Annotated in this window: 214 protein-coding genes, 2 tRNA genes and 4 pseudogenes (2 of these 220 running past the window's edge); 160 read left to right on the forward strand and 60 right to left on the reverse strand. The window is 44.4% G+C overall.

The annotated features are described in order from the left end of the window. Both LKE40_10190 and LKE40_10195 read right to left on the reverse strand, forming a co-directional pair. Window positions 1-889: the 5' portion of a glycogen/starch/alpha-glucan phosphorylase gene (locus LKE40_10190; protein MCH3917797.1), read on the reverse strand. 1,622 nt of this gene lie to the left of the window's left edge; 889 of the gene's 2,511 nt are visible here — the first part of the coding sequence; it begins with the start codon at window positions 887-889; its stop codon lies off the left edge, out of view. Between the two features lie 244 nt (window positions 890-1,133). Then, entirely contained in the window at window positions 1,134-3,005 is a 1,872-nt protein-coding gene (locus LKE40_10195; protein ID MCH3917798.1) for an IS1634 family transposase, read from the reverse strand. A gap of 279 nt (window positions 3,006-3,284) precedes the next feature. Between LKE40_10195 and LKE40_10200 the strand changes: the two genes are divergently transcribed. The 44 genes and pseudogenes from LKE40_10200 (at window position 3,285) to LKE40_10415 (ending at window position 33,830) form a co-directional block, all read left to right on the forward strand. Next, window positions 3,285-3,356: transfer RNA gene (locus LKE40_10200), tRNA-Thr, on the forward strand. A gap of 35 nt (window positions 3,357-3,391) precedes the next feature. Next, window positions 3,392-3,568: a 50S ribosomal protein L33 gene (gene rpmG, locus LKE40_10205; protein ID MCH3917799.1), complete on the forward strand. Its 177-nt coding sequence runs from the start codon at window positions 3,392-3,394 to the stop codon at window positions 3,566-3,568. Window positions 3,569-3,598: 30 nt separating this feature from the next. Further along, window positions 3,599-3,672, forward strand: a tRNA-Trp gene (locus LKE40_10210). Window positions 3,673-3,708: 36 nt separating this feature from the next. Further along, entirely contained in the window at window positions 3,709-3,888 is a 180-nt protein-coding gene (gene secE / locus LKE40_10215) for a preprotein translocase subunit SecE (protein ID MCH3917800.1), read from the forward strand. 18 nt (window positions 3,889-3,906) lie between these two features. After that, window positions 3,907-4,470: a transcription termination/antitermination protein NusG gene (gene nusG / locus LKE40_10220; protein MCH3917801.1), complete on the forward strand. Its 564-nt coding sequence runs from the start codon at window positions 3,907-3,909 to the stop codon at window positions 4,468-4,470. Between the two features lie 190 nt (window positions 4,471-4,660). After that, window positions 4,661-5,092 (forward strand): 50S ribosomal protein L11, encoded by a 432-nt coding sequence (rplK, locus tag LKE40_10225; GenBank protein ID MCH3917802.1) that lies wholly within the window; start codon window positions 4,661-4,663, stop codon window positions 5,090-5,092. Window position 5,093: 1 nt separating this feature from the next. Further along, window positions 5,094-5,774: a 50S ribosomal protein L1 gene (rplA, locus tag LKE40_10230; GenBank protein MCH3917803.1), complete on the forward strand. Its 681-nt coding sequence runs from the start codon at window positions 5,094-5,096 to the stop codon at window positions 5,772-5,774. Between the two features lie 12 nt (window positions 5,775-5,786). After that, window positions 5,787-6,320, forward strand: a complete 534-nt coding sequence (gene rplJ, locus LKE40_10235) for a 50S ribosomal protein L10 (GenBank protein ID MCH3917804.1) — start codon at window positions 5,787-5,789, stop codon at window positions 6,318-6,320. Window positions 6,321-6,400: 80 nt separating this feature from the next. Beyond that, complete coding sequence (gene rplL, locus LKE40_10240) at window positions 6,401-6,784, forward strand: 50S ribosomal protein L7/L12 (GenBank protein MCH3917805.1); 384 nt, start codon at window positions 6,401-6,403, stop codon at window positions 6,782-6,784. 187 nt (window positions 6,785-6,971) lie between these two features. Further along, entirely contained in the window at window positions 6,972-10,553 is a 3,582-nt protein-coding gene (gene rpoB / locus LKE40_10245) for a DNA-directed RNA polymerase subunit beta (protein ID MCH3917806.1), read from the forward strand. Window positions 10,554-10,568: 15 nt separating this feature from the next. Further along, a pseudogene (rpoC, locus tag LKE40_10250) lies at window positions 10,569-14,899 on the forward strand (DNA-directed RNA polymerase subunit beta'). A gap of 177 nt (window positions 14,900-15,076) precedes the next feature. Next, window positions 15,077-15,451 (forward strand): 30S ribosomal protein S12, encoded by a 375-nt coding sequence (rpsL, locus tag LKE40_10255; GenBank protein MCH3917807.1) that lies wholly within the window; start codon window positions 15,077-15,079, stop codon window positions 15,449-15,451. A 15-nt stretch (window positions 15,452-15,466) separates the two neighbouring features. After that, window positions 15,467-15,937, forward strand: coding sequence for a 30S ribosomal protein S7 (rpsG, locus tag LKE40_10260; GenBank protein ID MCH3917808.1), 471 nt, complete (start codon window positions 15,467-15,469; stop codon window positions 15,935-15,937). Between the two features lie 454 nt (window positions 15,938-16,391). Next, window positions 16,392-17,582, forward strand: a complete 1,191-nt coding sequence (gene tuf / locus LKE40_10265; GenBank protein ID MCH3917809.1) for an elongation factor Tu — start codon at window positions 16,392-16,394, stop codon at window positions 17,580-17,582. Window positions 17,583-17,646: 64 nt separating this feature from the next. Continuing rightward, window positions 17,647-17,955: a 30S ribosomal protein S10 gene (rpsJ, locus tag LKE40_10270; GenBank protein ID MCH3917810.1), complete on the forward strand. Its 309-nt coding sequence runs from the start codon at window positions 17,647-17,649 to the stop codon at window positions 17,953-17,955. Between the two features lie 16 nt (window positions 17,956-17,971). Beyond that, complete coding sequence (gene rplC / locus LKE40_10275) at window positions 17,972-18,592, forward strand: 50S ribosomal protein L3 (protein ID MCH3917811.1); 621 nt, start codon at window positions 17,972-17,974, stop codon at window positions 18,590-18,592. A 13-nt stretch (window positions 18,593-18,605) separates the two neighbouring features. Beyond that, on the forward strand, window positions 18,606-19,235 hold the full coding sequence (rplD, locus tag LKE40_10280) for a 50S ribosomal protein L4 (protein ID MCH3917812.1): 630 nt from the start codon (window positions 18,606-18,608) through the stop codon (window positions 19,233-19,235). 11 nt (window positions 19,236-19,246) lie between these two features. Beyond that, a complete protein-coding gene (gene rplW, locus LKE40_10285; GenBank protein ID MCH3917813.1) occupies window positions 19,247-19,549 on the forward strand; it encodes a 50S ribosomal protein L23 in 303 nt (100 codons plus the stop codon). Between the two features lie 14 nt (window positions 19,550-19,563). Further along, entirely contained in the window at window positions 19,564-20,388 is an 825-nt protein-coding gene (rplB, locus tag LKE40_10290; protein ID MCH3917814.1) for a 50S ribosomal protein L2, read from the forward strand. A gap of 9 nt (window positions 20,389-20,397) precedes the next feature. Next, complete coding sequence (gene rpsS, locus LKE40_10295) at window positions 20,398-20,673, forward strand: 30S ribosomal protein S19 (protein MCH3917815.1); 276 nt, start codon at window positions 20,398-20,400, stop codon at window positions 20,671-20,673. A 3-nt stretch (window positions 20,674-20,676) separates the two neighbouring features. Then, a complete protein-coding gene (rplV, locus tag LKE40_10300) occupies window positions 20,677-21,039 on the forward strand; it encodes a 50S ribosomal protein L22 (GenBank protein ID MCH3917816.1) in 363 nt (120 codons plus the stop codon). Further along, window positions 21,040-21,750: a 30S ribosomal protein S3 gene (gene rpsC / locus LKE40_10305; GenBank protein MCH3917817.1), complete on the forward strand. Its 711-nt coding sequence runs from the start codon at window positions 21,040-21,042 to the stop codon at window positions 21,748-21,750. Window positions 21,751-21,752: 2 nt separating this feature from the next. Further along, a complete protein-coding gene (rplP, locus tag LKE40_10310; protein ID MCH3917818.1) occupies window positions 21,753-22,169 on the forward strand; it encodes a 50S ribosomal protein L16 in 417 nt (138 codons plus the stop codon). Between the two features lie 3 nt (window positions 22,170-22,172). Then, entirely contained in the window at window positions 22,173-22,379 is a 207-nt protein-coding gene (rpmC, locus tag LKE40_10315; GenBank protein ID MCH3917819.1) for a 50S ribosomal protein L29, read from the forward strand. 17 nt (window positions 22,380-22,396) lie between these two features. Beyond that, the gene (gene rpsQ, locus LKE40_10320; GenBank protein ID MCH3917820.1) at window positions 22,397-22,648 is read left to right on the forward strand and encodes a 30S ribosomal protein S17; all 252 of its coding nucleotides are present in this window, start codon (window positions 22,397-22,399) and stop codon (window positions 22,646-22,648) included. A 15-nt stretch (window positions 22,649-22,663) separates the two neighbouring features. Next, a complete protein-coding gene (rplN, locus tag LKE40_10325; GenBank protein ID MCH3917821.1) occupies window positions 22,664-23,029 on the forward strand; it encodes a 50S ribosomal protein L14 in 366 nt (121 codons plus the stop codon). A gap of 11 nt (window positions 23,030-23,040) precedes the next feature. Continuing rightward, complete coding sequence (gene rplX, locus LKE40_10330) at window positions 23,041-23,343, forward strand: 50S ribosomal protein L24 (GenBank protein MCH3917822.1); 303 nt, start codon at window positions 23,041-23,043, stop codon at window positions 23,341-23,343. After that, window positions 23,343-23,897 carry a 50S ribosomal protein L5 gene (rplE, locus tag LKE40_10335; protein ID MCH3917823.1) on the forward strand — a complete coding sequence of 185 codons (555 nt, stop codon included), beginning with the start codon at window positions 23,343-23,345 and terminating at the stop codon, window positions 23,895-23,897. Before rplX ends, rplE begins: the two co-directional genes overlap by 1 nt. 11 nt (window positions 23,898-23,908) lie before the next feature. Then, complete coding sequence (locus LKE40_10340; protein MCH3917824.1) at window positions 23,909-24,094, forward strand: type Z 30S ribosomal protein S14; 186 nt, start codon at window positions 23,909-23,911, stop codon at window positions 24,092-24,094. Between the two features lie 10 nt (window positions 24,095-24,104). Beyond that, window positions 24,105-24,503: a 30S ribosomal protein S8 gene (rpsH, locus tag LKE40_10345; protein MCH3917825.1), complete on the forward strand. Its 399-nt coding sequence runs from the start codon at window positions 24,105-24,107 to the stop codon at window positions 24,501-24,503. Between the two features lie 11 nt (window positions 24,504-24,514). Further along, the gene (rplF, locus tag LKE40_10350; protein ID MCH3917826.1) at window positions 24,515-25,051 is read left to right on the forward strand and encodes a 50S ribosomal protein L6; all 537 of its coding nucleotides are present in this window, start codon (window positions 24,515-24,517) and stop codon (window positions 25,049-25,051) included. A gap of 16 nt (window positions 25,052-25,067) precedes the next feature. Continuing rightward, complete coding sequence (gene rplR / locus LKE40_10355) at window positions 25,068-25,427, forward strand: 50S ribosomal protein L18 (protein MCH3917827.1); 360 nt, start codon at window positions 25,068-25,070, stop codon at window positions 25,425-25,427. Window positions 25,428-25,436: 9 nt separating this feature from the next. Then, window positions 25,437-25,943 carry a 30S ribosomal protein S5 gene (gene rpsE, locus LKE40_10360; protein MCH3917828.1) on the forward strand — a complete coding sequence of 169 codons (507 nt, stop codon included), beginning with the start codon at window positions 25,437-25,439 and terminating at the stop codon, window positions 25,941-25,943. A gap of 2 nt (window positions 25,944-25,945) precedes the next feature. Then, window positions 25,946-26,134, forward strand: a complete 189-nt coding sequence (gene rpmD / locus LKE40_10365) for a 50S ribosomal protein L30 (GenBank protein MCH3917829.1) — start codon at window positions 25,946-25,948, stop codon at window positions 26,132-26,134. A gap of 1 nt (window position 26,135) precedes the next feature. Beyond that, entirely contained in the window at window positions 26,136-26,567 is a 432-nt protein-coding gene (gene rplO / locus LKE40_10370) for a 50S ribosomal protein L15 (protein MCH3917830.1), read from the forward strand. 21 nt (window positions 26,568-26,588) lie between these two features. Then, window positions 26,589-27,902 (forward strand): preprotein translocase subunit SecY, encoded by a 1,314-nt coding sequence (gene secY / locus LKE40_10375; protein MCH3917831.1) that lies wholly within the window; start codon window positions 26,589-26,591, stop codon window positions 27,900-27,902. 9 nt (window positions 27,903-27,911) lie between these two features. Then, entirely contained in the window at window positions 27,912-28,025 is a 114-nt protein-coding gene (gene rpmJ, locus LKE40_10380; protein ID MCH3917832.1) for a 50S ribosomal protein L36, read from the forward strand. Between the two features lie 49 nt (window positions 28,026-28,074). Then, window positions 28,075-28,440 (forward strand): 30S ribosomal protein S13, encoded by a 366-nt coding sequence (rpsM, locus tag LKE40_10385; GenBank protein MCH3917833.1) that lies wholly within the window; start codon window positions 28,075-28,077, stop codon window positions 28,438-28,440. Window positions 28,441-28,450: 10 nt separating this feature from the next. Beyond that, window positions 28,451-28,828, forward strand: coding sequence for a 30S ribosomal protein S11 (rpsK, locus tag LKE40_10390; GenBank protein MCH3917834.1), 378 nt, complete (start codon window positions 28,451-28,453; stop codon window positions 28,826-28,828). 149 nt (window positions 28,829-28,977) lie between these two features. Continuing rightward, on the forward strand, window positions 28,978-30,030 hold the full coding sequence (locus LKE40_10395; protein ID MCH3917835.1) for a DNA-directed RNA polymerase subunit alpha: 1,053 nt from the start codon (window positions 28,978-28,980) through the stop codon (window positions 30,028-30,030). Next, window positions 30,020-30,397, forward strand: coding sequence for a 50S ribosomal protein L17 (gene rplQ / locus LKE40_10400; protein MCH3917836.1), 378 nt, complete (start codon window positions 30,020-30,022; stop codon window positions 30,395-30,397). The genes LKE40_10395 and rplQ overlap by 11 nt, the downstream gene beginning before the upstream one ends. Window positions 30,398-30,656: 259 nt before the next feature. Beyond that, window positions 30,657-32,186, forward strand: a complete 1,530-nt coding sequence (gene rny / locus LKE40_10405; GenBank protein ID MCH3917837.1) for a ribonuclease Y — start codon at window positions 30,657-30,659, stop codon at window positions 32,184-32,186. A gap of 68 nt (window positions 32,187-32,254) precedes the next feature. Then, window positions 32,255-33,055, forward strand: a complete 801-nt coding sequence (locus LKE40_10410; protein ID MCH3917838.1) for a TIGR00282 family metallophosphoesterase — start codon at window positions 32,255-32,257, stop codon at window positions 33,053-33,055. Window position 33,056: 1 nt separating this feature from the next. Then, window positions 33,057-33,830, forward strand: a complete 774-nt coding sequence (locus LKE40_10415) for a TlyA family RNA methyltransferase (GenBank protein MCH3917839.1) — start codon at window positions 33,057-33,059, stop codon at window positions 33,828-33,830. Here LKE40_10415 and LKE40_10420 read toward each other — a convergent pair. Beyond that, entirely contained in the window at window positions 33,812-34,372 is a 561-nt protein-coding gene (locus LKE40_10420; GenBank protein ID MCH3917840.1) for a GerMN domain-containing protein, read from the reverse strand. The two genes, LKE40_10415 and LKE40_10420, sit on opposite strands and share 19 nt — an antisense overlap. A 114-nt stretch (window positions 34,373-34,486) precedes the next feature. On the opposite strand from LKE40_10420, the gene ptsP reads away from it, so the two are divergent. The 20 genes from ptsP to LKE40_10520 all read left to right on the forward strand — a co-directional run bounded on the left by ptsP (window position 34,487) and on the right by LKE40_10520 (window position 57,909). After that, the gene (gene ptsP / locus LKE40_10425) at window positions 34,487-36,199 is read left to right on the forward strand and encodes a phosphoenolpyruvate--protein phosphotransferase (GenBank protein MCH3917841.1); all 1,713 of its coding nucleotides are present in this window, start codon (window positions 34,487-34,489) and stop codon (window positions 36,197-36,199) included. Window positions 36,200-36,373: 174 nt separating this feature from the next. Continuing rightward, window positions 36,374-37,921 carry a ribosome biogenesis GTPase Der gene (der, locus tag LKE40_10430; protein MCH3917842.1) on the forward strand — a complete coding sequence of 516 codons (1,548 nt, stop codon included), beginning with the start codon at window positions 36,374-36,376 and terminating at the stop codon, window positions 37,919-37,921. Next, window positions 37,921-38,625 carry an HAD family hydrolase gene (locus tag LKE40_10435; protein ID MCH3917843.1) on the forward strand — a complete coding sequence of 235 codons (705 nt, stop codon included), beginning with the start codon at window positions 37,921-37,923 and terminating at the stop codon, window positions 38,623-38,625. Before der ends, LKE40_10435 begins: the two co-directional genes overlap by 1 nt. Before the next feature lie 10 nt (window positions 38,626-38,635). After that, complete coding sequence (locus LKE40_10440; GenBank protein ID MCH3917844.1) at window positions 38,636-40,165, forward strand: hypothetical protein; 1,530 nt, start codon at window positions 38,636-38,638, stop codon at window positions 40,163-40,165. A 195-nt stretch (window positions 40,166-40,360) separates the two neighbouring features. Then, window positions 40,361-41,029, forward strand: coding sequence for a nucleotide exchange factor GrpE (gene grpE / locus LKE40_10445; GenBank protein ID MCH3917845.1), 669 nt, complete (start codon window positions 40,361-40,363; stop codon window positions 41,027-41,029). Between the two features lie 85 nt (window positions 41,030-41,114). Further along, window positions 41,115-43,100: a molecular chaperone DnaK gene (gene dnaK, locus LKE40_10450; GenBank protein ID MCH3917846.1), complete on the forward strand. Its 1,986-nt coding sequence runs from the start codon at window positions 41,115-41,117 to the stop codon at window positions 43,098-43,100. Between the two features lie 111 nt (window positions 43,101-43,211). Beyond that, window positions 43,212-44,330 (forward strand): molecular chaperone DnaJ, encoded by a 1,119-nt coding sequence (dnaJ, locus tag LKE40_10455; GenBank protein ID MCH3917847.1) that lies wholly within the window; start codon window positions 43,212-43,214, stop codon window positions 44,328-44,330. Between the two features lie 114 nt (window positions 44,331-44,444). Continuing rightward, window positions 44,445-45,200 (forward strand): 23S rRNA (guanosine(2251)-2'-O)-methyltransferase RlmB, encoded by a 756-nt coding sequence (rlmB, locus tag LKE40_10460; protein MCH3917848.1) that lies wholly within the window; start codon window positions 44,445-44,447, stop codon window positions 45,198-45,200. A 48-nt stretch (window positions 45,201-45,248) separates the two neighbouring features. Continuing rightward, window positions 45,249-46,934 (forward strand): hypothetical protein, encoded by a 1,686-nt coding sequence (locus LKE40_10465; GenBank protein ID MCH3917849.1) that lies wholly within the window; start codon window positions 45,249-45,251, stop codon window positions 46,932-46,934. Between the two features lie 100 nt (window positions 46,935-47,034). Beyond that, on the forward strand, window positions 47,035-47,700 hold the full coding sequence (locus LKE40_10470; GenBank protein MCH3917850.1) for a FadR family transcriptional regulator: 666 nt from the start codon (window positions 47,035-47,037) through the stop codon (window positions 47,698-47,700). Between the two features lie 71 nt (window positions 47,701-47,771). Beyond that, window positions 47,772-49,016, forward strand: coding sequence for a starvation-sensing protein RspA (locus tag LKE40_10475; protein ID MCH3917851.1), 1,245 nt, complete (start codon window positions 47,772-47,774; stop codon window positions 49,014-49,016). A 34-nt stretch (window positions 49,017-49,050) separates the two neighbouring features. After that, window positions 49,051-49,815: an MBL fold metallo-hydrolase gene (locus LKE40_10480; GenBank protein ID MCH3917852.1), complete on the forward strand. Its 765-nt coding sequence runs from the start codon at window positions 49,051-49,053 to the stop codon at window positions 49,813-49,815. A gap of 16 nt (window positions 49,816-49,831) precedes the next feature. Then, window positions 49,832-50,938, forward strand: a complete 1,107-nt coding sequence (locus LKE40_10485) for a sugar ABC transporter substrate-binding protein (protein ID MCH3917853.1) — start codon at window positions 49,832-49,834, stop codon at window positions 50,936-50,938. Between the two features lie 86 nt (window positions 50,939-51,024). Continuing rightward, a complete protein-coding gene (locus LKE40_10490; GenBank protein MCH3917854.1) occupies window positions 51,025-51,516 on the forward strand; it encodes an ATP-binding cassette domain-containing protein in 492 nt (163 codons plus the stop codon). A gap of 171 nt (window positions 51,517-51,687) precedes the next feature. Continuing rightward, a complete protein-coding gene (locus tag LKE40_10495; GenBank protein MCH3917855.1) occupies window positions 51,688-52,827 on the forward strand; it encodes a transposase in 1,140 nt (379 codons plus the stop codon). Window positions 52,828-53,009: 182 nt separating this feature from the next. After that, window positions 53,010-54,092 (forward strand): ATP-binding cassette domain-containing protein, encoded by a 1,083-nt coding sequence (locus LKE40_10500; GenBank protein MCH3917856.1) that lies wholly within the window; start codon window positions 53,010-53,012, stop codon window positions 54,090-54,092. Then, entirely contained in the window at window positions 54,085-55,062 is a 978-nt protein-coding gene (locus tag LKE40_10505; GenBank protein MCH3917857.1) for an ABC transporter permease, read from the forward strand. The genes LKE40_10500 and LKE40_10505 overlap by 8 nt, the downstream gene beginning before the upstream one ends. Beyond that, window positions 55,063-56,001 carry an ABC transporter permease gene (locus LKE40_10510; protein MCH3917858.1) on the forward strand — a complete coding sequence of 313 codons (939 nt, stop codon included), beginning with the start codon at window positions 55,063-55,065 and terminating at the stop codon, window positions 55,999-56,001. An 89-nt stretch (window positions 56,002-56,090) separates the two neighbouring features. Then, on the forward strand, window positions 56,091-57,116 hold the full coding sequence (locus LKE40_10515) for an alcohol dehydrogenase catalytic domain-containing protein (protein MCH3917859.1): 1,026 nt from the start codon (window positions 56,091-56,093) through the stop codon (window positions 57,114-57,116). A 19-nt stretch (window positions 57,117-57,135) separates the two neighbouring features. Further along, window positions 57,136-57,909, forward strand: a complete 774-nt coding sequence (locus LKE40_10520) for an SDR family oxidoreductase (GenBank protein ID MCH3917860.1) — start codon at window positions 57,136-57,138, stop codon at window positions 57,907-57,909. Between the two features lie 95 nt (window positions 57,910-58,004). On the opposite strand, the gene purD is transcribed toward LKE40_10520, so the two are convergent. Next, a complete protein-coding gene (gene purD, locus LKE40_10525) occupies window positions 58,005-59,264 on the reverse strand; it encodes a phosphoribosylamine--glycine ligase (protein ID MCH3917861.1) in 1,260 nt (419 codons plus the stop codon). Window positions 59,265-59,312: 48 nt separating this feature from the next. Further along, on the reverse strand, window positions 59,313-60,371 hold the full coding sequence (gene dusB, locus LKE40_10530; protein ID MCH3917862.1) for a tRNA dihydrouridine synthase DusB: 1,059 nt from the start codon (window positions 60,369-60,371) through the stop codon (window positions 59,313-59,315). 87 nt (window positions 60,372-60,458) lie between these two features. Between dusB and LKE40_10535 the strand changes: the two genes are divergently transcribed. The 19 genes from LKE40_10535 to LKE40_10625 all read left to right on the forward strand — a co-directional run bounded on the left by LKE40_10535 (window position 60,459) and on the right by LKE40_10625 (window position 80,273). Further along, complete coding sequence (locus tag LKE40_10535) at window positions 60,459-61,658, forward strand: hypothetical protein (GenBank protein MCH3917863.1); 1,200 nt, start codon at window positions 60,459-60,461, stop codon at window positions 61,656-61,658. 200 nt (window positions 61,659-61,858) lie between these two features. After that, complete coding sequence (gene rpsT / locus LKE40_10540; protein MCH3917864.1) at window positions 61,859-62,122, forward strand: 30S ribosomal protein S20; 264 nt, start codon at window positions 61,859-61,861, stop codon at window positions 62,120-62,122. Window positions 62,123-62,195: 73 nt separating this feature from the next. Continuing rightward, on the forward strand, window positions 62,196-62,549 hold the full coding sequence (locus LKE40_10545) for an integration host factor subunit beta (GenBank protein ID MCH3917865.1): 354 nt from the start codon (window positions 62,196-62,198) through the stop codon (window positions 62,547-62,549). A gap of 29 nt (window positions 62,550-62,578) precedes the next feature. Beyond that, window positions 62,579-64,246 (forward strand): apolipoprotein N-acyltransferase, encoded by a 1,668-nt coding sequence (lnt, locus tag LKE40_10550; protein ID MCH3917866.1) that lies wholly within the window; start codon window positions 62,579-62,581, stop codon window positions 64,244-64,246. Continuing rightward, window positions 64,239-65,342, forward strand: coding sequence for a nicotinamide-nucleotide amidohydrolase family protein (locus tag LKE40_10555; GenBank protein ID MCH3917867.1), 1,104 nt, complete (start codon window positions 64,239-64,241; stop codon window positions 65,340-65,342). The genes lnt and LKE40_10555 overlap by 8 nt, the downstream gene beginning before the upstream one ends. Window positions 65,343-65,860: 518 nt before the next feature. Then, on the forward strand, window positions 65,861-67,627 hold the full coding sequence (gene rho / locus LKE40_10560; protein ID MCH3917868.1) for a transcription termination factor Rho: 1,767 nt from the start codon (window positions 65,861-65,863) through the stop codon (window positions 67,625-67,627). Between the two features lie 64 nt (window positions 67,628-67,691). Further along, the gene (gene rpmE / locus LKE40_10565; GenBank protein MCH3917869.1) at window positions 67,692-67,892 is read left to right on the forward strand and encodes a 50S ribosomal protein L31; all 201 of its coding nucleotides are present in this window, start codon (window positions 67,692-67,694) and stop codon (window positions 67,890-67,892) included. Between the two features lie 136 nt (window positions 67,893-68,028). Continuing rightward, window positions 68,029-68,691 (forward strand): peroxiredoxin, encoded by a 663-nt coding sequence (locus LKE40_10570; protein ID MCH3917870.1) that lies wholly within the window; start codon window positions 68,029-68,031, stop codon window positions 68,689-68,691. A 230-nt stretch (window positions 68,692-68,921) separates the two neighbouring features. Next, window positions 68,922-70,049: a glycosyltransferase family 2 protein gene (locus tag LKE40_10575; GenBank protein MCH3917871.1), complete on the forward strand. Its 1,128-nt coding sequence runs from the start codon at window positions 68,922-68,924 to the stop codon at window positions 70,047-70,049. Next, complete coding sequence (locus tag LKE40_10580; protein MCH3917872.1) at window positions 70,050-71,150, forward strand: ROK family protein; 1,101 nt, start codon at window positions 70,050-70,052, stop codon at window positions 71,148-71,150. 36 nt (window positions 71,151-71,186) lie between these two features. After that, window positions 71,187-72,554 carry an extracellular solute-binding protein gene (locus LKE40_10585; GenBank protein MCH3917873.1) on the forward strand — a complete coding sequence of 456 codons (1,368 nt, stop codon included), beginning with the start codon at window positions 71,187-71,189 and terminating at the stop codon, window positions 72,552-72,554. Between the two features lie 140 nt (window positions 72,555-72,694). After that, window positions 72,695-73,753: a sugar ABC transporter permease gene (locus LKE40_10590; GenBank protein MCH3917874.1), complete on the forward strand. Its 1,059-nt coding sequence runs from the start codon at window positions 72,695-72,697 to the stop codon at window positions 73,751-73,753. Next, a complete protein-coding gene (locus LKE40_10595) occupies window positions 73,743-74,657 on the forward strand; it encodes a carbohydrate ABC transporter permease (protein ID MCH3917875.1) in 915 nt (304 codons plus the stop codon). Before LKE40_10590 ends, LKE40_10595 begins: the two co-directional genes overlap by 11 nt. A gap of 91 nt (window positions 74,658-74,748) precedes the next feature. Beyond that, window positions 74,749-76,056: a hypothetical protein gene (locus LKE40_10600; GenBank protein MCH3917876.1), complete on the forward strand. Its 1,308-nt coding sequence runs from the start codon at window positions 74,749-74,751 to the stop codon at window positions 76,054-76,056. A gap of 61 nt (window positions 76,057-76,117) precedes the next feature. Beyond that, complete coding sequence (locus LKE40_10605; protein MCH3917877.1) at window positions 76,118-77,284, forward strand: galactokinase; 1,167 nt, start codon at window positions 76,118-76,120, stop codon at window positions 77,282-77,284. Between the two features lie 3 nt (window positions 77,285-77,287). Next, window positions 77,288-78,046, forward strand: a complete 759-nt coding sequence (gene surE / locus LKE40_10610; GenBank protein MCH3917878.1) for a 5'/3'-nucleotidase SurE — start codon at window positions 77,288-77,290, stop codon at window positions 78,044-78,046. Next, entirely contained in the window at window positions 78,046-78,387 is a 342-nt protein-coding gene (locus tag LKE40_10615; GenBank protein ID MCH3917879.1) for a hypothetical protein, read from the forward strand. Before surE ends, LKE40_10615 begins: the two co-directional genes overlap by 1 nt. Window positions 78,388-78,460: 73 nt before the next feature. Continuing rightward, window positions 78,461-79,627, forward strand: a complete 1,167-nt coding sequence (locus LKE40_10620; GenBank protein ID MCH3917880.1) for an aminotransferase class V-fold PLP-dependent enzyme — start codon at window positions 78,461-78,463, stop codon at window positions 79,625-79,627. Window positions 79,628-79,646: 19 nt separating this feature from the next. Next, window positions 79,647-80,273: an iron-sulfur cluster assembly scaffold protein gene (locus LKE40_10625; protein MCH3917881.1), complete on the forward strand. Its 627-nt coding sequence runs from the start codon at window positions 79,647-79,649 to the stop codon at window positions 80,271-80,273. A gap of 6 nt (window positions 80,274-80,279) precedes the next feature. On the opposite strand, the gene LKE40_10630 is transcribed toward LKE40_10625, so the two are convergent. Both LKE40_10630 and LKE40_10635 read right to left on the reverse strand, forming a co-directional pair. Next, window positions 80,280-80,942: a hypothetical protein gene (locus tag LKE40_10630; protein ID MCH3917882.1), complete on the reverse strand. Its 663-nt coding sequence runs from the start codon at window positions 80,940-80,942 to the stop codon at window positions 80,280-80,282. Beyond that, window positions 80,926-81,963, reverse strand: a complete 1,038-nt coding sequence (locus tag LKE40_10635) for a hypothetical protein (GenBank protein MCH3917883.1) — start codon at window positions 81,961-81,963, stop codon at window positions 80,926-80,928. The genes LKE40_10630 and LKE40_10635 overlap by 17 nt, the downstream gene beginning before the upstream one ends. Before the next feature lie 94 nt (window positions 81,964-82,057). On the opposite strand from LKE40_10635, the gene LKE40_10640 reads away from it, so the two are divergent. Beyond that, complete coding sequence (locus LKE40_10640) at window positions 82,058-83,731, forward strand: hypothetical protein (protein MCH3917884.1); 1,674 nt, start codon at window positions 82,058-82,060, stop codon at window positions 83,729-83,731. On the opposite strand, the gene LKE40_10645 is transcribed toward LKE40_10640, so the two are convergent. Then, window positions 83,706-84,233, reverse strand: a complete 528-nt coding sequence (locus LKE40_10645) for a metallophosphoesterase family protein (GenBank protein MCH3917885.1) — start codon at window positions 84,231-84,233, stop codon at window positions 83,706-83,708. The two genes, LKE40_10640 and LKE40_10645, sit on opposite strands and share 26 nt — an antisense overlap. Window positions 84,234-84,404: 171 nt before the next feature. On the opposite strand from LKE40_10645, the gene LKE40_10650 reads away from it, so the two are divergent. Together LKE40_10650 and LKE40_10655 are read left to right on the forward strand one after the other, a co-directional pair. Beyond that, the gene (locus tag LKE40_10650; GenBank protein MCH3917886.1) at window positions 84,405-85,658 is read left to right on the forward strand and encodes a YihY/virulence factor BrkB family protein; all 1,254 of its coding nucleotides are present in this window, start codon (window positions 84,405-84,407) and stop codon (window positions 85,656-85,658) included. 32 nt (window positions 85,659-85,690) lie between these two features. Further along, on the forward strand, window positions 85,691-86,155 hold the full coding sequence (locus tag LKE40_10655) for a hypothetical protein (protein ID MCH3917887.1): 465 nt from the start codon (window positions 85,691-85,693) through the stop codon (window positions 86,153-86,155). Window positions 86,156-86,330: 175 nt separating this feature from the next. Here the strand turns inward: LKE40_10655 and LKE40_10660 are convergent, their stop codons facing one another. The 3 genes from LKE40_10660 to LKE40_10670 all read right to left on the reverse strand — a co-directional run bounded on the left by LKE40_10660 (window position 86,331) and on the right by LKE40_10670 (window position 89,848). After that, window positions 86,331-87,422: a sigma 54-interacting transcriptional regulator gene (locus LKE40_10660; GenBank protein MCH3917888.1), complete on the reverse strand. Its 1,092-nt coding sequence runs from the start codon at window positions 87,420-87,422 to the stop codon at window positions 86,331-86,333. Between the two features lie 280 nt (window positions 87,423-87,702). Then, window positions 87,703-88,269, reverse strand: coding sequence for an NUDIX domain-containing protein (locus tag LKE40_10665; GenBank protein MCH3917889.1), 567 nt, complete (start codon window positions 88,267-88,269; stop codon window positions 87,703-87,705). A gap of 133 nt (window positions 88,270-88,402) precedes the next feature. Continuing rightward, the gene (locus LKE40_10670) at window positions 88,403-89,848 is read right to left on the reverse strand and encodes a sodium:solute symporter family protein (protein MCH3917890.1); all 1,446 of its coding nucleotides are present in this window, start codon (window positions 89,846-89,848) and stop codon (window positions 88,403-88,405) included. Between the two features lie 229 nt (window positions 89,849-90,077). Here LKE40_10670 and LKE40_10675 point away from each other — a divergent pair, with 229 nt between their 5' ends. The 30 genes from LKE40_10675 to LKE40_10820 all read left to right on the forward strand — a co-directional run bounded on the left by LKE40_10675 (window position 90,078) and on the right by LKE40_10820 (window position 127,168). Next, window positions 90,078-91,037 (forward strand): sugar ABC transporter substrate-binding protein, encoded by a 960-nt coding sequence (locus tag LKE40_10675; GenBank protein ID MCH3917891.1) that lies wholly within the window; start codon window positions 90,078-90,080, stop codon window positions 91,035-91,037. After that, window positions 91,037-92,347, forward strand: a complete 1,311-nt coding sequence (locus tag LKE40_10680) for a sensor histidine kinase (protein MCH3917892.1) — start codon at window positions 91,037-91,039, stop codon at window positions 92,345-92,347. Before LKE40_10675 ends, LKE40_10680 begins: the two co-directional genes overlap by 1 nt. Beyond that, window positions 92,325-93,002, forward strand: coding sequence for a response regulator transcription factor (locus tag LKE40_10685; protein ID MCH3917893.1), 678 nt, complete (start codon window positions 92,325-92,327; stop codon window positions 93,000-93,002). Before LKE40_10680 ends, LKE40_10685 begins: the two co-directional genes overlap by 23 nt. After that, entirely contained in the window at window positions 92,999-94,324 is a 1,326-nt protein-coding gene (locus tag LKE40_10690; protein ID MCH3917894.1) for an extracellular solute-binding protein, read from the forward strand. The genes LKE40_10685 and LKE40_10690 overlap by 4 nt, the downstream gene beginning before the upstream one ends. Window positions 94,325-94,424: 100 nt before the next feature. Next, a complete protein-coding gene (locus LKE40_10695) occupies window positions 94,425-95,381 on the forward strand; it encodes a sugar ABC transporter substrate-binding protein (protein ID MCH3917895.1) in 957 nt (318 codons plus the stop codon). 75 nt (window positions 95,382-95,456) lie between these two features. Beyond that, complete coding sequence (locus tag LKE40_10700) at window positions 95,457-96,938, forward strand: sugar ABC transporter ATP-binding protein (GenBank protein ID MCH3917896.1); 1,482 nt, start codon at window positions 95,457-95,459, stop codon at window positions 96,936-96,938. A gap of 42 nt (window positions 96,939-96,980) precedes the next feature. Continuing rightward, window positions 96,981-97,955, forward strand: a complete 975-nt coding sequence (gene rbsC / locus LKE40_10705) for a ribose ABC transporter permease (GenBank protein MCH3917897.1) — start codon at window positions 96,981-96,983, stop codon at window positions 97,953-97,955. A 10-nt stretch (window positions 97,956-97,965) separates the two neighbouring features. After that, window positions 97,966-98,847, forward strand: a complete 882-nt coding sequence (locus tag LKE40_10710) for a class II fructose-bisphosphate aldolase (protein MCH3917898.1) — start codon at window positions 97,966-97,968, stop codon at window positions 98,845-98,847. A gap of 3 nt (window positions 98,848-98,850) precedes the next feature. Beyond that, complete coding sequence (locus tag LKE40_10715; GenBank protein ID MCH3917899.1) at window positions 98,851-99,879, forward strand: carbohydrate kinase family protein; 1,029 nt, start codon at window positions 98,851-98,853, stop codon at window positions 99,877-99,879. Next, entirely contained in the window at window positions 99,857-100,540 is a 684-nt protein-coding gene (locus LKE40_10720) for a D-lyxose/D-mannose family sugar isomerase (GenBank protein MCH3917900.1), read from the forward strand. The genes LKE40_10715 and LKE40_10720 overlap by 23 nt, the downstream gene beginning before the upstream one ends. Before the next feature lie 88 nt (window positions 100,541-100,628). Next, window positions 100,629-101,393 (forward strand): NAD(+) diphosphatase, encoded by a 765-nt coding sequence (gene nudC, locus LKE40_10725; protein ID MCH3917901.1) that lies wholly within the window; start codon window positions 100,629-100,631, stop codon window positions 101,391-101,393. Between the two features lie 292 nt (window positions 101,394-101,685). Then, the gene (locus tag LKE40_10730; GenBank protein ID MCH3917902.1) at window positions 101,686-102,351 is read left to right on the forward strand and encodes a GntR family transcriptional regulator; all 666 of its coding nucleotides are present in this window, start codon (window positions 101,686-101,688) and stop codon (window positions 102,349-102,351) included. Window positions 102,352-103,018: 667 nt separating this feature from the next. Further along, a complete protein-coding gene (locus LKE40_10735; protein ID MCH3917903.1) occupies window positions 103,019-104,014 on the forward strand; it encodes a tripartite tricarboxylate transporter substrate binding protein in 996 nt (331 codons plus the stop codon). Window positions 104,015-104,117: 103 nt separating this feature from the next. After that, window positions 104,118-104,615: a tripartite tricarboxylate transporter TctB family protein gene (locus LKE40_10740; GenBank protein ID MCH3917904.1), complete on the forward strand. Its 498-nt coding sequence runs from the start codon at window positions 104,118-104,120 to the stop codon at window positions 104,613-104,615. Between the two features lies 1 nt (window position 104,616). Next, window positions 104,617-106,101 (forward strand): tripartite tricarboxylate transporter permease, encoded by a 1,485-nt coding sequence (locus LKE40_10745; GenBank protein MCH3917905.1) that lies wholly within the window; start codon window positions 104,617-104,619, stop codon window positions 106,099-106,101. Between the two features lie 351 nt (window positions 106,102-106,452). Continuing rightward, window positions 106,453-108,468, forward strand: coding sequence for a transketolase (locus LKE40_10750; protein ID MCH3917906.1), 2,016 nt, complete (start codon window positions 106,453-106,455; stop codon window positions 108,466-108,468). Between the two features lie 11 nt (window positions 108,469-108,479). Beyond that, window positions 108,480-109,241: an aldolase/citrate lyase family protein gene (locus tag LKE40_10755; protein MCH3917907.1), complete on the forward strand. Its 762-nt coding sequence runs from the start codon at window positions 108,480-108,482 to the stop codon at window positions 109,239-109,241. A 79-nt stretch (window positions 109,242-109,320) separates the two neighbouring features. Continuing rightward, on the forward strand, window positions 109,321-110,607 hold the full coding sequence (locus LKE40_10760; GenBank protein ID MCH3917908.1) for an iron-containing alcohol dehydrogenase: 1,287 nt from the start codon (window positions 109,321-109,323) through the stop codon (window positions 110,605-110,607). A gap of 103 nt (window positions 110,608-110,710) precedes the next feature. Further along, complete coding sequence (larA, locus tag LKE40_10765; GenBank protein MCH3917909.1) at window positions 110,711-111,991, forward strand: nickel-dependent lactate racemase; 1,281 nt, start codon at window positions 110,711-110,713, stop codon at window positions 111,989-111,991. 133 nt (window positions 111,992-112,124) lie between these two features. Next, window positions 112,125-113,093, forward strand: a complete 969-nt coding sequence (locus tag LKE40_10770) for a bile acid:sodium symporter family protein (GenBank protein MCH3917910.1) — start codon at window positions 112,125-112,127, stop codon at window positions 113,091-113,093. 48 nt (window positions 113,094-113,141) lie between these two features. Further along, entirely contained in the window at window positions 113,142-114,104 is a 963-nt protein-coding gene (locus tag LKE40_10775) for a D-2-hydroxyacid dehydrogenase (GenBank protein MCH3917911.1), read from the forward strand. Window positions 114,105-114,458: 354 nt separating this feature from the next. Next, a complete protein-coding gene (locus LKE40_10780; protein MCH3917912.1) occupies window positions 114,459-116,165 on the forward strand; it encodes a sensor histidine kinase in 1,707 nt (568 codons plus the stop codon). Further along, window positions 116,162-116,890, forward strand: a complete 729-nt coding sequence (locus LKE40_10785; protein ID MCH3917913.1) for a helix-turn-helix domain-containing protein — start codon at window positions 116,162-116,164, stop codon at window positions 116,888-116,890. Before LKE40_10780 ends, LKE40_10785 begins: the two co-directional genes overlap by 4 nt. 283 nt (window positions 116,891-117,173) lie before the next feature. Next, on the forward strand, window positions 117,174-118,628 hold the full coding sequence (locus LKE40_10790; GenBank protein MCH3917914.1) for an ATP-binding protein: 1,455 nt from the start codon (window positions 117,174-117,176) through the stop codon (window positions 118,626-118,628). A gap of 7 nt (window positions 118,629-118,635) precedes the next feature. After that, complete coding sequence (locus tag LKE40_10795) at window positions 118,636-121,404, forward strand: Z1 domain-containing protein (GenBank protein ID MCH3917915.1); 2,769 nt, start codon at window positions 118,636-118,638, stop codon at window positions 121,402-121,404. Continuing rightward, window positions 121,401-122,342, forward strand: coding sequence for a PD-(D/E)XK motif protein (locus LKE40_10800; protein MCH3917916.1), 942 nt, complete (start codon window positions 121,401-121,403; stop codon window positions 122,340-122,342). The genes LKE40_10795 and LKE40_10800 overlap by 4 nt, the downstream gene beginning before the upstream one ends. A 5-nt stretch (window positions 122,343-122,347) precedes the next feature. Then, complete coding sequence (locus tag LKE40_10805) at window positions 122,348-124,426, forward strand: AIPR family protein (protein MCH3917917.1); 2,079 nt, start codon at window positions 122,348-122,350, stop codon at window positions 124,424-124,426. Beyond that, window positions 124,423-126,054, forward strand: coding sequence for a DNA cytosine methyltransferase (locus LKE40_10810; protein MCH3917918.1), 1,632 nt, complete (start codon window positions 124,423-124,425; stop codon window positions 126,052-126,054). Before LKE40_10805 ends, LKE40_10810 begins: the two co-directional genes overlap by 4 nt. Before the next feature lie 33 nt (window positions 126,055-126,087). Continuing rightward, window positions 126,088-126,231: an AraC family transcriptional regulator gene (locus tag LKE40_10815; GenBank protein MCH3917919.1), complete on the forward strand. Its 144-nt coding sequence runs from the start codon at window positions 126,088-126,090 to the stop codon at window positions 126,229-126,231. 121 nt (window positions 126,232-126,352) lie between these two features. After that, entirely contained in the window at window positions 126,353-127,168 is an 816-nt protein-coding gene (locus tag LKE40_10820) for an inositol monophosphatase (GenBank protein ID MCH3917920.1), read from the forward strand. Window positions 127,169-127,267: 99 nt separating this feature from the next. Here LKE40_10820 and LKE40_10825 read toward each other — a convergent pair whose 3' ends face one another. From LKE40_10825 to LKE40_10845, 5 genes are all read right to left on the reverse strand, one after another. Beyond that, a complete protein-coding gene (locus LKE40_10825; GenBank protein ID MCH3917921.1) occupies window positions 127,268-127,852 on the reverse strand; it encodes a GNAT family N-acetyltransferase in 585 nt (194 codons plus the stop codon). Between the two features lie 134 nt (window positions 127,853-127,986). Further along, entirely contained in the window at window positions 127,987-128,862 is an 876-nt protein-coding gene (locus LKE40_10830; GenBank protein MCH3917922.1) for a carbohydrate ABC transporter permease, read from the reverse strand. Window positions 128,863-128,874: 12 nt separating this feature from the next. Continuing rightward, a complete protein-coding gene (locus LKE40_10835) occupies window positions 128,875-129,801 on the reverse strand; it encodes a sugar ABC transporter permease (GenBank protein MCH3917923.1) in 927 nt (308 codons plus the stop codon). Between the two features lie 77 nt (window positions 129,802-129,878). Continuing rightward, window positions 129,879-131,168, reverse strand: a complete 1,290-nt coding sequence (locus tag LKE40_10840) for an extracellular solute-binding protein (protein MCH3917924.1) — start codon at window positions 131,166-131,168, stop codon at window positions 129,879-129,881. Window positions 131,169-131,334: 166 nt separating this feature from the next. Then, window positions 131,335-132,240, reverse strand: coding sequence for a YitT family protein (locus LKE40_10845; protein ID MCH3917925.1), 906 nt, complete (start codon window positions 132,238-132,240; stop codon window positions 131,335-131,337). A gap of 561 nt (window positions 132,241-132,801) precedes the next feature. On the opposite strand from LKE40_10845, the gene LKE40_10850 reads away from it, so the two are divergent. The 4 genes from LKE40_10850 (at window position 132,802) to LKE40_10865 (ending at window position 137,533) form a co-directional block, all read left to right on the forward strand. Beyond that, entirely contained in the window at window positions 132,802-133,941 is a 1,140-nt protein-coding gene (locus LKE40_10850; GenBank protein ID MCH3917926.1) for a substrate-binding domain-containing protein, read from the forward strand. Between the two features lie 128 nt (window positions 133,942-134,069). After that, on the forward strand, window positions 134,070-135,035 hold the full coding sequence (locus tag LKE40_10855) for an ABC transporter permease (protein ID MCH3917927.1): 966 nt from the start codon (window positions 134,070-134,072) through the stop codon (window positions 135,033-135,035). A 12-nt stretch (window positions 135,036-135,047) separates the two neighbouring features. Further along, window positions 135,048-136,544 (forward strand): sugar ABC transporter ATP-binding protein, encoded by a 1,497-nt coding sequence (locus LKE40_10860; GenBank protein MCH3917928.1) that lies wholly within the window; start codon window positions 135,048-135,050, stop codon window positions 136,542-136,544. 20 nt (window positions 136,545-136,564) lie between these two features. Continuing rightward, window positions 136,565-137,533 (forward strand): ABC transporter permease, encoded by a 969-nt coding sequence (locus tag LKE40_10865; protein MCH3917929.1) that lies wholly within the window; start codon window positions 136,565-136,567, stop codon window positions 137,531-137,533. Between the two features lie 436 nt (window positions 137,534-137,969). Here the strand turns inward: LKE40_10865 and LKE40_10870 are convergent, their stop codons facing one another. The 9 genes from LKE40_10870 to LKE40_10910 all read right to left on the reverse strand — a co-directional run bounded on the left by LKE40_10870 (window position 137,970) and on the right by LKE40_10910 (window position 148,152). Beyond that, on the reverse strand, window positions 137,970-138,839 hold the full coding sequence (locus tag LKE40_10870; GenBank protein MCH3917930.1) for a carbohydrate ABC transporter permease: 870 nt from the start codon (window positions 138,837-138,839) through the stop codon (window positions 137,970-137,972). Window positions 138,840-138,852: 13 nt separating this feature from the next. Next, window positions 138,853-139,785, reverse strand: coding sequence for an ABC transporter permease subunit (locus LKE40_10875; GenBank protein ID MCH3917931.1), 933 nt, complete (start codon window positions 139,783-139,785; stop codon window positions 138,853-138,855). 90 nt (window positions 139,786-139,875) lie between these two features. Beyond that, window positions 139,876-141,429, reverse strand: coding sequence for an extracellular solute-binding protein (locus LKE40_10880; protein MCH3917932.1), 1,554 nt, complete (start codon window positions 141,427-141,429; stop codon window positions 139,876-139,878). A gap of 80 nt (window positions 141,430-141,509) precedes the next feature. Continuing rightward, window positions 141,510-142,655 carry an IS110 family transposase gene (locus LKE40_10885; GenBank protein MCH3917933.1) on the reverse strand — a complete coding sequence of 382 codons (1,146 nt, stop codon included), beginning with the start codon at window positions 142,653-142,655 and terminating at the stop codon, window positions 141,510-141,512. Between the two features lie 516 nt (window positions 142,656-143,171). After that, window positions 143,172-144,329, reverse strand: coding sequence for an anhydro-N-acetylmuramic acid kinase (locus tag LKE40_10890; protein ID MCH3917934.1), 1,158 nt, complete (start codon window positions 144,327-144,329; stop codon window positions 143,172-143,174). Further along, the gene (locus tag LKE40_10895; GenBank protein MCH3917935.1) at window positions 144,326-144,802 is read right to left on the reverse strand and encodes a GNAT family N-acetyltransferase; all 477 of its coding nucleotides are present in this window, start codon (window positions 144,800-144,802) and stop codon (window positions 144,326-144,328) included. The genes LKE40_10890 and LKE40_10895 overlap by 4 nt, the downstream gene beginning before the upstream one ends. Before the next feature lie 3 nt (window positions 144,803-144,805). Next, window positions 144,806-146,335, reverse strand: coding sequence for a beta-N-acetylhexosaminidase (nagZ, locus tag LKE40_10900; GenBank protein ID MCH3917936.1), 1,530 nt, complete (start codon window positions 146,333-146,335; stop codon window positions 144,806-144,808). After that, window positions 146,332-147,483 carry a DUF1343 domain-containing protein gene (locus LKE40_10905; GenBank protein MCH3917937.1) on the reverse strand — a complete coding sequence of 384 codons (1,152 nt, stop codon included), beginning with the start codon at window positions 147,481-147,483 and terminating at the stop codon, window positions 146,332-146,334. Before LKE40_10905 ends, nagZ begins: the two co-directional genes overlap by 4 nt. Before the next feature lie 231 nt (window positions 147,484-147,714). Continuing rightward, window positions 147,715-148,152, reverse strand: a complete 438-nt coding sequence (locus tag LKE40_10910; protein MCH3917938.1) for a C-GCAxxG-C-C family protein — start codon at window positions 148,150-148,152, stop codon at window positions 147,715-147,717. 231 nt (window positions 148,153-148,383) lie between these two features. Here LKE40_10910 and LKE40_10915 point away from each other — a divergent pair, with 231 nt between their 5' ends. The 4 genes from LKE40_10915 to LKE40_10930 all read left to right on the forward strand — a co-directional run bounded on the left by LKE40_10915 (window position 148,384) and on the right by LKE40_10930 (window position 152,146). Next, the gene (locus LKE40_10915) at window positions 148,384-149,544 is read left to right on the forward strand and encodes an NEW3 domain-containing protein (protein ID MCH3917939.1); all 1,161 of its coding nucleotides are present in this window, start codon (window positions 148,384-148,386) and stop codon (window positions 149,542-149,544) included. 12 nt (window positions 149,545-149,556) lie between these two features. After that, window positions 149,557-150,504, forward strand: coding sequence for an ABC transporter ATP-binding protein (locus LKE40_10920; GenBank protein ID MCH3917940.1), 948 nt, complete (start codon window positions 149,557-149,559; stop codon window positions 150,502-150,504). Beyond that, window positions 150,497-151,435, forward strand: a complete 939-nt coding sequence (locus LKE40_10925; GenBank protein ID MCH3917941.1) for an ABC transporter permease — start codon at window positions 150,497-150,499, stop codon at window positions 151,433-151,435. Before LKE40_10920 ends, LKE40_10925 begins: the two co-directional genes overlap by 8 nt. Window positions 151,436-151,684: 249 nt before the next feature. Next, window positions 151,685-152,146 carry a hypothetical protein gene (locus tag LKE40_10930; protein MCH3917942.1) on the forward strand — a complete coding sequence of 154 codons (462 nt, stop codon included), beginning with the start codon at window positions 151,685-151,687 and terminating at the stop codon, window positions 152,144-152,146. 244 nt (window positions 152,147-152,390) lie between these two features. Here LKE40_10930 and LKE40_10935 read toward each other — a convergent pair whose 3' ends face one another. Continuing rightward, complete coding sequence (locus LKE40_10935; protein ID MCH3917943.1) at window positions 152,391-152,591, reverse strand: hypothetical protein; 201 nt, start codon at window positions 152,589-152,591, stop codon at window positions 152,391-152,393. Between the two features lie 413 nt (window positions 152,592-153,004). Between LKE40_10935 and LKE40_10940 the strand changes: the two genes are divergently transcribed. Then, complete coding sequence (locus LKE40_10940; GenBank protein MCH3917944.1) at window positions 153,005-153,955, forward strand: LacI family transcriptional regulator; 951 nt, start codon at window positions 153,005-153,007, stop codon at window positions 153,953-153,955. Between the two features lie 383 nt (window positions 153,956-154,338). Here LKE40_10940 and LKE40_10945 read toward each other — a convergent pair whose 3' ends face one another. Then, window positions 154,339-154,833 (reverse strand): hypothetical protein, encoded by a 495-nt coding sequence (locus LKE40_10945; GenBank protein MCH3917945.1) that lies wholly within the window; start codon window positions 154,831-154,833, stop codon window positions 154,339-154,341. A gap of 361 nt (window positions 154,834-155,194) precedes the next feature. Here LKE40_10945 and LKE40_10950 point away from each other — a divergent pair, with 361 nt between their 5' ends. The 3 genes from LKE40_10950 (at window position 155,195) to LKE40_10960 (ending at window position 157,782) form a co-directional block, all read left to right on the forward strand. Continuing rightward, complete coding sequence (locus tag LKE40_10950; GenBank protein MCH3917946.1) at window positions 155,195-156,445, forward strand: extracellular solute-binding protein; 1,251 nt, start codon at window positions 155,195-155,197, stop codon at window positions 156,443-156,445. Between the two features lie 90 nt (window positions 156,446-156,535). Continuing rightward, entirely contained in the window at window positions 156,536-157,432 is an 897-nt protein-coding gene (locus tag LKE40_10955) for a sugar ABC transporter permease (protein MCH3917947.1), read from the forward strand. Next, window positions 157,429-157,782 carry a hypothetical protein gene (locus LKE40_10960; protein MCH3917948.1) on the forward strand — a complete coding sequence of 118 codons (354 nt, stop codon included), beginning with the start codon at window positions 157,429-157,431 and terminating at the stop codon, window positions 157,780-157,782. Before LKE40_10955 ends, LKE40_10960 begins: the two co-directional genes overlap by 4 nt. Window positions 157,783-157,950: 168 nt before the next feature. Here the strand turns inward: LKE40_10960 and LKE40_10965 are convergent, their stop codons facing one another. Continuing rightward, entirely contained in the window at window positions 157,951-159,090 is a 1,140-nt protein-coding gene (locus LKE40_10965; GenBank protein ID MCH3917949.1) for a transposase, read from the reverse strand. A gap of 93 nt (window positions 159,091-159,183) precedes the next feature. On the opposite strand from LKE40_10965, the gene LKE40_10970 reads away from it, so the two are divergent. The 8 genes from LKE40_10970 to LKE40_11005 all read left to right on the forward strand — a co-directional run bounded on the left by LKE40_10970 (window position 159,184) and on the right by LKE40_11005 (window position 165,697). Further along, window positions 159,184-159,339 (forward strand): hypothetical protein, encoded by a 156-nt coding sequence (locus LKE40_10970; protein MCH3917950.1) that lies wholly within the window; start codon window positions 159,184-159,186, stop codon window positions 159,337-159,339. Between the two features lie 89 nt (window positions 159,340-159,428). Then, window positions 159,429-159,893 (forward strand): carbohydrate ABC transporter permease, encoded by a 465-nt coding sequence (locus tag LKE40_10975; protein ID MCH3917951.1) that lies wholly within the window; start codon window positions 159,429-159,431, stop codon window positions 159,891-159,893. A 23-nt stretch (window positions 159,894-159,916) separates the two neighbouring features. Further along, window positions 159,917-160,738 (forward strand): MBL fold metallo-hydrolase, encoded by an 822-nt coding sequence (locus LKE40_10980; protein ID MCH3917952.1) that lies wholly within the window; start codon window positions 159,917-159,919, stop codon window positions 160,736-160,738. 115 nt (window positions 160,739-160,853) lie between these two features. Further along, window positions 160,854-161,369, forward strand: coding sequence for a hypothetical protein (locus LKE40_10985; GenBank protein ID MCH3917953.1), 516 nt, complete (start codon window positions 160,854-160,856; stop codon window positions 161,367-161,369). Window positions 161,370-161,908: 539 nt separating this feature from the next. Then, window positions 161,909-162,748, forward strand: a complete 840-nt coding sequence (locus tag LKE40_10990) for an ABC transporter permease (GenBank protein ID MCH3917954.1) — start codon at window positions 161,909-161,911, stop codon at window positions 162,746-162,748. Then, window positions 162,738-163,535 (forward strand): ABC transporter permease, encoded by a 798-nt coding sequence (locus LKE40_10995; GenBank protein ID MCH3917955.1) that lies wholly within the window; start codon window positions 162,738-162,740, stop codon window positions 163,533-163,535. The genes LKE40_10990 and LKE40_10995 overlap by 11 nt, the downstream gene beginning before the upstream one ends. A 15-nt stretch (window positions 163,536-163,550) precedes the next feature. After that, the gene (locus tag LKE40_11000; GenBank protein MCH3917956.1) at window positions 163,551-164,621 is read left to right on the forward strand and encodes an ABC transporter ATP-binding protein; all 1,071 of its coding nucleotides are present in this window, start codon (window positions 163,551-163,553) and stop codon (window positions 164,619-164,621) included. A 14-nt stretch (window positions 164,622-164,635) separates the two neighbouring features. Next, complete coding sequence (locus LKE40_11005) at window positions 164,636-165,697, forward strand: ABC transporter substrate-binding protein (protein ID MCH3917957.1); 1,062 nt, start codon at window positions 164,636-164,638, stop codon at window positions 165,695-165,697. A gap of 128 nt (window positions 165,698-165,825) precedes the next feature. Here the strand turns inward: LKE40_11005 and LKE40_11010 are convergent, their stop codons facing one another. The 7 genes from LKE40_11010 to larA (LKE40_11040) form a co-directional block, all read right to left on the reverse strand. Then, window positions 165,826-167,019: an amidohydrolase gene (locus LKE40_11010; GenBank protein ID MCH3917958.1), complete on the reverse strand. Its 1,194-nt coding sequence runs from the start codon at window positions 167,017-167,019 to the stop codon at window positions 165,826-165,828. Between the two features lie 140 nt (window positions 167,020-167,159). After that, entirely contained in the window at window positions 167,160-168,095 is a 936-nt protein-coding gene (locus tag LKE40_11015) for a ketopantoate reductase family protein (GenBank protein ID MCH3917959.1), read from the reverse strand. 244 nt (window positions 168,096-168,339) lie between these two features. Then, window positions 168,340-169,719, reverse strand: coding sequence for a GntP family permease (locus tag LKE40_11020; protein ID MCH3917960.1), 1,380 nt, complete (start codon window positions 169,717-169,719; stop codon window positions 168,340-168,342). A gap of 39 nt (window positions 169,720-169,758) precedes the next feature. Then, window positions 169,759-170,931: a UxaA family hydrolase gene (locus tag LKE40_11025; protein ID MCH3917961.1), complete on the reverse strand. Its 1,173-nt coding sequence runs from the start codon at window positions 170,929-170,931 to the stop codon at window positions 169,759-169,761. Between the two features lie 12 nt (window positions 170,932-170,943). After that, window positions 170,944-171,276, reverse strand: a complete 333-nt coding sequence (locus LKE40_11030) for a UxaA family hydrolase (protein ID MCH3917962.1) — start codon at window positions 171,274-171,276, stop codon at window positions 170,944-170,946. A 3-nt stretch (window positions 171,277-171,279) separates the two neighbouring features. After that, complete coding sequence (locus LKE40_11035; GenBank protein MCH3917963.1) at window positions 171,280-171,519, reverse strand: hypothetical protein; 240 nt, start codon at window positions 171,517-171,519, stop codon at window positions 171,280-171,282. After that, on the reverse strand, window positions 171,503-172,552 hold the full coding sequence (larA, locus tag LKE40_11040; GenBank protein ID MCH3917964.1) for a nickel-dependent lactate racemase: 1,050 nt from the start codon (window positions 172,550-172,552) through the stop codon (window positions 171,503-171,505). The genes LKE40_11035 and larA (LKE40_11040) overlap by 17 nt, the downstream gene beginning before the upstream one ends. 191 nt (window positions 172,553-172,743) lie before the next feature. On the opposite strand from larA (LKE40_11040), the gene LKE40_11045 reads away from it, so the two are divergent. The 13 genes from LKE40_11045 (at window position 172,744) to LKE40_11105 (ending at window position 189,611) form a co-directional block, all read left to right on the forward strand. After that, window positions 172,744-173,424 (forward strand): GntR family transcriptional regulator, encoded by a 681-nt coding sequence (locus LKE40_11045; GenBank protein MCH3917965.1) that lies wholly within the window; start codon window positions 172,744-172,746, stop codon window positions 173,422-173,424. 701 nt (window positions 173,425-174,125) lie between these two features. Further along, window positions 174,126-175,139, forward strand: coding sequence for an ABC transporter permease (locus tag LKE40_11050; protein MCH3917966.1), 1,014 nt, complete (start codon window positions 174,126-174,128; stop codon window positions 175,137-175,139). A gap of 4 nt (window positions 175,140-175,143) precedes the next feature. Further along, a complete protein-coding gene (locus tag LKE40_11055; protein ID MCH3917967.1) occupies window positions 175,144-176,013 on the forward strand; it encodes an ABC transporter permease in 870 nt (289 codons plus the stop codon). A 45-nt stretch (window positions 176,014-176,058) separates the two neighbouring features. Further along, window positions 176,059-177,156 carry a BMP family protein gene (locus LKE40_11060; protein MCH3917968.1) on the forward strand — a complete coding sequence of 366 codons (1,098 nt, stop codon included), beginning with the start codon at window positions 176,059-176,061 and terminating at the stop codon, window positions 177,154-177,156. Between the two features lie 95 nt (window positions 177,157-177,251). After that, window positions 177,252-178,763 (forward strand): ABC transporter ATP-binding protein, encoded by a 1,512-nt coding sequence (locus tag LKE40_11065; protein ID MCH3917969.1) that lies wholly within the window; start codon window positions 177,252-177,254, stop codon window positions 178,761-178,763. Between the two features lie 30 nt (window positions 178,764-178,793). After that, window positions 178,794-180,206, forward strand: coding sequence for an amidohydrolase (locus tag LKE40_11070; GenBank protein MCH3917970.1), 1,413 nt, complete (start codon window positions 178,794-178,796; stop codon window positions 180,204-180,206). A gap of 11 nt (window positions 180,207-180,217) precedes the next feature. Beyond that, the gene (locus tag LKE40_11075) at window positions 180,218-182,539 is read left to right on the forward strand and encodes a xanthine dehydrogenase family protein molybdopterin-binding subunit (protein ID MCH3917971.1); all 2,322 of its coding nucleotides are present in this window, start codon (window positions 180,218-180,220) and stop codon (window positions 182,537-182,539) included. A gap of 20 nt (window positions 182,540-182,559) precedes the next feature. Next, window positions 182,560-183,036 (forward strand): (2Fe-2S)-binding protein, encoded by a 477-nt coding sequence (locus LKE40_11080; GenBank protein MCH3917972.1) that lies wholly within the window; start codon window positions 182,560-182,562, stop codon window positions 183,034-183,036. Continuing rightward, window positions 183,033-183,968 carry an FAD binding domain-containing protein gene (locus LKE40_11085; protein ID MCH3917973.1) on the forward strand — a complete coding sequence of 312 codons (936 nt, stop codon included), beginning with the start codon at window positions 183,033-183,035 and terminating at the stop codon, window positions 183,966-183,968. The genes LKE40_11080 and LKE40_11085 overlap by 4 nt, the downstream gene beginning before the upstream one ends. Beyond that, window positions 183,965-186,253 (forward strand): xanthine dehydrogenase family protein molybdopterin-binding subunit, encoded by a 2,289-nt coding sequence (locus LKE40_11090; GenBank protein ID MCH3917974.1) that lies wholly within the window; start codon window positions 183,965-183,967, stop codon window positions 186,251-186,253. The genes LKE40_11085 and LKE40_11090 overlap by 4 nt, the downstream gene beginning before the upstream one ends. A 4-nt stretch (window positions 186,254-186,257) precedes the next feature. Then, window positions 186,258-186,887 carry a flavodoxin family protein gene (locus LKE40_11095; GenBank protein MCH3917975.1) on the forward strand — a complete coding sequence of 210 codons (630 nt, stop codon included), beginning with the start codon at window positions 186,258-186,260 and terminating at the stop codon, window positions 186,885-186,887. Further along, a complete protein-coding gene (locus tag LKE40_11100) occupies window positions 186,875-187,345 on the forward strand; it encodes a (2Fe-2S)-binding protein (protein MCH3917976.1) in 471 nt (156 codons plus the stop codon). The genes LKE40_11095 and LKE40_11100 overlap by 13 nt, the downstream gene beginning before the upstream one ends. 4 nt (window positions 187,346-187,349) lie before the next feature. Next, entirely contained in the window at window positions 187,350-189,611 is a 2,262-nt protein-coding gene (locus LKE40_11105) for a molybdopterin-dependent oxidoreductase (protein MCH3917977.1), read from the forward strand. Here LKE40_11105 and LKE40_11110 read toward each other — a convergent pair. Together LKE40_11110 and LKE40_11115 are read right to left on the reverse strand one after the other, a co-directional pair. Continuing rightward, entirely contained in the window at window positions 189,606-190,325 is a 720-nt protein-coding gene (locus LKE40_11110) for a GntR family transcriptional regulator (protein ID MCH3917978.1), read from the reverse strand. The genes LKE40_11105 and LKE40_11110 overlap by 6 nt on opposite strands. Window positions 190,326-190,612: 287 nt before the next feature. Next, entirely contained in the window at window positions 190,613-191,812 is a 1,200-nt protein-coding gene (locus LKE40_11115) for a YgeY family selenium metabolism-linked hydrolase (protein MCH3917979.1), read from the reverse strand. A gap of 105 nt (window positions 191,813-191,917) precedes the next feature. Between LKE40_11115 and LKE40_11120 the strand changes: the two genes are divergently transcribed. Both LKE40_11120 and LKE40_11125 read left to right on the forward strand, forming a co-directional pair. Then, window positions 191,918-193,015 carry a 4Fe-4S binding protein gene (locus LKE40_11120; GenBank protein ID MCH3917980.1) on the forward strand — a complete coding sequence of 366 codons (1,098 nt, stop codon included), beginning with the start codon at window positions 191,918-191,920 and terminating at the stop codon, window positions 193,013-193,015. Window positions 193,016-193,044: 29 nt separating this feature from the next. Then, window positions 193,045-194,385: an amidohydrolase family protein gene (locus LKE40_11125; GenBank protein ID MCH3917981.1), complete on the forward strand. Its 1,341-nt coding sequence runs from the start codon at window positions 193,045-193,047 to the stop codon at window positions 194,383-194,385. A gap of 119 nt (window positions 194,386-194,504) precedes the next feature. Here the strand turns inward: LKE40_11125 and LKE40_11130 are convergent. The 12 genes and pseudogenes from LKE40_11130 to LKE40_11185 form a co-directional block, all read right to left on the reverse strand. After that, a pseudogene (locus LKE40_11130) lies at window positions 194,505-195,418 on the reverse strand (ABC transporter permease). Further along, entirely contained in the window at window positions 195,415-196,467 is a 1,053-nt protein-coding gene (locus LKE40_11135; protein MCH3917982.1) for an ABC transporter permease, read from the reverse strand. Before LKE40_11135 ends, LKE40_11130 begins: the two are co-directional and overlap by 4 nt. Continuing rightward, entirely contained in the window at window positions 196,457-197,983 is a 1,527-nt protein-coding gene (locus LKE40_11140; GenBank protein MCH3917983.1) for an ABC transporter ATP-binding protein, read from the reverse strand. Before LKE40_11140 ends, LKE40_11135 begins: the two co-directional genes overlap by 11 nt. An 86-nt stretch (window positions 197,984-198,069) precedes the next feature. After that, window positions 198,070-199,092, reverse strand: a complete 1,023-nt coding sequence (locus tag LKE40_11145) for a BMP family protein (GenBank protein MCH3917984.1) — start codon at window positions 199,090-199,092, stop codon at window positions 198,070-198,072. A gap of 287 nt (window positions 199,093-199,379) precedes the next feature. Beyond that, window positions 199,380-201,197: an AIPR family protein gene (locus tag LKE40_11150; protein ID MCH3917985.1), complete on the reverse strand. Its 1,818-nt coding sequence runs from the start codon at window positions 201,195-201,197 to the stop codon at window positions 199,380-199,382. 1 nt (window position 201,198) lies between these two features. Further along, window positions 201,199-202,221, reverse strand: coding sequence for a PD-(D/E)XK motif protein (locus tag LKE40_11155; GenBank protein MCH3917986.1), 1,023 nt, complete (start codon window positions 202,219-202,221; stop codon window positions 201,199-201,201). Then, window positions 202,214-205,093: a Z1 domain-containing protein gene (locus LKE40_11160; GenBank protein ID MCH3917987.1), complete on the reverse strand. Its 2,880-nt coding sequence runs from the start codon at window positions 205,091-205,093 to the stop codon at window positions 202,214-202,216. The genes LKE40_11155 and LKE40_11160 overlap by 8 nt, the downstream gene beginning before the upstream one ends. After that, a complete protein-coding gene (locus LKE40_11165; GenBank protein ID MCH3917988.1) occupies window positions 205,086-206,591 on the reverse strand; it encodes an ATP-binding protein in 1,506 nt (501 codons plus the stop codon). The genes LKE40_11160 and LKE40_11165 overlap by 8 nt, the downstream gene beginning before the upstream one ends. Beyond that, window positions 206,584-208,557 (reverse strand): sigma-70 family RNA polymerase sigma factor, encoded by a 1,974-nt coding sequence (locus tag LKE40_11170; GenBank protein MCH3917989.1) that lies wholly within the window; start codon window positions 208,555-208,557, stop codon window positions 206,584-206,586. The genes LKE40_11165 and LKE40_11170 overlap by 8 nt, the downstream gene beginning before the upstream one ends. Further along, complete coding sequence (locus LKE40_11175; GenBank protein MCH3917990.1) at window positions 208,550-209,092, reverse strand: DNA cytosine methyltransferase; 543 nt, start codon at window positions 209,090-209,092, stop codon at window positions 208,550-208,552. Before LKE40_11175 ends, LKE40_11170 begins: the two co-directional genes overlap by 8 nt. Further along, window positions 209,013-209,762, reverse strand: a complete 750-nt coding sequence (locus tag LKE40_11180; protein ID MCH3917991.1) for a DNA cytosine methyltransferase — start codon at window positions 209,760-209,762, stop codon at window positions 209,013-209,015. The genes LKE40_11175 and LKE40_11180 overlap by 80 nt, the downstream gene beginning before the upstream one ends. Window positions 209,763-209,879: 117 nt before the next feature. Continuing rightward, a complete protein-coding gene (locus LKE40_11185) occupies window positions 209,880-211,040 on the reverse strand; it encodes a lysophospholipase (protein ID MCH3917992.1) in 1,161 nt (386 codons plus the stop codon). A gap of 69 nt (window positions 211,041-211,109) precedes the next feature. Between LKE40_11185 and LKE40_11190 the strand changes: the two genes are divergently transcribed. Next, the gene (locus LKE40_11190) at window positions 211,110-211,292 is read left to right on the forward strand and encodes a hypothetical protein (protein ID MCH3917993.1); all 183 of its coding nucleotides are present in this window, start codon (window positions 211,110-211,112) and stop codon (window positions 211,290-211,292) included. Between the two features lie 381 nt (window positions 211,293-211,673). Here the strand turns inward: LKE40_11190 and LKE40_11195 are convergent, their stop codons facing one another. Together LKE40_11195 and LKE40_11200 are read right to left on the reverse strand one after the other, a co-directional pair. After that, window positions 211,674-213,440 carry a transposase gene (locus tag LKE40_11195; protein ID MCH3917994.1) on the reverse strand — a complete coding sequence of 589 codons (1,767 nt, stop codon included), beginning with the start codon at window positions 213,438-213,440 and terminating at the stop codon, window positions 211,674-211,676. A gap of 201 nt (window positions 213,441-213,641) precedes the next feature. Further along, window positions 213,642-215,408 (reverse strand): transposase, encoded by a 1,767-nt coding sequence (locus tag LKE40_11200; GenBank protein MCH3917995.1) that lies wholly within the window; start codon window positions 215,406-215,408, stop codon window positions 213,642-213,644. 155 nt (window positions 215,409-215,563) lie between these two features. Here LKE40_11200 and LKE40_11205 point away from each other — a divergent pair, with 155 nt between their 5' ends. The 7 genes from LKE40_11205 to LKE40_11235 all read left to right on the forward strand — a co-directional run bounded on the left by LKE40_11205 (window position 215,564) and on the right by LKE40_11235 (window position 221,776). After that, complete coding sequence (locus LKE40_11205; protein MCH3917996.1) at window positions 215,564-216,037, forward strand: PTS sugar transporter subunit IIA; 474 nt, start codon at window positions 215,564-215,566, stop codon at window positions 216,035-216,037. Window positions 216,038-216,055: 18 nt separating this feature from the next. Continuing rightward, the gene (locus tag LKE40_11210) at window positions 216,056-217,273 is read left to right on the forward strand and encodes a cation:proton antiporter (GenBank protein MCH3917997.1); all 1,218 of its coding nucleotides are present in this window, start codon (window positions 216,056-216,058) and stop codon (window positions 217,271-217,273) included. Between the two features lie 14 nt (window positions 217,274-217,287). Continuing rightward, window positions 217,288-217,635 (forward strand): hypothetical protein, encoded by a 348-nt coding sequence (locus LKE40_11215; GenBank protein ID MCH3917998.1) that lies wholly within the window; start codon window positions 217,288-217,290, stop codon window positions 217,633-217,635. A gap of 279 nt (window positions 217,636-217,914) precedes the next feature. Then, entirely contained in the window at window positions 217,915-218,850 is a 936-nt protein-coding gene (locus LKE40_11220; protein ID MCH3917999.1) for a hypothetical protein, read from the forward strand. Then, window positions 218,847-219,992 carry an MFS transporter gene (locus LKE40_11225; GenBank protein ID MCH3918000.1) on the forward strand — a complete coding sequence of 382 codons (1,146 nt, stop codon included), beginning with the start codon at window positions 218,847-218,849 and terminating at the stop codon, window positions 219,990-219,992. Before LKE40_11220 ends, LKE40_11225 begins: the two co-directional genes overlap by 4 nt. A 188-nt stretch (window positions 219,993-220,180) precedes the next feature. Next, the gene (locus tag LKE40_11230) at window positions 220,181-221,530 is read left to right on the forward strand and encodes an MATE family efflux transporter (protein MCH3918001.1); all 1,350 of its coding nucleotides are present in this window, start codon (window positions 220,181-220,183) and stop codon (window positions 221,528-221,530) included. A 27-nt stretch (window positions 221,531-221,557) separates the two neighbouring features. Then, on the forward strand, window positions 221,558-221,776 hold the full coding sequence (locus LKE40_11235) for a hypothetical protein (GenBank protein MCH3918002.1): 219 nt from the start codon (window positions 221,558-221,560) through the stop codon (window positions 221,774-221,776). A gap of 34 nt (window positions 221,777-221,810) precedes the next feature. On the opposite strand, the pseudogene LKE40_11240 reads toward LKE40_11235, so the two are convergent. The 9 genes and pseudogenes from LKE40_11240 to LKE40_11280 form a co-directional block, all read right to left on the reverse strand. Beyond that, window positions 221,811-222,298 (reverse strand): annotated as a pseudogene (locus tag LKE40_11240) (YoaP domain-containing protein). A 2-nt stretch (window positions 222,299-222,300) separates the two neighbouring features. Next, window positions 222,301-223,554, reverse strand: a complete 1,254-nt coding sequence (locus tag LKE40_11245) for an ATP-binding protein (GenBank protein MCH3918003.1) — start codon at window positions 223,552-223,554, stop codon at window positions 222,301-222,303. Between the two features lie 334 nt (window positions 223,555-223,888). Beyond that, window positions 223,889-223,975 (reverse strand): annotated as a pseudogene (locus tag LKE40_11250) (GNAT family N-acetyltransferase). 301 nt (window positions 223,976-224,276) lie between these two features. After that, window positions 224,277-224,816, reverse strand: coding sequence for a class I SAM-dependent methyltransferase (locus LKE40_11255; GenBank protein ID MCH3918004.1), 540 nt, complete (start codon window positions 224,814-224,816; stop codon window positions 224,277-224,279). Between the two features lie 372 nt (window positions 224,817-225,188). After that, on the reverse strand, window positions 225,189-226,367 hold the full coding sequence (locus LKE40_11260) for a pyridoxal phosphate-dependent aminotransferase (protein MCH3918005.1): 1,179 nt from the start codon (window positions 226,365-226,367) through the stop codon (window positions 225,189-225,191). A 14-nt stretch (window positions 226,368-226,381) separates the two neighbouring features. Next, on the reverse strand, window positions 226,382-227,464 hold the full coding sequence (locus LKE40_11265) for an oxidoreductase (GenBank protein MCH3918006.1): 1,083 nt from the start codon (window positions 227,462-227,464) through the stop codon (window positions 226,382-226,384). Window positions 227,465-227,541: 77 nt separating this feature from the next. Next, window positions 227,542-228,204 carry an ABC transporter permease gene (locus LKE40_11270; protein ID MCH3918007.1) on the reverse strand — a complete coding sequence of 221 codons (663 nt, stop codon included), beginning with the start codon at window positions 228,202-228,204 and terminating at the stop codon, window positions 227,542-227,544. After that, on the reverse strand, window positions 228,197-229,222 hold the full coding sequence (locus LKE40_11275) for an ATP-binding cassette domain-containing protein (GenBank protein ID MCH3918008.1): 1,026 nt from the start codon (window positions 229,220-229,222) through the stop codon (window positions 228,197-228,199). The genes LKE40_11270 and LKE40_11275 overlap by 8 nt, the downstream gene beginning before the upstream one ends. Before the next feature lie 47 nt (window positions 229,223-229,269). Then, window positions 229,270-230,124 (reverse strand): MetQ/NlpA family ABC transporter substrate-binding protein, encoded by an 855-nt coding sequence (locus tag LKE40_11280; protein ID MCH3918009.1) that lies wholly within the window; start codon window positions 230,122-230,124, stop codon window positions 229,270-229,272. Window positions 230,125-230,615: 491 nt separating this feature from the next. Between LKE40_11280 and LKE40_11285 the strand changes: the two genes are divergently transcribed. After that, window positions 230,616-230,686, forward strand: the 5' end (the start) of a protein-coding gene (locus LKE40_11285; GenBank protein ID MCH3918010.1) for an MFS transporter. It continues 808 nt past the right edge of the window; the window shows 71 of its 879 coding nt (coding positions 1-71); it begins with the start codon at window positions 230,616-230,618; the stop codon falls past the right edge of the window.

A 230,686-nucleotide genomic window follows, 5' to 3' on the forward strand; every position in this document is an offset into this window, starting at 1 on the left:
AGGAGCAGGCAACAAAGAAATACTGCTGTTTCAGCCTCAGCTCTTTTCCCATGTACCGTGTGTCATTTGGATAGAGTACCTGTGAAAGGTTTTCGGCGGAAATCTTTGCCCTTACTGCTTCCGTGTAATCGCCGTCGTTGAATTCCTTGAAGTTGAATTCTTCGGTTGCCTGTGCTGACCAAAGCCGCAGTGAGTTGATTGTCTTGCAACCATAACCGACAATCGGTACATCATAGGCCATGCCATTGACGATTTCACCTCCGACCCATTTGTAGTTGTCACGGTCATTTTCCCTGATGATCCTGACTTCCCCTCCGAAACGGACAGGAAATACCAGGTCTCTTCTTGGGATTTCCCAAGGGTTGCCGTTTTTGAGCCAGCTGTCGGGTACTTCGACTTGCCAGCCGTTCTTTATCTGTTGTCTGAATATGCCATAGTTATATCTGATGCCGTACCCATATGCTGGGATTTCCAATGTTGCCAAGGAATCGAGAAAACAGGCTGCCAGTCGGCCCAGGCCTCCGTTGCCTAATCCGGCATCAGGCTCCATGTCCTGCAGTTCTTCAAAGTTTTGCCCAATTTCCTTCATGGCTTTCAGCACTTCATCCTGTATACCGAGATTGATGATATTGTTGGTCATTGCCCGGCCCATCAGGAATTCAAGCGAAAGGTAATACACTCTTTTTGCATCTGATTTGCGTTGCTGGTCCCTGCTGGCATGCCATTGGTGTACGATACGGTCCATAATGGACCTTGCCAGGGCTTCATAGCGGCCTTCCTTTGTATTGTGATAGATATCAGCGTCGAGGCTGTACTTCAGATGTTCCGCATAATCTTCAACAATAGCCCGTGTATCGTGGCCGAAACGTGTCTTCTGTCTGTCTTGCATACTGTGCTCCTTGGAATATAATAAAGAGGTATATCCTTTGTATACTATATCGGCAGAAGAACCCCGATACAATATGAGGTCAGTGACAATATGCTGAAAATCGACGCCGGGAGAGATTTTAATGCTAAAATGCGAGGGAACAGTATCCTGTCTTTAACAGCTACAGGGGCTTAAAGAAGGCTATAAATACTACTGCTGTAAGTATCTATAGCCATTTTATAAATGTAGAAAAATTGTGGGCACTTTAACCCTTTTTCATCTTTCCTATGATATTTTTCAAGTCACCTTTTGTCATGTATTTTCGTTTGAATTGGGTCCCCAGCTTTTTATCAAATGCTTCCAGGATGTCATCATAATAATCAAAGACATACATGTTGTTTTCGAATTCAGTCCCTGAAGCCTTTTGAAGACTTTCAATGATTTGCAGTGTCGACCATCTTGATTCAACTGCCTGTTCAATCAGTCGTGTGATTACCAAAGACACAAAACACGAGAGGAAATGGGCCTCTATGCGCTCTTCCTTGCTATGGAAGACAGGCCTGAAATTCAAATAGCTCTTTGTTATCTTGAAAGTCTCTTCTATTTCCCATAAGCCCCGGTACATTTCAATGATATCAAGGTCACTTACAGTCTTGTTCAACTGGAAGTAATTATCCTTTAAGAACCTGCTTTTCGCATTCAGCGGTCTGTCACCCGGATCCAGGCCGATTACATTTGTGCAGATGACATAATACCCGTCAAGCATTTCATCTTCTTCCAGTTTCTGTTCGTTGAAGTAGGGTCTTATGCAATCTGCCTTTGAAAGGGATTCCCCGTCGGCTGCAACGATATCAGTCTTGATATACTTATTGCTGCCATAGTTGTTCATGACCGCAGTACTTCCGCTGTCAACGAATCTCATGGCCTTGTTTATCGCATCTTCCCTGTCCTTCTTCGCCTTGTCTGCAAATTTTTGACTATAATAGACGATCTGCCTTTCATTGATTGATACCTTGCTTGTTTTCCCGGTCTCCTTGTCCTTGACATTGATCCTTGCAGGATGAAACCTCGCCTTCATTTTTACCCGGGGAGTACTGCCTGTTCCCGGCGTTCTCCCTTTCCTTATCTTCTCATACCGCTGTTCTTTCTCCGGGACATCAAGGCAGATGTAATCATCCTGGTCCTTTACCCAGCCTTTCATCTCTGCATCAGCACCCCTTACCGTATGGCTTATTACATAGCCGTTATGATCAAGGAGGATGTTCCCCCTGTTGTCACCCGTCATCATGCCTTTGTCTGCAACGACGACAATGTCTTCCATTTGAAGGTCATCCCTGATCGTTTCCATATTGGGCTGGAGTGTCAGACAATCATTGGTATTCCCATCAAAGAGCCGGTAACTTACAGGAACGCCCATGTCATCCATGAAAAGGCCCATCTGGATTATCGGGCCGGGACGATGCTCCTTGGAGACGCCCCCTTGCTTCATCCCCTTGGGACCATCGATCTCAAAGTAGTAATTGGTGACATCATAGTACATCAACGTGGTATCCCTCTTGAACTGCTTCTTCATCTGATTGTTCAGATGCCTTACCAGGCCTGACCTCCACCGGAACAGATAATCCAAGGTCCTATACACATGCTGCAGTTCAAAATCCATCGGTTCGAAGAAGGTTTCCTTGCTGCTGAAGGTCCCCAGCTTGGAATCCGGGTTTATGATCCTTGCATAGATGAGCATCTGGAAGACCTTGTCCATATTGAATGTGATATCGGTTGACCTCTTTCTGCTGTTGATGAACCTGTCGAGTTTCAACTTGTGGTAGAAATGGGAAATGATGATGTATCCCAGATTCTTTCTGTTGCTGAAGTCAGTTTTTTCTATTTGCTGTTTGCCAAGGAAATCATGGATCCTGATTTTGACTTCGACTTCTTCGTTCAGATAATTCTTCTCAGAGGTTTTCTTCCTTGCAATCTCCTTGAAGTGAGCTACCGGATCATCATACACATCCAGATAATCTTCAACGAACCCCAGATCTTCAACGATCCTTTTCTTTTGGACCCCATGCACCCGATACGATTCCCGTATGTACATCCGGTGTTTATTGGAACGTTTTTGTGGAATTACGGACAGATACATATAAAGCCCTTCCTTCTTGTCTGGTTTGGTACAACGGGAAGTATGGCAGATTCCCCATGTTTATGCAAGAGTCCCCTGTGTGTACAATTAATCTACACCTAAAAAATATAAAAAAAGATATTATCACTTACTGAGAAAGAAAATGTTTCCTATTTTTGAAAAAGTAGCTGTCAAACAAGGGAGATTTTAATGCTAAAATGCGAGGGAACAGTATTGACAAAAGAAAACCGAGTTGCTATGTTAATCCAGCATGTTGCAGAGAGAAGGCGCATGTAATATGCCCTTATAGCTCAGCGGTAGAGCACCACCTTGGTAAGGTGGGGGTCAGCAGTTCAAATCTGCTTGAGGGCTTTAAAATATAGGCATTTGTTGCCGAGGAGCATATCATGGCAGGAAAAAAGAAAGGTCCCGTTGAAAAGATAGCATTGCAGTGCACGGAGTGCAAGAGGAAAAACTATACTACGGAAAAGAATCGCCGTAATACTCCGGGCAAACTTGAACTTAACAAATATTGCCCTTTTGACCACAAGCATACGCTGCATCGGGAAACTAAGATCAAGTAAGTAAGATTTGAGTATATTCGAGAAGCTTATAGGTCAATAGCTCCAACGGCTAGAGCACTGGTCTCCAAAACCGGGTGTTGTAGGTTCGAATCCTACTTGACCTGTCAGCTTCTTGAATTTTTCCATCCAAGGAGCAGATAATGAGCAAGATAGGTAGTTTTTTCAAGGAATCGCGTCAGGAACTTGCAAAAGTGATTTGGCCGACGAAGGAAGAAGTCTTGACTTCGACCAAGGTGGTAGTCATTTCCGTGATTATCTTTGCCCTAGGTCTTGGCTTGGTTGACTTTGTCTTGCTGAAATTGCTGTATCTGCTGTTCTAGGCTGCATAAGGAATAGTCATGGCAAAAGGCTGGTATGTCGTAAATACTTACACTGGATATGAACAGAAGATTGAAAGGACCATCAATAAGATCCGGGAATCAAATCCCCGTTTTGCTGAGGTCTGTACCGCTGTGAAGGTACCTTTCGAGACTGTCGTCGAAATCAAGGAAAACAAGGAAAAAGAAGTCAAGAAGAAAATCCTTCCTGGCTATATTCTTGTCGAATTGGATCTTCCTGACAGTACTTGGAAAGTCTGGTGCGGTGAAATCAAGCGTATCCAGGGCGTAACAGGTTTCCTGTCTACTTCTGAACATGCCAAACCAAAACCGTTGACCGATGCTGAAGTGAAGAACATTTTCCAGCGGACGGGAGATGTCCCTGCCGATAAGGTGTTCAAGCCTAGACAGGTGTTCAGCGTAGGGGAAACGGTCCGGATCACTGAAGGTCCCTTTGACACTTTCACAGGAGTTGTCGACAAGGTCAGCTTGGAAAAAGGAAAGCTGTCAGTCTGTGTCGGTATCTTTGGCCGTTCTACACCTGTTGAAGTCGATTTCAACCAGGTCGAGAAGGTGGTACAGTAACGGGGATTGATGGTCGCCTGTCACTGTATATTGTTTTTTTACAATTCCATCATCATTTTGTTAACACTCCTCTCTGGTACGTAGGTTCCGGAAAGGTGGGAGCCTGATCGTATGACAGGCGTTATTACCACGTGGAGGCCCGAAATTTTCGGTCAACTCAGACCAGGCCTGTCCACGCAAGGAGAAAAACATGGCAAAGAAAAAGGTAACTGCAGTAATAAAATTGCAGTGTCCTGCCCAAAAAGCTACACCGGCGCCTCCGGTCGGACCTGCATTAGGTCCTCATGGTGTCAGTGCACCACAGTTTGTCCAGCAGTTCAATGACAAGACAAAATCTTATGAACCGGGACTTATTCTTCCTGTCATCATTACCGTCTATTCTGACAGAAGCTTCACATTTATTCTGAAGACTCCGCCTGCTGCGGTACTTGTAAAGAAGGCTCTTGGCCTGCAGAAAGCCAGCGGGACTCCGAACAAGGCAAAGGTCGGAACGATTACAGATGCTCAATTGACTGAAATCGCAACTACCAAGATGCCCGACTTGAATGCCAACGATATCGAAGCAGCAAAAAAGATTATCGCAGGAACATGCAGAAGCATGGGTGTAGAGGTAGGTAAGTAAGATGAAGCATGGAAAAAAGTATACAGATGCTATCAAGAAGGTTGAAGCAGACAAGTTCTATACCTTTGACGAAGCTTCCCAGCTTATCAAGGAACTGTCTTATGCAAAGTTCGATGAATCAGTAGACTTGTCCGTGGCACTTTCTCTCAAGAAAAGCCAGACTGTCCGTGATACCGTTGTCCTGCCGAACCAGTTCGGAGCCCAGAAACGTATCCTTGTTTTCTGTAAAGGTGACAAGGTCGATGAGGCAAAGGCTGCAGGAGCAATGTATGTCGGTGATACGGATTTGATTGACAAGATCCGTGGCGGCTGGATGGATTTTGACATTGCTGTTGCCACTCCTGATATGATGAAGGATGTAGGGCGTCTGGGACCGATATTGGGCAGACGTGGCTTGATGCCGAACCCGAAGACCCACACGGTTACCTTTGATTTGAAGGGTGCTCTTGCTGAACTTCAGCAGGGACGTACTGAATTCCGTTCTGACAAGACCGGTGTCGTGCATATTGCCGTCGGCAAGGTAAGCATGGAACCAACAAAGGTCAGCGAGAATGCAACTGTTGCACTCAAGGAAATCATCCGTAGGAAGCCTTCGGATGCAAAGGGTGACTTTATCATTTCGATTTCGATGTCTTCCACCATGGGTCCTGGTATCCATGTTGCGACTGCAGGTCTGCTGTAAGGAGAAGATGAGATGGACTATAAGACTCGTATTACGCCAGCTAAAGAAGAGGCTGTCAAAGCTCTTCGTGATGAATTTACGCAGTACAGCGGCTATATCTTTACCGATTTCCGCGGCATGACCGTCAAGCAGATCACTGATCTTCGCAATGAATTGAGAAAGTGTGATGCAGCCTACCGTGTTGTGAAGAACCGGTTTGCACGGATTGCAATGAAAGACCTCGGTATCGAAGGTGTCGACAAGGAACTTACAGGTGCTACGGCAATTGCCCTTGCAAAGAAGGATACGGCAAATGAAGTCGCCAAGGCTCTGTATGCTGCAATTGACGATGGTGACCCGCTGGTAGTCAAGAGTGCCTTGATTGACGGCAAACCCTATGATGCTACTGCTATCGAAGCCTATAGCAAGTTGCCAAGCAGGCTTGAACTGCTTGCTTCTTTGATGGGAACCATGAAGGCGCCTGTCCAGAAGTTGGCTGCAACTCTGTTGGCATACAAAGAGAAACTGGAAGCTGGAGCTGATGCTCCTGCTGCAACTGAAAACTGAACACAATCTTAGTCTTCAAGCGTAACCTGCTATTATTGTGTTGTAAAAATTAATTTATTTATTTTCAAGGAGAAGGTAATATGGCTACTAAAGAAGAAATTTTGGAATCCATTGCAAACATGTCTGTCCTAGAAGTTTCCGAACTTATTTCAATGATGGAAGAAAAGTTCGGCGTCACTGCTGCCGCTGCTGTTGCAGCCCCCGGTGCTGCTGCTGCAGCTGCACCTGAAGCAGAAGAGCCGACTGAGTTCAACGTCATCTTGAAGTCCGTTGATGCTGCCAAGAAAATTGCTGCTATCAAGGCTGTCCGTGCTATTACTGGTCTTGGGCTCAAAGAAGCAAAGACGATGTGTGAAGAAGGTGGTAAAGCAGTCAAGGAAGCTGTCAGCAAAGAAGAAGCTGCAGAACTCAAGAGCAAGCTTGAAGAAGCAGGCGCTACTGTTGAAGTCGTTGCTGCTGAATAACGATATTCAGGGCCATGTCCGGAGGGTCTGCCGCCTGGACATGGTCCCGCTTATGCGAAGAAGGACAGCCACCTCGGACAGGGTGGCCTGACGTGTCTAGACATCCTCTGTTTTGCAGGGGACAGTATCAGGTGCTTGCACCAGACGGGACTGAACGGTTTCGATAATTTGAGTTGGAGGGTACATGATGGTTGCCAAAGGCAAATCCATAGAACGCACGTACATTGGTTCTGAATTCTACGAAGTCTGTGAGCTGCCGAATCTTATCGGTGTCCAATTGGACTCTTATGAGAGATTCCTGCATTACAATAAGATCAAGGCTGAGTATGAGGCTCAGAAGAATGGTACTCCAGTACCAGCTGCACCGATTGACGGTGAAGCCGATGAACCCTCTGGATTGGAAGAAGTATTTCAGAATACCTTCCCGATTGACAGTCCCAACGGTGAGATGAGGCTTAACTATCTCGGCCATGCGGTCGACGTGGAAAATATCAAGTTTTCGGAAGATGAATGCAAGAAGAAAGGCCGTTCCTATTGTGTTCCCGTCAAGGCAAAGATAAGCCTTGATCTTCCTGACGGAGAAATTCGCGAGAAGGAAATCTTCTTCGGAGATATCCCTATCATGACAGAACGTGGTACCTTCATAATCAATGGTGCCGAGCGTGTCGTCGTTTCCCAGATCCACAGGTCTCCCGGTGTTATTTTTTCTCATGACAAGGATGTATATTCTTCAAGAATCATCCCTTACCGTGGCTCGTGGCTTGAATTTGAAATTGATGAAAAGAAAGACCTTATCGGGGCAAAGATTGACCGTAAGAAGCGTATCTTGGGTACACTTTTCCTACGTGCCATCGGTATTGATACCCGAGAGAAAATCATAAATGCATTCTACAAAGTCGATGACCTTGAGATGGTTGATGACCAGCAGTTCAAGGATGACCTTGATGGAAAATATCTGGCAAAGGATGTGTGGGTCAAGGATGAGGAAGGCCAGGACCGGCTGTTGTTTACGGCAGGTATGCTGTTGCATCCTCATGAAATCAAGGAAATGTTTGACAATGATGTCAGACAGGTCAGCACTGTCCATTTTGACCTGGATGACAAGGATACGTTCAACAGCCCGATGATCCTTAACTGCCTGGAAGCTGAGAATGCTTCTTCCAAATTGACTTTTGACGAAAATGGCGAACCGACGAAAGAAAGTGTCCTTTCTGCTATCTATGCAGTCCTGATGCCAGGTGAGATGATTGCCGTTGAAAGAGCAGAGAAAGATCTGCCTGATATGTTTTTCTCATCCCGACGTTATGACTTGGGAGCAGTCGGCCGATATAAATTCAACAAGAAGTTCGGTGCAGACAATTATGACAGCGATGAAGAGCCGTCTACTGACTTGACCGTGCTTGAACCACAGGACATCGTCAATACGATGGCTTATCTTATCCGTGTGTACAACAGGGAGCGTCCGATAGATGATATCGACCACCTTGGTAATCGTCGTGTCCGTTCTGTCGGCGAATTGCTTCAGAATGCACTTAAGAGTTCCTTTGCTCGTATGGAAAGGATTGCAAAGGAAAGGATGAACCTTGAGTCTGAAAGCGTCAGGCCCCAGGATCTTATTTCCATCAAGCCGATAGTTGCAGCAATCAAGGAATTCTTCGGTTCAAGCCAGTTGTCCCAGTTCATGGACCAGGTCAATCCCTTGTCTGAACTTACCCACAAGAGAAGGCTCAATGCTTTGGGACCCGGTGGTCTGTCCAGGGACCGTGCAGGTTTTGAAGTACGTGATGTCCATTATACCCATTATGGACGGATGTGCCCCATTGAAACGCCTGAAGGCCCGAACATCGGTCTTATCCTATCCCTTGCCACTTATACGAGGATCAACCGGTATGGTTTTCTGGAAACACCTTACCGAAAGGTCGTCGATGGTGTTGCAACCAAGAAATATCGTTACTTGGATGCAAATGACGAAGAGAAATACTATATTGCTCAGGCTTCTGCGAAAGTTGACAGGGATGGCAATTTCCAAGAGAAGGAAATTCCTGTCAGACATAACGGTGATTATTCTACAAGGACTGCCAAGGAAATCAAGTACATGGATGTCAGCCCTAAGCAGGTAATATCCGTTGCAGCCTCCCTTATTCCGTTCCTTGAACATGATGATGCAAACAGAGCTCTGATGGGTTCCAACATGCAGCGTCAGGCTGTACCTCTGGTATTTCCTGAGACACCGCGCGTAGGTACCGGCATGGAAGGAAAGACTGCCTATGATTCCGGTGTCCTCATCAAGGCAAGACGGGCGGGAACTGTTGAATATGTTTCTTCTGATCATATCATCGTCAAGCCTGACAATGCTCCTATTGAAGGTCTTGTTGATACTTACCATGTACAGAAGTTCCAACGGACCAACCAGGATACGTGCTTCAACCAGAAGCCGTTGGTAGGCAAGGGTGACCATGTTGAAGCTGGTGAAGTCCTTGCTGATGGTCCTGCTACCCAGCATGGTGAACTTGCCTTGGGCAGGAATATCCTGGTAGGGTTCGTTCCATGGAACGGATACAACTATGAGGATGCAGTCCTTATCAGTGAAAAAGTGGTGAGGGATGATATTTTCACTTCCATCCATATCAAGGAATATTCGACTGATGTAAGGGAAACCAAACTCGGCCCTGAGAAGTTGACTTGTGATATTCCGAATACCAGCGAAAAAATGCTGGAACAGCTGGACAGTGAAGGAATCATCAAGATCGGTACGCATGTGCATCCTGGTTCTATCCTTGTCGGTAAGGTTACTCCGAAGAGTGAAAGTGATACGACTCCTGAATTCAAGTTGCTTAACTCAATCTTCGGTGAAAAGGCCAAGGATGTCAGGGATTCTTCCCTCAAGGTCCCCCATGGGACAACGGGTATCGTCATTGATGTCCAGCGGTTGAAGCGGTCAAACAACGATGAGCTTCCTCCTGGTGTAGATGAAAGTGTCAAGGTGCTTATTGCAACCAAGAGAAAGCTACGGCAAGGTGATAAGATGGCTGGACGCCATGGAAACAAGGGTGTTGTTTCCAGGATTCTTCCGGAAGAGGATATGCCATATATGGAAGACGGTACACCGTTGGATGTCTGTCTCAATCCTCTTGGTGTTCCTTCACGAATGAACATCGGACAGCTTATGGAAACCCAGCTTGGTTGGGCTGCCGTTGCTCTTGACAAATGGTATTCGTCACCTGTATTCCAGAGTGCTTCGATGGATCAGATTGAGGCTGAGATGGTCAAGGCTGGCTTGCCTAAGAACAGCAAGACGATGCTTAGGGATGGAAGGTCAGGCGAACAATTTGTCAATCCTGTATTCTGCGGATATATCTACTATCTCAAGTTGCATCACCTTGTAGATGATAAGATGCATGCCCGTTCAACCGGACCATATTCCCTTGTTACCCAGCAACCACTGGGAGGTAAGGCGCAGTTCGGCGGACAACGTTTCGGTGAAATGGAAGTATGGGCTCTGGAAGCTTATGGTGCTGCAAATACCTTACAGGAACTTCTTACCATCAAGAGTGATGATATGAATGGTCGTGTCAAGATCTATGAAAGCATTGTCAAGGGTGAACCTGCTACCGCAGCCGGTATGCCTGAGGCTTTCAATGTATTGGTCCAGGAAATCAGGGGATTGGCTTTGGATATGTCAGTCTATGATACAAACGGCAAACAGGTTCCTCTTACCGAAAGGGACGAAGAGCTTATCGCAAAGAAAGAGAAAACACCTCTTAACTAAGCAGGAGTAACACTGATGAAAGAAATTCAGGATTTCGATAGCATAAGGATTAAGTTGGCTTCTCCCGAGCAGATCAAGGCATGGTCCTATGGCGAAGTAAAAAAGCCGGAAACCATCAACTACAGGACGCTTCGGCCGGAGAGGGACGGACTGTTCTGTGAAAAGATATTCGGAACTACCAAGGACTGGGAATGTTACTGCGGCAAGTTCAAGTCAATCCGGTACAAAGGTGTAATCTGTGACCGTTGCGGAGTCGAAGTTACCAATGTGAAGGTCCGTAGGGAACGTATGGGACATATTACCCTGGCATCTCCTGTAGCACATATCTGGTACTACCGTTCCGTACCTTCCAGGCTTGGCCTTTTGCTTGAGCTTTCCCGTTCTGCATTGCAGAGCGTCCTGTACTATGAAAAATATATTGTCATCAAGGCTGATGAATCTACCGGTCTGAAACCTAGGCAGATTCTTACTGAAGATGAATATCAGGAAGCTGTCGAGCAATTCGGCGATGCCGTACAGGCAGGCATGGGAGCGGAGGCCATTCGCCAGCTTCTGATGAACTTGGACTTGGACGATCTTGCTTTTGAGCTTCGCGAGGAAATGCGGAACAAGGAAGACAAGATTGACAAGCACCTGTTCAAGAGAATCGAGGTGTGTGAGGCTTTCCGTAATTCTGAAAACAAGCCTGAATGGATGATACTGACAGTTATTCCTGTCATTCCACCGGATCTCAGGCCTATGGTACAGCTGGATGGCGGAAGATTTGCTACCAGTGACCTCAACGACCTGTATCGCAGGCTTATCAACAGAAACAACCGACTTTCCCGCCTTATCCAACTTCATGCTCCTGATATCATTATAAGGAATGAAAAGCGCATGTTGCAGGAAGCTGTCGATGCGCTGTTTGATAATTCAAAGAGGAAAAGGGTCGTCAAGGGTGCCAACAACAGGCCACTCAAGAGCCTTTCTGACATGCTCAAGGGCAAGCAGGGCCGTTTCAGACAGAACCTGCTGGGCAAACGTGTAGATTATTCCGGCCGTTCGGTAATCGTCGTAGGACCTGAACTTAGGATCCACCAATGTGGTTTGCCTTCCAAGATGGCCTTGGAATTGTTCAAGCCTTTCATTATGAAAAAATTGGTCCAAAAGGGTGTGGTATATAACATCAAGAAGGCAAAGAGCCTTGTTGAGCAGGAAACCGATGAAGTCTGGTCAATCTTGGATGATGTAGTACGCGAACATCCTGTCATGCTCAACCGTGCACCTACGTTGCACCGTCTGGGTATTCAGGCTTTTGAACCGGTATTGGTCGATGGCAAGGCCATCAAGCTCCATCCTCTTGTATGTCATGCTTTCAATGCTGACTTTGATGGTGACCAGATGGCAATCCACATTCCGTTGACGCATGCTGCGCAATTGGAATGCTGGACCATGATGCTCAGTGCTACGAACTTGCTTGACCCTGCAAATGGCAAGCCGATTGTATTCCCTTCGCAGGATATGGTTCTTGGTATCTATTATTTGACCAAGGAAATGAAAGGTGCGCAGGGTACTGGACATTATTATGACAATCTCAGTGAGATTGAACTTGCAATTGACAGTAAGGCGCTTTCTTACAATGCATTGATCAGGTACAAGCTGTCTGATGGTAAGAAGATTGAAACCACACCGGGCCGTGTCATATTCAATGCCGTATTGCCGGAAGGAACAGAGTTCCAGAATTATTGTCTGGGTGACAAGGAACTCAAGAAGCTGATCGGCAAGACGATTACAGAACGGGAGAATTCCGTTGCAATCAAGATGCTGGATGCTGTCAAGGACATTGGTTTCAAGTATGCGACGGTCTTCGGTGCAACAATCGGACTTTCTGATATGATTATTCCGGATGCAAAGGCAGAGCTGATGGCTGATGCCTCAGCGAAGCAGTCGGAAATTCTGGAACAGTATCGTTCCGGACATATTACCCAGGATGAACGGTATAACCGTGTCATTGAGGTATGGACCAATGCCAACGATAAGCTGGCAGATGCTTTGATGGATGAACTCAAAAAGAGCCAGAATGGCTTTAATCCATTGTATCTGATGGCTGATTCTGGAGCCCGTGGTTCAAAGACGCAGATAAGGCAGTTGGGTGGCATGCGTGGCTTGATGGCAAAGCCTTCCGGTGATGTCATTGAGTTCCCGATCAAATCGAACTTCAAGGAAGGACTTTCTATAATCGAGTTCTTCATTTCTACCAATGGTGCTCGTAAGGGTCTGTCAGATACTGCACTCAAGACTGCGGAAGCCGGTTATCTCACCCGCCGTCTGGTCGATATTTCACAGGATGTAGTTGTCAATGAGGATGACTGCCATACTATCAACGGTATTTGGCGTGGGCCTCTGATGGATGGTGATGATGTAGTTGAGTCATTGAGCGAACGTATCGTGGGACGTTGCCCTGTTGAGGACGTACACCATCCGTTCACGGGAGCTCTTATTGCACCTGCCAATGTGGAAATTGACGAAAAGGTAGCGAAGGAAATTGAGGACGCAGGTATCGAGAAGGTACTGCTGAGGACTGTTCTTACATGTGAAGCTGCCCATGGAGTCTGCCGTAAATGCTACGGCAGGAACCTGGCTACCAACAGACCTGTGGATATCGGTGAAGCGGTGGGAACCATAGCGGCACAGTCCATCGGACAACCTGGTACCCAGCTGACCTATGAGAACATTCCACGTCGGTGGTACTGCTTCGACCAGTGCAGAGGAAAATAAGCTTACTTTCAAGCAACCGATTGTCGTTGATGCACTTCAGGGGTCGATTGTCGTAAGGGAATCTGATGGTGTCAGAGTATTTACCAGAAAAGGATCCCTGCCTGTATCGAGCCGTAGTTGATGAAATTGCTGTTACGGGTGATTCTGCTGTGGAATTGCTTGTTGCTGATGGTTCCCCTGTTGCAAAGGGTATGCCGATTTATCGCAAGGATGGCAAGGATGTGCCTTCTTCTGTAAATGGATCTGTACTCAAGCTTGGAAAAAGGATGCTGATCGTAGGCAATCAGATGAAGTCTGTCATCAGGGCTGGTTCTGAGCTGGATAGGGAAATTGAAGAAGGCAAGTTGATCGAAATGGGAGATACCATCGTTACATTTGACCCGTTCAGTGAGCCGTTCATTGCAGAAAATGACGGTTATATTGCCTTCAAGGATATCAAGCTGGGATCTACGTTGATCAAGGAAGTAAATGCTGAGACTGGAAACGTGGAAATGAAGATTACAGAACACAGTCTGGAATCCTTGCAGCCTACCATTCTTATTACAAGTGGACCGGATGGCAGCGGGGAGATACTCAGTACATATTTGCTACCTGGTGCTACGTTCTTGCTTTGTGAGAATGGTGCAAAGGTCGGGACAGGTGAGATTCTGGCCAAATTGCTCAAGAGTGGCACGAAGACAGCTGATATTACAGGTGGCTTGCCCCGTGTAGGTGAACTCTTTGAAGCGCGGAGGCCGAAGAATCCTGCCGTATTGGCACAGGTTTCAGGCAAAGTTGAGATTGCCAGTTCGAATCCGAAGGAGAAGAGCAAGGAAAAGGCAATCTCGAAAGGCAAGAGAGTCGTCAAGGTCGTCGATGATTTCGGCAGAAGCTTCAAGCATTACGTACCACTTGGCAAACACTTGCTTGTCCGTGACGGAGATGAAGTCGAAGCAGCCGAACCACTTTGTGACGGAGCAATTGATCCCCATGATATCCTTGATATCCTGGGAGAGAATGCGCTCCAGTCGTTCCTGGTCAATGAAGTCCAGGAAGTGTACAGGATGCAGGGCGTAGATATCAACGACAAGCATCTGGGCATTATTGTGAGGCAAATGCTCCGGAAGGTCGAAGTCGTATCCGCAGGTGATACTACGTTGGTACATGGGCAGCAGGTTGAGAAGCATAAGTTCCATACGGAGAACAGGCGAGTGCAGAAGGCTGGTGGCCAACCTGCCGTTGCAAAACCCCTGTTGCTGGGAATTACCAGAGCCGCATTGGCTATTGATTCTTTCATTTCTGCAGCTTCCTTCCAGGAAACGACCAAGGTATTGACAGATTCTGCCATAGCTGGTAAAAAAGATGAGTTACGAGGGCTTAAGGAAAATGTTATCATCGGGCATCTTATTCCTGCTGGTACAGGGATGAAGTGCTATCGGAATATAAAGCTTGCCGATGAAGAACTGCTTCAGCGGTCAAGGCTTGCACAGGCCGAGGAAGTCGCCAAACGTCGTGAAAAGATGGTTGCCGACATGGGCTTGGAAGATAATGCAAATTTGAAGAGTGCAGTTGATGTCGTAGAACCGGATGATTCAGAGGATGAGGACTGAGGTACTGAGCCTGTCGGTGAGACCTTGTCGGATTGGATCTGTCATTGTTGATGGGGCTTTTGACATACATGCTGGCTGTATTTTTCTCGATGGAGGCACTTTCCTTGCGGAAAGTGCAGATCCCCCGATTGTGAGTGAGGTGTGGATCAATAACAAGAAAGGGAGAGTATCGAAAAGATGCCTACTATTAATCAGCTGATCAGAAAGGGTAGGAAGACCCAGTTGAACAAAACCAAGTCTCCGGCCCTTGATGGATGCCCGCAGAAGCGTGGGGTGTGCACCAGAGTCATGACCGTCACACCTAAGAAGCCTAACTCAGCTTTGAGGAAGGTCGCTCGTGTGAGGCTTTCAAATGGAATTGAAGTCACTGCTTATATTCCTGGTATTGGACATAACCTCCAGGAACACTCTGTGGTTCTGCTTCGTGGAGGAAGGGTAAAGGACCTTCCCGGTGTCCGTTACCATATCATCCGTGGCGCGAAGGATACTCTTGGTGTTGCAGATCGGAAGAGAAGCCGTTCCAAGTACGGTGCCAAGAAGCCAAAGGCTTGATGAGGAGGGGAAGAAATGTCTAGGAGAAAAACCGCAGCAAAGCGTCCTATTTTGCCCGATGCCATCTATGGAAGTACCGTGGTGGAAAAGTTCATCTGCCGTATGATGGTAGATGGGAAGAAATCCGTCAGTACACGGATTCTGTATGATGCCATGAAAGTCTTGGGAGAAAAAACCGGCGAGAAACCGTTGGATGTATTTCTTAAGGCGATTGACAATGTGAAACCTGTCGTTGAAGTAAAGAGCCGCCGTGTCGGTGGTTCGACCTACCAAGTACCGGTCGAAATCAATGCTACCCGTGGCGAGGCACTTGCCATGAGATGGTTGATTTCTGCTGCTCGTAACCGCAATGGTCATTCAATGGGAGAAAAGCTTTCAAGTGAACTTCTTGATGCTTATGCGAATACCGGATCTGCTTTCAAAAAGAAGGAAGATACGCACCGCATGGCAGAAGCAAACAAGGCTTTTTCACATTTCCGTTGGTAGAAATTCCTATATGCAATTATGGCAGCCGTCCAGAAAAAGGATAGGCTGCCTTTTTTTCGCCTTGCGGGCTTGTGTCCGTACTGTTTTTGCTTTAATAAATTTTTTTAGCTAAAAATATATCAGATTTCTACTTGCTTGTGACTTGACATTCTGTTTTCTTTCCAATATATTGGTCAAAGTTCGCGTAAAAGCCAGCTAATGCTTTTATGTGCGGAGACAAAGAGCCAAACGATTGACCGTAACACGGGTATTGTATGGTTCCAGAATGCGAGTTTTTTTCAAACTTCTGCTAAGTCGTGCTGTGAAACATCGGTTTCGACCTCTGGATTCATTACTTTCCTTTTGTATGCGGTAGTTTGCCTCTTTGACCAGGCAATGTATAAAGGCTTTGGGCCTTTATAACCACATATTTTATTTTTTTTGTGACCGTAGGTACGGCACAAGGAGGAAAGAGATGGCTAAAGAGAAGTATGTAAGAAACAAGCCGCATGTTAACGTCGGGACAATTGGTCACGTTGACCACGGTAAGACTACACTCACTGCCGCAATTACACAGCACTGCGCAAGACTGTTCGGTGACAAGGCCCTTGCTTATGATGCAATTGACAATGCACCCGAAGAGAAGGCACGTGGTATTACCATCAACACCCGTCACGTCGAATACCAGTCCAAGAACAGGCACTACGCTCACGTTGACTGCCCGGGACACGCTGACTATATCAAGAACATGATTACTGGTGCAGCTCAGATGGATGGAGCTATCATCGTAGTTGCTGCTACAGATGGCGCAATGGCTCAGACCAAGGAACATCTGCTTCTTGCTCGTCAGGTCGGTGTACCTGCAATTATCGTTTTTATCAACAAGACTGACCAGGTCGATGATCCTGAACTGATTGACCTCGTTGAAGAGGAAATGAGAGACCTCCTCAAGGAAAATGGCTTTGACGGTGACAATTGTCCTGTCATCCGCGGTTCAGCTTATGAAGCACTTGAGCATCCTGATGATCCTGAGAAGACAAAATGCATCGACGAACTGCTTGATGCAATGGATACTTATATTCCTCTTCCGGTCCGTGATCTTGACAAGCCTTTCCTTATGCCTATTGAAGATATCTTCTCTATTTCAGGACGTGGTACTGTTGTTACCGGCCGTGTCGAACGTGGTGAAGTGCGTATCAATGATCCCGTACAGATTGTTGGTATCAAGGATACACGTGACACCGTCGTTACCGGCGTTGAGATGTTCAACAAGACTCTTGATGAAGGTGAAGCAGGTGATAACATCGGTGCACTTCTTCGTGGTGTGGACAAGAAGGATGTTGTCCGTGGACAGGTACTTGCTGCCCCGAAGAGCATCACTCCTCACAAGAAGTTCGTAGGAACCGTCTATGTACTTGACAAGGATGAAGGTGGCCGTCATAAGCCTTTCTTCACTGGCTATCGCCCGCAGTTCTACTTCAGGACTACTGACATAACAGGTACTGTCGAGCTTCCTGCCGACAAGCAGATGGTGCTTCCTGGTGACAATACATCCTTTACTGTTGAGTTGATCCACCCGATTGCCATGGACAAGGGTCTCCGCTTCGCTATCCGCGAAGGTGGTAGGACTGTTGCTTCTGGCCAGGTAACTGAGATCATCGAATAGTTTCTATCAGCGAATGTCTTGCCAGCGTGTCAATACCTGGCAAGGCCCGTTTTTTGGAGGAATAATGGCTAAAGAAAGAATTCGGGTCAGATTGAGAGGATTTGATGTTGAGCTTGTAGAGCAAAGTTCAAAGGCAATCGTCCAGACAGTTGTTAAGGCCGGTGCAACCGTATCAGGTCCGGTACCTCTCCCGACTCGTATTAACAAATTTACTGTCCTGAAGTCGCCCCATGTCAATAAGAAAGCACGTGAACAGTTTGAAATGAGAACCCATAAGCGCTTGATTGACATTTTGGATCCCACGTCTAAGGTTATGGATGCCCTCATGAAGCTTGAGCTTCCCGCCGGAGTTGACGTAGAGATTAAACAGTAAAGAGGTGAGGTAAGAAATGTTAGGGCTTATCGGCAAAAAAGTTGGAATGACGCAGGTGTTTGATGCACAAGGCAGACTGACACCTGTGACGGTAATAAAGTTTGATGACAATGTAGTCGTCGACCAGAGGACCGAGGAGAAAAACGGCTATTCAGCCGCTGTCCTGGGTTCTGTTGACAGGAAAAAAAGTACCATCACCAAACCTTATGCGGGACAGTTCAAGGAAATCTGTGAACCCAAGCAGTACCTGATGGAGTTCCGTGGCTATGAGAAGGAAGTCAATGTCGGAGATGTGCTTGGTGTCGATGTTTTCAAGGATACGACTTTTGTTGACGTGACAGGCACTACCAAAGGTAAAGGCTATGCCGGAGGTATGAAGCGCCATGGATTCAGCGGCGGCCGTGCAACCCACGGTTCAAAGTTCCATCGTGACATCGGTGGTACAGCAATGTCTTCTACTCCATCTCGTACTTTCAAAGGCCATCATATGGCCGGAAGAATGGGTGGTGAAAAGAACACGGTTCAGAATCTAAGGGTCGTACGTGTGGATGAAAAGATGCAGGTACTTATGGTCAAAGGTGCTATTCCTGGTCCCGCCCAAAGTGTTGTCATTGTGAAGAAAGCGATCAAAAAGTAGGGACGAGATAGATATGGAAACCAAAGTCTTTTCTACGGACGGTAGTGAAGTCAAGACCATCGAGCTGAACCCTTCAGTGTTCGACCGTGAAGTCTCTGATGGCTGCATCTACTATGCCGTTAACAATGAGCTTGCAAATCGCCGTGTAGGTACAGCAAGTACAAAGACCCGTGCTGAGGTCAATTACAGCAATACTAAGCCTTTCAAGCAGAAGGGAACTGGTAATGCACGTTCTGGTGACAAGAAGTCTCCTGTACATGTCGGTGGAGGTACAATCTTCGGGCCTAGGCCTAGGGATTACAGTTACTCCATCCCTAAGAAGATGAAACGTCTTGCAATGAAGAGTCTCCTCTCTATGGCAGTTAAAGAAGACCGCCTTGTAGTTGTTGAGAACTTTACCAGTGAGAACGGCAAGACCAAAGATCTGATTGCTATTTTGAAGAACTTCAAGTGTGACGAAAAGAGGACTGTCCTTATCATGAAGGACGATGACGCAATGTTGCGCAGAGCAGGAAGAAACATTCCTTATCTGCATATCCTTGCCTTCAACAGACTCTGTGCCAAGGAACTGCTTTACGCCCGCAAGATCTTGGTCCTGGAAGGTGCCGCACTGAACTTGAATGACTTCTACGGTAACAAGTAAAGGGGACAGAAATGAGAGCAGATGAAGTAATCATTGCACCTATCCTGAGTGAAAAGTCAAATTTGGCCCGTGAAAGTGCATGTAAGAAATACACTTTTGAAGTTGACCGCCGTGCCAACAAGCAGGATATCAAATCCGCAGTGGCCGAGCTCTTCAAGGTGCAAGTGACAAAGTGTAATGTGATGAATGTCAAAGGCAAGCCTAAATATACCAGAGGCAAGGGTGGCAACACCAAGGGTGATACTGGTGCATGGAAAAAGGCTGTCGTAACCTTGGCTAAGGATGAATCCATCCAAGCCATCGAAGGCGTATAAGGAGAATGTGAAAAATGGCATTAAAAACTTATAAGCCCAATACTCCAGGTCTTCGTCAGCGGGCTACTTTGTCCTTCGATGAATTGACTACGAATCGACCTGAGAAATCCCTTACTGTCAGTCTTAATAAGAAGGCTGGTCGTGATTCATTTGGTCGTATCAGTGTACGCCGTAGAGGCGGTGGCCATAAGCGTGCATATCGTATCATTGATTTCAGGCGCGACAAGTATGGAATCTCCGGGACAGTCAAGACTCTTGAATATGATCCGAACCGCAGTGCGAACATTGCCTTGGTGTTTTATGCAGATGGTGAGAAACGCTATATGCTTGCACCGAAGGGAATCTCTGTAGGTGATAAGATCATAAGCGGACCAGATGTTCCTGTGTCTGTGGGCAATGCTCTTCCGTTGAAGAATATCCCGCTGGGCATGAGTGTTTTCAATATCGAACTGAACCTTGGCCGTGGAGGTCAGCTTGTCCGCAGTGCCGGATTGAGTGCCTCGATTGTTGCAAAGTCAGGAGATTACGTAACGGTCAGATTGCCTTCCGGCGAAATGCGTCTTGTCTTCGGCGAGTGCTACGCTACGATCGGGCAGCTTGGCAATGAGGATCACATGAATGTCAGCCTGGGCAAAGCCGGTGCAAGCCGCCATCTTGGGCGCAGACCGAAAGTCCGTGGTGTTGCCATGAATCCTGTCGACCATCCGCATGGTGGTGGTGAAGGTAAGACCAGTACTGGTCGTGCGCCTGTATCCCCGACCGGCAAGTTGGCCAAGGGTGGCAAGACTCGTGCCAAGAAGAAGCCTTCGAATAGATTTATCGTCAAGAAGCGGAAGTAGGAGTATAAAGTGGCAAGATCAATTAAAAAAGGCCCTTTTGTTGAAGAAAAGCTCTTGAAAAGGGTAAATGCGGCTAAAAAGGCTGACAAGGGCGTAATGGTCAAGACGTACTCTCGTTCTTCGATGATTATCCCTGAGATGGTTGGATTGACGATTTCCGTATATAACGGAAAAACGTGGATTCCTGTGTATGTAACTGAAAATCTGGTCGGGCATAAGCTCGGTGAATTCGCACCTACCAGGATTTTCCGTGGTCATACCGCTACCGATAAGAAAGGTAGGTAAGATATGGAAAACAAACAAGGTTATAGAGCAGTCGCCAAGTATCTGCTGATTTCTCCCAGTAAGGTCCGTCCTGTTGCGAATCTTGTGAGGGGTAAGTCATACAAGGAGGCTGAGGGTATCCTGAGGGCAATGCCTCAGAAAGGTGCCCGTTTGCTCCTTAAAGTGCTCAACAGTGCCGGAGCAAACGCCATGGATGTCAACAGCAAGCTCGGAGAGGAAGATTTATATGTCTCCACCGTCTTTATTGATGACGGTCCACGGATGAAGAGAGTTTGGCCCAGATCCCATGGAAGACGTGATATTCTTTTAAAGAGAATGTCTCATATTACTGTCGTCGTTGACGAAAAAGCAAGGTTGGGGGAATAAATGGGCCAGAAAGTTAATCCAATTGGACTCCGTCTTGGGGTCAATAAGACTTGGAAATCCAAGTGGTATGTGGATCCTCGCGATTATGTCGATACCCTCCATGAGGACCTTAAGCTGCGCAGGACTCTTCTGGGATGTCCTGAAGTCCAGGGCGCAGAGATTGCCGATGTGGAAATCATCAGGAAGCCTCAGCGGGTAACCATCGTGATTACTACCAGCAGACCGGGAATCATCATCGGCTCAAAAGGTGCTAACGTCGAAAAGCTGGGTGCACGGTTGCAGAAACTTTCTGAGAAAAAGGTCCAGATCAAGATTAAGGAAATCAAGAAACCTGAGGCCAATGCTCAGCTTATTGCTGCAAATGTTGCAAGACAGCTGGTTGCTCGTGGATCGTTCCGCCGGGCCATGAAGATGGCAGTTGCAAAAGCAATGCAGAGCGGAGCCCAGGGTGTGAAGATCAGGTGCTCAGGTCGTCTTGGCGGTGCTGAAATCGCAAGGACGGAATGGATGAAGGAAGGGCGCGTTCCTTTGCATACGCTTCGTTCTGACATTGACTATGGTTTCTGTGCAGCACACACTTCCTTCGGTGCCATTGGTGTCAAGGTGTGGGTTTTCAACGGTGAGATCTATGAGCATGCCAAGAAGGACGATGCAGGAGGGCTTGTTCGCAAACCTTCAAAGCGTGAATATGACGCTGAAGTAAGGAGTTAAGTATGCTTAGTCCGAAGAGAGTAATTCATAGAAAGAGACAAAGAGGCAAAAGGGACGGTGTTGCTCATCGCGGCAATACTCTTGCCTTCGGTGAATATGGCCTTATGGCTCTTGAACCGAGATGGATCACCAATCGTCAGATTGAGGCTTCCCGTATTGCCATGACACGTCACATCAAACGTGGCGGCAAGGTATGGATCAGGATCTTCCCCGATATGCCATATACCAAGAAGCCTGCTGAAACAAGACAGGGAAATGGTAAAGGTAATCCAGAAGGATGGGTGGCAGTCGTAAAGAAAGGTGCCATTATGTTTGAGATGGGTGGTGTCGAAGCAGATTTGGCCAAGGAAGCATTGACGCTTGCAGCGGCTAAACTTCCGATCAAGACCAAGATCGTCGTCAGAAGGGAAATGGAGTAGACAATGAAAAATTCATTCAATGACCTTACTTTGGAAGAGATGATTGCAAAGCGTGACGAACTTCGACAGCAGTATTTGAAGATTCGCATGGATCGGGTTCTTGGTCATATTGACAATCCCCTTTCCATACGGACGACGAAGAGGCAGATTGCTCGCCTCAATACGCTCATCCACGAATATGCCCTTGGCATTCGCAAGACGGCTAACTGAGAGAGGCACGACGTAAGATGGAAGTTAACAAGAAAGCTTTTACAGGAAAGGTTGTCAGTGACAAGATGGACAAGACTATCGTCGTAGCCATCAATACAAGAAGCTTGCATCCTTTGTATAAGAAGTATGTGACCAAAACCAAGAAGGTGAAGGCCCATGACGAACATAATGATGCCCATATCGGGGATACGGTCCGTGTCGTCGAATGCCGTCATTACAGCAAGGACAAGTGCTGGCGCCTCACCAAGATCGTCGAGCGCGCTCGGTAAGCAAGGAGAGACGTCATGGTACAGATGCAGAGTTATTTGAACGTTGCTGACAACAGCGGCGCCAAACGTGTCCAGATCATCAAAGTTCTGGGCGGTAGCCATAGGTATGTTGCCAGTGTCGGTGATGTGGTTGTGGTTGCAGTGAAGACTGTCGTTCCGAACGGCGCCATTAAAAAAGGTGAAGTTCTCAAGGCAGTGATCGTGCGTACGAAAAAGGAATACCGAAGACCTGACGGTACCTATATCAGGTTCGATGACAATGCTTGCGTTATCATTGATGCCAACAATAACCCGCGCGGCAAGCGTATCTTTGGGCCAGTTGCTCGTGAATTGAGAAGTGGCTATATGAAGATTGTTTCCCTCGCGCCGGAAGTGTTGTAGGAGAAGAGGCTATGAAGCTGAAAAAGAATGACACTGTGAAGGTCATTGCCGGGAAAGACAAGGGCTTTGTCGGGAAGATCATCAAAGTGGATCCCAAGAAGGAAAGGGTCATTGTCCAGGGTGCAAATATGGTCAAGAAGACCGTAAAAAAGCGCTCTCCGCAGGATCAAGGCGGGATTATTGACATTGAAGCTCCGATCCATGTTTCCAACGTTGCGCTTGTTTCCAACGGAAAGGTCAGCAGGATTGGTTATAAGTTCGACGAAAGCGGTAAGAAAATCCGTTATGCAAAGAAGACTGGGGAAGTGCTCTAATGGAAGAAAAGTTTGTACCTAATTTCAAAAGGAAGTACGATGAGGAAGTAAAAGACCAGCTTTTCAAGCAATTCGGTTATTCCTCAGTCATGCAGATTCCAAAACTTGAAAAAATTACTGTCAGTGTTGGTGTCGGAGAGGCCGTTACAAACAAAAAACTGTTGGATGCAGCAGTCAAGGAACTTGAACAGATTACTGGTCAGCATGTACTCAAGACAAAGGCTAGGCAATCTATTGCGAATTTCAAGATTCGTGCCGGTCAGGAAATCGGAGCTATGGTTACGCTTCGTAATGACAATATGTGGTTTTTCTTGGAAAGATTGATTTGCATCGCACTGCCTCGTGTCAAGGATTTCAGAGGGGTCAAACCGCATGCCTTTGATGGTCATGGAAACTATTCCCTGGGCATTACCGAGCAGATTATTTTTCCTGAAATTGACTTCGATAAGATTGAACGTATCAGTGGCCTGAACATTGCAATCGTCACGACGGCCAAGACCGATGAAGAAGGGTTTGCCTTGCTCAAGTTGCTTGGCATGCCGTTCGCAAAGTAAGAGGATATAAGATGGCTAAGAAATCATTGATTGTTAAGGCTAACAGAGACCCTAAGTTCAGTACGAGAAAAGTAAATCGTTGCAAGATTTGTGGAAGGCCTCATGGATATATGCGCAAGTTCGGTATGTGCAGGATCTGCTTCCGTAATCTTGCCAGTGACGGCCAGATTCCTGGCGTGACGAAGTCAAGTTGGTAGGAGAAGTAAAATGGCTGTAAGTGATCCAATTGCAGATATGCTGACTAAAATCAGGAATGCTAGTCGGGCTAAGCATGAGAAAGTAGATATCAGTACTTCCAAAATGAAGCTCCAGATTGTGAAAATCCTGAAGAATGAAGGCTATATAAAAAATTTCAAGAAAGTTTCCAAGGATGGTTTTTCCTTTGTACGTATCTTCTTGAAGTATGATGAGAAACAGGGTCCTGTGTTGCATGATATCCAGCGTGTTTCTACGCCTGGGCGTCGTGTATACAGTGGATACCGCAGAATGCCAAGGGTCTTCAACGGCCATGGTGTGTTGGTCGTTTCGACCTCAGTCGGTGTCATTACAGGAAAGAGTGCCAGTGAACAGAAGGTCGGCGGTGAGCTGATCTGCACTGTATGGTAAGGTGGTGAAGTATGTCACGTATTGGTAAAATGCCTGTTGCCATTCCGGCAGGGGTTAAAGTAGCTGTGGCGGATGGCCTTGTGACTGTAGAGGGACCGAAAGGCAAGCTCTCACAGACCTATCGCCCTGAAGTCACCATTGAAGCCAAGGATAAGGAAGTTTTGGTAACATTTGATGGAGAATCAAAAGTAGCCAATAGCTACCAGGGACTTTATAGACAGTTGATCCATAATATGGTCATCGGTGTTTCCGAAGGTTTTTCCAAGACTTTGCTAATCAACGGCGTGGGTTACCGTGCCGAGGTAAAAGGAAAAGTCCTGACTCTTAATCTTGGATATTCGACTGTCATTGAGTTCATTATCCCACAGGGTATTACGATGGAATGTGAAAATCCTGGCAAGATAAAGGTTTCTGGAATTGACAAGCAGCTTGTGGGTCAGACAGCTGCTGAAATCCGTTCTCTCAGAAGTCCTGAACCCTACAAGGGCAAGGGCATCAAATATGAGGATGAAGTCATTCGCAGAAAGGTCGGTAAGTCAGGTAAGTAAACGGTAGGTATAAGAGATGGATAAAGTAATTGATAAGAGAAGAAGGCATCTGAGAAGAAAACTTCATATCAGAAAACACCTCTCGGGTACTGCCAGCAGGCCGAGGTTGACTGTTTTTCGTAGCAATCGACACATGTATGTCCAAGTGATTGATGATGTGGCAGGTGTTACCCTTGTTTCTGCAAACACTGTCGAGGCTGAGCTCAGTGAACTGAAGAACACTGTTGACGACGCTGCGAAGCTGGGAGAAGTCGCTGGTAAGAGGATGATCGAGAAAAACATTACGACATGTGTGTTTGATAGAAACGGCTACCTCTATCATGGCATCGTAAAGAGTATTGCTGATGGCGCTCGTAGCGCCGGCGTAAAATTCTAGGGGGATACCGTGGAAAGATCCAAAAAAGATGACAAGAACGATGGGTACGTCGAGAAGCTGATCAAGCTCAACCGTGTTGCCAAGGTAGTCAAAGGTGGTAGAAGGTATTCTTTTTCCGCATTGGTCGTCGTTGGTGACTCAAAGGGCAAGGTAGGCTATGGTTTCGGCAAGGCAAATGATGTTTCAGATGCTATCCGCAAAGCGGTTGACCGAGCCAAGGGCAGTCTGATTGAGATTCCGATGAAGAATGGTACGGTTCCGCATGAGAGCCTAGGTAATTTCAAGAGCGCGAGCGTATTGATTAAGCCTGCAGTTCCTGGTACTGGTGTAATTGCCGGTGGCGCAGTCAGGGCTATTTGCGATGCAGCTGGTATTACGGATATCCTTGGCAAGTCCTTGGGTTCAAAGAATACCATCAACACCGTAAAGGCTGCTTTTGATGCATTTGAACATTTGTTCAATGCCCGTGAAATAGCAAAGAACAGAGGTAAGTCTCTGAGTGAGATGTGGGGTTGAGTATGGCAGAAGCAAAGAAACTCAAGGTTACCTTGACTGGTGGACTTTCTGGTCGTATCCCAAACCAGCGCAAAACCGTCAAAGCTATTGGCCTTGGCAAGATTGGCAGTAGCGTAGTAATTGATGCTACTCCCGATATGTTGGGTATGGTACGTGTCATTCAGCACCTTGTCAAAGTCGAGGAGATGTAAGATGGGACAGATTAAGGCACCTATCGGTGCAAATAAGAAAAAGACTATTGTCGGACGTGGGGCATCTTCCAAGGGCCGTACCTGTGGTAGGGGCAACAATGGACAGAATTCCCGTTCCGGCGGCGGTGTCCGTCCTGGCTTTGAGGGCGGTCAGATGCCCTTGTATCGTCGTGTTGCTACGAGAGGTTTTTCCAATGCGCCTTTTAAAAAGACCTATCAGCCTGTTGCCCTTAGTGCAATAGACAGGGTTTTTGAAGAAGGAGCAACGATTAACCTTGATGCACTTAAGCAGGCAAAATTGGTCAAGGGACATGATGTCCAGGCTAAGATTCTTGCCAATGGCGAATTGACCAAGAAGGTAATTGTCGAGGGTCTGAAGGTGTCCGCTTCTGCAGCTGAGAAAATCAAAGCTGCCGGCGGAGAGATAAGATAACATAAAAGAAGGTTGATCGCTATGGCAAACTCCCTAGTAGACATGATGAGAATCAAGGAGTTGAGGCATAAATTCCTCATCACGTTCCTTCTGCTGCTTGTCAGCAGAGTGGGCGCGGTGATACCTATTCCAGGTATTGACGTCAAGGTTCTCCAGCAATATTTCCTTTCCCAGAGCAGTTCGACGAATTTCGGTTTTACTGATTATCTGAACTTCTTTTCAGGTGGGGCATTTTCTAATTTTTCGCTTTTCATGTTGGGCGTCATGCCTTACATCAGTATGCAGATTATCCTGCAGTTGCTGATGGTTGTTGTTCCCAGCCTGAGGAAACTTGCGCAGGATCCCCATGGCGTAAAGAAAATACAAGAGTATACTCGTTACGGTACGATTGCAGTATGTTTGATTCAGTCCTATGTTATTACAATTTATGCTAATTCTATTCCGAACGTCATGACGATGAGTCGGTTGCCATTTACATTGATTGCAATGCTGTCGGTTACTGCAGGAAGTATGTTCCTTGTTTGGATAGGTGATAAGATTACTCAGTACGGGATAGGGAATGGCATCAGCCTGCTGATTTTTGCTGGTATTGTTGCCAGGATTCCTTCTGCTATCGTGACTCTGGTACAGAGTGTCAAGGCCGGAACCCTGAATGCTCTCGCACTGGTTGCCATATTTGTGATGTTTATCATCGTGGTTGGCTTGGTAGTATATGAGGAATCTGGTGAAAGAAAGATTCCGGTGAACTATGCAAGGCGCGTGGTCGGTAGGAAAATGTATGGTGCTCAGAGTACTTACATTCCTATCAAGCTCAATCCAAGCAACGTCATTCCGGTTATCTTTGCATCAGCTTTGCTGTCTTTCCCTTTGCAGATTGCGGCAAATGCCGGAGCACAGGTAAAATGGCTGGCTACTTTTGCCAACTGGCTGAATCCTCAGGGCGCCCCCTACGCAATAATCTATGCCCTGTTGATCATTGGTTTTGCTTATTTCTATACACAGGTTACCTTGAATCCTGTTGACATGGCAAAGCAGATTCGTGAGAATGGTGGGTCGGTCCCAGGCATCCGGAGCGAAAGGCTTGAAGAATACCTTACACGGGTAATCAACAGAGTCATACTTCCCGGTTCCCTGTTTTTGGCTTTCATTGCTCTGATACCTACTTTGTTGCAGAGATCACTTAACCTACCGGCATCAGTCTCGATGCTGTTCGGTGGTACTTCTCTGATCATCATGGTCGGTGTCGATCTTGATTTCATGAAGCAGGTCGAGGGTGTAATGAAAATGCATCACCAGGATGGTATATTTGGCCAGAGCAAGTCGAGAAAATATTAGGAGCTTAGTATGAAAGTAAGAGCAAGTGTCAAACCAATTTGTGACAAGTGCAAGGTAATCAAGAGACATGGCGTGGTTCGGATCATCTGTGAGAACCCGAAGCATAAGCAGAGACAGAAGTAAAGTTCGGTGAGAGCCGCTCTTCTATAGATAAGAATTCAGGAGGCCTTTAATGGCAAGAATTGCAGGTGTTGACTTGCCGAACAAAGCTGTTAAGATTGCATTGACGTATATCTACGGCATCGGCAGTGTCTCGGCGATGGATATTTGCAAGAAGACAAATATCAATCCCGATGTAAGAATTAATACCCTTGACTCCGATCAATTGGCAGATCTCCGCCATGTGATTGAGTCTGATTACAAAGTGGAAGGACGTCTTCGCACGGAAGTCGCCCTGAACATCAAGCGCCTGATGGACATCGGTTGCTATCGTGGACTTCGACACAGGAAAGGTTTGCCTGTGCGAGGACAGAGAACAAAGACCAATGCCCGAACTCGTAAGGGTAAGAAGAAAACCGTCGCAGGAAAGAAGAAATAAGGAGTAGGTGATGGCTAAAGCAAAAAGAAAAGTCAAGAAGACTGTCTATGATGGCAATGTCTACATCCAGGCAACCTTCAACAATACTATTGTGACGATCACCGACCTTGAGGGCAATGCCATTTCGTGGGCGAGTGCCGGCGGGCTTGGTTTCCGCGGTGCAAAAAAATCCACTCCCTATGCTGCACAGACAACTTGTGAGACAGCAGCAAAGAAGGCTATGGATTCAGGCCTTCGCGAAGTAAACGTCTTCGTCAAAGGACCGGGTGTCGGACGGGAAAGTGCAATCAGGGCCTTGGGTGTCCTTGGTTTGACTGTTCGTTCTATCCGCGATGTTACCCCGATCCCACACAATGGTTGTCGTCCGCGCAAGACTCGCAGGGTGTGATGAAGTATCACCTTTCTGTGGCGTCTGACCATAGATGGTGTTGCAGGAATATAGGTAGGGCTCTGAAGGGGCCTTGCCTGTATCTATGGAGCAACAGGAAACTCTGTTTTGCAGATTTGTTGTTGCATTCCAGATATTAAGGAGTAACCATGGCACGTAAAAACCTCTTGAAAGGCTTCAAGAAACCAAAGGGGATTAGTTTCGAGCACAATGCGGTTGAACCGAATTATGGCAAGTTCATTGCCTATCCTTTTGAACGTGGCTTCGGTACCACTATCGGGAATACGCTTCGAAGGATTCTTCTTTCCTCAATACAAGGTTATGCAGTTACTGCCGTGAAGTTCACAAGTTACAATGAGGAAGGTGTTCCCCATATGATTACCAGTGAGTTTGATCAACTTCCTGGTGTCCGTGAGGATATTTCCGAAATCATTGCAGCTCTCAAGAAATTGCAGATTCATATGCCAGAAGATTCCGAGGGCGTTAATTTGCTTATCCCTTGCAAAGGCCCTGGTGTCATTACTGGTGCAAACTTTGAGAGAGATCAGGTTGAAATTACCAATAAGGATCTTGAAATCTTCACGATGATGGATGATGCAAATATCGAGATGGAAGTACAGATTGACTTCGGTCGTGGATATGTGCCTTCTGAAATCAATGAGAAGTATATTGAAGAAGTCGGTACGATTCCCATCGATGCATTCTTTTCCCCTGTGACTCGCGTCAAGTATTCCATTGAACCGACACGTGTCGGTTATCGCAATGACTATGACAAGCTGATCCTTGAGATTTATACGGATGGGACTATTGCTCCCGTCAATGCTCTTGCAGAAGCTGCAAAGATTGCTAAGGAGCATTTTTCCGTATTTATCAATTTTGATGAGGCTTTGATCAACAGTGAAGAGGAAATCGACGAAGAGGAAGAAAGAGTCAGAAAGATTCTTAATACTTCCGTTGAAGAACTTGAGTTGACTGTTCGTTCAAGCAATTGTTTGAAAAATGCAAATATCCGCACGATCGGAGATTTGACAAAGAAGACCGAAGATGAGATTGCAAAGACACGGAACTTCGGAAAGAAGTCCCTGTCTGAAATCAAGGAAAAGCTCAAAGAGTGGAACCTTAGTCTCGGTATGACTGATTACAGCGTACTGAAGAACGCTGTCAATGTACCTAGCAAGAAGGAACAAGAAGATGAAACATAGGATAGGTTTTAACCAACTCAGCAGAACCACCGCGGAACGCAAGGCAATGCTGCGCAACATGGTGACCTCACTCTTCCGCTATGAGAAGATTGAGACTACCAAGGCAAAGGCTCTGGAAGCTAGAAGAATGGCTGAAAAGATGATTACACGTGCGAAGGTCGACAGTGTCCATAATCGTCGTATGATCAACAGGGATATCAAGGACCAGGCTGTTCTCAATAAGCTTTTTACAGAAATCGCCCCTAAGAATGCAGATCGCAACGGTGGTTATACTCGTATTCTCAAGACAAACTATCGCCTTGGTGATGCTGCAGAAATGGCCATTCTCGAACTGGTCGAAAAGAAGACCGAGACAAAAGAAGGCTAAGCTGTCCTACCAGACAGCGTGTCCAGGACGGAGAGAAAAAAGCCTCCACCACCCTGAATGCACAATTCAAAGCTACTAAGCTGAAGCCGCTACTACCGTAGCGGTTTTTCTTTTGGTTTGATTCAGTTTGATTAATCTGTTTTCCAGTCAGTTGATATTTTTTCAACTTGTCTTTCTATCTCTTTGCTGTGCAACATTAAACTTGACAAACAAATTGATGTTGCATAGAATTGATACAATTGCATTAAGGAGAAAGGACATGAATATATTGCTAAATCTCCTTCTTGTGGTACTTGGGATTATCATCGGTTTTATTGTACGATGGATATTCTCTAAGTTTAAATTGACTTCCGTTGAACAGAAAGCTGAACGACTTGATAGAGAAGCAGCAAAAGAAGCTGAGGCGAAGAGCAAGGAGTTAATCCTGGAGGCACGAGACCGAATGTTGCAGGAGCAGCAGCAGGTCGAAAAGGAATCCAGGGAGCGACGTAATGAGATCCAACGATCCGAGAAGCGAGTCCTGCAGAAGGAAGAGGCTCTCGAACAGAAGCAAGAAGAACTTGAGGTAGCCAAGGGCCATTTGGAGGATCAAAAGAAAGATCTGGATGCGAGGGAAACCGAGCTTTCAGAAAGAGAGAAATCAATTCTTTCCGAATTGGAACACATCGCTCAGATGAGCAGTGAAGAAGCAAAACAACTTATTATTGAGAGGATGGAAGGCGAAGCAAAGCGAGACGGACAGTCTGTCATAAATAAAATAGAGACGGAAACCCAATTGCGGGCAGACAAAGTTGCAAGGGATATTATCCTTACTTCAATTCAACGGATGGCAACCGAGGTCAGCGGAGATGCGACCATTGCTTCTGTCAGCTTGCCTAGTGATGAGATGAAAGGTCGTATCATTGGCCGTGAGGGGCGTAATATCAGGACTTTGGAAACCCTCACTGGGGTTGATGTCATTATTGATGATACTCCTGAGGCTGTTGTCATTTCCTGCTTCGATCCAGTGAGAAAGGAAATTGCCCGTGTTGCGCTTGAAAGGTTGGTACAGGATGGCAGGATTCATCCCTCACGAATAGAAGAAGTAGTCAATAAGGTTGCCAAGGAAGTTGACAGAACCATTGCTGATGAAGGTGAAAAAGTTGTCTTTGACCTAGGTATCCATAATATGAGCCAGGAAATGATCCGTGCACTCGGACGATTGTACTTCAGGACCAGCTATGGACAGAATGTATTGGATCACAGTAGGGAAGTTGCAGTCCTTTCGGGTATGATAGCCAGTGAGGTCGGCGCTGACAGTGAAGTTGCAAAGCGTGCTGGCCTGCTCCATGATATCGGCAAAGGCACGGAAACGGAAAGCGAAGCTAACCATGCTGAGCTCGGTGCCGAACAAGCCAAGAGACTGGGAGAAGATCCTGTCATAGTCAATGCTATTCTTGCTCACCACAATGATGTTGAACCTCAGAGCAGTGAGGCTGTTATCGTGCAGATTGCCGATGCCATCAGTGCTGCCCGTCCTGGTGCCAGACGTGAAACGCTGGACAATTATATCAAGAGACTGGAAAGCCTTGAGAAAATTGCCGAAAGTTTTGCCGGAGTGGACAAAGCTTTTGCAGTCCAGGCCGGTAGGGAGTTGCGGATTCTCGTCAACAATGAAACCGTCAGTGACCAAGAAGCCAAGGAATTGGCAAAGAACATTGCCCAGAGAATCGAAGCTGAACTTCGTTATCCGGGTAGGATCAAGGTAACTATCATAAGAGAAACTCGAGTTATTGAATACGCTCGTTAGACAATTTTCTCGGTAGCAGGGGAGGTGCCTTGAAAAGGCCCTCCCTATTGTTTTGTAAGGAAGGAAAGATGGCGGAAGGAAACATCATAACTGCACTAGTGCTGGGCGATGTATGCGGACAACCGGGCATGCGGGCTCTGTTTATGGGGCTTGGACAGCTGATGAAGGATTATCATAGTGATGTAGTCGTAGTAAATGGAGAAAATGCGGCAGCTGGTTTTGGCCTTGCAGAAGAACAGAAAAGACAGCTTTTTTCCCTTGGCGTTGATGTCATTACAAGTGGCAATCACATATGGCAGCAGGAAGATCTGGTTGAATCCTTGAAGAATGATCCCTATCTTCTGCGTCCTTTGAACTATCCGCCGAAGGTACTCGGTCATGGCAGTGCCATCGTGGAGCGGAAAGGTTACAAGATAGCTGTGCTGAATCTTCAGGGCCGGGTCAACATGCCTATAACAGATTGTCCTTTCCGTTGCGGTGCCGATGCTGTACGTAACCTGCAGAACACGGTCTCTGCCATTCTTATAGATTTCCATGCTGAAAGTCCTGAGGAGAAAAAAGCACTGGCTTTCCATCTCGATGGAAGTGTCAGTGCCGTACTCGGAACACATACACATGTCCAAACGAATGATGAGATGATTTTGCCTAAAGGGACCGGGTTTATCACTGATCTCGGTATATGTGGGCCTAGTGAGAGCGTCATAGGTTCTGACCCTGCCCTTTCTATCCAAAAACAGATGACACAGATGCCCTTGCGTACACAGATTGCAGATACTGCACCGATGATCTGCGGAGTTTGCCTTAAGATTGACGGAAGCAACGGGCATACGCTCGCCATAGAACGAATCATGAGGAAGTTTACATTCTGAGATGATATCCAAGAAAACACCATTGCTGAAAAAACTCTGTCAGGACTTTCCGGAATTTTCAAAAGACCGGTTGCTTGCGTATGTAGTTTGTCGAAACGTGCTAGCCAATGGTGAGCTTGTCACAGATCCAAAGGCAAAAATAGATGAAGACAGTGACATATCATTTACTTTTGACCGATATGTATCGCGTGGCGGCCTGAAACTTGAGGCTGCGCTGAGTGCTTTTGATGTTTCTGTAAAAGGTCTTGTCGTGCTTGATGCCGGTGCCTCTACAGGAGGCTTTACCGATTGTCTTTTGCAGCATGAAGCCCGTCTTGTACATAGCGTGGATGTTGGCTACAACCAGCTGGATTGGAAATTACGTGCAGACAATAGGGTCTTGGTGCATGAAAAGACAAATATAATGGCAGTGGAAGCGCTTGATCCTGTTCCTGATGCAGCTGTCTGTGATCTTTCTTTTCGATCGATCAAAGGTGCTGCCTCTCATATTCTTTCGCTCTGCAATGATACGTTCCTGTTGGGATTGATAAAGCCACAGTTCGAAGTACCAAGATGGGAGAAAGATTTTACGGGGGTCATCCATGATCCGTCCTTGTTGCAGGAAACCATGCTTCATGTGTGGGAAAACCTACAGGAAGATGAAGTCGACATAGTAAAGATGATCAGCAGCCCGATAAAAGGAAGGAAAGGCAACGTTGAGTTCATGGCGTTGCTGAAAAAAGGAAGCGGGCAGGATTACAGAGATTTCCTTTCACTTTATGAATCCTGCCTATAGGCTTTTCCATCAATGAGCAGTACAAAGGTATTCCCGGCTTTCAGCCCATTCGCTGTAGCCTTCAGCTGGTTGATTGCTTTCGTCAGGTCGTTGCTGTCAAGCAGATCAGCGGAAAGATTGAGATATGTGATACCCTTTGCGACCGTTATGCCCAGCAACCTGGTCTTTTCAGGTATATAAGTCAGGGATAGGTCTTCAAGGACAGTTTTGTCTGGTCCTTTCAGAAGTACTTCGAATGTCCCGTGGTAGAGGTCATTGTTCTTGTCCAATGACGGATGATATGCTCTCAATGTGCCGTTCAAATGGTAGAAGTAGACAGTACTGGTGAGACTGGTATTGTTTTCTTGTTTTTTACTTTCTTTTGCAATGAGCGAGGGTATATCTGCTTTGGCCATGGTTTCCTTGACCTTCGGTATGAAGACCAGAAGCTCAAGTGCCGTAATACACAGAAACAACAGCAGGAACAACAGCTTCTTTGAAAGCTGTTTTTTCCTTTTCCATTCTGTTTTATGGCGGTCGGTCTGTTCCTGTTGGTCCTGCATGCCAGCTTGTATTCTCCTTGTCTGTATGATATCTGGCGTTCTGCAGCCTGTCCAGTTAACTCTTTGGACTGCAAATGACTTTACAATAGGCTGTTTTGACCGTACTATTGTTATATGAGAATACTCAAGGGAATTGCTGCTGCAGGGGGGATAGCTTGGGGAAATGCCTTGCTTTTTCTCCATACGGTCCTGGTTGCCGACAAAGAAAAAGTCATGCCTTCACAGGTCGAGAAAGAATTGGGCCGGCTTGATACTGCAGTTGCAGATGCCTTGCAGGAGATTGAGATAATCATCAAGACTCTTCCTGCTGGTGAGCAACTTGACATCCTGGAAACCCATAAGATAATGCTTATGGATCCGCAGTATATCAGTGAAATAAAAGATGCTGTAAAGATCAGGAACCTCAATGCTGCTTGGGCTGTGGAAAGCGTTACAGCTTCCCTTGTTGCAACCTTGGAAGGCAGTGAGGACGTGCTTATCAGCGAACGGGCTGCAGACTTTACTGATGTCGGGCAACATCTGGTTGCCGAGTTGTTGGGCAAGAAACGACCCTCGCTTGGAAACCTGAATGATGATGTCATCCTTGTGGCCGATTCCCTTCTTCCATCGGAAATGCTTTCCATAGATAAGAAGCACGTAAAGGCCATAGCTCTTGATACGGGTGGTAGAACCAGCCATGTTGCTATTTTTGCACGTTCCTTTGGAATTCCCACGGTACTTGGACTGGGAAGTGCAACCCGCAAGCTGCAGAATGGCGACAAGGTCATACTTGACGGCAACAGCGGCCTGTTTTTTATCCGGCCGGAATGGCGGACCGATGAAGAATACAGGAAACGGGAAAAGGAGTGGGTGGCATACCAGAGGGAACTTTCTTCCATTGCATCACTCCCGTCTGTTTCGCCTGATGGCAGGTCCTATGTGTTGAAGGCCAATGTCGAGACCGTAGATGAAATACCCGGGGCCATTGAAAAAGGTGCCGCTGGCATTGGCTTGTTCAGGAGTGAATCTCTCTATTTGCGGACTTCTTCTTTGCCGACTGAGGAAGAACAGTTCGTGGCTTACAAATCCGTTCTCGCAGCCATGGATGGTTTGCCTGTGACTATCCGTACTATCGATATCGGTGGAGACAAAGCTGTCACGGGGGTTGGTATTGATGAGGAAAATCCAATTTTGGGGTGGAGGGCTGTACGCTTTTGCCTTGAAAGAAAAGATATCTTCCGCGTACAGCTGAGAGCTCTTTTGCGAGCTTCTGCTTATGGCAAGTTGCATATCATGTTTCCGATGATCAGCGGTATCGACGAGCTGGACAAGGTTCTGTTTATCCTAGAGCAAGTCAAGGAAGAGTTGCGGAATTCAAAGGTTCCCTTTGATGAGAACCTTAAGGTCGGCTCAATGATAGAGGTGCCGTCTGCTGCTCTTTGTTCAGATTTCCTAGCTAGGAAAGTTGATTTCTTTTCTATTGGTACGAATGACCTGATACAATATACGATAGCGGTTGACAGAGGCAATGAAAAAATCGCCTATCTTTATCAACCGTTTCATCTGGGAGTTCTACGGCTTATCAAAATCATCATTGACAATGCCCATGCGGCCGGTATACCTGTCGGTATGTGTGGTGAAATGGCCAGTGATCCCTTGGCTACAGTCTTGCTTGCCGGTCTAGGGCTGGATGAGTTCAGCATGAGCCCCTCGAGCCTCCTGGAAGTACGGAGGTTGCTACGTAATCATACCTATGCCGAGGCAAAGGAACTTGCAGACGGAGCCTTGAAGCTTTCTTCAGCCAGTATCATTACCAAGTATCTGAAGGATTGGATGAGCCAGCATTGATTTTTAGATGTCAGCGGATAATGTCATGTTCTTGACAGAGATACACTTGTCTGGTTATCATCTGCAACACAAAGAAATGCCTGGATTTTATGAACAGGCTGTTCTGGACTTGTACCCTGTCAAGATAAGGAAAAGGCTTCCTTGCCTCGGACAGAGGATGTAGGGAGATACATAATGATTGATGCAAAGGAAATGCAGCCAGGGATCCAGGCCCTTCCCCTGGTAGCCATAATAGGTAGGCCGAATGTCGGCAAGTCAACCTTGTTCAACAGGTTGCTGGGTAAGCGTCTGGCCATAACGGACCCAACTCCTGGGGTTACAAGGGATCCTATACCTTCTGATTGCCTGTTGGGTGGGCATTTCATTACGTTGGTGGATAGCGGTGGCATTAAGCTGGAACAAGAAGGTTTGGACAGCCAAGTAAGTGAAAAAAGCCTTGCGCTTTTGGAAAAAAGCAATCTGATTCTTTTTTTGATGGACTGCATGGAAGTGACTGCAGAGGATTATGTCTTGCTTGACAAGTTGCGGCCTTATACTGACAAAGTCCTGTTGGTTGTCAATAAGATTGACAGTTCAAGCAGAGAAGGCCTTATCTGGGAATACTATGGCTTCGGTTATCAGCGTGTCGTCGGTATCAGTGCAGCCCATGGCCTAGGTGTTGACAACCTTGAGGAAATGATGCTCGGTATGCTGAATCTGGAAGAAACCAATGATATTCCTGAAAAGCCCAAGACAGTGAAGATAGCAGTTCTCGGAAAACCCAATACAGGCAAGAGTACATTGACCAACCTGCTTGTCGGCAGTGACCTTTCAATCGTCAGTGACATTGCAGGTACGACCCGAGATGTCGTACGTGGTGCTTTTACCTACAAGGGAACTGATTTTACCGTGCTGGATACTGCAGGTATAAGACGAAAGAGCAAAGTCGATGAAAGCGTAGAGTACTATTCGGTCAACAGGGCTATCAAGACGATTGAGGAAGCTGATGTCGTATTGTTGATGATAGATGCGACCGAGGGGCTTTCTGATCAGGACAAGAAAATTGCGGCTCTGGTCGTGCGCAAGGGAAAAGGCATCATCCTTGTGCTGAACAAGATTGACAAGTTGTCAGGAATCCCAAATGAACTTGATGCGATAAAAGACAGAGTCCGTTTTCTTTTCCCTATTCTGTCCTTTGCTCCTATCTGTGCCATAAGTGCAAGGAACGGAGATAAGATCAGCATCATGCTGGATGAAGTCTGGGCTGTATGGCGCCAGTTGAACAAGCGTATTACTACTTCTTCCATCAATGACGCATTGAAGGCTTGGGGTGAGAATTACACGCCTCCCCGAGGTGCCGAGGGGCATTACAAGGTGTTCTATGGTACGCAGGTGACCGTTACTCCAATCCGGTTTTTGTTTTTCGTAAACCGCATCAAGGGATTCCCCGATCTCTATGTAAAGTACCTTACGAACTGTGTCAGGAAGGATCTTGGCTTTTCCAAGGTTCCTGTGGGAATCAACTTGAGGGAACGCCAACGGAACAAATCTCTCAATGAAAAAGGGGAAAAACCAATCCTTTCAAAATCCAGCAAGCCTACAGCTCCTGCAAAACGTACAGGGGGACGGGCTGTCGCAAAGGAACGGCCGAGAAAACCGGGGAACAAAGCTGCTCTAGGTAAGGCAATTGACCGAGAAAAGGCAAGACAGAAATCCAAACATTCAATAAGGCGGAAAGGCTGATGGGTTATCTGTCGGACAATGACATCCAGGGGGTGTGTCTTGATATCGATGGTACCTTGTATCCTCGATGGATGATGGATCTGTTCCTGGCTTTGTCTTTTTTCCCCGACCCACGGTTGGGGCTGCGGTACAATTCGGTGAGGAAACATTACCGCAGGAGTCAGGATGCAGAACCTCCCCGTATTGCTGACCGATCTGGATTGCTTGAAAAGCAGGCCCTGCTGTTTCTTGATGGCAAGGGTGGCGAAGCCCGGATACGGCATATGACCGACAAAGTCAACCGACAATTCTATGATAGCTGGAAACATACGTTTCGTCATATACATGCATATCGTGACATGGCAGAGACGCTTGATGGAATAAGGCATCTTGGCATAAAGATCCTTGCAATCAGTGATTTTCCCTTAGAAAACAAGCTGTCGACATTGCATATCAAGGATATTGTGGATTATGCTATCAGCAGTGAAGATACAGGTTTCCTCAAACCATCCAAGGTACCTTTCCAAAGGATATGTGCGTTGTCAGGGCTTGATCCCTCACGATGCCTGTACTGCGGAGATAGCTATGACAAGGATGTGCTGGGAGCCAAACAGGTGGGTATGTTTGCGCTGTTGTTGAAAAAAAATGCCAGGAGGGATGCCTTTCCTGCTGCAGATCTGATCTGCAGCAATTGGAAGGAAATTTCAAGAATTCTACTGGATTAGGAGGAGTAAGTTGGACTTTGCCATTGTCTTCCCGATTGTCTTGTTTGTCATTTCCGTCATCTTCTCTTTGATCCTTTCTTCCTCTGGAAAAAGAAATGACCGTAATTCTTCGTCTGTCAGACAGATGATGGATCATCTGAAACTGGCTGCATCATCATCAAAAGCTTCCATAAACGATACGGTGGCGAAAGCAGAAGAACGGATGAATGGACAGAAGTCGGAAGTCGAGATGCTTATGTCCCAGCTCGATGGCAAGCTTGCTGAACTCAAGGCTGACGGTGCACAGCTGAGGGACCTCCATGATGTGTTGACAGATTACAGGGGAAAACTGGCTCAGTTGAACAGAGCCAGCGACGAAGCACACGACTGGGCTGTGAAAGTCCATGAAGAAAGCCAGAAGCTTCAGCATCTCAGTGAATTGATAGATGCCCATGAGAAAAAGACACTTGAACTGATTGATACCAATGACAAGGCAATTGAATTGCAACGGCAGCGGCTTGCACAGTGTGAAGATGAACTGAAGGCTCATCAGGCATCGGCATTGGCACAGTTGGACCAGGCGGGGAAGGCCTGTATAGACACAGTACAGAAAGAAACCAGTCATTTGGAACAAGAAAAAGTCGAAATCGGGCAGCTTCATGAAACCCTGGATGCCATGATGCAGCAGGAAAAGGATCTCCGTGGAAAAACCGAAGTATCAATGAAGGCTTTTTCCCAGGATTTCAAGAGTATGACAGAGAATCTGGTTGAGGAAGGAAGTGCCAGGCTTACTACGCTTGAAGACGAACTATGCAAGACCGCAGAGACACAGATCCAAGGTGTATCATCAGGTGGCGAAAAGGATGCAATCGCTCATATAAAGAGCGAAGCTGACCTTTGGTTGGAAAAGATGGATACGTATTACCAGGATATGGTTGATACCATCAAGAACTATGGCGATGAACTGAATGCCCGAAAGATGCGCTTGCTGGAAGAAGTGGAAAACATACGGACTGCTGCAGTTGAAAGTGTATCGAAGGTAGAAGAACAACTTGCACTTTCCAAAGAAAAGACCATTGAGGAAATGGAACAGTCACTGGACAAACATTATGCTGTAATTGACAAACTGGAAAGGTTGGATCACATGGCACTTGAAGCATCTGACAAGGATCTCCCTGTGCCTGGGAATGTGGTAAAACCGAAGAATGTACATGTACCCTTTGCTCCTGAAGCCGGAAGTGGCAAAGAACAACCTTTAGGAACAGTACAACCGGATGGTCTGGATACCACGGCAGATGGATTTCGTCAACTTTACGCTTCATATGGTAAAATGACTGCTGGATCAAAGAAGACTGCTGAGAAAGAAGGGAATGATGATTTTGCTGCCCAGTATCATCCTGGTGCTGTTTTGGAGCAGATGGTTGAGCAGGAAAAGCTTCATGCTGAGGTGAAAAAAAATCCAGAGCCAAAACCGAAGACCGGTACATATGAGGATAATGGAGTAGTCTATGAACCGATAGGAGATGAAGAAATCATCAACTTGGATGAAGATGATGAATAGGGTTCTGCCTGTCCAACGGGAGGGATTTCGGTCTTTGTTTTTCCTTTTCCGTCTGTTTGCCTGTTTTTGCTTGACGATACGGGCTCTACCTTAGTATCTTAATTTTACATCATGGGGTTTCCATGATGTTTCTTGATCAAAAGGAAAAAATAATACCAGGACCTTTGGGATGCTGAAGGTGGGAGTCGATGTGCTATGAGTGAAGATATTGAAACGAAAAAAGATGGACCCTTAGACCATGCAGAGGTCCAGTCCAAGAACATTCCCGGCAAAGAAGCAACCGGAAAAGGCAAAGATGCCGAGGGTGTTATGGAGTCTGAGAAAGAGGATGAAGTGAAAGCTTCCAAGGCAAAGAAAAAGCAACAGAAAGAACTTGAAAAGAAAGATGCGGAAATTGCAGAACTGAAAAAGAAGATTGAAGCGTTGTCTGCAGAACTGACTGAAAACAAGGATCATATGTTGCGTAGACAGGCTGATATGGAGAATTTCCGAAAGAGATTGGTAAAAGAGAAGGAAGAGGCTGTAAAATATGCCAATGCCCGTCTCATTGAAGACCTGTTACAGCCGTTGGATGACTTTGAGCGAGCCATCCATGCTGCGGAAGCATCAAGGGACTTTGATACCATCCATGATGGTGTAGTCATGGTAAATGACAAGATGCTTTCCATTTTGGAAAAAAACTGGGGTCTCAAGAAGATTGAATGTGTAGGACAGGAATTTGATCCGTCGAAACATGAGGCTTATTTGATGGAAGAGGACGAGAAATATCACCAGGAAACGGTAATCCAGGAACTGGGTGCCGGATATACCCTACATGACCGTGTCATTCGTCCTGCAAAAGTCAAAGTAGGGAAGCCTGTTTGATTGACGATAGAAAAAAACATGATTACCTTTAGTGTATTGAAAATGACAAGACTATATAGAAACAATAGATCAGGAGATAGATAGAATGGGAAGGATAATTGGAATTGATTTAGGCACGACGAACAGTTGTGTTGCCGTGATGGAAGGAAATGAGCCGAAGGTGATTGCCAACTCCGAAGGGCAGAGAACTACTCCTTCCGTTGTCGGATATACAGCAAAGGGCGATCGTTTGGTAGGGCAACCCGCCAAGAACCAAATGGTAACAAACCCGGAAAACACAGTGTTTTCCATCAAGCGTTTCATGGGAAGAAAATACCGTGAAGTACCTGATGAACTTGCTATGATTCCCTACAAGGTCATTGCTGGTTCAGGCGATGAGATCAAGGTTGATATTCGCGGCACACAATATTCTCCCCAGGAAATTTCTGCAGCCATTCTTCAGAAAATGAAGAAGACGGCTGAGGATTACCTTGGAGAACCGGTTACGGAAGCCGTCATCACTGTTCCTGCATACTTCAATGATGCCCAGAGACAGGCAACCAAGGATGCAGGTAGGATTGCTGGCTTGGAAGTCAAGAGGATCGTCAATGAACCGACGGCAGCTGCTTTGGCATATGGCTTCGGCAAGGATACTTCAAAGGAAGAAAAGATTGCTGTCTATGACTTGGGCGGCGGCACGTTTGATATTTCAATCCTTGAACTTGGAGACGGTGTCTTTGAAGTCAAGTCGACCAATGGTGATACCCACCTTGGCGGCGATAATTTTGACCAGGTTGTCATCCAGTGGATGGTTGATACCTTCAAGAAGGAAAACGGCATTGATCTCAGTACGGACAAAATGGCATTGCAGAGACTGAAGGAAGCCGCTGAGAAGGCAAAGATTGAATTGTCCAATTCGACCAATGCAGATATCAACCTGCCGTTCATTACCGCAGATGCAACAGGACCGAAGCACTTGCAGATGTCTTTGACCCGTGCCCGTTTTGAACAGATGATTGCCTCATTGGTAGAACGGACGAAGATTCCCTGCCAGAAAGCAATCAAAGATGCAGGACTTACTGCGAATGACATTGATGAAGTCATTCTTGTCGGTGGTTCCTCCCGTATTCCCTGTGTACAGGAAACCGTGAAGGAATTGTTTGGCAAGGAACCGCACAAAGGTGTCAATCCTGACGAAGTTGTTGCAATGGGCGCATCCATTCAGGGCGGTATCCTCGGTGGTGATGTCAAAGATGTGCTTCTGCTGGATGTCACTCCGCTTTCCCTGGGCATTGAAACCTTGGGTGGCGTATGCACGCATCTGATTGATAGGAACACGACTATTCCTACCCGTAAGTCACAGATATTCTCTACAGCTGCAGATGGACAGACTGCCGTGAGTATCCATGTGCTTCAGGGTGAAAGGGAAATGGCATCCCAGAACAGGACACTTGGTAAGTTTGACTTGGTCGGTATTCCTGCAGCTCCCCGTGGGGTTCCTCAGATTGAAGTTACATTCGATATTGATGCAAACGGTATCGTGCATGTTTCTGCAAAGGACTTGGGGACTGGAAAGGAACAGAAGATCAGGATTGAGACTTCTTCAGGACTTTCTGATTCAGAAATTGACAAGATGGTCAAGGATGCAGAGGCCCATGCCGAGGAAGACAAGAAGGAACGTGCCAAGATTGATGCGCGCAATGAAGCAGACGGATTGGTCTATTCTACTGAAAAATCGCTCAAGGAGTATGGCGACAAGGTGTCGGCAGATGAACGTGCAAAGATTCAGAGCGCTTTGGATGACTTGAAGAAAACCATTGCAAATTCGTCTGCAAGTGCCGAAGAACTCAAGTCCAAGAGTGAGGCTCTCCAGCAAGCAGCCTATAAACTTGCCGAAGAAATGTACAAGAACACTTCTGCAGGACAGCAGGGCGGTGGTGCCGCAGGCGGTGCCGGCCCTCAGCCAGGACCTCAGCAGGGTGGTGGATCTGGATCCCAAGAATCAGGAAAGGGTAATAGCAAGACCTCTGGATCTTCTTCCCATTCAGGTTCTGACGGTGTAGAAGATGCAGATTTCGAAGTTGTTGACTAATTCTTGAATTTTTTGAACAACACATCATGCCAGGCCGCTGGTGTGATGTGTTTTCTATTGTTATAACTTTATAAGATACGGCCATTTCAATGGCCTCAAGGAATGGAAACTGTGGCAAAACGTGATTATTACGAAGTACTCGGTGTATCAAAGCAGGCAACGCCGGAAGAAATCAAGAAAGCCTATCGGAAACTGGCTATAGCCAATCATCCGGACAGAAACCCTGGAGACAAGGCTGCTGAGGAACGATTCAAGGAAGCCACTGAAGCCTATGAGGTCCTGAGTGATGAGAAGAAAAAAGCTACCTATGACCAATTCGGTTTTGCCGGTATTGACGGTATGGCAGGTGGCCATGATTATTCAAATGTCTATAATGATTTCAGTGATATTTTTGGTGGTGGCGGCGGTTTCAGCGATATCTTTGAGCAATTCTTCGGAGGTGGAGGAACGAGTTCCCGCAGGAACAGCGGACCTGACGCCGGTTCATCTCTTCGCTATGACATATCCGTTGAACTGAAAGATGCTGTTTTTGGTACGAAAATTGAAATTTCCTATGCACGTCAGGTCTCCTGTACGACCTGTGGCGGCAGTGGAAGTGCTTCCGGCGGTACCAAGACCTGTCCATACTGCAATGGAACAGGCCAGATAAGACGGAACAGCGGTTTCTTTGCCGTATCGACGCCTTGCCCACATTGTGGCGGAACCGGACGCGTGGTTGACCATCCTTGTCCTGCCTGCCATGGCACGGGACTGATGCGCAAGCAGCAGAAGATCAATGTGAAGATTCCTGCTGGTGTGGATGATGGCTCCCGTATCGTTGCACGTGGCATGGGCGATGCAGGAGCCCATGGCGGACCATATGGTGACTTGTATGTCTTTGTCAACGTGAAGCCACACAAGTATTTTGTCCGTCATGGCAATGATCTGTACGTCCAGATTCCTATTTCCTTTACTCAGGCTGCATTGGGTGCAGAGATAAACGTAGATACTATCGATGGCGGGAAGGTGAAGGTCGCAATTCCTTCCGGTACTCAGAACGGTAAGATGCTGAGGATCAGGGGAAAGGGAGTCACGGCACTCAACTCAAACGGGGCCCGTGGTGATATGTATATCAAGATTCAGGTTGATGTTCCCAAACGGTTGGGACTGCGTGCAAAGGGCGTCATGAAAGAGTTGGCGGGTCTTCTGAACGAGACAGATTCTCCGTCTCCGGTGACCTTCGAAAACTGATTCTATTTTTCAAAAATCATAGGGCAACGTTTGTATGACGTTGCCTTATTTTGTTGTGTTATATTGACATTTGTGGTATTTGTATTTTAGTGTGCTATCAGGAGACGCAAGGATATGGGTGAAAAGATTTATGGACGTCATGCTATCGAAGAAGGTATCAAAGCTGCACCAGCCGGTTCGACTTTGTACCTTGCCAGAGGCATTAAGAAATATGAGGATATAGAAAGAAACGCCAGGTTTACCGGTAAGGTAGCTGTCAAGAAGATTTCCTTGAAGGAAATGGATCAGATGCTTCCAGGAGCTGACCATAGAGGTGCAGTTCTCGAGCTGGGTGGGACTAGAAAAGGTGGCGGTAGGTTCAGTTCAGCCTCAGTCACAGATTTCTGTAATAATCTCAAGGAAGGTGAGGGAGCTTTGGTCGTCGTACTGGATGAGATTACCGATCCCCATAACCTCGGAGCCATACTTAGGAGCTGTGACCAGTTTTCCGTCAGCCTTGTCATAGTTCCGCAGCGTCGCAGCGTACAGGTGAATGAGACGGTTGTGAAGGTTTCAAGCGGAGCTGCCCAATATGTCCCGCTTGCCACAGTGACCAATCTGACCAAGGAGATCATGACCTTGAAGGACAATGGCTTTTGGATCTATGGTGCTGATATGAACGGTACACAGGCTGATAAGACATCCTTTTCAAAACGGACTGTCTTGGTAATGGGTAGCGAAGGATCTGGATTGAACCAGCTTGTGCGCAAGAACTGTGACCAGATAGTTTCTATTCCGATGAGCGGACATATCGATTCCCTCAATGTCAGTGTTGCGGCAGGGATCCTGTTATATGAAATCCGTCGGCAGAATCCAAAGATTTCCGGATAGATTTTTTTCCTAGTTGCCCGATGACTGGTCCCGTCGTATGATGTAGTTATGAAAAACTTGGATGAACTCCAACATCAGCTTGACGATATTATGGCTTCGATTGACCTTAGCCGGTTGCGGCAGAGGATGCATGCCTATGCACAGACGCTCAACGTAGAGGCGTGTGCCTGTTTGGTTGATTTTCTGTCTGGTGCTGGTAGCCCTGCAGGGCAGGAAACTGATGTAAATGTAAAGGATGCCTTGACTTTGCTGGAGGATTGCAGGACCGGCAAAGTATACCTTACGAAGAGATGGAATGAAAAAGGAGATTGGGCTGATCGTGATGATGAGTATGTAATCAAGGATGAAAATTCTGTCATACCGTTAATTAACCGTGTCATTGATACTGCCGATGTATGTGCACAGAATCTGGATTTTGCTTCGGCACTCCAGATTTACTACGGTCTTGCAGATCTTAGCCTTACGGTCATGGATACATACAGTGGTGAGACGTCCTACGGAATTGATGAACTGATGGATCTTGACTGCTTTGCCTCGATAGATTTTGCAGTCGTTGGCGGTAATGCTATCTATGCAGCTTACCGGCTGGATGTTTCCCCTATGCAACGGGCATCGGCCATGGCAGTCTTGGTAAGTTCCCGGCTGTGCCATTTTACTGAATATGAACTATTTCTTGCTTGTGGACATGAACGGTTTGATGGTTTGCCATCCTTTCTTCCTCATCTGTTCACAGCGTTGGCAAAGACTGGAGGAGACCAGTGTAGAAGTTGGCTTAGGGCCTGTGCTACGACTACGCTGCTCAAGGAAGGTGCCTTGCTTTATCAGGACGTGCACCCTTCGCTCTGGCGCATGTTGATGCAGAAGCTACTTGAGGAGGACGAACCGGAGGAGGCATTGACCTGTGGGGACAAGGCCCTTGCTGCACTGCCTGCCGAATTGGTTGAACGGAGCAGGGTTGCAAATCTTTGTTTTAACATTTATCTATTGTTGTCTGGATCACCGTCCGTGACTGTCGACAATGTGACTACCTTTACTTTTGTGGCCGCACCTCCCGTACCTGATGAGAAAGGCATTCTGTATCTCTTTGAACGTTTTGTCTCCTGCAGTGATGCACGCTGTTTCTTTTCTCTTTACAATGCAATGGATTCCAGTGGTCCCTACTGGAGTCGAAAGTTGCTTGCTGCCATGCAGACAATTCCAGATACCGGAACCGGATATGATGTTGAGGGCGAATGTACCCACAATGCTATGGAGCCACAGCTAAGGGCTATTTGTTTGTTTCTTCTTGAGCCATCCCAGGAGACTTTTGCCACTGTTGCGGCCTTGGGAACAAGGGATGCCTATTTTGAAGGAAACCGAATATTGAATTTCTTTGTGGCTGCCTATGCGCTACAATACCATCCTGGTGGATGTGCGTTGCATCTACTTTTGCCGGAATTGCAAAACGATGAATATCCTGGGATTTTCAGTAGCCTACGCATTGGAGGAGACGAGGAGTTGGACAAAACGATATTGCTGTGGTGCATTCGCCAGATACATAAGATTGTTTCTGCAGTGCTCGGTGACCGGCGTGTAGAGCGATATGGATATGCAGCTATATTGGTCGTGTCAATAGACCTGATACTCTATGAACGAGGACTCCGTTTTTCCCATACGCAAACGGCTCGCGAATATTATCTCAGTCACTATCCGGGATGCATAGAATTTGTGGCGGCCCTAGATGATGCTCTGTGATAGGTTCGAAATAATATAAAAAAATAATTTTTTTCTTGACGAAAAAAGGATTCGGTTGTATAAAATACATGTAGGTTGTCCAACAAGTATGGAGTCCAATATGATAATAAACCATTCAAATATTATAGATCAGATTTTAGATTATTTTAAGCAACAAATAACATCAGGGATATGGAAGGTTGGGGAAAAAATTCCTTCAGAAACAGTATTGGCGACTTCTTTAAATGTTAGCAGAACGAGTATCAGACAGGTAGTGAGTCAGCTTGTCGGTATCGGGGTGCTGAAACCTGAACAAGGAAAAGGTACATTCCTTGTGGGTACAGATCTTGATAATGCAAATGTTTTTACTGCTCAAGATTTTACTAATTTGGATCAAGTTTTAGAATTTAGGCAAATTATTGAGCCGGAAGCTTGTTTTTTATCTGTGTTGCATGGGGATAAAAATTTTATTTCTAGACTAGAAGAAAATTATGATATGATGAGAAATAAAAAAAATGATAAATCAAAGTTTATCAAGTTGGATTTACGGTTCCATCAAATTATTTGTCAAGCTTCAGCGAATCCTTTTATTGAAAAAACCACAAATCAGATTTTTGGGCCAATGCAAAATGGACAAGAAATTACACGAACAATTTTTGGCTGTGACGATGCATTGTTTCACCATTTGAAAATTCTTGAAGCAATAAAGAAACATGATGCAGAGGGAGCAAAACAGGCTTTGTTTGAACATTTGCAAAGTGCACGTGAGCGTATTGCAAAAAAATGACTTCAGTTTTTATTTTAATAACTTGTTGGACAACCGACAAATATTAGACAAAGATATTAAAAGAAGGATATATGGTTAGAATAAAAAAGATAAGAACAATATTTACTGCACCGGAAGGGATCAATTTGGTAGTGGTAAAAGTTGAAACAAATCAGGCAGGGTTATATGGATTGGGGTGTGCAACGTTTGCTTATAGGCATCTTGCCATAAAAACAGTTGTTGATGAATATTTGAATCCTTTGTTAAAAGATCGTGAAGTATCAGATATAGAAGAGATTTGGCAGTTGATGCATCAGAATGCTTATTGGCGAAATGGACCAATTGTTAATAATGCGATTTCCGGTGTGGATATGGCTCTATGGGATATTAAAGGCAAGATGGCTAACATGCCTTTGTATCAGTTGTTTGGTGGTAAATATCGTACAGGTATTCCTGTATATCGTCATGCTGACGGAAAAGATATTGAGGAATTATGCGATAATATAAATAAATATATGGAGATGGGAATAACAACAATTCGGTGTCAATGTGGAGGCTACGGTGGAGAAGATTTTGGGGTATATCCTACACATGTTCCACATGGGGCACGCTCAGGGGTCTATTTGAACGCTAAGACTTATATTCATGAGACGGTTAAGCTTTTTGAACAAATTAGAAGCAAGATTGGTTTTGGCATCAATTTAGTTCATGATGTACATGAAAGAATAACTCCAACAGATGCTATAACCTTAGCAAAAAGGTTGGAACCGTTTGAACTTTTCTTCTTGGAAGATCCAGTTCCTTTAGAACAGCTTGATTGGTTGAAACGTTTTAGGTCACAGACTTCAATACCAGTTGCAGAGGGAGAACTATTTAATCATCCAGATGAATGGAAAACTTTGATAGTAGAGCACTTGATAGATTTCATCCGGGTCCATATCAGTCAGATCGGAGGAATTACACCGGCTCGAAAATTACAAATTTTTGCTGAGCAATTTGGTGTCCGTACTGCTTGGCATGGCCCTGGGGACATGTCGCCGATTGCACATGCTGCAAATATACATCTTGATTTATCTGCTTCAAATTTTGGAGTTCAGGAATGGTCCGGGATTGAACCACCAAATTCGGTGATTCAAACATTGAGGAAAAATGACGGAGCTTTGCTTCAGGTATTTTCTGGGTTACCCGAATTTGACAATGGTTTTGTCTATCCTAATGATAAGCCGGGACTTGGCGTAGATATTGATGAAAAACAGGCAGCTAAGTTTCCTTGTGAAAACACAGTTACAACTTGGACACAAACTAGAAATAGTGATGGGTCGCTTCAAAAGCCTTAAATAAAAGAAAGAAAGATTAAAAGGAGGCAATGGTGTGCAATATTATAAAAAGTCAGATGCTGTTCGCCAAAACAAAAAAGGAATTGGATTGAGATGGCTTGGACAGGCTGGGTTTCTTTTGACAGATCTTGAAGGTGAAACGATTGGTATTGATTTATATCTTTCAGATTTGGCGGAGAGAAAGGATGGTAATAAACGTTTGACGCCAAGTGTTGTTTCTTCCAAGGAATTAAACTTGGTAGGATTACTTGCAACGCATGAACACACAGATCATCTGGATTTGGATTCCTTATCGGATTTGTTGCAGCCTGATGTGCCTTTGATCTGTAATAGTCAGTCTTATGTGTTATGCAAAAAACTTGGATTTCCGATGGATAATATTCATTCTCTTGAAAAAGGAGAATCAATACAGGTAAGAGATTTTTTTATTCAAGCGGTCTATGCACATCATGGTGATCTTTCCCCGACAGCCATTGGATTTCTAATATCAGTTTGTGGCTTGTTATTCTATTTTACCGGCGATACAAGTTTTGAATCTAAACAAATGGAATATGCCATCGGACAGTCGATTGATGTATTAATTCTTCCAATAAATGGAGAATTTGGAAATATGAATGAAAGGGATGCGGCAAGATTTGCCTTTGCAGTTCAGCCGAATTTAACTATACCCTGCCATTTCTGGACTTTCGCACGACATCGTGGGAACCCTTATGATTTTGAACTTGCAATGAAGCAAGTTGCACCTTGTTGCCAGACCTATGTCATGTCTCAGGGTGAGGAAATAATTATTGCAATTTGAATAAAAGGAGAAAAATATGAAGAAAATTCTTTGTATTGCAATGTGTCTGTTTGCTACTGGAGTGATATTTACTTCTTGTAGCAAATCATCAGAGAAAAGTTCTGCTTCCGCTGCTGTGGCAACAACTGCACAGCCGGTAAAGGAAAAGAAATTTAAAATTGCAGTTTCAAATGCCTATATGGGAAATGACTGGCGACAATTGATGATCAAAAGCTTAAAAGTTGCGGCAAGCAAGGAACCTTACCGTGATCAGGTAGACTTAAAAATTGTGAATAGTGAAAATTCTGCTGAAGCCCAGTCTTCTGCTATCGATGCGATGATTGAACAAGGGTATGATGCTATCTTGATTGATGCGTCATCTTCTACAGCTTTAATTCCTGCTATAAAAAGAGCATTGGCAAGCGGAATTACAGTTGTGACGTTTGACTCAGTGGTCCATACCGATGGTGTATATACTGTTCAGACTGATTTTGTTTCAATGGTTCAGGCTTGGGCAAAATATCTTTGTACGAAATGTGGAGAAGGAGCAAAAATTGCTGTTGATACAGGTATGCCTGGTTCTACAAACGGTAATACGATTTATGAAGCGGCTATGAAGGTATTTGATGAATATAACATGAAGGTTGTTGCTGAATATGCCTCACAATATGCAGATGGTATTTGTCAAGAACAGCTGTCTAGTGTTTTGGCGGCAAATCCGGATCTTGATGGTATCTTTTGTCAGGCTTATACAGAATCTTGTTATTCTGCACTTACCCAGGCAGGGATGAAACTGATTCCGTGTGCTACTTTTGATACTAATCTTGGTATGGTAACTGCGGAAAAAAATAACATGGATGTAATTATTGGGAATAATGGCCCTGGGATCGGTGTTATTGCAATGGATATTGCTCTACGGGTACTAAAGGGTGAGACCGTGGAAAAGGATACTTATCTTTCTGCTGGTTTATTTGTCAATGAAAAAGATAAGGATATTGATGTTGGGATGCCGACTCAAGTTATCAAAGAAGGTGTCAATTGTTGGAAGGATAAGGCAGATGGTTTGGATTGGCCTTTGTTCCCGTCAACTTTCTCAAAAGTTCAGATATCAGCAGATGACATTTCAGACTTTAATGCTAATTAGGGTAATTGGGGGACAGTGTGGCTGATCTAGAACTTATCGGTATTTCGAAACTGTTTGGCGGGCAATATGCTCTCAAGGATGTTTCAATGTCGTGTAACCGTGGAGAAGTTCGTGCACTGTTAGGCGAAAATGGAGCCGGCAAAAGTACTTTGCTCAAAGTACTTGCCGGTGCTTATAGTGCCGATAGTGGATCGATACATATTTTTGGGAAGGTGGCAAAAATTTCTTCTCCGAAAGATGCCATGAAATATGGTATAGGCTGTGTATATCAAGAACTTTCATTTATTCCTGACCTAACGGTTGCACAGAATATTTTTATTGGAAGATATCCTCGGACAAAAAGTGGTAGGATTGATCGGAAAAAACTTTATTCTTGGACAAGAGAACTTTTAAAGGAATATGAGATAGATACGATTGACCCAGAAACAAAAGTTGGTTCTTTATCTTTGTCCAAGAAACAAATGATAGAAGAGGTTTTTGCAAAACTCGAAACTGATGGGTCAGTGTGCATAAATATGCAGTTTTCTCAGCAGGATTCCCGGCCTGTGCCCGGAAGGGAAAGAAAGGGGAGAAACTGAGGGGAAGGCTGCACCGGCATGCCATGGTGCCGGGAGGACAGCCCCGCCCCGTACGGCAAAGGACAGGTGTACCGTCATCTTTTTCTTGAAAAACAATTCTTTTTAGGGTATGAAAAAAGGCTCGCTTTTGATATACTTTGATTGTAAAAAAGAATAAAAGGAGCCTTTACCATGGATAGTACACCGAACCGCCTTTCACTGCAACCCCTCCTCTTCGACCGGCAGGACCTGTGCGGCTGCTTCTTCCTTGAGCCCACCCCGAAGGAGGTGGAGTTCCTGCGCTACTGGCAGGCACTGGTTGCCCTGGTCCCCACGCGGCTTTCACGGCCTGCGGGAGGGCGTACCGGGCGCAGGGGCTACAGCCTGATGGACATACTGGCGGTGCGTGCGGTGCTGCTCTTCTTCCGCCTGGACACCGTCACGGCTGCGGTTGCCCTGCTGCAGTCGAGCCCGAACCTGAGGACGGTGACACAGCTGGGGCGGGTACCCAGCCCGTCGTCGGTGAGCAGGCGGACGTCACGGCTGCTGGAGGAGATGGACTTCCGGGGGATCCATGACCGGCTGTGCAGGCAGTTCTATGCAGGCAGGACGGTGTGCCACCTGAGCCTTGACAGCACGCCCGTGGATGCACGGGAGAAGCCTGCGGTGAGGGCGAAGCGGCAGAAGGGCCGGAGGGGCCGCCCGAAGGCCGGCAGCGCAGAGGAGAAGGCGGTGCAGGAAAGGAAGGGGCAGGAGGCACGCCTGGTGCAGCTGCGCGACAGCGGGGACCCCCATGCCTACCTGGCCACGCTGGAACAGCGGTGCACGGTCACGGGGAAGCGGAACAGCAGGGGGCACATGCAGTGGCGCGTGGGCTACAAGGTACACCTGGCAGTGGACGACAGCGGCATCCCGGTGGCCAGTGCGGTGACGGGGGCGTGCGTGCATGACACGCAGCCGGCGATCCCCCTGCTGCGCATCGCCGCAGGGCGGTGCACCTGGCTGTATGCCCTCATGGACGGTGGCTACAGCAGCGGGGCGATCAGGGACAGGGTGCTTGCCATGGGCAGGGTGCCGCTCATCGACTTCAAGGCCGACCGCAACGGGGCCAAGGAGGAGATGGACCCTGCGGGACGCGCCAGGTACCGGGCACGGACCACGGTGGAGCGTACCAACAGCGAGCTGAAGGAGTGTTTCCTGCCGAAGGCGCTGTACGGCCGGGGGCCGAGGGCACGTTTCGACCTGCGGCTTGCGGTGCTGCTGCTGACCGTCAAGCGGATGGGCAAGGTGCTGGAAGCACGGCAGCAGGCGGCAAGGAAGAAGAGCGCATAGCAGGAAGGAATGGAAATGATGGCAGAGTGCAGGCACCCGGGAGGGCGTCCGTCCTGCGTGTGCGCGCAGGCCTGCGGCAGGCCATGAAGGCTACGTGATGCGGCCGGTTTCCATCCCCTGCAGCTGTCAGGCATGGCTTCTGCATGGATATGCATCATCCGTGAATATTTATTCAGGCATTCGTGAGTTTTGCAAAAACCTCAGAAATCATTAAAATATTATCTAAAGACCCTGAGATTGTTATTTTAGATGAAGCAACGTCAGCCTTAGCTGAAAACAGAGTAAAATGGTTACTTTGCTTAGCTCGTAAACTGGCAAATAAAGGTAAGATAGTCATTTTTATTTCTCATCGAATGTCGGAAATTACAGATTGTTGCGATAATATTACAATTCTTCGTAATGGGGTTGTTTCGGGAAATTTGCCTATCAATAAAGATCTTGATTTGGATGAGGTAGTTTCCCTTATGCTTGGAAGGAAGCTGGAGAACTATTATCCCAAAATTGAATGCCATACCCAGCAATCACAATTGTTAGAATTGCATGATGTGCACTATCGGTCATTATTAAATCACATTGATTTTGTGTTGCACCATGGAGAAGTATTGGGGCTTGGTGGCTTGGCTGGACAGGGGCAAGCTGAATTATTACTTGGACTTTATGGTATCTGTCGATTGGAAGGGCAAGTAAGATTAAACAGGAAGGCTATTTCAATAAATTCTCCAAAGGAAGCTATATCACATCAAATTGCTTTAATTCCAGAAGAACGGGGCATTCAAGGACTTTTCTTGAGACTTGGTATTGATTTTAATATTTCAATTCCTTCTGTTGATAGTCTATCAAAATTTGGAGTTGTTGATGAATTGAAAGAAGAGCAACTTGTAGACAGATATATGAAGGCTCTTAGTATTAAAGCGCAAGGTAGGAAGAGTGCAGTACAGGAATTATCAGGGGGCAATCAGCAAAAGGTAGTTATGGCAAAAATTATGTCATGTAACCCTGAGTTGTATTTGATGCATGATATAACACGAGGTGTTGATGTCGGAACAAAAAGAGAAATGTTCAATATTGTAAGGAAGCTTGCATTGGAGGGCTGTGGGATTTTATATTTTTCGACAGATGTGGATGAATTGGTTCATGTTTGTGATCGTGTGCTTGTCATGCAAGATGGCTATGTAAGAGCAAATCTTGAAGGCAACGAGATTACGAAAGAAAATATTATCGGGGCATCGATAGGAGTATATAAATCAGGGGCAAAAAATGAATAATTGTATCGATAAAATAAAACAATTCCTATCTGAGAATTGGATTTTGCTTATTCCATATATTATGCTCTTTATTATTGTTTTTACCATGGGCATACTTAATGCCAATACGCTGAGTATTCGATATCTTGCAAATAAAATTGATGCTTCTTTTGTATTGATTCTTGTTGCGGTAGGACAGACATTTGTCTTGCTTACTGGTGGTTTTGATCTTTCCGTCGGAGGGATTATTTGTATTGTTAATTGTCTGGCTGCAACGCAAATGAATGGAAGTCTTGTTTCTATCTTATTTTGGTCCGTTGCTGGGTTGATTCTTGGCATAGCTATTGGCATGTTAAATGGTTTCATTATTGAAAAAACAGGATTACAACCTTTTATCGTAACTTTGGCAACACAATCCATATGCATGGGAGTTTCTCTCTTGATTCTTAAGGTCGATGGAGGAAATGTACCGACGGATTTTGTAAATGCGTTATTAACAAGAGTTGCTGGTATACCGATTTCAGCATTCATTTTGCTGGCATTGGTTCTTTGGTGGCTGTATTTTAAGCATACTCAAATTTGTACAAATATTTATGCGATAGGTAGTAATAAAAAATCAGCGGAACTCAACGGTGTTCCTGTATTGAAAACAATGGTATTCTCTTATGCCCTTTCAGGTGGTTTTGCTGCAGTTGCCGGATTGTTCAGGACTGTTGTTGCAGCTTCTGGTTCTCCGACAGCCGGAGGGGATTATGTAATGATTTCCATTTCAGCCGCTGTGATTGGTGGTACAGCATTGACAGGCGGCATAGGTGGTGTTTTAGGGACTATAATTGGTGCGTTTGTGCTGCGCTATATTTCTGATTTATTGGTGTTTATGTATGTTTCTTCCTATTGGTCTTCGTTGGTTCAGGGTGTACTCCTGATTTTAGCTGTAGCTTTGAGTGCTTATGGCACCATTCGCACAAAGCGTAAAGAAGGGATAAGTTGAATGATTTTAAATAAAATTAGGGAAAACTCATCGATTGTTGTTACATTCTTGATTGCTTTTGTGTTATTTGGCATTGTTTCAATTGCAAAACATGGATATGCAGATATCGCAAATATAAAAGTTTTATCAATATCTATTGCAATTTTAGGATTGACAGCTCTAGGACAGACCTTTCCAATATTGACTGGAGGTATGGATTTATCAATTCCATGGACTTTTTGCATCGGTGGTTATTTATGTGCAGCCGTATCCCAAGGCACGAATGGGAATCTGATTTTTGCAGTTCCTTTGGTTTTGCTTGTTGGACTTTTAATGGGACTTTTCAACGGATATGGTATTGCTTATGTCGGTATTGCTCCTGTCATAATGACTATGGCTTCTAATATTATTTTTCAAGGATTGTTGCTAGGCATAACAGGTGGAACTCCTGGTGGGAAGATACCCTCATTGATTAAACATATTTCGACAGGAAGTATAGGTCCTGTCAGTATGTTGTTTATCTTATGGATTTTAATATCATTACTTGCTTGGTTTACATTGAGCAAAAAAATTTACGGGCGAAAAATTTATGCGGTTGGAAACAGTGAAACCTGTAGTTTGTTTTCCGGTATCAATGTCAAGATGGTTAAAGTATCTGCTTATGCATTATGCAGTATGATGTCCGCATTGGCAGGAATGCTTTATGCAGGTAAAGTAAGCCAATTGTATCTAGGGATGGGAGATGCGTATCAGATGTCCTCAATATCTGCCGTAGCAATTGGCGGTATATCGCTTGTCGGTGGTAGCGGAAGCTATGTGGGGGCAATGGCTGGTTGTTTTGTCATTGTTATTTTGGATGGCCTTTTGACTGCTCTGAATTTTTCTCAGGGTATTCAAAAGATAATATATGGCATTGTGTTGTTCACGGCCGTATATATTTCTTCCAAGCGTCAGAAATAAGTATCGCACAAATATAATCACTACTTGTTCTGTTATCTGAATTAGTAAAATTATTTCCTGCATTTTAGCGGGTTATATAGGAGTGTCGTATGAAAGAAGTAATTATTACGCAACCACATGAATTTGAGGTACGTGAGGTTCCTGTTCCTGAATTGGAACAAGAAACAGATGTCTTGATAGAAATGAAAGCTGCTGGGGTCTGTGGGAGCGATCATCATATTTTTCAGGGATCTAATCCTTGTTCTTCCTATCCTCGGATTCCAGGCCATGAAAATGCTGGTATAATTGCAAAGATTGGATCAGCTGTAAAAAATGTCAAAGTAGGTGATCATGTTATAATTGATTTGCTTTCTGCGTGTGGAACGTGTTATCAATGCAAGATTGGACGAAGAAATGTTTGTGAAAATGTTCAGGTGCGTGGTTCTGGTGTCGATGGCGGTTGGCGGGAATATTTTACTGCACCTGCAAAAGAAGTCTATAAAATAGATGATGCGGTTAACTGGACTGATGCTGCTCTTGTAGAGCCCTATGCTATAGGTGCTCATTGTACTTCCCGAGGCCGTGTCGTTGAGAATGATGTGGTATTTATTTTGGGAATGGGAACCATTGGTTCGATTATCTTGCAGACGTGTAAGGCAAAAGGATGCAAAACTGTAATTTGTGCAGATATTGATCAACTTTCTTTAGACCGTGCAGTGGAGTATGGTGCTGATTATATAATCAATACGAAAAAAGAAAATTTAATAGCCAGAATACAAGAAATTACAAATAGGAAAGGTGTCACTATTGCTTTTGATGCTGCTTGTTTCCCTGGTTCACTTACGTTGTGTCTTCAACCAGGGATTATCTGCAATGCAGGAAGAATGGTCCCTATGGGGTTTAGTACCAGTAAAGAGGGAATAACCCAGGCTATGATAAACCAAAGAGAGCTTGATATTATTGGTTCTCGAATGTCCGAATTCCAATTTGAACCAACTATCAAAAGAATGGAAAACAAGGAATTTAATACAAAGGGGATTGCAACGAAAATTATTCCTTTCAATGAAATAGAAAAAGTTTTTGACTTCATTGAGCATCCTACTGCGGATTCAAAAAAAATGGTTATTGTATTCTGATTGATGAGGAGATATATAGATGAAATTTGATTATGCAAAAGAATTTAGTGTTGCTGGAAAATGTTGTATTGTAACAGGTGGAGCACAAGGTCTTTCAAGAGGAATGGCTGAAGGTTTATTGGAAAATGGAGCCCGAGTCGTGTTGATGGATATTCAAGAAGACAAATTGAAACAGGTGGTTGAATCCTATAATGATATGGGATATCAGGCTTATGGTGTCAGTGGAAATTTGAGTGATAGAAAGGATATCGATCGTATGTTCACAAAAGCGATGGAATATCTTGGCGGGCGATTGGATGTCCTTATTCCTGCTGCAGGTATTCAGCGTCGTCATTTACCTGAAGAGTTCCCGATGGACGAATGGGATCTTGTGATTAATATTAACTTGAACCATGTATTTATTATGTGTCAAAAAGCTTTAAAAGTGATGTTAACGCAGCCTGAAGGCGGAAAAATTATCAATATTGGTTCTATGGTTTCTTGGTTTGGAGGAACTACGGTTCCTGCATATACAGCAGCGAAAGGTGCTGTGACGCAACTTACTAAAAGTTTGGCAGTTGATTGTGCTGGACGTAACATTAATATTAATGCACTGGCTCCTGGCTATATGGATACTGAGATGTGTGCAAATATGAGTCAATCAAGAAAAGATGAATGTACGCTTAGAATTCCTGCAGGTCGTTGGGGTACACCTGAGGATATGAAAGGTCCTGTACTTTTCTTGGCTTCCCATGCTTCAGATTATCTTAATGGTGCAATCATTCCAGTAGATGGAGCTTACCTTGTAAAATAATAATTTTGTATGCAACGTAATAAAAAACAACCCTTGTGAATTTAAAGACAAAGGTTGTTTTTTATACCATACATCATGATTTTTATAAGGTGTCACTACCTTCCGAAGAAATGATCTCCGATATCTTCCCTATACCAGCTTCCTTCAAAGGAAATATTGTCAATGAACCTGTAAGCCTGGCGGTTGGCATTGAGAATATTGTTTGCCCTGCCTACCACAGTGACACAACGTCCGCCTGTAGTAACTAGCTGACATCCCTTCTTTGCTACACATCCAAAGAAAAAGAGCGGGAAATCTGCAAAGGTGTTGAGTAACATCGGAGATGGAATCGGTTTCAATGGCTTGTTGATAATCGGACCCTGCGGATATCCTTGGCTGGCAACGACGACTGCCGTACAGCTGTCATCGGAAACTTTCAAGGTAATTTTGTCTAGCGTCTGATTGTCCATTGCCTGGCAGATTTCTGCGATATCGGTATTGATCAGCGGAATTATCGATTGCGCGGCAGGATCATTGAACCGTACATGGAAATCAACCAATACCGGCCCTTTTTCCGTATTGATCAAGGAAAGTGTAAAGACTCCTTTATAGATAAGATGTTCTTCAATCAATCCTGTGACAAACGGATTGACGATCTTTTTCTTTATTTGATCTATTATTTTTTCACCTACCGGTACTGGGCTGATTGCGCCCATGCCACCTGTAGGGGTGCCATGCCAACCGGTCTTTGCGTATTCACTGCAGAGCGGAAGCATCAGATAATGCTTTCCATCAAGCATCAGGGTAACTGTCAGAGGCAGACCCGACAAATGGTCCTCAATGATGATCGGTGAATTTTTCAGCAGACTTGATGAAAAAGCAAGCAGAGCATCTTTGTCTTCACTATCAATCATGACACGGCTCGGAGCCTGCATGTTGCTTTTTATGACATAGCATTTACTCGGGTGGTTGTTGAGGAAAGTCCGTAATTCAGCTTCTTGTTTGAAGAAAAGATAGTTCGGGATGGGAATGCCATGCCGTTCGGCAAAATCTCTGCTGAACTGCCTGTCGTTTTCCAAAGGAAGGGCTTCTGCGGTCGCTCCGTACACAGTAATACCGTTTTGTTTTAGTTTTTCAACGACTCCCGTATAGAGAGGACCTTCCGTTCCGATGAAAACAGTATCAATCTGATGGACTCTGCAGGCCCTGATGACACTTTGTGGAGACTGCGGGTCAACATAGCTCAGGTTGATTGCTATAGACTCTGTCCCTACGTTACCTGGAGCTGCATAAAGGCCGCTGATCAGCTTGCTGTTTGAAAACCACCAGGTCAATGCATGGTCCTTGGCTCCGGAGCCAAGAATTAATACTCTCATCAGTTTCTCTCCCTGTTTGATTTAAGGTATCATTTGTACAGGATACGGTCAACACAATGGCTCCAAGGCATGTATATACTCTTGTTCAGTCTTGCATGTCATGAGCTGTTTTTTCAAAGCTGTTCCTCCTGGAATTCCTTTGAGATAAGCACAGCAATGTTTTCGCATTTCCCGCGTCGCTACGTTTTCCCCATAGTATTTGATCATCAGGTTCAATTGCCTGAGTATGAGTTCTTTCCTTTCGCTGTTTGAAAGGGGTTGAGGCGGAAGGCCTTCTGTCAGGAGTGCCTGTGTCTGGCTGAAAATGCTTGGATTGCCTATGGCTCCCCGGGCAAACATGATGCCGTCTACATCGGTAGCAACAAACATCCGTCCTGCGTCTTGGGGAGAAAACAAGTCACCTGAGCCTATTACGGGTACCTGGGGAAAATGCTCATGGGTCCATGCAGCAAGTTTTTCCAATCTGTCCCAATGTGCAACGGGCGCATAACCTTGGGACCTGGTCCTGGCATGCATGGTCAGCATGGCTGCTCCATTGTCCAAGGCAATCTTTGCGAATTCCATGTAATTTTCGCTTTCACTGTCCCAGCCGGTCCTGAACTTTACACTTACAGGGCGGCCACTGTGCTTTGCAAGATAATTGACCAGCTTGCCCATGGTTCCGGGATTTTTCATCAGAGCACTTCCTGCCCCTGTCTTGATGACTTTCGGTACAGGACAGCCGCAGTTGAGGTCGATGATGGTTGGGTTTGCTTCAAGCAGAGGGACAAGTCCACGTTCCAAGGAATCAAGTTCTCCTGTAAATATCTGTATGATGAACTGCTCTTCCTCAGGGGCCCTTTCCATCAGCATGCAGGTCTTTGCGTTTCTTCTTGCTATTCCTTCACTGCTGACCATTTCTGATACGGTGATACTGGCCCCGTGCTCAAGACATAGCATCCGGAAGGGTTTGTCTGTGTAACCTGCCATCGGGGCGAGGATGAGATTCCCTTTTATCGATATACCTTGTACGCTCAGATCATGATAGTAGCTTTTTTCCTGCATATGGTTTTCAGTCGGTTCCTTATGATGTATGATGAGTATAGTGATTTTCTTCTTGCTGGACAAGGATGTTTGACTTTCCTTGTGATGCGTGATACAGTAATCAACAATCTAATTATTATTTTTCAGCCAAACAGATAGGGCGATTAAAGAGTGAAGAACAATACACATAGAAAAGAGCAGGGATCTGGTCGGAATGACCTTGATTCTCCATCAGAAGGATATATTTTCCTTGTCAGGAATCCTGCATCAAATGAATCAGGCATCTGTGCCTGGAATGAGATGATAGCAAATGGTACCCTTGTGGTTTTCGAGACAAGATATGGCCTTGACCTCGGTGTCGTCGTTGCAGATGCTTCTCATCTGAGGCGCAAGTATGTTCCGGGGAACCGCAACGTCTGTGGTTGTCTTTGCCCTGGGATGAATATTGGAACAGAGAAGAAAGACAATGGTCAGCCACCTGTTGCCGACGAGAGTGTCCAGGAATCTGATACCGTAGCAGACGAAGTTTCCGTAAGTGCTCCGGAAGACGAACAGACAGTTGCAACGGTGCAAAATCCAACCGATGCCGACGTGGATGAAAATGAAGTCATCTTCAGTGCTGATGAGGAAGAGAATTCCATTCCGACTGAGTCGGAACAGATGAATCGTCCGGTAAAGGTCAGTATTCCTGATGATATGTCCTGGTTGGAAAGGATTGCAACCAGGGATGACCTCAACAGGTATCGGCAGCTTTCCCGTCGTGAGGATGACGCGATGCGCGTATGCAGGGAAAAGATAGCGAAGCATGGACTCAATATGAAATTGGTTACAGCACATTTCCTGTTGCTGGAGCCTAAAGTCGTATTTTTCTTTACTGCCGATGTTCGTGTTGATTTCCGTGAATTGGTCAAGGACCTTGTTTCGGTTTTCAAGATAAGGATAGAACTGCGGCAGATAGGTGTCAGGGATGAAAGCCGTGTATTGGGCGGCCTTGCGGTCTGTGGCCGGGATTTCTGTTGCCATGGGGTTACTGACAAACTTTCTCCGGTATCAATCAAGATGGCGAAGGAACAGAACCTTTCACTTAATTCAATGAAGATATCGGGGCCTTGCGGCAGGTTGCTCTGTTGCCTTGCCTATGAACAGGATTTCTATGTCGAAGAAAAGAAGAACTATCCTCCTGAGGGTAGCCGCATCAAAGTCGGTCATGACCTTATGAAAGTTTCTGAGGTGAATATCCTGTCCCATAAGATTACTTTGGTAGGGCCTGAGGGACGCGTCATGTATATTGATGGAAGTAAGACATATTTCAACCAAAGTGCGAATCATTGGATGATAGAAAAGGAGTATCTGGAAGAACTTTTATCGTAGGGGAGAACGTGTTTTTTTAAAGGTGTTTTTAACTCTCTGTAAAAAAATACGTAATTTCTGTTGGAAAAATAAAGTACGGTATTGACTGATGAAAATGTCTGTGATAGTTTAGTAATCCGTCAGCTTGCGCCGACTCATTTTATTAAATGATATAATTTTATATTTAGCAAAGCATAAGTAATATTATTTGGAGGTATTACGTGTCTAACAACAATTCCGCTAAGAAAAGAGAAAGGCAGAACGAAGTTCGTCGCCAGAGGAACCACGCAGTAAAAAGCGAGGTCCGTACCTCAGTCAAGAAATTCGAAAAGGCCCTGGCTGACAATGATAAGACTGCCGCGGAAGCACAGATGGCTGTTTGCTTCAAGCTCTTGGACTCTGCTACCAGCAAAGGTGTGATGCCCCGCAACACTACCAGCCGGAAAAAGTCAAGGATATATCACGCTTTCAGCAAGCTCGCATAGATCCGTTGATTTAGGCTTTTACCCTTGGTAGTAATTCCAAGGAACCCTATTCTGATATAATAAGGAGAAATCCATGGCAAACGTAGAAAAATTAACAAAGGCTACCATCATTGAAAATCTCTACAATAAGATGAGGGAGAGATGCCCTGATACTGAGATTTCACGGACTGAGATTCACATGATCGTCGATGAATTCTTCGAAGAAGTCAAAGATGGTCTCAAGAGAGATCAAGTAATTGAATTGCGTGGATTCGGTACTTTCGAGGTGCATACCAGAAAGCAGAGAGAACGTGCACACAATCCTAAGACCGGTGCTCCTGTTACTGTCGATACTCACGGAGTTGCTTTTTTCCGTCCCGGTAGGGAACTGAAGGAAAAGGTCTGGAACCTTCGCGGTGAGGGCGACCAGGCAGATGATGAAGAATAGAACCTTCATTGTTAATGGAGAATTGATCATTGATTGATTTGTATGCCGACAGGAACCTCAGGACTATATGTTCTGAGGTCCTGCTACTTCTGTGCTCAGCCTTTATATTTGCGCTTGCTTTCCCTAGCTTCCTGAATTTCAATGGATTCAGTCCCTTGGCATTCGTAGCGCTGATACCGATGTTCAGTGTCATCCATCTGACAAGCTGGAAACTGACGCCTTTGTATGGGTTCCTCTGGGGATTTGTCTTCTATCTGATATTCAACTATTGGCTGGCGACATTTCATCCTTTGGCTATCATAATCGCGCCTTTTATCAAGGCTGTTGAGCTGCTGTTGCTTTTCCCTTGTCTCAAGGCTGCAGACAGATGGTTGGGCAAGCGCCGTTATCTGGCCATGTCCATCATCTACGTTGCCTATACCTATCTTTCCCAGGATTGGTTTGCGGGGTACCCTTATGGGATGCTAGGATATGCTCCCTATGACTTGCTGCCGTTTATACAGATAGTTTCCGTCACCGGAGTATGGGGGGTAAATTTACTGATGGTATTGCCCCAGATATGGGTCGGTATCTATTTGGGAGATTATATCAGTGGGAAAAATCGTGGAAGTTTCAGAGACTATTGTACCGGTTATAAGGCTGATATCATCATTTTCCTTGGTATCATTGCTGCGGTACTCGTCTTTGGTTTCCAGCAGATGCATGTGTGGGAACAGAAAAAACCTGACCGGACGTGGAAAGTAGCTACGGTACAGCATAGTGCTGACTCATGGAAAGGTGGGTATACCACTTACAAACGGAATTTCAACAATCTGCGGATGTATAGCCTTGAAGCACTTCAGGGACACCCTGATATCATCATCTGGAGTGAGACGGCTTTCGTACCAAGTGTAGCGTGGCATGAAAAGTATCCCAGTGATCCTGAAACCAGTGCTCTTGTCGAAGAGTTCGTCAAATTCGGCAAGCAGCTTCCGGTCCCCTTGGTAACAGGTAATCCTGACGGGGTCCTTGATGATCCTAATAAACCTGCTGTTGCCGCGGACGGCAGTTGGAATAGAAAAGACTATAATTCCGTCATTTTCTTTGAAGACGGGAAAATCAAGAATACATATAGGAAACAGCATTTGGTTCCATTTACAGAGTATTTCCCGTATGGCAAGATCTTTCCCCGTTTTTATCATCTGCTGCAAAAAATGGGTTACCATTGGTGGCTTGAGGCAAAAGATCCTGTCGTGTTCTCGACTGCTGATGGTGTCAAGTTTTCTACGCCTATCTGTTTTGAGGACGTATTCGGGGAACTGTCTGCACAATTTGTCAGGAACGGTGCGAATGTCATTATGAATATGACGAATGACGGATGGTCCAAGTCAGCAATTGCTGAACAGCAGCATGCAGCCATTGCTGTCTATCGCAGCATCGAGAACCGTAAGGCGACGATCAGGGGTACAAACAGCGGTATTACCTGTCTTATTGATCCTGTAGGTCATATCATTGATCCTATGGAGCCTTTCAAGGCGGGCTGGCATATTTATAAGGTACCGGTGTATGAAAGCAGTACGAATGGTATGACGTTCTTTACGGAGCATGACAACTGGCTTGCCAAGCTTTGCGTGTGGGCTTCAGTATATATTCTTGCCTTTGCTGCTGTTCTGCAGATAGCCAAGCGGGTCAGTCAGAAGAAGGCCAGTCATGACTAGGCCAATCTGTTCCCTTTGTATGGTTTCCGGTAATCTTTCTGCAGAGGGGGTTGTTTCTTCTTTGGAGAAAGAATTTGACATCCGGGTCAATCGGTTGCTGTGCATCCGTAACATTGAAGACCTGATGCCTGTACTGGAAGATTTTGCGACTGGAAGCAGCCTGATGATAGTCAGCGGAGAGCTTTCTTCCGAATCAGTGGCTTGTATAAAGTCCATGTTACAACCGGTCCTTTCTTTTTGTGATGATTTTTGTGGTAGAGCTATTGGGTTCCATGCTTTCTTTGGGACAACAGCTCTTGCTGTCCTTCCTCAGGTTTCTTTGATGGAATTGCTTCCGTCATGGCTGGAAGATGCCGTAGGAGCTTTGGATGTCAGGGAAACATATATGGTACATCTGATTGGTATGGAACGGTTGACAGCGCTCTGTAGCAAGTATCAGGAGGGTGGTGTCCGTTGGTCTTTGCGACATCAGGGAGAAGCGATTGCTTTGTCTCTTTTCGGTGCTGACAAGATAGCATGTTCCTTGTTTGGACAAAGGATTTCTTCCTTGTTGGGTGCCGAATTGGTAATTCCTGGTACGAGGGATGCCTTGACGATATTGGAGGATGCACTGCTTGCTTCCGGAGAGACGATATGTTGTGCTGAGAGTTGTACAGGCGGGCTCTGTGCCAAGTTGCTTACTGACCGACCGGGTAGCTCTGCATACTTCATCGGCGGTGCGGCTACCTATGCGCTTCAGGCAAAAATGACTATGTTAGGGGTAAAAGCCAAGACTTTGGCTGTCTATACTGCTGTATCTTCCCAGACTGCAAGGGAAATGGCACAGGGGGTACGGGCTGTACTGAAGACCGATTGGGCTTTTGCAACCACAGGTATAGCCGGTCCTGGCGGTGGAAGTGAAAAAGATCCCGTGGGAACGGTATGGTTCGGTTTTGCCTCTGAAAAATATACACCTCAGGCTGTATGTCTGCATTTCTTAGATGAAGGAAGAGCCGGCATCAGGCAAAAAGCAGCCATGGCTGCTATGGTTCTTGCCGGTTGCTACCGAAAGGGGAAGAGCTTGCTTGACATAGCCTCGCGGTGGCAATATATTTAGTGTGTAGACGGAACCAGGGGGTATGTCCTGTCTGCTTTCCTTTCATTCACTATCATTTTTTTTGTTATATTTTCGGGCAGGCCTTGGGTCACGGATTATATACTGAGATTGCCTGACTGTCCAATAATTTCTTTTTTTTCAAGTTGATGTTGGCCTTGCTGTTTAGCATGGTGGCCGAAAACAACTGATGGAGTTGATTATCTATGCCAGAACTATTTGATGAAGAGGGCGTGTCTGCAAAAGAGACAGAGGCAGAAGCACGCACTGATGCTGCCTCATCGACCAAGAAAACCGTAAGACGTAAGGTCAGTACAGCAAAGAAAACGACGAGGACACGTCGTTCTGCTGTCAAATCCAAAGTGGAGAAGGAATCGGAAGGTTCCAACAGCAACCAATTGGATCTTGGTTTCTTGGATGATACTGCAGAGGCGGAACCTAAGAAGACTGTCAAGCCTACGGCTGCCAGAAGACGGACTACACGGAAGAAAATTTCAAAAGTTGCTGTTCCTGAACCAGAGATGAAACAACCTGTTGCTGTACCTGTTGCTACGGCACCTGTAGCTGATGAAAAGCAAAAGGAACCTGCAGAAGTGTCTGCTCCGGTTTCTGCGGTACCTCCTGCACGGACTGCTACCGGACGGCAATCGTCGCAACCTGTAGTTCCTGCTTCTTCCCCTGTGGAAGGAAACAAGACCGATCAGAGAAAAAGGCTGCCGACTTCGGTCGCTGAGGAAAACAAGACGGTCAGGAAAGGAGATGAAGAACAAAGGTCTTACCCTGACAAGTATGTTTCTTCTGAAAACCGCTTACCACAGAGACCACAGCAACGTCCGAACAATTCATTGGGAAGCAACAACAACAGACGGAACAACAACAATATCCGTTCTAACCGTAACAATTCCCATCCCAATAACCGTAACAACAGAAACAATCGCCACAGCCGCTATGAAGAAAGGATTGAAGAAGTAGACATTGAACAGAATCCCGATGCTCCTAAGCTGTTGCTTAATACCTATGCTGAAATGAGTCTTGCGAAAGTGAGGGAAGAGGGCGTTGCCAGAGGTATTGATCCTGTGGAAATCCTTGACTATGACAAGCAACAGGTGCTTACCGAAGTACTGAGGCAACATGCAGCAGCCAAGGGTATCATCATGGTGTACGGAACCTTGGAAGTCCTCAATGATGGATATGGCTTTCTTCGTAGTGCAATGAACAGCTATCTTTCCGGTGCTGAAGATATCTACGTTTCCGCGAATCTTATCAAATCCAATGCGCTGAAGACCGGCGATGTAGTGGAAGGACAGGTGAAGACTCCTCATGACAATGAAAAGTTCTTCGGTCTGTACAAGGTACTCAAGGTCAATGGTGAAGATCCCATAAAAGCAAAGACACGGCCTTCCTTTGACAGTCTCACACCGATATTCCCTGATGAGAGACTGAAGCTGGAGACGACATCGGAGGATCTTTCCTGCCGTTTCATTGATATGTTCTGCCCGATCGGCAAGGGGCAGCGTTCTCTTATAGTTGCACCTCCCCGTACCGGCAAGACCGTGCTGATGCAGAAGATTGCAAATGCCATCAGTACAAACAGCCCTTCGGTAGAGCTGATCGTATTGCTTGTGGACGAACGTCCTGAGGAAGTCACTGACATGCGGCGCAGCGTCAAGGGAGAAGTCGTTGCTTCTACTTTTGATGAACAGGCATCCCGGCATGTCCAAGTGGCAGAGATGGTCATTGAAAAGGCCAAGCGGATGGTTGAATATGGCAAGGATGTCGTGATTCTTCTCGATTCCATTACCCGTCTTGCAAGGGCATATAACCAGACTTCTCCTGCAAGCGGCAAGATTTTGAGCGGCGGTGTTGATTCCAATGCCCTTCACAAACCCAAGCGTTTCTTCGGCGCTGCCAGGAATATGGAAGGTGGCGGAAGCCTTACCATCATAGCAACTGCCCTGATTGAGACCGGGTCGAGGATGGATGAAGTTATCTTTGAGGAATTCAAAGGGACAGGAAACAATGAAATCGTCCTTGACCGTCGTCTTTCAGATAGAAGGATATTCCCTTCGATCAATGTCAAGAAATCCGGAACCAGGAGGGATGATCTGTTGTTGCCACCTGAAGAAGCTGGTAAGATCTGGATTTGCAGAAATGCAATAAATGACCTTGATGAAGTAGAACAGACACCTTTCCTTATTGACAAGATGCGTAAAGCTGTAAATAATGAAACGTTCCTGAAGATGATGAATACTCAGGACAACAGCAAGGTAGTGCTGGGATCATACTAGAAATTTATCTGCTGTCAAGGCTATGACCGTATCAGCAGATTGATATATTGTCTGGAGGCAAACCATGAAAGACGGAATTCATCCGAAATACGAATTGCAGGAAATTCATTGCTCATGCGGCAATGTCATTAAGACCAAGACTACAGGAAAGAACATCCAGGTAGAAATTTGTTCTGCTTGTCATCCGTTCTATACTGGCAACCAGAAGCTTGTGGATACGACAGGACGTGTCGAACGTTTCAAGAAGAGATACGGATTGAAGTAGCCTGGCTTGTCTGCGATGTATATGCCATCGGGTATTTTCCCGGTGGTTTTTTTTTGCTGTTTGTATTTGACATTGCTAACTTTTGGGTGTATATTATTGATATCGGATATCAATAGTGATAATAAGGAGAAAACATATGGAAGAATTCAAACAAGTACAATTAGGTGACAGGTTTCCTTCGTTGCAAGTCAAAACGACACAGGGAGTGAGGAACCTTCCTGATGATTATGCAGGTAAGTGGCTTGTACTTTTCAGCCATCCCGGAGACTTTACTCCTGTATGCACGACAGAGTTCGTTGCATTCGGACAGAAGGCTGAAGAGTTCAAAAAACTTAATGCTGAATTACTGGGGCTGTCCGTTGACCAGGTATTTGCACATATCAAATGGATTGAGTGGATAAAAGAGAACCTGGATGTAGAGATTCCGTTTCCTGTCATCGGTGATGAGCAGGGAAGGACGGCACGGAGACTTGGCATGCTGCATGAGCAGAAGGGGACAAATACCGTCAGGGCAGTCTACATCGTAGATGGCAAGGGTATTGTCCGTCTGACCATGTTCTATCCTCAGGAAGTAGGAAGGAATGTGGATGAGATTCTCAGGGCTCTCAAGGCTCTGCAGGTTTCAGATAGCCAAAAAGTTGCATGTCCTGAAAATTTCCCTCATAACCAGTTGTTGGGTGATGATGTTGCCTTGGTTTCTCCTCCCTCCACAGAGCAGGAGATTGCCAGGAGAAAAGCTCATCCGGAGGATGGTGTTTCTTGCAAGGACTGGTGGTTCTGCTACAAGAAACTTAAGTAACCCATCTTTTTCAAAATCACCAAGGTCCCTTTCATTTTTTGGAAGGAACCTTTTTTTTGCCTGCGAAGAATGATTCATCAGTGTGATATCAAATTCTTTATATGGGCATTTTTTGCATTTTCTGTTTCTCTTTTGATGTATGGGGATACTGAAGACTGTTTTTGATTGACAAAATGGAAAAACGATGCAAAAATCAATTAATTGAAAAAATCAACTAATTGGAGTTGTCGATGTCATGTCTCCTGTTTATACCGACATATTGGAGTACTGAAGAACTTCAGAGCTGGAAAACTTTTGACCATCCGTTTCCGATTACCGAAGACGGTACTCTCTGCAGGACATTGGCGAACCTGCGTGATATAGGTTATGCAGATCCGATTCTTTTGCTACCAGTTCCCAGTCATCCGAAGATCGTGGACAAGGTACTTGGACTGAGCAACGGGTATGATTTGGATCTGACGGTCTTTACATCAGATGACCTTGATAGTCTGCGGCTTTCTTTTGACAAGGCCGGAGCAAAGGAAGATGGTGCCTTGTTGCTTGACAGTACTACTTATGGTGGGGTACGCAACATTGGCCTTGCCTATGCGGGGATGCATGGTTTTGATCAGATTATCATGATTGATGATGATGAATGCATTGCGCCTGACTATCAGCAGAAGGCTCTGCGATATTTGGGAGAAGAAAAGGACGGACAGCAAGTCTTGGGCAAGACTGGTTGTGTCGTTGATGGGCAAGGTAGGAAAATCTATGACGGACAGGCTGCCGACTGGCTGGCCCAGTGGCCCAAGGATGCTCTGTTCAACAAGGAAGTGGGCAGTTTCCTTGACGCACCTGAATCTTTGTCCTTATGCACGTTGGGTTTCGGCGGCAATATGGTGATTGATCGAAGACTTTTTACCAAGGTCCCATTCGATCCTTTGGGAACCAGGGGAGAAGATGATGATTACTTGTTGAATTGCAGATACTGTGGACATGATTTTTTCTTTGACAAGGATTTGCTGCTGACGCATCTGCCGCCTGCCCGTTCAGGGAATTACTGGAGCAGGCAACGGCAGGATATTATCAGGTTTCTCTATACGAGGGAAAAACTTCGGGCTTTTGGGACATCCCGGGAGGTGATAGGAGAATTCCAACGGTATTTTACCGATGACGACTTGGAAAGGAAAGCTGTTTGTTCGAGTATAGATGCAGCGACCCATTTCCTTGAAGTAAGCAGGGAAGAAACATTGGGCTTTTTGGAAAATGCAAAGACAGCAGTTTCCTATGATCGGAAGAAACTTGCACAGAATGCCGGTCGGTACAAGAGAATGATCGGCTGCTGGCAGAAAGCAATGGATATGATAGCGAGGTACTAATTGGGCAAGATACGTAATTCTACCAGAATCTGCCGTTCCTTATGGCAACATCCTCGGGACAGCAGAGCTGATTTGGCAAAAAGGCTGAAGATTGACAAATCAACCATCACCTATGAGATTGCACGTCTTATAGATGAAGGTGTCATCGTGGAATTACCGAAAGATACCGTACCGGGAAGTGGCAGGAATCCCATACCTTTGGAACTGAGCAGGGAATATGGCTGTGTGCTGGGTATTTCAATCCAAAACGGTTCCTGTGCGCTGGCAGAAGTCAATCTGGCAGGAGAAGTCCTTTATACGCAGCAGATTGACATGCAGGTGACGAAAGACAATCTGATTTCTACTATCGTAGGGCTATATGACCGTTTTATATCATTGCGCAAGCCTCAGCAGTCCCGATGCCTTGGTGTCGGTATCGGCGTAGGGGGATTGATCAGCAAGAATACTGATGCAATCTGTTATTCGGTTCCTCTGGGAGTTACTGAAAGCTTTGCATTTGTTTCACAGATAAGCAAGAGTATCTCTGTTCCTGTAACGCTGGAAAACAATGCCAACTGTTGTGCTTGGGCTAGGTTGTCTTTTCCGCCTATTTGCACGGAACGGAACTTCATTACCATATTGATTGAGTTCCAACAGGCACTGCTTGACCATCCGAAGTATGGCGGGGTAGGTATTGGCCTTGGTTTGGTTCTGAACGGTAAGCTGTACCAAGGTGAACATTCATTTGCAGGTGAATTCAGAAGTGCGTTCTGCCGTTATGGTATCGGAGACGGACAGCTTTCCATCCCAAGGGACAAGTTGGCGCATATCTTGGAGGATGAGGCAATCCTTGAATCCTTTACCGAGGAGCTTGCGTCGAATATGGCTATGCTGGTCAATACGCTTGACGTCGGTGAAGTGTTTGTCAGGAGTGATATGGATAAGGAAGGGAAGTTGTTCTGCAGTGCATTGCGCAGGGCTATCGATGTAAACTGGCTGTTTCCTGTGAAAAAGGAAGTGTCCATCAGCTTTACATCGCTTGGGCCTGTTTCCGTAGCTTATGGAGCGACCGGACATCTTGTAACTGAGCTTTTTGAAAAAGGGACCATACCTTTGGAATAATGACGTATGCTATCAATTACATGTAAGGAGATAAACATGAAAAAATCAAAACTATCGTTGGTTTTGCTGTTGGTATCTCTTGTATCAGTAGGGCTTTTTGCCAATGGTACTGGGGAGACGGAAACAGAAGGTACTGGAACTGCTGCTGCAGCAACTGATGCGAATGCAGTGACGTTGAATATCCTTGACTACAGTGACGCAACGGCTCCTGGCTATGAGAAGACGAAGGCGGTCTGGCAGAAATTCGACGATGAAAATCCTGGAATTGTTCTTAAGAAAGAAGACTTGACCAATGAAGCCTTCCATCAGAAGATGGCAGCTTATGTTGCTGCAGGAACTATTCCTGATGTCATGTACATGTATCCTTCAGGGCGTTCTGCAGTGCTTCATGAAAAGCATTTGGTGAAAGATCTTGCTCCCCTGTTGGGACCTGATTTCCTGTCCCATTTCCTTCCGAGTGTAACTGATCCCACTGATCAGACCAGCGGCTATCTTGCTGAGCTGCCTCAGTCGATCTGCTATTCAAGCGTCATGTACGTCAACACAAAGCTTCTCAAGGACAATGGACTTGCTGTTCCGACTACTTATGCAGAACTGAGGGCTATGGTACCCCGTCTCAAGGCAAAGGGCATCCAGACCGTGCTTATGGCAAACAAGGACGACTGGGTAATGCAGTCCTGTCTGTTCTCTACCATTGCCGGACGATTCGTCGACAAGCAGTGGGTCAATGATGCAAAGCAGGGCAAGGTAAAGTTTACTGACCCGCAGTTCGTCAAGGCCCTTGATTTTGTCAAACAGCTTTATGATGACGGTGTCATTTCAAAAAGTACTCTCCAGCTTGCTTATGGCGAGGCTCCGGGATTGTTCGCTTCAGGCAAGGCTGCCATTCTTATCGACGGTGACTGGAAACAGAGCTCCTTTGTTACAGACCAGACGACAGGACAGGCTTTGATCAGTCCTGAAGATCAGAAGAATAACATTGAACTGAAGGCTTTCCCGGCTATTCCAGGTGAAAAGTATCCTGGTGTTGTTTCTTCTACCCTTGGTTGCGGCTATGGCATTTCAGCTGCTATTCCTGCTGGTTCTGCCAAGGAAAAAGCTGCGGTTGAACTGCTCAAGTACATTTATTCCGAACCTGTACAGAAACATTATCTTGAAAGAGGCCGTTATATTACCTCAAGGATCGGTGTGACCAGTGACAAGCTTGATCCGCTTACCCTCAAGATGATGGATTACTATTCGACCATCAAGAATACCAGCTATGTCTTTGATTCTGCCTTGGATCCGAGTGTCTATACTGTAATGAACAAAGTATTACAGGAGATTGGTCTCGGTACGAAGACTCCACAGCAGGCGGCTCAGGAAATTCAGGCAGCAATGGATGCTTACCTTGCTTCAAAATAAGCCTGAAACTTCATCCGACAGGGCTTTTGCCCTGTTCGGATTGATTTTTTGAAGGGAATATTCATGAATACAAGCAACAACGTAAAAAAAAAGCCTATTATTGGATGGTACTTCCGTCTTTCATAATCTATTTGTTCGTAATGGCTTTTCCGATTTTTCTTTCCTTTGTACTTTCCATCAGTAATTTCAACGGAGGAAAGATTTTTGCCGGAGGGGGATGGAAGCTTACAGGGGGACAGCAATACATCAGACTTTTCTCTGATCCTTACTTCTGGCATGCATTCAAGAACAATATATTGATTGTCCTTGTCTCCGTCTTAGGCCAATTGCCTTTGGGACTTTTCTTGGCTTATCTGATTTATAGGAAGATTGTGAGGGGAGGAGATTTCTGGCAGGGAATCCTTTATGTCCCGGCTATTATTTCTGTCATTGTCATAGGAATCATGTGGAATCTTATCTTTTCTCCATATGGTCCCTTGTCTGCGGTAATCAACAAGTATTATTCGCTGACATTCCATGCCAAGGTTTCCCAAGTGGTAGCAGCTTCCGTTACGTCTGACGGTCATCTGCACCTTACCGATGTCCTTGTCAACAAACTCATTGCCCTTAATCCCTCCGGTGCTGCCGGAGTTTTTCCTGCACCTGTTGCAGGAGGTCTGAAGGATTTCCTTGCTTCTACCTCTGGAGAAACGATAAAGGAGATCGAACAGGATTTGACTAATCTGCTTGCACCTGTGTGGAGTGCGGATTTTCTCAGCAATCCTAAGACTGCAATGATTCCCATACTGTTTGTCATCCTTTGGTGCTGGACCGGTATGTATATGATACTGTTCCTTGCAAATATGCAGAAAATTGATCCTCAGACCATTGAATCGGCCCAGATTGACGGGGCCAAGGAAAAAAGTATCCTTGTCCATATTATTCTTCCTGAGCTTTCCGGCGTCATAATGAATGCTGCAATCCTTTGTATTTCCGGTTCTCTCAATTCCTTTGCACTTATCTATGCGATGACAGGAGGAGGGCCTGCCCGGATGACTCAGGTGCTGTCAATCTATATGTATGAAAAAGCTTTCATGGGCACTCCTGATTATCCACTTGCGAATGCCATTTCTATGATGATGGTGCTTTTCAGTCTTATATTGATCATCCTGACAAAGAAAGTGCAGAAGTATTTTGAAGGAGGTTCAGATGAAATCTAATTATAGGCAAGAAAAAGGCATCGGTGCAGCATTGTGGAGATTTTTTGCTTATTTAATCATGATTATCTTTGCTTTGCTTGCAATAGTACCTCTGGTTTGGCTGGTAATCAGTTCCTTCAAGACAACGGTAGATTTCCAAGCCGATATGCTCGGGCTTCCCAAGCACTTCTATCCTTTGAATTATCCGCAGGCATGGCGTATAGGTGACTTTGGTATTTTGTTTGGCAATTCAGTGTTCTATACGGTGTTTTCTGTAGGTATAGCCACTTTTCTGTCTCTTCTGTCAGGTTTTGGTTTTTCAAAACTTGCACGGAAGTCATCAAAACCGATTTATTCCTTGTTTGTCCTAGGAATACTGTTGACTACGCAGACATTGATGGTACCTATCTTTCTCCAGGTTACCCAGCTTGATACGTTGATCGGGGGAGGGCTTGCAAAGATAGGTCTGTGCAACGTCAACCAATTCCATCTGTTTTATGATACCAAGTTCGGTGTCCTGTTGGTGTACATTGGTTCCTTGTTGCCTATCGGTGTGTATCTGTGCACGGAATTTGAGAAAAGTATTCCGACCTCTCTTGTTGAAGCTGCCTTGCTTGATGGTGCCGGTTATCTGCAGATATTCATCTATGTCTTCATACCCATGTGCGTGCCGATCATCGTAACATTAGGACTGCTCAATATTCCGACGATTTGGAATGAATTTGCACTGATCAACATCATGGTTTCGAAACTGTCGCTCCAATCGTTGCCGCTTGGTATCTATAAGTTCTCAGGGACCCTTGCTTCTGATTACGGCAAGGAATTTGCTGCCTTGGTCATCGGATTGTTGCCGATGCTTATATTCTATCTGATATTCCGCAAGCAAATTACCAAGAGTGTTGCAAGCGGAGCTATCAAAGGGTGATGTTTTTGTTTTTTTCCTATGGCATTGTCCAGATGCCGTATGTATGCTATCATATCCATGCTTGAAGTTTTTCAGTCAGGGCGGAGGTAGCATGGGTATGCGGGCACTGAGAACAGGATTTGTACTGGTTGGGAGCCTGTTGCTTACTTCCTGTGCTACTGTGTGGCAATCTGACCATACCCAGCAATTTTTTGAATCCGGTGATTATGCAATGGCTTTGGTTTCCTATCAGGACACAAAAGATCGGGTTGTATCCAGTTACGGCAAACTGGTCTATAGCCTTGACGAGGGAAGCCTTGCCCATGCCGCCGGCAGCTGGGATGTCTCAAATGAAGCTTTTTCGACGGCCCAGGATGAAATCGAAACCAATTATACCCGAAGTATCAGCGGAGATATTGCTTCTTATCTGGTAACGGATGCAACAAGGACCTATGACGGATATGACTGGGAGAATGTCTTTCTTAATATTTTCATGGGGCTCAACTATTATGGCAAAGGTGAAACCGATGAGGCATTGGTGGAAATGCGACGTGCCATTGAGAAACAGACCTATCTTCAGCAGAAATATCCGCAGATGGAATCGAACATGGTCTCTGAAGCAAAGGACAGCAATCTCCCACAGGTCCGGAAATATACTAATTACCATTTTGTCTCGAGCCGATTGACCCAGTATCTTTCCTTGCTTTTTTCTTATGAAGGCAAGGACTATGATACATTTGACTATGCCCTTGGTCAGTTGCATTTCAATGTAGGGGGAAAAAATTCTTTTCCATACTACCTGAAAGGATTGCCTGACCGCCCTGAAGAAGATGTCTCAATGCTGAACATAGTTGCTTTCAGTGGCTTGGCACCTGTTTTGGGACAGACGACCATACGGTATAAGATTCAGGATGGCCATTATGATAGCAAGCATGTATGGCACCCGGCAAAGTATGCTTCTTCCAATTTTGCTGATATTCGCAAGCGGGGTTCTGCTGTCACTGAGGTTGAAGTACTGGTCGATGGACAGCCTGTCAAGGTTCCTCTTTTCGAGGATATTGAGGGTATTGCCCTTTCCAGCCTTGAACCTGCGGTCGATGCCCAGAACCTTAGGATCGTTGCTCGGAAAATCATCCGTACAGTAGGAAATTCCTTGGCAGAAGATCGTGATGACAACCTGGGAAACTGGTTGTCTTTCGGATTTCAGCTGCTGGATCTGACTGACCATGCAGATCTTCGCTGTTCCCATTATTTTCCCGCAGCAGCCTATGTCGCAAGTGTACCTGTTACGCCTGGAAAGCATGAAGTATGCATCAATTACTACACAGGAAACGGGCATCTGGGTTATACACGGACTTACCATGATGTGGTCGTTACATCGGGAAAAGCAAACCTGATAGAAGTGCTTAGTTCCCTTTGAGTGAGAAAGTTTTAGTTGCATTATCAACATACATGGCTTAAAATGCAAGGAAAGGGAAGCAATGTTGAAGACGATTGAAAGCATCCATAGAAAGATATATGAAGCAGACAAGCCTGAAGTCATTGCCAGGGCCCCGATTATTTGTACATTGCTCGGAGCATTTGCCGAAGCCTGTCAGGGTTACTCGATGCTCTGCTGCAGCAGCAAGAAAGTGCAGGTAGCCATCAGCAGAAGACCTGACAACAATATTCGGTTGTATCGCATCCAAGGAAATGAAAAAAAACGCTTTACCCTTGGTTCATTGAGATATCGCAAGGAAGACCGATGGGCCAATTATGTCAAAGGTATCATTGCTGTCCTGACAAATGAGGGATATGTCTTCACTGGCATGAACATTACGATTGAGGGTGATGTATTTGGGCTCTATGAATCCGCTCTCAGCAGTACGCTTGCTGTTGCAACTATTCTGGCGTTGGACAGGCTGTATGATTTCAAACTTCAGACGGCTACCCTATTGCGTGTTGTATTTCAGGCAAATACAGTATTCAATGATGAGATATGCAGGATCGGAGACCTGATGGCTATGCTCAATGGGAAAGAAGGGCAGGTCATGATTTTGGACCAGCAGCACTTTACCTATCGCTATCTCCCTTTTTGTTTTGATGGGCAGCAGACTTCGGCAACGGCTTTTCTGATCAACAGCAAAGTATCCCAGGCTGCAATCAGATCTGAATACAGGCTGGCGCGCAAATGTGCCTGTGAGTCAATTTCCAGCTTGTGGAAGCAATACAAGGATATCCCCAAGAGAGATATTCCCGAGAAGGATATCACTTCCCGTGTAATTGCCTTGCCTGAGGAATATAGACATGCCTGTGTTTTTGTTCTTAGGGAATCGCGCTTTGTCATGGAAGCTTCGGAACAACTTGAACAAAAAGATGTGGTACAGTATGGTAGGACAATGAACAAGGTCCAGGTCGACCTCCGTGACAGACTTGAAGTGACTTGTCCTGAAGTTGATTGGCTTACTAAGCGCGCCGGTGAAGTTTCGGGATGCTATGGTGCAAGTTTGGTTTTTGATGGCAATGGCGGGACAATCATGATTGTCATTGAGGAAGGTATGTTGCCTGAGTATGAAGAAAAAATTGAGGAGTATGGACATATCTTCGGTTTTTCTCCTGTGTTGGAACGCTTTGTTCCACAGGAAGGTGCGAAGGTCGTGTTTCCCTGATATATGAAGATATTGCTTTCAAATGATGATGGTTATGACAGTGAAGGGCTGCTTGTCTTGGAAAAGGTGCTCATGGAAGATGGACACCAGGTCAGTGTATGTGCCCCATCTACCCAGCGCAGTGCCTCAAGCCATTCCATAACACTTTTTTCTGACATCAAGGTAAAGGAGTATGCGCCGTCCCATTACCGTTGTTCAGGGACTCCTGCAGATTGTCTTTTCTGTGGTTTTGGAAGCAACGTGCTTTCTCCTTCTGACTATGACCTTGTCATCAGCGGCATAAACAAGGGTTACAATCTTTCTTCTGACATGTTGTATTCAGGGACGGTAGGCGTAGCCCAGGAAGCCGCTATCTGGGGAATCAAATCCATTGCCATTTCCTGTTTCGATGATTTGAGCGGTACGTTTCCCTTTGAATTTTCTGCAAGGTTTCTCCTTGCACATCTGGAATCCTTTGTTTCCGTATGCAACAGGTGGACTTTCGTCAATATCAATGTACCGGCCAATCCAGATGGCTCCTGGAAAGTCGCAGACTTAGGTTTCCTCAATTATGGGGATGCATTTACCTGCGGGGAAGAAGAGGGTTCCTATAGGATCATAGGCGGTAAGACTCCTGTTGTAAGTGCACGGGACGGCAACTTTCCCGTTGATCTTGAGCTTGTCAAGGCTTCGGCTATTTCAGTAAGTGCAGTCCGTGTGTTGCCTACCGTCGATGCTGGCCTGCAGCAGAGGCTTCAGCAACTTTCTTCACAGGAGAGCTGATGATGGCATGGGATGACAAATGCAGGAGATGTGGTCTGTGCTGTCATGAGAAGATCCTTTATGAGGGAGAGCTTGTCATTGACCTTGATGCTCCCTGTCGCTTCTATGATTCCCAAACGAACTGCTGCAGCGTGTATAAGGATCGTTTTGTTTCCTGTGCTGAATGTCATAAGGTTACCGTATTGCGGGCTATGTTTGCTGCTTACCTTCCTGAATCCTGTGGCTATGTGCAATGGGCCAGATCACGGCATATCCGTTTTGCCAGGCGAATGGAACTTCGTCTGATTCACAGCAGGCATCCTGCAGCTGCAGATCTTCCTTATCTTGAATATTTCTTGTAATAGGCTGCTACCCTATTGACGGTATGGGAAAAAATTGTTACCAATTCATATAAGAATGAAGGGAATTAAAGATATGAACAGACGATCAGTATATATGGACAATAATGCAACGACACAGATGGCCCCGGAAGTGTGGCAGGCTATGGTGGCTGCCAAGGATTTGTATGGCAATGCTTCCAGCATGCATGGTTTCGGGAGGGTCGCTGCACATGCAGTATCCAAGGCAAGGGAGCAGGTTGCAACCTTGTTGGACTGTGCTCCAGAAGCAATCTATTTTACCAGTGGGGCTACAGAGTCCAACAATATGGTATTTAACATAGCCAGGACCTTGATTGATGAAGGTAGTCGCAGAAACAGGATTGTAACTACAAAGATTGAACACCCGGCTACGATTGAAACGGTCAAGTATCTCAAAGGGCTTGGTTATAAGATAGATGAACTGAGCGTAGATGCTACGGGGCTTGTTGACCTTGGTGAGGTCAAGGCCGCCATGGGGGATGATGTGCTGCTGGTCAGTGTCATGACAGGAAACAATGAGACCGGTACTATCCAGCCAGTCCGTGAGATTTCGGAACTGGCCCATGGCTGCGGAGCGTTGATGCATACTGATGCCACGCAGGCAATCGGGAAAATTCCTGTTGATTTCAAAGGCTGGCACATCGATTATCTCAGTCTTTCTGCCCATAAGTTCTATGGACCGAAAGGAATAGGAGTCTTGGCCTGTGCAAAGGGAGCTCCTCTGTTCCCATTGCTTCATGGGGGACATCAGGAAGGTGGTTATCGGCCTGGGACTTACAATAACCAAGCTATCGTCGGACTTGGCGTGGCGGCAGAGCTGGCTCGTAGAAATCTTGGAGATGAACAGCAGCGCCTTTGGCAGATGAGGGAAGCCCTACGAAAGGGTCTTGTAGCGGCAATTCCTGATGTGGTAGTCAACGGCAACAATGAACATTGCCTGCCGGGAACGCTCAACATGTCCTTTCCTCGTGCCGAAGGGGAATCAATCCTTCTTTACCTGGATTTGGAGGGAATTGCAGTTTCTACCGGTTCAGCCTGTGCTACTGGTAGCCTGAAACCATCCTATGTGCTCCTTGCAGGAGGTCTGGATGTGGAACTGGCCCATGGTTCCATCAGGTTCAGCCTCGGTAGATACAATACCATGGACGATGTAACATATGTCGTAGAAAAACTTCCTCCTATCATCGAAAGGATAAGGATGATGAGTACGAGACAGCAGTAGTGCAAAGGAAAAGGATACAATGTCAGATAGCTTTATGAACGATTGGGTATATACGGATATCGTCAAGGATCATTTCATGAATCCTCGTAACATTTGGAAAAGGGAAGAACACTTTGAACCGGATGGTGTGGGGGAAGTGGGTTCCCTTGCCTGCGGAGACCAGATGCGTATAGGCATCCAGGTCAAGGATGACAAGATCGTAAAGCTCCGTTGGCTGACCTATGGCTGTGCTTCTGCGATAGCCAGTACATCGATGATGAGTGAAATGGCAACTGGCATGAGCCTTGGGGAAGCCTATCGGATAACTCCTGATATGGTGACGAAGGCTTTGGGTGGACTTCCTGAGCACAAGTTCCATTGTTCTGTGCTCGGTGACAAGGCCCTGAGAGCAGCCATCGATGACTACCTTGCAAAGCAGGGTAGGGAAAATACCCTGAAGACTTCTGTGGCTAGGGTAATGTGTGAATGTAAGAATGTTACTGACCAAGCCATTGAAACCTTGGTTGCAAGCGGCAAAGTCCGCACCCTGAAAGAACTGCAGGATCTGACCGGCTATGGGACCGGCTGCGGCAAGTGCAAGCAGAAGATAGCTGATTACTTCTATGAGATGATGCATGTGCATGGCAAGGAAGTAGCGGAAGAGTAGGTCTCGTCAGGTTACGTTGAATTCACTTCCGCCTATGAACTCCCTGATAAGCGAATCGGCTGGGACCAGGTTTTCCGGAATCGGATGCACGATATTGAGGAAGGCAATGAGTCTGCGGGAGATTGCATAGGCCTGTGAATCTTCTGGCTTTACGGTTTTCAACAGAGGCATTGCCAACGGGCGGAGTACACCTATTTCATAGTCAAGGGCTGAATTCAGCATGGTATCTGCCTGGTTCTGATAGGGGAATATATGCTTGTTTTCCCCTGCCTGTACGCTGTCCCACATGGTCAGTGTCTTATATGCTGAGGTCTTTCTTGTCCGATAATCCCTGACGATTCGTCTGAGGATCCGATTATCCGTTGTACTGATCCTGTTATGGTCGTCAATGTTGAGCTGGGTCAGTGCAGAGATATAGATCTTGAATATCTTTTCTTTTTCAAGAGGTGGCACAAGGGCTGGGTTGAGCCCGTGTATACCCTCGATGATCAATATGGTATCCTTGTCCATCCTGACAGGAGGATTTGGGTACATTCTTGTGGCTGTCGGAAAATCAAATGACGGAATCTTTACTTTTTCCCCTTCATAGAGGTTCTCAAGATCGCTGCGGAACTGCGCTACATCCAATGCTTCCAGACTTTCAAAATCTTTCTTACCGTCTGATCCCACAGGAATTTCTGCTGCGGGTCTGTAATAGTCGTCCAATGTTATCTTGATCGGTTTCTTGCCTGCCTAGACGTAATTGGATACCTAATTTATAGGCAAAGGTCGTTTTGCCTGAGGAAGAAGGTCCTGCAATGAATATGGCCTTTACTTGTTCACGTGCAAGGATCTTGTCTGCAATCTGGGATATTTTTTTTTGCTGGAGTGTTTCTGCAAGCCTTATGTAATCAGTTATCTTTCCTTCAATGCACAGATTATTGAGCTTGCCAAGGGATCTCATGTCCAGCATATTGTTCCATTTCCTATATTCGCTGAAGACTGAGAACAGCAGAGGATTGTCCTTGAATTCCTGGAGCTGGGTAAAATCACTCGATCTGGGATAGCGGAGCAACATACCGCATTTCTTATAAGGTTGGAGCTTCCATAGGCTGAGTATTCCGGTTCTGTCTACCAGAGGCTCGTACCCTAGGTCCATGAAATCTTCCAGCTTGTAAAGTGCAACTACCGGTTCATTCTGAAATTTCAGCAGTTGGACCGTTTCCATTGCTTCTCGGTGTAAGAAATATTCCATGGCTTTTTTATATGGAGCCCTACAGAAATCAATCGGTAGATTCTTGTCAGCTATTTTTTGCATCGTTTGGGAAAGCCTTTCGATGTCTTCTTCCGCAACGCTATCTGTCTTGTCATAGTAGAAGAAATAACCATCTCCCAGGCTATGGCTGATCAGTAGCTTCCGATCCGGAAAGACAAGTTGTGAGGCATAGCAGAGCAAGAAGCAGATGCTATGCCTATAGGTCCTTTTTCCAAGACTGGAGAAAAGTGGAATAGCCTTGATTTCAGCGTCATTGACCAGATGGTAGGACAGAGGTACTACCTCATCGTTGACACTGGCAGCAACAATGGGATTCTCGAGGTACGTCTTGTTCAAGTTGACTGACAGTCCTTCCAGTGTTTCTCTGACAGTGTTGCCGATTACTGTAGCATATGTGCTGTTTTCATATGTGATATTGATAGTTTTGCCTTGCATACATCAAGTATAGGCTTGGTTTTCCAGAACTGCAAGTTTTGGTTTGTGTTGTATTGTTGTTGACTAGGCATGCATGTACCTGTACAGTTGAAGCATGTTAGGAAAGCATACCAAGGGATATCCATACAGGCAGAGATTTGTCCTTGTCGTTGATCTTTCGAATGATACCTTTTCCAGAGTCGAGCTGGACCCAGAGGTTGCAAAGGCTCAGTTTGGGGGCAGAGGACTGGCGACTTGGCTATGGAAAGAATACAGTGATTTGAAGAAATTGGACAAGGATAGCTTCTACAGTGGCAATGCCATTGCCATTTGTCTGGGAGCCGGCAGTGACTTGGGTTTGGATCAGTGCAAGGGAGCCTGCTGTGTCACGCTGTCCATGCAGACACACCATCTTTCTATCTGTCCTTTCCAGTCGGCATCCCTTGCCTATGCACTTTCCGGTGCAGGTTATTGTGGCGTGGTTCTGAAAAACAGGGCAAGGCGGCTTACCCGTGTGTCAGTGACACCTTCAGGAGTCGGCTTTACCATAGATGATGAAATGCATCTTATGATGAATGAAGAAGTTGCACGCCGGTGTCAGGAAGTTTCCTGTGTCATTTCAATCGGTCCGGCCGGAGAGAGAGGGGTTCCTTTTGCTTCCCTTGCGGTAAATGGAAAGAATTTTGGTCGTGGTGGCATAGGTGCTGTCTTTGGTAACAAGAATCTCAAGTTGCTCAGTCTCGATGCCGATGAACAGATCAGGCCAATGTATTTTGACCATAAGGCTGATGAGCTTGACAAAATCCTTCAGATGGTTCCTGTGGAAAGAGATAATTTGCTTCAGGTCGCTGACAGGAAAGGTTGGGCTGCCGTAGAGGGATTTACCTATCGGCGTAATCCGAGGATGTGGGGCTTGGGGGGCATGCCGTTGACGAAGGATGCTCCTGTTGCATGGGAAGTCGCTTTGGCTTTGGGTGCCAATCTTGGAATCTACGATTGGCATAAAGTTGCAGTACTGGAAAACGCCTGTTGTTCTTATGGACTTGATCCTATCTCTACAGGTGGTATATTGGCTTGGATTGCTGGGGCTGAGTCAAAGGGTTTGATAGACTTGAACCAATGCAATGAAACAGACAAGGTCAAGCTTTTTGCTGATATTATCAAAGGTATAGGCTTGGGCAAAGGCTGTGGTAGCCGCTTTTCGCAGCCGTTAACGGTACTTTGTGCTGAATTCGGAAATAAGGAAGGCGATTTTTCATCATATGGAGAAGAATTGATGCCCTTTGATCTGAGAGGATTGCCATGCTATGCCTTATCCGTGGCAATGGGCGATGACACCTTGGTACCATGGGAACTTTTCTCTACGGTCCATGGTGATGATACTGCCCGGTTGCTATTGCTTTCACAGAGTCTCCGACGATTGACAGAAAGTTTGGGGATGGAATGGAACCAACTGCTTCGCATCCTTGCCAAGCACTATCCTGGCAAAGGGCATCTGAAGAGGAACCGTCTATTGCAGGGACTTGCCCTTTGCTGCAGCTGCTGTGAAGGCTATGAATGGTCCATTGCAGATCTTCTTGCCTTCGGGCAACGTATCCTTCTCCAGGAATTTGAGCTGATGCAATCCTTAAGCGGTGGTTTCAAGCCATCGAATGATTCGATTCCCCAATATTTTCAAGTCGAAGGGGAAAGTGCATGCAAAGATGGCAAGCTTGTACATCTGGGAGGAGTACTGGACGAGTATCTTTTCCTTTTGAAGCATATTACCGTCCTGCCATGGGCAAGGTGAGCGTAGATATGTTGCCTCCGTACAATTCCCTGAGGGCCAATTCCTGCTCATTCATGACAATATAAGAGGCACCGCACTTACCGCGGGGATATGCCAGGCTGCCAGGGTTTGCATTGATGATCCCCTTCCCGTCGATGAAGAGCTGTTCCCTGTGGGTATGTCCACTGAAGAAGACGTCTCCGGGTTTCAGATGGATGGGAAGGTCCGATGGCCTTCTGTAGTGGTGTCCATGGGTAAGGATGACGAGCCTACCTGCAAATGTAAGGGAATTGAGCAGAGGCGGCACAGGGATACCTGCTATTGCATAATCATAGCCACTGTCGCAATTGCCTCTGACCAATGTAAGCTGACTGATGTGCTGTTTCAGTAATTTTTCGAAGTCTTCACTGTCAGGGCAGAAATCTCCAAGGACAAGTATGGGATTGTTTCCGGCTTTTCGTACGAAATCCCTGAAACTGTAGAAATCTCCATGGACGTCTGAGCAGATATATAAGCTTTGCATGACTTGAGTGTAGCACTGACATCACATCGCGTGAAGCAGGACCAGGATTCTTTTCCAAACTGTAGCAATGAATATCCTTGTTTTGCTTATTAAGTACTTTTGCTTTCATTCCTGAAGGTATTGCTGTATCATATACTAAGATTCATTGAGAAAATATGGGGAAACATTGCTATGAATGTAGATGAAAATTCCAGTTTCCTAGGCAGGAAAATGAACACTATGGTGAAGATTTTCCGAGTCTCCGTCAACCATTTCATGGTAGACAATTCCTTTGTGACTGCATCGGGAATGGTCTATATTACTCTGACTGCCTTGATTCCTGCACTCACGGTATTCGTGACATTCTTCGGGGCCTTGGGAGTCCTTGAACCTTTCCAGAAGATGCTGATGGTCAGCCTCAATGAATTTTTCGGCAGTGATGTGAGCAAACAGTTCTTTGATGCAGTCTCCGGATATACTTCCAATGCCATGAGCCTTGGTATCGTCGGCCTGGTATCGTTCATCATTACCATGGTACTTCTGATCAACAGGGTCTGGTATGTGATCAACTCGGTTTTCCGTACGTCCATTGACAGGAACCTTTTTCAGAGATTTGGAAATTTCCTGTCATTCCTGATCGTTTCGATACTGATCCTTGCGGCAATCATCAGCATTGAATCTTCGCTTTCCCAGAAATATGTTCAAGTCATGGGCAGGCAGATGGTCTCAGGCCCGTTCCTGTACCTGAAGCAGATTACTCCGTTTTTTTTGATTTGGGTCGGTTTGTTCCTGATGATTGAATTCATCCCGAATACGAAAGTTGAGTTTTCTGCTGCAGCCATAGGAGCCCTTGTCGGCAGTATAGTCTGTGTATGTGCCAACAGTATTTTTCTGAATCTGACCTCGTACATGGTGAATATGTCCATCATCTATGGTTCCTTTGCTGCCATTTTCCTTTTTATAGTCTGGTGCTATATGCTTTGGGTCATCATTCTTTTTTCCGTTGAGCTTGCATATGTCTATCAGTTCAGACCTGATTTGGAAAACAGCACCGGTATTCAGAATACTCCTGCCAGATTCCTTTCTGATGGTGTCAACATCATGATGCTCATCGGGTATAACTTCAAGGAAGGCAAAGGTGCAACACGGACCAGGGAAATCAATGAACGTCTGGCAATCCCGGACAGGAAGCTGTTCGGTTATTTGAATTTTCTTGTCTCCCTTGGTTTCATTATGCCGACGAACAGCGGCAAGACCACGTATATCCCTGCCAGGCCTCTGGAAGACCTAAAGGTCAAGGAAATGGTAGAGGGCTTGTATGGACTGGATACGATGAGCTTTGATGACAAAGGCACAGCCGGTGAGGCTATTGCCGTACAGATACATGGGCACGGTGTTGCTTCGCTTGGAACCCTGACGATTGACAACCTGCTGCAAAGAGTATAGGAAAGAGAAAAGATTAAGGGGAGAACTGACCTATGGTAGTTGATGCAAAAGCTCTGAGAGAAATCGGTAACCTCGACTGGAATACGGTCCCGGTTATAACCAGCGGCGTATCCAAGGGAAGTCATTTCAGGGCTGGCAAGTTCGAATTCAGGCTTCTTAGGAATCCGCTGACACAATCGGATGATGCTCTTATCGATGTCGTCTATTCAATGGTAGTCCTGTTGGAAGATAGACTGGTGCTGTTTGCTGACATAGAAAGAGATAACCTGAGGGAGCTTGCCTTTTCATTGGGCTGTAGCCCGAAAACCCTGCAGGAAGAGTATGGAACACATACGTATTTCGGACCATTGCGGGCTGTTGTCTACAGTGCCGATGAAAAAGAAGAACAGGAAGCCTACAATGGTACACTTGAGGTCCAGGATGTGAGGGTATACCTTGCTGATTTGCTGATGGATACCCTTGATTGCTTAGATGAAATGGTACCCATGGCTGACTGATTATAAAATCATTTGAATCTGCAGACAAAGTGTGGTACTATCGGAGTAAGGCATTATTCCATTCAATGGGTCCTGAGGTGTTGTGGCCGTCAGTTTTTGTCTGGCTTTGAAATCTGTCGGTTTCTTTCCCCAGGCCCTTGATGACAACCTCCTTTCGCTGATGGAGGTTGTCTTTTTATATTTTTTTACCCGCCCATTCCCTCAGGACGAGTACATCTCCTTCGTTGCTGTCGTTGATGGCTTGGTCAATCATGGCATTCAATTCCCTTACATTGCCAGGATAGTTGTAGTTTTTTAAAAATTCCATAGTCTTTTCATTAAATGGCCTTTGATCCTTTTTGTCCTTGTGAAAAGCAATCAGTTCATTCAGATCTTCCATATGTTCTCTCAATGGGGGTATATGAACCTGTGCACCTATTATCCTGAAATAGAAGTCCTTCCTTATCATTCCTTTGGCTACAAGTTTTTGCAGATCCTTGTTGGATGCGGTAATGAGCCTGAAGGTGGATTTTCTTTTTTGAGTTTCGCCTAACCTGAAATATTCGCCGTTGTCAAGGACCCGCAAGAGTATGCTTTGCATTTTTAGGCTGAGGTCTTCTACTTCATCCAGAAACAATATGCCACCGTCGACTGCTTCCAACAAACCACTATAATAAAGACCAGCACCGGTAAAGGCACCTTTCTTATGGCCGAACAGATGATCTTGTCCTAAGTCCATGTTGAGAGTTGAACTGTTGACGCTCCTGAAAGGTTTTCCTTTTTTTATTGATTCTTCTGCAATGGCTTGGGCCGCCAGTTCCTTTCCTGAGCCTGTTTCTCCTATGATATGCACCTTGATATCACTTTTTGACAGTCGATGGAGCTCGGCACGTATATCCTGCATTTGTTTGCTTGAGCCAACCAATAGGTCATAGTAAGAAACTGCCTGGGTATGATTGGAATTTGTCTCAGGGGGTTGTCCCTGTCCCCAGATTGGCTGTCTGCTAAGAAATTGCAAAGGGATCTCACCTGCAAGTCTTTTTTGCCCATCCAATTCCGTCATGCTTATGATAGGTACTGTAATTCCTGCTTGTTTGATCAATTGTTCAGTATAAGGCTTTTCTTTTTGTTTTTCTGAATCTACAAAAACGCAATCAACTTGGCCTGAACGTTTGATATACGAAATCAGTGTCCTGAGGATTGAAAAGCTTTTTACCTTCAGTGTCGGATTCATTTGTGAAATCTGTTTTCCTAAGTTGCAATTCGCTGTAAGCAAAGCAATGTCCATGTGAGTAACCTTCCTTATTGTTATTAGTGAATGAACGTATTTTGGCCTGCTTATACAAAACCAGCAAGGGAAACATTATATTTCGATGTGACAAAGAATCTGTTGTGTATATTTATATTTTTTGCAAGGGAAGACAATTTTGGAAAAATTCATGGATAGGTACCGAATCTTTTATATTTAGACATAATTCATACATAATTGAAATCCTATGGTATCAAAAAAATTTAAAATTTTTTCTGTGTGGCAAAATTCGTGACAAATGGTAACATTTGATAAGTTATTATTTCTGTGCTACTACCATGCGCTGTCGAAAATAGGTTTCCAAGGCTATCCGTGCAGAAGGAAATGCAAGTGGAATGGCTTCTATGGCTTCAAAGGTGTCTATCGGACATAGCCTGTAACCTTTGATTTCATCAGCTTCTTCTGGTCGAAGGGATGAAATAAAATCGGATTTCCCGACATCAACATTAGCACTGAAGAACATATCACAGGTAATATATGTGATATCCTTATATTCATATGTATTGGGGGCACTGGTCAGATAATGCAGGTTTTGTGGTATCAAAGATACTTCTTCCCTACATTCCCGAATCGCAGCTTGTTCGGCACTTTCTCCTGGATCGACGAATCCTCCCGGCAAGGCAAGATAGCCCTTGCGGGGATTCCTTCCTCTGGTGACCAGCAGTACCTGTTCTTTGCCTTGCTTCTGAAAGGTAAGGATCAAGGCTACGGCGGCAGCCACATTGTTGTAAAGAGTCAGTCCGCAAGCACTGCAGACCCATTTTTTGTTGTCTTTGTAAGACAGCATCTGTTTTCCGCAATCTGGGCAAAAAGTCAAGTTTTTCATGACTTTGATGATAATCCAATGTACAGGCAATGGAAAGCAGGGGAATCTCGTGTTGTCTGGGGAAAAAATATCCGGACAACGGCAAGTACCGTTGTACCGGAATTTCATTTCAATATGAAAAGGATCTTTTTCTTCAGTCTTCTTCAGGAGCCAGTTCCAAGGTCTCTGTCTTTGGTGGCATGGCATAGGAGAATATGATGAAGAGGATCAAGGAGAAAACCAGGGCAGGAATGATGTCATTCAGACCTGGAATGCTTGGGATGAACTTATACTCCATCATGAAGAACAGTATGCTGCCTCCGATGATTGAAGCACTGCATCCAGCATTTGAAGCCTTTTTCCAATAGAGTCCCAGTACATATGGGAAGAATGTTCCTGCAGCTCTCAGGGTGAAGGAAAAAGCAAGCAACGTGATGATATTGCTTGCAACATCTGCAACGACAAAGGCAAAGATACCGATGATGACCATGGTAATCTTGGTAACGATCATGATTTCCTTTTGACTTGCCTTCTTTCTGAAGAATATATGATAGATGTCATTGGAAAACATTGATCCTGCACCCAGCAGATCGGAATCTGCACTGCTCATCGTTGCACTGATGATACCGGCAAAGAGTATGCCGCATACAAGTGCAGGCATGCTGGTGATAGCCAAGGCCGGCAATGCATAACGGGTATTGTGGGCCAATGCATCTTCTACAGAAGCACCAAGCATTCCTTGGTTGTTGAGGGAAAGCATTGCCAGGCCAAGGATGACAGGGATGAAAGCGAAGACAAAGTTGATGATTGCAGCGATGATGGAGCCTTGTTTTGCAACTTTGCCGTTCCTGGCTGCATAATATCGTGAAACAGCTTCCTGCCCGATGACAAACGTAGCGATGTACATGATGACGTAGCCTATGATCTGGCCCCAGCCTCCGATACCTTTTGTCAAGCTGAAGTGGTCTGCAGGGATAGTCTGCCGTATGGCAGTCCAGCCTCCGCAGAGTTTCAGTGCAAACGGAATAGCTATGCTCATACCTATTACGATAAGAAATACCTGTATGAAATCAGTAAGGGTGACTGACCATAGTCCTCCCATGATGGCATATACGGTGATGACGATGGTAACTATTGCCAGTGCTGTGGTCTTATTGAGTCCCAGCATGACTTCGATGATTGAGGCTGAAGCTTTGAACTGGGCTGCCGTGAGTCCTATGAGTGCAAGGATCATGATGATGGCACAGAAAGTACCTGAAGCCTTGTCATATCGGCGTCTGAAGTATTCGGGGACTGTCTTGACTTCTGCCTGCCGGATATGGGGGGCGATGAAAGAAAGAATGACAAAGGCAATGCCCATTGCGATGATATACCAGGCAGCACTGGCACCCCAACTACCATAGGAATTTGCAACGACTCCCAGTGAGGATCCTCCGCCGATTTCAGTTGCTGCCAATGTTCCGGCCATAAGGAATGGTCCCAGCCTTCTGCCGGCAATCATAAAATCAGTATTCGTACTGATTTTCTTTGAAGAATAGAAACCAATTCCCAACATTGCAAGCATGTAGATTATTACGATGGAAATAATCATCATGTTCATTTTCTTTTGCTCTCCTTAGTTATTTTGATAGAGAAGTATACCACACAAATTTGATATCAGGTCAAGAATATTTCATATATGTATCACAATCTTGTTGTCTTGTGCTTAGTATGTAAACTGCAATTGATTGGTATTAGACTTCCCATACATAACCAGGGTGAATGCTTGAATTAAAAGAAATTTACAATTTGCTGTTCCTCCTCTATACTTGGCAGATAAGGAGGATATGATGAAACATGATATGGTCAAAGTCATCGCCTCCTGTATTGCTGTCGTGCTTATGCTTGTCTTCTTCAATCAGTTCATAAAGAAGGAACAGGCTGAAATGGAGGAGCATGTTACCTTCGGTGCAACCTATATGTCGATGGACAATCCTTTCTTTGAGGAACTGAATTCTTCCATGCAGGAGATAATCGAAGCAAACGGTGACAGGCTCATTGCCCGTAACCCTGCCCAGAACCAGGAGAAGCAGAACCAGCAGATCTATGATATGCTGGCCCAAGGCATAGATCTGCTGTTCATCAATCCCGTAGATTGGAAAGGAGTGATGCCTGCTTTGGTTGCCTGCAGGAATGCAGGGATCCCTGTGGTCAATGTCGATACCAATGTATTCGATACTTCCTATGTCGATTCCATAATTCTTTCCGACAACTATCTGGCAGGTGTCCAGATTGCCAATGATGTCATTTCGAAAAGGGACAGTGGGCGGATTGTCATCCTTTCCCACGACAGTATCTTTTCGACGTATGAAAGAGTCAGAGGCTTTGAAGAGACGATTGCAAAATCCCATAAGGATTTCAAGGTCGTATATAAGACAACGACAGTCGTTACTTTGGAAGCTTCCATGGATGCCATGCTGAAGTTCCTTGATTATAAGATTCCGTTTGACATAGTCCTGGGTGGCAATGACCCTACGGCTCTGGGAGCACTGGCGGCTATGCAGAAGACAAACATAGGGCTTGATAAGCTTATCTATGGCATCGATGGTTCTCCGTTGGGCAAAGCAATGGTCAAGCAGGGCTACATGGATGGGACCAGTGCACAGTTTCCCATTGAGATAGGGGAGAAATCCGCACATATTGCCTATGAGATATTGGCAGGCAAGGAAGTTCCCAAGCAGATTCTCATACCTGTCAAGCTCATTACTTCTGACAATGTCGATGATTTTGATATATCGGGGTGGCAGTGATGAATGTAAGCAACCTCAGACAAATCAAATATCTGCTTCTGTTGATAAACATACTTGCAGTCATGTTCATTGCCATTGTCATACGGAATACGACACAGTATATCTGCATGCTTGGTGCTGCCAGCTCCTTTCTGTTTGAAGTGAAGGCAATACCCATGAATCCAAACGGCAATTATTTCCTTGTCTTTGCCTTGTCTGCTGTATTGCTGTTTAATTTCCTGCTCAGGCAATTTGTCATTCCTTCCGAAACTGATAAGATTACGGTGACCTTGTTGCTGGATTCTGCTGCGACGATATTGCTTATGGTCTTTGAAGATTTCAATTACAATGGTATTATCCTATGGATCATAGCTAATTTTGTCTACTATGTGAATTCTCCGAAGAAGTTCCTGGCAATCGGCATCGGCATTGCAGGGTATATCTTTTCAAACTATGGCTTGCTGTCCATCTATACACCGCTCTTTTCAATTGAAAAATATTTCGTAGTCTATCAATCATTTACCAGGACATTGCTTTTTATTCTCTATTATTCCCTTTCTGCCTTGAACCTGATCGTCTTCATCATTTTCTGCATCCTGGTAATTCAGGAACAGGAAGGTATCATAGAAGAAGTAAACCATCTGTATTCGCAGCTCAGTGATGCCAACAAAGAGCTGAAGAAACTGGCGGACATCAAGGAAAAGATGGGTGAGACCAGAGAGAGAAATAGGATTGCCAGGGAAATCCATGATACCATAGGCCATTCCCTTATGTCGATTTCCATTGGTATTGATGCAGCTTTGACATTGATTGACAATAATCCTTCCCAGGCAAAAAGGCAGTTGCAGACAGTGTCGACAGTTGCAAGGGAAGGTATTGCCGATATAAGAAGGTCGGTAAGTGCTCTGCGGCCTGATACCTTGGGATCCCATAGGCTGAGCCAACAGATAAGCCATCTGGTGGATAAGACTGTCAATGCAACAGGTATCGTGATTCACTATACCTGTGAGGAAAAACTGGAATTTGAGAATGATGAGGAAAATGCCATTTTCAGGGTGGTGCAGGAAAGCCTGACGAATGCAATCAAGCATGGTCATGCGACTGTCGTGGATATTACATTGGAAAAAAAGGATGGGAATCTGCTTATCTTGGTCAGGGACAATGGTTGTGGCTGTCAGCATATGGTTCCGGGATTCGGTACTGCGCATATGAAAGAGCGCATTGAGATGCTTGATGGAAGTATTGAGTTTGTTTCTGACGACGGTTTTGCAGTAAAGGCCATCATTCCCATAAGGGTGGAGGGAGGTAATGATAAAAGTATTGATAGCTGATGATCAGCAGCTGATTCGTGAAAGTCTGAAAATTGTCTTGCAACAGACCGAGACTATTGAAGTGACAGACAGCGTAGGGAACGGATATCAGGTAATCCAGAGCGTGAAGGAAAAGAAACCTGATGTCATTCTGATGGATATACGGATGCCGAACTTGGACGGTGTCCAATGTACCAGGCAGATAAAGGAACAGTATCCTCAGATCAAGATCATTATCCTGACGACTTTCGATGATGATGAATATGTCTATGATGCCCTGCGTTATGGAGCCAGTGGCTACCTGCTCAAAGGAGTATCCATGGATGAGCTGATAAATGCCATTCGGATCGTCCATGAAGGGCAGGCTATGATCAATCCTGACATACAGGCGAAGGTCGTACGTCTTTTTTCTGAGTTGGCCAATCTAGGGGAGAATATCAGCCAGAGCATCATCATCGACAAAGCAGATGTCAGTACGTTGTCTTCATCTGACTGGAAGGTGATACGTGAAGTTGAAAAAGGCCTTTCAAACAAAGAAATAGCTGAAAAACTGTTTCTTTCGGAAGGAACTGTCAGAAATTACATTTCCAATATCCTGACGAAGCTTGAACTGCGCGACAGGACCCAGCTTGCAATCTGGGCAATTGAAAACAAGTTGCTGAAACCGAAGCCATGAAAATTAAAAATTCATTCCTGCTGGTTGCCGTCCTTGTCGCTTCATTGCTTTCAATCTGTCTGTATGCATTGCTGTCCTATACCCGCCAGACGCAAGGTAAGGATATCGTACTTGAGCTGGGTGTCTTCGCAGGTCCTTATTGGGATGTCACTGATGAAGACTACTATAAGTTGGTTGACAAGGCCATTGAAAAATTTGAACAGAACAATCCTGGTGTACACGTTCATTATGAGTCCGGTGTCAGGATGATTGATTACAGCGAATGGCTGAGTGAAAGGATTCTGAAAGGTGAGACTCCCGATGTCATGATTATTCCCAGCCGCGATTTCAACATGCTCATTTCCTTGAAGGTACTCAGGAACCTAGGAGACTTGATCAGCAGTGATCCGGAAATAAATGCTGGAAGTTTCTTTCCGTTCGGTTACAGTTCAGGGTCTATGAACGGGCGCCAATATGCACTTCCGTTTGAGGTAAACCCGAAGCTGATGGCTGTAAACAAGACCTTGCTGCAGCGTGAGGGGTATGATGTACCTTCCTTGGACTGGAAATGGAATGATTTCTATGACCTTTGCTACCATCTGACAAGGGATTTGGATGGAGATGGGCAGAAGGATATCTTCGGTGTCTGTAATTACAAATGGACCGATGCCGTGTATTCCAACGGAGCCAGGCTTTTTGACAGGGATGGCAGCAAGGCTTATTTCAATGATGCCGGTGTCATCGAAGCTGTCAAGTTCATGCAACGTCTGAATGACCTGAACAATGACATCAAGTTGACCAAGGATGACTTTGACATGGGAAAAGTTGCTTTTATGCCTCTTACCTTTGCAGAGTATAAGACGTATACGACATATCCTTACAAAATCGAAAAATATATGGATCTGAACTGGAGTTTCATTACTTTGCCTGCCGGACCATCAGGGGACAATGTATCGGTAGCGGATTCCCTGCTGATGGGTATCAGCAGCAATTCCAGCCATGAACAGTTGGCCTATCGCCTTCTCAAGACATTTACTGCTGATTCCGAGATACAGCTGGACATCTACAATTATGGGCATGGTGCCTCAGCCCTGAAAGAAGCTGCCAGTTCTCCGCAGGTGGAAAAGATCATGCAGGACAAGATGGCCGAGAATGACATGAACTATGACAGCAACCTGATCATACAGGTCCTGGATAACAGCATGTTCTGCCCGGTCTTCAGCAAGTATGATGAATTGATGGCCCTTGCCAACAATACCATAGAACATATCATTTCGGAAGATGAAAACGCAGAAAGTTCCTTGCGTAAGTTCCAGAGGGATATCCTGAAACTCATTGAATGACAATATTACATTTGTCATGGTCCAACTGATTACATTTGCCAATTGCGTTTTCATATTTCTCCTTCATAATCGGATGTATCAAGAAAAAAAGGAGAAGCATATGAAAAAATTCGTATGTGCATTGATGATTGCATCCCTTGCAATCGGCTCAGTATTTGCCCAAGGTTCCTCAGAACCCCAGGCTTCTTCCTCAGGCGAGACACATTATAAGTTTGGTTTTACCTGCATGGATCAGTCAAATCCTTTCTTTGTCATTATTGAGAAGACCATCAGGGATGAGGTCGAGGCGAGAGGAGACGAATTGATTTCTGTCGATCCTGCAAATGATGTGACAAGACAGATCCAGCAGATCGAGGATGTCGTGGCCCAGAACATCGACGGTATGTTCCTTAATCCTGCAGAAGCAGAAGGAATCATTCCTGGATTGGACATGCTCAAGAATGCCGGTGTTCCCATTGTCAATTTCGATACGGAAGTAGCCGATATGAGCTACGTAACCACCTATACCGGTTCAGATAACTACCATGCCGGTTATGTCTGTGGCGAAGATATGGTAAAGAAGTGCCCCAATGGCGGTGATATCATCGTATTGGATTCCCCGACCATGAATTCTGTCGTTGACAGGACCAACGGTTTCATGGATGCCATCAAGGGACATAATTTCAATATCGTGGCACAGCAGGATGCAAAGGGCAACCTTGAAAAAGCAATGAACATCGCAGAGGACCTGCTCCAGGCCCATCCTGATGTAGTTGCGATCTTCGGCGGCAATGACCCGACGGCTCTTGGAGCCTTGGCTGCAGCAAACGCAGCAGATATCAAGAACTGCAAGATCTATGGTGTTGATGGTTCGCCTGATATCAAAAAAGAACTTGCAAGCGGACATACGCTCATTGAAGGTACCGGTGCCCAGTCTCCGGTTTCCATTGCAAAGACTTCCGTCGATCTGATGTATAAAATCATGGCAGGAGAAAAGGTCGATGCCAGATATCCTGTACCTACGTTCCTTATCACTGCAGACAATGTCGCCAAGTATGGCGTTGATGGTTGGCAGTAGGCTTGATGATCTGATGAACTGAAAGTTGATGAAAGTGCCGTGAGGCACTTTCATCATGTACAAGGAAACAACGTAATGAATGATTGTTTGCTACGGATGGTAGATATTCACAAGAGATTCCCCGGTGTCTATGCACTGAGGGCAATTGACTTTGAGCTGGAAGCCGGTGAAGTCCATGCATTGCTCGGAGAAAACGGTGCAGGCAAATCGACCCTTATCAAGGTTTTGGGCGGAATCTACAAGAAAGATGAAGGGAAAATATACATAGATGGCAAGGAAGTGGAGATCAATGATGTCCATGATGCCCATAGGAACGGTATAGCAATCATCCACCAGGAATTGGTACTGGTCCCATACATGACGGTTGCCGAAAATATTTTTCTCGGACGGGAACCGATGAAAGGCCGTTTTGTCAACAAATTCAAGATGAACCGTGATACCAAGAAATTGCTTCTGGATTATAACCTTGATTTTGAACCGACAGAATTGATAGTCAACCTTTCCATTGCCCAACAGCAGATGGTTGAGATTGTCAAGGCCATTTCCTATAACTCGAGGATACTGGTCATGGATGAACCGACATCCTCGATTTCAGATAAGGAAGTGACCTTTCTGTTCTCCATCATGAGGACTCTTGTCAAGAAGGGAATCGGTATAATCTACATTTCCCACAAGATGAGTGAGCTGGGAGAAATCTGTGACCGGGTCACGGTACTTCGGGATGGGCAGAATGTCGGTACCAAGATTGTCAAGGAAACATCCAAGGATGAATTGATTTCCATGATGGTCGGTAGACAGCTGTCATCTTACTATACCAGGGATTACCAAGTACCGGGTGAAATAGTACTTAAATGTGAGCATCTGTGTGACAACAATATGGTGCTCGATTCTTCATTGGAAGTCCGCAAGGGTGAAATCGTCGGTATGGCCGGACTAGTCGGAGCTGGCAGGTCCGAGACAGTCCAATGCATTTTTGGGTTGACCAAGAAGTATACGGGAGATGTCTGGATAAAAGGAAAGAAGAAAAGGCTGTCATCTCCGGTAGAAGCTTTGGCTTGCGGGATTGCCCTTGTCCCTGAAGACCGGAAACTGGAGGGACTGTATCATATCCAGTCAGTCAGGTTCAATTCAACCATCGAGGTCTTGGGAAATTTCATCCATGGGATAGCCGTGGACAGGGAAGAAGAAAGCCGGATTGCCCAACATTACATCGATGTGATGAATACGAAGACTCCTTCCCAGGAACAGCGGATGAGCAATCTGTCCGGAGGTAACCAGCAGAAGGTCATGATCGGCAGATGGCTGGCAACAAAGCCTGACCTTTTGATCTTGGACGAACCTACCAGAGGTGTCGATGTCGGAGCAAAGGCAGAGATCTATGCCATCATGAATGAATTGGCAAAGCAGGGTATGGCAATCGTCATGATATCTTCTGAGCTTCCTGAAATCATCAATATGAGCGACAGGGTCTATGTAATGGCCCATGGGGTGACCAGAGGTTGCCTGGAACACGACGGACTTACGCAGGAAAAGATCATGCGATTGGCTGCAGAATAGAAGGAGAGAGTTATGTCAGCTTCAGAAAATGCACTGCTGGAAATGAGCTTGGGCAAAAGGTTCAACAACGGTGTAAAACAGTATTTCAAAGAGAATCTAGGAATCATCATTGCATTCCTTGTGTTGTTTGCTTTCTTGGCAAGTAATCCCCATACACATGATTCGTTCATGACTTCCCGGAATATGTTCAATGTCCTGCGGCAGATTTCTACAAACCTCTATCTTGCCTGTGGTATGACAATGGTCATTATCCTCGGAGGAATTGACTTGTCTGTCGGTTCGATAATAGCTTTGTCAGGATGTGTGGCTGCTGCCGGAGTAGCGCGGTATTCATTGCCTATTCCTGTTGCATTGTTGCTTGGTTTGCTGATAGGATTGATAGTAGGAGCTTTCAACGGTGTGGTAATTGCAAAGACAACCATTCCTTCCTTCATCGTAACATTGGCTACGATGAATATCTGCAGGGGCCTTGCCTATGTGTATACAGGTGGTTCTCCGGTCAGGGTCGTAAGCAAGGAGTGGCAGTTCATCGGTGCGGGATATATAGGACCGTTTCCTACCCCTGTCGTCATCCTCGTAATCGTGTTGATAATTACGACGCTTCTCATGGACAATACGAGGTTCGGCCGGCATATATATGCAGTCGGTGGCAATGCTCAGGCTGCGAGGTTTTCCGGTATTGATGCCGCCAAAGTAAAGTTCTGGGTACATGTCTTTGCTGGAGTGCTTTCCGGCTTGGCAGGTGTCGTGCTGGCTTCCCGGATGTATTCCGGTCAGCCTACCGCAGGTCAAGGAGCTGAAATGGATGCCATTGCAGCTGTTGTTGTCGGTGGTACTTCCATGGCAGGCGGCAGCGGCAAGATCGGAGGTACCATCATAGGTGCTCTGATAATCGGCTATCTTAACAACGGCCTGAATTTGATGAATGTCAACTCATTCTGGCAGTATGTAGTCAAAGGTGCTGTCATCCTGTTGGCAGTGTTCATTGATTTCATGCGGAACAAGAATAAGAAATAGAAGGTGTATGATGCTGGTAAATTTGAAGACGATAATGGAACATGCTGAATCACGTGGGATTGCAACAGGTGCTTTCAATGTACCGAACTGGGAATCGGCAAAGGCCATAATAGGAGCTGCAGAGGAACTTGATATGCCTGTCATTATGAATTATGCTCCGGTACACCATGTTTATCTGAGCATGGAGGATGCAGCTTTCATCATGTTGCATGAAGCACATAAGGCTACGGTTCCCGTCTGCGTGCATCTGGACCATGGCGGGTCGTTTGAACAATGTATGTCTGCCATACGACTGGGGTTCACGTCCGTAATGATCGATGCCTCAGCCAAGAGTCTGGAAGGCAACATTGCAGAAACAAGTGCAGTGGTCAGGGCCGCCCATAGTGTGGGCGTATCCGTTGAAGCTGAACTTGGACATATCTTTACGTCAAGGAACGGGATCAGTGAAGTAAGTCAGGATGTTGAGACGGCCGAGGACTTCTCTGACCTTGCAGATGTGTATACTGATCCTGCAGTAGCCAAGGATTTCGTTGGGAAGACAGGTGTAGATGCCCTTGCCATTGCCTTTGGTACATCACATGGTATCTATGTCAAGAAACCTGTGCTCGATCTGAATAGGATCAGTGCTGTAAGGAAGGCTGTCAATATCCCTTTGGTCATGCATGGTGGATCAGGCTTGAGCAAGGAAGAATTCCAGACTGCCATACGCAATGGCATCAGAAAAATAAATTACTACACCTATATGACGCTCTGCGGAGGTACAGCTGTGCGTCAGTTCATCACAGAAAAGGAGGATGAGGAAAATATCTTCTTCCATGATATTCCTGGCATTGCCATGAAGGCCATGAAGGGTAATTTGATTGAAGCTATGAGGATATTTTCCTTGCAATGATATATGGACAAAGGCATAGCGGTCGTAGGATCATTGATTCTTGACAAGCATTTTGTCATGGACGCTTATCCTCGCAAGAGTACGTTGGTAAAGGTTTCTGCAGGGGAACAGACCATCGGAGGTGCCGGCAATCTCATCATTGACCTTGCCAAGTTGGATACCCAGCTGAAGATAAAGGTAAGTGGTATCGTCGGAGCCGGTACCGATGGCAGGTTCATGAGGGAAGGTTTTGCCAAGTATGGCAATATCGATGTTTCGGGTATCAAGGACGGTGGTGATACATCTCTGACGCTGGTGATGGATGCCAGAGAGGACAAGACCAGGACATTCTTTTATTTTCCCGGGGCCAGCGATACTTTTTCCTATGAAGATATCGATTGGGAGGCCATCGATGCCGATATCTTCCAACTGGAATATCTATTGTTGCTGGCAAAGGTCGATGCTGCCGATACTGAGTATGGTACTGTGGGTGCAAAGATCCTGCATGAAGCAAGAAAGCGAGGATTCCTTACTTCAATTGATGTAGTTTCTGAAACGGGTCCTAGGGCGGCAACGGTGGTACCTCCTGCTCTTGCCTATACAGATTTCTGCACCATAAATGAGATTGAGGCCTCTGCTGTTACCGGAATTCCGGTATTGATGGATGGTGTTGTCCATGAAGGCAATATGGTCAAGGCACTGAAATGTCTGAAAGATATGGGTGTAGCCAGATGGGTGGTCATCCATTGTGCCCAGGCCAGCTATGGTCTTGATTGTAGCAGCGGCAGGATTTTCAAGGTTGCGAGCCTCGATATTCCAAGAAGCCGGATCAAAGGTACGACAGGTGCCGGTGATGCCTTCTGTGCGGGCATACTGTATTCGGCTTATAAGCAGAAGAGCTTGCAGGAGGCCTTGCAGTTTGCTTCGGCCGTTGCCGGTTGCTCTCTTTTTGAAAGCAATGGGACGGATGGTCTGAGATGTGTCAAGGAAGTCATGCAGGTATATGCTGCATACAAAGGAGCTGAGCCTTATGAAGAGATCAAAGATCAATGAAGTAATCAGGGACATGGAAACAATGCTAGATGCATATCACATTTCCTTGCCTCCGTTCTGCCGTTGGTCTCCTGAACAGTGGAAGACGAAGAACCATGAATATGATGAGATCCGTGACAATCGATTGGGCTGGGATATTACTGATTTCGGCTATGAGGATTTCGATAGAACCGGTTTTGCACTTATTACTCTCAGGAACGGTAACCAGAAAGATCCGAAGTACAGGAAGGTATATGCAGAGAAGCTTATCATGTTGAAAGATGGGCAGACGGCACCTCTGCATTATCACTGGTTCAAGAGTGAGGATATCATCAACCGAGGTGGTGGTAACTTGCTTATTACTGTCTACAATGGAGATGAAGCAAGAAACAAGTTGGACAATGATGTCATGGTCAATTCCGACGGAAGGTCCTATATCGTAAAGGCAGGGACTGCCGTAAGGCTGTGCCCTGGAGAAAGCATTACGCTCTGGCCATATCAATATCATAGTTTTGCAATCGAGAAAGGCAGTGGGGATGTCATGATAGGGGAAGTGTCACGTTGCAACGACGACGAGACTGACAACTGTTTCTTTGAGGATATTCCCAGGTTTCCTTCAATTATCGAAGATGAAGCTCCTTACAGGTTGCTTTGCACTGAATATCCTGAGGTAGAGCGCTGATTATTGATGCTGGCCCCGATTGATTTTATTTTCTTGGGCAGTGGATAAGTTTGCAGAAACCTGTTATCTTCATGCAAGAGGATTCTACATGAACTACATCATCTTGCAAGGTGACTCTGTGCTGCTTGCTCTGCATGGAAATGCCTGCTATTTGCCGGAAGATAAAGATCTTCCAGAATCTTGGCTGAAAAAGCTGCAGTTGTTTCCTTTGCTGGGATCAAAGGAAACCTATCTTGTCTGTTCCACGGCACTTCCTGAGGTCAATGGTCTGGTCTATGGGAATCTGCGGGCCAATGCTTCTAGGATGAGCAGGGAAACCTATGCCCTTATATGCCAAGCCAAGGCAATTTCCAATTGGGACCATGGGCATAGGTTCTGTGGCCTGTGTGGCGCTGAGTTGCTTCCATTGCAGGAAGACAAGTCGAAGACTTGTCCCAGTTGCAAACATCAGTGGTTCCCTGAGATAGCATGTGCCATAATAGTGGGAATAAGGAAAGGCAATTCTTTGTTGATGGCTCACAATGCCCATTTTCCGGAAGGTTTGTACAGCCTTGTTGCAGGTTTCATTGAACTTGGAGAGACCTGTGAGCTTGCAGTTGCAAGAGAGGTGATGGAGGAAGTCGGTATACGTGTACACAATATACACTACTTTGCTTCTCAGCCTTGGCCTTTCCCTAATTCTCTTATGATGGGCTTTACTGCCGAATATGCCGAGGGAGAGGTTATACCGGATGGAACCGAATTGCTTGATGCCGGTTGGTATACGGCAGATCATCTGCCTCCTTCAATTCCAAAGGTGGGTACCATAGCCAGAGCCATCATAGACGATTTTTTTGCTTCTCAAAGCCAGTGAATACATTTGTTTTTCCGACATTTGATGATATGATTATAAAATGTTTCGGAGAAAAAAACTATTTGTACAGATCCTTTTGAATTTCCTTGCCATAATGCTGATTCCCTTAGGGTTCTTGTCTTTCTGAACTTGGCAGGATTTTTTCTTTAACATTCAGCATAAATTCCTTTTCCCCTCTTACAGACTAGCTTTGTTCCGGTTTACATGGTATTATTATACTATATTTTATGTGGTGGATAACAAAAAATTGGGAATTTCCTGTACACCATAATTGCCAGGTATTAGGAACTAAATGGACACAGACATCTACAAGACAAATGCAGAAACTGTATATGAAGAAATCAGTCACAAAATAATTACTGGGGCATATCCTCCAGGAATGCGCTTATCCAGAAGACAAATTGCAGCTGAACTTGGTGTTAGCTCTATTCCTGTGTTGGAAGCTTTGAAACGTCTGGAGCAAGACGGTTTGGTTGAATATCGACCATACTTAGGTTCTTCTGTCACTACACCTACAGAAGACAAAATAAAAGATATGTTTGCCTTTAGAGAAGCAATTGAATGTCAAGTTGCAAGAATCCTTTCCCAACATATTTCTGAGCAGACAGAAATAGACTTGAGGTCAATAGCAGATGAACTGGATCTTTTACGGTATACCTTGGATAATCCGGAAAAGACAAATGATAAACATCTTGAGTTCCATCTTGCTTTGGCAGAAGCAACAGGATATCCCTCTTTGGTTTCTGGATTAAAAAAAATTAATTTCACATGGTTGTTGTTTAATGCTATAATTTCCAGACGTAAACATCCTATTACACATCGCAGATGGCATGGTCTTCTTTTGGATAAGATATTTTTGCACGATCCGGATATTGCCGAAGAAGCAATGAGAATACATATCAAAGATTCAATGGGGCCGATGCTTGAAAGTTTCAACCAAGCACTATCTGATAAATGATATTTAGTATTTGCTTGGAATAACTCCAGAATGGGGTTTGTCAAAAAGAAGATATTTGTATTATTTCTTCTAGGAGCAACAGATGGATCCAAGTAAACTTGGGTTTTTATATTTGCCTATTTAGAAGAAAAAATGGGAAAAGTTTAGCAGATATATCATTAGTTCCTGTCTGTTTCCTTTTATATTTTATAAAAAGAAATAGGAGGTGTCTTTGGGTTTTTCTGTAATACTAAATCAAGATTTCGATTGTAGCCCTGAATTTTCCCTTTCGATAACACTTTGATTTTATCTCGTTGCATTACCTGAGGTAGGGAGCTCTTTTATTGGAAAAGTTCTATTTCATGATCTGTTGTTCCACAGAACTTTTCAGTTTTCCTTTGACTGGAAAACATTCATTCATTTAGTTATTCGTTTGCTAATTAATTGCTGAACTTGATGATGTTTTGTCCTTTTAGAAAGGCGCTGGTCTCTTGATATTTATTTTTCAAACTTGGGTCAGTTTAGAATGAAGAAGATGGGTTTTCGCCTAGTTGCTATAATATTATCTTATATGTTAAGAAATTAATTATTATATGGAAAGTGAGAAAAAACTTTTGACAAAATGATATATCAGGTATATCATTTCGATTGTAGAAAAAGTTTCGTGAATATAAACGGAGGATTAAGAATGAAGGGTATGAGTAAGGTATTGTCGCTCATGACCGTAATGATGGTTTGTGCCTTGTCGGTCATAAGTGCATCAGGACAGCAGGAATCCAAGGAAAATCTTGGAACTGGATATCCTACCCGAACTATACAGGTAATCATTCCTGTTGGAGCTGGTGGTGATACAGATACAAATGCTAGGATTTTCTCTCAGTATTTGGAAAAAGAACTGGGGCAGACACTTGCTGTCGTGAATGTGAAAGGTGGCGGTGGCACCATTGGTATGCAACGGGTCCTTGATGCAAAGCCTGATGGCTATACAGTTTTGTTTTATCATGGCGAGGCCATGATTCCAAAAATTGCAGGTCTCGTCGATTACGGTATTGATGCTTTTGATATGGTCGGAATCGGATTGGTAGATAACACAACAGTTCTTGCAACACACCCAGGAATGCCTTTCTCTGATATGAAGGGGTTTGTTTCTTATGCTAAGGCCCATCCCGGCGAAGTTGAGTTCGGGATGATGACCGGTGGATATCCAGAATTGGTTGGCCTTGCAATTGAAGATACTGCCAAGATAGACCTTAATTTGGTTGATGTCGGGGCAAATGCGGCTAAGACTGTTGCCTTGAAGGCCCGTAAAACGGATGTAATCAATACACAATATGGATTGACCCAGGACTATTTCAAAAACGGGGATTTCATAATGTTAGGTTTGACCTCTCCTGAAAGAAATCCATTGATTCCTGATATTCCGACAACTGCAGAACAGGGTTATCCATTGGATTTCAATAAATTCTTCTTCTTTGCTATGCCTAAAGGAACGCCAAAGGCAATCATAGATAAATTTTCTGCTGCTATTAAGAAAGTCGTAGAAGATCCAGATTTCAAAGCTGAAGTTGCGAAGCATTACTTGACACCGACATATATGGGGCCGGAAGAAGCGAGTAAACACGCTCAGGAAACCTATGATTATTTTTTGAAATACCAAGATTTGTTCAGGACATCTGGAAAATAAAAAAGAATCAGGAATAAAGATCCATTGTTGGGAACGGACTGTTTTCGACAATGGTATATGTTTGATAGAAGCTTTAAGTTTCTGGAAGTAGATGTGGTGTTCTATGGAAAATAAAAATAAAATATTAGGTATATTTAGCCTCGCAGTAGGCATTGTTTTGTTCCTGTTGAGCTTAAATATACACGATAAAGCTGCCGTTGGAGTCGGTGCTGCTTTTTTCCCGAAATTGATTTCACTTGGAATATTTGCCATGGGAATCGTCCTATTGGTACAACGAAAAACAGGTATGGGCAAACAGGTCGATAAAAATCAGTGCTGTACTCAAGTAGTTTCTGATTTTACGGGAAGGGGTCGATATGTCTGGATGACGGTCGGCCTGCTGGTTGCCTATCTCATTTTGATTTCTATTTTTGGTTTCTTACTTAGCTCAATAGGTTATATCTATTTTCAGATGCAACTTTTAGCCTGTGACAGTGACCATAAGACCCGATTGAAGGATTTTGCAATTTCAGTACTTACATCTGTTATAGCTTATATGCTGTTTGTACATGTTTTTGGAATTATGCTTCCTCTCGGTTGTTTCGCTGAGATTGGAGGATGATATGGTATTACAAGGAATTATTTCGGTATTGAATCCATATGTATTATTGTTGATTCTTGGTGGCACAGTACTGGGTATTATCTTTGGGTCTATTCCAGGGATTACTGTAACCATGGGTGTTGCTTTGTTTTTGCCTGTGACTTTTATGATGCAACCTGTTCCTGCACTTGCACTCTTAATGGGACTTTATATCGGCGGAACTTCCGGTGGATTGATATCTGCAATTTTGTTGAATATACCAGGAACGCCTGCTTCTATCTGTACATGTTTGGATGGGAAGCCTATGGCAGAAAGAGGTGAGGCAGGTAAGGCAATCGGAACCGGCGTTCTGTTTTCCTTCATCGGGGGATTCTTGAGTCTCCTTGTTTTATATTTTATTTCTCCGTTGCTTGCAAAGGTAACCTTGAACTTTGCATCATATGAATATTTTTCTCTTGGACTTATCAGCCTTACATTGGTATCAAGTATTTCTGGAGATTCGTTGATAAAAGGGGTATTGAGCTGTCTGTTCGGCTTTATGTGTACGTTTGTCGGACTTGCCCCCATAACGGGATATCCTCGTTTTACTTTCGGCTTTAGCCAATTGATGGGGGGAATAAGCTTATTGCCGACACTCATCGGGTTGTTTGCTGTTTCCCAGTTATTGGTAGCGGCAGAAGAAGGTGGTTGTACAAAAATAACTGCGCAGAAAAACCTGGCGATGCATGGTTTTGGAATTTCGACCAAGGAATTCTTATCTCAGAAAGTGAATTGTCTACGTTCTGCCTTGATTGGTACGGGTATCGGGATACTTCCAGGCTTAGGGGCTTCGATAAGTGGTGTCGTGTCTTATGGGATTGCAAAAGGACATTCTTCTTATCCTGAAAAATTCGGTACAGGAATCATTGATGGAATTGTTGCTTCGGAAACTTCAAACAATGCCTCGACAGGTGGTGCAATGATTCCTTTGTTAACCTTGGGTATTCCTGGTGATAATACAACGGCAATTATCCTTGCTGGTTTTATGGTGCAGGGGATTACTCCTGGTCCATTGCTGTTCCAATCGAATGGAAAGTTGGTCTATGCTATTTTTACAGCTTTGTTCTTTGCTAATATTTTTATGTTGGTGACTGAGCTGTTCGGTATGAAAGCCTTTGTAAAAATCCTTCGTGTACCGAAGAAAATATTATTACCTGTTATATTAGCATTATGTGTAATAGGTTCATACGGGCTTAATAACAGGATGTTTGATGTCTGGACAATGGTCTTTTTTGGTGTAGTCGGTTTTGCCATGAAGAAATTCAAAATTCCTTCGACTCCCTTCTTATTAGGGTTCATATTGGGGCCGATGATTGAACGTGAATTGCGTCGTGGACTGATGCGAAGTAAGGGTAGTTTTGTTCCGTTTATTACTTCTCCGATATCAGGAACCATACTTATGTTGACCTGTCTGATTATCATTTGGTCAATCGTAAAATCAGTCAAAAAAAACAAGAAAGCTATATAGCATTGGATAATGGATATGAGAGAAAGCATGCAGAATCGGATTGATTCCGATATTTTGAAAAAGACGGTGGATTTTATATATCAATTCATTGATATACCACTCAACTATCGCCAAAGTGGTCATCCTGGGGGGTCTCATTCAAAGGCCGAGTTGTTCTTGAGTTTGCTGTTGAGTGGAAATTTCCGCTGGGATATCAGGGATAGTCAGAAAAGATTCCGGGATCGTTTTGTACTTGGTTGTGGGCATACCGTTCCTTTGGTTTATGCTACGTTGGCAGTATTGAATCAAACCATGCGAGTGGCTTATGAAGAAACCGGATCCAAACGTTATGCATTCAAAGATGATAGGAACATGCTTCTTTTCTGGGAGGATCTTGTTTCTTTTCGTAGGCTTGGCGGTCTTTCTGGACATGCTGAGGCATATGGAAAAACTTCAATTCTAGCCACAAATACCGGCGCTTCGGCTCATGGTACTCCGGCTGCTGCGGGCCTTGCCTTTGCTTTGAAGAGAGCAGGGGCTGGAGAAGTACGTGTGTTTTTATTGGAAGGTGAAGGGGGTCTGACTCCTGGTGCGACACATGAAACATTGAATTCTGCTTGGGGTATGGCCTTGGATAATCTCCATTTTTTGGTTGATTGGAATGATTATGGTATTGATTCCCATAAGACAAGTGATGTTGTCTTTGGTACTCCGGATATATGGTTTTCCAGTCATGGCTGGAAAGTCGTTCCTGTTGAGGATGGAACGAATTTTTCTCAATTATTCCGAGGTTTGCAAGAACTTGTTGTTACGGATAAAGTAGATGCACGGCCTTCGATGTTATGGGCCAGAACCAGAAAAGGAAATGGATATGGAACATTCGACAATGTTTCTCATGGGACGCCTCATCCAATCAATAGTCCTGAATTTTGGGAACTTGAAAAAAGGTTCAGTGCTGAATATGAGGTTGACTTTGTCAATGTCGATGGTGCCTGCAGTTCTGATCCTCAAATAAAACACAGGGAATTTCATGATAACTTAAAAGCTGTAGCAGAAGCTTTGGGAAAAGATAAGTCATTGTGTCTTACTCTTGCTGACCGTCTGATAGAAATAGGTGATTCTGTCCCAGAGTCTATCGATGGTTTTAAGTTGGAACGCTATGGCAATCCATTTGCTGATTCTAGATTTTGGAATTTTACCGATTATCCATCTGAGTTATGGAAAGCAAGTGGAGAAAAAGTTTCACCCCGTGTTGCATTGAGTCGTTGGGGGGCTTTTATCAATAGTTTATGTCGAAAAAACTATGATCGCCCGATGTTTTTAGCAGCTTCAGCAGATCTTGCCGAATCGACCGGTTTGGGAGGTTTTGCACAGGGATTTAATGGTATCAAAGGGTATGGATGGTATAACCGTGTCGGTAACGATGAAGGGATCCTAGCTCCTTCAGAAATTACAGAATTTTCTAATGCTGGTATGCTAAGTGCTGTCGCTACCCTTAACCTAGCTAAGGACAGCAAGAAGGAATTTGATGGATTCTATGGAGTTTCTTCTTCTTATGATTCCTTTTCATACTTGGCATATGGTCCTTTGCGCTTGTTTAGTCAATTCAATCAGGATACTGATCGGAAAAGTGGAAAATTCATGTGGGTAGGATCTCACACCGGTCCAGAAACAGCAGATGATAGTCGAACGCATTTTGGGATTTTTTCTCCTATGATCATGCAGTGTTTTCCTCGGGGAAGTGTTATAAATCTCTATCCATGGGAATATAATGAAGTCCCAGTACTACTTGGAGCGGCATTTTGTTGCGATATTCCCTTGATTGTTCTTCATGTGTCACGTTCATCGGTTGAAATTCCTGACAGAAAAGCGCTGGGAATTCCTTCACATTATGAAGCTGCTCGAGGAGCTTATATATTGAGGGATTATGACAAGGAACATCCCCAGGAAGGTACATTCTATGTCCAAGGACAAAGTGCTGTCGCTTCGATAATAACTTTACTATCAGAAATTGATAGGGCAAAGTTGAATATCAAAATTGTCTGTGTTACCAGTACAGAACTTTTTGGATTACAGGACGAGATATATCAATCAACAGTCGTTACTGCTGCAGATAAAATGAATTCAACATTCATAACGACACAAAGTCGCAGAAGCATGATGGACTGGAGTTTCAACAGTCTAAGTGATTTCTATGCATTGTCAAGTGATTATGATGAAAAATGGAGAAGTGGGGGTACTCTTGAAGAAGTTCTTGATGATGCACATATGACACCTAAATGGATTTTCGAATCCATGAAAAGCTTTATTACAACAAGGAAGCTCAGATTGCAGATTCTAAGTAATCAACTTGGAGAAGCCTTGAATGATCAAAAACATAATTTTTAGGAGAAATAAGTATGTCAATAAAAGAATTGCGCGAAGGAAAAGATGCTGTGGGGACAATGATTCGTCTTGTTCGGAACCCTGCTGTCATTACAATAGCGAAAAATGCCGGATTGGATTTTGTTATGTTCGATATGGAACATAGTAACTATTCTTTTGAGACAATCAGCGATGCAGCGACACTTGCACGTGCAACCAAGCTTGATTGTTTTGTTAGAGTTCCTGAATTAGCTAAAAGTTATGTTTCGAGAGCTTTCGACTGTGGTGTTTCTGGGGTTATGGTTCCTATGATTAGGAACGGCGAAGATGCCAGACGTTTTGCAGGTTGGGCGAAATATCCACCACTTGGAGTCAGGGGATTCGGAAGTAACAGTGCCCATACGGAGTATAGGAATGTCAATGGAAATTCGGCCCAATTCATGGAAGAAGAAAACGAACGGACTTTAGCTATTGCCCAGATTGAATTGAAAGAAGCAATTGAAGAAATCGATGAAATTGCAGCTACACCAGGAATTGATGCTTGTCTTGTCGGACCAGCTGATTTGTCAAATTCCATGGGTATGCCTGGCGATTTCATGAATCCTTGTATGGTTGATGCAATCAAGAAAGTATCAGAAGCCTGTAAGAAACATGGGAAGATATTTGGATTTCATACAAATGCAAAATTACTGGAATACTGGATGCCATATGGACTGAAATTGAAGATGTGTTCCATGGATATCAATTGGTTGAGCAATGGTATGCAGACGATTGTTGATTTGAAAGAAAAGAAGTGAATTGATGCCTGGGGACAGGCTTGTCTTATAATGACACTGTTTCTGTCCTCAGGATTCAGTGAACGAGGAGATGATGACAATGGATATGAAAAAGAAAGCTTATGATTTATTGGTTGCTTGGCGTGGAAATTCCTACATACATGGTCTTGGGGTTATTGGAAAGCTTGGTGCCGTAGCAAAGAAATATGGAAGGTCGACATTATTGGTAGTCAATGAAACATCAATGAAACCTTATATGGCTGAAATTCGGAATTCTCTTGCAGCTGAGGATATTACAATTTGTACAGTTGCTCCAGCTGCCAGACCGAATGCACCTCGGGAGGATGTGTTTCGGTTGGTAACATATATTTTGGAGTTTAAACCTGATTCAATATTGGTCGTAGGCGGAGGTTCCTCTATTGATGCATGCAAATGTGCAAGTGTCTTGGCATCCTTGGGTCGGAAAGTAACCCCGGAGATTGATCATTATTTCGGTACTGGCGTCGTTTCTTCCGATTTGCATGAAACAGGATGTAGCCTGGTGCCTGTGATTGCTGTCCAGACTTCAGCTTCATCAGGAGCACATTTGACAAAATATGCAAATATTACAGATCCAGTGGCAGGACAAAAGAAGCTGATTGTAGATGATGCAATCGTACCAGTATCTGCAGTATTTGATTATGCATTAACAAGGACCATGCCTTTGAAGGTAACCATTGATGGTGCTTTGGATGCAATTGCGCATACGTTTGAGGTCTTTTGTGGGGCGAAAGGGTCATCGTATGGTCTTGCTGAAGAACTGGCAACTACAGCTATCAGTCTATGTGCTGAATATGCAACGAGACTGGTAAGTAATCTTGATGATATCGAAGCCCGTGAAGCAGTAGGGTTGGCTACGGATCTGGGAGGATATGCCATAATGATAGGTGGTACATCAGGAGCGCATCTGACTAGTTTTTCCTTGGTTGATCTGGTCGGTCACGGAACAGCTTGTGGCATAATGAATCCATATTATGCGATTCTTTATTCTCCTGCTATCCAACCTCAGCTTAAAGTAATTGGAAAAGTGTTTAGCAAATATGGCTATATTGATTCTTCAATTGATGGAGCTGAAGGGCGTGAACTGGCAATTGCTGTGGCCAAGGCGATGATTGCTTTCGGAAAATCAATTCAAGCTCCGACGACTCTTGGGGAGCTGCCCGGTTTTTCCGATGACTATATCAAACGTGCATTGATTGCAGCAAAAGATCCTCAACTGAAGATGAAATTACAGAATATGCCTATTCCAATGAATTCAGAGGATGTTGATGTGTATATGGCCCCCGTATTATATGCAGCTGTGGATGGGAATCTGTCACTTATCAAGGAAATGCCGATGCGAAGATAGCGGAAGGTCTATACTTTCGTTTTGTAGCAAAATATTCATGTGTTGGTGAAATGGCATTTGTTTGCATATCTGTTATGTTCTGCATTGACTTTGAGGAGGTAACATGAACATCAATTTACCCTATGGTAAAAGTTCTCTGATGATGGAAATTGATAAACGGCAGGTAAAAGGTATTATGGAATCTGGTTTACATGCATATGTTCCACTGGCGGATGGTGAGACATTGGTTGAAAATGCGTTGCTTCATCCTGTCTGTTCAAAACCTTTGGCTGATCTTGCAAGAGGGAAGCATGAGGTAGTATTGATTGCCAGTGATCATACCCGGCCTGTTCCCAGTCGAATCATCGTACCTCGCATGCTTCGTGAGATAAGAAGGGGGAATCCGCATGTTCATGTTACTATACTAATTGCTACAGGATGCCATCGGGGTATGACTGAACAAGAACTAGAATTGAAATTTGGAAAAGAAATCGTTGAAACAGAAGATATAGTAATGCATGACTGTACGGACCAATCTAATATGGTCCATATAGGAACACTACCCAGTGGTGGTGAATGTCTGGTCAATGGTTTGGCTCAGAAGGCAGATTTGTTGGTTGCAGAAGGTTTTATTGAACCTCATTTCTTTGCAGGGTATTCCGGTGGACGGAAATCTGTTTTACCTGGCATTGCAAGCCGTAAGACAGTATTGGCCAATCATTGTAGTGAATTCATTGCAGACGACCATGCACGGACCGGGATATTGGATGAAAATCCAATACACAAGGACATGGTATGGGCTGCACGACAAGCTGGTTTGTCTTTCATTGTTAATGTTGTACTTGATGCTGAAAAACATATTGTCTTTGCAACTGCAGGAGATACAATAGCAGCCCATGAAGCCGGATGTCATTTTCTAGATGGATTAAGTAGGGTTAATCCGATTCCTGCTGATATAGTTGTTTCAACCAATGGAGGGTATCCCCTTGATCAAAATGTGTATCAAGCTGTCAAGGGAATGACAGCTGCTGAAGCGACGGTACGTGAAGGTGGTGTCATCATCATGGTGGCCAAAGCTGATGATGGAATAGGCGGTGAAGCTTTTTTTCATCAAATGGCAGATGAGCCTGATATTGAAAAGACCAGATGTTTGTTTTTATCAAGGAACAAGAATGAAACCGTACCCGACCAGTGGCAGAGTCAGGTATTTATCCGTGTCCTTCAAAAAGCGACAGTGATTTTCATAAGCAGTATAAATGATACTATCGTTCGGGATTTACATATGATTCCGGCTCATGATATAGGTGAAGCACTTTGCCTTGCAGCAAAAATAATTGGTAACAGCACTCCTTCAGTTACGATAATACCGGATGGGGTATCGATTATCGTTGATAAAGTGTTTTGATCTTTTTGCTGTACTTTATATTTTTCCATATAATATATGATTTTGTTTCAGATATATGGTTCTGTCCATGGCCGTGTATGATGGAAAATATCGTCGACATAGGGGCATGTGTAATCAATCAAGGTTGTTTGGTATGAATGAAGATTTCCTTTTGGCTATAAATCGAATGATTGAAAAGGCAATGCCCTGTCTTACATTGGCAGGTATTGCTATTGGTTTTTTGCTTGGCGACAAAGTCGCTGTCTATTCCTATCTTGCTGTCCCGCTTTTTGCATTCATGACATTTTCCAGTACATTGAACATGAAAGTGGATGATTTTCTATCGACAGTTCGGACTCCTAAATATATTTTGGTTTTTTTTATAGTTTTTCTTGGTGTGCAACCTTTGTTGGCATGGGGGATATCATCTTTATTGTTCCCGGGTGATGCACAGATTATCACAGGTTTGGTGCTGTTATATTCGACTCCTATTGCGGTATCTTCTTCTATTTGGACTGATATATATAAGGGTAATATGTCCCTTTCCATTACGTTGATTCTCCTGGGTACTTTGGTAGCACCGGTGGCGACTCCTTTCCTTATTCAGTTGTACCGAGGTCATGTAGTACATCTCCCAGTGATGTCTATGTTCATATCATTGCTTTTGATGATTGTGATTCCCTCCATATTAGGCATTTGCCTTAACGAATTGAGCAATGGACGTTTACCAAGACATTTGTCACCGATATGTAAGCCTCTGTCCAAGTTTGCTTTGCTCCTTGTCATTATTGTAAATATAGCCAAGATCAAAAGTTCTATCGGCTCTTTTGAATTGGTATATCTTCAATCCGGGCTGTTAGCGATATTTCTCAGTGGTATAGGTTTTATCGGGGGTTTTTTTGCTGCTCGGTTTGCTGGTGGTGATGGAGGATGTCAGGTTTCACTGATGTTTTCGACCGGTATGCGAAATATCAGTGCTGCATTGGTATTGGCAATTGCCTATTTTAGCCCACGTACAGCAATTCCACTTATTATTGGGATTTTGTTTCAACAGGCTATGGCAGCTGTTTTTGGTTCGGTTCTTTTAGGTAGAGAAAAAGAATATCAGGTCAATAAGGCCTGAAGAAAGAATAACCTGTGTTTCCTTATGGCATAGGAAGGAGAATAAGAAATGAAAATAGTGGTATTAGATGGTTATACGTTAAATCCTGGCGACTTAAGTTGGAAAGAACTTGAAAAAATCGGGGAATTGTGTGTATACGATCGAACTGAATCTTTTCAAATTATCGATAGAATCGGTAATGCAGCATATGTTTTTACAAATAAAACCTCTTTGGGAGAGGACGTTTTTGCTGCTTGTCCTAATCTGCAATATATCGGTGTACTTGCTACAGGATATGATATCGTGGATGTTGTTGCTGCAGCCAGACATGGGATTATTGTGACAAATGTCCCATCGTATGGGACTAGTGCTGTCTCGCAGTTTGTATTTGCCTTGTTGCTTGAGCTGTGCCATCATGTCGGTCACCATGCCCAACGTGTTGCTGACGGGGCCTGGGCAACTTGCAAGGATTTCTGTTTTTGGGATTATCCGAGTAAAGAATTGTATGGGAAGGTAATGGGAATTGTAGGTATGGGACGAATCGGATATGCTACAGCCAAAATTGCACAGGGTTTTGGAATGAAAGTACTTGCATATGATAAATTAATAAATGAAGAGTGGAAAAATGAAGGCATAACCTATGTCTCCTTGAAAGATTTGTTCTCTGAATCTGATGTAGTTTCCCTGCATTGTCCATTGTCAAAAGAAAATATCGGTATGATCAACAAGGAAACAATTTCCCTTATGAAAGACGGTGCATATCTGATCAATACATCCAGAGGCCCTCTGATCGATGAGGATGCTCTCTATGATGCACTTGAAGAAGGAAAACTGGCAGGAGCCGGGCTTGATGTCTTGTGCATAGAGCCACCCTCTGGACATAACAGGTTGTCTACCCATCCTAATTGTTTGGTTACTCCACATATAGCATGGTCGCCGAAGGAATCAAGACAACGGCTTATGGATGTTGCTGTAAATAATCTCCGAAGTTACATCAATGGAAAAACTGTTAATGCCGTTAGGTCCTTTTGATAGCATAAATATCAGTTTATCAATTCTTATTTTATTTGTAATAATGAGTTACTTTTTGATAGGCCTTTATTAGGCTGATTTATATTTATTTGAATCGTTGTTTCCTAGAGTTGATGGTACAGAAAGGCCTTACATGCGGGGGACAACGAGTTTCTTTTATTTTATGCATTGTGGTTCAGTCATATTCCTGTTGCTTTGAAATCTTTCTGTTAGCATCCATGGCCATATATATTGGTTTTTTTGTTTCCCGAAGCTGTTGGATATATTTGTTTTTCCGACATTTGATGATATGATTATAAAATGTTTCGGAGAAAAAAACTATTTGTACAGATTCTTTTGAATTTCCTTGCCATAATGCTGATTCCCTTAGGGTTCTTTGTCTTCCTGATCATCCCTGTGAGCAAGATGGAAGTCTTGAAACAGCTTGAGCGTGAGGCTGCCTTGGCACTGGATGTGGATACTGCGGCCATGGAACAGCTTGTTTCCCAATATCGGCATAAGGCCTATGCAATTTCAACAGATCCGAACTTGATCAAGCTATTGCAGCTTCCGAAGGAAAAACGTGATCCCTCTCTGGTCAAGACTATTTATACTGATGTCTTTTCCATAATGAAAGGGGACACCTACAAGGCTTCGGCACATATTGTAAGCAGCGATGGGGAGGTCCAGCTGTCTACCCATCTTTTTCCCAAACGTTATGACCCACGTCTGTCGACCGGTGAGTCTGACATGACCAATCCCATTACATGGAATGTACCTGGGCCATCCACGGAACTTTCTATTCAGAACAGATACACCAATGAAATCGGGGATCAGGTATGCATGTCATTTACCAGGAATGTATTTGATGCTGATGACAACAATCTCGGCTATGTAATCGTTGATATCTATGCTGAACTTCTTGATGCCTTGCGGAGCAAAAAACCTATCTTTGACGAAGAGTTATTGGTCAATCCCGAACAATTCTTTGCTGCATCGGTATTGGATCTTTCAAAATACGGAGATTATACGAATTTTCCCAGTCTGGCTGAACGTCCGAAGGGTAAGATGCAGGAAGGCATATTCAGGACAAAGAACTATGTACTGTCTTTCAGACGACTGACCGGCACACAGCTTTTTCTTGTGGGGGCCATAAGGATCGGGCAGTACAGCCGGAACATGGAAGTAATCGTAAGCATGCTTCTGGCTTCCTTGGTCATTGGTTTCTGTCTGTCTCTGGTTTTGGCATACTACTTTGCAAAACGGTTGACGGAACCGATTCATGAAGTAATAAAAAGCATGCATTATGTCGAAGAAGGCAATCTGACGATCCGTATCAAGGAAAACCAAATTGAGGAAATCAACCAACTGAATGACAGTTTCAACAACATGGTCATCAAACTTGTCCAGTTGCTGCAACGCATTCAGGAAGATGACAAGAGAACGTTGGAAGCTGAAAGGAAAAATCTTGCAGCACAGCTCAATCCTCATTTTCTTTTCAATACGCTCAATACCATCAAAGCCTTGGCCAAGATCAACGGACAGGATGAGATATATGAGATCAGTATCAAACTTGGAAATTTGCTTAGGGACAATCTCTATGATACCAATGCAGACAGTACGGTAGAAGCAAGCATGGACCTTGTCCGTGATTATCTTGCCATACAGAAAATCAGGTTCGGAACAAAACTGAAGGTATATGAAGATATTGAAGAAAAAGTCTTGGAATTGAGGATTCCGAAGCTTATTATCCAACCGTTGGTTGAAAATGCATTGAAACATGGTCTGGAGCCAAAGACCGGGGAGTGGGAACTGAGGATCAGCTGCCGTGAAGTACATGAAGGAAAGATGCTTGAAATCTGTGTTGCAGATAATGGCATCGGTATCGACAGAAATCTATATGCCGAAGATTTTGCAAAATTCAAAGGCTCGTCGCATGTCGGACTTTACAATATCTACCGGCGGTTGATACTGAACTATGGAACTGATATGGATTTTTCTGTGACCAAAGGACGTGAAGGAGGAACGGTTTCTACGATACTTCTGCCGCTCAGATCTACCTTCAGGGAGGTATTGTCATGAAACATACCGTAGTGCTTGTCGAAGATGAAGAAATTGAACTCAAGGAACTTGAACAGGCTTTTGACTGGGCCGGTCTGGGCCTTGAGGTTGTCGGAACAGCAAGGGATGGGATTGAAGGAAGAAGGTTGATTGAACAGCTTTCTCCTGATATCGTCGTGACAGATATCCAGCTGCCAGGGCAGAATGGCTTGGATATGGTCAAACCTTTTGAGAATCTGCGTGTGCTGATTGTTTCCGGTTTCAGTGATTACCGTTATATGAAGGAAGCAATTCTCATCGGTGTGGAGGATTACTTGCTGAAGCCGGTCGATGACAAGGAACTTGAAGATGCCTTGCGTAAGATCATTGCTGATCTTGCGGATCGGCATGTGCGGCAGATTGAGGCTATTCCCTTGAAAAAAGATGTCAGTAGCTATCTTATCAGGGAAGCCATTGCTTTCATTGACAAAAACTACGGAGCACAGATCGGCTTGCATGAGACCGCGACGGCACTGGGCATCAGTGAGGTGCATCTTTCAAGGGCATTCAAGGAATCTGCAGGAATCAATTTCCTTGCCTATCTTAATTCCTATAGGATCAATATGAGCATTTCCCTTATGGCTGATCCGAACAACAGGATAACCGATATTGCTTCTGCCTGTGGTTTTGTCTCGCAGGGGTACTATACCAAGATTTTCAAACGCTATATCGGCATGACCCCGACGAAATATAGGGAAAATCTGTAAGACTGTTTGTTTTTCTTTGGAAAAATCGTAACATCGGAATAGTTTGTTATTAATTATAGAATTAGATATTCCGTATGAGTATCTGTGTATGTCTTTTTCTGGAATTTAACAAATTATTTGTGTTTAAATTTTCTATGAATACTAAGAAAAAGATGGTATTGTAAGGTAAATATGATATAATCTATCAAGTTGTAAACTGGTTTAATGTGTTTCTTTTTTCAATTTGGATAATTATAACAAGTCATAATTATGATTGAAATAGACATATAGGAGAAAAAATGCTTTGAGGTCAATTACTATTTCGCCATATGCTCCTACACTTATTGAGTCTATACGCGCTGTTGGATATACACTGGAATCGGCGATTGCAGATATTATTGATAATAGTGTTACTGCTACTGCTTCACATGTTGAAATAGGATACTTACCTTATAATGATCCATATATAACAATTCTTGATGATGGGAATGGTATGGATGCTTTTGAACTTGAAGCTGCAATGCGATATGGTAGTCAGAACCCAAATGTTAAGCGGGCACCGACAGACTTAGGTCGTTTTGGATTGGGGTTAAAAACGGCTTCTCTTTCCCAATGTCGAATTTTGACAGTTGTGAGTAAAAAGAATAATAAAATAGAAGCTCGCCGATGGGATATTGACCATGTAATAAAAACTGAGGCATGGTCTCTTATTGTTCTTGAAACCGAAGAAGAACTTAATGATATTCCCCAAATTACCAACTTATCCAATTTGGAACATGGAACATTAGTGGTATGGCAAAATCTTGATAGATTAAAGAATGGTGAGTCAAATTTTAATCTTTCGTTTGGATCAAAAATGGATAATGTTCGTAGCCATCTTTCCCTAGTTTTTCATAGATATTTAAGTGGGGAAAAAGGTTTGCAAAAGCTTGAAATAAAAATGAATAATATTCCTATAGAATATGTCGATCCATTTTTGCAGAATCGACATACTCAGGTTATGGCTGATGAGATTTTATGTATCGGAAAATCAAAAGTTACAGTCAGACCTTATATTTTACCTCATATATCTATGCTTTCCTCTGATGAACTTAAAATGCTTGGAGGAAAAGATGGATTACGGAAAAGCCAGGGATTTTATGTATATAGGAATAAACGTCTTTTAGTTTGGGGAACATGGTTTCATATGATGCGCAAAGGCGAATTATCTAAATTAGCCCGTATCCAAGTTGATATTTCAAATGATTTAGATAATCTCTGGACGCTCGATATTAAGAAATCTACAGCAATGCCTCCTGAAATAGTTCGAAAAAATCTAAAATCTATTATTGAACGTATGGCTGAACATAGTAAACAAACATGGGTTTGTAGAGGCAAGAAAGAAACAAATGAATCTGTAGTTCACATTTGGCAAAGACTCAAAGGACGTCAAGGGGGAGTATATTATGTTATTAATCGTGACCATCCCATAATAAAAGTTCTATTTGAAAGCTCTCCACAAATAAAACATAATGTTGAAATGTTACTGAAAATAATTGAGGATAACATTCCATTTAATAATCTTTATCTTGATTTGACTACAGAAAAAACGCTTGACAATGAAGCTGAGACAAACGCACAGACTATTGAAAATATGTTGCAAGATTTACTTGAGGAGCAGTTGACGCAGTTTAAAAAAGAAGAACTGCTTAAACAATTATCAAAATCAGATCCATTTGATAAGTATCCAGAAATAATTAAAAAACTTCAAAGGAGTTGAATATAAAATGGAAACGCCTATAGCACAATTAGAAACGATAATTTCTGCTCACATAAATTCTAATTTTCCGGAAGTACCACCTAGTGAAGAAGAATTTGATGTTATAGTTTCTCTGTTGCGTCAATCGCTTGATTCTGTATGTCATGTTTCAGATATTGAATTTAATGAATTAAGGCGAAAATTAAAGGCAAATATAGTTGTTAAGATGGATATTGGTATTGCGATAAAAAATAAAGACCAAGCCCATCATTCATGGTTACCTTCTCGCCGTTCTGAGCTTGATTTTTTCTTTTGGAAGCGATATGAAACTTATCTCGGTGAAGTAAAAAAATGGAATCCACGGATTATCGGTGCATTGGGAAGAGTTTCTGATGAAATTGTAGACCTTTTGGGAGATCCGCAATCTCAAGATGCATTTCAACGGCGAGGTCTTGTCTTAGGTGACGTTCAATCAGGTAAAACTGCAAATTATACTGCAATTTGTAACAAAGCTGCTGATACTGGGTATCGAATAATAATTGTGCTTGCTGGTATGATGGAGAATCTACGTCAACAAACACAAGGGCGCTTAGATACAGAGTTTTCAGGACGTAAGAGTGAATATTTTCTTGATCCGCAAAAAAAAATACTTAACTGTTCGTTTGGCGTTGGACGATATGGTTCTGAAAAAAGGATTGCTTCTTTTACTTCTGTTGTAAAAGATTTTAATATTAATATTCTTAAAAGCCAAAATCTCTCATTACTTAGTGTTCATGATCCTGTATTGTTTGTTGTAAAAAAGAATAAAAGGATTTTAAATAATTTAATTCGATGGTTTAAAACTAACAATGTTATCAATGGCCAGAAAATAAATTTGCCTCTTCTGCTGATTGATGATGAAGCAGATAATGCTTCTGTTAATACAAAACAGACAGGAGGGGATCCTACTGCTATCAATAAGGCAATTCGAACCCTTCTTAGTTTATTTAAACAGGCTTCATATTTAGGTATAACGGCTACTCCTTATGCGAATATTTTTATTAATCCTGAAACACAGGATGATATGATAGGGGATGATTTATTTCCCCGTGATTTTATTTATTCATTAGCTCCTCCTACAAATTATATTGGCGCTACGGATATTTTTGGTGATGATGCCCCATACAAGAGTTGTCTTGAACCAATATATCCTGAGGAAATCAATGCTTTTTTTCCGATTAAACACACAAAAAATTATCAAGTACCAGATTTGCCTCCAAGTTTAAAAGAAGCAATGGCCTATTTTTTGTTAGTAAATGGAATACGAGATTTACGAGGAGATAATAAAACTCATCGATCTATGATGATTCATATAAGTAGATTTACAAATGTTCAGAATCAAATTCGTGATTTAGCTATGGAGTGGTTATCGCAAATACGTTCTGATTTACAAAATTATTCCTGTTTAGCTGAAGAAAAAAGCTACATGATACCAAATATAAAATTTCTTAAAACAGTCTGGACGAAATATCAACTAAATGAAAAAGTTAATGAAAATGATGGCAACATAATTTCTTGGCATGAATTCTTATCAATCTATCTATATAAGGCGGTAGCACCGGTAGAAATACGTTCTGTTAATCAATCAAGTGGATCAACAAGTCTGGATTATTTTAACCACCGGGAGGATGGCTTACGTGTAATTGCTATAGGTGGTAATAGTTTATCGAGAGGTTTAACACTTGAAGGGTTATGTGTCAGTTATTTTTATCGCAAGACTTTGATGTATGATACATTACTTCAAATGGGACGGTGGTTTGGGTATCGTCCAGGTTATGAAGACTTGTTTAAAATTTGGATTTGTTCTGAAGCAATAGATTGGTATGGTTTTATTACAAGTGCATCAGAAGAGCTTAAATTTGAAATTGCCAGTATGAGAAATGCTAATCTTACACCAAAGGAATTCGGTTTGAAAGTCCGCCAAGATCCTTCTTCTTTAATTGCAACTGCACGGAACAAAATGCGAACAGCGACTATGATTAGTCGCCCTGTGACTGTTTCTGGCCGTTTGCTTGAAACGCCACGATTAAAAGCAGATAAACAATCTTTAGAGGACAATGAAAGTGTATTTAAAAATTTTGTCCACCAATTGGATGATATCGGACATAGATGTATAAAAGAAAATGCTCGGTTCTACTGGGAGGGAATTGACAAAGAAGATGTTGCTCAGCTTCTATGTGAGTTCAAAACACATTTATGGCATTTGTCATTTCAAGGTCCTGCGTTGGCAGAATATATTAGACTCAATATGGATAATGTCCTTTGGGATGTAGTTATTGCGGAAGGGTCAGATGATAATTTTGAATTATCTTGTGGTGATAAAATCCTGAATATTAAGCCGGAGAAACGTACAATTATTGCTACTTCTTCACAGATTAGTATCAGTGGTACCAAGGTACGTGTTGGTACGGGTGGTGCTGCTAGGCTAGGACTTTCTAAAAAGCAAAGAGAACAAGCTGAAGAAAAATTTAAACAATTGCATCCAGGGAAAAAACATGTTCCAGATAGTGCATATTTAATTAAGGATCGTCCACCTTTGCTGATGTTGCATGTTATATCTGTCGATAGAACAACAATTGATGAAAAAACAGGAAATATAAAATCGCAGATTGAAGAGGGATGCCAGGTTCCAAATTATCTTTATGCACTGGGAGTCGGTTTTCCTTTTACTGGAGAAGAAGAAAAAACGGCGAACTATGTAGTCAATCTTGTTGAACTTAATAATTACTATAATGCAGATGAGGAGAATGATGAATGATAATAACTTCAACATTTCTCCAAAATGAATGGAAAAGTATAACATACAAAGATGGAGGGTATTTGCAAATTGATGTTATACATCCTCTCGAGTGGTTTGTTGGGTACCAATCAAGAAAACAAAAAACTTTGTTACTTATTGGTTCTATTGAAAGCGATGAAATTAAATCTTCGAAATCAATTCTAGTTACCCGTCGTAAACGGGAGACAGATAATCGGAATGTTTTATCGTTTGAATTACTTCATAATGAACAGAATGAAGTGTTTGCAACTTTTTGTGCGGATATTATTGAGTATTCTAGAAAAGCTACTGATGAAAAAAGCGCACTGAACCTTGTTGTGAGACGTTATAAGCAATGGAGCTGTTTACTGGAAGCAGAAAAACTTTCCTTTATGGATGAAAAATGCCGTAAAGGATTATTAGGAGAACTCTTATTTATACAAGAACGAATTAAATCAAGTGGTTCCATATTAAAAACAATACAGGGATGGGTTGGTCCAAATGGTGCAGACCAAGACTTTATTTTTGAAGATGTTTGGTATGAAATAAAAAGTATCGATTTGGCAGCAACTAGTATAACCATTTCTTCCTTAGAACAACTTGATACTCAAAATACTGGAGAACTTGTTGTAATGAGGATTGATAAGTCTGCGCCTGAAAAAATGGGTGCAATTTCTTTAAATGATGCAGTGAGTAAAATTGATTGCTTATTATCAGATATTCCTGAAGCTTTTGATTTGTTTCATTTAAAATTAAGTAATTATGGGTATATTGATTTGAAAGAGTATTCTATGCAGAAATATTATTGCTCTAAAATTCAACGATATGATGTCAATGACACTTTTCCTAGAATGTTAAGGAGAAAAGTTCCGTCACAAATTGAATCCTTGCATTATGAATTAAGTTTACCTGCATTGGAAAACTGGCTGAAGAGGTAAACATTATGGATTCTAAAGAATTTCGAGAAGACTTTTTAGAGGATATCAAAGCTGAAGCAGAAATTAGTGGAGAAGGGTCAACTGCATCATTTGTTAATTCATTTGCTGATTATCTTACAGAATCAGAGTTGCTTGTAGACTTTGTTCCTGCTTACTTTGAGGGGACCGGGAAAAATAATAAAAAAATAAGGGTAGATGGCTATGCCTATGATGATGAATTGACTAAAACACTTAGTTTAGTAATTGCAGATTATGATATTTCTGAAAATATAGTAACGCTTACAAAGACGAAAGTAAAACAATTGCAATCAAAACTGGTTGCTTTTTTAGAGAATGCATTGAATTTTCCTCATTATCTTGAAATGGACATGAGCAGATCTTGCTCGGATTTGGTAGATTTATTACGTGAAGAGCGTAATAAAATACGTAAGTATCAATTTTTTATCTTTACTACAGCTCCGATAAGTCAGGCAATTTCTACTATTGAATCCTCAGATATTGATGGAATTCCTTCTGAGTGTCAAATCTGGGATATCGATAGATTGTTTAAAGTTTGTGGTTCAGATACAGGACGAAATATTATAGAAATAAATTTCAAAGAATATTCAGGTAAAGGAATTCCCTGTATGGAGGCAAGTAATACAGAAACAGAAGATTTTAAAAGTTATTTGTGTGTCATGCCAGGTACTCTTTTAGCTAATATTTATGATAAGTATGGTAGTAGTTTACTTGAAGGGAATGTACGTTCTTTTCTTTCAACAAAAGTTGCTGTAAATAAGAAAATTCGTAAGACCATTTTAAATTCTCCTGAACGTTTCTTTGCATATAATAATGGTATTTCCGTAACAGCCATGGATGTTCAGATTGAGAATAATTTTCTTGTTTCTGCAAAAGATTTTCAAATAATTAATGGAGGACAAACTACTGCATCGCTTTCTAGTGCGAGATTCAAATACAAGGACAAAGTAAACTTAGATTTAATTTATGTACAAATGAAACTTACTGTTATTGAACATACTTCAGAACAGGATGCAACAGAACTTGTTCAGAACATTTCTCGTTCATCAAATAGTCAGAATAAAGTTAGTGACGCTGATTTTTTCTCAACACATCCTTTTCATGTTCGTATGGAAAGATTTTCACAACGACTATATGCAAGAGCAGTTAACGGGGCGCAACATGAGACTCGTTGGTTTTATGAGCGCGCTCGTGGGCAATATCTTCAAAAACAGATGCGAATGACGCCTGGTGAAAAAAAGAAGTTTTTGTTACAAAATCCGAAGAGGCAACTTATTACAAAAACGGATTTAGCAAAGGTTCAAAATACATGGCAAGAAATTCCTCATATAGTAAGTAAAGGCTCACAAAAAAGTTTTTCGGTGTTTGCTGACACGATTGGCAATAATTGGGACGCTTCAAACAATGGCTCTGTCTATAACGAAAAATACTTTAAGGAAAGTGTTGCGCTGGTCTTATTGTTTAGATATAGTGAAGTACTGGTCTCAAATCAACCATGGTATGCAAATGGGTATAGAGCAAATATTGTAACATATACCATTGCTCTTTTACATTATTTAATTAAGAAACAATTTGAGGGAATGGATTTGGATTTGATGAAAATTTGGATGCAACAAAGTATACCAGAGGCTGTAGAGATGTCTTTAACAGAGTTATCTAAGCAGGTTTATTACAAATTAACTGATCCTACTCGCCAAGTTGAAAATGTAACGCAATGGTGCAAAAGAGAAGCTTGTTGGGAAAACGTTAAATCAATTAATTATATTTTGCCTTTGGGAATTAAAGAGAATCTTATTAGTATAGAAGAACAGAAAATTGCTGTTCAGCAGGCAAAAAAAACACAACGGATAGATTCTGATTTAGAAATACAAACTAAAGTGATAACTATAACAAAAACACAATGGCAAAGTGTTTTGAATTTTGCAGATTCTAAACATATGCTCACTACTGAGGAAAAGGTAGCATTACGAATTGCTTCTAAGCCGGGAAAAGTTCCCAATTCTATTCAATGTAAGAAATTGATTTCCTTGCTCGATAGATTACAACTTGAAGGATTCAAATTATGAGTTTTAAACACCAATATAGTGTCGTTGATTTGTTTGCTGGTGCGGGAGGCCTTAGTTGTGGATTTTTGCAAACAGGCAGATTTTTTATAAAGGCAGCATTTGAAAAAAATAAAAAAGCTCAGCAAACTTATAGACTAAATCATAACGATGCTCTGATTTATAATGATGTTGTTGATATATTCAAAGATGAAGTAATGACTAAATTGGGTAAGGTGGATGTTGTTATTGGCGGACCTCCTTGTCAGGGATTTTCAAATGCCAACAGGCAGAAAAATCATGCAATCAACCAAAACAATTCGCTTGTAAAACAATATGTTAAGGCTATACTTCATCTTAATCCAATGGCATTTGTGATGGAAAATGTAAGTATGTTAAAGTCTGATGTTCATCGTTTTTTTGTCGAAGAAGGTGATGATGAAATTATAAAGAAGTATCAGATTAAAACGATTCCTTCAGAAATTAAACTTTTAGATGCTGAATTTGTTTTTCCCGGAATTGTTGAAATTGTTACAAATATAGATAATATAATAAATTACATATGGAGCGAACATGACTATTTGTCTTTAAATGTAGCATATAAAACAAGAAATAATCCTAAAAAATTACGTATCACTCTTGAGAGACATAAAACAGAACTTCTTGCCTTTTCACATATTTTAACTTCTTTAGATGGCGATGTGAATCCAATCTTGAAATATTCCTATGAGGCTGGAGTTGCTATACAAGAATATTTCAGTTTTGAGACTACGTGTGATGATGCTGAAAAACTTTGTAAGATGATTAAACCATCAATTCTGTTTCAAAGGATGTTGTCCAAAGCAAAGGAATTACTTGATAATCATATTAAAGTTGACTGTTTTTCATTAGAAACGGGGCTTGTTGCTCATGTTACATCTATGGCAGTTATTGATTATATTGAATCTATTTTGGGGGATAATAGCGGCGGTTATAAGCTAACTTCTGGAATATTGCCGGCTGTCACTTTTGGAGTACCACAGAAAAGAAAACGCTTTATTCTAATGGGAATAAAAAAAACAATTAGTAAGAATGTGACACTTCCTGTTGGTACATTTTCTGAGGCAAATTATAACACAGTTAGAGATGCTATAGGTGATTTGGAAGACATTGAAACGGTTGTACATATTTCAGATGATGCGACAGGAAAGCTTTTACCAAAGGCTCCCCAAAATATTAGTGAGCTTGGGATACGTCTTCGTGATTCACCTGTACTTTTTAACCATGTTTCAACTGCAACAACTCCAGAAGCTTTAAAACGTTTTAAGTTTATTAAACAAGGAGAAAATTTTCATAGTTTGCCATCGGAGCTCAAGACTACTTACTCCAATATTGAACGCACACAAAATACTATCTACCTAAGGTTAAAGTATGATGAACCTTCTGGTACGGTAGTTAATGTGCGAAAATCAATGTGGATTCATCCAATTAGGCATCGAGCCCTGAGTGTCCGAGAAGCTGCACGTTTACAAACTTTTCCTGATAGTTTTGTATTTTGTGGAACAAAAGATGCACAATATCAACAAGTTGGAAATGCGGTACCTCCAATGCTAGCAAAAGCTATTGCAGAACATTTATGTAAATATCTAGATAAAAAGGAAACTACTAAATGAGAGGTACTCTACTGTACTTTCTATAGGATCAATATGAGCATTTCCCTTATGGCTGATCCGAACAATAGGATAACCGATATTGCTTCTGCCTGTGGTTTTGTCTCGCAGGGGTACTATACCAAGATTTTCAAACGCTATATCGGCATGACCCCGACGAAATATAGGGAAAATCTGTAAGACTGTTTGTTTTTCTTTGGAAAAATCGTAGCTATGGGTGCAATTTCATTGCTTTATCTCTATCATGGTGGCTGTAGGTTTACCTACGGATTCAAGATAGGAAATCGGGGAAGGTCAATGGATGATGGAAATTGAAGCATATGGAGATTTTGTACAGCAACTTGCTGCTGATGCCGGAGCTCTTGCACTTTCGTATTGGAAAAGTCTCGACAAGGTAAAGGCAAAGGGAAAAGGCAGTGGACTTGATATCGTCACTGAAGCTGATGAGGCTGTCGAGAAGTATATCAGAGAAGCTATCGGCAAGCGATATCCGACACATGCTATCTACGGAGAAGAAGGTGGCATGACTGCAGGAGATGATTACAGATGGGTCATCGATCCGATTGACGGGACAGTTTCTTTTTTCCATGGGCAGTTCCATTGGGCTGTTTCCATTGCCTTGCAATATAAGGGACAGACCATTGTCGGCATAGTAACATGTCCTGCGTATGGTTTGTCATTCTTTGCAATGAAAGGAAGTGGTGCGACCATGAATGGCAAGCCGATTAGCCCGAGTACGGTTGCCCTGCTGTCACAGGCTGTTGCCTGCACTGGGTTCTGCTGTATCCGTTCAGGATGGAAAGAAAACGGATTGCCTCTTTTTGACAGGATGGCACCGAAGGTCCAAGGCATCAGGAGACTCGGTTCCATTGCAACGGACATCAGCTTTGTTGCCTGTGGCAAATTGGACGTCTGCTGGGAGATGAATGTCAATCTCTATGATGTGGCAGCTGCGCTGCTCATCGCAGAAGAGGCCGGGGCAAAGGTTACGGACATGTCTGGGAAAACTGAACATCTTCCGAATTTTCCCCTTGTTTCCAATGGCCTTTTGCACGGGCAGGTACTTGAAGTCTTCAAGGGATTCGACATTCCTTATCAAAACAGGAAAGGCTCTTGATCGTTTTCTGATAATGACATTGTGCCTATATAAAAACTTCCTTCCTGAGCAGAAAACAAGAAAGAGAACACTGTGAAGGAAGGGGAGTCTCAGTATGTATTATCGTACCTGCAGATCTCCGGTTGACGTGAATGCAAAATGCCAGTTGCCATCTGCATCCTTGGTGCTGATACCTTTGATGGTTGTCTCTTTAGTAATTTCGAACCCAAGTCTTTCATAGAGTGCGATTGCATGTCTGTTCCATTTCGTAACGGTCAGCTTTATTGGAGAATCACCACGTGATTGCATATGGCTGAGGGCGAATTCCATGAGCTTTCGTCCATAGCCTTGTCTTTGATATGCCAAGTCTACTGCCAGACTTCCTATTTCATTTCCAAGGCATGAGACTGTACAGATGACCTTTTCGTCATCGAAAAGCAGGAAAATATCTTTCTTTTGCTCTTTCAACTCTTCAAGGCTTTCACAGAATTTCCCATAGGGCTGAATGTTGAGTGCTTTTCGCATTTCATAGAAACAGCTGTTGATCAAGTTCTTGTATTGCTCGTAATATTGTTCTTCAAAAGGAACAAGCGAGAGATCTGATAATATGTTGCCACCTTTGTAGGACATCTCATACATATCAAATTTTACTGTCTGTGTCTCGACCATATCTGTCCTTTGCGTATGGATCTTGCTTGTTGCCATTCCATATGCAAGGAGTTATAACATACATCTACTGACCACTCAAGGTCATAAGCAAGCGGATGAATTGTCAGAAGCAAATTCATCCGCTTACCGTTCAACGCAAAGTTTGTTTTTATCTTTCCAGAAAGTTCCAGTCATCCTTTTCTTGATTCATAGACTGCGGCTCCACCAAGGAAGTACTTTGAAAGGAAACCGAACAGCATGAACATGGGAATGGAAGCCAAGAGGGCACAGGCCATCATGGCTCCTTCATCGGTCTGCTTTTCTTCGCTGAATTTCGAGATATACAGAGGGATGGTCTTCATGGTTTCTTTTTGAGTGACAAGCAAAGGCCAGAGCAGGTTGTCCCATTGGTTCCTGAATGAAAGGATACCGAGGGTCGAGATGACCGGCATGCAGTTCGGCAGGACGATTTTCAGGTAAATCTTGAATTCACTCAGTCCGTCTACCCTTGAAGCGTCCAGGAATTCATCAGGGAAAGTGAGGAGATATTGCCTCATCTGGAAAACCCCGAAGGCACTTACCAGAAAAGGAACGATAAGGCCACGGTAGGTATTCATCATCCTGAGGGATGCAGTGACCATATACAGTGGTATCATGATTGCTTCGAAAGGAATCATCATGGTTGCCATTATCGACATGAATATGGCATTGCGTCCACGGAATTTGAATTTTGCCAGACCGTAGCCGCACAAGGAGGCAAGAAGTACCGTAGTAATGGCAACCGTAGTGGCAACAATCAGGGAGTTTATGATATTCCTGATAAAGACGGCATCTCCGTTATTGCCCAATATTGCCTTGATGAAGTTTGAGAAATACGTACGGGTAGATGTCGTGAAGTAGGCTTTCGAGGGGATCCAGGTATATGGCATGGCGAGGATCTGCTTTTCATCCATGAAGGAAGCTGTAATCATGAACAGAATCGGGACAATGGTAAAGCAGAGGACTGCAATCAGGAATATCCAGATCAAAATATCAAACAATGATTTTGTATTTGTTTTATCTTGCATGTGTATCTTCTCTCAGTAATCGATGTCGTCGCTGTTGCTAGCCTTGAACTGCAGTAAGGTCAGTGACAGCATGATGATGAACAGGATGATGGACATGGCACTGGCTCTTCCGAGCCTGCCGTTGCGTATTCCGGTAAAGTAGATGTTCATTGTGATTACATCAATCGGTTGCCTTGCTGTTCCTCCCTGCTGGAACATGTACTGTGTGCTGAATGTCTTGAGACATTGGAGCATGGCCATGACAGAAACAAGGAGAATAGTCGGTTTGAGCAGAGGAAAGGTGATTTTCCAGAATGTATGCCATCGCGTGGAACCATCTACAATTGCCGCTTCATACAATGTCGGCGGAATTGATGCCAAGCCTGTAATGAACAGGATGACGAAATAACCTATGTATTTCCAAAAATAGACGATCATGGTAGACAGTTGCAGCATGTTGGAATCCACAAGCCATCCATAGTCTTTGCCTGTCGTCCGTGCAAGGATATTCGTTACTTGGTTTACTAGGCCCCGTGGATCAAAAAGCATCATCCAGATGACCGCGGCAACAACAGAAGACAAGACTGCCGGCATGTAATATGCAATTTCAAGGAAGCTCCGTTGGGACTGTTTCTTGAGTTGCATCAGAAGGACGGCCAACAGAAGTGAAAAGACTACCATCGGGACAAAGGTGCCTATGGTGAACGTCAATGTGGCACGAAGGGAATTCAGCAGTGAGAAACCGCTGTTGTCTTTCGTAAAGAGGTAGATATAATTGCCTAGGCCTACAAACGATGAATGTCGGGAAATGACATTCTTGTTGGTCAGGCTGGTAAAGAAAGCGTTGATAATCGGATAAAAGCTGAATATTGCAAAGAAAACCAGGCAGGGAATTGTAAATGCCAATCCCCAATGGGCTTCTTTCCGTTCGATGCTGAAAGATTTGTTATTCTTTTTCATTGGTATTCCAGTAAGCAAGGAGCAGACGGAGATGCATTTGGGTCATCTCCGCCTGTCGTGTGCGAGAGTATGAAAGACTATTGTTCATCAACCAGTTCTTGGACGGAAGCTTTCAGTTCAAGGTATGCCTGTTCAGGACTTACGTTCTGGAGCATGACGTTTGAAACTGCGGTACCGAGCAAAGATTGGATTTCTGTGGAATTGGCACCGAAGTAGATGTGATGCGCTCTTGCCATGTCGCTGATGAAGACATCTGCATAGGGCATGTCGAGGAATGTCTGGCTTGACATCAGTGACTTGGTCGGTGGAATCAGGTTGACCTGTGTGAGGTAGTCCTGTTCATGCGACAGCATATAACCGATGAATTTCCAGGAGTCTGCTTGGGTCTTTTTGTCTGCATCGGCATTTACCATATAGTATTGGCCATAATAACAGGCAGAAGTATCCTTGACGGCATCCTTGAATACAGGGAACGGTACTACCATCCAGTCACCGCTTTCATAGAAAGCAGGATTGTCGTTACGGATTCTGGCTTCCTGGTAAAGGCCTGACAGGCACATGGCTATGTCATCATTGTTGGCGTCAAACAGTTTCCTTGCATTCTTATAGGTAGGAGAACCGAGGTTCAAGCCATTGGGACCCCATTGCTGCATATAGGTCAATACTTTTATCCATGCTTCTTCACCGACGATGGCTTCTTTGCCGTCTTCACTGAAAAGGGCTCCGCCTAACTGTTCGACCATCGGGACCAACGTTTCAAGATAGTAGGGATAGCGGAAATCAAAACCTCTGCGGGTAATGATGTCTCCGTCCCGTTTGACCAGCTTCTGTGAAACAGTAACCATGTCTTCCCAAGTCTTAGGATAATCTTTCTCTGGGTCAAGTCCTGCCGATCTGAATACATTCTTGTTGATGTAGAGACACCAGCTCAGGCCTTCGAATGGCAATCCATAGATTTCACCATCGTGTGTGACAGGATCAAGCATGCCGTCCTTGTAATGTGCCTTGACGTCTGCAGCATCCTTGTAGCCGATTGCTTCATAGTTGATAGGAGCAACTCTTCCGGCAAGAACGAAAGGATTGGCGTTCTGGCTTTCACAGTTGAAGACTGTCGGACCTTCATTGGCTGCAAATGCAGTCTGAAGCAGTTCAATCATTTTCTTTGAGGACTGCCTGGTTGCGTTTATGGTGACACCTGGGTTTGCTTCCTCAAATTCAGAAATATACTGGTCTTCGATTTTCTGCCTGTTGGCATCCTCATGGGTCCAGAATTCGATGGTCGTTTCTTTTGCTTCGCTGTTACCGTTGGCGAAGATGCTGACGGGTACAAGTACGCATGCCGCTAGCAGCATAAGTGATTTTTTCATCATATGTTCCTCCATTTCCTGATATAAATAGTTTAAAATGGAAGCTTCTGTTTGCAATGGTTTATTTTTAACATTATTTGTACAGAATTAGCATCGGAAGAAAATATGGGGGCAGTTGCCTGTGTTTTGGGTGTCAGTTCATGTCTTTTGTTGTTTTTTTGTTTGTCTATGTATGTTTGCTTGCCCATGCTTCCTTTTCTATGGAAGAGAAACCTTCACCCATTGCTTTGTACGTTTCCTGTACGATGACGAAGGCCTGTTTGTCCATTCTTTGGATGATGTTGATCAAGCGACCGAATTTGTTGTTTGATACGACACTCATGATGACGGGACGGTCATCACCCGTATACATACCTTTGCCTTCCAGGATGGTCCCACCGACATCCAGTTCTGCTGCAATTACCCTTTGTATTTCTTCGGATTTCTTACTTACGATAAAGATTGTCTTCGATCGGAAGGAACTGGTACCCATAACTACTTTGTTGATGACGATTCCTGTGATATAGACGGTAATGGCAGCATAGAAGGCTGATTCAAAGCCGAAGATGAAAAGGCTGGCACAGATGACGGCTGTATCAACCAAAGTCAATGAAGTACCGAGAGACAGCGGTGTATGTTTTGCCAAGATCTGGGCAAGGATGTCTGTTCCTCCTGTGTTGGAACCACTTCTCAGGACGAAGCCTCCTCCCAATCCGAATACGATGCCTCCGAAGATTGCTGACAGAAGTACAGAAGTATCCTTTGCATAGTCCAGGATGCCGGCTGTACCTGAAAGGTCAGTAAGCAGGATAGTAAATAGAGAATACAACAGCGTGCCGTATAGGGATTTCCCTACGTATTGTCTGCCGAACACTTTCCACCCTAGGAAAAACAAGGGTAGGCTCAGCAATATGATTGAATAACCTGTATTGATGCCGAGGGTATGAAAAAGTATGACGGCAATGCCGCTTACCCCTCCGTTGGCAATCTTTGCCGGAGTGACAAAGTATACGATTCCTATCGCTGTAAGGAATGAGCCTAGGATGATATAGAAATGTTCGAGCAAGTGATAACGATTCATTTTGATCTGCATGGTCCATCGACTCCTTTTATGGGCATTGTTCTGTCCATACGGCAGAATTGTATCGTAGTAAAAAGGTTTTTCAAATAGTCAGAAGACAAAGAACTGGCCTAGTCTGACAATTTTTATTTTTACCTGACGATTCCTATATATTTGACCTATTTTATAGAGGGATAATTTATTCGTTCAATAGCTGTTGTTGCCATTTAAGAAGTAAAATTCGAAAGTTTCATGTATTGGTAAAAATTCTTTTTGACAAAAAAACAAAAGAGGTGTATAAAGAGGAATGTGCGTTGTGTGTACGTTAACATCAATAGAAAGAGTTGATTGAATCAATAATTTTGAAGCACTATACAGGGAAGGTCAAGAGAAGCTTTCCTGTAAAAAGGAGGCAGAAGACTTGGGGCAGGATAATGACCGGCTCTGTTTGTCTTCGTTATATAGCCGAATAGGTTTTCCGAGAAGGCTTTTGCTGGCTGATTGAGAGATATACATGCCGAAGATGTGCTGTTCGGCATGTTGATAGATAGGTGATTCCAATAGCTGTTGCTATATATGCATAAGGAGGAAAAAATGAAGAAATTTACGGCAATTCTTCTTGCGTCGATTCTTGCTTGTTCTTTTGGGTTTGCCCAAGGTCAAGGTGAGAGTGAAAAAACTACTTCTGAAAAGAAGCCGCTTATCGGTGTGTCGATTTGGAGTTCGACTGATACACTGGGTAGCCAGTGCAAGCGTATTCTTGATGAGGCTGCCAAGGCATTGGATGTCGATATCATGTATATCGACCAGGGGCATATCTCAGAACAGGTAACTGCTTCTGCAGAAACGCTTAGTGCAGCAGGTTGCGATGGCATGATTATCTGCAATTCTGCATCTGCAGAGATGACCTCTGTCATCAATACTTGCACGGACAACAAAGTATACTGTGCACAGTTCTTCCGTTATATCAACCAGAAGGACAATCCCAATGAGTATGCATTGGCTTGCAAATCACCTTACTATGTAGGTGCTGTCCATGAAGATGAAGTGGCAAACGGTACGAACTTGGTAACGATCCTTTGCAAAAAAGGCTGTAGGAAGATAGCTCTTGAAGGTTGGGAAGCCGGAGATGCAACGTTCCTGCTTCGCTGGCAGGGCTATAAGGCTGGCATCGAGGCTTGGAACAAGGAACATCCGACCGACAAGGCCGTGTTGCTTGATCCGCAGTATGGCGGAACGACTTCTGATACCGGACGTGCAACCGCAGAAGCAATCATCAATGCAAATCCTGATATTGATTCTCTCATCGTAGCAGGCGGCGGCGGTGATACATTGGTAGGTGCTCTTGCTGCTATCGAATCAATGGGCAGAAAGGGTAAGATTGATGTCGTATCAACCGACTTCCTTGCTGATCTTGATACGCAGCTTGCAACTGGTGGTATGTCAGCTGAATCTGGCGGACATTACTGCGATCCTTTGTTTGCTTTCCTGATGGTCTACAATGCAATCAAGGGTAACTATGTTACTTCTACAGATTCCTTCTATGAAGTCAAGTTCCCGTATCTCTATGTTGCATCTTCTGATGATTACAAGGATTATGCAAAGTACTTCGTGGATACACTTCCGTATACGGCTGATGAAATCCGCAGTATGGCAAAGTTGAGCGAACCTGATCTTGCAAAGGCTGCTGCAGCACTTTCTATTGAAGATGTCAAGGCTCGTCACAGCAAGTAGGACTATTTCAAATTGTGTTCATGGGGCTTTCCCTTTCTGGAGGCTTCATGACTCTTATCAAGTGATTTTCATCTGGTCAGGAAGGTATGATGCCTTCCTGAGCCAGGATTTTAGAACTGGGTGATGATATGAACGAAACAATCACAAAATTCAAATCCAGCAAGTATTTTGGAATAACAGTACTTGTTGCCATGGCCGTACTGTTCTGGGGCATCTTCAAGATTCTTTCTCCTAGCAATTTTGGTTCTTCGAAGTTACTGAGGGATTATCTGCAGACAAGTATCCAATATGCTGTCGGTGGCTGTGGGTTTTATTTCATTGTAGTCATGGGACTCTTTGATTTCAGCATCGGAGCAAATATTGTTCTGTCTTCTCTTGTCGGCGTGCTCCTTTCCCGGCAGTTCGGATATTATGGCTTGATTTTGGGATGTCTGGTTTGCGGAACCATGATCGGAGTCTTCAACGGTTTCCTTTATTCAAAACTCAGGATTCCTTCGATGATCGTTACTGTTGGATTGATGCTGATTCTCGAAAGTGTAGCTAATTATGTAGTTGCTTTCGATAAGTCTGGTTTTCCAGGTAAATTGACTGATGCAGGAATCCTTGCATTCAATCATGCTCCATGGAACTATGTCGTAGCTATAATAGCATTTTTACTAGCTGCGTTTTTCTTGCGATATACAAGGATCGGAACTTATTGCAATGCAATAGGTAGCAATGAATATGTTGCAAAGAATATGGGTATCAATGTTGAAAAGTATAAATTCATTGCTTTTGTACTTTTACATTTTTTTGTCGGTATCATGGCTTTGCTGACTGTAAGTTACGGGAGAGGTATGCTGGCGGTTACCGGTATGTCTTCGATGGACAGGAACTTCAAGCCATTGATGGGAACCTTCTTCGGGGTCGCATTCAAAAAGTATGGATGTCCTATCACTGCAATTGTAGTCGGTGAATTTATCATTACGTTGATTTTCAATGGATTGGTAGCCCTGAATATACCTACCACGATCAATGATTTCGTGACAGGTGCCGTGCTGCTTATTATCGTAACCCTGACCAACCGGGGTCGAGTCGGCAGTGTCGTCAAATAGTGGAGCAGAAAAATGGGTGAAGTAATCTTAAAATCTGAAAAGCTGAATAAATACTTTGGCATCACGCATGCTGTGAATAATGTGTCTCTTTCTTTTGAGAAGGGTGAAGTTCATGGCTTGATCGGTGAAAACGGTTCAGGAAAATCGACTTTCTGTTCCATGCTTTGTGGTATATATCCTATTTCCAGCGGGCGGTTTCTGCTGGATGGCCAGGAATTGAAAGTCAAGACATTGGTAGAAGCAAACAGGGTCGGTGTATCAATCATTGTGCAGGAAATGGGTACGTTGCCGGGGCTTACGGTAGCAGAAAATATTTTTCTGGGTGAAGAGGAACGGTTTATGCATGGGGTAGTTAAGAATACTAAAGCCATGAATAAGGAAGCTCAGAAATTGCTTGATAGTTACGGATTCAACCGTATCAATGCTTCGACAATGATTGATCATTATAGTTTTGAGGATAGGAAACTTATTGAAATTGTCAAAGCAACTTATTTTAATCCGAAAGTTGTAGTTGTCGATGAAACAACCACTGCATTAAGCCAATCAGGACGTGAAGAACTGTTCAAAGTCATGAAACGGATAAAAAAAGATGGAAATACGGTTATTTTTATTTCGCATGATTTGTCTGAGGTCCTTGACCATACCGATACTATTTCATGCTTGAGAGATGGCGAACTTGTCGGGACTGTAAAAAGTAACGAAGTGGATGCTGATGAACTCAAACGTATGATGGTCGGCCGTGAGTTGGGAAACAGGTACTACCGTACTGACTATGGTAATGCTGTATCTGATGAAGTTGTACTTACTGTAGGAAATATTACCGTACCAGGAGAAATTGAAGATATTTCCTTCAAGCTGCATAAGGGGGAAATCCTAGGCTTCGGAGGCCTGTCCGAGTGTGGTATGCATGAAGTAGGCAAGGCCGTTTTCGGTGCTTCATATGGGCGTCATGGAAGTGTATGCCTGGCTGATGGTACGCAGATCAAGTCGATTCCTGAGGCAATAAACAGAAAAATTGCTTATGCCTCAAAAGACCGTGACAATGAATCTGTAGTAGTTGCTGATACCATAAAAGACAATGTTTGTTTGCCTTCACTTGGAGAGCTTGCTGTTCATGGCTTCCTCAATGGCAAGACGTTGACGGACTTTGCACAGAAGTATGCAGATCTGATGAGTGTCAAGATGACTGGAATCGGTCAGGATGTGGCTGAGCTTTCTGGAGGTAACAAGCAGAAGGTCGTTCTTGCTCGTTGGCTAGGGAAAGATTCCGATATTCTTGTGCTGGATAGTCCGACACGAGGTATAGATGTAAAGGTAAAGGCAGATATCTATGCATTGATGAGTGATCTGAAGGCCAAAGGTAAATCTATTATTATGATTTCGGAAGAAATTCCTGAATTGCTTGGTATGAGTGATCGTATACTTATTATGAAAGATGGTAAAATTACCGGTGAATTCATGCGAGACCCGAATCTTGGCGAAGAAGATATCATCGCGGGCATGGTATAAGAGGGGGGAGAAAAATGAAAATGCAAGCAACATCAGAAATGAGCGAAGATGCATTGCAGGATAGGCAAAGAGTTTTGAACAAACTCAGGGCCCTGATGCCGTTCTTCGGTTTCATTGCATTGGTAGTCGTGTTCTCCATCCTTACGGGAGGCAAGATCATACGTTTCAGAAACCTCAAGCTGATGCTCAGTCAGGTGTATGTACTTATGATAGCTTCTACAGGTGTGTTCATGATTATGACAGTCGGAGGATTGGATTTTTCCCAAGGATCAATTTTGGGGCTTGCTTCGATTGTGTTCTGTTGGGTATCAAAATACAATATCGTGTTGGGCATCCTTGCTGCTATAGTGGCTGGGGCTGCAATGGGAGCTTTCAATGGACTTTTCCATGTCCGTTTTAAAATTGCTTCCTTTATTGTAACAATATGTACTATGTATCTGTTCAGAGGCTTGTGCAAGTATGTTACTACCAACGGACCTGTACCTGCCAGCTTGAATGTCTTGGCATTGAACCAAACATGGTTCAAAGTACTTATGACTGCTATCGTGCTTGTCATAGGGTATATTGTCATTCATTTCACAAGGGTCGGATATGATCTCAAGGCAATCGGTGCAGGAGAAACGGCAGCTAGATTTTCCGGTAGCCGCCCTAATCTTGTAAAGTTCCTTGTATTCACTGTTTCCGGCGCAATTACAGGTTTTGCCTCATTTATCAATGTCATCAAGGTCGGTTCAATAACTGGTACTGCTGGCAGTATGCTTGAAACCCAGATCCTTATTGCATTGGTTCTCGGCGGCATGCCGATTTCCGGTGGTTCAAAGGCACGGTTCTCAAATATTATCATAGGTACCCTGACCTACAGTGTACTTGAGAAAAGCCTTCCGATGATTTTCCCAGTTGCTGCAACCCAGCAATTGGTAAAGGGAATCATCTTCTTGATAGTTGTGGCTCTGACCATAGACCATGAAGCATTGAAGGTAATCAAATAATAGCTGGAATTCAAATTGACTGCTGAGGGTTGTTGCTGAAAATTGCAACAGCCCTTTTTTAGGTCAATTACCAAGGATTCATTGACGCTGTTTGTCCCGAATGCTTGTTTTTTTGATTGCTATATCATGTAATAGGATGTAAACTATATATAAGCAATTGTGGTTTGATCTGGGCTGGCCGAAAGGTCTTGGTCCGACTGAGAGCGGGTGTACACCCGCTTATTTTTTGTTACGAGGCAACCAATAGTTGACTCAGATTCAGTATGTTGCTGATGGAAATGGAAAGCTTTAGAATGTGCTACGTGATGTTGACCTGATTTCTTTGCAAGTACGGGGATATGGTTGTGTTTTTCACATCACTGCCAGATGATTTTCCATTGCCATCCTATGGTGTTCCTCTGAGATTTCAGATGCCAACTAAAACTGTTAGTTCGTTCTAACCTTTTATCGATCCGATCATGACACCCTTGACGAAGTATTTCTGGAGGAAAGGATAAATGGCTATGATCGGAAGTGTCGTTACTATGATGACTGCACCTTTTATTGAAATACCTATCGTAGATTTATCTGCAGCACCGGCTGCATCTCCTACCATGCTTGTACCGTTTACGATGTTCCTGAGGAACAGCATGACCGGGAACTGTGAAGATTTGAGATAAATCAAACCATTGAACCAATCGTTCCAGAAAAATACTGCAGTATATAGCCCGACAGTTGCAAGACCTGCTGAGGAAAGCGGAAGGATTATCTTTGTAAGTATGCCGAAGTAATCCAAGCCATCAATCAAAGCTGCGTCTTCCAGTTCGACAGGCATTGACCTGAAGAAGTTGATAAGAAGAATCAGATTGAAGGGATTGATGGCAAACGGGATCAACATGGCCCATCTTGTATTGGTAAGATGCAGATAAGAAATCAAGAGATAGTTTGGAATCAGTCCACCTGTAAAAAACATGGAAAACACGACGAGCTTCATCAGGGGCCTGTTTCCGATCAACCATGACTTGCTCAGAGGATAGGCAAACAGGACCATAAGGAACAGTGAAATTGCAGTGCCGAAGATGGTGTACTGCAAGGTGTTGCCATAGGCAGTAAAGAAGTTCGGATAAGTAAATATCTGTTTATATGATTCTACGTTTATATCCTTTGGCAAAAGGAAAACCTCATTGTTGACTATTGCCCTCGGTGAGGACAAGGACAAGGCCAGAATATAGATGAAGGGCACCAGACACGTCAAAATCGTCAGAATCATTACTATGTTGATCGCAGCATCCAGTATACGTGAACTTCTTGTTGCATATATCTTCATTTTCAATCCTCACTCAATAAATGCTTTCGCCTGTGATACGTCTGGACAGTGTATTGCTGCTGGTAACCAGTATGATGCCGATTATGCCGGAGAACAGGCCTATTGCCGTTGCATAGGAATAGTTCTGGTTCGCGAGTCCCACACGATATACCAAGGTATCTATGATATCGCTTACACCACTGTTGGTCGGGGTATACATAAGCAAAATCTTTTCAAACCCAAGGGAAAGGAGCCTTCCGACATTCAGGATCAACATGACCATAATTGTCGGCATGATGGTCGGAATTGTTATGCTGATGATCTGCTGGAATCTGTTGGCTCCATCTATGGTAGCGGCTTCATACATGTCAGGTGAGATACCGGAAATAGCAGCAAGGTAGATGATGGCTGTCCAACCTGTAAACTGCCATGTATCAAGCAGGATATAGATCATACGGAACCATTCAGGCAAGTTCATGAAATAAATCGGTTCCTTGCCAAGGTGCATCCTTATGATATTCACAATACCGGAACTCGGTGACAGGATTTCCCCGCACATGGCAATGACAACTACGGTAGAAATGAAGCGGGGCATGTAAGAAATGGTCTGCACGGCTTTCTTGAAGAACCTGTTTCTGATTTCGTTGAGCAAGAGTGCAAAGATTATCGGAATGGGGAAGTTGATGACCAGATTGAGCAGGCTCAGAACCAAAGTGTTCTTGAAGGCATTCCAGAAAGCAGGATCTTTGAAGAATAGCCTGAAGTAACGCAAACCTACCCATTCAGTACCGAAAGGACTCATGCCAGGTCTGTATCGTCTGAATGCCAGTACGTTGCCGAACATCGGCAGATATTTGAAGATGATGAAATAAAGCAAAGGCAGGACCATCATTGCATAGAGCTGCCAATATTTCATGAAGTATTTTTTGTTAAATTTGTGTTTTGATATCATTTTGTCTTTTGCCATGTGGTTGCCGGAACTGTAAATAGAATATGAAATGGTAAGAAAAGCCAAGGATAGTCTTTCAGGCTATCCTTGGCTGAGATATGTAAGAGGTCAGAGATTCTTATTGTAGATATCGCAGAACTTTTCAATACCAAGGGATTTCATTTCGGCGACATAAGTGTTCCAATCCTTGTCGATGGATTTTGCCCCTGTAAGGAATGCATCATTCCATCTTTCCCAAGCATCTGAAAGCGGTGTCTGATACAGACCAGCTTCTTCGCTTGCTGCATCATCAAACTTCGGAGTCGGAGGAATTGACTGGATGACATCTCCCATGTCTTCGACTTCTTTGTTGATCTGTGCATAGTTTGCATCATATTTGGTCATTTCACGTTTGTTGATCCAAACCTGCTGTGTTACGTCACTTCCACATCCGTAGGTAGTCTGGAGATACTTGTATATGCCTTCTGGAGAATTCTTTGCAGCATCGACGAACTGTACATTGCCATTTGCATCTTCGTCATAGGTTATGCCCTTGACACCCAGACACCACATCTTGGCATTGTCAGCAGAATAGAACATCTTGTCCACAGTCCGTACAATCTGCTCGAAATCCTTTCTCTTGCTTGTCTTGTAAGGGAACATGATACCTGCACCGGTCTTGCTCTTCGGCTGATGATGTGCACCGGCAGGACCTGCAAGGGCAGGATACATCTGAAGCTTGAAACCGTCGATCGTCGAAGCGCCTTCGACACCACCGATCTGGTCATAATAGGCATAGGTTGCCATGGCCTTTCCAGTTGCAAGTTTCTGTGACCATTTGTCTCCATCAATCGGATCAGCCATTTCAGGATCAAGCAATCCTTCTGCGTACAGTTTGTGGAAGTAGGTGATATAAGCCTTATACTTGTCGCTTATAGCTCCAGGGAAGTATTTCTTTTCTTCATAGTTCCAGCTGAGTGTGTTGGTTCCGGAAGCACTGTTCTTGCCAAGTGAAATACCGAAAGAAGGCATTGTCATCCTGTACAGGACCCTTGGGCCGGCCAGTATGGTAAGCGGATATGAGTCGGGACTATGTTCCTTGAATACTTTCAGGACATGATAGAGATCATCAAAGGTCTTTGGAGCATCAAGTCCGTATTTCTCAAGCAGGTCTTCCCTGATGATAGGACCACCGTCATAGAACGGTACATCGTACAGGCTTGGAAGGTAGTAGAATTTTCCATCTTTCAGCCGTATCTTGTCTATTTCATCAGTCAGTCCCATTTCCTTTACTCTAGCATTGAAGTTCGGGGTCCAGTCCGAATAATCACTTATGGGCACAATGGCACCATTGAGAGCAAGGTTTGAGTTTTCTCCCTTTGTCGTCTGATAGAGTATGACATCCGGAGCATTTGTACCTGTATTCAGTGCAAGGGATACTTTCGTCTGATAGTCAGCAATCGGGATGATTTCCCAAGTTACATCGGCATTTGCACTTTCGTCAGCTGTCTTGACCGTCAGCCAATCTGATTTGAACGGCAATGTAGCATTGTCCGAATAGTACATGGAAAACTTGATTTTGGAACCGGCTGTATTCTGTGAGGCAGATTCACTGGTACCATTTGCAAAGGCCGGAAGCATGCATGCCGTAAGCAGCATGCCCATGACAAAAGCTTTTTTCATATAATCTCCTATAAAAAGTCAATAGTTTCTACGGAAACTATCAAGCTCCGTTTGTTTTCTCCTCATAGGAGACCTTACCTTTAGGCCCCTATGACCTCCTCCGCACTCAGTGATCCCCCGACTTCCCTTACCATCAGGGATTCGTCGAACGGCCTCCTGCTGTTCAGGATCGCAAAGATGACCCTCGCCAGCTTACGCGTCGTGGCTATGATGGACTTCCCCGACCCCTTCGTTTCCTTCATCCTTCGGTAAGCCACCATCAGCCGCCAGCTGCCCGTCTTCTTGGACAGCCGCAGCATCCCCATCGTCGCCTGTACCAGCGCCGTGCGCAGCATCTGCGGCCCGTGCTTCGTTATCCTCCCCAGCAGGACCGTGTCGTTCGAGTTGTGTACCGACGGCACCAGCCCCGCATACGAGGCAAACTTCCTGAAGTCTCCCCCGAACCGTCCCTGCAGGTCACCCGCATAGGCCGCAATCGTCATCGCCGTGACCGCGCCGATCCCCGGCACCGTCCTGAGCAGCGCCACGTCCTCGTTCTCCCCGGCCGTCTCGGCCAGCTGCTTCTCCACTGCCTTGATTTGCTCCGCCAGGTCGTCTATAATGCCGAACAGAAGCTTGAGCGAAGCGGCGGCGGTCTGCGTGAATCCATGGTCTTCGAGATCTTTCAGCAGTCCCTGCCGCTTCCTCTTGCTCTGCAGCTGGCTGTGCCTCGTGTCGACCCCGTAGCCGAGCATCATCCCGTGGACCTGGTTCTTCACCTTCACCTGCGTGCTCACCAGGATGCTCCTGGCCTTCAGCAGCCGCCTGGCCTCCTCGCTCTGCTGGTCGCACAGGTGGCTCTGCGGGAGCATGTCCTTGTACAGGTAGTAGGCCAGCGTCCTCGCGTCGTTCCTGTCGTTCTTGCTCGTGCTCTCGCTGATGACCTTGAACCTGTTCGTGTTCACCACCGTCACGGCAAAGCCTTCCTTCTCGAACCTGTTCTTGAAGTACCGGGCGTTGCCCGTCGTCTCCACGGCAAGCCGTACCGGGCAGCCGTATGCCTCCTGCAGGCCATGCAGCCTCGCTGCCAGCTGTCCCAGCCCGTCATGCCCCCTGGTGACGTATGCCTTCTCCTCCACGGGCCTTTCCTCGTCTCCGTCCGCAAGGACGCATACCGTCACCTGCGTCTTGTGCAGGTCCACGCCTACGTCCAGCCTCTCCGTCCCTTCTTCCATGCCGTTTGCCATATCAGGCCTCCTCGCTTCAGTTTCCGGGCAGGACGGCTTCCGTTCGGTGATTCCTTCCAATCTCCTATCCGGCCTCAGCCGCATCGCTGCGGCGGACCACTGAGTGATTCGATGTAAACCCTTCCATTCTCCTTTGCGACATCAAGTGCCATTAGATATGCCGGACTTGCATCTCAGCCTTCCTGCCTGTACCTTCCAGTATAGACCCTCCAGCTCCTAGGTAATCACCAACTATTTACTTTTTATCACTCCTCCTTATGTGTATCCCTGAAGATGTTGCTATGGATACGCTTGATGTTCAAACTCTGTCCTCTGTGTTTACAGTGGTTTTTTCTCTTTGCTTTTTGCCGAAAAAAGTTCTAGAGAAAACACTGCTGCCACCGGGATGAAGCAGGGTCTTATGGACCGGACTTTATCTATAGACAAGTATACCTGCAAATACATAAAATGCAACAAAATTTTTCATGTCATCAAAATATGGATGAAAATAATTTTCATTATATCAAAAGAGATACATCAATAGGAAATCTTTCCCAATATGGCAGGATGCTGTGCGTAGGTTACGGAGGGCAGATTGTTGCAGGCATGCTGCAAAGTCTCGTTTGCAAGAAGTGCAAAAGCAACAGCTTCCTTTGCATCACTGTCGTATCCTATCTCCTCGTTTGTAAGAATCTGTGTGTTTGGGAGCAAGGCTTCCAGATAGCCGAGTATGTTCGGATTATGACAGCCTCCGCCTCCGACGATGAGCTTGTCCATGACCAAGTCTGGGCTGGCACTCCGCAGTCCTTCTGCAATGCAGAAGGCTGTGAAGTATGTTACAGTCGCTATGGCATCGTAGGGTGGAATCCTCCATGTTTCTGCCTTCCTGAGCAGTTTTGAAACATAGTGGTTTCCATACCGTTCCCTGCCTGTTGTCTTGGGAAGGGGACGGGTGAGATAGTCATCGTCACACAGAGATGCGAACAACTGCTCGTTGACCTTTCCTTTTTTTCCCCAGGTTCCGTCTTTGTCATAAGTCTGTTTGCCTTGGCTGTAGCAAAATACCAATTCATCGATGACCATGTTTCCTGGACCTGTATCAAAAGCAATGACTTCATCAGGATTGCAGCCGGCCTTGAGGATGGTAATGTTACCGATCCCGCCGATGTTCTGCAAAGCAATGTTCTCATGTTCGCTTCGGTACAATATGAATTCAGTATATGGGACCAGAGGGGCTCCTTGGCCTCCTGCAGCCATATCCCTGACCCTGAAGTCAGAGACGACCGGACAGTCGAAGGCTTCATTGAGAAAAGATGGTTCTCCAAGCTGGAAAGTTCCCCGTACCATTTCTCCAAGATAAGGCTCGGCTTCCGGCAGATGGTAGAATGTATGTCCTGCAGATCCGATGAAGTCGATGCTGTGTCTGTCTACATGGCAATGGTCGCACAGAGCTGTTGCAGCTTGGGCGAATTTTTGTCCAAGCAGTACGTCCATCATCAGCAATTCCTTGCTACCGCCTTCGGTGCCTTGCACGAGCCTTGCCAAAGCTGTCCTTTCTTCTGTGTTGTATGGCAAGGTAAGAAAGTCAATTTGTTTGACTTTTGTCGTAAGGTAACTGCCTTCTATCTCAACCAAGACGGCATCGATACCATCAAGAGAAGTCCCGCTCATCAGCCCGATTGCAAGTTTCTTCATTTTCTGCCTCTGATAAAATCCCGGTATATACCAGGCGTAGAACCTTCGATCGATACTGCAGCTACGCATTTTTCATAGAATTTTACAGGCCCGACACTGCCTATGATTGCATAGGCGTAACCTTCATCTCCCAATGCCTTCAGGCAGCTCAGCAGCAATGCTTTGCCTATTCCCTTATGCTGTTCGCTTTCCAGGACCTTTGTGGGACCGAAGAAATCCAAGGCTGTGGCATTGTAGCATGCGTAACCGAGTATATCCTTTCCTCGTGTAGCAAGGAAAAGGGAAATCGGAGCCCTTGAGAAACAGACGGTTGCTTCACCTTTTGCGCTCACTGTCGAATGTTGTTCTATCCACGGCAGGATGGTATACATGTCCGGAGCCATGGCCCTGGATATACATATACCCTGTTTTTCCATCTCAGCTAATGAAGGCGTGATATCAGGAAGGTCATATAAACGTACCAGCATATCCATAGGTCAATCCTCCTTATGCCTGCCGATGAAATCTGACAGTATATCCAACATCGGACCGGTATATTCATAAGCATATATCAGACAATCAAAATTATCACCAAGCAGATAACCATCATTTGTATTCCTCAGGACCAGGAGTGTCTTCTTTGCCTCGATCCTTTTACAGAGCTGCTCATAGAGCTTCAATTGACCAGTGAATACGTGGGCATTGTAGCTCCCGATCCACAGAGAAGACGGTGCAGGCATTTTTTCGATACTGTTGATGATTGCATTGATTTCCGTTTCTGTCGGATCAGGAGGAATTACCAATGCATTGCCACCGAGCTTTCCTTGCAATGTTCGTGCAAAGGATAAGCTGTTCTCGGCGTTGCTTACATTTGTTGCCCTGAACAGGTCCGGTGCGATGAACAGCGGCTTATTGCCTGTTTCTGGCAGCCTGCCTTTTGAGACTGTCAAGGTTGCTTTTCTGATCTGTGCTATCTTTTCTTTCTCTTCATTGCTGAGAAGAGGGCCGTCTTGTCGGAGATGTACGTATCTTTCCTTGAAGCTTCTTATCTTTGCACTTGAGGTTTCATACTGCTGTCGGTCAATTTTTCCCGATTCCAAGGCATGGACAATACCTTCGGCAGCTTCAGCTGCAAGCAATGGATGGTGGGAGATGAATACGAGGTCAATACCTGCTGCAATGGCAGCGGCAGAACCTTCGACCGAACCATAATAGCGGCTTATGGCTTGCATTTCCATGCAATCGGACAGTACCAAACCTTTGAAACCAAGTTGTTCTTTCAGCAGGCCCGTGATGATTTTTTTGCTCATGGTTGCCGGAATGTGGTCGGGTTCAATCTGGGGATAACGTATATGGGAGGTCATGATGGCAGGTATGCCTGCTTCAATTGCCTTCTTGAAAGGTATGAGCTCACACTGCTCAAGTTCTTCATAGCTTTTGTTGACACAGGGCAGGGTCAGGTGGCTGTCTTGGGAAGTATCTCCATGACCGGGAAAATGTTTTCCTGCACAGAGGAATCCTAGCTTTCCATAGGTCGTTGTGGCAAGTTCACCCCATTTGGCTGCTTCTGCAGGATCTTCTGCGAAGCTCCTGATACCTATGACAGGATTGTTCCTGTTGCTGTTCACATCAAGGACGGGTGCAAGGTTACAGTTGATGCCTACGGAAGAGAGTTCCTTTACGGTAGCTTCGATGCAGGCAACAAGGTTTTCTGGCCTGCCGGTGGAAGCAATGGCAAGAGCTCCGGGGACATTGGTAAAATCATTGCTGAGCCTGGTGACCATACCGCCTTCTTGGTCAACGGCAATGAAAGGAAGCGTACCGGTTTCTTTCAATATCAAGGTATTTATTTCAGCTATCAGTGCTTGTAGTTGATTTCGTGATGCTATATTGTCTGCAAAGAGTATGACATTGCCTATCTTATATTCCCTGACAGACTGTATGAATGCGTCAGTCATCGACGTACCATGAAAACCAGTTATGAAATGTTGTCCGATATCAATTTTCAGATTGTCATCTGTCTTCATATGCTGCTCCTTCGATACAAGCTGTAAGTTGCAATCTGCTGCCTATAAGTTGCAAGGCTATCGTCAGTATCCTCAAGAAGCTTTTCTGCTCCTTTTTCTTCTATGTCATTTCTGAAGGACTTTCCCATCAGCCTGTCCATATGTTCGTTTTCAAAACTGAAATCTTTTGGATAGCTTTCCAGCAACAATTCCATAGTTCTGATAGCAAAGGCAACTGGTGCGAATTTTTTTTGATCAAGTATATGAATGATGGCCCCATTACAGACTTTCCCTGCATATTTGCCTATCATTGGAATGAAATGAGTCGGTGTTGTAATAGCTGTTCGTCTGCAGACAGTTGCATTGAGAGTCTTGGACAACTGCTCGGCATTGATGAAAGGAGCACCCAGTTGCCTGAAAGGCAGGTAGGTACCACGTCCTGCACTGATGTTTGTACCTTCGAACAGACAGGTGCCTGCATAGGTCAGGGCCGTTACTTCACTGGGGATGGCAGGACTGGTCGGGATCCACTTTCTTCCAAGTTGGGTGAAACTGTCTGTTTTTCTATAGCCTTTCATTGGTACTACAGTCAAATCCACATCGATATGATGGAAGCCCTTCAGGAACAATGCCAATTCTCCGATTGTCATACCATAACTGACAGGAAGGCTAGAAGGTCCGACCATGGAATAGGAGTCAGAGGCAAGGATATTTCCCTCGATGAGATATCTGCCTGCAACCAATGGCCTGTCAAGGACAAAAAGAGGTTTGTTGGTTCCAGCCAGGCTGTACATGACCTGTTTCAATGTGGTAATGAAGGTATAGAATCTGAGGCCAAGGTCTTGGATATCAACGATGCAGGCATCGAAGGTCCCCATGCTACTCTCTGGGAAAATTGCAAGGTTTTCACCGTAGAGGCAATAGACGGGCAGGCCTGTTTCCTTATCAACTGTCGTCGTAAAGCTCTCTCCGTCTTTGAGATTTCCGTAGATTCCATGTTCCGGAGCAAACAAGCAGCTCAGATGGAAGTTCTTGTTGATACAGGCAATGCTGCTTTCATAGTTCAGACCAACGCTTGCCGGGGTGGTAAGCAGGCCGATTCTATAGCCGTTCAGCTTTTTCCCATAGGCAGGATCCTGTACCAGATTGGACAACCCGTAGGCAAACATACGTTCCTCCTGATGGCAATCCGGTTCATGTGCATAGTACGGCAGCAGTGATACTGACGACTACTTGCAGGAAGATGATTCCATTCTAACAGGAAAGATCTGTGCAATTTTACATGGACAGGTCACCTGCCATCATGAACTCATGATAACTTCCTTTGAAATATCTTTGCAAGTTGATGTCTTGTGTTTTAAAAAATATTTTCAGGAATCCTGTTATGAGAGATTGTCAGGTTACTGAAGATGCTGTTCCTTGATCAGATCTGCTGAAATGGCTATGGCGTGGTTGATACACTGGGCACAGGAAAGAAGTGGTTCCCCGTTTTCCTTATCCTCGCCTCTGAGGGTCGCGCAAGTGGTACTGCCGCATGTTTCTTCGAATCTGTTGACCAAGGTTCCGGCCAACTCATAGGTTTTTTGTTTTGACAGGTTGTGTTCGACATCGCCTGAGGCAGTGAGCAGGGAAAGGAGTATGGCACTGCCTGTAATTGCTCCACAGGTACCCTTATGGCCACCGATGCCTGCACCTAAGCCCTCAGAAATCCTGACAAGTGTAGGCCGGTCAAAGTCCGGTAACAATTCTTCATAGGCAATCAATGCAGATTGAGCACAATTATAGCCCTCATTGTGCAGTGACTGAGCTTTTTCCTGGTAATAATCCACTGTTTTCATCAATCCGTTTCCTTTTTATTTGAGACAGGATACCTGCATCAGCATTACCTGTCAATGCAAGGAACAATGGAGATAAGCCCGGTAAGGAATAGCTTTCAGATATGCCCCAAAAATGTGTACAGAGTGTGTAGAAAGAAGTAGTTTTATGTGTATCCTGTGAAGTCTACACTCATTCTGAGCAGAAATCTATAGAATATTCCCATACGTAATTAATTTGGAGGCATAAGTGCTATGAAGCTTATGGGAAAGAAAACACTAGTGGCCGTAGTCGGAATGATTCTACTTTGCGTGGCTCCGCTGCTGGCTTCATACGAAGGGTTGTCGGTTTCAACTTCGTATCCTGCTTTGAATGTCAGTGACAGTGATATGATTGTCTTTGATTTGAAAGTAAACAATTACGACATGGCACCGGGTCGTGTCGATCTTTCGGTCAGCGGATTACCCAAAGGATGGGATTACCAGTTTGTCGGCGGTGGCGGACAAGTAAGTGCTGTCTTTGCTGCTCCGAACAACCCCGTTGATGTACAGTTGTGGGTTATCCCCAATGACGGAGTCAAGGCCGGTTCCTATGACTTCAATGTTACGGCTAATGGAAAGGATGCTACTTACAGCCTTCCGCTGACCGTACTTCTCGGACAAAAACTTCCTGAGCGTCTTTCCCTGACTACCGAATTGAAAACCATAAACGGTGCTCCTGATTCGGATTTTACGTTCCAGGTGACTCTTCACAACAACAGTGCCGCAGAGACTTTGATCAATCTCAATGCGACGGTACCTGATGGATTCAAGGCGGCGTTCTATGAGCAGTATGGATCCAAGGAAATGAGCACAGTCAGTATCGCTGCCGGCGCAACAAAGACCATGAAAGTTACAGTGACACCTCCTCAGGGTGTATCTGAAGGTAGTTATCCTGTAACAGTCATTGCCAAGGCTGCAACTACCAGCGCAGCTGTACCTGTAACCTTGCAGGTCAAAGGTCAGCCGAAACTTGCACTTAGCGGCGAAAATGGGATTCTTAGTTTCTCTGCTGTAGCAGGCAAGGAAAAGGTGTTTACTTTGGAGTTGAAGAACAGTGGTACTGCCGATGCGAAAGATGTATCCCTGACTGCTTCCAGCCCTTCCAACTGGAATGTAACATTCACTCCGAGCAAGCTTGATTCTGTAGCTGCTGGAGCTACTACCAAGGTCAAGATGACGGTAAATCCGTCAAGCCAGGCTATTACCGGTGACTATGGTCTTACTGCAAATGCCAGCACGAGCAGCAGCCGGGTTTCCCAGCAGTTCCGTGTGACGATCAAGACAAGTTCACTTTGGGGCTTGGTTGCAATACTCATCATTGCCGGTGCAGTCATTATTCTGTTGCTGGCTGTCAAGAAATTCGGGAGAAGATAAGGGGGCTCGGATATGGCTATTGAACAAGTTGTAAATGTTCAAGACCTGCAGAAGATCTATCCTAACGGCAAAGTTGCCGTGGGTGGCATCTCCTTTGCCCTCAACCGTGGTGAAGTGTTCGGTCTGCTGGGACCCAACGGTTCCGGCAAGACTACGACGATCCTGATGCTTCTGGGGTTGCTTGAACCAACCGATGGTAAAGTCAGCGTCCTGGGGCACGATCCCTTCCGTACACCTTTGGAAGTGAAGCGCCATGTGGGATACTTGCCGGACACCGTAGGTTTCTATGAAAACATGAGTGTGTATGACAACATTGATTATACCACCCAATTCTTGGGCTTTCCTAGGAAGGAACGCATCAAACGTATTGACGGAGCCCTTGAGCGCATGCATCTGACTGCACGGAGGAATGATAAAGTCCGTACGCTGTCCCATGGTCTCAAGCAGAGGCTTGGATTTGCGGAAATTCTTGTCAAACAACCTGAGATTGCAATCTTGGATGAACCTACGCAAGGCCTTGATCCTGAAAGTGTCAGTGAATTCCTTGATACAATCAGTTCACTCAGGGATGAGTTCGGTATGACGGTGTTGCTTTCGAGTCATCAGCTTAATGAGGTCCAATCTGTCTGCAATAGGGCTGGGCTTTTCAGCGAAGGCAAGTTGATCCAGAGCGGGACTATAGAAGAATTGGCTGAAAGCCAGTTCGGCAACAGCAAGATTGTTGAGCTACGGCTTGAAAAACCGATGGATATCACATCGGTAGTCAAGGGGATGACTGGTGTTACCAAGCTTGATTCTCAGGATCGTAAGGCTTGGTACCTCGAATGTTCGACTGATGTACGTTCTGCATTGGTGAGGGTACTGGTGGACAAGGGTATCAACATCGAATCTGTGACGTTGCAGCTTCATTCGTTGGATGACATCTACAAGTCCTGTTTCAAGGAGGTAGCAAATGAGTGAGCGAGAAGGTTCTGCCCTGACAGGGCTTCGGGTAGTCTTTGCCAAGGAACTTCAGGATTTCACCAGAAGCATCAGGATGATTGTCCTTACCCTCTTGATTCTCTTGACGGCAGGTACAAGCATCTATGTGGCTGCCAAGACGATGAAAAGCTATGTTGATGAGGATTCCTTTCTGCTGTTGAGCTTGTTTACCAGTTCAAGCAATCCTATTCCCTCTTTTTTGTCGTTGATGTCTTTCTTGGTACCTTTGACTGGCATAGCGTTGGGATTTGATGCTATCAGCAAGGAATTCCAGGATCGTACATTGGGTAGGGTACTATCACAACCGATTTACAGGGATGTATTGCTGTTTGGCAAGGGCCTTGGGTCTTTGGTGGCCATGGCTTTGGTGCTATTGGCTCTTTGGTTGCTGGTTATCGGCTGCGCAATGCTGTTTCTTGGCGTGCCTCCTACAGGTGAACAGATAGGGAGGGCTTTGATCTTCCTTCTGATAACCTTGCTATACGGTGTGCTGTGGTTTGTGATAGCAATGTGGTTCTCGATTCTGTTCAGACAGAGTGCTACATCTGCATTGGTATCCATTGCCCTGTGGCTGTTCTTCATGATTTTCTGGCCTATCATCGCTCAGTTGATTGCATATGGAGTAGCCGGAGGAAGCCAGGTGGTAGCGGCAAGGACTTATTCAGTCCTGTCTCGTTTCTCACCGTATGTGCTCTATAGTGAAGCTTCGATTGCAATCCTGAATCCTACGACCAGGTCTCTGGGAGTCGTCCTGTTCTACCAGATGCAGGGAGCCCTGGGTGGTTCTCCGCTTCCGTTCGGACAGAGCTTGTTACTGATTTGGCCGCAGCTGACTTCATTTGTTGCTGCAATTATCTTGGTATTTACGCTTGGATATGCGAAATTCCAGCGGATGGAAATCAGAATGTAGGTTCTTCTACAGGACTTTTCGATTGTGTATCTTCGAAGGGGTCTGCCATGGCGGCAGACCCTTTCCCTTTGGTTTGCCCGGCATGGGTGTTATCCAGAGGGTGGAAGTCCGTTGCAGGTTGCGATGCAGGAGTGCAGATGAAGTGGCTGCATGGGATGAAAGACAACATTCTTAACCGGGGAGGTCTTCGGGGCAACCTTAGGCTGCAATGATGCTGTTTGACGGTCGTAGACAAACGGACACGGAGCTTTGCGAGAGTATGCTCTGTCCCGACAACATTGGAATAGCCGTGCAGGACGTGAAACGAAACAATGGCAGTGCGGGAGTCGACGGCCACATGCGGGAGGACTGGGCACGGATCCTGGCAAGGAAGTACAAGCCTCAGCCGGTCAGGAGGGTCCATCAAAGGATACCTTGAGGACAGAACAGTCCCGGATCCACAGGAGAATCCGCCAATGTCTATGGAAGCAATGGAAGAAGCCTGGGAGAAGGGAGGAGATGCTGAACGACTTCCATGCCTATTCCAGCAACAGGCACTGGTGTTCCAGCAAGGCAGTGCTCAATGCATCCATTCCGAAATCGACGATAATCCGAGAGTACGGATTGCTTGACATCGAAGCCTGTTACAGGCAGGCGCATGCCAGGAGAATGGAGACAGACAGACGTGTACGTGAAAGTCGCCAGCTAACGCTGGGATCCGGATTTGATTGAACCGCCGTATACCAGGCCGGTACGTACGGTGGTGTGAGAGGAAAGGTTCTCCGGTGATCCGGAGAACCCGACCTACTCGATTTTCTGTCCATACTAAGATATTTTCTGTTTCGATATCAGGTAGCAGACCCATGTGTTAGTCATATCCCAGATGAAGCAGGCCATTTCCCGTGTCTCCGCCACCATCGCCACATTGCAGTTCTTGCCCTTTTTCCCCAGCTGTGTGATCCTGCCTCTCACCCGCCTAGAACCCCTGTTCGCATAGGCTATGATCGACGGGCTCTGCTCCTGTTGCCTGACGAGTAATGCCGTACGGACTGTGCTTTTCTTTTTTAGCTTTCATCCTTGTAGCTTCTTCCAGATAGTGATTGTGCTCCTTATCGAACATGTAAATTTTATTAGTAGAATTATTTAAATCCACCCCTACATAAATTATACTTTCCATTATGACTTCCGATTTGTATGTGCAACGCTCCATATCTGTAAAATTGATTTTTTCTAAGTATGGAGTCAAATTCATGTCTATTTAAGTGTAAGTACTCATTCCCTGAAAATTATTAGTAGTACTTAATCCTTGATACACTTTAGGAAATAAGGCGATGCCGTTATTAGAAAAACACTGGACAGGCTGGTTAAAGTACTTTTGATTCTTTCGGGTAGACATACTCTTAAATCTTGGTGCTGGTACCTCTGTGGAAAAATTAAGCTTGAAAGTATAGCACTGCTTTCTTGAACCTTTAATGCTGTTTATGCTGTGGAGTTGTGATTTAGTATTAGAATTAACATCTAGGCCTTGTTTTTTCATTTATAATATAGCAAAAATGCAGAAAGAGGAGAAATATGGAAATTAAAAGGAAAATGAGTGATATTGCAAAAGAAGCTGGTGTCGGTTTAGGAACTGTCTCACGCGTATTTAACAATGATAGCCATGTTTCAGATGAAACCAAGAGTAAAGTACTTTCAATTGCCCATAAATATAAATATACTCCCAATATTGTTGCTGCAAAATTAGCTAGAAATTCTGTTCCTGATACTACGATAGGTATTCTCCTTCCAGATATTGGTAATCACTTTTATTTTGAGATTTTTGAAGTTATTTATCGGGAAATTAGGAAAAAGAAAATGAATTTGTTGATTTTTAATTATGAAAAGCATAATGAAAAAATTATTCGTAATGTATTGGAAAGTGGTATTTCTATTCTCTTGATTTTTAATTTTAAGCTTGATGATACTGAACTTGATTTGCTAAAATATCGTAACATAGAACATCTATATGTCAGTTCCTCAGAGAAAGAGGACCAATGCATATATACAGACAATTTAGAAGGTGGTCGTATTGCTGCACAATATCTTCTTGGGAAAAAAGTTTGTCATCCTTGTTATATTGCTGATAAAAATCATTCAAAATCTAGTTTTGATCGTTTTAAGGGATTTTCTGAAGTTGCTAATCAGAATGGAATCACTGATATTCCTATTTTTGATGGGGCATTGGAAGAGAAAGCGGGAAGAGATATTGCACGAATTATCTTGCATGAACAACAAATTGATGGTGTATTTTGTTATTGTGATGAAATAGCTGCAGGTGTGATAGAAGAATTACGCAATTGTCATGTAGCAGGAATCCATGTCATAGGCTTTGATGGGTTACAAGTTTCCCGTTATATAGGTTTTTCCACGGTTTCTCAGGATCCCCATCTTATTGCATGTGAAGTTGTTGTTGCTATTTCTCGTTTTTTGAATGGTAAAAACGGAGAAAAAGTTTTAATTCAAAAATGTATCAGACCTTTTCTGGTAGATAGGAACAGTTGATATTCAAGTGAATATGCTTTTTAAAAGTTCTAAGCACGGTTATTGCGGTTTTTACCAATATCCAGCAACAAATCATAATAATTTATGCTAATTACGGGACATAAAACTTGTACGAATAGGATTGTGTTCTATGGTACTAGGCATATTGCCAATATGTATGAAGCAATGTGTGTAGCAGGATTCTCAGTTCTGACTTGGGCTGGCGTTGAACAGTTTGTAGTACAAGAAACCTGAACTAATCCATCTCTGTAAATAATTTAGATCAGGATCTGCCTGAATCTGTCTGTACTATACCTTTGGCCCACCTCTAGAACTTTGCCGGGAACCTTCAACGAAAGCTTCGAGAACAGTTTCTTCGCTTCATCAGAAATCTGTGAGGTGCATCATAGCGTAGAGCTTTTTGTTTTAATCAGTTTTGCTGTAATGCCTCTAAGGGTTTGGGAGATTGAGAAATAGGTCAAGACTATTTTCTCTTCAGCATATCGGACTAGGACCATTGTCATCCAGCAAATGAGGATGTGGAATTTGATTCTGTCGTCTATCATGTGGTACACAGGATGGATCTCAAGCACATCCTTTATGTCCCTGAACATCTTTGCAGTTTCAGAGAGCTGCTTGTAGCCCATGGCAATCTTAAATGCAATCTTTGCCTTGTCAATTCTGAATATGCCAACTTTCGTCCGAACGATGTATCTGCTGAAGGTTCCGTGAGAACGAAGTACACAAGCCCCTTTTGTATGATTCTTCCCCTGCATCTTGGGAAGGTCACCAAGTCTGCGTTTTATGTCGTCGACAATACTTTGAAAATCTTCTTGACATTTACAACGCCATTCGCTTTCGAAGATCATAGGCAGAACCCAGTTTTTGATATGTTTCAAGAAACAAAATGGAACTGTCATAGTTGAAACTCCAAACAAACAAGTCAAAGAACGCTACAAGACTTTTGAGATTTTCCAAACCTTGATCCATGAAATTTCAAGGAAGAATTGGGATCAAAAGTGTAGTGCCAATTTTGGACATTTTTAGCAGAGCGATTAACAAGTAGATTCTTTATATAAAAAATATTAGGTACGTAATATATCTATAATATCAATTAGATTTCTGCAAATATAATAAAATAAAATTGACATATACGGCTAATGGACATTATACTGTATTGTATGGAAGCGCTTCCAATTTGCTTTGTCAGGTTTAAATGAATCATTTTTTGTATAGCTATTATTTCAGAAGGAGTGTTAGATGCGTACTAGAGTATTTATTATGTCAATATTGATTGCATGTCTTGCTTTCACACCATTAGTGGCACAAGGGTCACAGGAACAAAAACAAGAAGGACCTGTTGGAATTGAATTCTTTTCAATGAAAAATGAAGCTCAGGGTGTAATGGGAACTTTGGTAGATAATTTTGAGAAACAGAATCCGGATATTAAAATTACTCAAACTTTTGTTCCTGATAATGAAACTGTATTTAAGACCCGATTAGCATCGAAGGATGTTCCTGACGTGACGAATATTTTTCCTGCTACTCCGTTTTATAAAAAAGTGTTTACAGAGGGATTCCTTGCTGATTTGACGGGTCAAAAATTTTTAGATCAAGTACCTGAATTTGTACGGAAAATAGCTGAAGCTGATGGAAAAGATTTTGCACTTCCTGTTACTTTAAGTATTTTTGGGTTGTATGTAAGGACTGATATACTAGAGAAATATAATTTGCCGAAACCTACAACATATGATTTGCTAATCAGCGATTGTAAAGCTCTTAAACAACATGGTATTATACCTATTTCTTTTGCAGATAAAGATACTTGGACTATAGGACAAATTCTTGAACGATTGATTGGTGTTATTAACAATGACAATGACAGTGAATTTAAGAAAATTGCTGATGGGTCACTTGCTGTTGCGGATTCTTCAACGTTGCGGACTTTCGCAAAAATGATGGTAGAGTTGCATGAGTATAGCTATGATGATTCGATGGCTGTTTCTTATGATGATTCTCTGGCGGATGTAGCAAGTGGAAAATGCGCTATGTTTATTATGGGGAGCTGGTCTTTGGGAACTATTGAAACGAGTGATCCTAATATTGATACAAAACTTGAAATGATTCCTTTCCCAAATCCGACAGGAGGAGAAACAAGGGTTCCAATCAATATTGATACTGCTTATAGTATTTCAGCTACGACTCCTCATAAGGATGCATGCCTTAAGTTCCTTACATTCCTTTCTGAGACTAATAATGCACAATTATATGCAGATGAAGAAAAAACTCCGAATATTATCAAAGGTGTCAATTATAATGTAGTTCCTTTTAAATCAATTGTAGATAATTATCTTAATAAGGGAAAAATATTCCTCACCCCTGTCAATATTTGGCCTAACGGATTGCGTGATCAACTGAAGGTCCCTGCACAACAACTGTACATAGATAAAAATGTTGATGCATTCCTTGCTTCTTGTGGTAAGATCATTAAAGATTACTATAATAAATAGAGTAGGATGAGAGAGTTTCGTAGTAGGCAACATAGGCTGTTGTCTACTGGAAGCTCTTGAGAAACGTCGAGAATATCCAAGGAGCAACTGATGGCACGACATGATAATATTCAAATTCATTCGTTTTGGACGAAATCTCGTACATTTATTTTCTTTATGATACCGGGATTATTTTTTTATACATTTTTTTCTATTTTTCCTATTTTGATGGGTATAAGATATAGCTTTACAGACTGGAATGGGTTTAGCCCTCATTTCAATAATGTGTTTTTTGCAAATTATATGAAGATATTTCATGATGATACTTTTCTCAATGCAATGAGCTTTACTTTTAGATATGCATTTGCTTTGTTAGTTACAGGGACTGCATTGAGCCTGTTCGTTGCCATTGCCTTAGACAACAAAGGGAAGTCAATTACTTTTTTCCGAGCATTGTACTTTTTCCCTGCAGTTTTAAGTATGCTTACACTTGGACTCATTTTTAACCAGATTTATTATAGAGCTCTTCCAATACTTGCGGATGCGACTGGCTTAGTTTTTCTCAAAGGTGTGCTTTCAACTCCGAGCAAAGCTTTTTGGGGGGTGCTTTTTGTACATATTTGGCAATCTATTCCTATTCCAACGATTCTTTTTCTTGCTGGTTTGCAAACTATACCAATGGAACAAATTGAAGCTGCAAGCATTGAGGGAGCAAATAGTTGGCAATGTTTCTGGAAAGTAAAATTACCTTTTCTTTATCCAACATTGACAATTGTTTTAGTATTGTTTTTAAAAAGTGGTTTGTTGGTTTTTGATAATATCATGGCAATGACAGGAGGTGGACCTGCCGGTTCGACAATTAGTCTTGCATATGTTATATATCTTCATGGTTTTACTGAAACAAAATTCAGTTATAGTATCGCTGAAGCAATTTTTGTCGGATTGATTATCTGTGTAATATCGGCTTTACAGATTTCCTATAGCAACAGAAAAAAGGTTGTATTATGAACAGAAGAAATAATAAAGTAACAGGAATTGTCAGATATTCATTTCTTGTCTGCGGCGGAATATTGATTGTACTTCCGATTTACCTGACATTTATCATTCCATTTAAGACGGTTGCAGAAAGTGCTGCAAATTTTTTTGCTTTTCCTAAGACTTTTTACTTGGAAAATTTCAAGCAAATAATAAGTTCTCCTAAATACTATGTTGCATTTGTCAATACAATTTATGTAACAGTAGGTACATTGTTGGTTGGCTTACTTGTTATGCCAATGATGAGTTATGCAATTTCAAGATCAATGCCAAAAAATAAAATATATAAGAGGTTTTTGCAAAACTCACGAATGCCTGAATAAATATTCACGGATGATGCATATCCATGCAGAAGCCATGCCTGACAGCTGCAGGGGATGGAAACCGGCCGCATCACGTAGCCTTCATGGCCTGCCGCAGGCCTGCGCGCACACGCAGGACGGACGCCCTCCCGGGTGCCTGCACTCTGCCATCATTTCCATTCCTTCCTGCTATGCGCTCTTCTTCCTTGCCGCCTGCTGCCGTGCTTCCAGCACCTTGCCCATCCGCTTGACGGTCAGCAGCAGCACCGCAAGCCGCAGGTCGAAACGTGCCCTCGGCCCCCGGCCGTACAGCGCCTTCGGCAGGAAACACTCCTTCAGCTCGCTGTTGGTACGCTCCACCGTGGTCCGTGCCCGGTACCTGGCGCGTCCCGCAGGGTCCATCTCCTCCTTGGCCCCGTTGCGGTCGGCCTTGAAGTCGATGAGCGGCACCCTGCCCATGGCAAGCACCCTGTCCCTGATCGCCCCGCTGCTGTAGCCACCGTCCATGAGGGCATACAGCCAGGTGCACCGCCCTGCGGCGATGCGCAGCAGGGGGATCGCCGGCTGCGTGTCATGCACGCACGCCCCCGTCACCGCACTGGCCACCGGGATGCCGCTGTCGTCCACTGCCAGGTGTACCTTGTAGCCCACGCGCCACTGCATGTGCCCCCTGCTGTTCCGCTTCCCCGTGACCGTGCACCGCTGTTCCAGCGTGGCCAGGTAGGCATGGGGGTCCCCGCTGTCGCGCAGCTGCACCAGGCGTGCCTCCTGCCCCTTCCTTTCCTGCACCGCCTTCTCCTCTGCGCTGCCGGCCTTCGGGCGGCCCCTCCGGCCCTTCTGCCGCTTCGCCCTCACCGCAGGCTTCTCCCGTGCATCCACGGGCGTGCTGTCAAGGCTCAGGTGGCACACCGTCCTGCCTGCATAGAACTGCCTGCACAGCCGGTCATGGATCCCCCGGAAGTCCATCTCCTCCAGCAGCCGTGACGTCCGCCTGCTCACCGACGACGGGCTGGGTACCCGCCCCAGCTGTGTCACCGTCCTCAGGTTCGGGCTCGACTGCAGCAGGGCAACCGCAGCCGTGACGGTGTCCAGGCGGAAGAAGAGCAGCACCGCACGCACCGCCAGTATGTCCATCAGGCTGTAGCCCCTGCGCCCGGTACGCCCTCCCGCAGGCCGTGAAAGCCGCGTGGGGACCAGGGCAACCAGTGCCTGCCAGTAGCGCAGGAACTCCACCTCCTTCGGGGTGGGCTCAAGGAAGAAGCAGCCGCACAGGTCCTGCCGGTCGAAGAGGAGGGGTTGCAGTGAAAGGCGGTTCGGTGTACTATCCATGGTAAAGGCTCCTTTTATTCTTTTTTACAATCAAAGTATATCAAAAGCGAGCCTTTTTTCATACCCTAAAAAGAATTGTTTTTCAAGAAAAAGATGACGGTACACCTGTCCTTTGCCGTACGGGGCGGGGCTGTCCTCCCGGCACCATGGCATGCCGGTGCAGCCTTCCCCTCAGTTTCTCCCCTTTCTTTCCCTTCCGGGCACAGGCCGGGAATCCTGCTGAGAAAACTGCATATTTATGCACACTGACCCATCAGTTTCGAGTTTTGCAAAAACCTCATAAATATTTATATTTTTTTCTACTTGCAGGTATATTTGTTCCGTTTCAAGTTAAAATGATGCCACTAGTCATTTTGATGAGTAGACTAAAAATGATGAATACTACAGGATTGATATTGTTAGCAATTGGAAGTTCAACTTGCGAGGCGGTGTTCCTTTATGTTGGCTTTCTTGATTCGATTCCTAGGAGTATGGAAGATGCAGCTTGTATTGATGGTGCGACTACTGCACAGACATTTCGACTTATTATCTTTCCATTAATGCGTCCTATCATAGCAACTGTGTTAATTAAGAATGGATTATGGATGTGGAATGATTTTATGATGCCCTTAATTATTCTTAATAGAACATGGAAAAATTGGACATTAACACTTTATCAATATAATTTTCAATCAAAATATACAACAAATTATGCTTTGGCTTTTGCAGCATTTGTTATTTCTATGTTACCGATTATGATATTTTATGTGTTTATGCAAAAAGATATTATTGGTGGTTTGACAAATGGTGCTGTGAAGGACTGATGGAAATTAGGAGAAATTGATTTATGAAAATTCAATATTTAGGAACTGCTGCAGCTGAAGGAATTCCTGCAGTGTTTTGTAACTGCGATTTATGCCGTAAAGCACGAATTGCCGGTGGGAAAAACTTACGGACTAGATCCCAGGCACTCATTGATGGGAAACTATTAATTGATTATCCACCTGATAGTTACACACATATGCAGTCTTATAAGCTAAATTTTGCCACTATTTCATCTATTATTGTAACTCATTCACATCAGGACCATTTTTATCCTTGGGATTTTATTTTTAGATCTTCTCCTTATGGATTCAATTATGCGGGAAAATTAACAGTATATGGGAACGATAAAGTTACAAAGAAAGGACAGGAATTAATTGCTCAACATTTTTTGCAGGATAAAAACGCTGTAGAATTTCAGTATCTAGAACCTTTCAAACCATTTGAGGTTGAGGGGATTACAGTTACAGCATTGTTGGCTACTCATGATCCAAACGAACATTGCTATATTTATCTATTAGAGAAAGAGGGAAAAAGATTGGTCTATGCCCATGATACAGGTTTTTTCCCTGAAGTTACCTTCTCATACCTTTATGGTAAACACTGCAACTTACTCAGTCTCGATTGTACGATGGGGAGGCTTAATGATGGACATTATCATATGGGTCTTTCAGACGATATATCTTTGGTAGAAAAGCTGACAGATATGGGATGTTGCTGTTCTGATACAACTGTAGTACTTAACCATTTTTCCCACAATGGTGGATTACTTTATGAGGAACTTAATCAATTAGTTGCTTCTCGCGGATATACTGTTGCCTATGATGGACTTGAGATTGAAGTCTAGGGTATGGGTGTAGTTGTCAACAATTTTCTAAATCCGTAATAGATTTTTCTAGATGGATAATTATGCAAAATTAGCCTGAATACCTTTACATTACTTGTGTCTTGCTTTTGTCATAATGTTGACCAGGCTCTGTTCCGTTACTATCAATACCGTATTCGACAACCACAAGCTGCCTGTTTCCACTGTCAAGAAGATTTTTCATCATACCGCGTACAAGAAGACCGAGGCTACGTTTGCCATCCATATCGTACATGGAGCCAGCCTGTACCACGACAAGGACAGAGCACACGGCATATTGATAAGGAAGCTCGGCCTGGAAGACCATGCATTCAATTCATGTGACCTCAAGGGAATGCCTGACAGTGAGAACCCATTGGATCCGATAAATCGGAAATGCTTCTATCTCCAGTGGTTTCTGCATGCCCATTCCGGTTTCAACAGGCAAAATATCTCCGGTTACCTCAACCTGTTCTCTTTCATCAACAGCAAACCCATGGATCTGTACATGAAGGTCGAAACGCTGCTGACCTGTGCATTGACTGATACAAATATCGTCAAATACCGCGACTTGTTCTGCCAAAGTAGTTCAGATGCCGACTGGAAGCAATATTTACCAATTCTCTGCAAATGATGATTCTTGATTTTTGTCAGAGTTACGAAGCACTGAGCACATGATACCTAGCTAAGTTTAGGGAATTGTCGATGGCTTCCTCATGATACTTGCCTTAAGCTATATTAATCTGCTATTACATACTAGTCATGTAATACAATTATTTGCAATATAATAAAATAGTATATCTATAGCTTGATATTTAAAACTGTCGTCAAGTTACAAGGGAATGTATGCATTTGCATCTGTATAAGCTAATGTCTGTTGCTATATTCGATTGCAATGGAAGTATCCTTGCCTGACAAGTCAAGAAATAAGCACATTTTTGAGATGAAATGCTTTCTTTTTTGATATTTTTAGCTCTTTCATTGATAAAAGTTGCAACTATTTGGATTTTTATCCATAATCTTTCCTAATATAAATGAAACGGATGTAGATATCTATGCTGAAGGATTTGGCAGATGCAACGACTGAACACCAACCTTTTAATCTTTAGGTAACCAATGTCAAGGATGTAATCAGGAAAGGATTTCTGCCTCTTGTAGTTTCAAAGGGAAAAAATGAATAAGAAGAAAGAATTTTTCTATTTGGTATTTCCGATTGTATTGGTATTGCTGGTTCTGTTCGTCGTACCGATGATATTTATATTGGTTACCTCTCTGAAAAACGGAGGTATCGAAAATTATATCAAGTTTTTCTCTGATCCCTTTTATTTGAAAATACTTTTGAATACGATCAGGATTTCTCTTATTACGACCCTTGTTTGTCTGTTGGTCGGTTATCCTGTGGCTTACTTTGTCGCACGGACGGAATCAAAGGTGAAGAATATCATCATGATTGTCATTCTCTTCCCATTTCTTGTTTCATCTGTAGTCCGTTCATATGGATGGATGGTTATACTTGGGAAAAAAGGATTGCTTAATCAATTTCTGTTGTCTGTAGGCCTTATCCATGAACCGCTCAAGATTATGTATACCTCTACAGCTGTCATCATCGGTCTTGTACATCTCTTGCTTCCGTATATGATATTTTCTTTGGCTGGCATCATCCAAGGGATTGACAGGAACCTTGAAGATGCTTCACAAAGCTTGGGAGGTAACCATGCGAAGACTTTTTTCAAAGTGTTGCTTCCTTTGTCTTCTCCTGGCATACTTTCGGGCTCTATCTTGGTGTTTACGCTGAGTATGACGAGTTATGTTACCCCACGATTGCTTGGCGGTGCAACTTTTCTTATGGTCGGAACGATGGTGTTCCAGGAAGTAAGTATCAATTTCAATTGGGGGATGGCATCTGCCATCAGTTATGTGCTGCTCTTTTTCATATTGATTTTCTTGATTTTCTTCAATCAATTGGAAGCTAGGGTCAACAGAAGAATAGGAGAAGATGGATATGCGCAATAATGGTGGACCTGGCCTTTTCACAAAGATATTTTCAATTGCGGCGATTATATTCCTGATTGCCCCGCTTTTGGTAATTGTATTGGCTTCGTTCAGCCCGACGGCCTTGGTAACTTTCCCTCCCAGGGGATTTTCCCTGGCTTGGTACAGAAACATAATTTCATCCTCAGGGAACTTTATCAGCGGACTTGCCGATAGCTTGGAGGTCGGTATTGCGGCAACTGCAATTGATATGCTTATTGCGGTGCCGGCAGCCTTGGCCGTGACACGGTATCGGGTGAAACTGCAGAAACCCTTGGTAGTTTTCTTTGCCTCTCCGATGTATATTCCTTCAATTACATTTGCTCTGGTTCTGTTGCAGCTTTTTGCCATGATGGGAAGGGTTCCGGCTATAATCAGAATTTTTGTTGGGCATCTTATCATCATCATGCCGTATATCTTCAGAAATACCTATTCCATGCTGACGACCTATGATTGGACGCTTGAGGAAGCTGCGGCATCGTTAGGTGCCAGTCCTCACCGTACTACTTTTGATATCACGCTTCCCTTGATAAAGTCAGGAATTGTATCGGGAGCAATTCTTTCGTTTTTATATTCTTTTGACGAAGCTGTCCTAGCGAGCATGCTGAATTCGCCGAAGTTTATTACCTTGCCTGTCAGGATCATGAACTATATGGAATTTGCCTTTGACCCGACATTGGCTGCAATATCGACCCTGCTTATTCTTTTTTCTTTGGTGATAGTAGCTATCATAGAAAAAGTGGTAGGGCTTAATATGTTCCTAAAGTGACGTAGGAGAGAACAGATGGCATTACTTGAACTTGAAGGTATTACGAAAAATTATGGTTCGCTGACGGCCGTGGATAAATTGAATCTTGTTGTCAAAGATGGCGAGATGATTGCATTGCTGGGGGAAAGCGGTTGTGGCAAGACAACTACATTGAGGATGGTTGCCGGTTTTATCCAACCTGATGAAGGTGTGATAAAAGTAGATGGCCATGTGGTCAATGACATTCCTGCCTATAAGAGGAATATAGGTATATTTTTCCAGAACTATGCATTGTTTCCCCATATGACCGCCTTTGAAAACATTGCCTATGGCTTGAAAATTAAAAAGATGGATAAGGTAGCAATAGAGAAAGAAGTCGCAGGGATGATGAAGCTGGTTGGACTTGAGGGGCTTGGCTGCCGTTATCCCAAGCAACTTTCCGGCGGGCAGCAGCAACGTGTTGCTTTGGCAAGGTCTCTTGTGGTCAAGCCTTCGATATTGCTTCTTGATGAACCTCTTTCCAATCTGGATGCAAAGCTTAGGGTAAACATGCAGACCGAAATCAAAAGGATCCAACGGTTGCTTGGGATTACTACAATAATTGTTACCCATGACCAGCAGGAAGCCATTTCCCTTGCTGATAAAGTAGTTGTCATGCGAAAGGGAAAAATTATACAGGAAAACCTGCCACGTGAAGTATACGAAAAACCTACCAATCCTTTTGTAGCTGATTTTATGGGCTTCGAAAATTTTATTCCTGTAAGGATCGGCAGGATTGACAACAATGTTGTTGCAGTGGAAATACACAATCTTGAGAAATCGATAGATATTGACAGGTGTCAATGTTTTGATGTCAGGGAGGGGGAGGACGCCTATATGGCCGTCCGGCCTGAGAAGATTCGTCTTGTCAGCCCATCTGCAGAACATGCAGTCGTGGGAACCGTAGGAAACATAATCTACAAAGGCAACTATTATCACGTAGAAGTCGAGGGAATCTTCAGCAAGCCGATTATACTTCATGTCAATGAGTTCAATGGAAAGACAGGTGATAGGACAGGTGTTTTGTTGGTCTCAGATGAACTGAGGATATATAAAAAATTCCAATAGGAAGGAACGTACAAATGAAAAGAAATTTATTGCTTCTTTTGATGGTCTTTGCAACGTTGAGTTTCCCTCTGTTTGCAAATGGTACGGATGAAAAGAATGTTGATGCTGCAAATCCTTACAAAGGTAAGGATCTTGTAGTAGCCACATGGGGGTGGAGCGCAGGAAATCTGAAGAAGCTCTCTGAAGATTTTGAAAAAAAGTATGGCTGCAATATCGTAATTGACGAGACAAGCGGCAACTCAGATCGTTTGAACAAGCTTATTGCACAGAAAAACAATCCGGAGATTGATGTTGCTATTCTGTCTGATAATTTTGCTTCCATCGGTATAGAGAAGGGACTATTTGACAAAATTGACAAGTCTGTAGTAACCAGTTATGACGACTTATATGACTTTGCAAAGAATGCTGATGGTTATGGCCCTTGCTATTCATTGGTCCGTTATGGAATTCTTTATAATGCCGATGCTGTTTCTGCGCCGACTTCCTATATGGATTTGTTCAATGGCAACTATGACGGATTGATCAGTCTTCCTGATATGGCCAGTACTGCAGGTCCCTATCTTTTGGTTTCCCTTGCTGAGGATCTTGGAGGTAGCCAGGAGAATGTGACTCCTGCAATGGAATTGCTTAAGAAGGAAAAGAGCAAGATAGCTGATTTCTATATGTCCGGCAGTTCGGTTCAGACAGGGTTTACCACTGGTGAGATTGCTGTCGCAGTGTTTATGGATATGAACGTACCTTTGTTGAGGAAATCTGGACTTGACATAAAGTGGGTGACACCGAAGGAAGGCAGTTTCTCTGCTGCTGCAACAGCAAATGTAGTCAAAGGCTGTCAGAATCCTAAGCTTGCACAACTGTTTATCCAGTATCTTATCAGCGAAAATGTTCAGAACAAGGTTGCTGATGTGCTGAGTGAAGCACCCTGTAACAGCAAGGCTACAATGAGTGAGGAAAAAGCAAAATATCTTGCAAGCGGTGAAGATGCTTTCAAGGCTTTGAAAGTCTTTGATTTGGATTATATAAACAGCAACAAGGCTACGTGGATTGAGCAGTTCCAAAAGGAAATTGCCAACTGATTGTTTCTTTTTTCCTGAAGAATAAGACAAAACGGAGCATCAACATCAGATGCTCCGTTTTTTACCATGATACAGGAATCGTACAGCAAGTGTCGGATGGCAACCATCAGAGTCGATAGGCTTTTGTTTTATCCTTCGTGCTGTGCTAGGAACTTTGATCGGCTCAGAAGCAATGAAACAAGATATTCGACACCCAAGGAAAGGGCATCTTCATCCATAAGGTACTTCGGGTTGTGGTGAGGGAAGATGATTCCTTTTTCTACGGAACGTGCTCCCAGTTCCACGAAGAATGACGGACACTTCTCGCTGAGATAGCAGAAATCTTCTCCCGGCATTATAGGCTTGATTTCAAGCAAGGTAGCTTTCCCGAACTGATTTATGATGAAATCTTTGGTCCAATCGGAAAGATGTTCCTCATTTATGACACTGTCATAGCCCAGTTCATACGTAACTTGGCACTGTGCCTTGGATGCGGCACATATTCCCTCTGAAAGTTCCTTGATCCTTTGTTCCGCCGTTTTTCTTGCTTCAGGGCTGAAGCTCCGTACGGAACCGGAAAGCGTCACGGTATCAGGTATGATATTATAGGCGTTACCCCCATGTATTTCACATATGCTGAGCACAAGCATGTCGTTGGGGTCAATGTTCCTTGATGGAATGGTCTGGAGTGCCTGGATAATCTGTCCTGCTATCGGCAGAGGGTCAATGCACTGCTGTGGCATGGCAGAATGCCCTCCTTTTCCTATGATGGAAATGGAAAACTTATCCGTACTGGCTGTCAGTATTCCCTTGCACCATCCCAATTTTCCTGTCGGATAATTTGAACTCAGATGCAAGCCGAAACACTCATCTACATCATCAACGACGCCGGAGCGGACTATTTCAATGGCACCCCCGGGAGGAACTTCCTCAGCATGTTGGAAAAGCATCCGTACTTCGCCATACAGGTCATCAAGATGATCCTGCAGTATCTTGGTGGCGGACAACAACATTGCAGCATGTCCATCATGCCCGCAGGCGTGCATTACCCCCGGAATTTCAGAACGGAACGGAAGTTCGTTTTCTTCCTGTATGGGCAGGGCATCTATATCTGCACGGACAAGCAATACAGGACCTGGCCTTTTGGAGGTAAGGGTTGCAAGGACACTGGTCTGTGTAGGTTTTGTTATTTCAATGTCATTGCCAAAACTTTTCAATGTTCTTTCTATATAGGAAGAAGTCTTGACTTCATGGAATGATAGTTCAGGATGTTTATGGAAATGTCTTCTGAAGGCAATTGTCGAAGCAGCTTCCTCAGCTACTTCATTTGTCAGGTCAATCATATGTAAATCCTCTGTATTTGGTATATCCATGATATCTGCCACATGAGTCAGTGTAAACCCAGATGGAGATATCACCTGCATTTACTTGGTGTTTTTCTGTTTCTTTTCTTGAAATCCAAGAAATCATGATACCGCTGGGTCTACGTGTCATTTCCTTCCAGGATTCCTGCATTCACTTTGTCTACGGTCTTCAATATGTCATAGACAAAGCGACAGACCGGGAGGTCTACATGGTGGAGTTTTCCCAGCCTGAGGGCTTCTCCCATGAACATATCGATTTCCGTCTGCTTCTTGTTGAGGACATCCTGTACCATGCTGCATTTCCCTGTAGGGGCGTAGGCATCGAAGAAGTTATCCAGGTTACGAATGTCCTGCTGGCTGAGCTTGATTCCCATGGTATTTGCGAGCGAGACGATTTCCTGCATGATGCATTCCATTGCATCGCAGGCTTCGGGTACCCGTTGGAACCATAGGTGCTGGCCTCTGAAGATTGCTTCCACGGTATTGCAGGCGGCGTTCAACATATATTTTCGCCAAATATCCAACTGTATGTCCGGGCTGATTTCACAAGGCAAGCTTTTGGAAAACAGGTCATGGATTTTCAAGATACGTTCCGTAGGCTGTCCATCTTTTTCCCCGATTAAAACCTGGCCGACAGGCTTGAAGTCTACATGGTTTCCTGTTTTGTTCGCATTGATCCTGCTCAGGCTGTAGATGACTTTTTCTTTTCCGAAATGTTCTGCAAGGATCTCTTCGCTGGTCAAACCATTCATGAGGCTCATAAGCACCGTATCGGGCCCGATTTCTCGTCTGATATCTTCCAATGCATCATCCAACTGATAGCTTTTTACTGCTATGATCAACAAATCGGGAACCATGCCGCTTTCTCCTGGGGCGACCACATTGAGTTCATGTTTTGTTCCATTGATTACTACCCCCTCTTCCTTGAGGCGTCGGGCTCTTTTCCCTTCTGCAAGTACACGAATCTGTTCCTTCCTGAGTCGCTGGCGAATAGCATGATAAGCTACGCAGCCTTCCGCACCCAAACCAATGATGCTTACCGTTTTAAATTCCATGTATCAATTCCTCATGGTCTTCATAGTTGTATTTTATTTTCTGAATTTCAATGGATATTTATAAGAACTGTATATTAAAATATAAAAATACTCAAATCATCTATCTGTCGGAAAGAAGTCCAAGAGGCATATCAGTCAAAAGCAGGGTAGTCTTGAAAATTAGAGACAAAAAGAAGATGTCCTCATTGAAAAGGACATCTTCCCAACAACCAACCAACAATAGGAAATCGTAATGATTGGAGTTTTACATGAATAAGTTGCCGATCATCAGTACGACGAACCCTACTGTCGAAAGACAAAGTACGCATCCGAACCAGTTTTCATACATTTCTTTCATGTCAGACAGACCGATGGTCTTGTTGACGACCCAGAAGTAACTGTCATGGACGTTCGTGATACCGATGGAACCGATGCAGCAAGCCAAACCTGCAAGGTATGGATTGACTGAAGCCATCTGGAGCATGACCGGTGCTGTGAGCGAACCTGCGGTAAGCATGCCGACGGTTGCTGACCCGGTCACTATCCTAAGCAGATAGGCCATGAAGAACGGTAGCAGGATACCTGGGATATGGGATTTGATCATCATGTTTGCCAATACGGTACCAGCTCCGCTGTCCTTGAGCACTTGCCCAAGTGCACCACCTGCACCAGTGACGAAGATGATGATACCGGCTTGTTCGATTGACTTGTCGAGCATGGAAACCATTTTCTTGCGGTCAATCTTGCCACCTAGCCCATAAATGGCAACCAGAAGACCGATGAGCACTGCGACCACGGGATCACCGATGAGGGTAATGACAGTCTTTGCTGTTCCTTCTATACCGGCTACCGAGGAAATTGTTTTCGTCAGGATCAGTATGATCGGCAGGAAAATCGGAAGGAACGAAACAAATGTATTGGGAAGGTCTTTATCCGAAATTGAATCTTCATATTTCATTTCTTCTTTGGTATATTCTCTATCAATCAATACGCTCATGTCATTGGGATCGGGTACCCGATAGAGTTTTTTGCCTATCCATCTGGCATAGAGTATACCGGCAATGGCAATAGGTATGGAGAATATCAATCCTAATAAGATGAATTTTCCCAGGTCAAGGCTGAAATACCCGGATATTGCCAACGGGCCAGGTGTCGGCGGGACCAAGGAATGTGTTGTGAGTAGGGCAGCTGCCAATGCACAGCCGATGGTAATGACACTTCGTCCTGTTTTCCTTGAAAGTGATTTTGCCAGAGGGCAAAGGATGACAAATGCACTGTCGCAGAAGACAGGTATTGCAACAAGAAAGCCTGTGATTGCCATTGCGATATCTTCTTTGCCTTCTCCAAGCAGTTTGATGAAAGTCGTGGCCATGCGGGTTGCAGCTCCGCTTGCCTCAAATACGGCTCCCATCATCACGCCCAGACCGACTATGATACCGATGGAACCCAAAGTTCCTCCGAATCCATTCTTTATTGCGACGACAATCTTGTTTACCGGAAGACCGACTGCCAGGCCTGCTACAATTGATCCGATGATCATTGCAACGAATACATGAATCTTTGTTTTTGTAGAACAATAAAAGATCAAGCCGATTGCCAATCCCAGTCCAACCAATACGCGTACGACGCTTACATCTGTTGACATAATGGAATATCCTCCTTTTTAATTCCTTGCCTATGTACCTCAGATCACTGGACCAAGCATGTAGAAGTCCATCGACTTGGTATATTTGATGGCTTCACCTTTGCTGGTTTCTCCGCTTGCAACTCTTAGCAGCAAGTCGAAGGTATCTTCACCTATTTGCTCAATTGAACGTTCTCCTAACGTGATCAATCCTGCATTTATATCCATATCGTGGTTCATGCGGCCATACGTAATAGGATTGCCGCATATCTTGATGACAGGAACCACGGGAAATCCCTGGGGGGCGCCACGTCCGGTGGAGAACAGGATTACCTGGGCTCCTCCTACTGCCATACCTGAAAGCAATTCGATTTCTCTTCCCGGAGAATCCTTGATCCACAGGCCTTTGCCTTTCGGCACGTCGGTGTACTCGATGACGCCCTCTATGGGCTTTGTACCGGATTTGACGATGGCTCCCAATGATTTCTCTTCAATGGTGCTCAGTCCGCCTTTGATGTTGCCTGGGGTCGGCTGGCCTTTGCGCATATCTACGCCGATTGCCTTTGCCCTGTTTTCCATCTGCTGGACGATCCTGTCGATTTCACTGGCAACGAATTCATTTCTGGCTCTTCTCTTGAGTATGTGTTCTGCCCCTATGAATTCAGTTGTTTCTCCAAACATCACGGTACCGCCTGCATCGACGATCTTGTCTGCCACATAGCCGATGACAGGGTTCGAGGCAATGCCGCTGGTCGTATCGGAAGAACCACATTTGATACCCATGACCATCCGTGAAATATCAACTTCCGTGCGTTGCATCCCGCTGATTGCCCGAACCAGTTTCTGAGCTTTGTCAATGCCTTCCTTGATAGCAATGCTCGTGCCTCCCAGTTCCTGTACATTGACTCTTTCTACAGGTTTGCCTGTTTCCCTCAGTGTCTGTTCAAGACGATCGGTATCGACGCCTTCACAACCTAGGCTGACAATCAGGATTGCTCCTACGTTCGGGTTCTCACCGACCTTGATGAGGCATTCGGTAGTCCTGGTAAGATCGGGAGGTGTCTGGCAACATCCCTGATGATGCAGGATGCCCTGTGTACCGACGGTTTCGGCAACGATGGCTTCGACTACCTCATTTACACAGACTACTGCCGGCAGGACTGCAACATAGTTGCGACTGCCGACCTTACCGTCTTTTCTTTCATAACCGAAATAGGTATATTGCTTTTTCATCTGTGCTGCTCCTCAGTGCTTATTCATTTCTTTGATGATCTGTGCCTGTTTGTCTTTGTTCCAGTCGCCACGGCCACGGATACTTTCTATGTTCTGTATATGCACATGACGGCCTTTCGCAATCGGTTTGCTGGCAATACCGATTTCTTCACCATATTTGGTAATTTGTTGTCCTACGGTGATATCTACCAATGCTATTTTGTGTCCATATGGTATATCATCCAGGACATGTACGATGCTTGAGTCACCTTTCTTGTCAAAGACTTCGACATCTTCCGGTGCGTGTACATCGCTGAACACTGTTGCGACATTGTCTTTCTCATTGATCTTGATTGCTTTGACCATGTTTTACCTCTTTATGATTACCGCAACGCCATCAGGAATTACGGTTACTTTTGCTGTCGGACCCTTGAGCCTGTATGCAGTCTCAAGTGCTTTATCGATATTATCGGCATAAAGGAAGCCCATCTTTTCTACCAGTTGCTGTGGCAGTGAGGACACCAGGATAATTTTGTATTTCAGTAAAGCTGCACAGAAACGCTGTACGCACCATTGTTCAGGAATCGTATCTTCAGGTGCTGTCTTCATGATGCGGTCCAGTCTTTCTTGCGGAGTGTCTTCCTGCATCATTTGTTCGAAATGTTTTCCGCCAAGACCTTCCTTGCAGGCCGCAACGAGAATGACGATACCATTTTTCCTTTACGCATTCCAGTGCACTTGCAAGACCTTTAGGACACTGGTACAGGTTCTGGTCAAGAGGAAATCCTCCGTTGGTAGTCACGACGATATCAGCTTTCAGTGCAGCTACGCCGTTGTCTTCCAAGAGCTTTCGGCATCCCTGTGCATGTGCTGCTTCCACATCTCCTGCATATGCAGTTTCAATTTGCTTGTGTGTGTCCAGCAATACATTGAGGATGAAGGCCAGATGGGCCATCCTTGCTGCACAGGCCATATCCTCGTGTATAGGATTCCCTGCAAGAATACCTGTCGTTGATTTCGGATCGGCTATCTGTCTGGCACTGTGGTTGATGTTTACACAGGCGGCAGAGGCAATACCGGGCAGGATACTTTTTCTTCCACCGGAGAATCCGGCAAAGAAATGAGGTTCAATGAAGCCCTCGGCAATAAGCAAGTCGGCTTCAACTGCCAGCTTGTTGATCTCACATTTTGAGCCTGAAGGCAATGTGCCCAAGTATACACAGCTATCTTTTTCAAAGGCCTGATGGTTGATGATTTTTTCGTGTTCGGCAATTTGCTTCCCAAATCGTTCGACCTGTTCTTCCTTTGACATACCCCGATGCAGACCTGTTGCAATGAGGATGGTAATATCGGCGTCTGGGTTGCCTTTCCTGAGTTGTTCAAGAATTATCGGCATTGTTGTGCTGCTTGGAACAGCCCTTGTGTGATCACTGGTAACCACGACTATTTTCTGTTTTCCCTTTGCAAGTTCCGGTAAGGTTTTTGTTCCGATGGGGTTATCCAGAGCTCGTCTGACAATCTCTTCAGGGCTTTCCTGCTGTTTCTTGTTTTTGTCAGGGACGGTAAGTACTCCCTCAAACCGATCATTTTCAATTTGCATTGGCATGACCTGCCTGTCATAGGGGAGTGAAAATGAATGCATGTATTTCTCCTGTTGCATAAATTATTATGCATGCATTATACATCTGATTTTCCTTGTGTCAAGAGAATTGTCTATGTAACATGTCCTTTGTTTTTTTCTATTTGATCCTTCTGACAGAATTTCCTTTTTCAGGTTGTTAGAAAATATTTACTATTGTCTTAGCAGGGTAAATTAGCTATTATATCTTCATAATGGAAAGGAAAACGAAGCGACCGATCTTGTCCATAAAGGACCAGGTTTACCAAGTATTGAGGCAAGACATCATGAATGGTGCCTATCAGCCAGGAGAAAGAATAAATGAGGTTGAGATTGCCAAGGAACTGAACGTAAGCCGTTCTCCGGTACATTGCGCCATTACGGAATTGACAGGAGAGGGTCTTCTGGAGAGTGTTTCCAACAAATCGATCAAAGTCCGCCAGCTTTCCCATAAGCAGGTCCTTGATATCTTTGAATATAGGGTACTTGTCGAGTCCTATGCTCTTGGAAAGTTTATCCCTTCACTTACCCCTGCCAATGAAAAAGCCTTCCGTCTGTTCAGACAGGAATTCCTGGACAATGCTACGTATGACAAGCTTGCAGCCTATGTGGATGTGGATGCCCGTTTCCACAGATACATTGTCGACTGTTCGGGAAATGATATCGTAAGTGATTCCTTCCATCGTTACTCTGTGCTTATTTCACCTTTCAGAGTCATTTCCTTGAAAAGCAAAGTCCGTTTTTCCGATTCGATCAAGGAACATGTAAAGATCATTGATGCTATCCTTTCCGATGATGTTTCTACTGCTGTTGCCACAAATGAAGAACATCTGAATCTTGCAAGTGAGGAAATCAATACATATTTCATCAATAAAAAGAAGGAAAAAGACAGCTGATGGTGTTGGGTATGAAGCCGATACCATCGATCTGTTACGTCAGGATCCAGAGATAATTTGTTTTTGCCTTTCATAAGGAATGATTTTGCTTCGGCAGGATTCAATGGAAGGTAATTGCACTGTGATGTTTTATTTCCATTGAAATCAAAATTGTCTATGAAAAATTGTAATTTGCCAGAAAATCGTGCAAAAAGATCAAGTATGATACATGTGATTTGGGAAATATTGTGATAGTGGGACCAGAAGCCAGCATTGGCTGGTCTTGTTGATTCGTTTTCCAAAAAACAGAGTATGATAGAAAGAAATCAGTGGATTGGTTTAGGTTTCAAAGTTACTTTTGAAACCCGAAATATCAAGGGGTTTATCAGCTTGAAGATTCATGATATTTCCGATTATATGAATTTTACTATAATGGAAAAATTTGATCTATTTAAATTTTAAATATTTTATATACGTAAGTTAGTTTTTATCTTTATAGCTTGTTATATAAAATTCTTATAACATGTATTGACAAGTTAAAGTTTCTTGTTTTAAGGTTATCTCAAGTTTTGGACATGGTGAAAAAGATATATTTTCCAGTTGTACCAAGGACTTTTCAGTTAGTAAATAATCTATTGGATTTGAACCAAAACAAAGACGTTTTGATAAGAGTCAAAGCGCCTTTTTTGTATTTTTATGACAGTACGGAGAGCAACAATCCCATGGACATGAAGAAGATTGCAAATTCCATTTTTTCAATTATTGTAGCTTTACTGTTCGGAGCATTGGTTATCCTTGCTGTGGGACAGCATCCCTTGGAAGTGTATGGCATCATGTTCACTGGTGCCTTCGGCAATATGAGGGCAATAGCCGGAACCTTGGTCAAGACGACTACTATGATTTTTGTCGGACTGAGCTATGGTTTTGCCTTTCGCTGTGGATTGATCAACATTGGCATCGAAGGTCAGCTGTACATGGGCGGATTGTTCTGTGTCTTGGCTGGGACCTACATACATTTGCCTGCCGTACTGCATATACCTCTCTGCCTTTTGGCTGGTTTCCTTGGAGGTGCACTGTGGGGGGGAATCGTCGGTATCCTTCGTGCCAAGTTCCGTGCCAGCGAGATGATTACGACGGTCATGATGAATTACATTGCAATTTATTTCGTTACGATGCTGGTAAACGGCCCCCTGAAGGAAACAAAAGGTACCTTTCCCCAGAGCAACCCGATACTTGCAACGGCGCAATTGCCTATCTTGATCCCGAAGACGCATCTTACTATCGGTTTTTTCATTGCCATATTGTTTCTTGTCCTCTATGCGCTTTACTGGAAACATACTTCATTGGCCTACAAGATGGAGGTCGTCGGTACCAATATGGATGTCGCTGCCTATGCAGGTATTTCAGTCGGGAAAATGATGATGCTTTCAATGTTTATTTCCGGTGGCTTGGGCGGTCTTGCGGGGTGTATGGAGGTCATGGGGGTCCAACATAAGATTATGGAGAGCCTTTCTGCCGGCTATGGTTTTGATGGCATTGCCGTTTCCCTTTTGGGTGGAAACAGCGCATTGGGTATATTTTTCTCTTCACTGTTGTTCGGAACTCTGCGATTCGGAGGAAATGCCATCCAGATGTTTACCAGCATACCGATTGCTGTCATCTATGTCCTGCAGGCGTTGGTTATTCTCATGATCGTCGTTGATGTATTCAGGCAACAGTCAAGGCAGAGGAGTTAGATATATGTTGAGCTTCTTGATTACTACTATCAATTCTTCTACGTCTATCCTGTTGGGAGCACTTGGAATTCTGTTCATGCAACTTGCCGGTGTCCTTAATATCGGAGCAGAAAGCATGATGCTGATCGGAGCTTTTGTCGGTGTACTTGGCTCATCCATGTTCGGGAATGTATGGGGCGGTGTGCTGATGACGGTCGTCTGTGTGGGCATAACAGGCCTTGTATTCGGATTCTGTACCATTATGATGAAAGCAAACCAGGTAGTTGTCGGCGTTGCTTTCAATATCCTTGCAGAAGGGTTGACCACAACGCTGTACAGGGGTGTGTTCGGCATGCAGCAGGGAACCTTGAAAGTGGCCTCATTCGGACGGATAGGACCTTTTTCCCTGCCTGTATACTTCGGTTTTTTCCTTGTCATAGCTTTGACGATCTTTTTTTACAAGACGAAGTTCGGACTGGAGATAAGAGGTGCAGGTGAATATCCGCTTGCCATCGACTCCATGGGCTTGTCTGTAAACAAGATCAGATATATCAGTGTCGTCATCGGTTCCATAATCATAGGCTTGGGCGGAGCATATCTTTCCCTTGGTCAGCTTTCCTTCTTTACGGAGGATATGGTATCGGGACGAGGTTTCATTGCCTTGGCTGCAGTTATATTCGGTCGGTATCTGCCTATCGGGACTTGGCTTGCCGTGCTTGTGTTTGGTATAGGGGAAACACTGGTATATAGGCTTCAGGCAATTAACTGCGGTATTTCCTTACAGCTTATCCTCATGATTCCTTATGTATTGACTGTGGTTATCGTCAGTTTCTTTGGACAGAAGGCCAGTGGGCCTCAGATGCTTGGAATTCCGTTTGATAAGGATGCCCAGTGACACGTGCGTGTCTTGAAAGTGTCCGAATAGGTTAAGGAGAAAAAAATGAAAAAGAACAGTTTGGAAAAATGGATTGTATTGCTGGCAGGCGTAGGATTGGTTGTCAGTATGTTTGCAGGATGCAGCAAGAGCTCTGCAAATGCACAGCAGACGGCCAAGACAGCTGTGGCTGCGGCGCCTGCAACGGCTGCAGAGACCAAGGAAGCAACAGCCACTCAACCGGCAAAGAAAGAAGCCAAGGACCTGAAGGTTGCATTGGTACTTCCTGGAACGGCAAATGACAAAGGCTGGAACCAGGAAGCCTATGACGGGTTGATGGAAATCAAGAAGATGGGGTGCCAGACAGCATGCTCAGAGAAGGTCGCTGCATCGGATTTTGAGTCGGTCTTCAGAGGCTATGCAGACCGTGGATATGATGTAGTCTTCGGGCATGGTACTGAATTTGAGGATGCAGCAAAGGCCGTTGCACCTGATTATCCGAATACTATGTTCTGTATCACCAGTTCTGATATCAGCCAGGCACCGAATGTATGTTCACTTCAGAATCTCAACAACCAGCAGGGTTTTGTAGCCGGACTGGTTGCTGCTGAAGCAAGCAAGTCCAAGAAAGTCGCTGCCATCGGCGGAATGGAAATCCCATCCATCCAAAGCTTCATCATAGGCTTCAAGCAAGGTGTTGCATATGCTGACAACGGTACGGTTGCCATGACGGCTTTTACCGGTGATTTTGATGATGCTGCCAAAGTCAAGGAACAGGCCAATGCCTTTATTGAAAAAGGAGCCGATATCCTTACCCATGATGCAGACCAGGCTGGCCTTGGACTGTTTGAAGCTGTCAAGGATGCTCCTGAAGGGACCTATGCGATCGGCGTTGTCAAGGACCAATATGCAGAACTTCCTTCCCGTGTGCTGACCAGTGCTACCAATTTCATCGGCAAGGGTATGGCTGTGGCTGTACAGGATTATCTTGACGGCAATCTTCACGCCGAATGCTATAAGTTCGGTATCAAGGAAGGTGTCATTGGTCTGGCTGATTACCATGATTGTGCAGATGTGCTTACGGCTGAGCAGAAGCAGTTTATCACGGATACCATGAAGAAGGTTGCTTCCGGTGAGATTACTGTGAAGAGTGCCCAGAAATAAACGGTACCGAAGCATAGGTAGGATATATGCAGATTTTTTCTTTGCAAAAGGAAAAAGTCTGCATTCGTCAATGGAAACAGACCAAGGAGGTAGGTATGGAAAAGTCTGTGATGCTTGTGTTGGCTGATATTACCAAGAAGTATGGTTCACTATATGCCAACAAGGATATAAGCCTACAGGTGGATGCAGGTGAAGTATACTGTATCTTAGGAGAAAATGGTGCAGGTAAAAGTACACTTATGAATGTGCTGTATGGGCTGACCCAACCTGACCATGGCAAGATTTTCATTGAAGGGGCCCCTGTAGCCGTTACATCACCCAAGGTTGCCATAGCTCATGGAATCGGTATGGTCCATCAGCATTTCATGCTTATTCCTGCATTGACTGTCCTTGAAAATATCATTCTTGCCTCAAATGAGGTCGGCGGAGTGTTTTTTGACAGGAAACAGGTAGCTCTCCAAGTCGATAAGATATGCAAGGCTTATGGATTTGACATTGATCCGTTTCTGAAAGTCTCTGATCTGACCGTAGGACAGCAGCAGAAAGTTGAGATTATCAAGGCACTTTACCATAATTGCCAACTCCTTATCCTCGATGAGCCGACAGCAGTACTGACACCGCAGGAAATAGAAGAACTGTTTATTATCATGAAGCGTTTCAAGGAAGAGAGAAAGTCCATTATTTTTATTTCCCATAAGTTGCAGGAAGTAATGCAGATCAGTGACCGTATCGGCGTACTGCGCAATGGATCAATTGTCTCGGTAGTAAACAAAAGTGATACAGATGAGCAGGAACTTGCGTGCCTGATGGTAGGACGTCATATCAGCATGGACGTAGAACGGCCGTTTCCTCCTTCGAGGGAAAAGGTCTTGGATATCCATGACCTGCAGGTACGTGGACGGAAGGCCACCAGGGCTGTCCATGACCTTTCCCTGACTGTCCATGCAGGGGAAATCTATGGGATTGCCGGAGTCGATGGCAATGGACAATCTGAGTTGATCAATGCAATTACGGGTCTGGTCAAGACAAAGAGCGGAGAAGTTTCTATCTGTGGGCAAAATATGACAAACAAACCGGTATGCCAGATACTGAGACAAGGAGTTTCCCATATTCCTGAGGACCGACAGCACGTAGGTCTCATGATGCAGCAAAGTATATTGAAGAACTTGATGATCCACGAATGTATAACCGGTGATTGCCAGGGTTTCTTAATTGATTGGGAAAAGGAAAGGACCCATGTTTCGACGGTAGTAGATAAATACAATATCAAGATTCCTGGACTCCAGTCACATATCTGCTGTCTGTCCGGCGGTAACCAGCAGAAAGCCGTGGTTGCCAGGGAACTTGAGAAGGAACCGAAGCTTCTGATTGCTGTACATCCTACCAGAGGTGTGGATGTGGGTGCCATTGCTTTTATCAGGAAACAGATCATGGCTGCAAGGAACAGAGGCTGTGCAGTGCTTCTGGTTTCGTTTGAACTGGATGAAATCCTTGCTTTGAGCGACCGTATCGGTGTGATTTTTGATGGAAACATCATTGGTGAAATGACTGCAGATGAAGCTTCAGTGAATAAAATAGGCATGTTGATGGCTGGTGTGAGTGCCTGATGCCTGACAAAAAAAAGGATTGAAAGATAGATGATGGCGGAAAAACAGCTTTTGTTGCAACATGCAACAATCGTTACCGTAGATAATGAACGTAGGGTTCTCTTTGACAGCGCAATGGTTGTCAAGGGAAAGAGGATAGTTGCTATAGGTCCCGATGATGAACTGTCAGCACGGTACCAGGCACAGTCTGTCTGTTTGGATTGTACCGGCAAGGTTATATTTCCTGGATTCATCAATACACATAACCATCTGTTCCAGACTTTGCTGAAGGGTTTGGGCGATGATATGGTACTCAGTGATTGGCTGCATACCATGACCTTTCCGGCTGCAAGGTATCTGGAACCGGAAGATTGCCGCTATGGTGCTTTGCTGGGGGTCATGGAAGGAATCCACAGCGGCATTACGACGCAGGTGGATTATATGTATCCACATCCCCGTGGTGGGCTCAGTGACGGTATCATCGATACGTTTTCGCGATTGAAGATCAGAGGTGTCTTCGGACGCGGATGCATGAATACCGGAACGGAGTTCGGAGTTGTTCCTGAGATCATGCAGGATGTCCCGACGGTTGAAAAGGACCTTCTGCGTCTGCTTGATACCTACGGTGGCAGCTGTGATGGCAGAATCAGCATTTGGGCTGCTCCTGCAGCCTTATGGTCAAATACTGCGGATATGCTGAAGATGCTTTATGAAGTAGTCAATTCCTATCATACAGGACTTACCGTCCATGTATCGGAAACTCCTTTTGACCGCAAGGCAACCCAAGCACTCCATGGCTGTGCCGGAGTAGATTGCCTTGAGAAGCTTGGTTTGGTCGGTCCGAATATCCTGATGGTCCACTGTGTCTATCTGACGGAAAGTGATATGGAAAAAGCTGCGGCCTATGACCTCAAGGTATCTCATAATCCTGTCAGCAACATGTACCTTGCTTCCGGGGTAGCTCCTATACCGGAGATGCTGGGGAAGAACATTACTGTAGGTCTGGGCGTCGACGGGGCTGCGAGCAACAATGGCCAGGATATGCTTGAACTTATGAAGACTACAGCGTTGTTACAGAAGGTACATACGCTTAATCCGACTGTCATCACGGCAGAAAAAGTACTGGAAATGGCAACGATTGACGGAGCACGGGCATTGGGAATGGAAAAGGAGATCGGCTCTCTGGAAGTAGGGAAAAAAGCTGATTTTGTTATTTTCAATCCTAAGAAATCTGCAAAGGCAGTACCGATGCATAATCCTGTCTCGACATTGGTATATTCATCTACGGTACAGAATATCGAAAGTGTTGCAATAGACGGTGAATTCGTACTGCAAGATGGTCTGTTGACGACAGTCGAAGATGAGGAAAATATCCTCTATGAAGCACAGAATTGTGCTGATGATTTGGCTGTTCGCGCCCATATTGTCAATCGTGGTAAGAACCATCACTGGTACCGAAGCTGAAGGGATAGAATATGAATGGCCAGGATACATACCATACAATCGGTAAATCATACAGTAGGGTAGATGCTTGGGAGAAAGTTACTGGTCTTGCCAAGTATGCTGATGACTTGGTGATGCCTGGCATGCTTGTGGCAAGATGCATCCATTCTACACATCCCCATGCCAAGGTCCATTTTGGAAATATTGAATTCGTAAGGAACATGACCGGGGTAGCCTGCGTGCTGACGATGGAAGATTTTCCTAAACCGCAGAGCATGCTTGATTTCTTCTATTGTACTGATACCCCGAAATTCATCGGTGATGTCGTTGCGGTAATTGCTGCAGAAAATACCGATGTCCTGGAGGATGCTGTCCATACCGTCAGACTTTCCTACGAGGACCTACCTGCTGTCTATACCATTGAGGACAGCCTTAGGCTTGATGCACCTGTCATACGCGATATCGGCGTCGGATTGGAACAGGGTATTCCGAAGAAAGGAACTGCAGGGAATGTCTTCCTCGCATCGCATAGGCCGTTGAGAAAAGGCAATGTGGAAAAGGCATTGCGTGACAGTGATGTTACATTGACCCGTACCTATGAAACTCAATTTGCCGAACATGCTTATATCGAACCTGAATCCGTGCTTGTCTACCGTGATGTCATGAACGGGATCATAACTGCCCGGTCCTGCTCACAGCATGGACATATTCCCAGGGATTTCATTGCCGATGTTCTCCAGATTCCCCTGAACAGGGCAAAATCCATCCAATGTACCGTGGGCGGATCTTTCGGCGGTAAGTTTGAGATCGTCGGTCTGATGTGCGGACGTGCGGCTATGGTACTGGATAAGACCGGACGTCCATGCAAGATGACCCTTTCCCGGGAGGATTCCATCTTGGAAAGTGCCAAAAGGCATCCTTTCCGTACCACGGTAACCATCGGGGCTTCCAAGGATGGCAAGATCCTTGCATATAAGTCCAGTCAGGTTGAAAACTGTGGTGCTTACAATAACCAGGCCCCATGGATGAACATAAGGGCTATGGTCCATTCTGCCGGACCGTATGACATTGAAAGTGTATGGACTGATACATTTGGTGTGTATACGAATAATCCTACTCCGTGTGCATTCCGGGGATATAGCTCTCCACAGGTTATATTCTGCAATGAAATGATCATCGACGAGTTGGCTGATACACTGCATATGAGCGTCGTTGACCTCAAGCGGAAAAACCTGCTGAGACAGGGTGGGCATACGGCAACAGGACAACAGCTGATCCATGAAACCCTGCTTGTGCAGATGATGGACGATATTGTCAGGGATACTGATTATGAAGCCAAGGTTACAAGGTATCGTACACAGCATGGGCGTTGGCGCAAAGGTATCGGCCTGGTTACCAGCTATCGTGGAGTTGCCTTGGGTGGAGAAAGCGTGGATTCTTCCGGTGCAATGCTGACTGCACTCGAAGATGGCAGCTTTATTCTCAATGTAGCCTTGATGGAAGTCGGGCAGGGACTGCAGACTGTCTATGTCCAGATTGCAGCAGAAGCAACTGGGGTGCATATGGATGATATCGTCATTGAAGCGGTCAATTCCAACCATATCCCGGACAGCGGGCTTACTGTTGCTTCCCGAGGTACGGCACAGGGGGGACAGTCGGTAAGGAAAGCCGGGGTGAAGATGAAAGCCCTGCTGTTGGAAAGTGCACGGATCCTGCTGGAGGCGACACAGTCAGAGACTGTCGAACTTGAAGACAGCATATGTTTCATCAAGGAACGTCCTTCCTGCCGTATCCCTGTTGCCCAGGTATGCCGTTATCGTAAGCTCCAGGGGCTCTCACTTGCGACTTTTGAATGGTATGTGCCCCGTCCTTTGGAAAATGATGGGGTAACAGGTCAAGGAGAGGCCTTTACGACCTATGCATATGGGACAAGCGTAGCAGAGGTCCAGGTCAATGTCGAAACCGGAGAAGTGCAGGTTGAAAGGATTACGGCCTATCATGATGTCGGCAAGGCAATCAATCCCAGCCTGATCAAAGGACAGATCTATGGGGGAATCCTGATGGGCATGGGATTCGGGCTTTGGGAAGAAGTACATATGGACAAGGGTAGGACTGATGATATCAATTATGATTCCTACAAGATTGCGACATCCTTGGATATGCCTAGGATGGATATCAAGCTTTACGAGTGCAAGGACAGCGAAGGAACCTATGGTGCAAAGTGCATTGCAGAGGCGGCTACCGAAATGATCGGGGCTGTACTGGCCCTTGCTGTCAAGCATGCGGTAGGACATCCGATTCGCAGGTTGCCTGTTTCATTGGAAAGGATTGTAACTGGTGAGCCTGGTTGCTGAGATGTCAGGAGGAAGAGGACGTGGAGAAAAAGAGTATACATTTCCGATTGAACGGACATGAGGTCGAAACTGTTGTCAAGGTCACTGAAAGGCTTCTTGATGTGCTTCGTGAACATTTTGGACTTACAGGCACCAAGGAGGGGTGTGGTATCGGTGAATGTGGGGCCTGTACGGTCATCGTCGATGGCAATGCGGTCAATTCCTGCCTGATACCTGCAGTTTCCATCGAAGGCCATGAGGTCCTTACCATCGAGGGCATGATGCAGAATGGGAAACTCAATGCCATACAGCAGGCTTTTGTTGACCATAATGCCTTGCAATGTGGATTTTGCACCCCTGGGTTGGTTATGAGTGCTGCAGCATTGCTTAGGCATACGCCGCATCCGAGCCGGCAGGAGATACAGGTAGCCATTGCTGGGAACCTGTGCAGATGTACCGGTTATGAACAGGTAATAGAAGCAATTGAATCAGTTGCGGCAGAGGAAAAGAAGCCATGAAATTCAAGTCATATCATAGGGCAAAGACCGTTGCGGAAGTTTCGAGGCTCTGTGCTACGGAAGACTGCATTATTTTTGCCGGTGGAACTGATATTATGGTCAAAGGAAGAGAAAGGACGGTATATGCATCCAAGACATTGGTGGATATCCAGGACATACCTCTGCTTGGATCAATAGAAGCACACGAGGGGAACATAGTGATCGGTGCTGCCGTGACCCTGAATGCATTGCTGAGTTCAGATCTTGTGTTGCAGAAAGTCCCGCTTCTGCGTGAAGCTGTCAGCCATGTTGCAAACTGCCAGGTAAGGAACCGTGCTACTTTGGTAGGAAATATCGCAAATGCCTGTCCTGCATCTGATTGCATTCCTGCCCTTATGGTGCTGGGAGCGCAAGTGGAGATCAATGGGCCTCAAGCGGTACGGACGGTATTGCTGAAGGATCTGTTCCGTGAGAACAAGGCTTGTCTTCGTCATAGGGGAATGCATGTCCGTACCTGTTTCTTTCCTGAAACCACCAGACATAAGCTGATGTTGGAAAACGGAGAAATGATCAGTTCTGTATCAGTTCCTGTCCAGGGGGCCGACCAAAGATACTTCTTCCGAAAGCTGACGCGCAACAGGTCCAGTGACATGGCTATCCTCAACTGTACAATGATTGCTGATATGAATGCGGAGGGAAGCTTCGGGAGCCTGCATGTGTGCCTTGGAGGGGCGTTTCCCAGTCCCAGATGCTTTGATGAGCATGATCGCACACTTGTAGGCAGACCTTTCGACAATGAGGACTTTGAACGTTTTGCACAGGCTTATGGACAGTTCCTTGAACCTGAAGAAAAACTGCTTGCAGATTATGCGTACAAGAGGGCTGTAGTTCCCAGCATCATCAGGGAAGGCTTGGAACAGCTCAGTGGCTTGCAGATGGAAGCCTCAGTATGAAAGGAAAGGGAAGAAGCATGGTCGGACAATCAAAACCAATAAATGATGCTGTCCGGAAGGTGACAGGGCGCAAGAGCTACGTGGCTGACATGAAATTGCCGGGTCTGCTTTATGCGAAGCTGCTTCTCAGCCCTGTTGCCCACGCATATATCAAGTACATCGATACTTCCCAAGCTGAAGCCTTGCCGGGAGTAAGGGCTGTGGTGACCTATCGCAATGCCCCGTCGAAGACTTATAACAGTGCAAAGCGTTTCATTGAACAGAAGGTCATTTGCAACGAACAGATATTTTCCCGTACGCTTCGTTTTGTCGGTGACAGGGTCGCTGCCGTGGCTGCCGATACTGAAGAAATAGCAACCGAGGCCATAAGGCTCATCAAGGTCGAATACAGTCCTCTGCCAATCATTACTTCAATTTCCCAGGCATTGGAACCTGATGCATATCCCATCCATGAGGGAGGCAATCGTGCTGGAAAGATTTCCTTTGAAGCCGGCAAGGTAGACCAAGCCCTTTCTTCCTGTGACTATGTGCTGAGACGGACTTATACGACTCCCGCCATACATCACTTGGCTTTGGAACCTCATGTTGTCATTGCTGATTGGCAACCTGATGATAGGTTGACGATCATCGCACCTTGCCAAAATACCTTTGCTTTCAGGCTTATCATAGCAGATCTGTTCGACCTCCCATATAGTAAGGTCAGGTTGAGTTCCCCTGCCATAGGGGGAGCCTTCGGGGGCAAGCTCGAAGTGTGTGTCGAACCTGTTGCGGCATTGCTGAGCAAGCTTGCAGGCCAACCTGTGAAACTTGAGCTTACACGCAGGGAAACCATCATTGCAACACGGGTACGCCATGCTTCGGAAAACCATCTTTGTACAGGTTTTTCAAACGATGGCACCATCCAGGCTATTGACTGCCTGATGTATACCAATACAGGAGCTTATGCTTCGAGTGCCATGAATGTTGCCGGAGCACTTTCCCATAAACTCCTGTTGCCCTACACGGTACGCAATGTTCGGATTACCGTTATTCCTGTGTATACCAATACCATCATTGCGGGTGCTATGCGTGGCTATGGTTCTCCACAGCTGTTCTTTGGCTTGGAACGGCAGATCGAGGAGATAGCCCATATCCTTGGTGTTGACAATACGGAAATTCAACTGAAGAACATGGTTGATCCTGACAGTCTCAACAGCCTTTCAGGTGAACCAATCGGGAACCCCCGTCCGAAAGACTGCCTTGTGAAAGCCATGGAACTGATGGACTATCAGGCAGTGAAGGAAGAAGAGCAAAAAAGCAAGGAGGAACCTGGACGATATGCGATAGGAGTCGGTGTTGCGCTGGGCGTTCATGGCAACAACTGTTTCGGCGTACACCGTGACAATACCACGCCGATGATCAGGATGAACGAAGATGGTTCCTGTACTTTGGTTACAGGCGCCCATGACATGGGCAATGATGTCCTGGGAATGCAGATGCAGATCATATCGGATGTCATTGGGGTCTCGATGGATAAGATATCTGTTGTTGCTGCAGATACGGACACTTGCCTTTGGCATATCGGGGACTATTCCAGCCGTGGGGTCTTTGTCATAGGTTCTGCTGCGAAGAATACGGCTGAAAAACTTCGTAGGGAACTGCAGATAGAAGCTGGAAAACTGCTTGATACCGATCCTGAGATGATTGAACTGCATGATGACGCGGCTTGGGTCAAGGGGAATACAGGTTGTACGGTTTCATTGAGGGACGTCATGACCAATTGTCAGGCTGTCAGCGGTAGGGAACTGTGTGTGTATGAAACCTATGAAGCACCTCGGGGTGCTGCTTCCTATGGAGTGCATATGGCTAAGGTCAGCATTGACAGGGAAACAGGAAAGGTGAGCATTCTTTCCTATGTTGCCGTGCACGATGTGGGATTCATCATCAATCCCATGATGTTGGAAGGCCAGCTTGAAGGTGGTATCCACATGGGTCTGGGCTATGGGCTGTCTGAGAAGATTACCTTTGATGAGCAGGGGAAACCTTCCCCGTTGGTGTTGAAAAGATACGGTGTGCTGAGGGCAACCGATATGCCTTCTCATTTGAAGGTAGGTTTTGTTGCGGATAAGGGCGGAGAACCCGGCGGTCCGTATGGGGCAAAGGCCATGGGTGAGTGTCCGGTCGTGCCTGTTGCCCCTGCTGTGGTCAATGCAATACGGAATGCTTTGGATATGGAAATAAATGATTTGCCTGCAGATAAGGAAAAGATACTGCAGGTTTTGCATCAGCAAGCTGGAAGAGGGTAGAGTTATGGTAAGAATATTGGGAATTTGCGGTAGTCCTCGTAGGAAATCTGCATATGTTGCTTTGCGTACAGCTCTTGAAGGTGCTGCGGCGTCAGGCGAAGAAGCAGAGACTTCTCTGGTTGAGCTTCGGGGCAGAGATATGCATCTATGCATCCACTGCAACAAGTGTCTGCGGGAAAAAGCAGACAGATGTGTCATTTTTGAAGATGACATGACTCCTTTATATGATGAATTCTATAATGCCGATGGTATCATCATCGCTTCACCGGTTTATGAAATGAACATTACGGCACAGACGGCTTCGTTTATGCATCGTTTTCGTTCTGCGTGGATAAAAGGTGTACGGGAACCGGAATTCTTTATCAGGAAAGTAGGGGCCGGCATTACGGTAGGCGGTACACGGAACGGCGGACAGGAAAGTGCCATGAATGCAATCAATAACTTTTTCCTTGCCCAGGGGATGACACTTTGCAGCGGAGGAAACGGCATGTATACCGGTGCAATGCTATGGAATCCTGGGGATGGCTCTACCGATATGGATGATCCTGTGGGTTTGGAAAATGCCAGGATATTGGGAAGGAATGTTGCAGTGATGGCCCGTATCATGAAAGAGGCAAGATTATGGAAGAGCTGACGATTACCATAAACAGACGGCAATACAGGCTGGCTATCGAGCATTCCTGGACATTGCTGTATCTCCTGCGCGAGGTGTTGAACCTGACAGGAACGAAATGTGGGTGCAGTACCAATGATTGCGGTGCCTGCAAGGTCATCATTGACGGAGAAGCAATGAATTCATGTTGTATCCTTGCGAGGAATCTCAATGGCCATGAGGTGGAAACGATAGAAGGACTTGCAAGGGGAACGGAACTTCATCCGATTCAGAAAGCCTTCATTGAAGCAGGAGCCGTACAGTGCGGCTTCTGTACGCCAGGCATGATTATGTCGGCAAAGGCACTCCTGGACAAGAATCCTGATCCGGATGAAACGCAGATACGTAAGGCAATCGAGGGGAACCTCTGCCGATGTACCGGCTATGTGAAGATAGTCGAGGCCATACAGCTGGCAGCGAAATGGCTCAGGGAGGAGTAGATATATGGATCTGATTACCAATGGTGTATTGGGCGGAAAAATGCCGGTTATGGATGCACGCCTGAAGGTAACAGGTCAGTTACGGTATGTAGACGACCTGCGTCTGCAGGGAATGTTATATGCGGCAGTACTTTTCAGTCCGGTAGCCCATGCCAGGATTGTTTCGATAGATGCATCTGAAGCAGAACAACTTCCTGGGGTGCGGGCCGTGGTATGGTATAAGGATGCTCCTGAGGTACGTTACAACGGCAATGGAGAAGATTCTTCCATTTTGCCTTCGGAACGGGTATTTGATGATGTCGTACGCTATGTAGGGGACAAGGTAGCAGCAGTTGCTGCTGAGAGCCTTGATATTGCACGCAAGGCAGTGAGATTGATACATGTTGACTACCAACCGCTTCCTGCTTATTTTGATCCGATCAGAGCAGTCCAGCCCGATGCCTATCCCATCCATGGCACTTCAAACATCCTTGAAGAAGTAAAGCTTTCAGCTGGAAACCTGGATGAGGGGTTTGCACTGGCTGATCATATTTTCAAGGATGAGTATAAGGTCCCTGCTATCCATCATGCTGCCATGGAACCACATGGGTCTATTGCAAGCTATGATGCAGACGGGAAGCTGACAGTCTATACACCTTCCCAGGATGTGTTCGGGCAACGGATGAATTTGGCAAAGATATTTTGCATGCCGATGAGCAAGGTACGGGTACTTAGCCCTGGCATGGGAGGCGGGTTCGGAGGAAAGATAGATCTTGTTACGGAACCGATTACTTCTTTGCTAGCTATCAAGACCGGCTGTCCTGTAAAGCTTGTCTATACCAGAAGGGAGGATATCTCGTCTTCAACGACACGTCATGCAGAAACGATTTTCATAAAGACGGGAGTCAAGGACGACGGGACTATCACAGCCTGTGAATACACCGTCTATGCAGGTGCCGGGGCACAGTCCGGAGCTACGATGAGTGTCATGTGGGCTGCAGGCGGAAAGTTCTTCAAGATCTACGCGATTCCCAATCTTTCCTACCATGCTGTTCCTGTGTACACCAACTGTTCTGTGGCAGGGGCAATGAGAGGATTCGGATCTCCTCAGCTTTTCTATGCCTTGAACAGTCATCTCAATCATATTTCCATGGCACTTGGCATCGATATGTGCCATCTCCAGCTGCGTAACCTTCATAACCCGAATACCAAGGACCGGCATGGTGAGCCTATTGGAAATTTCAGAGCAAAAGATTGTGTGAGGCGGGGTATGGAACTGTTCGGTTGGGATGCTGCCAAGCATGAGGAAGAAGTTTCGAGAAAAGCCTGTGGACGATATCTAGTCGGGGTGGGTATGGCTGTTGCACCTCATGGAAGTAGCCTATACGGCATCATGCCGGATACCTGCGGCGTCATGTTGAAAATGAACGAAGACGGTTCCCTGACTATGTTTACCGGGGTCAGTGAAATGGGTAATGGATCAAATACCATACAGATGTTGCTTGTCTCGGAGGTGTTGGGTATTTCCAGCGAAAAAATCGCTTGCGTGAAGACAGATACTGAGACTACCCTGTTTGATGTAGGGGCATATGCCAGCCGGGGTACCTATGTCGGAGGCGGTGCCGCAGTACAGGCAGCGAAGGCGATGAAGAAAAAGATCCTTCGGGAAGCTTCCTTGCTGTTGTCTGCTGATCCGAAGCAGTTGGTCCCTTCCAAGAACTGTGTATGGGTCGCAGGTTCAGAGCGCCATGTTACAATGAAACAGGTGGCAGAGAAGGCACATGAAATGGAACGGGACCTTGTCGTGGCAGAAGTATTCGGAACCAAGGCTGCGCCTATTTCTGCAGGTGCACATTTCGTCAAGGTGCAGGTTGACCGTGAAACCGGAGAGGTCAAGGTACTGCAGTATGTTGCCGTACATGATGTCGGTAAGCCACTCAATACCATGAGCCTGGAAGGACAGGTCGCAGGCGGTATCCAGATGGGACTTGGCTATGCACTTTCTGAAGGTCTTGAATTGGATGGACATGGAAGGGTCAGGAATACAAGGTTGAGAGATTGCCACCTTTTTACGTCAACCCAGATGCCTAAGATTGTCATTGAGTTCCTTGACAGCTATGAGCCTACGGGGCCATTCGGTGCCAAGAGTGTCGGTGAATGCGCTACGGTACCGGCCGCAGGAGCTGTGGCGAATGCCGTCAGCAATGCTGTCGGTTATTGTTTCAACCAGCTGCCGATAAAAAAAGAATGTATCCTGGCACATTTGCAGAAAAAAGAAAGCTTATGAAAAATGCAGGAGCATTGACAGATCCATGATGGTCGGATTGAAATAGACTTTGATAAAACCCATACATTGGTCCAGGATATTGTAATAAGCTTCCTGCCATTCAAGCAAAGGGGTATCTTCCGGAAGGCCGAACAATGAGGTGACTTCTTTGCTGCAGGTGGCTTTTTGCCATGAAATGACATACTGGCTTTTCATGGTGCAGTGTTTCTTGAAGAAATCACCGATATTACGCTGGTATATTCCTGCCTTTGGATAGCTGACAAGATAAGCCTTGTCAATCCAGACTGTCGTATGGATGGCAAGGTGGTTATCAGCAAGGAACTCTTGGTCAAACATGATATAGGCAGTGTTCAGGGCATTTGGAATCCGCTGTTCCATTTCCTCATTTCCCATGGTATCTACCCATTTCGACCGTGTTGTCTTTACTGTATGTCCACTTTGTTCCAACAGCAACCTGAAGTTTGAGTTTACATCGAATCTCATAGGAAGGGCGGCGACAGTAGGATGTCCATAGTTACCTTTCCCATGCCATTGGGAAATAAGTCCTTCACGGTATAATTCAGCCAGTGCTTTTCTCACTGTGCCCCTGCTTATGCCGAGCTTTTTGGTCAATGTCGGTTCTGATTCAAGTTTATTGTTACCCGGAGCCAATGTCCTGATGGTTTTTTCAAGGTACTTTTTTGTCCGGACATGCAATGGTGCTGCTGTTTTCACATGTGAACTATATAATGAAATTGATCGGTAATCAACATTACCGATTCAATTTCATGAATTTCTCTTTCCAACGAGTTCCCTTTGCATAGCTTTGTACGGAACGCCTGATTCTGTCTATATGCAGCAAGGGGAGAGGCTGACGGCAAGATGGCAGCAAGGCAGATTTGCTATGGTCTGTAAATTACCTATCATGCTATGCCAGGAAGAAGAATCCTGAGGACATAGCTTGACATAATATGATTATATGTCATCGCCTTGCTGCTGACCGAAATTGAACTAGAGGGCTATTACTCTGCCGTCAATGCTTCCATGATGATACCATAGAATCCCTTGCAGGCCATGATCAATTGATCTATTTCAATGTATTCATCCCTGACATGAGCCAGACTTTCCAGGGAAGGGCCAAATCCTATCGTCGGGATCTTTGCTTCTCCGCAGAAGTGGCTGCCGTTGGTGCAGAAGGCAAAATGTGAGAGGGGTGCCTTGATACCTACTTTGTCCAAGCCTGTACGTACTTTTGTTACCAGAGGTGTGTCAGCCTTTGTTTCCCAGGCGGGAAAAAACCTTTTTGCGCTGATTGTTGCTCCGGTCCAGCAGATTCCGCTACCTTGTGAAAGATAGGTTTTTGCCTTTATGGTCGGATCTTTCTGCTTGACTGTTGCAATTGCTTCTTGTATCGGTTTGAGTATGCTTTCTTCGGTTTCTCCTACCAATGTACGTCTGTCAAAGGTTGCCTTGCAGGCCGCAGGAACTACCGAAGAACCTGGATATGGGCTTGAGATGATATCGGTCAGTTCCAGGATGCCTTTGCCGAGCAAGGGATGTTCAGGCGGAACGATATTTCTTATTGCCTCAATGATAGGCCACATTGCATAGACTGCATTGATACCTTTTTCAGGATTGGATGAATGGCAGGAAACACCCTCGGTTTCTACGATGATTTCTGCACGGCCTCGTTGCCCGATCTTGACTGTACCGGTCGTAGCTTCACCTACGATGACGATATCCGGTCTGACATTTTCCGTTACGGTCCTTGATGAAATGCCTTCAAAACATTCTTCATGGACCGTACCTGAGACATAGATTCTTCCTTTGAACTTGCGGTTTGTATCTGTCGCGAACATAGCAGCTGCAGAAAGCATGGCAGCGACGCTGCCTTTCATATCGGATGTACCTCGACCGAAAATCTTTCCGTTTTCAATCTCGGCTGCAAAAGGATCATGCTGCCATTTGTCTGCATCCAATACTTGTACCGTATCGATGTGCCCGTCAAGCAGGATCGTTTTGCCGGGGTACTTTCCGATAAAACACCCTACGATACTACCGTTCTTATCAATGCTGACTTCATCGAAACCATATTCCTTCATAGCGGATTCGATTCGCTGGGCTACCTGTTGTTCCTGTCCTGAATAGCTTGGTATACGAATAAGGTCCCTGCAAAGTTCCACAAGCTGTGTGTTCCTGTCTTCTGTTGTCTGTTTCAACATTATCCTTACCTCTTGCATATATGAAAATTGTTTCCTATACTTGGCATATATATCTTGTATATACAAGATTCGACTGCAATTGTACAGACTTTACAGGAAAAAACTATGGAAACACAGATGGCAACCGGTATGGAGACGACATTTCTTGGTATTCGGATGCAAAGTCCCTTCATCATAGGTTCAGGTCCTGCCAGCTATGATGCCGAAGCGATGATGACACTCCATGGAGAAGGAGCCGGTGCCGTGGTTACCAAGACCATGAGGTTTGCTCCTGCTCACAATCCTGTCCGGCATATTGCCAAGACTGGTACATCTGATTCCTTGATAAACTGTGAATTGTGGAGTGACCTGCCATATACCAGGCTGGTTGAGGAAGAAATACCCCGTGCCGTACAAGCCGGAGTCAATGTGATTGCCAGCATCGGGCATACACCTGCAGAAGCCAATCAATTGGTTCCTTTGGCAACAAAAGCCGGAGCCTGTGCGATTGAATTGGTTTCCTATGAGGAGGAAACCATGCTGGAAATGGTCAGACAAGCCAAGGATCTGACGGATTTGCCGATCATTGCAAAACTCAGCCCCAATTGGCCTGGATATCTGAAACTTATTCCTCCTCTGGAGGAGGCCGGGATAGCCGCCATTACAGCAATGGATTCCGTTGGGCCTGTACTCCGCATAGATATCCATACAGGCAGACCGTTGGTAGAAGGAAAGCAGGGCCGTGGATGGCTTTCGGGAGCAGCAATAAAACCGATCATCCTGAACCATGTGGCACTTCTGGCCCAGCAGACTGACCTTCCTATCATCGGGCTTGGCGGCGTATGTACGGCTGAAGATGCCGTTGAAATGAGCATGGCAGGAGCACAGGCCATAGGCATCTGCTCGGTTGTTCTCATCAAGGGGCATAGATATATTGCGCAGTTGATAAAAGAAACAAATGCTCTGGTACATTCCCTGGGATATGAAAATCTTCGTCAGACTTGCAATGTCTTCAATTTCAACCTGGCAAAGGAAGTCCCTTCCTATCATTTCAGCTTTGATGCTGTGGCATGTGTCGGTTGCAGACGTTGTGATGTCGTCTGTCCTTACCAGGCCCAGCAGACTGGCAGAAAACATAGCCTGGCGATAGACGAAAGCCGATGTAGGAACTGTGGCCTGTGTGCATCGGTCTGCCCAAAGGGTGCCCTGGCGTTTTCTCTCTGACATTGTCCGAAGCTATAAGGAGACCTTTTATGACACGGATAGTAACTGCATCGTATCTTGTTTTGCCAGGACCTGCCATCTTGCGGAATGGAGCGTTGGCATATGAAGGCCCGACCATTTGCTTTGTCGGGACTTTTGAAGCATGCCGGAGCCTTTATCCCAAGGCACAAGTCACGACGTACGACAACTGTGTGCTGGCCCCGGGATTCATCAATGCCCATATGCATCTTTATGGCATTATTTCCCATGGGCTTTCTTCTCCTGTAAAGATTACGGGATTCGAAAGCTTCCTTGAAGACTATTGGTGGCCTTTGATTGAGAACCGTATCGACAGTTCCATGATAGCTGCTGCAACTGAGGCTTCGGCCCTCCAACTGGTTGATAGCGGGGTTACTGCTGTCTGCGATGTATTGGAAGCACCCTTTGCTTTTGCACAAGGTCTTGAAACTGAGGCTGCTATACTTAAAAAACTTGGACTAAGGGCAGTCCTGAGCTTGGAGTCATCGGTAAGAGTATCACCCGACAATGGTCTTTCCTGCCTTTCTGCCAATGTTGCCTTCAGCAAGGCCCATAGGGATGATCCGTTCATTTCTTCTATGCTTTGCCTGCATACGGCATTTACCTGTCCGAAGGATTTCATATTGTCAGCCTGCAGGCTTGCACGGGAACATGAGCTTCCCATACAGTTCCATCTTAATGAAAGCCAGTATGAACCTGCCTGGTGTGAGCGGCATCATGGGGAAAGGACTGCCTTATGGTACAGGGACATAGGTCTGCTGGACCAACCGCTGCTTGCAGCCCAATGTGTGCAGCTTTCAGAAGAGGAGATTGATGCCTTGTCTTCACAAAGGGAACATCTTGCTGCGGTACATGTCCCATTGAGCAACTGTGAAGTAGGCGGAGGGATTGCCCCTGTCCCTGCGTTGCAGGCAAAGGGACTGACGGTGGGCTTGGGTACCGACGGATATATCAATAATTTCTTCGAAACGATGCGAGGTGCTTTCCTGCTTCACAAGGCGCATCTGCTCAATCCTCAGGCCATGCCGGCCCGTACCGTATGGAAGATGGCAACGGAAGATGGTGCAAAAGCCATATATGGCAGCAAGGCGACTTGTGGGGTCTTGGCAGAAGGCAAAGCTGCAGATTTCCAAGTTATTTCCTTGGAAGGTTTGCCTACCATGGTCACTGAAGAAAACATATTTGACCAACTGATTCTCTACAGGAATCCACAGGATGTCCTGGAAGTCTATGTCGGAGGCCAAGCTGTCAAGAAAGCAGGGAAAACTGTCCATGGCGATTGGCAGACTGCTGCACAGAACTGCTGGAAGGCGTCAGATAGGCTTGCTGCCGGAAAAACAGAGAATCATTGAGCTGTTCTCTTTTATATACCGTATAAAAAGATAATGATATCGTGTACTTCTGTGGCAAGGTCAGCATCTGGTTCAACCAGCTATGCTTTCTTGCCACAGAAGCCGATGAATCAATAAGTTCAACTTTCCTTCGTGTAGGCCACGCCAAGCTTTGCCGGTACATTGAAGGATTTCCTTGCAATGGTAAGCGCAATGGTCAGGATATATAGGGCAGTGCAATGAACAGCTCGTTGGGAAGGAACGTGTTCGGATTGGATTGCATCAGGATGGCCAATGCCTCTGTCAAGCCGAATACGAGCGTTCCGATCATGGCACCGACTGGATTCCAGTTACCTAGGAAACAAATTGCAAATGCAATCCAACCACGTCCTCCGATCATATTGGTGGTAAACATGCCAAGGTAACCTATCGAATAGAATGCACCTGCTATGCCACCCATCAGACCGGAGAGCGACACGACGCCATAACGGACTTTGCTGACGCTGATACCTGCCACATCTACGGCTTCAGGATTTTCTCCTGTGGAACGGATGATCAGACCTAGGGAAGTATTGTACAGGATGTAGTAGCCGACCGGCACCAGGAGATAAATGATATAGGTGAGGATGTTCTGCGTGAACAGTATGTCACCGATTACAGGAATTCTTGAAAGTACCGGGATGGCAATCTTTTCAAGCGGTTTTACTGTCAGTGGAGATGTCGGTACACCGAATACGACTCTTTGGAGGAAAGAGCACAGACCGGCTATGAGAATGTTGATTGCGGTCCCTGTTACGATCTGGTGTTGCTTCAAGGTGATGCAGATGAAAGCGTAGAGCAATGAAACCAATATGCCTGCAGCCATTGCGGCAAACAGTCCCAAGGCAAGGCTCCCACCCAGATAGGTCGTCGTGAAGCCTGCCCAGGCTCCCATGAGAAAAATACCTTCGATGGCAGTGACCATCATACCTGCATGTTCTGAAAAGACTTCGGAAAGTGCTCCGAAAAGCAGCGGAGTACTCATCATGAGCGCACGAGCCAGTAGATTGATCATACTTCGTTGACCTCCTTCAGATGTTTCTTGTCCCTGTTGACTTCCATTTTGTTACGGACAAAATAGGACATTATGACGAAAATCATTACAAAACCTTCCATCAGGTCGATGATGCTTGATGGAATACCGGACAATTGCCCCATGATTGAACCGCCTACCTGCAGTGCACCGAACAGAATGGATGCAAAGATGATGCCGATCGGGTTTGCATTGGCGAGAATGGCGATACCGATACCAAGGGATCCTATGGAAGGATTGAATCCCTGTAGCAGCATATGCTGGACGCCGTTGACTTCTGTTACACCAGCCAGGCCTGCTAGGCCGCCGCTGATGAAAAAGCTTATGACGATTATCTGCCGTGGCCTGATGCCGCTCATGGAAGATGCTTCGCTGTTCATGCCTACCGCCCGAATTCTAAAACCCAGGGAGGTCCGATAGAGCAACAGCCATATGCCTATGGCTATGAAAACTGCAAGCAGAAAACCGAGGTGCAGTCTTGTGTGAGGCACGATGCGTGGTAGCCAGACTGCCTTTGCCAGCGTATCTGTCTGTGGGTATTCGCCTTTTGTTTCCATCAGGGAAGTCCTCAGCAGGTAGTTCATGATTGCAAGCGCAATGTACGTGCTCATCATACTGGTGAGGAATTCATTTGCATTGAAACGGGCTTTTGCAAAACCGATCAGACCACCCCAGATACCGCTGAGCAGGAACGCAGCAATGATGACGAATGGTATGGCGATACCTGACGGCCATGCCAATGAAATGGCAACTGCCGTGATTGCTCCGATGTAGAACTGGCCTTGGGCTCCGATGTTGAACAGGTTTGCCTTGAACGTAAAGGCAAAGGCAAGGGCCGTGAAGATCAGGGGAGTTGCCTTGACAAATATCTCGCCGATGGTATAGGTATCACGGAACATCGAGGAAAACAGGATGCCGTAGGTGGAAATGGGATTTTTCCCGAGCAACAGCATCATGAAGCCGCTGATGATGAGTCCCAGCAGGATTGCCAGTACCGTAGTCAGGAAAAGGTCTCTTGTCTTAGGATTCATCAGTGTCTCCTTCAATGGAATAACCGGCCATCAGGAGGCCGATCTTTGTCGTATCCAGCTGTGAGGCTCTATAAATGCCTTGGAGCTGTCCTTTGTACAGCACTGCAATCCTGTCACAGAGCATGAATATTTCCGACAGTTCAGTCGATACGAGCATGATTGCCTTGCCTGCTTCCTTTTCATGGAGAATGGCTGCATGTACGTTGTGTATGGCGCCTAGGTCCAATCCCCTGGTCGGTTGGTCAAAGATGACGAAGCTGCCACAGTTATATACTTCACGGCCGACGATTACTTTCTGCTGGTTTCCACCAGAAAGCTCGTGTGCAATCGCAGAAGGACCGGGAGCCTTGACGTCAAAATCCTTGAGGATCTGCTGTGTCCTGTTGTTCAATGCTGTTCGCCGTATCCATCCGTGGCGTGACCACTGGTTTGAGTAGCTGGATTTGAGAAAGATGTTTTCTGACAGCGTCATATCCATGATCATACCATATCGTTGCCGGTCTGAAGGTACGTAGCCGATTCCCTTTTCAATCCTTTCACGTATCGAATTGTGTGTGATATCCTGGCCTTCCAGTCTGATGGTTCCTTTCGTAGGCTTTTCAGCTCCGCAGATTGCCATGCATAGTTCCTGCTGACCATTGCCGGAAACACCTGCGATACCGAAGATTTCTCCTTCATGGATGTCAAAGGAGACATCCTGAAGCTTTGGAAGCTCTCCTTCCTTTTCGATTGTCAGACTGTCGACGGAAAGGCATATCTTGTCCCGTATTTCACTTTCTGAAGTTACCGGCAATGTTTCCAGTTGGTGCCCGATCATCATCTGTGACAGTTTTTCTTCCGTCGTCTCTGTTTTGAGGACATCCCCGAAGACTTTGCCGTTTCTCATGACGATGATACGGTCTGCCACTGCCATGACTTCCTTGAGCTTATGGGTAATGAAGATAATGGCGTTTCCCTTTGCGACGAAGGTTCTGACGAATTCCATGAGGTTGTCGATTTCCTGAGGAGTAAGTACTGCTGTCGGTTCATCCATGATCAACAGGTTCGCGTCCAGATACAGTGCCTTGAGGATTTCAACTTTCTGTTGTTGCCCGACAGCCAAGTCACGTATCTTTGCCTTTGGATCGATTTCAAAACCGTAGGTAGTTGCCAGTTCTGCGATTTCCTTTTCCTTTTGTTTCCAGTCAATCTTGCCTGTTACGTTGCCTAGGATGATATTCTCGGTCACGGTATGTGCAGCTACCAAGGAAAAGTGCTGCTGTATCATGGAAATTCTATAATGCATGGCATCCCTGGGGGAGTCTATGCTGATTTCTTTGCCGTCTTTGTATAGCTTTCCTTCATCCATGCTGTATAGGCCATAAAGAATCTTCATGCAGGTACTTTTTCCTGCGCCGTTTTCGCCGAGCAGTGCCAATACTTCTCCTCTGTTGATGGAGAAAGAAACATCTTTGTTTGCTACTACTTTGGCAAAATATTTGGAGATTCCCCTTAATTCAAAAAATGGTGTTTCCATGGGACTCCTTTCCATGCAATGTTTGTTATTGAGATGACAATCTGGCCGGCAAAGCCGGCCAGACCGCTGGAAAATGGCTCAATGCTTTATTCTTTGAACATAGCCTTCAAGTCAACTTTTCCTGCTTTGAAATCGGCAATGCCGGCTTCTACATCCTTCTTGGTAGCATCTGTGATCTGATCGGTGTATACCGGATTGAAGATTCCTTCGTTGATACCGGCTTCATGGACTTTGCCACCTGTCAGTGTGCCATCATAGTACTGCTGGACAGCCCAGATGTACAATGTCTTGAAATCATAGACAACGGAAGCAACGACAGTACCGGGGGCTACATCATTCTGATTGCCGGAGAACCCGATGAACTTTACGCCTTTCTCCTTGGCTGCCTGGATGGAACCGAGGCCGACCTGGTTGGCATAGACGAACAGGGTATCAGCTCCTTTGTCTATCATGGTTTCAGCCATCTGTTTGCCCAGTGCTACGTCATCCCAGCTGTTTGCAAAGGCTCTGGTAGCTGAAGCGTCGGCAATACCTCTTGCCTTGGCTTTTTCTACGGCAACCTGTTCATAGACATCGAGCAGCTGTTTCATCAGCTTGTTGGGGAAACCGCCGATGGTTGCGAACTGTCCGTCCTTGGTAACGTCTCCGGCGATCAAAGCCGCAATATAGCTGGCTTCATACTCCTTTGGATAGACCGGAGCTACGTTTGCGCCGTCTGACTGCAAGCCGTTTACGACACAGAATGTGGTATCAGGATAATCCTTTGCAACTTTGTTGGCTGCTTCATCGAACTGTGTGCCTGCAGCCATGACCAGGTCATAGCCTCTTTCAGCATAGTTCCTGAAAGTCGATTCAAAGTCAGAAGCCTGGACATTTTCGATGTATTCCATGTGGGTGCCCAGTTGCTTGTTGCAGGCTTCAAGGCCCGCATAGTTGGTTGCATTCCAGCTCTGGTCATTGATGGGGCCAGGAAGGAGCAAGGCAATCTTCAAATCTCCGATAGCTTTTTTCCCTGTTGTTGCGGTAGTCGTAGTTTCCTGCGTCCCGTTGGCAAACAGACTGCCGATTGCAATGCATGCAACAGTCATGATGACAGCTAGTTTTTTCATTGTATTCCTCCAAAAAAAAAGACGTTTTTCCCTCTTGGAAAAACGCCATTGTTTTGAAAAACAGTATGTCCAAGTTTTATCTTTCCGTCAAGTATTCGCTTTCTTTATATCGATATTCACGTAATATTTGGTTTTTCCTTGACTTATCGTAAAATGAGATGGTAATCCTGTCAAATTAAATCTTCGGTTTTCTTGATATGATTTGCCAAGAAAACCAATTAAACCAGACCACTTTTTCTTTTTGATTTTAAACAAAATGATTGTTTGTCTTCATAGTTGAAAATTTTTTATGGTAATTCTGGAATCATTTTTATTGGTTCAGAAAGGATGAATTCTCTTTTTAATGTTGTCCAACATATTTCTGTTTTTGCATATTCTCCTAGAGATTTACCATTTGCATGGCTAAATAGAAAATCATAAACTTCTTTACCCCATATTTTTATTTGATCAATAAAACTATCGGATATTTGCTGATTATCCCAAACCATTTTTAAATTAAGTCTATCTTTATATTTTTCACTGATAATTGAAAGTAAAGCAATTCTTACTCCACTTGGGCTTTGGGGACAGATATTACCTTTTAAAAGATAAAAACTTTTTCGATATACTATATATTGTGCTAATCGGTCTTTCACATATTGAGGATCAATTTTTTTCGACTCATCATTTAAATAGTTTTTCATGGCAACAAGACATTTTTCGCCACCTAATGCAGCAAATTTAGGTTTCCCATCCCATGTTGCAATACACATGGACAAATCAGTTTTTTTCTGGATTCTTCGAGATGGTGGAATTATTTTTGATAGGATTCTACGGCGTTCATATGGAGATTTTGCAGTAAAATTTAAATATGTATTGAAACTACCTGCAGCTCTTTCATAGAACCATTTGCCATTACCATCTGGACAGGTAATAGTTTTAAGTACTTTTTCAAAATTAATATGAAACAATGCATGTGCCTCAAAGTCTGATTTCTTTATGGCATTCTGTAAATTGGAATATCTTGAGACATTTGATACGAAACTATTATCTTCTTCATCCCGTTCTTTTGAATTAAAAATAATAATTTTGGCGGCAACGCGGACTTCATTTAATTGGATTGCATCATTGTCTCTTTTTGAGAAATATATTGACGCTGTAGTTTGTCCTCCATTAACGATTTGGGCTGCATGTAATTGTAATAGAATGACACCCCTTTGATTGTTTTGTATTATTGCCTTATCTGCGACAATAACCAATCCGTTATTATATGCCATGAAACGTCTCGGCGTGGTTGTGAGAGTATCTTTAATGCCAGAATTAACCACTCTTTTTGTACTTAAAAATGATCGAACATTTGCTTCAAGTAACTGATCTCTGTATTTACTGTAGATTGAATAAATCACATTTCCTGGAATTGCAGTCAAAGCATAATCATATTCATCATCTTTTGAACGGGGAACATAAACACAAGGAAGTCCGGATCCTAATAGTTTTTCAAAATCAATAATAATAGAATCCTGAGGTTTTCCTTCAATTGATTGTTTATACCATAAATCTGAATCAAAAATATTTATTGAGATTTCAATATTTTCAGCTTTCTGTGTGGCAAAACTTTTAATTTTTGAAACACAGTTGGTAATTACTGTAATTCTAATATTTTTACATTCATTTCCATATTCTCTGAAAATCATGGCCAAGTCTGATTCTGACGTTCCTTTTGTTAACTGACTTACAAAATTGCTCGTATTGTCTAGACTACAGGCAATAAAATAATAAGCAGCCGTAACCTCTTTTTGAATTTCTTGATTTGTTAGTTGAATTATATTTCCAGTGCTATCACGATAAATGCAAGTAATAATATCTATTCCCTTGGAAATATCTTCATCATCATCTAATGCATATCCAAAAATTTTAATTTTTTTATTTCTATAATTACCTTCATAATAACAGTCTTTAAAATCTCCAACCAAAGCTCCATTTTCAGATAAGTAATTAGCAGCCATTTCGCAATATATAACTTGCTGGTAAGGGTATGGAGAAGAAGTAGAAATCATCATCTCATTACGACGTTGCGCTAGTTCTTCTCTTTGTTCTTTTAAGAAAGTTTCAAAATCAATAGCCATATTATTCCTTCCAATTTAAATTTTGCATCGTAAATGGTAAATATTTAAGATTTTCTGTTAATTTTATTTCATATTTTGCTGATTCGATTCCAGCCATTGTGTTTTCACCTGTGATACGGGGAAAATATTCATTAATTGGATATAATTTAATATCTTCTAGTGAAAACCTTTCAGAATATTCATTTGTATATAAATCAATATAACCTATTTTTAATAATAAATTTTCAAATTTAGCTTCTACTTCAGCATTTTCTTTAATTAAATTTCTTGTTTCTTGAATTATTTCTGGCAAAGATTTTCCTAGTTTACTAATTGTAACTATCACCAATGCAAGAAATAATTGTGGAGTATCGGATGAATCCAATTGTTCGATTGAACTGATTTGGATTTTTTTCTTTCCTTTTATATTTGTTTTTACTTCAATTGCAAATTTGTCAAATAAAAAATCTTTTGAACTATGATTTGGACCTTGCCATCCGTTTACTATAGAAGAAACGTCTAAGTCGAATGTAAATAATTTGTTTATGATAGTTAATTCCCCCCATAAACCTAATTGTTGTTCGAAAGATAATCTATTGGAGATATCAAAAGCAAAAAAATGTTGCCATTCCTTTATACGACTTAGTAATAAAATAGAAAGATGATAACTGCTGGTTACATTGTCGCATTCTTTGAGGAATTTATATAAATCTTCAACAACATTCAAAAAAATACTTTCTACATCTTCGTTTTTACATATCATAGCAAGCCAAACATAATTTTTGTCGAAATTTTCAGCTGATATAGGCAAAATAGTCATGCCACTTGATTCTGACATTGTTCTTTGGTCTGAAAAAGTAGAAAAAGCTAATCCCTTTAGAATTCCAATAAAAATTGTAGGCTTTGACTGGGGGAAATTTATTCCACATCGAATTTCATAAAGTTTTCCTGTTTCTAAACGAATATGATAATATCCAGGTTCTTGTAACTTCTTTTGTTGTATTGAGTACCAACCCTGTATAATTTGTTCTCTAAAGCTATTCATTAATTGTATTTTCCTCACTTTCATTTGTTTCAGTCAAAGAATGGATGTATTGCTCATAGAATATATGATTTACAGAATAGGTATGTTTGTATTTATTAGGAGTACGGTAATTTGGCATTACAATGGCAAAACCAACGAGCTGAGGTTCATTGTTTCCGTCCATTGGTATAAATGGATAGATAAGCAGAAGACACTTGTTGATATCTTCATTATCATTTTGAGTTCTTATATATCGGGCTGCAGCACCGGAAATGCTTCCTGGTTTTCTTTCTTTTTGAATTTGCTGATCAATCTTTTTTGTATAAGCTTTTGCCTCGTCATATTCTTTTTTATTGAAATCAATAAATTCATCCCATGAGTTAGTTAAGACTTTAATACTTAAAGTATCTTCTTTAGGATTATCTAGGGTCCTTCTGCTGAATTTTATTCCAGGGAATAGATTTGTTTCTTTTCTTGTTTGATCAGCTACTCCGATAATGGCAATGTTCCATAGATTTGTAAAGCCTGATTTCTCAGAATCTTTAAGAAACTTTAAAATCGCTAATGGATTAATTGCCACTGAGTTAGGGTGAAGTTGATAATTTTTTAAAAATGTAGCAACCTTTTCTAAGGGTATGTTTCTCCAAAGGGCAGCATTCCACTTTCTAAAATCTCTACATGGATTAATTTCAGGGTTATTTGGTAATGTTTGGATAAATTGTTTTGTTATTTCCCAATTGTGATTTTGTTTTTCTTTATCAGAAGAGAACAAAATAGTCTGTATCATCTTTCCTTCAAAATCAACTTCTAGGTTATAGGTATGTTTTGCTTTTGCAGTTGAAGTTGCTCTTAATTTACTATAATTTCTAACTTTAAGTCCATATTCTTTTGGAGTACCTTTTCCTGTAGCATCAAATAGAATAGCAAATTCCTCCTGAAGTTCTTGTGTTGCATCTGTAATCTTGCAATAAGAGTCTATCAAATCATTTGTAGTATATATCCGACATAAATCAAGATATTGTGGCCTATAACCAAACCATCTTCCCATTTGCATGAGGGTATCAAAAGTGTTAGAAGTCCTAATGAAATAACTTATAGTAAGCCCCTCTAGAGTAAGACCCCTTGAAAATTTATCACCACCTAGTGCAATTACTTTTAAGCCCCTATCTTTTTCCTTTTCATAATCCAATACATCGGAGGAATTTCCATTTAACAACTTGGGATTTGCAATGTTTCCCATTACAAGAGGAAGATTTTGTTGTATCTGTTTCCAAGATGCTATAGAAGAAGTTTCGGCACCTAGTTCTTGATTGTATTGTATCCAGTTTTTAACAAAGTCTTCTTCCCATATTGTTTGTAATCTGTTTAATAATTCAATAAGTCCATCGCCATCATTGTTAATTAGCCTAATTTTACAATAGTTATCGAAATTAGAAACAACGGTTAATATTTCTTTTTGTACTTTTTGATATCTTGAAACATGGATAAGCATTGAACAATGTTTGTTTCCCTGTCCACGAAGATATCTCTGAGTACAAACAAGATAAAAAGATAAAATAGCATCTTCCAAGGACTTAGGTAGGCCAGAAACTGTATTTTGCTTATTTGGAACCCAATCTGATTTATGTCCTAAAGGTAGCCAATCTTTTTTTTGATATTCTAGTGATCCTCTGGGGACATTTAAAGTATATGTATCATTTATGTTGCGTACAATAGGTGCTATTAAAGAATTGTTACGTTCTCCGGTTCTTTCATTATGAGTTCCTAAAAGTTTTTCGGGGCCAAAATAAACATCATTATGTTCTAATGGAACAATAAATGACTGTGGGAACAAATCTGGACCTTCTTTTTTGGTTGTTCCCTTTTCGTGAATAAAAATATTTGCAAATGGTGTTGCTGTGTAACCAACATAAGCCGATTTAGTAAAGAAGTAGAGTAGCTGCCTAATTAATGAATTAATTCTTTTAGGATTATATTCTGAATTTGGTTCTCCTTCTTCATCAATTGCACCTTCTCCCGTATCAACAGAAGCACTGTCAGATTCATCATCAATCATTAATAGAGGAGAATCTGAACAAACAGGGCGGTTTGTATCTTTTTCGCAATCGGTAATATAATTTCTTTTTAGCCATTTAAGTAAACTACCTAACACAGATACATTCTTTTTTACTACTAAAAGTAATGGTTGGTGAGAAGCTATGCCCATATTTTTTGCAATTTTTCGATTAAAATCGCCATGGTCTCCACGAATAGTTACATATTGAGGAGTATGGTCACGATCTACAGGATTTTCTTTTCCAACACCTATCACTTTTATAGTATCGTCTGTATCAAAACCATCTGTAGAGTAACCTAAAAAACCTTCTTCAAGGCGAATTTGTGTCTGTTCCCGTAAGCTGTTTGTCAATCCTGCTAAAACAATGATTACACGATAGCCAACATCTGCTGCTTTACAAATCAGTCCAATATAATTTGCAGTTTTGCCAGATTGGACATTGCCTACTACAAGGCCTCTTCTATTCCAGCAATCAGGGCGAGAAGGATTTTCTAGGAGAGAAAGAATTTCTGATGTTGATTTGTCAATTGACGTGATGTCTGTTGGTCTCAGAGAACGACCTAAGTATTTTTTATATCTTTCCCAAAGCGCCAAATTGGAAGGAATTTCCCAATCAACATGGTCGGTGTTATCCTTGAATATCATTTCTTTTCTCGACCATATTCCTGCAACTTTAATTAACTCACTGGTTACGTTACTACGATTGTCAGTTGGCGTAAAAAACGCATTAAAATAATCTATCCATTTTTGGATGTCTCCTATCGATGGGTCATTGGCTAATTCTTTTTGATATAAAATTTCAATGCTCTGACAAATTTTCGTCTCATTTTCAGTCATTGTTTTCCTCACCTTGTTTAAATAAAGCAATTGCCTTTTCTATCTGGTCTGGGTAATCATAAAGTAATTCAAATTGAGAAAGTTTTTTTGCTGCTTCAACAATATCACAATTGTTGTTTTTCATCCAAACTTTTAGCAAATCTACAATTGCTGAGATTTTTTCATCTTTTTGCTTGTCGAAAATGGTAGTAGAAATACCATTATTCTTTTCTGATTCACTAATCATTATTTGTCGTACAGGAACGGAAAATTCAATAACTTGTAAAAGTTGTTTTACTACTTCTTTATCAGGATTTGACAATTTAGCAAAACAATTTTTTATAAAGGGGCTTTCATTATTAATGAAATAAGAATTATTCCTTTTTATCCAAGGGTTATAGTCCTTTACAGAAACAGTATCATCATTCTTACTATATTTGCCACGGTGTAAATATGTCTTTTTTGCTTGTTCTCGTATATCTGTTCCAATTTTCTCTAAAGTAAAGGTGCAATCCTCAGGTGGAAATGCCATAGATTTCTTTACATCAATTTTCCAAGCAAAATCATCAGAAGTTTTTATATCTAATTGAATTCTTGCTAATGAATAGGCTTCTTCTTGAATCCAACGAGGATTTCCTAAACCTAACCAACTCCCAGCAACAAGGAGTCGTCTATTGCGATAGATATAAAATCCTTCCTGAGAAATCCATCCTTTCTCTCCACCCATTATTTGATAGAGTTCTGGGGTTGCCACATTTTCATGAGGAGGTAAAATGCAACCTCTTACAAGGACTTTTTTACCAATTCCGATTTTTTCTTCTGGAAAATATCGTGCTGCAGGATTCTGTCTAGGAAAAGGTGACCAAGGCGATACTGAATTACCGTGTACTGTTAGTTTAAAATTATGGTCTTCAAGGAATCTATGAAAAACCATTGCAAGATGAGATTTTACAGAATTTTCTTTTTTCATAAACGTGTCATAGGTTGTGCTTTTGGTAATGATTTTATCAAGATTTTCCCATATTACTATTGTTCCTGATTCTTTTCCTTTTAATTTTACTAGGCAACTATCGACAAGGGGAGTCGTTCCTTCAAAAATAAATAATTCCTTGCTATTCTTTAAAGATTCTAGGTCCCAGCGAAAACAATGAGTTTTTCCGTTTTTCTTTGAAACGACAGACAGAATTTTACATTGTGAGAATGAAGCTAATTTTAACCCAAGCCCAAATCGTCCTAAGTCATTTGGATTACGTAGTGCCGTTATTTCCTTTTGTGAAAAATTCAAAGCACTAATTAACTCTTCTGCATCCATTCCATTTCCATCATCAAGTATTTGGACGGAAGGTTCAAAGCCATTGTTTCTTCCCCAAACGAAAGAAACATCGATGTTTTTTGCATTTGCAGCGATACTGTTATCAATTAGATCTGCAATTGCCGTCTCAAGAGAATATCCGATTCCTCGTAATGCATAGAGCATAAAAGACAAAGGTGGAATAATTTCTATTTTTTGTTCATTCACGCTTTTCATCTCCTGACCAATCAATAAAATATCCTATTAACTTATGATTTACACCCATTTTATTCTCTACTTTTTGTTGTATTTGACGAATTCGTTCCCGTGTTACATTAAATGTTTGTCCTATTTCTTCAAGTGTTTCTTCTTTAGTAGTATCAAGTCCATATCGTAAATTAACAATGTTTCTTTTGTCATACACCGCAAGGAGTTTTTTTTCAATTGTATGCAATATGTTTTTATCCAAATCTGAGATGATTTGTCTTTCCATTTTCCTATTGTCAGATAACTTGTCTGGTGCAATATCCTCATAAGAAATAAAGTCAGAGTAATATAAACTAAGTAATTGAGAGGCTATGGGCGATAATGAATGTTTTTTGCAAAATTTAGATGCTGCTAGGTCAATTGTTTTTTTTGTCGGATTTTTATTTTTCAAATATTTTTTGAATTGATATAATAGAATACCAAAATGTACGGGAAAACTTACTGTTTGGGAATCATTATAGTTATTTTCATCTAAGGCTCTTCTTTGTACTTGGTCAATCCAGATAATTGCATAGGTCGCAAAACTTGCATTATTATTTAAATCAAATTTTTCTATTGCACGGTATAATCCTTGGATACCTATTTGAAATAAATCATCCCTATATGTGGAAGCATAACTAGATGTGCGCCAGTAAACTAAATGAATGTTAATCATCATAATTAATTCATCTGTTTCTTGAAGTTTTTGTATCAGTTGATGTATTTGCATAAATATTTCTTTATTATGGAAATCTGATGACTCTATGAGTACTTCCCAGAATAAAGCAGTAGGACCTCCATTTTTAAAGGAAGAAAAGGTTTCTTGTTTGTCTATGAAAATTTCCAAAGCCTTTTTGTCAAAATTTAACGAATTAATGAAAAAGGATGATACCTTAAAATTTGAGCCAATATTATTTCCTTTTGAAATAGATAATAATATGAAAGAAATTTTTTCTTTTACAGCTAACCATACACAGTCATTTGTTTCTACATAATCGAGCAATTGGGAACGAATCTTTTTCCTATCATTGAAAAGTTTTTCGGTGACCCTTTTTTTATCTTTGTTTATAGTTAGGTTATATCCTTTCTTTTGTAATTTTTTATGAATTTGATTAATACAAATGTACATGGGTTGTGTATCAATTGTTTTTGAATCGATGCTTTCTTGAATAAAATTCTCTTCATTGTTTGTAAGAAATAACTGTCTATTTTCGCGGGACTTATTTTTTACTTCTTCTTCAAGAATTGTATCATGTAAATCTTCATATAAAAAATCTGAGCTATTTGGGTTCCACTTTGATATAATTTTTTCAAGTGTATCATCATGTGGGATTCCCATTTCATATAAAATCATTAATGTTTTATAACAATTTTCTTGACTGCAATTTTGCATGATTGCAAAATCTTTTGAAGATACAAAACCTTTTCTTAATCCTTTTCTAAGTATTGTAACTATTTCTTTAGGATAACCCAATTGCGGTAGTTCAAGTTCTTCAAAATTCCAGTCAATTTCTAAATTATCAAAATTTACAGGGATGTCACAAGAAAGGGTTTTATTTTCTTCGACCAATTGGGAAATAAGGTCTGCATCCTGCTTTTTTATTATTGGCTCTTCTTCTGGTTCAAAATCAAAGGGTAAATCATTTGCATCATTATTGGTGTTTTGGAGCGGGGTAGAAAGAAGTGCTGCCTTGACAAGAGGTGAAAAAGCATAATCACAAGCAGTTTTTCCTTCTTGGTTTAAAATATTGATGTCAGCACCATGATTCAATAAATATGCACAAACCTGTGCATCGTCAGTCATAGCGGCTACCATTAAAGGTGTCATACCCCTTTTGTTTTTCTGATTTATATCTATATCACTATTTTCAATGACTTCTTGGATTTTTTCTAGGTCTTTATGCCTGATTGCAATAAATAAAAAGGGAGACCAAGAAGAATTATTCACCTATTTTCTCTCTCTTATTTGAAGTAATAATTGCTTGTATCTTTGTTGCTGTTTCCTGAATGGCAGGAATAACTACGCTATTTCCTAACTGTCTGTAAGAGCAACCAATACCTTCTTTCATTATAAAACATTTAGGATCATATCCCATTAATTGCATGATTTCTGTTAACAACAATTTGCGAGGAGTAACATTTTTGCCTAAATTTACAAGACAATCTGCCCCATCTTTATAATAACGTGCAGAGATTGTCCATGCTTTTTGTCCTTCTGGGATAGGATAGGGTAAAAGACAATACCCAAAACCATTATTTCTTGTTTTGTGTTTTTGCTTATGGTTTTGTAAAGCTTTCCAAGTGCCTAAAGACAATTGTTTGTCTTGGCATGTCAAGTCAATAATATCTCGTAATTGGGGTACTTCATATTTTTGGTTGTTTGGTACTATAGGTATTGAGAATTCACTTAAAGCTATTTGTTTTGGATCCCATCCGACGAAAAAAAACTCTTTTCCTTTGCTGGGGAACCCAAGCAGAAGCATCGACTACTGTAATGGAGTACAGATAACCAAGTTCTTCAAAAGAGTCTTTGATTACTTGGATTGTTTTACCATTATTATGGGATAAAATGTTTTTTACATTTTCAAGCATAAACATTTTCGGTCTTTTTTCTGCTAAGATACGTTTGATTTCAAAAAAGAGCGTTCCTTGTGTTGGGTCATCAAAGCCATGAGGCCTATGCATAGATTCTTTTTTTGATACACCGGCAATAGAAAAGGGTTGGCAAGGAAAACCTCCGCAAAGGACATCATGATTAGGGATTTCTCTTGCTGGAATATTTCGAATGTTTCCATATGGAATAATTCCATAATTATCATTATAAGTTTTTTTTGCTTTTTCATCCCATTCTGAAGAAAATACACAACGACCTCCGACATTCTGAAAGGCTTGACGAAAGCCCCCTATACCAGCAAAAAGATCTATAAATGTAAATGCATTGTGTTTGTTTAAAGGATAAGGTACTGGTTCTTTTTCATAATCAATTGATTGAATAATTATTTTAATTTCTTGCCATAATTTTTGAGAAATTAAGGGTGGCTTTATAGAACGTAAATGAAGAGCACTTGATACAATCGCAGGAAGTTCTGGAAGTATTTCATCTTTTATATCGCATTTATTTTTTATTGTTGTAACAATTTCATCAAATTTCATTTTATTTGTTATTTTAGTATAATACAAAGTTACCTCATTATAACTGATATTTTCTTTCTAAGAAAGATACATTGACTAAATTATGTCAATCTTGAGAATTCTTTAGAATTATCTTGTTCACAGTTTTCCAATAGTCCGGAATATTTCCTGGAATCCTTCTGAAAGGCCTTTGCCAAGGGGATACGTCATATAGTTCAAGTCGTGGTCATGACCGGGGAAAACATGGACGACAAGGTTTGTTTTCCCAAGTTCCTTGAACGTATCCTTGATATCCAAGGCCCCTTGCATGGGAACATTCCTGTCCTCGGTTCCTTGGAAAATATAGATGGGTATATCAAGTCGGGGGAGGACTTCACGGTTTGCAGGCATATGGTTCCGATAGTCCATGAACCAGCCGGAGGTCAGACGGACACCGTAATGCGTAGCAATCCACTCATCGTTCCCTGTATCGATTGCCTCTTTCAACTGGGCAAGATAAGGAGCAAGCATCAGGGCAAAATCGGCAGCATCAAGCTTGCCATCCTTGTTCGTATCCAGTTTTTCGAAATCATGGTCCATGTCCATGCCTAAGGCAGGGAGGATATGGTATGGATCATCCGAAAATTCCTTTGCGGAAACGGTCCCGTCCTTGTCAGCATCAAAGTACCGACGATAGAACATCATGCTTGGTATGCCGCTGTTCTGCCATGTGATCGTTTCATCCATCGTGTCGTTCATATATCCAGCCAAGATAAGTGCATCTACCTGGACTTTCTTTTTCAGTGCTACTTCCGCAGCGACCATGGTACCGCAGCTCCATCCAAGGAGGATGATTTTTGCTGAGTGCAGGCAGGGAATGGCCTGGAGAGTCCTGATGATAGTTTCTATATCTTGGATTTCATTGGTCGGACGATAGGTCTGGTATAGCTTTTGGTCTATGGTGGAGAATGTAGGTGGCTGGTCGGAAGGAGTGACTCCACGGGTATCATAGCTGAAGAAACCTGTGCCCTCGTCATTGCATTTTTCAGCAAACAGATCGAAATAGGAAAATACAGTCCCGTCGCCCAAAGACCGTTTGTTATCGTAGGTATTCGGACCGGAACCATTGACGTAGATTACCAGTTTCTTGACCGGACGTTCCGCTGGCAGGCGTAACCTTCCGAGGAATGTAACGCCATCGTATGCAGTAATCTTGAGTATCTGGTCAGAAGGACAGGCTTCCTTGGAGCCATCGGTTCCTGCATACAGGACAGAAGACACCATCAGAGAAAAAAGCAACAAGACCCACCGTTTTTTCATGAGTCCAATGATAGGAGGGCATGTAGCTACCGTCAAGTCGATAAATTCCTTACTGCAGAGGAAACGGACATGATTGCTGAAAGCGGCAGGATTACCACTCAGATAATGGCGGTTCGCTTCCTTACTGATTACCTTGCCGGAGATATCTATTATCATATTGACCATGAAGGACATAACCTTGAGCGTGCAAGGACACAGATTGCTTTGATGCATTCCATGGATGCCCAGTGGAAAAAACTGGCAAAGATATAGAAAAATGTTTATCTTAAAAGCGGTAGCGCGAGCTTGATATAGATTTTTTCGTAAGAACTTGACTTTAAGTAATCTGTTTGTTAAGTCTTTACTTATGAAACGATTGTTTGAGAAATGTTTGGTTTTTTGGTATGTCAGCTTTATCAGCAAGGGGTAGCTGTTTTCTGTTGCTGTCAGTATCTGGGGAAGCTTCCTTGGAGGATAGGTCTATATGCGTGTGTCCTATGGATTAGCGTACAAACTGATAGAAAATCAAGTGATTGGATATTGTGTGAAATATGTGTAGTTTATGTTTTATTATTGAAAGAAAATGAATGTAGTTTCGCTAATTAGCGTAATTATTTAATCAGAGTTTTGCAATGCAGGTTTAGTACAAATCCCTCAATCCTTCTTTTTACCGCTTGTTTTCGGCTTCTTCCTGGAACCGGGCCTTGAACCCTTGGGGATCTCCAGCCCGAACTCGTCGAAGATGTCCACCTGCTTCCCGACGAACTCCGAGACCTTCGGGGACCTGCCCCTGAGCTGGACAAGCCTGACAGACCGCATCTCGTCAAGTACGTCCCACGGAGTCGCGAACCGCTTCCTGAAACCATCGCTCGTGGAGAAATAGCGGGCATGGAGGTAACAGTTGAGGATGAGTGCGACGAACTGGAAGAAGACCCTTCCGTCGGTACTGGGCTCCGTCCAGGTCCGGAGCCTCCTTCCTCCCTGCCAGCCCTTCAGATACATGAAAGCCTTCTCCTGGGAATCCCGCATCCGGTATTTGGAAAGGACCCACCCAAGCGGATACTCCCGTGCATCCATGTTCGTGCAGACGATCGCGAAGAACCCGCAGCGTTTCCTGCATCCCGCAATCTTCTCCTCGTCCCTCGAGCAGGAGATGACCGTCCCGTCACCATCGGTCTCGACGGCAAAGTGCCTGCGGAATTTCTTCAGGAGCCTCTCATCCGGCGCCGGGCCGCCCTCCAGGTGACCGAGGAGGCTCTCCTCCTCGTCAAGCAGCTCCACGGTGAGCGCCTTGTCCTCTGCGCCTCTGGCCTCGGGATCGAAGAAGAGACAGAGCCTCTGCGGAACCGACGTCCCATGGCCTTTCCCTTCGTTTTCCCTGTAGCAATAGGGGTACTCGTAATCCTTGGCATAGCAGTCGTGGTCCCTGAGGAACACTCCCCTGGCCGTGATGCTCCCGCTTTCGGAAAGGGCCTCTCCGATGCATTTCGTGATCTTTGCGTCACCGGTCTTCGCCATGAATATGGCCCTGATCCCCTCCGGCACGAGGAGATCCAGGTTTTCCTTGCTGAGATACGCCCTGTCCAGGATGAGGCCGTAGTCACTGAATCCCGCACTCTTGAGTTCCTCCAGCAATAGCCTCAGCGTCCTGGAGTCGGGGATGTTTCCGGGAAGCTTCCGGTAATGGGCGGGAAGGCCGGTTTCCATGTCGTACATGACAAGCAGCCCCACCTGCCTTGCGAGGTCGTGTTCCTTGTTCTTCCCCCATCGGGAATCCGCCAGGTCCCTTGCATGGCTGGATATGCTGGTGCTGTCTATCCCGAACCAGTCGGCAGCCCCGCCCTCGCGTGAGGTGCGGAGTGCCATGAACCGGTCGGCCTGCTCCTTGGTGACCGACTGCGACAGCCTCGTTATCCTGCTGGAGTCGATCCCTGCGGAAGGATACCACTGGGTTTTTGACGACGACTCGAGCCTGCTGCAGCTGCGTCCGTAGATGAGCCGGAAGTAGGCGATGGTGAGGATCTCGGCGGTACGCCCGCGACCGAAGACGGTCTCGAGATCCTCCTTCAGCCCGCAGTCGCAGGCAAGCAGGTCAAGCATGAGGCTGTCGCCGTAGAGCAGGTACCGATCCTCACCCTCGTATGGGGGACCGTCGTCGGGAACCCCTGTACGGTCATACCGGCGGGACAGGTCCCATGCCTCGGGGAAGAGGAACCTTTCCTTCTCATCGGAAGAAAGAAGCCTGAAGCGGATGTTGGGGATGAAGAGGAAGGGTTCGTCAAGCTTGCCCCAGACGGTGATGTCGGGGACACGGATGCCCTTCCTGTTGATTTTGGGATCTGTGGTTATCGCATACCTATGGCCGTTTGAACGGAATGCCTTCATCCGGTACTTTGCGTTCGGATCCTTCTTCCTGCCCATGCCTGGCCTCCTTTATATGTACTAAAGTTTAATACAAATAAAGAAAAGATTCAAGGCACATAACTGCAATCAGACAAGGATATTACATGGTTTTCAGCAATTCATACTAAACCTGTATTGCAAAACTCTGATATTTAATGAAGTACTACCTTTATTATCCTTTACATCAGAGTTTTGCAATGCAGGTTTAGTACAAATCCCTCAATCCTTCTTTTTACCGCTTGTTTTCGGCTTCTTCCTGGAACCGGGCCTTGAACCCTTGGGGATCTCCAGCCCGAACTCGTCGAAGATGTCCACCTGCTTCCCGACGAACTCCGAGACCTTCGGGGACCTGCCCCTGAGCTGGACAAGCCTGACAGACCGCATCTCGTCAAGTACGTCCCACGGAGTCGCGAACCGCTTCCTGAAACCATCGCTCGTGGAGAAATAGCGGGCATGGAGGTAACAGTTGAGGATGAGTGCGACGAACTGGAAGAAGACCCTTCCGTCGGTACTGGGCTCCGTCCAGGTCCGGAGCCTCCTTCCTCCCTGCCAGCCCTTCAGATACATGAAAGCCTTCTCCTGGGAATCCCGCATCCGGTATTTGGAAAGGACCCACCCAAGCGGATACTCCCGTGCATCCATGTTCGTGCAGACGATCGCGAAGAACCCGCAGCGTTTCCTGCATCCCGCAATCTTCTCCTCGTCCCTCGAGCAGGAGATGACCGTCCCGTCACCATCGGTCTCGACGGCAAAGTGCCTGCGGAATTTCTTCAGGAGCCTCTCATCCGGCGCCGGGCCGCCCTCCAGGTGACCGAGGAGGCTCTCCTCCTCGTCAAGCAGCTCCACGGTGAGCGCCTTGTCCTCTGCGCCTCTGGCCTCGGGATCGAAGAAGAGACAGAGCCTCTGCGGAACCGACGTCCCATGGCCTTTCCCTTCGTTTTCCCTGTAGCAATAGGGGTACTCGTAATCCTTGGCATAGCAGTCGTGGTCCCTGAGGAACACTCCCCTGGCCGTGATGCTCCCGCTTTCGGAAAGGGCCTCTCCGATGCATTTCGTGATCTTTGCGTCACCGGTCTTCGCCATGAATATGGCCCTGATCCCCTCCGGCACGAGGAGATCCAGGTTTTCCTTGCTGAGATACGCCCTGTCCAGGATGAGGCCGTAGTCACTGAATCCCGCACTCTTGAGTTCCTCCAGCAATAGCCTCAGCGTCCTGGAGTCGGGGATGTTTCCGGGAAGCTTCCGGTAATGGGCGGGAAGGCCGGTTTCCATGTCGTACATGACAAGCAGCCCCACCTGCCTTGCGAGGTCGTGTTCCTTGTTCTTCCCCCATCGGGAATCCGCCAGGTCCCTTGCATGGCTGGATATGCTGGTGCTGTCTATCCCGAACCAGTCGGCAGCCCCGCCCTCGCGTGAGGTGCGGAGTGCCATGAACCGGTCGGCCTGCTCCTTGGTGACCGACTGCGACAGCCTCGTTATCCTGCTGGAGTCGATCCCTGCGGAAGGATACCACTGGGTTTTTGACGACGACTCGAGCCTGCTGCAGCTGCGTCCGTAGATGAGCCGGAAGTAGGCGATGGTGAGGATCTCGGCGGTACGCCCGCGACCGAAGACGGTCTCGAGATCCTCCTTCAGCCCGCAGTCGCAGGCAAGCAGGTCAAGCATGAGGCTGTCGCCGTAGAGCAGGTACCGATCCTCACCCTCGTATGGGGGACCGTCGTCGGGAACCCCTGTACGGTCATACCGGCGGGACAGGTCCCATGCCTCGGGGAAGAGGAACCTTTCCTTCTCATCGGAAGAAAGAAGCCTGAAGCGGATGTTGGGGATGAAGAGGAAGGGTTCGTCAAGCTTGCCCCAGACGGTGATGTCGGGGACACGGATGCCCTTCCTGTTGATTTTGGGATCTGTGGTTATCGCATACCTATGGCCGTTTGAACGGAATGCCTTCATCCGGTACTTTGCGTTCGGATCCTTCTTCCTGCCCATGCCTGGCCTCCTTTATATGTACTAAAGTTTAATACAAATAAAGAAAAGATTCAAGGCACATAACTGCAATCAGACAAGGATATTACATGGTTTTCAGCAATTCATACTAAACCTGTATTGCAAAACTCTGATTTACAAAAATGTGTATAAATTTTATGCTTGAGGTCCGAATGGAGAAAATCATGCAGATAACCGATTACCTTTCCGAACCTTCTGTGCTGTTTTTGGACAGTACTGACAAAAATGAAGTGCTTGCATCCATGGTAGCACATGCGGCCCGCTTAGGCCTCGTTCCCGATGAACACGCTTTCAAGAAAGCCCTTCTTGAACGTGAGGCTTTGATGAGTACCGATATCGGTTGGCAAGTTGCCATCCCACATGCAAAAATGCCCGGTATTCCTGAATTTTTCGTTATTCCGACCATCCTTTCCCATGATAGTGATTGGGGTGGAGGAGAAGGCCAGACAGTTCGCCTTATATTCCTGATCGGGGGTCCCTCCGGCAGACAGACTGATTATCTCAAGATTCTTTCGAAGATTACGCTTGTCATCAAGAATAAAACACGAAGAGAATCCCTTTTGAAGGCTCAGGATGCCAAGTCAGTACTTGCCGCATTCGCCGGACTATAGAATCAGGAAACGGTATATATGCAAACTTTTTTATATCTCGCTGCTATTTTTGGTGCAGGCTATTGCATCAAATTGGTTTCCAACGCAATTAAGATTCCTGAAGTAACAGGATACGTTTTGCTTGGTGTCATCCTTGGAAATTCCGTAGTAAAACTGCTTACACCTGAAGTACTGACGGCTCTCAGTTCACTGTCGACTATCGCCTTGAGCCTGATAGCATTTACCATCGGCATCGAACTTAAGCTTGATGTGATCAAACGTCTTGGTAAAAGTATCTTTGCAATCGTTACTTTTGAAAGCCTTGGGGCATTTGTAGTGGTACTGCTTGTGCTTCGTTTCATTTATAAGGCTGATTCCAATACAGCATTGTTGCTTGGCGCTGTTGCTTCTGCCACCGCGCCTGCGGCAACGGTTGCAGTAATCAAGCAGTACAAGGCAAAGGGGCCATTGACCTCTACTATCCTGGCCGTCGTCGGCTTGGATGATGCTGCAGCTCTTATCATTTATGTCTTTGTAGAAGGATTCGTAAGTGCAAATCTTGTAGGTGCTTCCGTTTCGGTACCAGCCATGCTTGGCTCTGCCCTTCTTGCAATCTGCATGGCATTGGGGCTGGGATTCGTTTCAGCCCTTCTGTATCGGCTGATCCTGCACAACGTCAAGAACAATGACAGCATCACCTTGTTGCTTGCAGCTTTTCTTTTTGCCTTGCTTGGAGTAAGCGAATTGCTTGATGTTTCTGAATTGCTGTCAATCATGACGTTTGCCATGGTCGTTGTGAACACTACACCTACATTGAGTAAGAAAAGTGAGAATATTGTATCAGCTTTTTCTCCCCTTTTCCTTACAGCTTTCTTCATCCTTGGGGGTGCTCATCTCAATATCGGTCTGATCAGCAAGATTGGTATACTGGGGCTTTGTTACTTCTTTGCCAGAAGTGCAGGCAAGATGGGTGGTGCAACACTTGGAGCAATCCTTGGAAAAGCTCCGAAGAAAGTACGTGGTTATGTCGGCTTTGCTCTTTTCCCGCAGGTTGGCGTTGCCTTGGCTTTGGCATTGGCAATCAACAAGAAGTTTACCATGCCTAGGTTTGGTGCAACAGGAGTTGCTTTGGCAAATACCATTATAAATGTACTTCTGTTTACAACAATTATTACCGAAATAGTAGGTCCCATGTTGACCCGCCTTGCGTTGACGAAGGCTGGGGAAACAAACAATGGTACTGAACACGATGCATAGGGGGAGGAAATACTATGAACCTGTTGATTATTGCATTGTCCAAAGTAGATTATAAAGAAGACGTATTCCTTGCTCTTCAGAGTGTAGGTATCACCAAAGCATCGACACTTGATGCTGAGAACCTAAGCCACGAACTGGGAAGTGAATTCAGCCTTTTTACGGGCTTTTTCCAAGGTGGTGATAGCCATGAAGGAGAGAAGCTGATTATTCTTGCGCCTATTGATTCGCCTGATGATGCAGCGGAACTGCTTTCCAATCTTGAAGCCGGTGGCATTCCTGTCAAGGAAGAAGACATCCTGGATCTTTTCGTAGTACCGCTTGGGTTGTACTTTGATCAGGAGAAAGGACTGAAGAAAAAGTAACCACAATGGTTATGGCAAGGAAACTGGATAGTTCTGGTTATTTTGTCGTTCTGTTTCAGTTCCTTGTTGTTTTGCCAGAAGCCTTTTGAAGTGCAGGAAGTATTTCCTGTTTGATTGCCCTGAGTGCAGGTTGACCTGTCGGGGCAATTTTTTTATTTGTACAGAAGTAGACTTTACTAGTCGAAAGCCGCCAGAGCTTACTGTGCCTGAAGGTGATTTCCTATTGACGGGTATTGAGAAAACATATATATTAAAGAGGGTTTAAAAAAGAGGTTGGGTATGCAGACTGACATGAAATTAGTCCGTGAATGCAACTGCAAGAAACTTCGGCAGGTATTGCGGAACGGCAAGTCGCTGACAGTTGCACAATTGGCTGCCAAGACGGAAGTTTCCGTCGTGACTGTCCATGCGCTTCTTAATGACTTCTTGGGCTCTGGAGAAGTCGTGGAAATTCCTTCTGCAGCAGGACAGAAAGGGCGTCCTGCCCGATGTTACCGACTCAATGGAGCTTTTTCATTGACGTTGGTACTTGCCTTGTACCGTCGGAAAGAAAAAAATGTGATTGATCTCAGATTGTTGGACCTGCTGGGTACTTGCCTTGCTGAAGAAAGACAGTGGATATGCCCTGCGGATGTACCGGCATTCCTGTTGCAGCTTGTTACGGATTTCAAGCAACAGTATCCTGCTCTTTCCCTTGTTGTCTTTGGTATTCCCGGTGTCTGTACTGATGGGAAGATTACAAGATGTGATTGCTCTAGCCTCATAGGCTGGGACCTTGGCAATTTTCCTGTAAGGACCATTGTCGAAAACGATATCAATGCAATGGTATATACACATGCAGGTACCGATGATGTCTGTGTCGGTATGTATGTACCGGACGGTGATGCCCCTGGTGTCGGTATCTGCATACATGGACATATCTTCAGGGGATTTGCGGGGCTAGCCGGTGAAGTAGATGCACTTTTGCCTGATTGCCAGTGGTATAGGCCTGAAGATAGGGCAGCTTCATTGTCAGTGCTTGTCAGAGCCATTGCTTTCCTTTTGAATCCCAGTCGTCTGATAGTCTATGTACAGCGTCCTGACCAAGCAGAGGAAGCTTTGTTCAGGGCTTCGCTTAGTGACAGGCAATTGGGTAGCATCGAATTTATTTCTTCTATGGAAGAAGATTATCTTGCAGGGCTTGCCGCCCTAGGTCTTGAGGAGTTTTTCAGATGACTGTCCTGTTGATCATCATATATTTGTCTTTCATCAGCCTTGGACTTCCTGATAGCCTATTGGGTGCAATCTGGCCCTCGCTTCATCTGAGCCTGTCTGTTCCCGTAAGTTATGCCGGAATACTAAGCTTTATTGTGTCGGGAGGAACTGTCGTCTCAGCTTTGAGTGCCATGTGGCTTTTCAAACACGTGGGAACTGGCAAAACGATTGCCTTTTCTACACTGTTGACGTCTTTGGCACTGTTCGGTTATTCCATTGTTCCTTCCTTTTGGTTCCTGTTACCCATTTCTCTCGTGCTTGGACTTGGTGCCGGTGCCATTGATTCCGCTCTCAACAACTATGTCGCAGTCCATTACAAGGCACGGCATATGTCGTTCCTTCATTGCTGTTGGGGACTTGGCGCTTCGATAGGGCCGTTGATTTTGTCAGCATTCCTTGCAAAGGGGAGCTGGCAGGCAGGATACAGGACTATCGCTTCCATCCAACTTTGCCTTGCTGCCGTACAGTTTGTTTCTATGCCGTTATGGAAAAGAAACCAACAGTGTGAAGTTAGGGGAGAAGTCTTGCAGGTTGCAGAAAGGAATTCCAAGACCATACCTTTGGCTTGTCTGGCTTTCTTTTTCTATTGTTCCTATGAAACGGGGAGTATCCTGTGGATTGCGACTTATTTTGTCAAGGTACTTGGTGCGGATCCTGTCTTTGCTGCAAAGGCTACTTCTGTCCTGTTTATTGGCATTACCGGTGGCAGATTCCTTTCTGGGCTTGTTTCTGATACGGTAGGTGTAGTCCGTATGATTTATATCGGTATTCTGCTTGCACTTTTGGCAACAATAGGTTTCCTGTTTGTCTCTGCTCTGTATGTTGCTTTGACTTTTGTTTTTCTGATAGGTCTTGGTATGGCTCCACTTTATCCTTCGATGATTCACCGTACGCCGCGCCGTTATGGGGCTGTGGATTCTCCTAGGGTAATAGGGCTGCAGATGGCCACTGCCTATGTCGGATCTTCAATAATGCCTCCTGTCATAGGTATCATATCTGTACGGGTAGGTTTCCGGATGCTTCCGATTATCGGTTTGGTCTGTCTTCTCTGTATGTTGGCCTGTACATGGATAGTGGAACATTCGAAGCCGATTCTTATCTGAGTTATAGGGACTGTCTACCTGTTTTTTAAAACTTTACGGGAAATGATGTGTTTTCTTTGTTTGGGACTTGGCTTTTCTGGAAAAAAAATATATGTTCTGCAGTAATCCGTCCGTAAGTTTCGGTAGATGGTCTCTGCCAATATGACCGGTTGTGTATTTCAGGTTTTATATCTGGGGTGAGGTCTATAATGACAAAAGATTTGACTGAAGGAAAACCTTTGCCGCTTATTCTGGGATTTGCTTTCCCTGCGTTGCTTGGGTATCTGTTTCAGCAGTTTTACAGTGTGGTGGATACTTTGATAGTCGGTAAGAGCCTTGGAGTGGAGGCACTTGCTGCCGTCGGGTCAACAGGAGCTGTCAATTTCCTGATCATCGGATTCTGCATGGGACTGTGTGGTGGTTTTTCAATTCCCGTTGCACAGAAGTTCGGAGCCAAGGACTATCGGACGATGCGTCAGTATGTGGTTAATTCCGGCTACCTGTCCATAGTATTTGCAATCGTGATGACAATACTCACGGTTATTTTCTGTCGCCCGATTCTTGAGATGATGCTGACGCCGGCAGATATCATTGATGATGCGGTTGCTTATATCCGCATCATTTTCTGGGGAATTCCCTTGATCATTCTCTACAACATGGTTTCAAGCATCATCAGGGCGCTTGGAGACAGTCGGACTCCGGTATTGTTCCTTATCTTGGCATCTTTGCTGAATATCGGTTTGGACTTGTTCTTTATCCTGGTACTGGGGCTTGGGGTTGCAGGAGCTGCCTTGGCTACGGTGATCAGCCAAGGAGTATCGGGGATTGCTTGCTTTGTTTTCATGTTGCATAAGTTTGATGTCCTTGTATTTTCCATTGATGACAAGAAGTTGCGTCCTTATCATTTCAAGACATTGTGCGGGGTAGGGGTTCCGATGGGACTTCAGTACTCAATTACAGCTATCGGAAGCGTCATTCTGCAGGCATCCGTAAACTCTCTTGGTTCCGGTGCTGTAGCGGCTGTTACCGCTGCTTCCAGGATTTCCATGTTTTTCTGTACCCCGTTTGATTCCCTTGGAACGACCATGGCTACCTACGGTGGACAGAATACCGGTGCAAACAAACTGGAGAGGCTCAAGTCAGGAGTCGGAGGCAGTTCCGTGATAGGACTGGTCTATTCCATCTTTGCTTTTCTTGTCATGCTTCGCTTCGGTGACAAACTCAGCTTGCTTTTCCTTGATGTGACTGAACAGACGATTGTAGCTGAGGCACATCAGTTCCTCGTTACTATCAGCGCCTTCTATTTCCCTTTGGCTTTGATAAATATCCTTCGTTTCATGATACAGGGCATGGGATACAGCAGGTTTGCTATTTTCTCTGGCATCTTCGAAATGGTTGCGAGGATTCTTGTTGCTCTTTTTGCTGTGCCGGTATGGGGATTCAGTGCGGTCTGCTATGCTTCACCTTTTGCTTGGATACTGGCAGATATGTTCCTGATTCCGGCTTTCTTTGCCTGCTATCGCAGGCTTGAAAGGAAACTGAACAGGATACCGGAGTAAGTGACTTGCCGATCACACCGGATTCCCGTGCAAATCACGAAAATCCGGTGCCTACTAGAGTTCAAGGGAATATCCTTGGAACTGGTGAGGAAAAGGAGAAGGTATCATAGGTCTGGCAGGAAAGATTCTCCATACATCTGCAATCCTGTACATGGGGGAACATATCAGGCAATCCTGCCGATTGATAGATCAGGAATTGACTGTGCCCAAAGCCAGCAAGTGCTTGATCTGCTGTTCGGGGTATGATCCTGATAATCAATCAGAAGACGAGGCTGTAGTTTCATTTTTTGAGGATTCTCTTCAAGTAGGCAAGGTCCAGTAGGTTTACTGCCTCAAAATTTCCTTTATAGAACACTCCCCAGTTATTGAAGACACAAGGCAGGTCCTTTGCCTGTTGCAATGTATCTACTTGAACCAAGGATACAGGAATATCATTCATTTCACAGTATTGCCTTACCTTTTCAATACTTTGAGAGATGTAAGGACATTGCATGTCATAATAGATTGTCAGTTCTTTGCTGTCGATTTTTTCTTTTTTTGCATTTCGTGCAAATTTCGGTGTCGTTCCGTCAAAAGAAAGTGCAAGCAGTCCATATCCGTTTTCAGTAGCATCGACGGTTTCAAAACCAAAGTCATTGCAAAGGATTGGTTAGAAAGCCATTGCCGTTTTGCCTCAACACCTGGATGAGGTTTTTTACTGCGGATGATGCAGCATAGATGTTCATAAGAAAGGTTTTCTGCGGTCAAGTTTATAAAAGCAGTATGCAAAGTCAAAGCTCCAAGCTATCCTTCTTCAAAAGAAAGTCCCAAATCCCCATGGTGATGATACCATCATCATCTCTCTTCAACTTGATGTCATCCTTGACCACAATGATCTTTTTGAATGAATCACCGATTCCAAGCAATGGACGGCGTTCCTGCTTCAATTTTTCCTGCGAAGACATTTCAAAAGCGGATTGAATATAGTATTTCTGCCCTCCTCGATTCGCAATGAAATCTACCTCAAGCTGCTTATGTTTCCGTAAACCTCCAGGCAGGGTTTCTGTAAAATCCACGATACCGACATCTACCCGATACCCTCGGACCCTAAGCTCATTGTAGATAATGTTCTCCATTATATGATTTTCTTCCTGTTGTCGAAATCCCAACCTGGCATTCCGCAGTCCGACATCGGTAAAGTAATATTTTTGCGGAGTTTCAATATATGCCTTGCCTTTCACGTCATACCGCTTGGCTTTCTCCAACAAAAAAGCATCTTCAAAAAAACTGATATACCTGCTGATTGTCTTATCAGTAATCCTACTATGCTTGACCGTTTGAAACGTCTTTGCAAGTTTGCTTGGATTGGTCAGAGAACCTATCGAGGAAGCCAGGATATCTACAAGCTCTTCAACTTCGCTTTCATTCTGAACCCTGTTATGTTCCAGGATATCGCTGAAATAGACCTTTCTGAAAAGAGAATCAAGATATTCAGCCCGAGTAGTATCGTCATCCATCCTAAGGATCAGAGGAAGCCCACCATACGTGTAATATTCCTTCCATGCTTGTGATATGGAACCGTCATAGGCACTGCAATATTCTGAAAAATTCAAAGGATATACACGAATCTCATCACTGCGCCCCCGTAACTCAGTAAGGATATCGCTGGAAAGAAATTTCGAGTTGCTTCCAGTAACATACAGATCTACATTGTCAATATGATTGAGTCCGTTGACAAGGTCAGAAAAATCTTTTACGAACTGGATTTCATCCAAGCAGACATAATAAGTATCAGAATCCTTTATCAGAGCCTTTATGTAATCATAAAGAGCATGTTTGTCCCGAAGCGATTCATTTTTTAAATCATCCAGGGCAATTTGGACAATATGATCCTCTTTTATTCCTTTGGCGATAAGATAATCACGATATAACTTGAATAGCAAATATGATTTGCCACATCTCCTTATTCCTGTGATAACTTTCACCAGTGTATTTTTTTCACGCTTGATAAGCTTATCCAGATATTCATCTCTTTTGATTTCCATATACTCTCCGAATTTCCGTGTAAATCACTGAAATTCGGTATCAGTATAGCTTAAATGAACTAAATTGCAATAGAAACTTACCGGATTTCCGTGCAAATCACGAAAATCCGGTGCCTACTAGGGTGCAAGGGAATATCCTTGGAACTGGTGGGGAAAAAAGAAGGTATCATAAGTCGAGCAAGAAAGATTCTCCATACATCTGCAATCCTGTACATGGGGGAACATATCAGGTAATCCTGCTGGTTGATAGATCAGGAATTGACTGTGCCCAAAGCCAGCAAGTGCTTGATCTGCTGTTTAGGGTATGCTCCTGATAATCAATCAGAAGACGAGGTTGCAATTTCACTTTTTTTGCATTTTGTGAAAACTTCGGTGTTGTTCCGTCAAAAGAAAGTGCAAGCAGTTCATATCCGTTTTCAGTAGCATAGATGTTCATAAGAAAGGTTTTCTGCGGTCAAGTTTATAAAATCAGAATGCAAAGGTAAAGTTTCCATGCTACCACCTTGTTGCTGGTCAGATAATCATATTGTATTCCTGTATTTGAAAAAGAATTTACGGCAGAGTTTATCATACTGCAGGATAATTTTCTTCATGAAACGACTCTGGGAAGATATATCGGTATATTGCATCTTCTACAGAAGGAACTTAAATTTTTTTTGTAAAGACCAGCATCAATTCTACATTGGCATTGGCGTGTATGCAAGGACAATACATTTTTTATATTACTTTGTACCGACGACAACGAACCATTTTCCATTTGCATGGATATGCGTTTCTATGGAACTGAAACCGGTTTGTTCCATTGTATCGGCGATTTCAGTGGGCGAATATATCTGTAGGTCGATATATTTCTTCCATAGTCTTGTATCTTTTTCCGCATAGGCTTCATTTGCTACCATGAAGTGTCCACCGGTTTTCAACACTTTGGCCACTTCTGCAAAATTTTGGGTGAGGTCAGGCCAGAAATAGACTGTCTCGAAAGCTGTAACACCATCAAAAGTATCAGAAGAGAAAGGCAATTGGGAGACATCGCCTAAGGCAATCTTTACACTGCCGTTTGCTATTGCTTTCTTATTATATTTCTTTGCTTTGTTGATGCTGGCTATCGAATAATCTAGGCCAAAAACAGTATTTTGGGTTTTCTTTGCCATTATGCTGATATTCCGACCTCCGCCACAGCCGATATCCAGCAGACGGTCATGGTTTTTGATAGGGAAAAACTGCAAGGACCATATGGCACCTCTATGATGTCCTACATTCATTATCCAAAGCATGGATTTGCCGGAAAAAGAGGTTTGTGGCTTTCTTGTATTAGATAGAAAATTTTTAAACATACTCTATTTTTTTTACACGAAACAGAATTTGTCAAGGGCCTGTTTGTCCAACAGAAAATAGAGATAGTGGAAAAGGTTGTATGTGACGGCCGTATTTACCTAGGTATACGCATTTCGTCTGCGTGTTTAGTTTTCGAGGTTGCATCCTTATGGACAACCTAGCCTTTGCAGTTTTTCTTTCTGTTCTATGTCCTTATTGATGATTGATGATTTGTAAGTGCATGTATTTGGTTACGGTATGCAAGGCCAGAGAAAAAAGGAATCCGGCAAGGACCGGATCCCCTTTTCTTGCATGAAATATCAGATGGTATAACCTTTCTCTTTCCAGATATCTCTTAGCTTGAGCAATCTCTTGCCTGCAGCATGGAGTGTTCCTTCCTGTTTTGCAAAATGGAACCTGATGAGGTTGTGTACTGGTTCCCTGAAGAAACTGGACCCAGGGACTGCGGCTACGCCGACTTCCTTGGCAAGCCACTCGCAAAAACGCGTATCATCATGGCTGTCAAATTGGCTGATATCTACCAGGACGTAGTAAGCTCCCTGGGGACGGGTATAAGGCAATTGTATCTGATCCAGGTATGAGAGGAAGACATCACGTTTCTTTGTATAAGCCGAAAGGAGGTCGGTATAGTAGGAAGGGGGAAGCTCCAGACCTGCTACTGCTGCTTCCTGCAATGGTGCTGCGGCTCCGACGGTGAGGAAATCATGGACTTTCTTGATGCTGTCCATGGCCTTTTCAGGGCCGATTACATAGCCTAGCCGCCATCCTGTGATGGAGTAGGTTTTTGACAGGGAACTGCAGGTGATCGTCCGATCCCACATGTCAGGCAATGTTGCAAAATGAATGTGCTTGTATGGTTCGTAGACGATGTGTTCATATACTTCGTCTGTAATTACCCATACATCATGTTTCTTTGCAAGGTCTGCAATGTAGTCAAGTTCGCTTCGGGTAAAGACCTTTCCCGTCGGGTTGCTTGGGTTGCAGAGAATGAGGGCCTTCGGATGCTGCTCAAAGGCCTTTGCAAGTACTTCCTTGTCAAATGAGAATTGAGGAGGAACCAGAGGCACATAGATGGGAATTGCTCCGCTGAGTATGGCATCTGCTCCATAGTTTTCATAGAAGGGAGAAAAGACAACTACCTTGTCGCCAGGGTTCACTACAGAAAGCATTGCAGCCATCATGGCTTCGGTTGATCCGCAGGTAACTACGATTTCCTTGTCAGGATTGACTTGCCGTCCACTGAAGTATGCTTGCTTTTTTGCCAAGGCTTCCCTGAATGTCTGTGATCCCCAGGTCACTGCGTACTGATGGGGACCCTTGAATGCAATCTTGGAAAGGGCTTTCTGCAGTTGCATGGGAGGATCGAAATCAGGGAAGCCCTGCGAAAGATTGATGCTTCCGTATCTGTTTGCCACGCGGGTCATGCGGCGTATGACTGACTCGGTAAAACCGTGTGTTCTGTTGCTTGTTTCTGGCATGATAGGCTCCTCGATCATACAAGTGATTCGACTTTTGCAATTGCTGTTCTGACTAGCTTATCGTCGACGGGAAAAGGAAGCAAGTGGATTGATTCATGAGGGACGAGTGTCGCTTCAATGACTGCATCTATTTTCTTTGTATCGGTAGCGTCAACGCCTAGATCAGCAAATTTTGTGGGCAGGCCCATGACTTTGAATTTGTCATAAAGCTTTTTCAGTTCTGCATCATCTCCAAGCAATGCAGCTTGGACAAGGGTGCCATAGGCTACCTTGAGACCATGCAGCCTGTCATGTGTCTCCTGAAGTACTGACATGCCGTTGTGCAAGGCATGGGCAGCAGCGACTCGTGTAAAACGTTCTCCAAGTCCACCGACCAGACCACCTCCTGCAATGACTGCATCGACGACTTTGATGAATGTAGGTGTCAATTCTTTTGCTTTCATGGCAGCAAAAGCCTGTGGACCTTCATCCAGCAGTACTTCGCCGATCATCTTGGCTGTACGAAGTCCCAGTTCCACTGTCAACGGCAGGTTTTCCAATCCCTTGGTGAGGATATCAGCTTCGTACCATTTTGCAATGGTATCGGCTACCCCAGCTTGCAGATACATCTGTGGGGCATCGAGGATGATCCTGGGTTCGATGAGCAACAGGAAAGCTGCCTTTGAAAAGATTTCGTATCCCAAAGCCTTGCCTTCCATCGAATACCATACGGAAAGCGGGGTCCAGGCTGCACAGGTTGCTGCGATGGTCGGGATGGCGACGAATGGTTTGTGCGCTTTTTCTGACAAGGCTTTTGCTGTATCAAGGACTGTACCGCCGCCGATTCCTATGATGGCTGGAGCAGTTGTGGCTTCTTCTGCGAGGGCATTGACTGCTTCATGGGTACAATGGCCTTTGATTACATGACTGCGTGTCCCTTCTGCTGTATATGCTTCAGGCAGGTATGGGGCAGCTGCCTTTCCTGCTTTTTCGCCATGCAGCCATAATGAGTTCTTCAATTCTTCTTCCGTAAAGAATGTGTTGAGTTTTTCCAATGAGCCGGCATAGGAAAAACAGTTGTCCGGTCCCGGTTGGATCCTTATAGATGGATATTCCATGATGATGCCTCCGATAGCAGGAGAAACGCCAATTCTGCTGACGTTTCTTTTTTTATAAATATGTGCAGGATGCCGTATCAGTGTACGAACTTTCCTGCAATCTTGTCGCCGATGATTTGGGCGACCTGGACGATGATGACAAGCAGGACAACTGTCACGATCATGACGCCTGTCTCATAACGATAATAGCCGAACTGAATTGCAAGATCTCCTATGCCTCCGCCTCCGACGATACCTGCCATGGCCGAATAGCCGATGAGGCTGACTAAGGTTACGGTAATTGCCCGTATAATGCCAGGTCTTGCCTCTACAAGCAGGACATGGGAAATGATGAGTTTCATGGATGCTCCCGTAGCGACGGATGACTCGATGACTCCTCGGTCTATATCTGCAAAAGCTCCTTCGATGAGTCTTGCATGGAAGGCTATGGCACAGAATGAAAGGGGAACCGAAGCTGCAAGAGGTCCGATTGTCGTGCCTGCAATGAGTTTTGTCAGAGGAATCAACACGACCAGCAGGATGATGAAGGGAATCGACCGGATAAGGTTGACTATTGCCCCCGCGATGATGTTGATCGTCCTGTTCTTTGTCAGTAGTGGAGTCTCCGTCATGTAGAGCACAAGACCCAGCAACGTACCGAATACCAAGGCTGCCAGCAGTGATATGATGACCATCTGGAATGTCTCATATGTGGCTTTCCAAAGATATTGGTGAAGGATTTCCAAGGTTTCTTCAAGCATTGGATTGCTCCTTTGTCAGCAGTTCTACTGACGATGTGTTTTCCTTCAGGTAGATGAGGGCCTGGCTTCTGGCGTCAGGAGCTCCGGTGAGGCAGACTACCAGGATACCGAAAGGTTTTCCGTCGATGTATTCGATCTTGCCATGCACGATTGAAAGGGAAATGCTGTAGCGTTGGGCTACGGTTGCAATGACCGGGTCAAAGGCTTTTTCTCCGACATAGGTCAGCTTGAACAGCTGTCCGTCTGCAGGGATTGCCAGCTCGTCAGGAACTTCGATATCGATGACTCTTGCCACCATTTTCTGGGTAACTGTCTGTCTGGGAGAAGTAAAAAGCGAGTAGGTGTCATTGACTTCAATGATATGCCCATGGTCCATGACGGCGATCCTGTCAAACAGTTTCTTTGCTACTTCCATCTGATGGGTGATGAACATGATGGTCAGGCCCATCTTGCGGTTGATCGAGCGCAATATGGAAACGATGCCTTCCGTAGTTTCAGGATCCAAGGCACTTGTTGCTTCGTCACAGAGCAACAGTTCCGGGTTGTTTGCAAGGGCCCTTGCAATGGCTACCCGTTGTTTTTGTCCTCCTGAAAGCTGGGAAGGATATGCATGCAGTTTGTCAGACAACCCGACCAGGTCAAGCAATTCCTTGACTCTGCCTGGGATATCTTCTTTCTTCCAACCTGCTGCCAGCAGGTTGAAGGAAATGTTCTTTTCTACTGTAGAACCTGAGATCAGATTGAAATGTTGGAAGATCATGCCGATTTTCTGCCTGAGGGCTTCCAGTTGTTTCCCTTGCAGCCCTGTGATGTCCTGTCCGTCAACCAGTACATGTCCCGCTGTAGGTGCCTGCAGGAGATTGACGACCCTTGCTAGCGTACTCTTACCTGCTCCGCTTGGACCGACGATGCCGAATATCTCACCTTTCCTGACTGTCAGGTCAACACGGGAAACGGCATGTATCTCAGTACCTTCTGCAGTAGCAAAGGAAACTGAGATATCCTTGAGCTCAACCAAGGCTCTGCCTTTTTCGGGTAGAGCCGTTGTCTGCTTTTCCTGCATTGTCATTCACCTTCGCCGTAGGTATCGATCCACCACTGCGGGCGGTCAAAGGAATTGAACAGGCTGCCTTCCTTTGTAATGGCATCATGGAAATCCTTTGACTGTATTGCTTCCTTGAGTACTTTACCCAATGGGGAATCTACGTCTGCAGTCCTGACGGCCATGACATTCTTGTAGCCTTCTGCCAGTTTTTCTATGGCCAATGCCTTTGAATAATCCAGACCTGCAGCTATGGCATAGTTCCCAGGGACGATGCCGATGGCAACACTGTCCAGGCTGCGGGCAATCTGAGCGCCATCCAGGGTCTTGAACTGCAGATGCTTGGGATTTTCCGCTATGTCGATCAAGGAAACCTTTGTGGGGTCAATGTTGTCCTTGAGGGTAATGACATTGTATCTTGCAAGGATGCCTAGGCTGCGGGCAAGGTTGGTGACATCACTTGCAATTGCAATCTGGTCCCCGTCCTGAAGTTGGTCAAGTGAGGTGTATTTCTTGCTGAAGACTCCGGCTCCGGCGGTCGGGACGGTGATGATCGGAGAGATGTCAAGCTTGTTGGCCTTTGCGAATGCTGTGAGGTAAATGGTATGCTGCATCAGGTTGGCTTCGATTTCTCCTTCACTCAGTGCTTGGTCCGGCTGTACCCAATCGGAGAACTGGACAACGGAAACTTTGTATCCCTGTTTTTCCAAGTAAGGGGCAATTGCCTGCTTGACCATGTCTCCATAAGGGCCAGGACTTACGCCGATCCTTATATCCTTGCTTGTCGTTGCTGTCTGTGTTTCACTTTTTCCGCTTGCAAAGGCAAGGGAGCCGATTGCCAGTAAGATGATGCTGAATATGGCTGTTCTTTTCTTCATGATTTTTTTCCTTATGCCATTGTTGAAGATGACCATTTGATAAATCCTCTGAGGATGATATCTGGGTCACTGTTGTTACGATAAAAATATAGAGATGTGGTGGATATGGGGGGTATACTGCGCTTTTCAGCGCATCATCATGAAGAAGCACATCATCATGCAAAGAGAAGAAACGGTTGTGAAGCTTGTGGTAAATGTACTCATGTCCTTCTCCTTTGCGGTTTTCCGCTTGATGTGTTGCCGTAACAATTGCAGATTATACAGAATGTGTCAAGAGGATTTAAAAAAATCCAGTGGTTCTTGACGTTCTTTTTTTCTCCTCTGTATGGTCAAGACAGCAGAGGAGGCTATGGTATGCTTTGTGTTGACAGCGATCCGTGCAAAGTCTGATTAGGACGGAACTGCATGGAGGCTATCGGAACATCATTCCGTCCTGAAGACTTTGCATTTCACTGATGTATAACTCAATGAAATAAGGAAGCAAAGTCAAAATGAAACTACATAGTCTTGATCTGAGGGAACTGAAAACTTTTTTCATCCTTTGGATTACACAATCTTTTTC

This window comes from Spirochaetia bacterium, assembly GCA_022482625.1.
Taxonomy (GTDB): Bacteria; Spirochaetota; Spirochaetia; order Sphaerochaetales; family Sphaerochaetaceae; genus Pleomorphochaeta.

What these genes read in the sequence shown, in the direction of transcription:
- LKE40_10195 (MCH3917798.1), bottom strand. Translation starts at nt 3,005, where the DNA reads ATGTATCTGTCCGTAATTCCACAAAAACGTTCCAATAAACACCGGATG.
- rpmG (MCH3917799.1), top strand. Translation starts at nt 3,392, where the DNA reads ATGGCAGGAAAAAAGAAAGGTCCCGTTGAAAAGATAGCATTGCAGTGC.
- secE (MCH3917800.1), top strand. Translation starts at nt 3,709, where the DNA reads ATGAGCAAGATAGGTAGTTTTTTCAAGGAATCGCGTCAGGAACTTGCA.
- nusG (MCH3917801.1), top strand. Translation starts at nt 3,907, where the DNA reads ATGGCAAAAGGCTGGTATGTCGTAAATACTTACACTGGATATGAACAG.
- rplK (MCH3917802.1), top strand. Translation starts at nt 4,661, where the DNA reads ATGGCAAAGAAAAAGGTAACTGCAGTAATAAAATTGCAGTGTCCTGCC.
- rplA (MCH3917803.1), top strand. Translation starts at nt 5,094, where the DNA reads ATGAAGCATGGAAAAAAGTATACAGATGCTATCAAGAAGGTTGAAGCA.
- rplJ (MCH3917804.1), top strand. Translation starts at nt 5,787, where the DNA reads ATGGACTATAAGACTCGTATTACGCCAGCTAAAGAAGAGGCTGTCAAA.
- rplL (MCH3917805.1), top strand. Translation starts at nt 6,401, where the DNA reads ATGGCTACTAAAGAAGAAATTTTGGAATCCATTGCAAACATGTCTGTC.
- rpoB (MCH3917806.1), top strand. Translation starts at nt 6,972, where the DNA reads ATGGTTGCCAAAGGCAAATCCATAGAACGCACGTACATTGGTTCTGAA.
- rpsL (MCH3917807.1), top strand. Translation starts at nt 15,077, where the DNA reads ATGCCTACTATTAATCAGCTGATCAGAAAGGGTAGGAAGACCCAGTTG.
- rpsG (MCH3917808.1), top strand. Translation starts at nt 15,467, where the DNA reads ATGTCTAGGAGAAAAACCGCAGCAAAGCGTCCTATTTTGCCCGATGCC.
- tuf (MCH3917809.1), top strand. Translation starts at nt 16,392, where the DNA reads ATGGCTAAAGAGAAGTATGTAAGAAACAAGCCGCATGTTAACGTCGGG.
- rpsJ (MCH3917810.1), top strand. Translation starts at nt 17,647, where the DNA reads ATGGCTAAAGAAAGAATTCGGGTCAGATTGAGAGGATTTGATGTTGAG.
- rplC (MCH3917811.1), top strand. Translation starts at nt 17,972, where the DNA reads ATGTTAGGGCTTATCGGCAAAAAAGTTGGAATGACGCAGGTGTTTGAT.
- rplD (MCH3917812.1), top strand. Translation starts at nt 18,606, where the DNA reads ATGGAAACCAAAGTCTTTTCTACGGACGGTAGTGAAGTCAAGACCATC.
- rplW (MCH3917813.1), top strand. Translation starts at nt 19,247, where the DNA reads ATGAGAGCAGATGAAGTAATCATTGCACCTATCCTGAGTGAAAAGTCA.
- rplB (MCH3917814.1), top strand. Translation starts at nt 19,564, where the DNA reads ATGGCATTAAAAACTTATAAGCCCAATACTCCAGGTCTTCGTCAGCGG.
- rplV (MCH3917816.1), top strand. Translation starts at nt 20,677, where the DNA reads ATGGAAAACAAACAAGGTTATAGAGCAGTCGCCAAGTATCTGCTGATT.
- rpsC (MCH3917817.1), top strand. Translation starts at nt 21,040, where the DNA reads ATGGGCCAGAAAGTTAATCCAATTGGACTCCGTCTTGGGGTCAATAAG.
- rplP (MCH3917818.1), top strand. Translation starts at nt 21,753, where the DNA reads ATGCTTAGTCCGAAGAGAGTAATTCATAGAAAGAGACAAAGAGGCAAA.
- rpmC (MCH3917819.1), top strand. Translation starts at nt 22,173, where the DNA reads ATGAAAAATTCATTCAATGACCTTACTTTGGAAGAGATGATTGCAAAG.
- rpsQ (MCH3917820.1), top strand. Translation starts at nt 22,397, where the DNA reads ATGGAAGTTAACAAGAAAGCTTTTACAGGAAAGGTTGTCAGTGACAAG.
- rplN (MCH3917821.1), top strand. Translation starts at nt 22,664, where the DNA reads ATGGTACAGATGCAGAGTTATTTGAACGTTGCTGACAACAGCGGCGCC.
- rplX (MCH3917822.1), top strand. Translation starts at nt 23,041, where the DNA reads ATGAAGCTGAAAAAGAATGACACTGTGAAGGTCATTGCCGGGAAAGAC.
- rplE (MCH3917823.1), top strand. Translation starts at nt 23,343, where the DNA reads ATGGAAGAAAAGTTTGTACCTAATTTCAAAAGGAAGTACGATGAGGAA.
- LKE40_10340 (MCH3917824.1), top strand. Translation starts at nt 23,909, where the DNA reads ATGGCTAAGAAATCATTGATTGTTAAGGCTAACAGAGACCCTAAGTTC.
- rpsH (MCH3917825.1), top strand. Translation starts at nt 24,105, where the DNA reads ATGGCTGTAAGTGATCCAATTGCAGATATGCTGACTAAAATCAGGAAT.
- rplF (MCH3917826.1), top strand. Translation starts at nt 24,515, where the DNA reads ATGTCACGTATTGGTAAAATGCCTGTTGCCATTCCGGCAGGGGTTAAA.
- rplR (MCH3917827.1), top strand. Translation starts at nt 25,068, where the DNA reads ATGGATAAAGTAATTGATAAGAGAAGAAGGCATCTGAGAAGAAAACTT.
- rpmD (MCH3917829.1), top strand. Translation starts at nt 25,946, where the DNA reads ATGGCAGAAGCAAAGAAACTCAAGGTTACCTTGACTGGTGGACTTTCT.
- rplO (MCH3917830.1), top strand. Translation starts at nt 26,136, where the DNA reads ATGGGACAGATTAAGGCACCTATCGGTGCAAATAAGAAAAAGACTATT.
- secY (MCH3917831.1), top strand. Translation starts at nt 26,589, where the DNA reads ATGGCAAACTCCCTAGTAGACATGATGAGAATCAAGGAGTTGAGGCAT.
- rpmJ (MCH3917832.1), top strand. Translation starts at nt 27,912, where the DNA reads ATGAAAGTAAGAGCAAGTGTCAAACCAATTTGTGACAAGTGCAAGGTA.
- rpsM (MCH3917833.1), top strand. Translation starts at nt 28,075, where the DNA reads ATGGCAAGAATTGCAGGTGTTGACTTGCCGAACAAAGCTGTTAAGATT.
- rpsK (MCH3917834.1), top strand. Translation starts at nt 28,451, where the DNA reads ATGGCTAAAGCAAAAAGAAAAGTCAAGAAGACTGTCTATGATGGCAAT.
- LKE40_10395 (MCH3917835.1), top strand. Translation starts at nt 28,978, where the DNA reads ATGGCACGTAAAAACCTCTTGAAAGGCTTCAAGAAACCAAAGGGGATT.
- rplQ (MCH3917836.1), top strand. Translation starts at nt 30,020, where the DNA reads ATGAAACATAGGATAGGTTTTAACCAACTCAGCAGAACCACCGCGGAA.
- rny (MCH3917837.1), top strand. Translation starts at nt 30,657, where the DNA reads ATGAATATATTGCTAAATCTCCTTCTTGTGGTACTTGGGATTATCATC.
- LKE40_10410 (MCH3917838.1), top strand. Translation starts at nt 32,255, where the DNA reads ATGGCGGAAGGAAACATCATAACTGCACTAGTGCTGGGCGATGTATGC.
- LKE40_10415 (MCH3917839.1), top strand. Translation starts at nt 33,057, where the DNA reads ATGATATCCAAGAAAACACCATTGCTGAAAAAACTCTGTCAGGACTTT.
- LKE40_10420 (MCH3917840.1), bottom strand. Translation starts at nt 34,372, where the DNA reads ATGCAGGACCAACAGGAACAGACCGACCGCCATAAAACAGAATGGAAA.
- ptsP (MCH3917841.1), top strand. Translation starts at nt 34,487, where the DNA reads ATGAGAATACTCAAGGGAATTGCTGCTGCAGGGGGGATAGCTTGGGGA.
- der (MCH3917842.1), top strand. Translation starts at nt 36,374, where the DNA reads ATGATTGATGCAAAGGAAATGCAGCCAGGGATCCAGGCCCTTCCCCTG.
- LKE40_10435 (MCH3917843.1), top strand. Translation starts at nt 37,921, where the DNA reads ATGGGTTATCTGTCGGACAATGACATCCAGGGGGTGTGTCTTGATATC.
- grpE (MCH3917845.1), top strand. Translation starts at nt 40,361, where the DNA reads ATGAGTGAAGATATTGAAACGAAAAAAGATGGACCCTTAGACCATGCA.
- dnaK (MCH3917846.1), top strand. Translation starts at nt 41,115, where the DNA reads ATGGGAAGGATAATTGGAATTGATTTAGGCACGACGAACAGTTGTGTT.
- rlmB (MCH3917848.1), top strand. Translation starts at nt 44,445, where the DNA reads ATGGGTGAAAAGATTTATGGACGTCATGCTATCGAAGAAGGTATCAAA.
- LKE40_10465 (MCH3917849.1), top strand. Translation starts at nt 45,249, where the DNA reads ATGAAAAACTTGGATGAACTCCAACATCAGCTTGACGATATTATGGCT.
- LKE40_10470 (MCH3917850.1), top strand. Translation starts at nt 47,035, where the DNA reads ATGATAATAAACCATTCAAATATTATAGATCAGATTTTAGATTATTTT.
- LKE40_10475 (MCH3917851.1), top strand. Translation starts at nt 47,772, where the DNA reads ATGGTTAGAATAAAAAAGATAAGAACAATATTTACTGCACCGGAAGGG.
- LKE40_10485 (MCH3917853.1), top strand. Translation starts at nt 49,832, where the DNA reads ATGAAGAAAATTCTTTGTATTGCAATGTGTCTGTTTGCTACTGGAGTG.
- LKE40_10490 (MCH3917854.1), top strand. Translation starts at nt 51,025, where the DNA reads ATGTCGTGTAACCGTGGAGAAGTTCGTGCACTGTTAGGCGAAAATGGA.
- LKE40_10495 (MCH3917855.1), top strand. Translation starts at nt 51,688, where the DNA reads ATGGATAGTACACCGAACCGCCTTTCACTGCAACCCCTCCTCTTCGAC.
- LKE40_10505 (MCH3917857.1), top strand. Translation starts at nt 54,085, where the DNA reads ATGAATAATTGTATCGATAAAATAAAACAATTCCTATCTGAGAATTGG.
- LKE40_10510 (MCH3917858.1), top strand. Translation starts at nt 55,063, where the DNA reads ATGATTTTAAATAAAATTAGGGAAAACTCATCGATTGTTGTTACATTC.
- LKE40_10515 (MCH3917859.1), top strand. Translation starts at nt 56,091, where the DNA reads ATGAAAGAAGTAATTATTACGCAACCACATGAATTTGAGGTACGTGAG.
- LKE40_10520 (MCH3917860.1), top strand. Translation starts at nt 57,136, where the DNA reads ATGAAATTTGATTATGCAAAAGAATTTAGTGTTGCTGGAAAATGTTGT.
- purD (MCH3917861.1), bottom strand. Translation starts at nt 59,264, where the DNA reads ATGAGAGTATTAATTCTTGGCTCCGGAGCCAAGGACCATGCATTGACC.
- LKE40_10545 (MCH3917865.1), top strand. Translation starts at nt 62,196, where the DNA reads ATGGCAAACGTAGAAAAATTAACAAAGGCTACCATCATTGAAAATCTC.
- LKE40_10555 (MCH3917867.1), top strand. Translation starts at nt 64,239, where the DNA reads ATGACTAGGCCAATCTGTTCCCTTTGTATGGTTTCCGGTAATCTTTCT.
- rho (MCH3917868.1), top strand. Translation starts at nt 65,861, where the DNA reads ATGAAACAACCTGTTGCTGTACCTGTTGCTACGGCACCTGTAGCTGAT.
- rpmE (MCH3917869.1), top strand. Translation starts at nt 67,692, where the DNA reads ATGAAAGACGGAATTCATCCGAAATACGAATTGCAGGAAATTCATTGC.
- LKE40_10570 (MCH3917870.1), top strand. Translation starts at nt 68,029, where the DNA reads ATGGAAGAATTCAAACAAGTACAATTAGGTGACAGGTTTCCTTCGTTG.
- LKE40_10575 (MCH3917871.1), top strand. Translation starts at nt 68,922, where the DNA reads ATGTCATGTCTCCTGTTTATACCGACATATTGGAGTACTGAAGAACTT.
- LKE40_10585 (MCH3917873.1), top strand. Translation starts at nt 71,187, where the DNA reads ATGAAAAAATCAAAACTATCGTTGGTTTTGCTGTTGGTATCTCTTGTA.
- LKE40_10590 (MCH3917874.1), top strand. Translation starts at nt 72,695, where the DNA reads ATGGCTTTTCCGATTTTTCTTTCCTTTGTACTTTCCATCAGTAATTTC.
- LKE40_10595 (MCH3917875.1), top strand. Translation starts at nt 73,743, where the DNA reads ATGAAATCTAATTATAGGCAAGAAAAAGGCATCGGTGCAGCATTGTGG.
- LKE40_10600 (MCH3917876.1), top strand. Translation starts at nt 74,749, where the DNA reads ATGGGTATGCGGGCACTGAGAACAGGATTTGTACTGGTTGGGAGCCTG.
- LKE40_10605 (MCH3917877.1), top strand. Translation starts at nt 76,118, where the DNA reads ATGTTGAAGACGATTGAAAGCATCCATAGAAAGATATATGAAGCAGAC.
- surE (MCH3917878.1), top strand. Translation starts at nt 77,288, where the DNA reads ATGAAGATATTGCTTTCAAATGATGATGGTTATGACAGTGAAGGGCTG.
- LKE40_10615 (MCH3917879.1), top strand. Translation starts at nt 78,046, where the DNA reads ATGATGGCATGGGATGACAAATGCAGGAGATGTGGTCTGTGCTGTCAT.
- LKE40_10620 (MCH3917880.1), top strand. Translation starts at nt 78,461, where the DNA reads ATGAACAGACGATCAGTATATATGGACAATAATGCAACGACACAGATG.
- LKE40_10625 (MCH3917881.1), top strand. Translation starts at nt 79,647, where the DNA reads ATGTCAGATAGCTTTATGAACGATTGGGTATATACGGATATCGTCAAG.
- LKE40_10635 (MCH3917883.1), bottom strand. Translation starts at nt 81,963, where the DNA reads ATGCAAGGCAAAACTATCAATATCACATATGAAAACAGCACATATGCT.
- LKE40_10640 (MCH3917884.1), top strand. Translation starts at nt 82,058, where the DNA reads ATGTTAGGAAAGCATACCAAGGGATATCCATACAGGCAGAGATTTGTC.
- LKE40_10645 (MCH3917885.1), bottom strand. Translation starts at nt 84,233, where the DNA reads ATGCAAAGCTTATATATCTGCTCAGACGTCCATGGAGATTTCTACAGT.
- LKE40_10650 (MCH3917886.1), top strand. Translation starts at nt 84,405, where the DNA reads ATGAATGTAGATGAAAATTCCAGTTTCCTAGGCAGGAAAATGAACACT.
- LKE40_10655 (MCH3917887.1), top strand. Translation starts at nt 85,691, where the DNA reads ATGGTAGTTGATGCAAAAGCTCTGAGAGAAATCGGTAACCTCGACTGG.
- LKE40_10660 (MCH3917888.1), bottom strand. Translation starts at nt 87,422, where the DNA reads ATGGACATTGCTTTGCTTACAGCGAATTGCAACTTAGGAAAACAGATT.
- LKE40_10665 (MCH3917889.1), bottom strand. Translation starts at nt 88,269, where the DNA reads ATGAAAAACTTGACTTTTTGCCCAGATTGCGGAAAACAGATGCTGTCT.
- LKE40_10670 (MCH3917890.1), bottom strand. Translation starts at nt 89,848, where the DNA reads ATGAACATGATGATTATTTCCATCGTAATAATCTACATGCTTGCAATG.
- LKE40_10675 (MCH3917891.1), top strand. Translation starts at nt 90,078, where the DNA reads ATGAAACATGATATGGTCAAAGTCATCGCCTCCTGTATTGCTGTCGTG.
- LKE40_10680 (MCH3917892.1), top strand. Translation starts at nt 91,037, where the DNA reads ATGAATGTAAGCAACCTCAGACAAATCAAATATCTGCTTCTGTTGATA.
- LKE40_10685 (MCH3917893.1), top strand. Translation starts at nt 92,325, where the DNA reads ATGATAAAAGTATTGATAGCTGATGATCAGCAGCTGATTCGTGAAAGT.
- LKE40_10690 (MCH3917894.1), top strand. Translation starts at nt 92,999, where the DNA reads ATGAAAATTAAAAATTCATTCCTGCTGGTTGCCGTCCTTGTCGCTTCA.
- LKE40_10695 (MCH3917895.1), top strand. Translation starts at nt 94,425, where the DNA reads ATGAAAAAATTCGTATGTGCATTGATGATTGCATCCCTTGCAATCGGC.
- LKE40_10700 (MCH3917896.1), top strand. Translation starts at nt 95,457, where the DNA reads ATGAATGATTGTTTGCTACGGATGGTAGATATTCACAAGAGATTCCCC.
- rbsC (MCH3917897.1), top strand. Translation starts at nt 96,981, where the DNA reads ATGAGCTTGGGCAAAAGGTTCAACAACGGTGTAAAACAGTATTTCAAA.
- LKE40_10710 (MCH3917898.1), top strand. Translation starts at nt 97,966, where the DNA reads ATGCTGGTAAATTTGAAGACGATAATGGAACATGCTGAATCACGTGGG.
- LKE40_10715 (MCH3917899.1), top strand. Translation starts at nt 98,851, where the DNA reads ATGGACAAAGGCATAGCGGTCGTAGGATCATTGATTCTTGACAAGCAT.
- LKE40_10720 (MCH3917900.1), top strand. Translation starts at nt 99,857, where the DNA reads ATGAAGAGATCAAAGATCAATGAAGTAATCAGGGACATGGAAACAATG.
- nudC (MCH3917901.1), top strand. Translation starts at nt 100,629, where the DNA reads ATGAACTACATCATCTTGCAAGGTGACTCTGTGCTGCTTGCTCTGCAT.
- LKE40_10730 (MCH3917902.1), top strand. Translation starts at nt 101,686, where the DNA reads ATGGACACAGACATCTACAAGACAAATGCAGAAACTGTATATGAAGAA.
- LKE40_10735 (MCH3917903.1), top strand. Translation starts at nt 103,019, where the DNA reads ATGAAGGGTATGAGTAAGGTATTGTCGCTCATGACCGTAATGATGGTT.
- LKE40_10740 (MCH3917904.1), top strand. Translation starts at nt 104,118, where the DNA reads ATGGAAAATAAAAATAAAATATTAGGTATATTTAGCCTCGCAGTAGGC.
- LKE40_10745 (MCH3917905.1), top strand. Translation starts at nt 104,617, where the DNA reads ATGGTATTACAAGGAATTATTTCGGTATTGAATCCATATGTATTATTG.
- LKE40_10750 (MCH3917906.1), top strand. Translation starts at nt 106,453, where the DNA reads ATGCTTCTTTTCTGGGAGGATCTTGTTTCTTTTCGTAGGCTTGGCGGT.
- LKE40_10755 (MCH3917907.1), top strand. Translation starts at nt 108,480, where the DNA reads ATGTCAATAAAAGAATTGCGCGAAGGAAAAGATGCTGTGGGGACAATG.
- LKE40_10760 (MCH3917908.1), top strand. Translation starts at nt 109,321, where the DNA reads ATGGATATGAAAAAGAAAGCTTATGATTTATTGGTTGCTTGGCGTGGA.
- larA (MCH3917909.1), top strand. Translation starts at nt 110,711, where the DNA reads ATGAACATCAATTTACCCTATGGTAAAAGTTCTCTGATGATGGAAATT.
- LKE40_10770 (MCH3917910.1), top strand. Translation starts at nt 112,125, where the DNA reads ATGAATGAAGATTTCCTTTTGGCTATAAATCGAATGATTGAAAAGGCA.
- LKE40_10775 (MCH3917911.1), top strand. Translation starts at nt 113,142, where the DNA reads ATGAAAATAGTGGTATTAGATGGTTATACGTTAAATCCTGGCGACTTA.
- LKE40_10780 (MCH3917912.1), top strand. Translation starts at nt 114,459, where the DNA reads ATGCTGATTCCCTTAGGGTTCTTTGTCTTCCTGATCATCCCTGTGAGC.
- LKE40_10785 (MCH3917913.1), top strand. Translation starts at nt 116,162, where the DNA reads ATGAAACATACCGTAGTGCTTGTCGAAGATGAAGAAATTGAACTCAAG.
- LKE40_10795 (MCH3917915.1), top strand. Translation starts at nt 118,636, where the DNA reads ATGGAAACGCCTATAGCACAATTAGAAACGATAATTTCTGCTCACATA.
- LKE40_10800 (MCH3917916.1), top strand. Translation starts at nt 121,401, where the DNA reads ATGATAATAACTTCAACATTTCTCCAAAATGAATGGAAAAGTATAACA.
- LKE40_10805 (MCH3917917.1), top strand. Translation starts at nt 122,348, where the DNA reads ATGGATTCTAAAGAATTTCGAGAAGACTTTTTAGAGGATATCAAAGCT.
- LKE40_10810 (MCH3917918.1), top strand. Translation starts at nt 124,423, where the DNA reads ATGAGTTTTAAACACCAATATAGTGTCGTTGATTTGTTTGCTGGTGCG.
- LKE40_10815 (MCH3917919.1), top strand. Translation starts at nt 126,088, where the DNA reads ATGAGCATTTCCCTTATGGCTGATCCGAACAATAGGATAACCGATATT.
- LKE40_10820 (MCH3917920.1), top strand. Translation starts at nt 126,353, where the DNA reads ATGATGGAAATTGAAGCATATGGAGATTTTGTACAGCAACTTGCTGCT.
- LKE40_10825 (MCH3917921.1), bottom strand. Translation starts at nt 127,852, where the DNA reads ATGGCAACAAGCAAGATCCATACGCAAAGGACAGATATGGTCGAGACA.
- LKE40_10830 (MCH3917922.1), bottom strand. Translation starts at nt 128,862, where the DNA reads ATGCAAGATAAAACAAATACAAAATCATTGTTTGATATTTTGATCTGG.
- LKE40_10835 (MCH3917923.1), bottom strand. Translation starts at nt 129,801, where the DNA reads ATGAAAAAGAATAACAAATCTTTCAGCATCGAACGGAAAGAAGCCCAT.
- LKE40_10840 (MCH3917924.1), bottom strand. Translation starts at nt 131,168, where the DNA reads ATGAAAAAATCACTTATGCTGCTAGCGGCATGCGTACTTGTACCCGTC.
- LKE40_10845 (MCH3917925.1), bottom strand. Translation starts at nt 132,240, where the DNA reads ATGCAGATCAAAATGAATCGTTATCACTTGCTCGAACATTTCTATATC.
- LKE40_10850 (MCH3917926.1), top strand. Translation starts at nt 132,802, where the DNA reads ATGAAGAAATTTACGGCAATTCTTCTTGCGTCGATTCTTGCTTGTTCT.
- LKE40_10855 (MCH3917927.1), top strand. Translation starts at nt 134,070, where the DNA reads ATGAACGAAACAATCACAAAATTCAAATCCAGCAAGTATTTTGGAATA.
- LKE40_10860 (MCH3917928.1), top strand. Translation starts at nt 135,048, where the DNA reads ATGGGTGAAGTAATCTTAAAATCTGAAAAGCTGAATAAATACTTTGGC.
- LKE40_10865 (MCH3917929.1), top strand. Translation starts at nt 136,565, where the DNA reads ATGCAAGCAACATCAGAAATGAGCGAAGATGCATTGCAGGATAGGCAA.
- LKE40_10870 (MCH3917930.1), bottom strand. Translation starts at nt 138,839, where the DNA reads ATGAAGATATATGCAACAAGAAGTTCACGTATACTGGATGCTGCGATC.
- LKE40_10875 (MCH3917931.1), bottom strand. Translation starts at nt 139,785, where the DNA reads ATGGCAAAAGACAAAATGATATCAAAACACAAATTTAACAAAAAATAC.
- LKE40_10880 (MCH3917932.1), bottom strand. Translation starts at nt 141,429, where the DNA reads ATGAAAAAAGCTTTTGTCATGGGCATGCTGCTTACGGCATGCATGCTT.
- LKE40_10885 (MCH3917933.1), bottom strand. Translation starts at nt 142,655, where the DNA reads ATGGCAAACGGCATGGAAGAAGGGACGGAGAGGCTGGACGTAGGCGTG.
- LKE40_10890 (MCH3917934.1), bottom strand. Translation starts at nt 144,329, where the DNA reads ATGAAGAAACTTGCAATCGGGCTGATGAGCGGGACTTCTCTTGATGGT.
- LKE40_10895 (MCH3917935.1), bottom strand. Translation starts at nt 144,802, where the DNA reads ATGGATATGCTGGTACGTTTATATGACCTTCCTGATATCACGCCTTCA.
- nagZ (MCH3917936.1), bottom strand. Translation starts at nt 146,335, where the DNA reads ATGAAGACAGATGACAATCTGAAAATTGATATCGGACAACATTTCATA.
- LKE40_10905 (MCH3917937.1), bottom strand. Translation starts at nt 147,483, where the DNA reads ATGTTTGCCTACGGGTTGTCCAATCTGGTACAGGATCCTGCCTATGGG.
- LKE40_10910 (MCH3917938.1), bottom strand. Translation starts at nt 148,152, where the DNA reads ATGAAAACAGTGGATTATTACCAGGAAAAAGCTCAGTCACTGCACAAT.
- LKE40_10915 (MCH3917939.1), top strand. Translation starts at nt 148,384, where the DNA reads ATGAAGCTTATGGGAAAGAAAACACTAGTGGCCGTAGTCGGAATGATT.
- LKE40_10920 (MCH3917940.1), top strand. Translation starts at nt 149,557, where the DNA reads ATGGCTATTGAACAAGTTGTAAATGTTCAAGACCTGCAGAAGATCTAT.
- LKE40_10925 (MCH3917941.1), top strand. Translation starts at nt 150,497, where the DNA reads ATGAGTGAGCGAGAAGGTTCTGCCCTGACAGGGCTTCGGGTAGTCTTT.
- LKE40_10935 (MCH3917943.1), bottom strand. Translation starts at nt 152,591, where the DNA reads ATGGAAAGTATAATTTATGTAGGGGTGGATTTAAATAATTCTACTAAT.
- LKE40_10940 (MCH3917944.1), top strand. Translation starts at nt 153,005, where the DNA reads ATGAGTGATATTGCAAAAGAAGCTGGTGTCGGTTTAGGAACTGTCTCA.
- LKE40_10950 (MCH3917946.1), top strand. Translation starts at nt 155,195, where the DNA reads ATGCGTACTAGAGTATTTATTATGTCAATATTGATTGCATGTCTTGCT.
- LKE40_10955 (MCH3917947.1), top strand. Translation starts at nt 156,536, where the DNA reads ATGGCACGACATGATAATATTCAAATTCATTCGTTTTGGACGAAATCT.
- LKE40_10960 (MCH3917948.1), top strand. Translation starts at nt 157,429, where the DNA reads ATGAACAGAAGAAATAATAAAGTAACAGGAATTGTCAGATATTCATTT.
- LKE40_10965 (MCH3917949.1), bottom strand. Translation starts at nt 159,090, where the DNA reads ATGGATAGTACACCGAACCGCCTTTCACTGCAACCCCTCCTCTTCGAC.
- LKE40_10970 (MCH3917950.1), top strand. Translation starts at nt 159,184, where the DNA reads ATGACGGTACACCTGTCCTTTGCCGTACGGGGCGGGGCTGTCCTCCCG.
- LKE40_10975 (MCH3917951.1), top strand. Translation starts at nt 159,429, where the DNA reads ATGCCACTAGTCATTTTGATGAGTAGACTAAAAATGATGAATACTACA.
- LKE40_10980 (MCH3917952.1), top strand. Translation starts at nt 159,917, where the DNA reads ATGAAAATTCAATATTTAGGAACTGCTGCAGCTGAAGGAATTCCTGCA.
- LKE40_10985 (MCH3917953.1), top strand. Translation starts at nt 160,854, where the DNA reads ATGTTGACCAGGCTCTGTTCCGTTACTATCAATACCGTATTCGACAAC.
- LKE40_10990 (MCH3917954.1), top strand. Translation starts at nt 161,909, where the DNA reads ATGAATAAGAAGAAAGAATTTTTCTATTTGGTATTTCCGATTGTATTG.
- LKE40_10995 (MCH3917955.1), top strand. Translation starts at nt 162,738, where the DNA reads ATGCGCAATAATGGTGGACCTGGCCTTTTCACAAAGATATTTTCAATT.
- LKE40_11000 (MCH3917956.1), top strand. Translation starts at nt 163,551, where the DNA reads ATGGCATTACTTGAACTTGAAGGTATTACGAAAAATTATGGTTCGCTG.
- LKE40_11005 (MCH3917957.1), top strand. Translation starts at nt 164,636, where the DNA reads ATGAAAAGAAATTTATTGCTTCTTTTGATGGTCTTTGCAACGTTGAGT.
- LKE40_11010 (MCH3917958.1), bottom strand. Translation starts at nt 167,019, where the DNA reads ATGATTGACCTGACAAATGAAGTAGCTGAGGAAGCTGCTTCGACAATT.
- LKE40_11015 (MCH3917959.1), bottom strand. Translation starts at nt 168,095, where the DNA reads ATGGAATTTAAAACGGTAAGCATCATTGGTTTGGGTGCGGAAGGCTGC.
- LKE40_11020 (MCH3917960.1), bottom strand. Translation starts at nt 169,719, where the DNA reads ATGTCAACAGATGTAAGCGTCGTACGCGTATTGGTTGGACTGGGATTG.
- LKE40_11025 (MCH3917961.1), bottom strand. Translation starts at nt 170,931, where the DNA reads ATGAAAAAGCAATATACCTATTTCGGTTATGAAAGAAAAGACGGTAAG.
- LKE40_11030 (MCH3917962.1), bottom strand. Translation starts at nt 171,276, where the DNA reads ATGGTCAAAGCAATCAAGATCAATGAGAAAGACAATGTCGCAACAGTG.
- LKE40_11035 (MCH3917963.1), bottom strand. Translation starts at nt 171,519, where the DNA reads ATGAAGACAGCACCTGAAGATACGATTCCTGAACAATGGTGCGTACAG.
- larA (MCH3917964.1), bottom strand. Translation starts at nt 172,552, where the DNA reads ATGCATTCATTTTCACTCCCCTATGACAGGCAGGTCATGCCAATGCAA.
- LKE40_11045 (MCH3917965.1), top strand. Translation starts at nt 172,744, where the DNA reads ATGGAAAGGAAAACGAAGCGACCGATCTTGTCCATAAAGGACCAGGTT.
- LKE40_11050 (MCH3917966.1), top strand. Translation starts at nt 174,126, where the DNA reads ATGGACATGAAGAAGATTGCAAATTCCATTTTTTCAATTATTGTAGCT.
- LKE40_11055 (MCH3917967.1), top strand. Translation starts at nt 175,144, where the DNA reads ATGTTGAGCTTCTTGATTACTACTATCAATTCTTCTACGTCTATCCTG.
- LKE40_11060 (MCH3917968.1), top strand. Translation starts at nt 176,059, where the DNA reads ATGAAAAAGAACAGTTTGGAAAAATGGATTGTATTGCTGGCAGGCGTA.
- LKE40_11065 (MCH3917969.1), top strand. Translation starts at nt 177,252, where the DNA reads ATGGAAAAGTCTGTGATGCTTGTGTTGGCTGATATTACCAAGAAGTAT.
- LKE40_11070 (MCH3917970.1), top strand. Translation starts at nt 178,794, where the DNA reads ATGATGGCGGAAAAACAGCTTTTGTTGCAACATGCAACAATCGTTACC.
- LKE40_11075 (MCH3917971.1), top strand. Translation starts at nt 180,218, where the DNA reads ATGAATGGCCAGGATACATACCATACAATCGGTAAATCATACAGTAGG.
- LKE40_11085 (MCH3917973.1), top strand. Translation starts at nt 183,033, where the DNA reads ATGAAATTCAAGTCATATCATAGGGCAAAGACCGTTGCGGAAGTTTCG.
- LKE40_11090 (MCH3917974.1), top strand. Translation starts at nt 183,965, where the DNA reads ATGAAAGGAAAGGGAAGAAGCATGGTCGGACAATCAAAACCAATAAAT.
- LKE40_11095 (MCH3917975.1), top strand. Translation starts at nt 186,258, where the DNA reads ATGGTAAGAATATTGGGAATTTGCGGTAGTCCTCGTAGGAAATCTGCA.
- LKE40_11100 (MCH3917976.1), top strand. Translation starts at nt 186,875, where the DNA reads ATGGAAGAGCTGACGATTACCATAAACAGACGGCAATACAGGCTGGCT.
- LKE40_11105 (MCH3917977.1), top strand. Translation starts at nt 187,350, where the DNA reads ATGGATCTGATTACCAATGGTGTATTGGGCGGAAAAATGCCGGTTATG.
- LKE40_11115 (MCH3917979.1), bottom strand. Translation starts at nt 191,812, where the DNA reads ATGTTGAAACAGACAACAGAAGACAGGAACACACAGCTTGTGGAACTT.
- LKE40_11120 (MCH3917980.1), top strand. Translation starts at nt 191,918, where the DNA reads ATGGAAACACAGATGGCAACCGGTATGGAGACGACATTTCTTGGTATT.
- LKE40_11125 (MCH3917981.1), top strand. Translation starts at nt 193,045, where the DNA reads ATGACACGGATAGTAACTGCATCGTATCTTGTTTTGCCAGGACCTGCC.
- LKE40_11135 (MCH3917982.1), bottom strand. Translation starts at nt 196,467, where the DNA reads ATGAATCCTAAGACAAGAGACCTTTTCCTGACTACGGTACTGGCAATC.
- LKE40_11140 (MCH3917983.1), bottom strand. Translation starts at nt 197,983, where the DNA reads ATGGAAACACCATTTTTTGAATTAAGGGGAATCTCCAAATATTTTGCC.
- LKE40_11145 (MCH3917984.1), bottom strand. Translation starts at nt 199,092, where the DNA reads ATGAAAAAACTAGCTGTCATCATGACTGTTGCATGCATTGCAATCGGC.
- LKE40_11150 (MCH3917985.1), bottom strand. Translation starts at nt 201,197, where the DNA reads ATGGCTATTGATTTTGAAACTTTCTTAAAAGAACAAAGAGAAGAACTA.
- LKE40_11155 (MCH3917986.1), bottom strand. Translation starts at nt 202,221, where the DNA reads ATGAATAGCTTTAGAGAACAAATTATACAGGGTTGGTACTCAATACAA.
- LKE40_11160 (MCH3917987.1), bottom strand. Translation starts at nt 205,093, where the DNA reads ATGACTGAAAATGAGACGAAAATTTGTCAGAGCATTGAAATTTTATAT.
- LKE40_11175 (MCH3917990.1), bottom strand. Translation starts at nt 209,092, where the DNA reads ATGCTTCTGCTTGGGTTCCCCAGCAAAGGAAAAGAGTTTTTTTTCGTC.
- LKE40_11180 (MCH3917991.1), bottom strand. Translation starts at nt 209,762, where the DNA reads ATGAAATTTGATGAAATTGTTACAACAATAAAAAATAAATGCGATATA.
- LKE40_11185 (MCH3917992.1), bottom strand. Translation starts at nt 211,040, where the DNA reads ATGAAAAAACGGTGGGTCTTGTTGCTTTTTTCTCTGATGGTGTCTTCT.
- LKE40_11190 (MCH3917993.1), top strand. Translation starts at nt 211,110, where the DNA reads ATGATTGCTGAAAGCGGCAGGATTACCACTCAGATAATGGCGGTTCGC.
- LKE40_11195 (MCH3917994.1), bottom strand. Translation starts at nt 213,440, where the DNA reads ATGGGCAGGAAGAAGGATCCGAACGCAAAGTACCGGATGAAGGCATTC.
- LKE40_11200 (MCH3917995.1), bottom strand. Translation starts at nt 215,408, where the DNA reads ATGGGCAGGAAGAAGGATCCGAACGCAAAGTACCGGATGAAGGCATTC.
- LKE40_11205 (MCH3917996.1), top strand. Translation starts at nt 215,564, where the DNA reads ATGCTTGAGGTCCGAATGGAGAAAATCATGCAGATAACCGATTACCTT.
- LKE40_11210 (MCH3917997.1), top strand. Translation starts at nt 216,056, where the DNA reads ATGCAAACTTTTTTATATCTCGCTGCTATTTTTGGTGCAGGCTATTGC.
- LKE40_11215 (MCH3917998.1), top strand. Translation starts at nt 217,288, where the DNA reads ATGAACCTGTTGATTATTGCATTGTCCAAAGTAGATTATAAAGAAGAC.
- LKE40_11220 (MCH3917999.1), top strand. Translation starts at nt 217,915, where the DNA reads ATGCAGACTGACATGAAATTAGTCCGTGAATGCAACTGCAAGAAACTT.
- LKE40_11225 (MCH3918000.1), top strand. Translation starts at nt 218,847, where the DNA reads ATGACTGTCCTGTTGATCATCATATATTTGTCTTTCATCAGCCTTGGA.
- LKE40_11230 (MCH3918001.1), top strand. Translation starts at nt 220,181, where the DNA reads ATGACAAAAGATTTGACTGAAGGAAAACCTTTGCCGCTTATTCTGGGA.
- LKE40_11245 (MCH3918003.1), bottom strand. Translation starts at nt 223,554, where the DNA reads ATGGAAATCAAAAGAGATGAATATCTGGATAAGCTTATCAAGCGTGAA.
- LKE40_11255 (MCH3918004.1), bottom strand. Translation starts at nt 224,816, where the DNA reads ATGAATGTAGGACATCATAGAGGTGCCATATGGTCCTTGCAGTTTTTC.
- LKE40_11260 (MCH3918005.1), bottom strand. Translation starts at nt 226,367, where the DNA reads ATGCCAGAAACAAGCAACAGAACACACGGTTTTACCGAGTCAGTCATA.
- LKE40_11265 (MCH3918006.1), bottom strand. Translation starts at nt 227,464, where the DNA reads ATGGAATATCCATCTATAAGGATCCAACCGGGACCGGACAACTGTTTT.
- LKE40_11270 (MCH3918007.1), bottom strand. Translation starts at nt 228,204, where the DNA reads ATGCTTGAAGAAACCTTGGAAATCCTTCACCAATATCTTTGGAAAGCC.
- LKE40_11280 (MCH3918009.1), bottom strand. Translation starts at nt 230,124, where the DNA reads ATGAAGAAAAGAACAGCCATATTCAGCATCATCTTACTGGCAATCGGC.